Here is a 230,686-nt window from a genome sequence, read left to right as displayed (position 1 = left end):
TGCTGACGTACATCGGATGTACCCTTCACGTCCCCTGGATGTGCGCTTATCCGAGAATAGTCCCCAAAATGGACATTTCCGGGTGTGAAGGGTTTAGCTTAACCTTGAGTCGGGTCCTCCGCAAGAGGTCCCGAACCCAGGTCCCAGCTTAGCCTCCCAAGCCACTGGCCGGGTCTCGGGCCCGACGCGTTTCCCACTTCTTTTCCCGTCTGCGTGACGGCACCGCAGAAGAAACAAAGGATCATCGGAGGTGTGCGTCGTGAACGTCACCGTCATCCTGGTCACCGCTACCGCGATCACGTTCTTCCTCGTCGGGGCCGTCCTGGTCGCGACCTTCGCCATGGCCGCCCTGTCCCACAACCAGAACCGCATGCAGAGGCGGTTGCGCCACTGGCAGGACGAGGCCGTGCGCCTGAGCCGGGCCGGCGACCCCGAGCGCTGACCCCGCCGCCCCCGCCGGCCCCGTTGAACCCACTGGCCTGACCAGCGCCTTCCCGCGGTGCTGCCGCCCCGCCCGGGCGACCGCTCGGGCGGGGCGGCAGCCGGACGGCGCGCCCCCATCGGTCGTCCGGAAACTTTCCGGCTATCCTCCCGGGCTCTGCCGGGCGGGTCGTTCCCCGTGGGGAATGCACGTCACAACATGTCCTGAATTCAGGAGAATCACTGCGGTGGGCGTTCGGGGCCTCACGGTGGTTACCGCCCGCGGGTTCCCACTGGTCAAAGCCTTACGTGAGTGTTCGGGAGAGGGTAGGAGCTTGTATCCGCCGTTGTCGCATCAGATAAGTCCCTAGGTAGGTATTGGACAGCCTTTTCTCGCTTCGTGTGGAAAAAAATCTGGTCTCCCTTGCGCATTTCGAATGCCCTCTTCTAGGATGATCATCAGATTCGAAGAGGCACCCGCAGCCAGCGGGTCCGGTTGACTCGTGCAGGCAATCCCCTCCCCCCTCCCCCCGGTCCGCCCCGTGAGGTCCCCTCAACCTTGCGGGGCGGACACACCAACGGGCCGTGAGGGATCCGGACGGTACCGACCGGGACGCGCCCCGATCCGCGAAGCGGCGGATGGCGGGCGGCGGAGCCCGAAGTCCCGTGGCCCTACGGCAGGACGCGGCGCGGCCCCTCGGGCGGGAGCGGGCGCGCACCCCACTCCCGGGGGTAGCCGAGGGAGACCTCGACGTGGGGAACGCCGTCGACCACGATCGTGCGCGGGATGTGCAGGTGCCCGTAGACGACGGCGCGGGCCCGGTAGCGCACGTGCCAGTCGGCGGTGGCCTCGGTGCCGCACCACTGGGCGAACTCGGGGTAGCGCAGGATCCGGGTGGGCTCGCGCACGAGCGGGAAGTGGTTGACCAGCACCGTGGGCAGGTCCGGGTCGAGGGAGTCCAGCCGTGCGCGCGTGTACTCCAGCCGGGCACGGCACCAGGCGTCGCGCCCGGGATGGGGATCGGGGTGGAGCAGATACTCGTCGGTGCACACCACCCCCGCCTCGTGGGCGACGGCCAGCGCCTCCTCCTTGGTGCTGGTGCCCTCGGGGCGGAAGGTGTGGTCGTAGAGCACGAACAGCGGGGCGACGACGACCGGCCCGTCGGGGCCCGGCCAGAGGGGGTAGGGGTCCTCGGGAGTGTGCACGCCCAGGCCGCGCAGGGCCTCGACCAGGTACTGGTAGCGCTCCTGTCCGCGCAGCTGGAGGGGGTCCGCGGGCACGGTCCACAGGTCGTGGTTGCCGGGTACCCAGACCACGGTGGCGAACCGGTCGGCCAGCAGTTCCATCGCCCAGAGGATGTCGGCGGTCGTCTCGGCGACGTCCCCGGCCACCAGGAGCCAGTCGTCCTCCGAGTCCGGTCGCAGGTCCTCGGTGAAGGCGCGGTTGTCGCCGTGCCGGACGTGCAGGTCGCTGATGGCCAGCAGGCTCATCCCACCGTCCTCACGTGTCGGCGCCGGTTCGCGGCCACCCTACACAGCGCTCCGGTGCCCGGTGCCGACGGGATCCACCCGGCGCGGTCTTAGGTTTGTTCGGTGGACTCGGTCCTGTGTCGCTGGGGGGTGGCGGTGCCGACGGGGTCCACCCGGCGCCCGGCGCGCAGGTGGTGGACGAGCACGGCGAGCGTCGCGGCCAGGAACACCACCTGCATCGCGGTGCGGACCGGCAGGTTGTCGGTCAGGCCCGTGCTCACCTGGGTGGTGATCGCGTGAACGTTCGCCGGGAACATCGCGACCAGGAGGACGCCGAGTCCGGCCGCGGCCCAGGGCGAGGTCCGCGCCCACAGCAGGCCCGCCGCGCCGGCCAGTTCGAGGATCCCGGTGACGGTGACCAGCAGCTCGGGTGCGGGCAGCGCGGGCGGGACCATCGCCACCATCACCTCGCGCATGCCTACGAAGTGGGACACGCCGGTCAGGGTGAACATGGCGGCGAGCCCGCCCCGCAGGGCCGGCGGCCACGACCGCAGGGGGCGTACGCCCGCGGCGCCGAGGGCGAGCAGCAGGGCGGTGACGCCGACGAGGACGATGAGGGGTGCCATGGGGTTTCCTCCCGGGCCCGGCGCGGAATCTTTCCACTGGAAATATTCCTCCACGCGCACTCATCTTGTCAATGGAAAGATGCGGTTCGCCCGCCTCGGAGCGAGCCGGCCCGTCGGACGGGTCGAGCGGCGTGCACGCTCGCCGGGCGTGATCATCGCCATCCCGGCGCCGTGTCGCTGAGAGGTCCGCCACTGTCACGGCGTGTGTAGGATGCCGCGGGTGATCGTCGCGCCACGGTCACTCCAGGTCCGTGGTGTCCCTACCTCCCCGCCGCGGCCCGAACCGAGGCGGCACCCTCGTTCGACGCCCCCCGCGTCCGGGTGTGCGCGCCTCTTCCACCGGATGACCACGAGAGGTAGAGATGACCCCTGAGACCGTCGGCCTCGCACTCCTGCTCCTGGGGGTGCTGCTCCTGGTATCGAAGCTGGTCCGGGTCAAGTGGAAGCTGACCCAGAAGCTGTACCTGCCCGGTTCGATCATCGGCGGCGGTATCGCGCTGCTCCTGGGGCCCGACGTCTTCGGGAGCCTCATGGGCTGGATGGCCGACCGGGGCCTGGGCGGGGGCTTCGCCGAGCGCGCGGCCGAGGGCGGACTCTTCGGCACCGAGGTGATGTCGGTCTGGTCCGCGCTGCCCGGCCTGCTCATCTCGGTGGTCTTCGCCAGCCTCTTCCTGGGCAAGCCCATGCCGAGGTTCCGTGAGGCCGCGAGCCTGGCGGGACCCAACCTCGCCTTCGGGATCACCATGGCCAGCGGCCAGTACGTCATCGGCCTGGTGCTCGCGCTGCTGGTGCTCGTCCCCCTGTTCGACGTACCGGTCTTCTCCGGCGCCCTGATCGAGATCGGCTTCCTGGGCGGGCACGGCACCGCGGCCGGCCTGGGCGGCACCTTCGACCGGGCGGGCTGGGCCGCGGGGCAGGACCTGGCCCTGGGCATGGCCACCGTGGGACTGCTCTCCGGGATCATCGTGGGCATCGTCCTCATCAACTGGGGCGTGCGCCGCGGCAAGTCCAACGTGATCAGCGCCGACGCCAGAGGAAGCGACGACGAGCAGGCCGGACTGGTCGAGCACGGCAAGCGCACGCCGGGCGCGACCATGACGGTCCACCCCTCCTCCATGGACCCGCTGACGCTGCACTTCGGCCTGGTGGCCCTCGCCGTGCTGATCGGCCAGCTCCTGCTCATGGGGTTGCAGTGGCTGGAGCGGGCGCTGTGGGCCGAGACCATCGAGGTCATGGCCTACGTGCCGCTGTTCCCGCTGGCCATGATCGGAGGCATCGTCCTGCAGGTGTTCATCGACCGGTTCGACCGGGGCGACGTCGTGGACCAGAAGACCGTCGAACGGATCCAGGGACTGTCACTGGACGTGCTGATCATCGCCGCGATGGCCACCCTGTCGTTGCAGGCCATCGCCGAGAACTTCGCCACCTTCGCGATCCTGGCCGTCTCGGGCGTCCTGTGGTCACTGTGCGCCTTCCTGTTCCTGGCGCCCCGGATGATGCCCGGTCACTGGTTCGAGCGGGGCATCGGGGAGTTCGGCCAGTCGCTCGGCGTCACCGCCACGGGCTTGGTCCTGATGCGCGTCGTGGACCCGGAGATGAGGTCGCCCGCCTACCCGGCGTTCGGCTACAAGCAGTTGATCTTCGAGCCGTTCTTCGGCGGCGGCCTGGTCACCGCGGCCGCGATCCCGCTGATCATCAGTCCCCAGGTGGGCCCGGTGGGCTTCCTGGCGATCATGGCGGTCGTGCTGGCGGTCAGCCTGCTCACCGGTCTGTTCGTGCTCGGACGCGGGCGCCGGGGCCGGGGCGGCGCCGCACCCGTGCGGGAGGCGGAGAAGGTCTCCTGAGACGGCGGGGGCGGGCACCCCGGCGCGCGCCGCGTCGGGATGCCCGCCCCCGTGCGTGGCCCGGTGGCCGTGCTCTCGGAAGACCGTGTGTGCACACGGCCCGCGGCGTCGGCCGGTCCGGGAGGGCCGCCGGTGGCCAGCGGGTCGGGCCCGCGCACCGCGACGGAACCGGTGCCCCACGGGGACGGACGTCCGGTGCCTCTCGTATGTGGGCGTTACGCTCCGTCTCCGCTGGGTAGCGGCAGGGCTCGTGGGGGAGAGCGAGGTGACCGGTCTCGGCCGCCCGCCGGCCGTGGTGGCCTCCGTCTCCAGACACGGCCCCGATCCTGGGCGTACCCGCCCGGCACGACCGTGCCCGGAGGCGCACCCCTCCCCGCAGGACGGGACGGCCTGAGAGGTGGAGATGACCCCTGACACCGTCGGACTCGCACTCCTGCTCCTGGGAGCGCTGCTGCTGGTGGTGAAGCTGATCCGGGTCCGGTGGAAGCTTCCGCAGAGACTGCACGTGCCCGGCTCGGTCATCGGAGGCGGTATCGCGCTGCTCCTGGGCCCCGGTGTCCTCGGAAGCCTCATGGGGTGGCTCTCCGACCGAGGATGGGGCGGGAGCCTCACCGCGGGCCTGGCCCGGGGCGGTCTCTTCGGCCCCGACGTGGTCTCGGTCTGGGCCGCTCTGCCCGGCCTGCTCGTCTCGGTGGTCTTCGCCACCCTCTTCCTGGGCAAGCCCCTGCCCCGGTTCCGTGAGGCCGCGAGCCTGGCGGGGTCCAACCTCGCCTTCGGCGTCACCGTCGCGAGCGGCCAGTACGTGATCGGGCTGCTGCTCGCGCTGCTGGTGCTCGCCCCGCTGTTCGACGTGCCGGTGATCTCCGGAGCGCTGATCGAGATCGGCTTCATGGGAGGGAACGGCACCGCGGTGGGTATGGGCGACACCTTCGACCGGGCGGGCTGGGCCGCGGGGCAGGACCTGGCCCTGGGCCTGGCCTCCGTCGGCCTGCTGTCCGGGGTCATCGTCGGGATCATCCTCCTCAACCGGGGCGCGCGCCGAGGCCAGTCCAGCTTCATCGGCCCCCAGGCCGGGAACACCGGCAAGGAGCGGTCCGGGCTGATCGAGCGCGGTGACCGCTCCGAGGGGTCGACCATGACGGTCCACCCCTCCTCCATCGACCCGCTGACACTCCACGTCGGCCTGGTCGCCCTCGCCGTGCTGATCGGCCAGCTCCTGCTCATGGGATTGCAGTGGCTGGAGCGGGCGCTGTGGGCCGACGCCATCCAGATCATGGCCTACGTACCGCTGTTCCCGCTGGCCATGGTCGGCGGTGCCCTCCTCCAACTGCTCATCGGCCGCTTCGACCGGGGCGACGTCGTGGACCAGAGGAGTGTCGAACGGATCCAGGGACTGTCACTGGACATGCTGATCCTCACCTCGATCGGCACCGTTCCGCTGCGGGGCATCACCGCCGACCTCGCCGTCTTCGCGATCCTCGCCGTCGCGGGCGTCCTGTGGTCGGTGTGCGCCTTCCTGTTCCTGGCGCCCCGGATGATGCCCGGCCACTGGTTCGAACGGGGCCTCGGCGAGTTCGGCAAGTCGCTCGGCATCACCGCCACCGGCCTGGCACTGATGCGCATGGTCGATCCGGAGATGAAGTCGTCCGCCTACCTGGCGTTCGGCTACAAGCAGCTGGTCTTCGAGCCGTTCTTCGCGGGCGGCCTGGTCACCGCGGCCGCGATCCCGCTGATCCTCAGCCCTCACGTGGGCCCGGTGGGCTTCCTGGCGATCATGGCGGTCGTGCTGGCGGTCAGCCTGTTCACCGGTCTGTTCGTGCTCGGGCGCGGCCGTCGGCGCTAGGGTGCCCACGGCCGCACGGGAAACGGAGAGGATCTCCCGGCGCGCATGGTCGCGCACCCACCCGGGCCCCGTCCACGGGGATGCGACCGCCCGCACGCTCCGCCACAATCGCTCCTGTGGAAAACGGATGTACCGTCTCCACGGTCACGTAGCGTTATTGACGTGGAGGGCGTCCGCGGCGCCCGGGCAGGCACGAGCACACCAACCGAAGGGACGGCCCATGGTCGAACGCAGAGCCCTCGACATGGACTCCCCGGCGGTCAGCGACCGGTTCCGCCTGTTCAACTTCACCCGGCGCGACGACCACGTCACCTACCTGTGGATCCTGCGGGCCATGGACCGCCTGCGCGAGGTCCACCAGGTCCAGGTGGCCCCCGACGACGTCGCCGCCGCCCTGCGCGAACTCGCCGCGTCCCACGACCAGGTGCCCGTCGCCGACCGGAACCTGCGCGACCGCCTGGACGAACTCCACGCCGACCGCGTCGTGCACCGCTTCGACGACGCCTCCCGGGCCGGGAACCTCACGCGCTACCGCAACCGCCAGTCGGTGTACCAGTTCAGCGAGCTCGGCTACCGGGCCTACCAGTCGGTCGAGAACCTGCTGGGCGCGCGCATCGAGGACGTCAACCTGTCCCGGCTGGTCTTCTCCGAGGTCCTGGACGACCTGCGCGCCCTGGCCGAGGCCAACCGCACCGGACAGGACGAACAGGTCTACCGCAGGCTCTCGCGCCTGGACTCGGCCATGGAGGACATGGGGCGCCGCTCCGCCCAGTTCCACGTCACCCTGGGTGAGATCCTGCGCTCCACCGACGCCTCCCCGGACATGTTCCTGCGGCACAAGAACGCCCTGCTGGTGCACATGAGCGACTTCACGGCCGAGCTCGACCGCTACCTGCCCCGCCTGGACCGGGCCGTGCGCGAGGTGGAGGCCACCGGGCTGGCCACGCTGCTGTCCCGCGCCTCCGGGCGCGACGAGCGCCTGTTCATGGAGCGCGACGAGCGCCTTGCGGACTGGCGGCGCCGCTGGCGGGCACTGCGCGCCTGGTTCGCCTCCGACGACGACGCCATCCCCACACGCGCGGCCGAACTGCACTCGGCCACCCGCTCCGCGGTCTCGGGCGTCATCGCCCTGCTGCGCCAGATCACCGAGGCCCAGCGCGGCGGCGTCAACCGCTCCACCCAGCTTCGGCACCTGGCCGAGTGGGTGTTCAACACCCCCGACGACGGCGCCGCGCACGCCCTGATGGGCGCCGCCTTCAACGTCCGCTCCGCCCGGCACCTGGGCGTGGCCCACGACGACGAGGAACAGATCACGCCCAACACGACCTGGTGGGACGCCCCCGGGGTGGAGGTGTCGGTGACACTGTTCCGCAGTGGCACCGCGCCCACCACGGGCGTGCCCAAACCGGTGCGGCGCAACCCCGGCGCCCAGGCGCGCCTGCGCGGACGGCAGGCCGCCGGCCGGGCCGCCGAACGCGAGGCCGCCGCCCGCCTGATCGAGCGGGGCGCCCACGACCGCGTCCTGGACGAGGCCGACACCCGCGTCCTGCTGCGCCTGGTCACCCGCGCCCTGGAGGGGCGCACGGTCGTCGCCGGACGCCTGTCCTCGGCCGCCGGCGCGGGCGACGGCACCATGGTCCGCCTGGTCCCCGACCCGGCGGGCAGCACCGTCCGCACCAGCCAGGGCCGCCTGCACCTGCCGGGCCTGCGCCTGGAGGTCACCGGCCACCGGACCCGAACGAAGAACGTGTGATGCCCCGACTCTTCGCCCGCACGGTCGCCCCCGCCGACCTGGGCTCCTACCAGCAGGCCGTGCGCCGTGTCCTGACGTGCGACCTCATCACCGCCGCGCGCCCGCGCCCCGGCGTCCTGGACCAGGTACTGCGCTGGGCCGACGAGCTCGCCGCCGACCTGGAGCGGCTCTTCGGCTACACCCTGGTCGCCACCACCGGCCACGTGCGCCTGGTCCGCGAGATCGACGCCCTGGACCCCACCCAGCGCCAGACCTTCTCGCGCAGGGGCAGGCCCTTCGACCGGCGCAGGCTCGCCTACCTGTGCCTGCTGCTGGCCGCCTTCCAGCGCTCGCAGATCGAAATCAGCCTCGCCGACCTGGTCGGCCGCCTCACCCCCACCGCCAACGCCGTCGAGGGGCTGGGCTACGACCCCACCGACGGCACGCACAAGGCCGCGCTGGTCGACGTCGCCCACTGGCTGGTGGACCGGGGCGCCCTGCACCTGTCCGACGGGTCCCTGGAGGCCTGGGCCGCGGGCGGCGAGCAGGGCGACGCCCTCTTCGACATCGACCACGAGGTGTGCGAGGTGCTGTTTCGCCCGGCACGCCCGGTCCAGCACCTGAGCAGCGCGGCGGGACTGCTCTCCGACCCGCTCACCGAGGGCTCGCCGCGCGAGCAGGCGGCCCGCCGGGCCCGGCGGCTGCTGGTGGAGCAGCCGGTCGTGTACTACGCCGACGTCGAACCCGCGGTCGCCGCCGTCCTGCGCGGCCGGGGCGTGGCCGAGGACCTGGCCCGCGCCACTGGGCTCAGGGTCGAGCGCCGGGCCGAGGGCGTCCTGCTGGCCGACCCCGCCGGCACCTTCACCGACCGGCCCTTCCCCGGCAGGGGCGGCGCGGTCAACCGCACCGCCGGACTGCTGCTGGCCAAGGTGGCCGATCTGTTGGAGACCTCCCTGGCCGCGCTGGTCACGCTGCCCGTGCCCCCGCACGCCGCCGACCAGGCCGAACTCGTCCGGCTCGTGGACGCCGGGCTGCCCCGCGACGGCGTCGTGGCCGAACTCGCCTGGACGGTGGAGCCCTCCTCGGGAACGCGGGAGGGTGAGGCGAACGCGCGGCTGGAGGCCCCCCTGGTCGAGCGCGGCCGGTGGGAGACCATGATCCACGAGCTCTTCGCCGAGTTCGGCGCCTCCTCCTTCGGCGGCGCCTGGCAGCAGGACCCCTACGGCCTGCTGGACGCCGCACTGGCCCTGCTCGCCGAGCTCTCCCTGGTCCGGCCGGTCCCCGGCGGCGCCCTGGTGCTCCCGGCCGCCTCCCGCTACCGCAACCTCCAGGGCGCGCTGCCCGAACGCGCCGACGCGGGCCAGCTTCCCCTGGGACTGTCCGACCTTCGGCCCTCCGACGACGCGCAGCCCTTCGACGGGGCGCCCGCCGATGCCGAGGAGCCCGCCGCGTCCGCAGAGGCCGCCGCGCCCGCCCCCGCAGCCGACCACATTTGCGCGGAAGGAAACTGATGTCCCCCAGGAGCGACCGATTCCGGCCCAGCCGTGCCGGTGTGATCAACGTCTGGGACTACGTCGACGAGGAGTTCGTCTTCGCCGACGGGCGCCTCGTCCTGCGAGGACACAACGGCTCGGGCAAGACCAAGGCCCTGGAGGTGCTCTTCCCGTTCATCCTGGACGGGTACACCGACGCCCGCCGCCTCGATCCCTTCAGCGGCCAGAACCGCACCATGAAGTCCAACCTGCTCTACCGCGGCCAGGACGCCGAGTACGGGTACGTGTGGATGGAGTTCGCCCGCCCGGTGCCGGACGCGGCCCCGGCCCCGGACCCGGCCTCCGCGCCCGCCCCGGGCCTGGGGAGCGCGGGCACCGAGACGGTCACCCTGGTCGTCGGCCTGCGCGCGCACAGGCACCGCGACGGCGTCATCCCCTCCTTCTTCGTCACCGACCAGCGCCTGGGCGTGGACTTCGGCCTGCTCGCCTCCGACGGGCGCCCGCTCACCGAGAGGCAGCTCAAGGCGGCCCTGGGCGAGACCGCCTTCCAGTCCACCGCCGCCGACTACCGCCGTGCCGTGGACGCCCGCCTGTTCGGCCTCGGCGAGCGCTACGTCCAGCTGCTCGACCTGCTCCTGGCGCTGCGCCGTCCCCTGCTGGCCAAGGACCTGGACCCCGAGAAGGTCTCCGAGACCCTCACCAGCGGACTGAGCCCCCTGGACGAGGAGCTCGTCGACCAGGCCGCCCGCGACTTCACCAACCTGGCCGCGGTGCAGCGCCGCTTCGACCAGGCCACCACCGCCCACGCCGCGACCACGGCCTTCGTGGAGGAGTACGCCTCCTACCTCACCCTCCACGCCCGCCACCGCCTGGCCCGCGTGCGCACCGCCACCGGGCAGACCGCGGAGCAGGCCCGAGCCATCACCGAGGCCCGCGACACCCGTGAGCGGGCCGCCCTCGCGCACGCGACCGCCACCAAGCAGGCCGAGGAGCACGACGCGCAGGTCCGCCGGCTCGCGGCGCGCAGGAGCGGGCTGGAGGCACACGAGGCCTTTCGCAGCCACGCCGCCCTGGAGATCGAGCGCGCGCACAGCGCCGAGACCGCGCGCCAGCTGGAGGAGCAGCGGGGCAGGCTCGACGAGCAGGCGGGAGAGGTCACCGCCCTGAGGCGGGAGGCCGACCAGGTCGCCGCCAGCCTCGAACACGGGCGGGCCCGCACCCGTGAACTGGCCGCGGAACTGGCCGAGACCGTCGCGCAGGCCGGACTCGACCACGACGGCGAGGGCCCCGTCGACACCGGCGACGACCTGCCCGTCACCGCCCAGGCGCGCGCCACCGCACGCCGCGCCGACGTGGCGGCGGTACGCGAGCTCCTGGGCGACCTCGCCCGGGCCGAGGCCGCGCGCGGCACCGCGGAGAGGGCCGGTGCCCAGGCCGACGACAGGCTCCGGCTGCGTGAGCGGGAATGCGAGCGGGCGGACGGGGAGCTGGCCGCCGCCCGCCGCGCCGCCGCCGAGGAGCTCACGGTGTGGGCCGAGCACTGGGCTGAGGGCCCGGCCCCGGTCACCGACGCCGCCTGTGCGCGTGCCCTGACCGAGGCTCTGGAGGGCTTCGGCGAACCCGGGACTCCCACCCTGGCGGAGGTCTACGGCGAGCACACCGACCAGCGGCGCCTGGACGCCGCCGCGCACGTGCGCACCCTGGAGACCCGCCGCGACCAGCTCGACGCCGAGGTCGGGCCGCTCACCCGCGAGCGCGAGGACATCGCCGCCGAACGCGACGACGCGCCGCCCGCCGACGACCGGCGCACCGCCCCGCGCGAGGGCCGCCCCGGCGCCCCGTTGTGGCGGCTGGTCCGCTTCGCCGACGGGATCCCCGACGCCGACGCCGCAGCGGTCGAGGGCGCCCTGCACGGCGCGGGCCTGCTCACCGCCTGGGTGCACCCCGACGCCGACGCCACCAGCGCCGCCCTCGCCGACGGCGACGCAGACGCCTACCTGCTGCCCGGCGACGCCACCGTCGCGGGCCGGGGCCCCACCCTGGCCGACGTGCTGGTGCCCGAGCAGCAGGACCTGGTCCCCGAGCACGTCATCGCCCGTGTCCTGGAGTCGGTGCGCCTCACCGACACCGAACCCACGGGCCCCACCGTCATCGGGGGAGCGGCCGCGCACACGGTCAGCACCCGGGCGCACTTCTCCCAGGGGGTCCTCGTGGGCGCGCACCCCAAGGCCGCCCCCGAGTTCGTCGGAGCCACCAACCGCGCCCACCGCCGCCGCGAACGCCTGGCCGACCGCGACGCTCGCATCGCCGGGCTCACCGAGCAGCGCGCACGGATCACCGGGCAGATCGACGGGGCCGGCGAACTCCTCAAGGCCTTCTCCCAGGCACGCACCGCCCTGCCCGACACCACCCCCGTCGACCGGGGCGTGCGCCGGGCCGCGGAGCAGTCCGCCCTGCTGGCCTCGGCGCGCGCCGAGAGCGAGGAGCGCCGCCGCGAGCTGGACGCCGCGGTCGCCGAGGTGGACGCCCACCGCCACCAGGTGCGGTCGGTGGCCACCGAACGCGCCATGCCCGTCCACCCTGGGGCCGTGGACGCCGTCGCCCGGGCCGTGGACGACTTCATGGAGACCGCCCGCGCCCTGCACGCCGCACGTACCGAGGTCGCCCGGCACACCACCGACCTGGACGGTCGAAGGGAGACCCTCACCCGGCTGGGCGGACGGCTGGAGCAGGACCGCGAACGCCATGAGGAGCGGGTGCGCGAGCACGAGCGGGCCGCCGCCGAGCTGGCCGCCAAGCTGGACGGCATCAGCGCTCCCGTCCAGGAGGTCATGGCCGAGCTGGAACAGGTCAAGGAGGACCTGCGCGGGGCCCGCGAGGCCCACCAGCGTGCGGAACGGGAGGCCGCGGCGGCCCACGAGTCGATGATCCGGGCCGACGAGAAGCTGGAGGGCGGACAGAGGGCCCTCACCGAGGCGTTCGCCACCCTGTTCGAGCAGGCCGACGCCTTCGCCGCCCTCACCCACCCCGACCTGCGCGCCACCCTGGGCGTGGACACCGCGTCCGCATGGCCCGACCGCGACTCCTGGCCCACCGCCGGACGGGCCGCGGAGCAGATCCTGGAATCGGTCTCCTCCGATCCCGAGGCGACCGTGCGCGCCGTGCTCCCGGGCCGGGCCGCGGAGCTGCTCGACGCGTTCGACGCCTCCGTCGGCTCCGGTCCGGCCGTCACCGAAAGCGGCCTCAAGTCCGCCTCCACCCGGATCTCCGGTGCCCTGCGCGTCTTCCAGGACACCCTGGGCGGTGACGCCGAGGGATACCGGGTCGACCACGACCTCGGTGTCAGCGGGGTCATCACCGTGTTCGTCAACGACGAGACCGGCCGCAACCCCGTCTCCGCCTTCGCCCGCGTCATCGCCGAACGGGTCGAGGAGCAGGGCGCGCTGCTGCGCGACGAGGAGCGCGGCGTGCTGGAGGACGAGCTGCTCACCGGGATCGCCCAGCAGATCCACGAGCGGGTGCGCATCGCCCGCGACCTGGTCGCCGGCATGGACCGCGACACCCGCTCGCGTCCCATGTCCTCGGGGACGCGGATCGGGATCCGCTGGAGCCGCTCGGACCGCGCCACAGAACACCAGGCCACCGCCGCACGCCTGCTCAAACGCGACGCCCCCGGCCTGGGCGACTCGGGGCTGACCCGGCTGCGCGAGGTCCTGCGGGAGATGATCGGCGAACACCACGCCGCCCACCCCCGCGCCACCTACAAACAGGTCCTGTCGGCGGTGCTGGACTACCGCACCTGGTACCGGTTCGAGCTGCGCATGGCCGTGCCCGGGCAGGAGGAGGTCAAGCTCACCAAGAACAAGCACGAGCAGATGTCGGGCGGGGAGAAGTCCGCCGCGATCCACCTGCCGCTGTTCGCCGCGGCCAACGCCCTGTACACCTCCGCCAGGTCCACCTGCCCCCGGATGGTGGCCCTGGACGAGGCCTTCGCCGGGATCGACGACCGCTACAAGCCCGAGCTCATGGGGTTGACGGTCACCTTCGACCTGGACATGTTCATGACCGGGCACGACCTGTGGGTGCACTACGACAGCGTGCCCATGGCCGCCCACTACGACATGCACCACGACAAGGGCGCGCACACCGTCTCGGCGATGCTCATGCTCTGGGACGGCACCCAGACCGTCGACGCCGACGCCGGGTTCTCCGGCAACGAGGAGCTGGCCGCCGAGCTGCTGGGCATCACCCCCAGCCGGTTCGCCCCGCTGTCGTCGGCCGGGACCCTGCTGGAGGAGACCGGTGAGTGAGGGGGCCGTCCCCGGCGGCCTCCGCCGGAGGAGCACCGCCCGCTGAGCCGTTGCCCGCCCCGGCGGCCGTCGCGTGGGGAGGGCTCCGTCTCCGGTCGGTCACCCGCGCAGGGGGAGGCGGACCCGGGCGGTGAGCCCTCCGCCGGGGTTGGGCGTCAGGCGCAGCCCACCCCCGTGGGCCTCGGCGATACGCGCGACGATGGGCAGCCCCAGGCCGTGTCCCGCGCGCCCGGATCCGCCGGCGGCCACCCGGCCGCCGCCGCGGAGAAAGGGCTCGGTGAGGTTCTGGACCGGTTCGGTCAGGTGCGGCCCGGTGTTGCTGACGGTCAGCAGCGCGAGGCCGCGGTCCTGGGGGTCGGGCATGGCGGTCAGCACCACGCCGCCGTCCGCGGGCAGGTTGTGCCGCAGGGCGTTCTGCAGGAGGTTGACCACGAGCTGGCGCAACAGCACCCCGTCGCCGGTGACCGGCGACGCCTGGCTCCGGACCGAGACCGTGACGCCGAGGTCGGCGGCCTCCCCCTCGGTGGTCGCGACGGCCTCGCGGACCGTGTCCGACAGGTCGACCGGCTCCATGTCGGGCGGGGTCTGGGCGAGTGAGGAGAGTTGCAGCATGGCGTCGACGATCTCGATGCCGCGCTGGTTGGTCTCGTGCAGGCGGGCGACGAGGCGGGGGTGGTCCTGGCCGTGGGGGTCCGCTCTTGCCACGTCCAGCATGGTCCGGGTGATGGCCAGCGGAGTACGCAGTTCGTGGGAGGCGTTGGCGGCGAAGCGCTGTTGGATCTCGAAGGAGCGCTGGAGGCGGTCGAGCATGTGGTCGAAGGTGTCGGACAGGTCGGTGAACTCGTCCCGCCGGCCGCGCAGCCCGATCCGGTGGTCCAGGGAGCCGTCGGCGGCCCGCCGGGCGGCCCGGGTGATCTCCTGTAGCGGCCGCAGCACACGGCCCGCGATCACCCAGCCTCCCCACAGGCCGATGACCGCCAAGGCGACGAGCGCGAGCCCCGAGGCCTCCAGCAGGGTCTCCAGGATCTCCTGGCGGGAGGCGACGTGCGACACCGACGGGTCCGTCGTGGACAGCGGATAGCTGGGAACGTAACGCATCCCCAGGTAGAGGACCGCCAGCGTGGCCGCCCCGGCGACGTTGAGGAAGAGCGCGTAGCTCAGCGCCAGTCTCATCCGTGCCGTCAACCGCCGCGGGCGCCACGCCAGTGCCGGAGCGCGCCCGGTCGTCACCGCCGCACCGCCGTGGACTGGTGCTTCGCCGCCGTTCACCGGTACCGACCGGTCTCTTCGAGGCGGTAGCCGACCCCGGGCACCGTGCGTATGGCCGACGGTTCACCGAGCCGCTTGCGCAGCGTGGAGATGGTGATCCGCACGGCGTTGGTGAAGGGGTCGGCGTTCTCGTCCCACGCCCGCTCCAACAGCGTCTCCGCGCTGACGACCCCGCCCCCGGCGGTCATGAGCACCTCCAGGACGGCGAACTGCTTGCGGGTGAGGTGTACGTAGGCGCCCGAGCGGTGGACCTCGCGCCGGAACGGGTCGAGCCGGATTCCCGCGTACTCCAGGGCCGGAGGCGCGCCCCGGCTCGGGCGGCGGGCCAGGGAACGCAGCCTTACCACGAGTTCCTCCAGGTCGAACGGCTTGGTCAGGTAGTCGTCCGCTCCCAGTTCGAACCCGGCGACCTTCTCCCGCAGGCGGCTCGCGGCCGTGAGCATGAGCACCCGGCACCCGAGCCGCCGCCCGACGATGTCCCGGCAGACGTCGTCGCCGTGCGTGCCGGGGATGTCGCGGTCCAGGACGACCACGTCGTACTCGTTCACGCCCAGCCTCTCCAGGGCTGCGTCGCCGTCCCCGGCGATGTCGGAGGCGATCGCCTCCAGCCGCAGCCCCGCCTGCACGGCCTCGGCGAGGTAGGGCTCGTCCTCGACGATCAGCACGCGCATCCGCTGTCCCCCTCCGTCGCCTGGTACGGCACCGTGTCCGATCCCGCCCCTCCGGAGCGCGGACCCGAGGAGGGGCGGTCCGCTCACACGGCGAGGCCTGGTCACCGGACCCCATTGAACGCGATGGCACCTATCGCGAACGTATCGAAAAACCGATACGGCCGTGCAACACCGCTTGTACTTCGCTTGTGGCGACGAGGACCCCACGCATCGGACACGCGATGCCTGAGAGGCGAAAGATGAGTGAAGTGACGAAGCGGAAAACGGTGCGGCGCCTCCCCGCCGCGAGGCCGGACGGGCGCCCCGGCGGATCCGCCGGCCACAGGCGGTGGCCCCGGCGCCGGCTGGTCGCGGCGCTGTGCACCACGGTGGCCGTCGTGCTGACGGCCTGGTCGGTGATCGTGTCGGTACCGGACACGGTGACGGACGGGGTCCTCGCGCAGGAGGAGCCGACCGTCTCCGCCGAGGACGGCGACCTTCCGGACGACCTGTCGGTCACCCCCTTCGACACCGGGTACCCGGCGATCGCCAAGTTGGACGGTGCACTGCTGGCGGCCGTGCAGGAGGCGGCCCGGAACGCGCTGGAGGAGGGGATCGTGCTCCACGTCACGTCGGGCTGGCGCAGTGAGGAGTACCAGCGCCACCTGTTCGACGAGGCCGTCGTCAGGTACGGGTCCCGTGAGGAGGCCGGGAGGTTCGTCGAAACCTCGGGGGAGTCCGCGCACGTGACGGGGGAGGCGATCGACATCGGTCCCACCGACGCCGCGGACTGGGTCGTCCGCCGCGGCTCGGCGTACGGGCTGTGCCAGGTGTACGCCAACGAGATGTGGCACTTCGAGCTCCTCACCGAGCCGGGCGGCGACTGCCCGGACCTGCTCTCCGACGCCGCGTCCCGATGATCGGCCCGAAGCGCCCGGTGGGTCCGCGTCACGGCCGCTCCCGCGGCCGCGACGGGTCAGCGCAGGTGGGAGGCCCCGTTGACGTCCAGGACGGCGCCGGAGGACCAGGCCGCCTCGGGTGAGGCCAGGTAGCGCACGGCCGAGGCCACCTCCCCGGGCGTGGCCACCCGGCCGAAGGGGCTCTGCGCGCGGACCTCGTCGGTGAGCCGGTCGGCCACGCGCTCGGTCTCCACGAACCCCGGCGCGACCGAGGCGACCGTGACGCCGTGCGGGGCCAGCGCGACCGCCAGCGACTGGCCCAGGGAGTGCAGGGCGGCCTTGCTCGCGCCGTAGGCGGGGTGGTCCGGCTCGCCCTTGAAGGCGCCCCGGGAGCCGACGTTGACGATGTGCCCCCGGGTGCCCCGCTCGATCATGTGCCGGGCCGCGAGGTAGCTGACGTCGGCGGCGCCGAACACGTTCACGTCGAAGGTGTCGCGCCAGGCCCGCCGCCACCGCTCATAGGAGGTCTCCGTGAGCGGGTGGGCGATGTTGACCGCGGCGTTGTTGACCACCACGTCGATCCCGCCCAGGCCCTCGACGGCCCGGTCCACCAGGTCGGCCACGGCGCCGGGATCGCTCAGGTCGGCCCGCAGCAGGACGTGCCCCCTGCCCGGCAGTCCTTCGAGAGTGCGCAGGGCCTCCTGCGGGCGGGACCCGCAGTGGACGGCGACGCGGTCGCCCTGTTCGGCGAAGGCCGTGGCGACCGCCCTGCCGATGCCCCGGGAGGCGCCGGTGACCAGTACGCCCCTGCTCACGGGCACGTCCTCTCCGGTGGCGGACGGGGAGGCGGGAGCGGTCCGATGATCTGACATGTGCGGCATCCTAGCGACCGGCTCCCGACCCGCCCCCGCCCGTGCCCCGTCAGGCCGGGGTCCCCCTCCCGGAGCGCAGGCCGAAGGGCACGCCGAACCCGGTCAGCCAGCCGTCCTCGGACAGGAGGCGGAACGCCTCGTGGGTGACGTCGTGGTCCGGCGCCTGGCGCGGCGGCCAGGCGAAGGCGTCCGCGACCGCCGACCAGCTGGGACCGTGCCCGTGCTCGGCGCGGTAGGCCTCCACCCAGCGCGCCACCCGCTCCTCCCGGCCCCGGACCAGGTCGCGGGCGCGGTCGGCCACGGGCACGTCCAGCGGGGTGGAGGCCGGTGCGGTGCGCGGCGGGGTCGGCGGCGGGAGGGGCTGATAGGCCAGGGGCAGGGTGACCTCGGTGAGGGAGGCGCCCACGACGCCGCCGTCGGCGCTCAGACCCTCGATCCACGAGAGGTCGGTCAACCACGTGAGCAGTTCCGCCAGCTCACCGGTGTCGGACAGCGCGCAGGCGTCCACGACATCCTCGGCCGGAACGCGGATCCGGCCCTCGGGGTCGGCGTGCAGGGCCAGGTAGGCGGCCACGAGCCGGAGCCGGTTGGGCTTCTTGCGCATCTTCTTGTGGGCGAGGGTGCGCGTGAACCACCCCGATGCCCGCGACCGGACGCCGTTGCCGATCTTCCAGGGGGTGCCGGCCAGGCTGGGCAGGTCGCACAGGGCCGGGTTGGCGGCGTCGGCCTCGATCACCCTCTCCGGTGTGGTGTCCAGCCATCCCGACGAGGTCAGGTCGCTCAGCGCCGCGTGGGCGTCCTCCAGGCGGAGTATGCGCAGGTCCTGACCGGTGAAGTTCGCCTCTCCCCTCAGCGCGCCCCGCAGGGCGAAGGTGAGCGCGAGCAGGCGGCCGTCCGGGAAGGTGCCCGCCCCCTCCGCGGCCGTGCGCGCCCACAGGTCGCGGAAGAACTCCGCGTGGTGGGGGCCCATCCGCGGCATGCGCTTGCGGTCGACCGGGACCTTCACCTGGGGCCTGGCCCGGGCCTCGGTCTGGGCGCGCTTCCTCTCCTTCTTGGCCCTCTTGGCCTCGGAGTTGGTCAGCCTCGGGGGCGCGCCGCCCGGCGGGACGCTGATGCCCTGCTCCTTACAGCGCGCACACTCCATGGCCGCGGCCAGGTCCTTGTTGGGCCGGTGGAAACGGGGCTGGGACGTCTTGGAGGGCAGGGGTTCCCCCACGTCACTGGTTGCGGTGTGCTGCGTCATGGTGAGGAGGGTAGCGACGAAACCGCTCCGGTGTCCGGCGTCCGCCGGATTCGCCTCCGGACCGTTCGGACCGGGGGCGTCGGCATCGCAGGCGGGTCCGTGGCCAGGCGGGGCCGGGGTGTGCGCCGCCCGCTCACCGGGTCCGCCGCCCGTTCTCTGGGCAGGAACAGACCTATGGGCGAACTGGTACTGATCAGGCACGGGGAGACCGAGTGGAGCCGGACACGGCGGCACACCGGGCTGACCGACCTCCCCCTGACCGGGGAGGGCGAGCGCCAGGCCGGGGCACTGCGTCCCCTGCTGGCCCCGCGCGACATCGGGCGGGTGGTGACCAGCCCGCTGCTGCGTGCGGTGCGCACCGCCGAGCTGGCCGGGCTGGAGGGGGCCGTGACCGACCCGGACCTGACCGAGTGGGACTACGGCGGCTACGAGGGGATCACCACCGCCGACATCCGGCGCCGGCGTCCCGGGTGGTACCTGTGGCGGGACGGGATCGTCCCGGGCGGACCCGGGCACCCGGGGGAGAGCGTGGAGGAGGTCGGGGAGCGGGTCGACCGGGTCCTGGAGCGGGTGGATCCCCTGGTGGGGGACGACGCGGAGCCCGACGTGGTGCTGGTGGCGCACAGCCACCTCCTGCGGGTGCTCACCGCGCGCTGGCTGGGCCTGCCGCCCGCGTCGGGGGCACTGTTCACCCTGGCCACGGGTGCGGTGAGCACACTGGGCCACGAGCACGGACGGCACGCGCTCACCTCCTGGAACGTGCCCTCTCCCTCGGCTCCCTGACACGCTGGAGCGGCCCCGCCCGGAGCGCTTCCCACCGGAGCGGCCCCGCCCGACCGGTCCCGCCATGGAGCACCCCGTCCGGAGCGGGCTCCACGGGGGAGGGGGCACCCCCGCCACGGGTCCGCGGAGCACCCGGGTTCTCCGGTTCTCCGGGGGCGGTCGGCGGCCACTCGTGGGACTCGGGCCGGTGCGGGCCGCTTTGGCGCGCCCGTATCGGGGGAGGATCCGGGCGGGCGCCCTCCGACAGGTTTTCGAACCGGGCACGGGGGGTGGGGACGCCCGGGTCGCCGGGCTCGGGCGGCGCGGGACGTGGCGGTGCGGGCGGTATCCGGTCGACCACGACCGGAGAACTCCCTGCCTGACCGTGCGGCGACGGCTCCACTGACACGGATAGGGAACCAGATGGACCAGGGTGAACGGCTGCTCCACTCCTCATCGTTTGGCACCGCGGCCGCCGCATACGCCGAGCACCGCCCGGACTACGCGCGCGCCGCGGCGGACTGGGCGCTCGAGCGCGCGCCCGGGCCGCGCGTACTCGACCTCGGCGCCGGCACCGGCAAGCTGACCGCCGCACTGGTCGCGCTGGGGGCCGACGTCATCGCGGTCGAGCCCGACCCGGCCATGCTGGCCGAGCTGCGCCGCTCGCTGCCGGCCGTCCGCGCCCTGTCGGGTCGTGCCGAGGAGATACCGCTGCCGGACGCCTCCGTCGATGCCGTGCTGGCCGGCAACGCCATGCACTGGTTCGACATGGCCGTCGCGGGGCCCGAGATCGCCAGGGTCCTCGCACCCGGCGGCGTCCTGGCCGGCCTGTGGAACGTCGTGGACGACCACGTCGAGTGGGTGGCCGGGCTCGCGCAGGTCAGCGGGAGCGCGGCCATCGGCCCGCGTGACACGCCCACCGGCTGGCGCGCCGAAACGGCCGGCATGCACCTTCCGAAGACCGGCGAGGCGGCCCGGTTCGGCTCGCCGGAGCAGGCCGGGTTCCCGCACGGTCAGCGCCGCACCGCCGACTCCCTGGTCGCGACCCTCGCGACGCGCGCGGGGATGCTGGTCATGCCGGAACGGGAACGGGCGGCCGTGCTGGACCGTATCCGCGCGTTCCTCGCGAGCAGGCCGGAGACCGCCCACGGCGAGTTCACCCTCCCGATGCTGACCAGCGTGCTGCGCGTCCGACGACTGTGAATCCCATCGCCCGCCTGATGACGGGCGCTCATCGCGGCGATCGGTGTCGTGGGCCGGGCGTCTGACCGGGGAGCCCGGCCGCGACTCCTCCGGTGGCGCGGTGGCGAGGGCGGGTCACGGTTCCCCTCCCTTCCCGCGCCCCGCCGCGTCCGTCCTCCGCCCGGGAGGCGGACACGGTCCGTCGCCCGCCGGGACGGGGACGTCCCACCGGTCGTCCGCGTCCGGGCACCAGCGCCGGTAGGGGCAGTCCCGGCAGGCCCGGCCGGGACTGGGCGGATGGGACAGGTCGCGGTGCCAGGGCCCGGCGAGTGCGTGGACCACCCGCCGGGCCTCGGCTCCGACCCGGTCCGAGGCCGGGTCGAGGGAGAGCACGTGGGCGCCGTCGGGGGTGAGGACCTCCAGTTCGACCGCCGAGCCCGCCCCCCGGGGCAGGGCTCCCCAGGAGAAGAACAGCACCGCCAGGGCCAGCCGGGGTTCGAGGGACAGCAGGCGGTGGCCGTCCGGGCGGGGCGGACCGGTGGCCGTGCCGACGGCGCGGTAGCTCCAGGACCCGTCCCGGTGGTGGAGCAGGTCGGGCCTGGCCAGGACCAGGACGTTGGCGAGGGTGTCGTCGGCGGCCAGTGTGCGGCCGACCCGGACGTGGCTCCCCGACGGCAGGCCGTGCAGCGGGCAGATCTCGCTGTGGGCGGCGATCATCGCCGCGCCCCGGCGGGCCTGTTCGCCCTCCATCCGCTGTCCTCCCGCGGACCAGGATCCGTGGTCGGCGGGGAGGTCGCCGGGGGTGCAGGGCCGCAGGGGCAGGCGCGTGTGCAGCCGTTCCAGCCACGCGCGCACGGCGCGGTCGAGCCCGGCGGCCGGCGCGCGGTCGCCGTCGGCGGGAAGGCCCAGGGAGTGCAGGTATGCCCTGGCGGGGCAGTCCCGGTGACGCCGGCCGAGGCCCACCGACCAGGACCGCCGGGGCCGGGAGCGGTCGCGGACGCCGAGGAGCCCGGGGACCCGGGGCAGCCGCCCGCACCCCGACCGCGCCCCGCACGACAGGCAGTCCCGGCCGGGGGAGCGGGCACCGCCCCTCAGCGCCGAGCGCAGTCCCTCCCGGCCCGCCGAGGCGAAGGACTCCTCCGCGTCGGCGGCGGAGCCGTCGTAGAGCACGGCTGTGGAGGAGTCGAGGCAGGACACCTGGACCACCCGCACCCGGTCCGGCGGGCCGGGGTCGCCGCCGCGGCGCGCCCGCATCGGATAGGGGGTGCCGCCCAGGTAGCGCCGGGGCCTGGCCGCGCAGGCGTCCCGGTCGACCCGCGCGCCGGTGGCGAGCACGTAGGCGGCGACCGCCACCTCCGCCCTGGAGCGCCTCCGGCCGTTCGCCGTGCCCACGACCGGCATGCGCAGCTCCCGCACCCGTTCGGCGCCCGCCAGGTAGGCGTACCCGCGGCCCCGGACGCACACCTCGTAGGGGCGGGAGTTCGGTGTGCCGCGGTCGGGCATGTACTGGCGGACCCAGAAGTCGAAGACCGGGTCGCGCCGGAGGCCGTCGCGCTCCTCGTCCCGGGCCAGGGCGTCCAGGTAGGACCGTGAGGCGTGCCGGATCCAGGCGAGCAGGCCCGTGTGCGGTGGAGTGCTCCGCCCTCCCGGGCCGCCGCGGCCCCGCTCGCCGGGTACGGACAGGTGCGCGCACGCGTTGGCGACCGACCAGCCCCTGTGCTCGACCAGGTCCAAGGCGGCGTCGAGGAAGGTGAGGGGCGCGTCGCGCGGCGCCGGGTGCCCGCGGGGGTCGTCCCCGCCGACGGAATGGTCGGCCCTGATCCGGCGGTGCTCCGGACAGCCGCCCCGGGCGGGTGCCGCCGCGTCGCTGAAGAGGCGGACGACGGGTACGGGCCTGTGGTCATCGGTCGCGTGGTCGGACACGGGGCCTCCCCTCGAAAGAAGGGTGGCACGATCGGGGATCCGGTGCGCCGGGCCTGTGGACAACCCTCCGAGAACGCACGCCGCCCGGTGCCGGCGCCGCGGGGGCGCTCCGGGAGCGGAGTCGGCGTGTGTCCGACCATGATGATAGAAACTCCCAGAGCGAACGAAGTTCGCATTCACCCCACAGAGAACGAAACAAAGGCATCCCCCATGTCACGACGCACCTCCGCCGCCTCCTGCGCGGCGGTGCTCCTCACGCTCACCCTCACCGGCTGTGTCTCGCTGGAGGACCTGGACCGGTACGCGCAGAGCGTGGTCACCGGGGTCCCGATGGACTCCTTCGACCAGGTCGACCGCGACGCGCCCTTCGCGGGGAGTCCCGCCGAGGACTACGGCGAGGGCTTCGACACCCCCGAGGCCGCATCCGCCGGATCCTTCACCGAAGAGCAGGTGGCACAGGCCTACTCCCGGACCCAGGACCTCATGGAGGCCGTCTACCTGGACCAGGACGCGGTCTTCGGCGGGGACAACAGCGAGTTCACCGTGCTGCTCTCCGGCCAGTCGCTGAAGTGGTACATGAGCAACCTCGACAACGAGGAATTCGACCTCAACAGCCGTCACGTGCCCTTCAACCTCACGCCCGGGACGGCCGAGCCCGTCGGCGACGTCGTGAAGGTGGACGGCGCGATGCGCGCCGAGGCGGCCCGCGACGACCGGGGCCAGGACTACCTGGCGGTGCACACCGAGTACACGATCGTCCACCCCGTCGCCCGGCCCGGTGAACCGGTGTCGGTGCGCCTGGTCACCACGCACCACGGGGAGGTGTCCTTCTACGACGTGGGAGGAGGGGCCCTGGAGGCGTGGCCGAACTGGTGGCGTTTCGTGGGCCCCGTGCACTGCGTGGAGGAGTACACCTTCACTCCCGCCTATCCCGACGAGTTCCCCGAGGGCGAGCGGCCCAAGGGCGTGCCCGAGGACGCCTACGACCGGGAGAGCACCGAGGAGCCCGACGAGGAGTGCAGCGCCATCGGACAGACCTGACGGAGGGCGCCCGGCCGGAGCACGCGTGCCGGTCGGGCACGCCGCGTCCGTCGCCACCCGGTCCTTCACCGTGATGGCGGCGGGGGATAAACCTCCGTAAAAAGTCACTCACGGTGACGTTTTCGACCCTCCGGGTGGTGCGGCGGACTGGCGCTGGGCACCCCCTCATCATGTTGAATGACGTGCATGATCGTGCGTCGAGTACTTCCCGATGAGATGAACGCCGTCAGCGAACTGCGCGTGATGGCCTACACGGCCGATGGCCTGTTGGACGCGAATCCGGCCTATGTCGAGGCACTGCGCCTCCTGGGAACGGACGGCCGCGGTGAGATCCTGGTAGCCGCCGACGAGGAACAACGCCTCCTGGGGACGATCATGTTCGAACCCTGGTCGCCGGAGAGCGAGATCGCCCGCAACGCCGACGAGGCCGAGATCCGGGCCTTCGCCGTAGCTCCCGAGGCCCGGGGGCGCGGTGTGGGCCGGGACCTGGTCAACGCCCTCGTCGAACGGGCCCGTGAGGAGGGGGTCACCAGGCTCCTGCTGTCCACCCTGCCCGAGATGGTCTCGGCCCAGTACGTCTACCGCGCCCGCGGCTTCGAGCGGGTACCCGAACGCGACTGGACACCGATGCCGGATGTGAACCTCCTGGCCTACGAACTCGTCGTCAAGGACTGACCGTACGGCCCCTTCCCCGCCCGCGCCGGGGCGGGGAGGGGGCCGCGTGCGGTGGCCCGGACGGGCACCGGGCGGGCGCGCGTGCCGTGCGGTCACCGTGCTCCGTGGTCGACGGGGTGCTGCGCGTACGGCGGCGGGGAGGGGACCGGGGCCTCGTCCAGGGCGGCGAGCAGCCGGGCCACCCGCCTCCGGCGGTACCGGGCCTCGGGGGTGCTGGTGGCCTCGAACAGCCCCAGCACCGCGCTCTCGGTGTCGCGGGCGGCCACCCACCGCTCCAGCAGTCCCTCGGTGTCCACCGGACGGCCCTCCTCCAGCAGGTCGAGCACCCGTGCGGCGTCCATCTCGGCCACGGGCGGGGTGACCACGAGGTCGGCCCCCGACCGGCGCAGCTGCCGGACCATGAAGTGGTCGCCGAGCCGGGTGACGAGGAAGCGGTCGTCGGCGATCCGGTCGACCGCGCCGAGCCCGGTCAGTACCTCCAGTACCTGGTGGACGTGTCCGTCGGGGTCTCCGCCGCCGAGCGCGACCTCGGGCCCGTACACCCGCGCCAGTTGGGCGGGCGTACGCGCCTGTCCGTGCACGAACAGGTCGGTGAGCAGCAGGAACACCGTCACCCCGTGCGGCTCGGCCATGGTCAGCAGGGCGTCGGCCCAGGCGTCGGCGGCCGCACCCGGGTCCCCGTCCAGCCAGGACCGCGCCGCCCGGCCGGGCAGCACGCGGGTGTAGGTGGTGCGCAACAGGCCGGAGCCGCGTGCCACGGCGAACAGCTCGGGCACCCTCTCGGGGGAGAGGTCCAGGTCCGTGGCCGCGTCCTCGACGTCGCACTCCAGGAACGCGTCGCCCCCGTCGCCGCCGGAACTCAGGGGCCTGCCCGTGCCCACCCACTCCGCCAGCCGTGCGGCGTCGGTCAGGGGCCGGCACCGGTGCGCCGCAGCGTCCAGTTCCACCGGTCCGGCCGGAATGACCGGGGGCACCGCCTCCGGCCTGCCGTTCTCGCCGACGCCGAGCCGGTCCAGGATCGGCAGCGCCGCCCCGTCGGTCAGCTCCTCCGGTGGAGGCCCGCCGGGTGTGAGGTCCACCTCGGCGATGGCCGCGCGCAGTCCGCGCGGACTCTCCGGGGACAGGAGCCGTCCCTGGTCGACCAGGAAGTCGCACCAGGTAAGCCAGGTGTCCCGGAGGCCTCGGGGTACCCGCTCCCAGGCGCGGACGGTGCGGGCGATGCCGTGGACGTCCGCGGTGGACCAGTCACCGGGACCGGACGCTCCGGCGTCCATGTGGGCCGTCAGCAGGAACAGCAGGCTGTCGGGGTCCAGGACGGGCTGGGGCTCGATCGTCCGGGCCCAGTCCAGGCACGCGTGTACAGCGGAGTAGATGCTCTCAGTCATTGACCCGTCACAGAAAGTGGGCGAGCTGCCAAAACGGCACCAGGCTAACCGCGCCGCGCGTACCCGCGTGGGAAAACGCCGAAACTCGCCCTGTTCCGCTCCCGGCCGGGCGGGCGGCGGAGCGCTCTCCGGGCGGGTCCTAGCCGGTGACCCGCAGGATCAGCCGGTGCGCCTCGGTCGGGTCCGGGCACTCCCAGCGCCGGACCAGGCGTTCCACGGCGGCGGCCGGGACCGGCGACCGCCGCCGGTCCAGCCGGGCCCGCAGCACCCGGGGCGGGGCCTCGACGGAGACGATCTCCACGCGCGCCCGGTAGGCGGCCGCCAGGTCCACGCACCGGTCGCGCATCGACCGCGAGACGTTGGTGGCGTTCCACACGAACGACCGCCCCGCGCGCAGGTGCTCGCGGGCGCGCTCGTGGGCGGCCGCCGCCACCGGCCGCTGGTCCGCGGTCGGGCGCACACCGAGTTCGGCGCGCAGCGCGTCCAGGCCCACCACCGGCACACCCGGGCGGTCGTGCTCGATCCAGGTGTCCTTGCCCGCTCCCGGCAGCCCCGACATGACGGTCACCGTCAGCCGGGTGTCGTCGTGGGCGGCGTAGTCCGGGTCGCGGTCCGGCTTGCGGAAGAACCAGAACCGGGCGTGGTCGGAGGGGAAGTCGCGCGGCCGGTCCAGGCACCGCTGCTCGGCGCAGTACTCGCCGTACAGGCCGATGTTCTCCAGAACCTCGGAGGTGTCGCCGCAGCGGCGGCCGAGGATGTCGGCTGTGGCCAGTAGCACCAGGTCGTCGTTGCGCGCCAGCAGGCTCGCCCGGAACGCGATCCGCCGCAGGTCCGGCCGCTCCAGCGCCCAGAAGGGCACCTGGTGGTGGCGGACCAGGGCCGCCACGTGCTCGCGCCACTCCACCTCGGCGTGGGAGGACTCCCGCGGCCGGGAGCCGGCCGTTTCGGAGGACTCCCACAGCAGGCGCCGCGCCACCAGGTCGCCCCGCCGCGAATGGCCGTGCGCGGTGACCCGGCCGTCCTCGCCTCGGCGGGTGCACAGCGGTTTGGCGACGTCGTGCAGCAGCACGGCGGCGAACAGCCTCACCCGCTCGGCGACCGGCCGCGCGCGCCAGGCGGACAGGCCGGCGAGCGCCTCGCACGCCATCCGGGTGTGGGTCTCCACGTCCCCCTCGGCGTGGTGGACCGGGTCCTGCTCCACGCCGGTCAGGTCGCGCACCCAGGGAAGGGCCTCGCGCACCCGCGCCCAGTCCAGGTCCCAGTACGGCGGCGCCGGGCACAGCTCATCGAACACGCGCATAGAGCACCTCCGGATCGGCCAGCCCGTTCGCGATCACCGGGCGGTCCAGCCAGTGCGTACCCGAGTCCAGCACGGCGGTGGTGAATCCGCCGCGCACCCACTTGAACCGGTCCACGGTGCGTCCACCCTCCTCGACCTTGACGTACAGGCCCTCCATGTGGTCGGAGTCCTCGCTCTCGGCCAGGGCCCGGTCGGGGTCGGCGCCGCCCGCCCTCGCCGCCGCGGCCAGGGCCCGGCGCCAGTCGGAGGTGCGGCAGGTGGAGGGGCCCGCCAGGCGGGTCAGGTCCTCCAGCCGCGCCAGGGCTCCGGTGTGCAGCACGGGCACCGACACCACCGGTGTGCCCTCCAGCAGTTCCCGGCGGCGCGGTGTGGACAGGAACACGTCGTGGTGGGTGTCCAGCACGTCGAACTCGCAGAAGTAGTGGGGCAGCGCGTCGTAGAACACGGTGTGCCTGGCGTACATCCACTCGCCGTAGAGCACGTACCGCTCGCCCAGGCGCGGCCACAGCAGCGGTGCCACGGACGCCGCCCAGGCCTTGAACGGGGCGAACTGCCGTTCCCGGGGGCCGCCCGCCAGGTAGTGCCCCCGGCTCTGCAGGCGCAGCCCACCGCCGGGACCGAAACTGATCCCGGCGTTGGCGCCGTCGAGCTTCTCCTCCACGACCAGGTGCCGCCCCGCCAGCTCGCCGAAGGGGACGGCGGACAGGTCGTGGTCGCCCGGCTGGAGGCGCGAACCCCGGATGTGCCGGGTGCGGGGGTACTTGCGCATGCACCGGTTCTACCGGCCGGACCGGCCGCGCGGCCACCGGTTTTCGTGCCATGGAGAGGCCGCGCGAAGGGCCGCGCCTTCCACGGGCCGGTCCTTCCGCGGGGAAGGGGCGGCCTCGTCCTGGCCCATGCCCGACGGCCTCGGGGAGATCGTCCAATCCCTGCTGCCACCCGCGCCAAAAACCGGCCGGCCCCGCGCGGACCGGAGAGCGGCACTGACCACCGGGTTGTTCGTCCAGGTCTCGGGCTGCTCCTGGGAGAAGGCCGACGGCCTGTTCGGTGTCACCCGCGCCACCGCGCACCGCTGGTGGAAAGACCTGGACCGAGAGGGGCCTGTGGACCCGCATCCACCAGGCCCTCCTGGACGAGCTGGGCAGGCGCGCCCTGCCGGACTGGTCCCGCACCACCGTCGACTCCCGGTCGATCCGCGCCAAGCCGGGGGGAGAGCACGGGGCCAAACCCCACCGACAGGGGCAAACCCGGCGCCAAGCTCCACCTGCTGTGCGACAAACAAGGCCTGCCGCCGGTCCGCGCGATCACCGCGGCCAAGCCTCATGGCGACAAGGCCCACCACTCCCGTGACCGGCGCCGCCGGCTGCGCGAACGTGGGACCGGGGTGCGCATCGCCCGCCCCGGCATCGAGTCCTCCCAACGTCTGGGGCGGCACCGGTACAAGATCGAGCGCTCCATCGCCTGGCCGGGCTCCTACCGCAGGCTGAACGTGCGCTGGGAGCGTACGGCCTCCACCTTCCTCGCCGTGCCCGGCATCGCCCGCCTCCTCGTCTGTTACAAGCACCTGTCCAAGCATGCTGGTGGCTTTTGAGATGAGCTCTCAACGCCCTCGCGGCGTGGCCGCCGGATCCTCCTGGCGAGTCGTCGGGCCGCCAGCCTGCTGAACAGCCAGAGAACTCGCACAGCGTTGAGGAGGCTCTGCGAACCGGTCGCGCACTTGTGCGGCTCCACCTGTACGGCTCACCGCCGGCTGACCCAGCGCAGGAAGCGTTCGACAGCCGACCGCGACACCTTTCCGCCCGTGTACCCCTCGATCTTGGCGAACGGCATGTTCACCAGGAACATGACGTTGTTCGCGGCGTGTGGCCGCCCGATGGCCCGCAGGGCGCGGCGAACCGTGTGGAGCAGTCCCAGCACACCTCGCCCGAACAGGTTGGCGTGGCGCAACTGGGTGACGGTGTCGTCGAGTCCGAGCGGTGCCTCCGGGTCCCATGACGAAGTCGGAACCGGCCGGCCGAGGAGCGCGGCGAACTCGGTGTCGCTGACCCGTTGAACATCCCCCGTCGCGTACGCGCCCTCCGCCCGGCTCCTCGCGGTCGCCCCGGTGCCGATCCGAGCAATGCGGTCGCTGTCACCGTCGACGACGGCCGTCGCCGCCAGCCGTACGTCCTCCACCGACGCCCCGACCCTGATCGAGTACGGTCCGCCATACCGGCACCATCCGCCTGTGCCGACATCGAAGTACTCCAGCGCGCGGCCGTCAAGCGCGATCTCGACCCGTTGCTCATGCCCTGGTTCGATCTCGACGGAGGCGAAGCCCGCGAGCTCGGTTCCGGCATGCGGCACCGCGGTCGCCTCCGGAGTGACGTAGAGCTGGGCGACCTCACGGCCGGTCCTGGCCCCGGTGTTGCGGACGGTGAACGTGGCCGTCCCACCGTCGGCCCGCAGGTCTACTTCGAGGTCCGAGTACTCGAATGTGGTGTAGCTCAGCCCGTGCCCGAAGCAGAAGCGCACCGCCACGTCCCGGATGGAGTAGTACCGGTATCCCACGAAGATGCCGTCGCGGTGCTCGGCGGTGCGCTCGCGGCCGGGGAACGTGCCCGCGGAGGGTACGTCCGTATAGCTCATGGGGAACGTCACGGCGAGCCTGCCGCCCGGATTGTGGCGGCCGGTGAGCGCGTCGGCGACGGCCGTTCCCCCGCCCTGCCCGGTGAGCGAGGCGTACAGGATCGCGGCGACGTCCTCGGCGAACGGCAGCTCGACCGGAGCGCCGCCGGACAGCACGACCACGACGCGGTCATGGACCCGCGTCAGGCGCTCCACGAGCGCAAGCTGGTTGGTGGGCAGCCGCAGGTGCTCGCGGTCCACCCCTTCGGCCTCGCTCGACTCGTCCAGCCCGAGGAAGAGCAGCACGGTGTCGGCACGACCGGCGAGTGCGAGGGCCTGGTCGGCGAGTTTCCGGCTCGGCTTGCCGAACCGGTGGAACCCGCGAGCGAACCCGACGACCTCGACGGCACCGGAGCGCAACGCGCTGAGGGCGTCGTCGACCCGGGTGGGGTTGACCAGCGACGAACCGGCGCCCTGGTAGCGGGGTGTCTCGGCGAAGTCTCCGATCACCGCCACCCGTGCGGAGGGGGACAGTGGGAGGAGGGGATCCCGATCGGTCCCGGGGTCGTTCCGCAGGAGCACGAGACAGCGTCGGGCGGCCTCGACGGCGGCGCGGTGCTGGGCGTCCGGATCGACCGGTTCCGCCCCGTCGAGCGCTGACGAGGTCTCCAGCGCGAGTGCGATGAGATCGTCGACCGCGTGGTCGAGGACGGCTTCGTCGAGCCGCCCCGAGCGCACGGCGTCGATGATCTGCTGGTCGGTGACGCCGCCCGAGGACGGCATCTCGAGCTGGTTGCCGGCCAGGAGGCCGGCGATCCTGTCGTGGTTGCCGCCCCAGTCGGTGACGATCACGCCGTCGAAGCCCCATTCGTCGCGCAGGATGTCGACCAGCAGGTGCGTGTTCTCGTTCGCGTAGGTGCCGTTGACCTTGTTGTACGAGGTCATGAGGGTACGTGGCCGGGCCTGCTGGACGACTCGGCGGAACCCTTCGAGGTAGATCTCGCGCAGCGAGCGCTCGTCGACCACCTCGTCGATCGACATGCGCAGGTGCTCCTGGCCGTTGACGGCGAAGTGCTTGGGGCAGGCCGCGATGCCCGTGGACTGGATGCCGCGCACCATGCCGGCGGCGAGATCGCCCGAGAGCCGAGGATCCTCGGAGAAGTACTCGAAGGAGCGTCCCCCGAGTGGATTGCGCACGATGTTCAGGCCCGGTCCGAGCAGCACCGCGACTCCGGCACCGCGTGCTTCGGCGCCGAGCAGCCGGCCCACCCGCTCCACCAGGTCGACGTCCCAGCTCTGGGCCAGGGCCGCGGCCGTCGGGAAACAGGTCGCCGGAAGTGAGGCGTTGAGTCCGAGGTGGTCGGACTTCCCGCCCTGCTTGCGCACGCCGTGCGGGCCGTCGGTCAGCATGATCGACGGTACGCCCGCGTGGCCGATGGACTCGGTGTTCCAGAAGTTGGCGCCCGAGGTGAGGGTGGCTTTCTCCGCGAGGGAGAGGCGTTCCACGGTCTTGGTGTGCCGCAGGGGAGTCGTCTCTGCCATGTCAGATCCTGTTCGTCTGCAGAACGTAGTACAGGATGTGGTGCGCCGACTCGCGCAAGGCGGTGAGCGTACCGGCCCTGTCCTCTTCGAGGTAGGACTGGAGCTCCTCCTCGTAGGAGCCGTCCCCGGGGAGGTCGACGAGGAGCCCGAGGATCATGTCGTTGCCCGCCTCGACCGCCTGCCGCGCGTCGAAGTGGCTTCCCTGGCCGATGATGCCGGCGTCGGTGATGACGAAGCCCTCGAACCCCCACTCGCCGCGGAGCACGTCCGTGAGCAGTGCTTCGCTGCCGCCGGCCCAGGTGGTTCCGATGCGGTTGAACGCGGTCATCGCTCCGTGCGCGCCGCCGTCCTTGACCGCGGCCTCGAAGGGTCTGAGGTGCATCTCCCGCCACGCCTGTTCGGTCGTCCACACGTACAGGCCCATCGCGGCCCGGTTGGTCTCCTGGACGTTGCCCGCGAAGTGCTTGATCACGGCCACGGTGCCTTGCGACTGGATACCGGACACGTACTGGGCGCCGATCCGCGCGGTGAGCAGCGGGTCCTCGGAGAAGTACTCGAAGTTGCGGCCGCCCAGAGGGGAGCGGTGCAGATCGAGCGAGGGCCCGTAGACCGCGTCGACCTCGTATGACTGCGCCTCAGCGCCCATCGCCCGGCCGACCTCGAGTGCGAGCTCGTCGTTCCAGGTCGCCGCGAGCACCACCGGAGTCGGGAAGGCGACCGTGGCCCAGTGTCCGATGAAGTTGCGGATGCTGGCCGGTCCGTCGTACATCGTCGTGGCCGGCACACCCAGGCGCTCGATCCCCACGGACCAGTAGCCGCCGTTCCCGGACAGTTCGACCAGTTCGTCCTCGGTGAGCTGGTCGAGGAAGGCCTGCCATCGGGAGTCATCCATCGGGGCACCCCTCAGGTCGGCGAGCTCCAGGTCGTTGTCCGCGCCGGTGACGGGTTCGGAGGCAGCCGGATCGACCTCGAGTTCGTAGTCGTTCTCGAGCAGTCCGTCGGGCATGCGCAGATCGCCTTCGTCCGGAGCCGACGGGAAGGTCTCTTCGGGGCTGCTGCGCGACAGGTAGGTCAGATCGCCCCGTGCGTCGTCGAACCGGTTGGTGATCTCGCTTCCTGTGGTGGCGTCGGTGTCGATGACGAGCCGCTCGGGCTGGTCGTAGGTCGCGTCGTTCACGGTGTCGTGCACGTTCCGGGCGACGCGGATCCCGTAGTCGCCTTCGTCCAGCACCCACGCCTGGGCATCGCGGTCATCGAACGAGGCCATCGACGTGGTGTCGAAGGAGACGGTCACGGTCTGCGACTCTCCTGGTGTGAGCGGATCGGTCTTGGCGTACCCGCCGAGCACGGTCGCGGACTTCTCGGTCTCCCCCGGGGTGTAAGGGGCGTCGTAGTAGACCTGTACGACCTCCCGGCCAGGGACGTCACCGGTGTTGGTGACGCTGACCCGCGCGGTCACGGTCTGCTCGTCGGCCCGGATACGGGTATCGGACCACTCGAACTCCGTGTAGGACAGGCCGTGCCCGAACGGGTACTGCACGACGTCGTCGTACTCCGCCTCGGGAACGAAGGTCTCGAAGTAGCGGTAGCCGGTGTAGATGCCTTCGAGGTGGTTGGTGAAGTAGCGGCCGACGGGCTCGCCGGCATCGTCGACGTACTGGAAGTCGCCGGTGTTGACGACGGCGGGATGGGAGTCGATGTCGTACACGTACGTGTCGGTGAGACGGCCCGAGGGGTTCACCTCACCGGTGAGAGCACGGGCCACGGCGTTCATGCCGGTTTCGCCCGGACCGCCGATCCACAAGGCGGCATCGACGCGCTCGTACTCTTCCAGGAAGCCGAGTTCCATCGCGTTGGCGCTGTTCACGAGGACCACCACGTGATCGAAGGTCGAGTCCAGCAGTTCCAGGGTGGCGCGTTCGTCCTCGGTCAGGCGCAGGTCACCTGGAGTGAAGTCCCTGCCCTCCATCCCGGCCCGGCCGACCGCGTAGACCGCGGTGTCGGCGTGCTCGCGGGCGCCGGAGAGGATCGGTTCGGAGAGGTGCTCGACGGGCATCTCCGTCGGTGAGGTGACGAAGAACCCCTTGGCCGCCGGCAGGAGTTCGTCGATGACGCCGGCCTCGGGCTCGGCGTACACCTCGGTCGAAGCCTCGCCGCTCTCCGCGTGGTTGCCGTAAACGTCGCGTACGGTCTCGTCATAGTCGATGCCGGCGCCGTCCAACGCGCTGAAGAGCGATTGAGCGCCTACGGAGGAGATACCGCCCGCTCCTCCTCCGCCGTAGACGGGGGCGGCCGCGCTCGCCCCGAAGACGCTGACCCTTCGGTCCGCCAGGGGAAGCACGTTCCCCTCATTCTCGAGCAGGACCAGTCCCTCGGCCATGACCTGGTCGGCGACTTGCAGGGAGTGGTCCCGTGCGGAGGCCTGATCCTCCGTCGCGGGGCGCGTCGCGGTGTAGTACCAGGAGCCCAGCGCACTCGCGATCAGCGCGACGACCACGCCCATGGCGGTGAGCTTGATCCATCGGTGCTGGCGCTTGCGGAACGCCTTGTAGCCCTTCCTTCGGGCCTTGCGTTCGCGGCGGGGAGCGGCACTCCTCACCTCGGCGTGCCAGGCCGCGGTCTCGGCCCGTTCTGCGCGGCGCGCGTCCAGGCGCTCGGTGATGGTCGCGCCTCGGCGCTGCCTGCGCCGGTCCTTGAGATCGGCGAAGCGCTGCTTCGCCTCGGCCCGGTACTGCTTCACCAGCCGCCGGTACTCGCGGTAGTCCATATTGGTCATCCTTGCCTGACAGGTACCACCGAAGGCGGTGAGCGCTTCGAGCCGACGTGGTCGGGAGCGGCGCTTGCTCGATGGAGGGTACGAAAACTATACGGCGTTCGGTTTTTAAAACCAAACGCCGTTCAGTCGTAGGATGTGCTCATGAATCGGCGAGGCCCGTACGGCAAGAGCGCGGCGAAGCGTGAAGAGATCCTGTCCGCCGCTTTGGACCTCATCTCCCACCACGGATACCGCGGTACCTCCGTCAAGGGGATCGCCGAGTCGGTCGGCCTGAGCCCTGCCGGCGTACTGCACCACTTCGGTACCAAGGAACGGCTCTTCGTGGAGGTCCTGAGAAGGCGTGACGAGCTCGACGCGGCCCGTTCGCGGGCGGACGTCGCCGCCGCGACCACGCGGTCACCGCTCCATCCTCTTGACCGCTACGCCGCCCTGCTGGACTCGAACGCCGACGTCCCCGGGCTGGTCGAGCTCTACTCGGCGCTGGTGGTCGAAGCCGCGGATCCGTCGCATGAGGCGCACGACTTCTTCACCGAGCGCCGTGTCGAAGGCCATCACCTCCTGACCAGAGCCGTCCGGCGGATGCAGGAGTCCGGCACACTCACGTCCAGAATCGACGCCGAGGTTTTGGCGACCGCGCTCCACGCGCTTGGCGACGGGCTCCAGACCCTCTGGCTGATCGATCCGGACGTGGATATGGGCGGCACCATCAGGAAGCTTCTGCAGGCTCTTCGCACGGACCTTCTCGAAGAGGGCGCTGAGCCGTGACGGCCCGCCGTGTACCTCGGCGGAACCCATCACGGCGCTGGTCGACAACCGTGCCGTCTGCGGGAACCACCGACCGGAAGTCCGCGTCGCTCTGGGTGTTCGGTGCCGCGCACCCCTCCGGCAGCGGAACCTGCCCCGTGCCGGGGGTGAGGGAGGCCCTGACGAGGAACGGAGCGTTCCGGACCGCGAACCGAGGCGGTCTTCGGAAGGTCGGCCGCCGTTGGACCGGGGGATCCCTTCGCCGAGTGCGTCGAAGGTATGGACGAATCCGCCGTCGTCCCCGCTGACCGTCATGAGGTGCTCACCGGTCGAGCCGTACACGAAGACGCTCGGCCGGCCGTGGACGGGGGGACGCGCTCCCAGGGACGCGGCGTCGGCCGCCGCACGGCCCGCGTGCCATCCGTCCGCGCTGGAGGGGCCGCGCACCCGCGAGTAGGTCGGCTCCCCGAACGCCTCGGCCACGGCCGCCTCCACCTCGCGCTCGCGGGCGGCGAACACCGGAACCAGGTCCGTCCCGGTTCCGGCCGCGGCGTCCCGCCCAGCGGTGCGGACCGACTCCACCAGGCGCCTGGCCAGAGTCTCGGGGGCCTTGGGCCTTCCGTGCCTTGTGCCACTTGTGAACGGCTTGTTCGGTCGCACCGAGCCCGGGAGCGACCTCGGTCTGGGACAGGCTGCCTTGTTCGAACGGCGCGGTCGCAGCCAAGCGGTGTTTCTCGTCCTCGCCAGGGGTGCGTGGAGAATGGGAGGAAAACTCTACGGCCAGCGATTCTCCCACTTCTCGACCGGGTCGACCTGCGTATTGAAGACCAGTGGGGACCAAGAGCGCGAAGGCGCCAGCAGCACGGGGAATGTCGATCTGAGCCCGATCGAACTCGCCAGCGGCCACCACCTGGTGGGCGTGCCCTTTCTGGAGGACGCCGTCTCGCCGTCGGAGGGCAGCGGCGAGATCGATCCGGTGAGCCGCCCGGCCCTGCCGGACCTCTGACCACACCGGCGTTCTTTCCGCTCCCCTTGTGCGTCACCGGAGGAGTCATGGTGTTGGAGTTCGGTGGAGGGCTCGCGCACCACCACGGCGAAACGGCCGCCCGGCCTCGGCGTCGTTCACCGAAACAACAGATAACTGCTTCCTCACCGGCATCAACAGTACTCACAATACATTCCTCCCGGGGATTGCGGGGAGCCTTCCGGGGTAGCACTCACGCGTAAATCAAAGATTGATTTATGTTCGTTTTTTGTACCGTACCGAAAAGGCACCTATGCGCCCGCGAAACGGGACGCTTCCGGACCCCTGGTCTCGGTTCCGTGTCCCGGCCACGCCGAAGGGTGGACCCGCCCTCCGTGCCCTCCCATGCACGTGGGGATGCGTCGAATCCGCGCGGGTGGATGTGGACCACGAGGAAGGGAGTGAGCGGAAATGGACGAGACGGGTGTGGACACGCCTTGGTACGAGAGGGGCGTGCTGACCGGCAGGGCCGCGCTGGTGGTCTCGGGCAGCCGGGGGATCGGGCTGTCGGTGGCGTACGCGCTCTCCGCCCGGGGTGCCGACGTCGCGATCACCGGTAGGAACGAGGACTCGCTCGATGAGGCCTGTGAGCGGATCCGGGAGAGGACGGGCGGCAGGGTGATCGGGCTGCGGGCCCACAGCCGCAAGGAGCAGGAGCGGGAGGCGGCGGTGGAAGGAGTGCTGGACCACTTCTCACGCCTGGACATGCTGGTCTACAACACCGCCATCAACCCGACGGGTCAGACGCCGGCCGTGGAACTGGACCCGGACATGGTCGGCCACATGTTCGAGACCAACGTCCTCGGGGCCCTGAGCTACGTTGAGCTGGCGTGGGAGCGCTGGATGAGGGAGAACGGCGGTTCCGTCGTGGTGGTCTCGACCATAGCGGCGGCGGGGACCGCCCGGCTTCCCGCCTACTCCGCGACCAAGGCCGCGCTCAACCAGTTGACAGCCGACCTGGCCGAACAGCTCGCCCCCGGAGTGCGGGTGAACGCGGTCGCACCGGGGTTCGTCAGGACGGAGTTCGCCGACTCGATCATCCGCCTCCCCATCGAACAGGTGGAGGAGAGCTACCCCATGCAGAGGATGGGGGAGCCGCGGGACGTGGCCGAGGCGGTGGCCTTCCTCCTGTCGTCCCAGGCACCCTGGATCACCGGGGTCATGCTGCCCGTGGACGGGGGAATGTCCGTGCGTCCGGTCCAGCACAACGTTTCGCACCCCGGCCCGGAGGAGCAGATCCACTGACGTGGTGCCTCAGAAGGCACCACGGTCGGGCTCTCCGGGCCACGCAGGATGAGAGTGGGGCCTGGAATGCAGAAATCCGACTCCGGAGAACGCGGGACACACCAGCCTCCCGGCGCTGTGTCATATGGTCAGCGCCGGTTCTGCGTGTCAAGGAAGCCCGTCTCGCACTCTTGCGTGCCGGCACGTTCGCGCCGGTCGCGGACCAGAGGATCGACCACTCTGCCCACATGTTCCGTAGCAGCTTCCTCCAAGCGCACCCTGCTGCGGAGAGCGGCGTTGACGAGTCCGGATGTGCTGTCCGCACGCCTGAGCCCTGTCGGGCCGAATCTGCTCGCCGACGCGCTCGTCGGTAAAGAGCTGTGTGAAGGCGTCCTTGCGCAGGTGGTGATTTCTGGGTCGCTTCGTTGGTCTCCCCGCGGAGCGTGGTCGTGTACTCCCCGTAGGTCTTGTGTTCCGCCGGTCGCAGCCGTAGGTCCGCAGGGGTAGCCGGCCAAGCAGTCACGGACACGGCACGGTCCGGGGTGCTCTTCGGGCCGAGGACGGCAAAGCGCGGTTCAGGGAGTCGATGACCCCTCTTCGGGTGGGCGGGAGATGAGTTCGCCTCCTCCGCGGCTCTGCTCGGCGGGGAGGACACGGCGTTCCCGGGCCGGGAGCCGCGCCGGGCGTCCCGGACGCTCCTCCGGCCGGACGAACATTTGATGCGCGGGGGCCGGGGCCCGCTGCGGGCCCCGGCCGGTCCGGGCCGCCCTACTCGGTCTCACCGTGCGGGGAGCCAGGAGTACCGGGCTCTCCGGTGTCGTCGGCCGTGCCGGTGGCGCTGTTGGCCAGCCACGTGTCCCAGGAGCGCTGCCAGTAGCCCCATCCGTTGTCGACTTCGAGTTCGCGGTCGGTTCCGGTGACGATCAGCGGGTCGCCCATGTAGGAGTTCTCGTAGAACCACCGGGCGTCGGCGGTGGCCAGGTTGGGGCAGCCGTGGCTGAGGTTGGCCTCGCCGAGCCGGTCGTTCCACGGGGCGGCGTGGGTGAACTCGCCGCTGTCGGAGAAGCGGACGGCGTACTGGACCTCGAGCTTGTAGCCCTCGGGGCTGTCGACCGGGACGCCCACGGTGGAGGAGTCCATGACCAGGTCCTCGTACTTCTCCATGGTGAGGTGGACGCCGCTGGTGGTGGTGTACCTCTCGACGTCGGCCTTGCCGATGCTGGTGGGGAAGTCCTTGACCTGCTGTCCGTCGCGCTCGACGGTCATGCGGTGGGTGTCTTCGTCGATGGTGCTGATCTGGGACCGGCCGACGGTGAAGTCGAGCTGGTGGTTCTCGATGCCGTAGACGCCGTCGCTCGCCTGGACGCCGGCCAGGCGCAGGTTCACGGTGACGTTCTGGTGGGGCCGCCAGTACTCCTGGGGACGGAAGACCGCCGTCTGGTCGCCGAACCAGTTCCAGGCCCCCTGTGCCGGTTCCTCGGAGATCACCTCCATCGCCGACTCCACGCGCGCCTTGTTCTGCACGGGCAGGTCGAACTCGACGATGACGGGCATGCCCACGCCGACGGTCTGGCCGCTGGTGGGGAAGTTCGACCGCAGTTCCAGGCGCCGGCCCTCGGTGGCGGCGAGTGTGGAGAAGGCGCTGGTGACCTCGGTGCTCTCTCCGTCGGCGGTCTCGGCGGTGGCGGTCACCGTGACGTCGGCGCCGGGGGTCAGCGTCCAGTCGCTGGTCCACTCGGTCCTGTCGTCGTTGAGGGAACCGGTCATCTCGTCGGCACCGGAACCCTCCTGTCCGGCCGTCGCGACCCGCACGTCGGTGAGGGTGCCTCCTTCGGCCTCGACGGTGATCGGCAGGTCGGGCCGGACGTCGGCCGCGCCGTCCTCGGGGGAGATCCGGACGGTGAGCGGGTTGGCGGTGTTCTGCGGCTCCTCGCCGCCCGAGGTCTCGGTTTCGGGGGTCGAGCACGCGGTCGCACCCAGTACACCGAGGGTGAGCAGGCCGAGTGCGAGGCGTCTGTTCGGGGTGGGAGGGGTGGTTCCCGTCATCGTGGTCTCTCCGTCTGGGGTTTCGGGATCGCTGTTACGCGAGAACAGGGAATGCCCGGAAGGAAGCCGGGGGTGGGAAGGGGTGGTGGCCGAGGCCGTGGACGTCGACGTGTCCGGTACGGACAGGAGGCCGCGGTGCGGCGGCTCCGCGCGGAGAACAGGCCGGGGGTTCGGGAGAGCCGGTCAGATCCGCTGGACGCAGAGGGAGAAGAGCAGCCGCGTCCCGCTCCAGGGAACGGCGACGGCGGTCGAGGGCCGCCACGGGATCGTACGTGGAAGGGGCGCTCTCAGCAGGGCCGTGCCGGTACCGAGACCCAGCAGCACGGCCTCCGCGGCCGCGGAGGTGCGCTGGTCGGCGCCGGCACTCTGATCCGCCTGACACAGATGGTGCCCTTCGGCGGAGCCGCCGGAGACGGGAGAGCCGACCACCGCCGACGCCGATCCGGCAACGGCGGTGCTCCCGTCGGTCTCCGCCGCGGCGACGGTGTCCACAGCGCCGGCGGCGCAGAGGAAGTGGGCGACGAACAGCAGCGACAGCAGCACGGACCACGGTCCGGGTCGCCACCGTCGCCTCGGGATCATCGCCAACACGGCACAAACCCTACCTAAGGAGCTCGGCGACGAACGTTGCGAGGACGCACCGCTGTGCCATCTCCGCGCCTCGGCGCGGGCCGCACGGCGGAGGCCGACGGGGCCACGGTCCTACCGCCGGTCTCGCGGTGGTCCTCCTTATCCCGTATCCGTCGCACGTCTCGGCGGAGCCGCCGCTACAGTTCCTTGCATGGACGGGCACACCCGCACACGGCGACAGCGCACCCTCGCGGTGCCGCTGGTCTTCCTGGTGGTCATGTGCTTCCTGTGCGCCCTGTGCCACAGCGCCGCACCGCAGGCCGCGGCTTCCTCCCTCGCGGCGGTCGACTGCCCGGAGCAGACACAGGAGTCTCCCGCGGCCTCGGCCGGGATCCCCGTGCAAGGCCTCACGCACCCGTGCGAGGCGGCTGAGGGGCACGGGCTGCCCGCCGCCTCACCCCTGTTCCTCGTCGCCCTCGGCGCCGCCCTCACCCTCGCGCTGTCGTCGGCCCCACGGCCCGGCCCGGTACCGCGCCCCCTCCACCGAAGCCCGGCAGCCCCCCACGGCTACGGGCTGCTGACGCTGCTCTGCGTCCAACGGGTCTAGAACACGGTCATCCGCCGCCTCCGCACCTCGTGCGGGGCCGGCCCGCGCCCGCCCAACGGGCGCGGCCACTTCTCCACGACCGTTCTCGGGCGCCCTCCCGTGCGCCCCACACCCCAGGACATCCACATGAGCAAGAACCTCGGCATCACCCTCGGCCTGATCCTGGTCGCCGTCATCGGCATGGGCCTCCTCATCGCCATCGACGACCGCGACAGCGCCACCAGCGCCCCGGCCGCCCCGGGCGGCCCCGCCGGCCAGGACCCCACGACCGCACCCGTCGCACCCGCTGAACTGCTGGTACGCGAGAACAGCCGTTACCTCGACCAGGTGGAGGAGTCCCCGGTGACGGTCGTGGAGTTCCTCGACTTCGAATGCGAGGCCTGCCGCGCCCAGTTCCCCGTCATGGAGCAGATCCGCGAGGACTACGACGGCCGGATCAACATGGTCATCCGCTACTTCCCCCTGCCCGGACACACCAACTCCGAGCCCGCCGCCGCGGCGGTGGAGGCCGCCGCCCAGCAGGGCGCGCTGGAGGAGATGTACGTCCGGATGTACGAGACCCAGGCCGAGTGGGGCGAGTCCCAGGAGTCCCAGGCCGAGGTGTTCGTGGGCTTCGCCGAGGACCTGGGCCTGGACATGGCCGAGTTCGTCCGGACCATGGAGTCCCCCGAAACCCTGGAGCGGGTGAGGTCCGACTTCGAGGACGGCGTCGCCCTCGGCGTCCAGGGCACCCCGACCATCTTCGTCAACGGACGCCCGACCCCGAGCATGCCCACCTACGAGGTGCTCTCGGCGAGGATCGACGCGGAGCTGGAGGGATGAGCGCCCCCACCACGGCGAGCGAAGGAGGGCCCCCGCCGCCCGGGGCCGGGGTCGCCGTCATCAGTCGTGCCCTGCCGTGGCTGCTCGCCCTGGGCGGCGCCGTCGGGCTCCTCGCGGCGGCGGCCCTGCTGGTCGAGAAGATCAGGGTGCTGGCCGACCCCGGGCACGTACCCGCGTGCAGTGTCAACCCGGTGCTGTCCTGCGGCACCGTCATGGCCACCCCGCAGGCCGAGGTGTTCGGGATCCCGAACCCGGTCGTCGGCGTCGCCTGCTTCGCCGTGGTCGCCACCGTCGGCGCCGCGCTCCTGGCGGGCGCCCGGTTCCGGCGCTGGTTCTGGATCGGCCTCCAGGCGGGCGTGCTGTTCGGGGTCGTCCTCGTGCACTGGCTGATCTTCCAGAGCCTGTACCGTATCGGCGCGCTGTGCCCGTACTGCGTGGTCGTGTGGGCGGTGACGATCCCGCTCTTCTGGTACGTCACCCTGCACAACGTGCGCTCGGCACACCTGCCCACGCCTTCCCGGCTGCGCCGTCCCGTGGATCTGCTGGCCCGCAGCCACACCGTCGTTCTCACCCTGTGGGGACTGGCGATCACCGGCTTGGTCGGCCAGGCGTTCTGGACCTACTGGTCCACCCTTCTGTAGTGCTTCGGGCTCCCGACCGCCCGGTGCACCGTGCCGGCGCGGAGACCCCCGCGAAGCCGTGGGCGCGAGGGCGTCCCCGCCCCAGCCTCCTGGAGGATGGGGCGGGGACGCCGTGCCCGGCCACGAAGGTGGTGGGCTCCACCCGCACCGGGTAGGTGCGGCGCCGGGCGTCCGCCGAACCCGTAACGGGTCGTCCGGCTCGCCGGCACCGGCCCAACCGCGGTAGGCGGCCCCACCTCCCCGAACAGTGGGCGGGGCCGCACCGCCGGGTCAGCGGCCGTGGACGGGGGGACGCGCTCCCAGGGACGCGGCGTCGGCCGCCGCACGGCCCGCGTGCCAGCCGTCCGCGCTGGAGGGGCCGCGCACCCGCGAGTAGGTCAGTTCCCCGAACGCCTCGGCCACGGCCGCCTCCACCTCGCGCTCGCGGGCGGCGAACACCGGAACCAGGTCCGTCCCGGTCTCGGCCGCGGCGTCCCGCTCAGCGGTGCGGGCCGACTCCACCAGGCGCTCGCCCACCCGTACCGCGAACGCGGACACGAACGACTCCCGGAAGGCACGGCCCGCCGCCCTGCCGGACCGGTCCCGCTCCGCGCCGCTGGCCCGCATCGCCGTCTCGGCCTGCACCAGCAGCGAGGTGAACATCAGGTCCACCGCCTCCACGTCCCCGGGGAAGCCCATCACCGTGCACAGCCCCAGTTCCTGGTGCCACACGGCCCGGCAGTGGTTGGCCTCGGCGACCTCGTGCAGGAGCACCGCCTTGTGCTCGTCGTAGGGCGCGTCCACCGGAAGCCGCCGCCCCGCCGCGGCCTCCGACGCCTGCCCGGGCTCCTCGGCCAGCAGCGCCCGGTCGATGCTGTGCCGGGCCATCAGCTCCTGCGCGCGTGCGCTCAGGGCCTCCGCCTCCCGGGGGAACTCCGTCGACTCGGCCTTGGCCAGCAGCGCGCGCACCCGGGCCAGCTTGGTCTGGTCCACCGACGCGTGCGCCGCACGCGGTGCGCCCTCCAGGCCCGGCCGGAAAGCTCCCGGAGGCGGGCACAGGCGGCGCATCGGCGGCAGCACGCGCAGCGCGGCCAGCAGCCGCAGCGCCGTCTCCACCGCCTCGAAGCGCAGCAGCCCGTGCTCGGCGCCCACATGCGCCAGGTACCCCTCGGCCCCGCCCCAGGAGGCCGAGACCCCCATTTCGCGCACCTGCGCGCTCCACCGGGGATCCACCTCGGCGGGGGAGTGGCGGGCCAGGTCGGCCGTCACCGCGTCCGCGCACACCGACGCCGCCACCGGGCCGAGCACCCGGCCCGCCTGGCGCACGGTCTCGGCGGGCTGCCATCCGCGCGTCCACGCCGAGGCGACCGCCTCCAGCAGGGCGTCGAGGACCGCGCGGCCCGCCGCGTCGGCCCACACGGGGTCCTCGGTGTCGGCCAGCCGTGCCGCGGCCAGGTCCACGCCCCCACCGTCGCGGCCGAGCACCAGCGCGTCGACCGCTCCGGACACCACCTCGGCGGGGGAGTCCCCGGCCGACGGACCGGCCCAGGCATCGGTGGCGCCCCCGGCGGCCCGGCCGCCGGTGCGCCGCCGTCCGCGACCCTTCCTGCCCACGTGGTTCTCCGTTCGGGTGGTGATGGAGCCAACGGGCCATCCTATCGGCCGCCGCACCGCCGCCCCGCCGCCGTGCGCCGCGTGGAACGTCACCGGTGCGGTGGCGACGCCGCCATCGGGCGTCGTGACGGGTACTTCCGCATTGGCCGCTCGTGGTGTCCGGTGACTGGTGCGGAAAGGTGCAGCTTTCCTCCTGGAAGTCACACGGAAACACGCGGAGCGTACCGTCGCCTCGCATCCGCAGCCACTGAGGAGTCTTCATGCGCCAGGAAACCGCGGCCGACGACCGGGGCGGCACCCCGCCCGGAGGGGCGGGCGCCGACCGCTGTCCCCGCGGCGGGGGCGCGGCCCTGCCCCTCCACGTAGGCGTCGGCGCCGACATGCCCTGGTCCCGGCTGCGCGAGCGCCACGGCGGCCTGGTCGCGGTCGAGATCAGCCCCGGCGTGTCCGGCTGGCTCCTGCTCGGCTACAAGGAGAACCTCCAGGTACTGCGCGACCAGACCCGCTTCTCCGCCGATCCGCGTCCGTGGAGCCCGGGCGGCGCCGCTCCGGCCCGCAGCGGCGCCCTCGCCCACGACGGTGAGGAGCACCGGCGACTGCGCACGGCCATCGTCGACACCCTGGCCAGGGTGGGCACGCCCCAGCTGGTCCCGGTCGTCGAACGCGCGGCCGTGCACCTGCTCGACCGGGTCGCCGCGGACGGATCCGCCGACCTCATCGGCCGGTTCGCCGCCCCGCTGCCCGCCCTCGTCCTCAACGAGCTCTTCGGTCTGCCCGACGCCTACGGCCACCTGCTGGCCGACCTCACCCTGCGGCTGTGGAGCGGCGGACCGGACCGGGCCGAGCACGCGGCCCCGGCGATTCGCTCGTATTTCAGGGGCCTCGTCGCCCGCAAGCGCGCCGACCCCGGGGAGGACGTCGCCAGCTGGCTGCTCGCCCACCCGAACGGGCTCACCGACGACGAGGCGGTGGAGGCGCTGTCACTGCTGTGGGAGACCGGACACGAGCCCACCACCCACCTCATCGGCAACGCCCTGCTCAGGCTCCTGGAGGATCCGAACGTGTGGACCGCCTACCTGGGCGGCACCCTCACCCCGGAGGACCTCGTCGACTACGTCATGTGGACCGAGCCCCCGATCCGGATGCTCGCCGGACGCTACTCCACCACGGACGTCCGCTTCGCCGGGGCCCGCATCCGCCGGGGCGATCCGCTGCTGCTCGGCTTCGCCGCCGCGCACACCGATCCCTCCGTGTCCCGAGGCGGAGACGACGCGATGGCGCTGGCGGGCAACCGCTCCCACCTGTCGTGGGGGGCGGGAGCCCACCGCTGCCCCGCCACCGGTTTCGCCCGGGAACTGGTACGCACCGCCATCGACACCGCCGTGGACCGGCTGCGCGGCATGCTTTTGGCCGTCGGGCCCGAGGACCTGCGCCGGCGCGCGTCGCTGACCGTGCACGGGCTGGTGGAGCTGCCGGTGTGGTTCACCGCCACCGGTGAGCGTGCCGAGCCGGCCGAGCCACGGGAGGAGCGCGCCGAGGCGCCGGTGCGCCGACGGATCCGCAGGAAGCGCGGGCCCGCACCGCGCGGGGCCCGCTACCAGGCGCCCCTGGCCCGGGGCGGTACGGAGGAGGAACAGGCCGCCGTCGAGTCCGTGCCCGCCCCGGCGGTCCGGCCCCGCCGCCGTTCGCCGCAGGGCGTCGGAGCCCGGTACCAGGCTCCGTTCGCGAGGGAGGAGGTCAGACCGGACTCCCTGGAGAAGCTGTTGGCCACCTGGCGCTCGCGGGAGTGAGGGGCGGGCGGGGCGTGTCCGGTGGGTGCCGTCCGCCGCGGATGGCGTGTGCGTCCGCCGAACGCGCCCCGAGGCCGGGCGAGGCGGTAGGGGTCAACGGGTCTCCCACTCCTGGGGCGGCGCCTCGGTGCGCGCCCACTCGTGCAGGCCCTCCAGGAAGACCCGGCAGAGGTGGACGGTCTCGACCGCCCTGTCGTGCTCGTCCCCGTGTTCCCTCCCGATGCCGTGGTCAGCCCCGGGGGAGCCGTCGAGGCGGGCCGTGAGCATCCGGTCGACCGTGTCCACCGCCCGCCGGTCGTCCTCGGTCGGCCGCGGATCGGCGAGCCGGCGGGCGACGTGTTTTCCGAAGTAGGTGCCGGCGATCGTCCTCTGTAGACGGACCAGAGCCCGGCACAGCGACTCGGCCGACGCGCGCAGCGCGGGATCGCGTCCGCTCGCCACGAGGGCGGCCACCGATATCTCGGCGAGGCGGCGCAGCGCGGGCTCGGGGTCGTACTCGTCGCGGCGCGACCGGTAGGTGAAGGCCACCAGCGGGTACCGGTGCACCATCTCGTCGATCTCGCGCAGGCTCTCCGTCCAGCTCCGGCAGTGTGCACGGGTCTCGCCGACACCGTCCCGGGCCAGGTACTCGGCGAACACGGTGACGCCGCCCAGGCCGCGCACGTCGTCGTGGACAGCCAGTGTGAACCGGTTGCGCTTGCTCACACCGCTGGTGACCTGGATGGCGTAGGTGGCCATGCCCGTGAACAGGGCGAAGCCGACCGCCGCGCCGAACAGCGAGACCAGTTGGCCCTCGGTCGAGACCGGGGTGATGTCGCCGTAGCCCAGGACCGGGACGGTGCCGCCCGCGAAGTACAGGGCGTCGAGGAAGGTGACGGGGGCGAGGCCGGGCTGGAGCTTGAAGTCCTCCTCCATCGTCGGCCACACGGCCACCGCCAGGCCCAGGGTGAGCAGCACGATCCAGACGACGAAGGTCGCCAGCAGGATCACCGGCCCCGCCAGGCTGAGCATCCGCCTCGCGGCACGGGGCAGCCGGGCGCTCGCGAACGCCGCCGTGCGCCACACCACCTTGCGGATCGACCCGGCCAACAGCCCCTCCGCGTCCGGATGGAGCACGGTGGCGGCGGCGTCGCAGACGACCAGTACGGCGAACAGCAGTCCGAGAACCGAGACGAAGACCATGCGGAGCGCCTACCCAGTCGACCGGGACCGAGACTCCGCGTATCCGGTGCTTCCCGTGACACCGGGCGTGCGGGAAGGGCCCGGACCGCGCGAGGAGGCGCCGACCGACGTGCCCGCGGGCGCGTCGGTCGGCGCCTCGGGGCCGCTATGCCCCGTCGGGGTCCACCACGACCAGTTCGGGGTGGAAGCTCCCGGGGTCCTCCAGCAGGGGCTGGTCGCCGCCGCGCAGGTGGTGGTCGAAGAACGCCACGCTGTAGGTGCGCACCAGGTCCAGGCCGTGCTCCACCGGCAGGTCGCCGAACTGGGCGCGCCACTGCTCGGGCGAGAGCATGCCGGTCAGACCGAGCTGCTCCATCAGCACGCCCCGGTCGATGCCGTTCGAGTGCCCGGAGCCCTCGAGCCTGACCCACTGCCGCCACCCCTCCAGGCGCGGCCACATCTCCTCGACACCGTTCCAGGCGTTGCCCTGGTCGTTCTCGATCAGGGCCAGCGGCTTGTCCAACCCCTCGTCCAGCACGGGCGGGTAGTAGGGCCCGTCCAGGTTGATCCCGGCGTCCACCCGCTCCACGGAGCGCAGCGTCTCGGCGGTGGCCGAGCCTCCCCAGGAGTGGCCGGCCATCCCGACCCGCGAGGCGTCGATCACGTGCGACCACCGCCAGGCCGGGTCCGGGCCGGTGAGCCGGTCCAGGAGGAAGGAGACGTCCTCGGCGCGGTTGACCGCTCCCAGTGCCCAGTCCCCGTTCTCGCACGCGGCGCACCCGGTGACCAACCCGTCGGGGAACTCCACCGGCGCGGCCTCGTGGGCGTGGTCCACACCCGCCACCACGAAGCCGTGGCTGGCCAGTTCCTCCGCCAGGGAGGACAGCTCGGTCCGGTTCAGGCCCGCGCCGGGGGAGAGCACGACCAGCGGGAAACCCCCACTGGTACGCGCGGGTGGCATGTTCAGACGGGAGTTCGTGCGCACTCCGTCGTGCAGGACGCCGTCGGGCAGGTCCAGGCCGAGTTCGGCGACCATGGCCGCGGACTCGGCCTCGGTCATGTACGGCGCGGTCCGTCCCGCGTCCACGCGCGCCGGATACCACAGGGTCACCATCAGCTCGCGGGAGCCGCCCACCCACACGTCCTCGCGGTCCCCGTCCACCAGGTGGAGGTCGGTGGTACCGACCGGGTGGTCTCCGGTGGGTGCGGGCAGGAAGGCCCGGGGCGCGTCGGCGGGGGCGGACCCGGCCGACGCCGAGGCGGGTGCCGCCAGGGAGACGGGCAGCACCAGGGCCGCGGCCGCCACGAGCGTGGTGGCGGTCCGGAGCGGGTGGCCGGGGACGGTCCGGGGAGGCCGGGGAGAGGCGGCGCGGCGTTCTTCGCGTCCTGGATGGGGCATGTGAGTCCTGTCGTTCGGTGCCGTGGGGACACCGGCAACGCTAGGAACTCCGAGGCGGCCCCGCCATCGGGACGTCCACCCACTCGCCCGGGGGGCGTGCCGGAGGGCCGGGGTGGGGCCGGCCCCACCCCGGCCGCCTCCACCAGCGGGTTCAGCCGCCGGACTCCACCAGCAGCACCTCCAGGGTGCGCGGGCCGTGCACGCCCTCCACCCGGTCCAGTTCGATGTCGCTGGTCGCCGAGGGGCCGCTGATCCAGGTCAGCGGGCGCGACGGGTCCAGCAGCCGCACCGCCTGGGGCACCCCGTCCACCACCTGGTCGGCGCGCACCACGCACAGGTGGTAGTCGGGCACCAGGGTGATCGCCCTGCGCCCCTGGTCGGGGCCGCCGTCCAGGACGATCGTGCCGGTCTCGGCCACGGCCACCGCGCACCCCGTGACCACGCCGTCCACCCCGTCCAGGCCGCTGACCGGTACCGGCTCCTCGCGCGAGTCGCACAGCAGCTCGACGGAGGACTCGGCGAACCACTCCCGCGGGATCCCCGCGGGGACCGCCACCCGGGCCGCGCCCCGGCGCTCCAACGCCGCGGCCACCTCGGCGGCCACCCGGTCGGCGCCCACCCGGCGCACCAGCGCCCGGTAGTCGTGCAGGCGGTCCTCCAGCACCTCCAGCGTGGGACCCGCCCCGTGGCTGTCGGCGAAGCCCTCCCCGAGCGCCCGCTCCACGGGCTCGTCGGCGGGCACGTCGGCCAGGGCCCTCCTGACCCGGGCCAGGATCTGCTCACGGCTGCTCATCCGCGCTCCCTCCCACGCTTGTCCCACCACTGCCGGAAGGACTCGGCCGGTACGTCGGGCACGTCCCTGGTGTCGGTCCAGGCCCCCGCCGTCCCGGGCAGGTGGCGCGGGACCGCGCCCCGTCCCAGCCCGGCCGCGCGCTGCACCGCGTCCAGCGCGCGCGGGGAGGACAGCACCGCCTCGGCCCCCGCCATCATCGCCTTCTCGCCCAGGTGTCCGGGGGACTCCGCGACCTCCTCGCGCAGGTGCACCAGCACCTCGGGGATGTCGATGGCCACCGGGCACACCTCGTAGCAGGCCCCGCACAGCGACGACGCGTACGGCAGGGCCTCGTCCACCTCCGAGGACATCCCGCGCAGCTGCGGGGTGAGGATCGCGCCGATCGGGCCCGGGTAGACCGACCCGTAGGCGTGCCCGCCGGTGCGCTCGTAGACCGGGCAGGTGTTCAGGCACGCCGAACAGCGGATACAGCGCAGCGCCTGGCGGCCCACGGTGTCGGCCAGCACGTCGGTGCGGCCGTTGTCCAGCAGCACCAGGTGGAACTCCTGGGGGCCGTCGCCCGGCGTCACCCCGGTCCAGGTGGAGGTGTAGGGGTTCATCCGCTCGCCGGTGGAGGAGCGCGGCAGGAGCTGCATGAACACCTCCAGGTCCGACCAGGTCGGCACGATCTTCTCGATGCCGACCACGGAGATCAGGGTCTGGGGCAGGGTCAGGCACATGCGCCCGTTGCCCTCCGACTCCAGCACCACCAGCGTGCCGGAGTCGGCCACCGCGAAGTTGGCGCCCGAGATCGCCGTGCGGGTGCGCAGGAAGCGCTCGCGCAGGTGCACGCGGGCCGCCTCGGCCAGTGCCCTGGGGTCGTCGGTCAGCCCCTCCGGCGCGGGCACGCCCCACTCGGCCATCTGCTCCAGGAAGATCTCCCGGATCTGGGCGCGGCCCAGGTGGATGGCGGGGACCAGGATGTGCGAGGGCAGGTCATCGCCCAGCTGCACGATCAGCTCGGCCAGGTCGGTCTCGTAGGCGGTGATCCCGGCTTCGGCGAGCGCCTCGTTGAGCTCGATCTCCTGGGTGGCCATCGACTTGACCTTGACCACGTCGGTCTCGCCCGTGGCCTTCACCAGGCGGGTGACGATCTCGTTGGCCTCGGCGGCGTCGGCCGCCCAGTGCACCTGCCCGCCCGCGCGCTGGACGGACTCCTCCAACTGCTCCAGGTAGCGGTCCAGGTGGCGCAGGGTGTGCTCCTTGACCGCCGCGCCCTCGGCGCGCAGGCGCTGCCAGTCGTCGTGCAGCTCACCGACGACGGAGGCGCGTTTGTCGCGGATGGTGTGGGTGGCCTTGCGCAGGTTGTGCCGCAGCCGGGAGTCGTTGACGGCCTTCTCCGCGGCCTCGGGGAAGGGCGGAATGCCCAGGAACGTGGCGCTCATCGGACGGCGCCCTCCTTCTTGACAGTGTTTCTTTGGGCCTCCGCTGCGCTTCGGCCCTCCCGTCGCCCGCCATCGCCCGTCGGGGGCGCTTCGCGCCGGGGTGGGCTTCCGCCCTCAACGGACGCCTGCGGCGCGGTGCTTTCCGTGTTCGGGCGCCCGGAGAACGGGAGCCTTCGGTGCCTCCGGCGTGTTCGCCCGTTCCTCACGAACCCGCCTCCGACCCCTCCAGGGCCCCGTGGGCGCCCTCCCTCTCGGTACTGGCCAGGATCTCGGCCAGGTGCACCACCCGCATGCCCGACCGCTGCCGGGACAGGGTGCCGCCGATGTGCATCAGGCACGAGTTGTCGACCGCGCACAGCACCTCGGCTCCGGTCTCCACGGCGTGGCGGGCCTTGTCCGCGCCCATGGCCGAGGACACGTCGCCGTTCTTGACCGCGAACGTGCCGCCGAACCCGCAGCACTCGGTGTCCCCGGGCAGGTCCACCAGCTCCAGGCCGCGCACGGCGCGCAGCAGCCGGTAGGGGCGGTCGCCCAGGCCGAGCATGCGCAGCCCGTGGCAGGTGGGGTGGTAGGTGACCTTGTGCGGGTAGTAGGCGCCCACGTCGGTCACGCCGAGCACGTCCACCAGGAACTCGGTGAGGTCGTACACGCGCGGGGCGAGTTCGGCCACCTTGCGGGACAGGCGGCTGCCGCGGCCGCCCAGGCGCGGGTAGTTGTCGCGGACCATGGCCGCGCAGGAGGCGGAGGGGACCACGACGGCGTCGGCGCCCTCGAAGGTCCTGACGAAGCGCACCGCCATACGGCCGGCCGGGCGGCGGTAGCCGGTGTTGTAGTGCATCTGCCCGCAGCAGGTCTGGCCCTCGGGGAAGACCACCTCGTGGCCCAGCCGCTCCAGGAGGCGCACCACGGCCCGCCCGGTGTCGGGGAAGAGTGTGTCGTTGACACAGGTGATGAACAGTGCGACCCGCATGTGCCTCCTTCGTGGCCCGCCGGGTGGCGCCCGGGGGCCGGTCCGCCGCCGGTGCGGCCGCTCCCTCGCGCGTCGCCCCGGTGAAATCGCTCGCCACGAGCGTGTAGTGGTCGGACCACTTTTGCACGAAAGAGGACTTCCGGGCAAGAACAGGGGGTGTATGGGGTAGTACAGGGACGCTGGCCGAGGATTGGTATGATCTCTTTCGGGCTGGAGGAAGGACCCGGACGGAACCGCGCGACACCTTCGGCCCGCGACCGACACACGGACTGGAGAGACACGTGAGCGACCCCGACGGCGAGCGCACCCCCGTCCCCCAGCGTGCCGTCGACCGGATCAAGGCGATGATCGCCTCCGGGCAGGTCGGTCCGGGGGAGCGCCTGCCCACCGAGCGCGACCTGTCCGCCCAGCTCGGGGTCTCCCGCAGCTCCATGCGCGAGGCCATCCGCGCCCTGACCACGCTCGGCGTCCTGGAGTCCCGCCACGGCGCGGGCGTCTACGTCACCGCGCTGCGTCCGGCCGACCTGCTGGAGACCTTCTCCGTGCTGGCCGAGGTCTCCCAGGGGCGGACCCTGCTGGAGGTCCTCCAGGTGCGCCGCATGCTCGAACCCGCCGCCACCGCCCTGGCCGCCGCGCGCGCAAGCGACGAGGACCTCGACCGCGTCGGGGCCCTGCTGGAGCGGATGGAGGGCGGTCCCGGCACCGTCTGCACCGACACCGCCACCGCCGACCTCGGCTTCCACCAGACCATCGTGGCCAGCACCGGCAACGCCACCCTGGCCGCGATCCACGACGGCCTGTCCTCGCACACCTTCAACGCCCGTGTGTGGGCGGGCCACCGTGAGGCCGGGCTCACCGCCAAGCTCCGCGAGGACCACCAGCGCATCCACGAGGCCCTCGTGGCGCGCGACCCGGACGCCGCCCGGGCCGCCGCGACGGTGCACGTCCTGCGCGTGGAGCGCTGGCTCGGCGCCGACCTGGCCGACGCGCAGGGCTGACCGGTCGGAAAGTCCGCGTCCGGGCCTGTGGAGAACCGCGTGGCGGGCGGCTTTCGTGGCAGTCTGTGTGTGAGCGGGACCGCGCGGGAAAGCGGTGTGCGTACGGGCGCACAACGCCGCCCGTGCCCGGGCCCCGGCCCTCGGGCACACACCCGCGCCGGGCCGCACACGGACCACCACGAACGACGAGGAGTCGCCGGATGTCTGCCAGTACACCACTCCCTCGCGCTGAGGACACCGGAGAAAGGGCCCACGCGGCCATCCCCCTGGACCAGCGGGAGGAGTGGACCGCGCTGCGCGAGCACCGCGAGCGGTGGGGCTCCACCCACCTGCGCGACCTGTTCGCCGACGACCCCGACCGTGCCGGGCGGTACACGCTCGACGTCGGCGACCTCCACGTCGACTACTCCAGGAACCTCGTCACCGACGAGACCCTGCGCCTGCTCGGCGCCCTGGCCTCGGCCACCCGCGTCGCGGAGCTGCGCGACGCCATGCTCGGCGGTGAGCACGTCAACCTCACCGAGGACCGGGCCGTGCTGCACACCGCCCTGCGCGCGCCGCGGGGCGAGGTCGTGCGCGCCGACGGACACGACGTCGTCCCCGAGGTGCAGCGGGTCCTGGACCGGATGGCCGACTTCGCCGACCGGGTGCGTGCCCGCGAGTGGCTCGGCCACACCGGCCGGCCGGTGCACAGGATCGTCAACATCGGCATCGGCGGCTCCGACCTGGGCCCCGCCATGGCCTACGAGGCGCTGCGGCCCCACACCGACCGCGGGCTGGAGTTCCGGTTCGTCTCCAACGTGGACGGCACGGACCTGCACGAGGCGCTCGTGGACGCCGATCCGGCCACGACGCTGTTCGTGGTCGCCTCCAAGACCTTCACCACCATCGAGACCATCACCAACGCGACCGCGGCCCGCTCCTGGCTGCTGGACGGCCTGGGCGTGAAGGACGGCGACGACGGCGCCATCGCCAAGCACTTCGTCGCGGTGTCCACCAACGGCGAGGAGGTCGCCGGGTTCGGGATCGACACCCGGAACATGTTCGAGTTCTGGGACTGGGTGGGCGGACGCTACTCCTACGACTCGGCCATCGGACTGTCCCTGATGGTGGCCGTGGGCCCCGAGCGGTTCCGTGAGATGCTCGCCGGCTTCCACCTGATGGACACCCACTTCGCGACGGCCCCCGTAGAGCGCAACCTGCCGTTCCTGCTGGGCCTGCTCGGCGTCTGGTACGGCAACTTCATGGGCGCCGAGAGCCACGCGGTACTGCCCTACAGCCAGAACATGGAGAAGTTCCCCGCCTACCTCCAGCAGCTCGACATGGAGTCCAACGGCAAGTCGGTGCAGCGCGACGGCCGACCCGTCAACTGGCAGACCGGGCCGGTGGTGTGGGGGACCCCGGGGACCAACGGCCAGCACGCCTACTTCCAACTGCTGCACCAGGGCACCCGGTTCGTGCCCGCCGACCTCATCGGCTTCGCCAACCCGGCCCCCGACCTGCCCGAGAGGCTGGTGCCCCAGCACGACCTGCTCATGGCCAACCTGTTCGCCCAGGGGCAGGCGCTGGCCTTCGGCAGGAGCGCGGAGGAGGTCGCCGCGGAGGGCGTGGCGGCCGACCTGGTCCCGCACCGCACCTTCGAGGGCAACCGCCCCACGACCACCATCCTCGCCGACCGGCTCAGCCCGTCGGTGCTCGGCCAGTTGGTCGCCCTCTACGAGCACAAGGTGTTCGTGCAGGGCGCGGTGTGGAACATCAACTCCTTCGACCAGTGGGGCGTGCAGCTGGGCAAGGTCCTGGCCAAGCGGGTCGAGCCCGCCCTCACCGAGGGCGCCGACGTGCCCGGCCTGGACGCCTCCACCGCGTCGCTGGTGCGGCGGTACCGGTCCATGCGCGGCCGCTGACCGCGGCCGGGCGGCCCCCACCGGCCTGAGTACCCGCCGGTGGGGGACCCGGTCCACCCGCGGGCGGGCCGCCTCGGGAGCATGGCGGGCCCGGGCGGCCACCGGTCGCGGCGGTGCCGCCGCGGTCCGGGGCGGGCCCGGATCGGGCGAGTACCGGCGAGCGCACCCGCTCGGGCGCCCGTCCAGGAGCGCGGCGCTCACGGGCCGCCCCCGCCGATCCTGGCGGACCAGCGGGTCGGGACGCGCGGGAAAACTCCTTGCACGCTGTGAGCGGGCCCGGATAGCGTGGCCTCCAACATGCGTAACTGACATCGAGACCGACGATCCGCCGAGCGCGCGGGGCTCGCCCACCATCGGGCTGGAGCCGTACCCCCGCTCGGCGTGTACCCGAGTTCGAAAGATCCGTGGTGCGGTCTCGATGTCGACGACTCCCGTCGTCCACCGGACCGACCGCGACCGCGTGTGTCCGGGCGCATCGAGGCCCACCCCAGACGAAGGGTGGTCCCACTCCATGACTCTTCACGGCACGACGCCGCCGTCCCCGAGCGGTTCCCCGCTGCTGCGCGCCCGCGACCTGGCCAAGGCCTACGGGGCGCACGTGGTGTTCGACGGGGTCAGCGTGGATGTCGCCCCCGGTCAGCGGCTCGGCCTGGTGGGGGAGAACGGCGCCGGCAAGTCCACCCTCCTGCGGCTGTTCGCCGGACGGGAGGAACCCGACGCCGGAAGCGTGGAACGCCCCGACGACACCGGGTTCCTGTACCAGGAGCTGCCCCACCCACCGGAGACGACCATGGCCGAGGTGGTCGACGAGGCCCTCGAACCGGCCCGCGAGGTGGAGCGGCGGCTGAACGCCGGTGCGGCGGCGCTGGACGGTTCGCCCGAGGACGGCCGGGTCCTGCGGGAGTACTCCGAGGCGCTGACCGAGGCCGAGCGCCTGGAGGTGTGGGACGCCGAGCGCAGGGCCGAACTGGTGGTGGCGGGCCTGGGCCTGGACGGGATCGCCCCGGACCGGCCGGTGGGGCGGATGTCGGGCGGCCAGCGCGGGCGTCTGGGCCTGGCGGCCCTGCTGATCCGTCGACCGCGCGCCCTGCTGCTGGACGAGCCGACCAACCACCTGGACGACCAGGCGCTGGAGTTCCTGGAGGGATACCTGCGGGACCTGCCGGACCTCGTGGTGCTGGCCAGCCACGACCGGGTGTTCCTGGACGCGGTGTGCACCGGCCTGGTCGACCTGGACCCGGCCGTGGACGGGCCCGTGTACTACGGCGGCGCCTACTCCTTCTACCTGCGGGAGAAGCAGGTGGAGCGGGAGCGCTGGGAGCAGCGCTACCACCGCGAGCAGGACACCCTCAGGGGGCTGCGCGAGTCGGTGCGCTCCACCGCACGGCAGGTGTCGCACAACGCCCCGCGCAGGGACAACGAGAAGATGGGACACGACTACCGGGGAGGGCGCGTCGAGAAGCAGGTCTCGCGCCGGGTGCGCGACGCCCGGGGCAGGCTGGAGGAACTGGAGCGCGACCAGGTGCGCAGGCCGCCCCGGCCGCTGGAGTTCACCGCCCCGCTCACCCGCGATCCGGGCTCGGCCGACGGCAACGCCATCGCGCTGCGGGACCTGGTGGTGCCGGGCCGGTTGCGCCTGGACCACCTGGACGTGCCCTCGGACGGGCGCCTGCTGGTCACCGGGCCCAACGGGGCGGGCAAGTCCACGCTGCTGTACGCCCTGGGACACCGGCTGCGGCCGGAGTCGGGCCAGGTGCTGTGGCGGCGCGGGGTGTCGGTGGCCCTGCTGGAGCAGGACGTGGCCTTCACCGATCCCGAGCGCACCCCGCGCGCACTCTACGAGGCGCTCAACGGCACCCGGGACGACGCGCCGCGCCTGACCGACCTGGGCCTGGTCGCGCCACGCGACCTGGACCGGCCCGTGGGCGCGCTGAGCGTGGGACAGCGGCGCCGGCTGGCTCTGGCGATGCTGGTGGGGCACGCCCCGGACGTGCTGCTGCTGGACGAGCCGACCAACCACCTGTCCCTGGCGCTGGCCGAGGAGTTGGAGGAGGCGCTGGGCAGGGCACCGGGCGCGGTGGTGGTGGCCTCGCACGACCGGTGGCTGCGCCGCAACTGGGCCTGGTCGGAGCTGCGGCTGGCCGACGGCGCGGTCACCGAGCGCCGGGATCCCGCGCTGTCGTAGGGACCCGTCCCGATCCGGACGGCGGTGCCGGGCCCGTTCGGCACCGCCGGAGCGTCCGGTCCCACCCGGGGCGACCGGCGCGGACGCTGGAAACCCCGGTGCGACTTGTGCACACTCTGCGTAGCAGTTCCGACGCACAAGGTGAGGTCATGGGTTGTGGGCTGTTGGTGCGGGAGGTGATTCACGTGTACACGAGCGCACAGGAGTGCCTCTGGGTCCTGCTGTGCTTGGGCGGTGTGTGCTGCTGCTCCCGGGTGGCCTGCCGGAGAGGAAACAGGGAAGTGCGCTGGTTCTTCGGACACACGCCTGTGGTTTTCGCTACCGCCGTATCGAACACAGCGACGCACGGCCGTGATCGGGAGGTGGGGGTACAGGTGTCGCAGGTCAGCAAAGCGCGGTTGCGGTCGATCCAGGCCCCGTTCCTTGTCCCCGCGCCGACCGGGGTCACCGTGCGCGATCGGCTTCAAGGTCTCACCGCCCAGGATGAGGCGGTGCTGCACGTGGTGGGTTCTCATCTGGGGTCGTTGGTTTCGGCGGACCTGGCGGCCCGGTGCGCTGAGGGGACCGATCACGGCAAGGACTCCTGGGCCGCCCGTAAACGGGAGCTGACCCCCGCCTCGTCCTCGCGGTGGGCCGGGGCGATCACCAGGGCGTCGAACGAGCAGTGGGCGCTGGCCCGGCGCGGCCACCTCGCCCACCTGCACCGCCTCCAGGCGGGTGTCGACACGCTGTGGCACCGGCTGTCCCAACCCCTGGGGGCCCAGGGGACCCGGCACGTGCCGGGTGGGTACCGCACGCGACAGGAGTGGCACGCCAAGTCCCGGCGCCTGCACGCGCTCCAGTCCCGGCACGCGGCGGCGGTCGCCGACTGGGAGACGGGGCGGGTGCGGGTGGTGCGTGGCGGCGAACGACTGGCCCGCACTCGCCACCACCTGGGCGAGGCCCACCTGACCCAGACCCAGTGGCGGCAGCGGTGGGAGGCCGCGCGCTCCTTCCTCCAAGCTGAGGGGGAAGCGGGCAAGCGGTATGGCGACGAAACGATCCGCATCACCCCCGGCGGTGAGGTGTCGATCAAATTGCCCACCCCGTTGGCCGAGTACGCCAACGCCCCCCATGGCCGGTATGTGCTCTCCTGCCGGGTGGCCTTCGCCCACCGCGGCACCGAGTGGGCGGATCGGGTGGAGGCCGACCGGGCGGTGGCCTACCGCCTGCACCACGACACCGACCGGGATCGGTGGTATGTGACCGCGTCCTGGATCCACCAGACGGTCCGGCAGGTGCCGTGGGAGGCCGCGCTGGCCCACGGGGTCATCGGTGTCGATGCCAACGCCGACCACCTGGCCGCCTGGCGCCTGGACACCCACGGCAACCCCGTCGGTGACCCCCGCCGGTTTGACTACGTGTTGTCGGGGGCCGCGTCCCACCGGGACGCGCAGGTACGCCACGCCCTGACCGGTTTGTTGCGTTGGGCCACCGGGTGCGGGGTGGCGGCGATCGCGGTGGAGGACCTGGACTTTACGGCGGAGAAGACCCGGGAGAGGCACGGGCGCCGCAAGGGATTCCGCCGGTTGATCTCCGGTTTTCCCACCGCCCGGCTGCGGGCCCGCTTGGTGTCGATGGCCCACGCGGTGGGGGTGGCGGTCATCGCCGTGGACCCTGCTTATACGTCGAGGTGGGGTGCTGCGCACTGGAAGAAGCCACTCACCAGTAAGCACAGGAAGGTGTCCCGGCACGATGCGGCGAGCATCGCGGTCGGGCGACGCGCTCAGGGGTATCCGGTTCGGCGACGGGCGGTACCGCCCCCACACCACCGGAGTGATGGTGTGGGGCCTCGGACCATCCAGGCCGGACCAGGTATCTCGGGGCGTGAGGAACTCCGCCGCCCCGCCACGGAGCGTGCACACGATGCACACCGCCGGGCGGAGGGAACGCGAACGCGGAGAACCAGCGCGTCCAACACCGTTCGGAACGCGCCAGTGACACAGGTGTGGGTCCAGGACTCACTCCTGGACACTGTTTAGGAATGGTGGGGCGTACATGACCGCGCCGATGGACGCGCCCGAGTCGTCCCAGCACGCCGACCCCGAGGCGGCGGCCAGGGGATCGGGCGCCGCGAACCGGTCCCTGGGCCAGATCGCCTGGCAGCGGTTCCGCAGGGACCGGATCGGCATGGCGGGGGGAGTCGTCGTCCTCCTGCTCATCCTGGTCGCGCTCCTCGCCCCGCTGCTCGCCTCCTGGTTCGGCTCCCCGCCCAACCAGTTCCACCAGGACCTGATCGAACCGCTCACCGGCGGCGTCCTGCGCGACCCCGACGACCCCGCCGAGGGAATCGACCCCTGGGGCGGCATCAGCACCGAGCACCTGCTCGGCCTGGAACCCGTCAACGGCCGCGACCTGTTCAGCCGTATCGTCTACGGCGCCCGCACCTCGCTCCTGGTCGCCACGGTCGCCACCCTGGTGTGCGTCGTCATCGGCACCGTCCTCGGGATCGTCGCCGGCTACTTCGGCGGCTGGGTCGACGTGGCCATCAGCCGGGCCATGGACATCTTCCTGGCCTTCCCGCTGCTGCTGTTCGCCATCGCCCTGGTGGGCGTCGTCCCCGACGGGGCCTTCGGCCTGACCGGCAACGGCCTGCGCATCGGCGTGCTGGTCTTCATCATCGGGTTCTTCAACTGGCCCTACATCGGCCGCATCGTGCGCGGGCAGACCCTCACGCTCAAGGAGCGCGAGTTCGTGGAGGCCGCCCACAGCCTCGGCGCGGGCAGTGCCCACATCGTCTTCCGCGAGATCCTGCCCAACCTCCTCACGCCGATCCTGGTCTACTCCACCCTGCTCATCCCCACGAACATCCTGTTCGAGGCGGCCCTGAGCTTCCTGGGGGTGGGCATCAACCCGCCCATGGCCACCTGGGGCGGCATGCTGGACAACGCCCTGCGCTTCTACACCACCTCCCCGCACTTCGTGATCATCCCCGGACTGGCCATCTTCGTGACCGTCCTGGCCTTCAACCTCTTCGGTGACGGGCTGCGCGACGCCTTCGACCCCCGCTCCTCCGACTGACGGGTCCGGGCGTGCCCGGGTCCTCCCCCCGTGTCCCGGGCCGTGCGGCGCACGGCCCCAGCAGCGAATCCGACCAGGAGGCAGAGTGACCACTCATCACCTCGCACACGCGGTCCCCTCCCGGCGCCGCCGCGGGCGCGGCCGGATGACCGCGTTCTCGGCCCTGGGGGTGGCAGCGGCCCTGCTGCTGGCCGCCTGCGGTGGCGCGGATGGCGGCGGCGGGGACCGCGGAGACGTCGACGCGGAGTTCAACGAGGGCGAGAGCTCGGTCGTCAACCCCTCCGACCGGACCGGCGGCACCCTGCGCTACGCCATCTCCTCCGACTTCGACTCCCCCGACCCCGGCAACACCTACTACGCGTTCAGCTGGAACTTCAGCCGCTACTACGCGCGCACCCTGCTCACCTACACCGGGGAGCCGGGGGAGGAGGGCACCGAGCTCCAACCCGACCTGGCCGAGGCCATGCCCGAGGCCAACGAGGACTTCACCGAGTGGACGGTACGCATCAAGCGGGGCCTCAGGTACGAGGACGGCTCGGAGATCACCGCGCGGGACATCGAGTACGCCGTCGCGCGCAGCAACTTCGGCGCACAGGCGCTGCCCAACGGTCCCAAGTACTTCCAGAACCTGCTGGCCGACAGCGAGGACTACGAGGGCCCCTACGCGAACGAGGACGACCCGCTGGCCGGGTTCGGCGGGATCGAGACCCCCGACGACCACACCCTGGTCTTCCACCTCAACAGGAGCTTCGCCGAGTTCCCCTACGTGCTCATCCAGCCGCAGACCGCGCCGGTCCCGCCCGAGGCCGACCGCGGCGAGCGGTACCAGAGCCACGTCGTCTCCTCGGGGCCCTACAAGTTCGACGGAGACTACCGGCCCGGCGTGTCCCTGAACCTGGTGCGCAACGACCAGTGGGACCCCTCCACCGACCCCACCCGCGAGGCGCTGCCGGACCGGATCGAGGTGGAGCTTGGGGTCGACCAGAACGAGATCGACCAGCGCCTGGTCAACGGGGGCCTGGACGTCGACCTGGCCGGGACCGGGGTGGGCCCGGCGATGAAGGGCACCCTGATCACCGACGAGAACGAGCGGAACAGCGTCGACAACCCGCAGAGCAGCACCCTGCGCTACGTCAACATCAACACCGTCCTGGAACCGCTGGACGACCTGGCCTGCCGCCAGGCGATCATGTACGCGGCCGACCGCGACGCCCTGCAACGGGCGTGGGGCGGTGACATCGGCGGCGACATCGCCACCCAGATCATGCCGGGCGCGCTGCCGGGCGCGGACCCGAGCATCAACCCCTACTCGTCGGAGGGCCACGAGGGCGACCTGGACACGGCCCGGCAGAAGCTGGAGGAGTGCGGTGAGCCCGACGGGTTCTCCACCTCGATCGGGGCCCGCTCCGACCGGCCCGCCGACGTGAGCACGGCCGAGGCCCTACAGCAGTCCCTGAAGCGGGTGGGGATCGATGTGCGGATCAAGCAGTACCCGTCGGACACCTACACCAACACCCAGGCCGGTTCACCGTCCTTCGTGCACGAGAACGACCTGGGACTGACCGTGTACGGGTGGGCGCCGGACTGGCCCAGCGGCTACGGGTTCATGAGCAAGATCCTGGACGGCGACGCCATCCGGGAGGCGGGCAACGCCAACATCTCCGAGTTGGACGACGAGAGGATCAACGCGTGGTTCGACGAGGTCGTCACGGTGGAGGACCCCGACGAGCGCGCCTCGATCTACACGCAGATCGACCAGCGGGCCATGGAACAGGCGGCGATCCTCCCGGTGGTGTTCGAGCGGACGGTGCTGTACCGGCCACCGAACCTGACCAACGCGTACTACCACGTGGGCTACTCGATGTACGACTACATGGCGCTGGGGGCCACCAGGGACTGAGGCGTGTGCGCGGACACGACCCGGACGCGCCGAGATCTAATGGTGATCATCTCACTACTGTGGGTTAGCTTGTTCTCGGGCGGCGCGGGGACCGTGCCCGGACCGCCCGGGCCCGTCGGTGCCGACGCGGCCGACCGTGTGCCCCACGACAGAAAGCACGCGCGTTGCTGACCTACATCCTGCGCCGCCTGGGCGCCGGGCTCCTGCTGCTGGCCGTGGTCACCATGGTCACCTTCGCCATCTTCTACGTGGTGCCCCGGTGGGCGGGGCGGACCACCGAGCAGTTGGCGACGATGTACGTGGGCCGTGCCCCCACGCCGGAGGCGATCCAGGCCACCATCGACCGGCTGGGGCTGGACCAGCCCGTCATCGTGCAGTTCGGGGAGTTCGTCCGGGGGATCTTCCTGGGAGCCGAGTACCGGTTCGGAAACGACACCATCGAGTGCGCGGCGCCGTGCTTTGGCTACTCCTTCCAGAACTACCAGGAGGTCTTCCCCGAGATCGTGGCCCGGCTGCCGGTGACGGCGTCGCTGGCCTTCGGCGCGGGGGTGATCTGGCTGGTGGGCGGAATCCTGGTCGGCGTGGTCTCGGCGGTGTGGAAGGGCAGCCTGTTCGACCGCCTGGCGATGGCGGTCGCCCTGGCGGGGGTGTCGCTGCCGATCTTCTTCACCGGACTGCTGGCCTTGGCCTTCCTCGTGCACGGCTGGGGGCTGTTCGGCATGCCGGGCTACGTCCCGCTGACCGAGGATCCGTTCCGGTGGGTGCAGGGGCTGCTCCTGCCGTGGCTGACCCTGGCGTTCCTGCACGCGGCCATGTACGCGCGCCAGACCCGTGCGGGCATGCTGGAGGTCCTGGGCGAGGACTACATCCGCACTGCCCGGGCCAAGGGGCTGGACGAGCGCAGGGTGGTGCTCAAGCACGCGCTGCGCCCCACGCTGACGCCGATCGTGACGATCTTCGGCCTGGACCTGGGACTGGTGCTGGGCGGCGCGGTGCTGACCGAGCAGGTGTTCTCGCTGAACGGGATCGGCCGGTACGCGGTGAGCGCGGTCACGCAGAGCGATCTGCCGGTGATCCTGGGCGTGACGCTGTTCGGGGCGTTCTTCATCGTCGTCTGCAACCTGGCCGTGGACCTGACGTATCCGCTGATCGACCCGCGTGTGCGCCTCCACGGGTAGCGGCCGGTCGGCCGTGGCCGAGGGAGTTCTATGAGTGAGTCCGTGCCGTCGGCCGCCTCGCCCGTCGTCCGGGTGCAGGACCTGCGGGTGACGTTCCCGACCATGGACGGTGACGTCCGGGCGGTGAACGGTTTGTCCTTCGAGGTGCCCGCCGGAGGCGCCCTCGGCATCGTGGGGGAGTCGGGCTCGGGCAAGAGCGTGACCTCGTTGGCGCTGATGGGCCTGCACCGGGGCAGCCGGGCGCGGATCAGCGGGGCGATCGAGGTCGTGGGCCAGGACGTGGTCAGGGCCTCGGACAGGAAGCTGCGGCGGATGCGCGGCAACGACATCGCGATGGTCTTCCAGGACCCCATGCAGTCGCTGCACCCGCAGTTCACCGTGGGCAACCAGTTGGTGGAGGCGTTGCGCGTGCACCGGCCCGAGGTGTCGCGCTCTGAGGCCCGAACCAGGGCGGTGGAGTCGTTGGACCGGGTGGGTATTCCTGATCCGGCGAAGCGGATCAATTCCTATCCGCATGAGTTCTCCGGTGGTATGCGCCAGCGTGTGGTCATCGCGATGGGGTTGATGTGTGATCCCAAGGTGTTGTTGGCCGATGAGCCGACGACGGCGTTGGATGTGACGGTGCAGGCGCAGGTGCTGGATCTGTTGGATGAGTTGCGTACGGATCTGGGGATGGGGCTGATCCTGGTCTCGCACGATCTGGCGGTGGTCGCGGGGTCGGTGGACGAGGTCGTGGTCATGCGCCATGGTGTGGCGGTGGAGCGGGGGGACGTGCGCAAGGTGCTGTCCGAGCCCGAGCACTCCTACACCCAGGCCCTGTTGGCGGCGGTGCCGCGCGTGGAGGTCTCCCGCGCCCAGCGGCGGGCACGCGATCGTGCGGAGCGCGGACGGCGGGCCCGGCGGGAGCAGCGTCGCGGAGCGGCGGGGGCGACCGCGGCGGGCGAGGCCGGAAGGAAGGGACCGAAGGAGGCCTTCGCGCCCTTCACCCCGGAGCCGAAGAAGGAGCGGGGCGAACCCCTGCTGCGGGTGGAGAACGTCTCCCAGCGGTTCAGGGTGCGTGGTGGTACGTGGGGCAGGTCCACGGACTTCTGGGCGGTGAGGGACGTGTCCTTCGACCTGTACCGCGGTGAGACGCTGGGCGTGGTGGGGGAGTCGGGCTCGGGTAAGAGCACGCTGTCGCGGATGGTGATGCGGTTGTTGGAGCCCACCCGGGGCCGGGTGGAGTTCGAGGGCCGCGACATCACGCACATGTCCGACCGGGCGTTGCGTCCGCTGCGCCGGGACGTGCAGATGGTCTTCCAGAACCCGTACTCGTCGTTGAACCCGCGGTTGACGGTGGGGGACGCGATCGGGACGGCGCTGCGGGTGCAGGGGGAGAAGGACGGGAAGAAGATCCGCCGTCAGGTGCAGGAGCTGTTGGAGCGGGTGGGGTTGGAGCCCGACCACTACAACCGGTTCCCGCACGCGTTCTCGGGTGGTCAGCGTCAGCGGATCGCGATCGCGCGGGCGTTGATCCTGAAGCCGAAGCTGATCATCTGTGATGAGCCGGTGTCGGCGTTGGACGTGTCCACGCAGGATCAGGTGTTGCGGTTGTTGTCGGAGTTGCAGGACGACTTCGGGTTGACCTACATCTTCGTGGCGCATGATCTGGCGGTGGTGCGTCAGGTGAGCGACCGGGTCGCGGTGATGCGTGCGGGCGAGGTCGTGGAGATGGGTGACAGCGACTCGGTGTACGAGAGCCCGGGCAGTGAGTACACGCGTCAGCTGCTCAACGCCGCCCCCGTCCTGGACCCCGACCACGCGCGTGAACTACGAGCCGACCGGGTGCGCCGGCGCACCCGGGCGACCTAGCCGGGACGCGGCGGCCTAGTACTCCAGTGCGGTTTCGTGATCTACCCAGCGGATTTGTCGGCGGATCGTCGTCGGTAGTGGCTGCGGCGGGCTGTTGCCTGGTGGCGTGTGCGCCAGTGGGACCAGTGCAGCAGTCTGCCCGCGGTCACGGCCGGTGCCGTGAGGACGGCGGCGAGCAGGTGGCGGATCTCGGGGACGGTCAACGTGATCGGGTCGCTGCCGCAGGTGGGGTGGAGTGGATCGACGGGCCGTTGTGGTGCCGGGTCGGCGGCGAGGGCGGTCAGGAACGCCAGCGCGAGCATGGCGAGCGTGATGTGCCGGTGCCATGAGGTCCAGTGCCTCACCTGGTAGTGGTCGAGTCCGACCTGGCCCTTGGCGGCCTGGAAGCACTCCTCGACGCTCCAGCGGATCCCGGCGACGCGGACCAGTTCGGCCAGAGGCACTTCGGCGGGTGACCAGCACAGGTAGAAGGCGAGTTCACCGGTGGTGCGGTTACGTCGGACGAGCAGGTGGCGGTGGCAGTCGGTGCCGATGTGGATCCAGGCCCAGTCGTAGTACCGCGGGCCTTTCGCACCGTTTCCGGTGCTGTGCCGCTGCCAGGCGGCGGCGGGCAGGCGGCCGGCGACGGTGTCCGCGCGGACGGCAGTGCGGCCTGAGTTGATCCGCACCCTGGTCGAGCAGGCGACCGCGAGAACGTAGCCGGTCCCGCGTGCCTCGAGGGCGGCGCGGAGCTGGGGGTCCTGGCCGTAGGCTTCATCGCCGGTCACCCAGGACGCGGTGATCCCGGTGTCCAGCGCGGCGGCGATCATCTCCCCGGCCAGGCGGGGCTTGGTCGTGAACTGGATGTCCTCGGGGATCCCGGCCGCGTGACGGCGTTCGGGATCGGTGCACCAGGACTGTTCGGGCAGGTAGAGGCGGCGGTCGATCAGGGCCCGTCCCCGGCTGGTGGCGTAGGCGAGGAAGACGCCGACCTGAGAGTTTTCGATGCGTCCCGCGGTGCCGGTGTACTGCCGTTGCACACCGGCCGAGGCCCGGCCCTTCTTCAGGAAGCCGGTCTCGTCGACGACGAGAACGGCGCCGTCGGCGCCGAGGTGTTCGGCGGTGTACGCGCGCAGGTCGTCGCGGACCGCATCGGCGTCCCAGCGGGCGTAGCGCAGCAGGCGCTGCATCGGCCCGGGGCGGCTGTGGCCGACCTGTTCGGCCAGCTGCCAGCAGTTCTTGCGCTCGACGTTCGACAGTAGCCCGAGCAGGTAGGCACGGGCCGCGGCCCGCGGCTCAACTCGCCCGAAGCGGCCCGTGATCCGGGCCATGACCTGGTCGAACATCGTCCGCCAGCGAGCAGGGTCTACGCTATGGCCCGCGGCCACCGCACGATCTTCAGGAGTCCACACAACCCCCGATGATCACGCGGCGGCCGCACCCGTTCCCAGCCGGGTCCGCGACAAGATCGCGAAACCAGACTGGAGTACTAATCCGGGACGCACTTGTGGCACAACTTCTGGGACGGTCCTGACCTGGGCGGTGTCGATCGACGTCGACACCGTCGGACGGCGTCCCAGTTCCAAGGAAGTGGGACGGCCTGGCCGGCCGCCTACATAGCCGCCTGTTTTTCGGCGGAAGCTACGGCGACTCCCGGTGGGCGAAGCTACCGCCGTCCGAACGAGACCGTTGTCCGCTGAGGGTCCGCGCCCAGGGCTCGTCGACGTCGGCCAGGCCGAGGGTCAGCGTGACATTTTCAAGCATACCGGCGCCGAACCAGTGCCGGACCGCAGCGTCGTCGTGGTTCAGGAGCTCACTGACGAGTTCGACCTGCCTGGCATAGCACGTGCGCAACGCCTCAGCCACGAGCGGCTCATCGGCTGCGCAACTGGCCTGCATGAGGAACCGCATGACGTCCCGGTCCTCGATCAGGGTGCTGTAGGCGGACCGGATCGCACGCATCACCGCCTCCGGCTGCCGGTGCGGCCCGGCCTCATCGGCGCCGGCTTCGGCGCCGGTCAGAGCATCCGAGATCAGCTCGGACACGTGGAGGATGGCACCGGCGAACAACGCCTCCTTGCTGGCGAACAGGCGGTAGACGTAGGGCTGAGAGATCTCGGCCCGTTCGGCGATCTCACCAGTGGTCGTGCCGTAGTAACCCTTGCGCGCAAAGCAGGCCACGGCAGCGTCCAGCACGACTCGACGGCGTTGATCGCTCTTCACTCTGGAGCCAGGGGCGGGCATGTCTCCCAGTCTCTCACTGCGGAGTGGGACAGGGTGCGACGGGGCAAGACGGGTGGGTGACCCGTCTCACTCCGTCGAACCGGGATCAACGCTCCGAGGGCCACGACACGTCTTGGCCGCTGGCCGCCTCGTCGGGGGTCATGGCCTCGATGACCACGAGAGGATTCCAGTAGTCGACGAACTGCTCGACCAGGCCCGCTTCGTCGAGGCGGATCACCGTGATGACTGTCTGCTCGTACGGCTTGCCGGTGCTGAGGGCGATTCCCTCCGAGCGGTATTCGGCGACCGCGGTCCGGGGGTTGGCCGTCTCGATGAACTTCACGTCGACGAACTTCACGTCGAAGGTCTGCGGGAAGCCGCGCATGTGGGCGATCAGCGCCTCGCGTCCCTGCACCAGGGTAGGCACACCGGCGGGGGCGAAGGGGAACTCGACCGTGCCGTCCGCGGCGTACAGCTCGATCCACTCGTCGATCTGGCCGGACGACACCAGCCGAAGGTGCTCTGCCAGGGCGTGCTGTGCGGGGGTGAGCTCGCGGGTCGGGTTGACGCTCATGAATACTCCTCTGTTAGTGGTTGAACAATAACAAACGTAGCGGGGAGACCTCCGAGGAGCAAGGGTGAGGGCCGTCACGGCCCAGCCAGGACAGACGTCGGTAGTCCGACTCTGGTTTGGGAGGTGCAGCGCAGGAGCGGCACCGTTTGGATGACGGCTGTGTCCCGGGAAGTCACCACGTCCGCGCACGCGCACGACCTCGGGCGTACTGCTCTCGCGGCCCATCCCATGGGCGTCGATCACGACTCGGACCTAGTACTCCAGTGCGGTTTCGTGATCTATCCAGCAGGATCGTCGTCGGTAGTGGCTGCGGCGGGCTGTTGCCTGGTGGCGTGTGCGCCAGTGGGACCAGTGCAGCAGTCTGCCCGCGGTCACGGCCGGTGCCGTAAGGACGGCGGCGGGCAGGCGGCCGGCGACGGTGTCCGCGCGGACGGCAGTGCGGCCTGAGTTGATCCGCACCCTGGTCGAGCAGGCGACCGCGAGAACGTAGCCGGTGCCGCGTGCCTCCAGGGCGGCACGCAGTCGCGGGTCCTGGCCGTAGGCTTCGTCACCGGTCACCCACGGTGCCGGCACCCCGGTGTCCAGCGCGGCGGCGATCATCTCCCCGGCCAGGCGGGGCTTGGTCGCGAACCGGACTTCGTCGGGTATCCCGGCCACCCGGCGGCGTTCGGGATCGGAGCACCAGGACTGTTCGGGCAGGTAGAGGCGGCGGTCGATCAGGGCCCGTCCCCGGCTGGTGGCGTAGGCGAGGAAGACGCCGACCTGGGAGTTCTCAATGCGCCCGGCGGTGCCGGTGTACTGGCGCTGGACGCCCGCCGAGGCGCGGCCCTTCTTCACGAAGCCGGTCTCGTCCACGATCAGCACCGCGCCCTCGGTGCCGAGGTGTTCGACGGCGTAGGCCCGGATATCGTCACGGACGGCGTCGGCGTCCCAGCGGGCGTAGTGCAGCAGCCGCTGCATCGGGCCCGGCTGGGCCAAGCCGGCCTGTTCGGCCAGCTGCCAGCAGTTCTTCCGCTCGGTACGCGACAGCAGCCCGAGCAGATAGGCACGGGCCGTCCTCCGCGGTTCAACCCGGCTGAACCGGCCTGCGATCCGGTCCATGGCCTGCTCGAACATCGCCCGCCATCGGGCGCCGTCTATGCTGTGACCTGCGGCCACCGCACGATCGTCATGAGTCCACACAACCCTTGATGATCACGCGGTGGCCGTACCCGTTCCCAGCCGGGTCCGTGACAAGATCGCGAAGTCACACTGGAGTACTAGCCGTCGCGGCGGCGTTCCCACTCGTTCCCGGAACCCCGGGTGTCCCCGTGCCCGCCGGTCGCCGGACCGCGGGAGGGATCGCCCACCCCGCCCTCGATCGTGTGCGCCTGGATGAGGGTGCCCGACACGTTCCCCGTCACCGTGTTGACCGTTCCACCGTTCGTCGGGGCGGCCGTGGAAGCGGTCCCGGCGCTGCCCGTGCCGGAGGGTCGGCGCGCCGTCCACACGGCCGTCACCAGCGCTCCGACCCCCGCGGCCAGCGATCCGACCCCCGAGAGCTGGGAGAGCTGGTTCAGGTCCACGAGGAACCGGAACAGGACCCAGGCACCCCCGAGCACGACGGTCACCGACACCAGAAGCCACACCCATAGCCAACGCATGCGGACATTGTGCCCTGCCCGCCGCGGCGCGGGTAGGAGGTTCGCCGGATCAGCGGGCGCTCAGGCACGGTCAGCCGCAGTCGGCCCTGGTCCGTGGACCGGACGAGCTCCCCGTACGCTCCCGGTGGCCGGGTGCGGCCATCGGTGCGCGGCATGGCGAAAAGAGACGTAGGCGACCACGGGCTTGGCTACCGTGGCTTATCTGTACGGACTCCCTCGCGTCGGGGAGCACCCCTTGGTTCCACAGTGTGAGGCAGGTACCCCCATGACCGACACGGCACTGCTGGAGAGGGCCAGCACCCTCCTGGTCACCGCCATGACCGTTGGCGACGACCACTCCTGGGCCCGGGTACGGCGGGCGTGCGCCGCCCTGTCCTCCCGGGCCCACAAGGTGGTGGACGCCGAACTGGAACTGACCCGGGGCGAACTGCTCCATCGGCCGGAACTGGCCGAGGAGGCCGTCGGCGAGTGGAGGACCAAACTGCGCCGGCTGGTGGAGGCCGATCCCCGCGCCGCCGAGGGCCTGCGCGAGCTGGTCCGGGCACTGGCCGACCGGCAGGGCGGCCGGGTCGCCGAGGGCGGAGTGTCCAACACCATCGTCGGCGACGTGACCGGGACCGCGGTACAGGCCCACACCATCCACGGCGGTGTCGGCAACACCGGCTATCAGGGGGACCACGTCGACCAGCGCGGCGCCCAGGCGCGGCGGGACGTGATCGGCACGCAGAACAACCACCACACGCGCCGCCCGTACAAGGGGCAGTGAGTGTGAGCCGCAACAACAAACCCCGCAAGAACAAGAGGAAGGCCCAGCGCAGGACCACCCACCGCGGTCGCGACCACGTCGACCAGCGCGGCGCCCAGGCGCGGCGGGACGTGATCGGCGTGGTGAACAACTACGTCACCGTCCACGAGGGCGCGGCCCGTTCCCAGGCCGGCCTGCCCGGACCCCAGGCCGGATTCACGGGTCGGGAGACGGACCTGGAACGACTGCTGGAGAGCCTCGATCCAGCCATGCCCGGCGGGGCGGCCGTGGTGGTCTCGACCGGGATGGGCGGGATCGGCAAGACCCAGCTCGCCCTGACCGCCGGGCACCGGGCGCTGGAGCGGGAGTGGTTCTCCGGAGCGCTGTTCATCGACATGCACGGGTACACCACCCCGGTCACCGCCCACCGCGCCCTGCAGTCCCTTCTGCGGGAACTGGGTGTGGAAACCGACCGGATCCCCGAGGAGGCCGACGCCAGGGCCGCTCTGTACCGGGCCACCGTGCAGGCCGCGTCCACGGAGGAGGGCGGACCGCTGCTGGTGGTGGCCGACAACGTTTCCACCCCCGGCCAGGTCCTACCTCTGGACCCGGGGCCGGGCGGACACCGACTGCTGGTCACCTCACGCGAACGCATGGGAGAGCTGCCCGCGCGCCACCTGTCCCTCGGTGTGCTGTCCCAGGAGGAGTCGGTACGGCTCCTGACCGCGGACCTGCACGTGAGCGATCCGGACGACGACCGTGTCCGTGGTCTTGAGGCCTTGACACGGGTGGCCGACTCCTGCGGTGGAGTGCCGCTGGCGCTGCGCATCGCGGCCGGACAGCTCAAGAACGCCCCCGACATGGACGTGGGCGAACTCGCCGACACCCTGGCCCACACCGCGGACCGGCTCGCTCCCTTCTCCGATCAGCTCGGGGGACTGGAGGCGGTCTTCGCCGCCTCCTTCGCGCGGCTCCCCGCCGAGCAGGCGGAGATGCTCACCCTGTTGGGTCTGGCTCCGGGCCCCGACATCTCCACTTCGGCGGCCGCCGTCCTGGCCGGGGTGGAGCCCGGCCAGGCGCTGCCCCGGCTGCGGGGGCTGACCGCCTCCCACTTCGTGGCGGTGTCCGACAAGCGCTGGGCCATGCATGACCTGGTCGCCGCCTACGCCGCCACCCTGTCCGGTCCCAGACCCGCCGCCCGCTTTCCCCGCGCCCAACGGCGCCTACTCGACCACTACACCGACCAGGTCATCGCCGCCACAGAGCATCTGCGGGCCCTGCCGACCGATCGGGTGCCCGAGGCGTTCACCGGTCGCGCCGAGGCGTTGGCGTGGTTGGACGCCGAACGGACGGTGCTGATCGACACCGTCCATCTGGCCCACCGCGTCGGCCACGACCGCGCCACCGTCTCTCTGCCCATCAACCTGGGCACCTACCTGGACCAGCGCCGTCTGTTCCACGACCAGATCGCCATCACCCGCCTGGCCCTCCAGGCAGCCCAGCGCATCGGCGACCACCGTGGCGAGGCCATGGCGTGGAACAACCTCGGCAGTACCTTGTTCGGGATGCGCCGGTTCGAGGAGTCCGTCGACGCCCACACCCGTGCACGCGACCTGTTCCAGCGGTTCGGCGACCACCGTGGCGAGGCCATGGCCTGGAACAACCTCGGCAGTACCTTGTTCGGGATGCGCCGGTTCGAGGAGTCCGTCGACGCCCACACCCGTGCACGCGACCTGTTCCAGCGGTTCGGCGACCACCGTGGCGAGGCCACGGCGTGGAACAACCTCGGCGGTGTTCTCAGCGTGATGCGTCGGTTCGAGGAGGCGGCTGCCGCCCGGACCCGAGCCCGTGACCTGTTCCGGCGGTTCGGCGACCACCACAACGCGGAGAAGGCGTACGCCGGTGTCGGGATCGCCTTGGGAGGTCTCCGCCGTTGGGATGAGGCGGCGGCGATCCTGGAGCGGGTGGTCACGTTCTTCTCCGAGCAAGGGGACCAGCACTCCGAGGGCATGGGCCGCTACGAACTCGGGCTGGTCCGGTGCCGGTCCGGTCACCCCGACCTGGCCATCCCCCTGTTGGAGAAAGCCGTCGAACTCCTCAGGGCCACCGACGACCCCCACCGGCACGACAGAGCGCGTGACGCCCTGAACGAGGCCCGCGCCGCGGACTGACCGTCAACGACTGCGCGAATCCTCCCCGCCCCGGCCGGGGATGACCACCGTCGGGGCCGAGCCCGTCCCCGGCCCAGCGCGGTCTCCATCTGGACCGGCTCACGTGGATGTCGATGGAGGCGGTGGCACGTCCGCGCCGGTGTGGGCAAGGCCGCCGTCTACCGCCGGTGGGCCTCCAAGCAGGCCCTCGTGCAGGAGGTCGTGGCCCGGTTCGCCTGGCGTGCCGTCCCGGTCCCCGACAGCGGGAACCTGCGCGAGGACGTCGCCGAGTTCCTGGCCGACGCGCTCGCGGTCCAGCTGGACCTGTGCGCCGTCCGCATCATCACCGAGCCGCCCGCCTGCCGGCGCTGATCCCACGGTCCGTCCTCGGGGGCCGCACGGGGGCAGGGCCCACCGCTCCCGTGGCGTCCCCACGGGAGAGGCGGTCACGGGACCGGAGGAGCGGTGGGAGCGCGCGCACGCCCCCACCGCGCCCCGCCGGGATCAGAACATTTCCCTGCGGCCCGCCAGGGAGTCGAGCCACTGGTGCAGGTAGCCCGTCCAGTCGCGTCCGGCGCCGTCGTGGTGGTTCACGGCGAAGCGGTGGAAGGTGTCACGGCTCTCGGAGAAGAGCAGGCCCGGCTTCTTGTCCAGCTCCAGCACCACGTCCATGCCGTGCTCGTCGGTGACCAGGGACAGCTCCAGCTCGTTGAGGCCCTGGTAGCGGCTGGGCGAGTAGAACTCGATCTCCTGGTAGAACGGCAGCCGCTGCCTGGTGTGGGCGATGCGGCCCCGCTCCAGGTCGGCCTGCTTGAAGGTGAACCCGAGGGAGAGCAGCGAGTCCAGGATCGCGGCCTGTGCCGGGAGCGGTTCGATGCCCACCGGGTCCAGGTCGCCCGGGTCGATCGCGCTCGCCACGTGCAGGCGGGTGTTGACGCCGATGTTCATGCGGTGCAGGTGGCGGCCGCGGTGGGCGGTGACGGGAGTCTCCCAGGGCACGAAGAGCTCGAAGGGCACCTGGAAGCGCTGCCCGGGGACCAGGGTCGCCCCCTCACCCAGGCGTACGCGGTGGAACTCCATGTCACCGGTGGTCTCCTGGTCGCCGGCCTCGGACTCGACCCGGGCCTGGAGGCCGACGGTGAGCTGCTCGATCCGCTGCTCGACGTCGCCGCCCTCGATGACGACGGTGCCGTGCACGGAGCCGCCGGGGGTGGTCACCGCCGAGTCCAGGGAGGTTTCCACCGAGGCTCCGCCGAATCCGATGCCGGCGAGCAGACGCTTGATGACCATAGATACTTCCTCTTCCCGGTGGGTGCGTGGCCGGGATCTCGGGGATGGCAGGAGCACCCGGATTCTGGGGGCGCGGCCGGACCCGTGGGGTCCTACGGCCGCGTCGGGGTGGGAGCCCGGGCACGCGGTGCCCGGGCGGTCGTCCTACTCGCCGGCGGCGGCGTGGACCCACTCGTGGAGCTTGGCCGCGATCTCCTCGGGGTCGGTGGCCCCGTGCTCGATGCTCAGGCGCAGGAGGGCGTCCCCGCCCTCGCCGAAGAGGACGCCGGGCTTCTTGTCCAGTTCCAGCACCGCGTCCACACCGTCGTCGTCGGTGAGGAAGGTCAGCTCCAGCGACTCCAGGCCCTCGTACCGCCCTGCGGCGGAGTACTCGAACTCCTGGTAGAAGGGCAGGTTCTGACGGGTGCCGGGAACCTCGCCCTTCTCCAGGTCGACGCTCCTCAGCTCGAAGCCCAGCGCGTGCAGCGACTCCAGGACCGCGGCCTGGGCCGGCAGGGGCTCGATGAGCAGGGGGTCCACGTCCTGGCGGTCCAGGGCGTTGTCCACGTGCAGGCGGGTGTTGAGGCCCACGCCCTCCAGGACGTGTGCGCCTCCGACGGCGGTGACGGGCGCTTCCATGGGGACGGTCAGCTCGAAGGGGAGCTCGAACTCCTGTCCGGGCTCCAGCTCCGTCTCCTCCTCGGTGACGGCCTGCTCGGCGATGATCACGTCGATGGTGTACTCGCCCGAGTGGGTCTCGCCCTCGGAGTCCTCGTACTCGTACTCCTTCTCCACGTTGGCGCGGAGGCCGACGCTGATGCCCTCCAGTGTCTGGGCGACCCGGCCACCGGTGACCTTGAGGATGCCGGTGACGGTACCGCCCGGCTGGACGGTGTCGTCGTCCAGGACGGTCTCCACGGTGGCACCGCCGATGCCGACGCTGGCGAGCATGCGCTTGAAGATCACGGAGTCTCTTTTCCTACCTGGGTCCCGCCGCCCGAGCACCGGGAGGAGTGCGGGCGCGGGGCCGTCCGGGGGTTCGTGGGGGAGTTCGGTGCTGTTTCGGTAGGACGCGGCGCCGACGGTGCCGGTTCCTCCTCCGCGGAGTTTTTCGCGCCCTCTCCGGTGCCGGCCGCCTCCGCCTCAGCCGCTGTTCGGGGACAGGCCGCGCAGCAGGGCGCGCAGCCCGAAGTCGAAACGCGCCCCGGCCTCGGCGGCGTCGGGGGCGCCCTCCTCGTCCTGGTGGCGGACCTGGTGCACGACCGCGCCGACGCAGTAGGAGTGCACCGCGTCGGCGGCCCGCTCCACGTCGTCGCCGGACAGGCCCGCCTCGGCCAGGGCGCGGTGCATCAGGGCGCGGGTGGCGTCGGTGCTGGGGGTGTGCGGGGCGCGGTGCACCAGCAGGGACAGCGCGCCGGAGAACTCCAGCAGGCGGGCGCGGTAGGCGTGGGCCCACTCGGTCAGGCGCACGTCCCAGGGCCGGGTGTCCTCGGCCTCCTCGTTTTCCTCGGTCTCGCGCGTCCGGCCGTCGGCGTCCTCACCCGGCTCCTCACCCTCCTCGCCGGATTCGGTGGGAACGGTGCCGCTGGGCGCGGGGGAGGCCACGTAGGCGGCGATGGCGTTGAACAACTGGTCCTTGCCCAGGGGAAAGTGGTGGTAGATGGCCATGGCCTCCACCTCCAGGGCGTCGCCCAGGCGGCGCATGGACAGCCCGCCCAGCCCGCGTCCGGAGATGATGTGCAGGGCTTCGAGGATGATGCGCTCGCGGCTGAGGCCGGCGTAGTTCCTGCTCACTGTGGTCCTTTCGAGGGAGTACGCCGTAAAGGTGGCAGATCCCGGAGATGGCGGCCACCACCGACGCACGGCCCGGGTCGCCAGATGACATTCGTCACCTCTAGAGTGACTCCGGATAACGATTCGCTTGTACGGAGCGCACACATGGGACTTGCCAAACAGAGCACGACACAGGCGCGTCAGAAATGGGAGGCCGACCGGGAACTGGCCGAGAGGCTGCCCGAACTCCTGCGGACGGTGGCCGAGACTCAGGAGGCCCTGGACCAGGCGCGTGAGTGGAACGCGCCGGTGGAGGAGCTCCACGAGCGCGGGTTGGCCCTGGACGAGGCGCTGACCGAGGCGATGCGGGCCGCCTACGCCCGGGAACGGGTGCTGGTGGGGCCCAAGGGGTACGTGGACCGGATCTACAGGCGCAAGCGGCTGGCCCGCCCGGAGGTGCGTGAGGTCACGCACGTGGCCGAGCGGCTGCTCACCGCCCGGGAGACCCACCGCCTGCACGGAATCCAGCGGGTGCCGCCCCGGGCCGCGTGAGCCTGTCGGCCACGGTGCGTAGTCGCGGTGCGGTCCGCGCGCGGTAGGTTGGTGTTCGGCCCGTCCCGGGGCCGGACACCGCAGCAGGTGAGTGGGGAGCGCAGTAGCAGATGGCGGATTTCATCCGCATCGATCCGACGTCGAAGGTACCGCCCTACGAGCAGATCAGGTCGATCGTGGCGATCGCGGCCGCCAACGGCGAACTGCCGGTGGGCTATCGGCTGCCGACGGTGCGCGCGTTGGCGGGTCAGCTTTCGGTGGCGGTGAACACGGTGGCGCGCGCCTACCGGGAGCTGGAGCAGGCCGGGGTGGTCGAGACGCGCGGCCGCTCGGGCACCTTCGTGGCCGCGAGCGGCGACGACCAGCGCGCCGAGGCCCTGGCCGCCGCGCGTGCCTACGCCGAGGTGATCTCGCGGGTGGGCCTGGACCACGAAGAGGCCGTGGAGATCCTGCGCGCGGCGCTCAGGAGCTGAACCGCGCACCCGTCCCGCGGTGGCCGCTACCGGCCGACCCCCTCCCCGTCGAGCCGCTTCCGCCGCGGCTAGTGTCGAAGTGGCGCCGCCACCCCGGGCGGCGCGCGCACCGAGGGAGGCGCCGATGGGCAAGGGAACCGGTGGACGAGCGGGAGGAAGCCCGTCGGGCGGCGCGTCCGCGCGCGGCAGGGGCGGTGCGGGCGGCAGCGCGGGGAAGGGCGCTCCGGGCAGCGGCGCGAGGAAGGACGCCCCGGGCCGTGGTGCGGGCAGCGGCAGAGGGAAGGACATTCCGGGCCGCGGTGCGGGGAAGGGCACCCCGGGGCACGGTGCGGGCGGCGATTCCGGAAGGCTCGTTCCGGGCCGTGGCGCGGAGTGGGGTCCGGGCGGGCGCCGGAGGCGTCCCGAGGTCAGGGCGGAGCTGAGCGGCAACCGGCGGCGCGACGACTGGTACCACGACGGCGACGACGACGATCCTATGGTCGCCTACGCGGGCGACCGCCGCGTGCGCTCCTACGCGGAGGACAACAGCGGCCTCTACCGGCCGCGCCCCGGCGCGGTCATCGCGCGGGTGGCCGTCGTCCTGGTCCTGCTGGGGCTGGTCGCCGCGCTGGTGTTCCTGGTCCTGGGCTGAGCGGCCGACCGGTCCGGTCGGCCCCGCCGGCCGGGGTCAGCGGCGCAGGCCGACGACCGAGACGAGGTAGAACAGGATCAGTCCGAGCCACACCAGCGGCAGGGCGGCGGGGTTGCCCAGGGCGGCGGTGATGGCGGAGACGGGGATGCTGACGCCCAGGCACACCAGGGAGAGCACGAAGCGCACCGTGTTGGAGGGCGTTCCGGTCCTGACCGGCGCGGCCCTGTCCTGCGCACTCATGTGGTGGCGGACGCGCTCGGCGATGGTGTCGTCGATCCGCTCGACCAGGGAGGCGGCCACCGCGTCGTCGTACTCGGGGCCGAGTTCGCGACCGGCGCGCAGCGCGGCGGCGACCTCGTCCCTCGGCTCGGGGGGAGTGTGCGTCATGTCCCCATCGTCGCACCGCCGTGTCGCCCGTGGAGCACCGCGAGCACGAACTCAGGGACGAACCCGGGTTCTCCCCGAGGCGGCCGCGGCGCCACCGCCGCCGGACACGGCTCGGGGCCGCCCCCGTGCGGGAGCGGCCCCGGTGTCCGGTCCGGCCGTGCCTGGCGCGCTGCGGCCTCTGCCGCGGGCTCCTAGCTCGCGAAGTCCAGCAGCTGCTGGGCGCGGCTGGGGTGGCGCAGCTTGGACAGCGACTGCTTCTCCAACTGACGGATGCGCTCACGGGTCAGGCCCAGGTGCTTGCCGATCTCGTCCAGGGTGCGCGGACGCCCGTCCATCAGGCCGAAGCGCAGGGACATGATGGTGGCCTCGCGCGGCTCCAGGTCCGAGAGCGCGTTGCGCAGCTGGTCGGCCATGATCTGGCGGTCCACCACCTCGGAGGCCTCCGAGGCGTCCACGTCCTCGATGAGGTCGCCGATGCGGGTCTCGCCGTCCTCGCCGATGGTGGAGTCCAGGCTGATGGGCTGGCGGGTGACCCGCAGCAGCTCCTCGATCTGGGCCGGGGTCTTGTCCAGCTCCAGGCCCAGCTCCTCCGGGGTGGGCTCGCGGCCCAGCGCCTGGTGCATGTCGCGCTCCAGGCGGCTCACCTTGCTCAGGAGCTCCAGGACGTGCACGGGCAGGCGGATGGTGCGCGCAGAGTCGGCGAAACCGCGCTGTATGGCCTGGCGGATCCACCACATGGCGTAGGTGGAGAACTTGAAGCCCTTGGTGTAGTCGAACTTCTCCACGGCGCGGATCAGGCCGAGGTTGCCCTCCTGGACCACGTCGAGCAGCGACATCCCCCGGTCGCTGTACTTCTTGGCCACCGACACCACCAGGCGCAGGTTGGCCTCCAGCATGTGGGACTTGGCCTTGCGGCCGTCCTCGACCACCCACTCCAGCTCGTCGACCTCGGCCTCGGCCAGAGGGAAGGACTCGTCGACCTCGCCGTGCATGCCGAGCCGGTACTCGGCGTAGAGCCCGGCCTCCACGCGCTTGGCCAGGTCGACCTCCTGCTCGGCGGTGAGCAGTTGGCGTCGGCCGATGGCCTTGAGGTAGGTGTGGACCGAGTCGCCCATGGCGGGGGACTGGTCGTCGAGGTCGGCCTCACCGGTTTCAGGATCGGTGGTGGCCTGGGTGTTCTCGGTCTTGGCGCGCCGCGTGGAGCGGGCCTTCCTCCGGGCGGAGGGGCCCTTACGCGTCGCGGCCTTGCCGGATGCGGCCTTGGTCGCCTCGTCGGTGTCGGGCACCGTGGCGATGAGAGTGTCTTCCAGCACGTCGTCCTCGGCGTCAGGATCGGCCACCGGTGTGGAGTCGTCGCCCCCGTTGGCGAGACGAACCCCGTTCTCGGTGAGTTCACGCAGGATGGATCGGCCGTCGCCAGCGGAGACTCCGGCCTCGGAGAAAGCGGTACGCAGCTCGGAGAGGGACAGGTGTCCCTGCGCGCGTCCGCGGGTGAGCAGATCGGTCAGGGTCGCGTCCGCGGTCGCGCCGTCGCTTCGAGCGGTGTCAGCGGGGACTCCGGCTGTGGGTGCCGAAGCGGCTGGGGCAGTGCTCGTCATCTGGGCACCTCCCTCCCTTCCAAGGCGTCGTGTGGCACGCGGCGGACGGTTCCTGCCGACTGGACGCGCCAATATGTCCAACGTGTCGGGGAGTCAAATGTTCCCTGTCTCGATTGGATATCGGCAGAAGTGGCATGGATCACTGTCCCGGAAGTGGCAAAACGCGCCGGAGAGCGGGTAAAGGAACGTGCTCGGAGGCGGTCCGCGTGGAGGGCTGGACCCGGTGGAGGGGAGGGCGCAGGGGCACGAGCGAGTGGACCGATGGCTGTCGCCAACTGCGGACCTCCTTGGGAGAGGGGCCGAGACCAGGTACTCAGGTAGACGCAGGGGAGCTTTGGGAAGTTCCCTCCCTTTTGTCGGACACAGCCGTCGCCGACCGCGCCGGGACCGTGCGTGCGGGGTCGGCCGGCCCTGCGCGTCGCACCGGTCGTCCGTGGGCGCCGCGGGGGTGGGTGCGGCACCCGACGCGCCCCAGGGTCCCATGTGTTCGGAGTGCACTGGTACACGGACCTCGGCCGAAGGGCGCTGGTGAGCGTGCCGAGGAGGGCCGGAGAGGCCGCCGCCCGGCAGGGACGGGTCCGCCGCAGGTCCGGGAACGGGGCCGCGCCGGAGTGGGCGCGGGCCGCCGCCGGGTCAGGTGCGGGGACCGCGCAGCGCCACCAGGTCGGGCTTGCCCGAGGCCAGCATCGGCAGGGCCCGGAGCACCTCCAGCTCACGCGGAGCGGCGTAGGAGGGCAGACACTCACGCACCCACGAGCGCAGCTGGTCCAGGGACGGCGGCGCGTCCGGGTCGGCGGGCACCACGACCGCGCTCACCCTCTCGCCCCACTCGGGGTCGGGACGGCCCACCACCACCGACTCGGCCACCGCCGGGTGCTCCAGCAGCAGGGCGTTGACCTGGCCGGGCACCACCTTGTGGCCGCCGGTGTTGACCACCTCGTCCACGCGGCCGAGCACGCGCAGGCGCCCGTCCCCGTCCAGGCGCCCCAGGTCGTTGGTGCGCAGCCACCGGGTCCCCTCCTCCGTGGTCAGCGCCTCCGGATCGCCCTGGGCGCCGGGGGCGAGACGGTAGCCGCTCAGCAGCATCGGCCCCGACAGCAGGATCCGCCCGGGCTCGCCGGGAACCTCGGAGTCCACACGCACCCGCACACCCCGCAGCGGGACGCCGTCGTAGACGCAGCCCCCGCAGGTCTCGCTCATGCCGTAGGTGGTCAGCACCCGCCCTCCGGCCGCGCGGGCGGCCTCCAGCAGGGCGGGTTCGGCGGCGGCGCCGCCGAGCAGGACGGTCCCGAACGCCGACAGGTCCACCCCCGCCTCCAGCAGCCTCCGCAGTTGGGTGGGCACCAGGGACACGTGCGGGCGCAGCTTCCGGGCCAGCTCCGCCACCCCCTCCACGGAGAAGGGCGCGTGCACCGCCCGGGTGCCCATGGCCAGGGCCCGTGTCATCACCTGGATGCCGGAGACGTGGCCGGCGGGCAGCACGCACAGCCACGCGTCGCCGGGGGAGGCGCCGATGCGCTCCACCGACGCCAGGGCGGCCGAGCGCAGGGCGGACGAGGACAGCTCCACGCCCTTGGGGGCGCCGGTGGAGCCGGAGGTGGTGACGACCAGGGCGGTGTCCGCGCCCGCGGGGGCGGCTCCGTCGAGCTCGGTGACCCCCTCGGGGGTGAGCAGACGGGCCGGGCGCATCGCGGTGAGCAGTTCGCGCACACGTGCGTCGGGGGTCCCGTCGGGGATCGGCAGCAGGGCCGGCCCCCGCCCCTCCAGAGCGCGGGCCAGCAGGTCACCCAGGTCCTCGGGGGCCAGTCCGCGCACCGCCTGGAGAGGGCGTCCCCCGTGGGAGGGGGCGGGTGTCGTCGGAGCGCCGGCCTGTTTCTCGCGTGCCACGACCGCCAGGGTACGCCTGTGGGAGGGGTCCGGGTCCTCCCGGTTCCTCCTGGCCCGGGGGTGTGCTCGCGCGTGGCGGCCCGCCTGGCACAATGCGTAGGGTTGGCGCTTGGACGCGGCCGCGTTCCTGGTGCGTCCGCGCCGTCCCCAGTGTCCCCGTGAGGAGAAGCAGCAGCCGTGAACAGCGTGATCGAGTGGCAGCGGTCGGGCGAGTACTCCGACATCATCTACGAGACCGCGGAGGGTATCGCCAAGATCACGATCAACCGCCCGGAGCGGCACAACGCGTTCCGTCCCCAGACGCTGTTCGAGTTGCAGGAGGCCTTCAACCTCGCCCGTGACGACTCCGAGGTCGGCGTGATCGTCCTCACCGGCGCGGGCGACCAGGCGTTCTGCTCGGGCGGCGACCAGAAGATCCGCGGCGAGGACGGCTACATGGGCGACGACGCCGTGGCCCGCCAGGGCATCGGCCGCCTCAACGTGCTCGACCTGCAGGTGCAGATCCGCCGCACGCCCAAGCCCGTCGTCGCCATGGTCGCGGGCTGGTGCGTCGGCGGCGGCCACGTGCTGCACGTCTGCTGCGACCTGACCATCGCCGCCGACAACGCCAAGTTCGGCCAGACCGGCCCCAAGGTCGGCTCCTTCGACGGCGGTTACGGCTCCTGGCTGCTCGCCCAGACCGTGGGCCTGAAGAAGGCCCGCGAGATCTGGTACCTGTGCCGCCAGTACAGCGCCCAGGAGGCGCTGGACATGGGCCTGGTCAACACCGTCGTGCCGCTGGAGGACCTGGAGAGGGAGACCGTGTCCTGGGCGCGCGAGATGCTGGACAAGTCGCCGCTGGCGCTGCGCATGGTCAAGGGCGCCATCAACGCCGTCAGCGACGGCGCCGCCGGGATGCAGCAGTTCGCCGGCGACGCCACGATGCTCTACTACATGAGCGAGGAGGCCCAGGAGGGCCGCGACGCGTTCAAGGAGAAGCGTCGCCCGGAGTTCGACAAGTTCCCGCGCCGCCCGTGACACGGGTGGAGCCCGACCCGGCGGGGGCACCCGCCGGGGGGCGCGCCTTCGCCATCGGTCTGCGCAACCGCTTCCGCGGCATCACCGTCCGCGAGGGCATGCTCGTGCGCGGCCCCGCCGGGTGGGGTGAGTTCTCGCCCTTCGCCGAGTACGGGCCGCGCGAGTGCGCCCGCTGGTGGGCGGCCTGCCAGGAGGCCGCCCGGTACGGCTGGCCGGCCCCGGTCCGCGACCGCGTGCCGGTCAACGTGACCGTGCCCGCGGTGGACCCCGGGCGCGCCCACGCGATCGTCACCGCGGGCGGCTGCACCACCGCCAAGGTCAAGGTGGCCGAGCGAGGGCAGGCGGAGGCCGAGGACCTGGCCCGCGTCGAGGCGGTCCGCGACGCCCTGGGCCCCTCGGGCCGGGTGCGGGTGGACGCCAACGGCGCCTGGGACCCCGACACCGCCGTGCGGATGGTGCGGGCGCTGGACCGGTTCGACCTGGAGTACGTCGAGCAGCCCTGCGCCACCCTGGACGGGCTCGCCGCGGTGCGCCGCCGGGTGTCGGTGCCGGTGGCCGCCGACGAGTCGATCCGCAGGGCCGAGGACCCGCTGCGTGTGCGCGCCGCCGACGCCGCCGACATCGTGGTCCTGAAGGTCCAGCCGTTGGGCGGGGTGCGCGCCGCGCTGCGCGTGGCCGAGGCGTGCGGCCTGCCGGTGGTGGTCTCCAGCGCCGTGGAGACCTCGGTGGGCCTGGCGGCGGGGGTGGCCCTGGCCGCCGCCCTGCCGGAGCTGCCCCACGCCTGCGGCCTGGCCACCATGCAGATGCTGACCGCCGACGTCACCGCCGACCCGCTGCTGCCCGAGGACGGCTTCCTGCCCGTGCGGCCGGTGGAGGTGGAGGAGGAGAGCCTGCGCGCGGTGGAGGTCGACCCCGCCGCGTGGCGGGCCCGCGCCGAGGCGGCCCGCACCGCCGCCGACGAGGCCTCCGGCGCCGGATAGCACCGGACGGCCTCCGCGCCGCTCCGCCGAGGTGCGCCGGGCGCGTCCGGGTAGGGGCGTGGACGCGGCGCACATGTGTGACGGGCAACAGTCATGTTCGTTCCCACCGGGCTCCGGGTGGGGGTTGACTGTAGGGAGCGGGTCCACATGGTGATACTTGGTACACATTGAGACGATCGAGAGTGTTGATGAATCCGTCCACCGCCCTGGCGCGGGTCCTGGTCGACGAACTGACCCGCTGCGGCCTGGCCGAGGCCGTCGTGGCGCCGGGGTCGCGTTCGACACCCCTGGCCCTGGCCCTGGTCGCCCATCCCGGCGTCAGGGTGCACGTGCGCATCGACGAGCGCTCGGCGTCCTTCCTCGCCCTGGGCCTGGCACGGGCTTCCCGGCGCCCGGTCGCGGTGGTGTGCACCTCCGGCACGGCGGCCGCCAACTTCCACCCGGCGGTGATGGAGGCCGACGAGAGCGGGGTGCCGCTGCTGGTGCTGACCGCCGACCGGCCCCCGGAGCTGCGCGGTACCGGCGCAAACCAGACGGTGGACCAGATCGGCCTGTACGGCGGCGCGGTACGCATGTTCGCCGAGGTGGGCACCCCCGACCCCCTGCCCGGCATGGTCGCCTACTGGCGGTCGCTGGTCTGCCGTGCGTGGGGCTCGGCGGTGGGCGGGCGCCCGGGACCGGTCCACCTCAACGTGGCCTTCCGCGACCCGCTGACCCCCGATGACGGGGCCGGGGCGCACCCCTGGCCCGAACCGCTGGAGGGACGCGAGGGCGACAGGCCGTGGATCAGCCGTCCGGGGCCGGTGGTCGAACCCGCCGCGTTCACACTGCCCGCCGTGGAGCGGGGCGTGATCGTGTGCGGTGACGGCGACTACGACCCGGTGCCGTTCCTGGCGCTGGCCGAGATGACCGGGTGGCCGCTGCTGGCCGAGCCCACCTCCAACGCCCGCCGGGCGGGCGCGGTGTCCACCTACCGGCAGTTGCTGGCCTCACCGAGCCTGGTCTCGGGGCCGCCGCCGGAACTGGTGGTGAGCGTGGGGCGGCCCAACCTGTCCCGGCAGACGCTGGCGTTCCTGCGCCGGGCGGGGCGCCATGTGGTGGTCAGTTCGGGGACGGTGGGCGATCCGGCCGCGAGCCTGCCCAACTCCTTCTCCGACCCGGTGCGCACCGCCACCGACGTGGTGGCCGCCGTCGCGCCCCCGGCCGGTCTGGACCTCGGCTCGCCCCAGCGCACCGACTGGTCGCGGACCTGGGAGCGGGCCGAGTCGGCGGCGCGGTCGGCGCTGGACGCGGTGCTGGACGCCGAGGAGACGCTCAGCGAGCCCCGTCTGGCCCGTGACCTGGCCTCGCACGTGTCCGCCGGCTCGCTGCTCTTCGCCGGGTCCAGCATGCCCATCCGCGACCTGGACGCGACCATGCGCGCCCGCTGCGGGGTGCGGCTGGTCGGCAACCGGGGGGTGAGCGGCATCGACGGGACGGTCTCCACCGCGGTCGGCGCCGCGCTGGCCCACCAGAGCGGTGGCGGCGGGCACGCCTACGCGCTGCTGGGCGACCTCGCGGTGCTGCACGACCAGAACGGCTTGGTCATCGGTCCCGGGGAGGCGCGTCCGGACCTGGCGCTCGTGGTGGTCAACAACGACGGCGGCGGGATCTTCTCCGGCCTGGAGCAGGCCGGGCACCCCGACTTCGAGAGGGTGTTCGGCACCCCGCACGGGATATCCATGGAGCGGGTGGCGGCCGTGGCCGACCTGCCCTACACCCGTCTGGAGTGGGCCACCGACCTGCCCAAGGCCCTGCTGGGCGAGGGACTGCGGGTGATCGAGGTGTGCACGCGCCGCACCGACAGCGCCGCGCTGCGCCGGCGTCTGCAGGCCGCGGTGGACGTCGCCGTGGACGAGGCGCTGTAGGCCTTCCTCCTTCGGACACGCGTGACCGGTCCTGTTGACCCAACATGGGACAAAACGGTGGATTGCTGGCGTGCCGTCGGGGGAAGGGGCTGCCCAAGGGGCGGCTTCGGTCGCCGGCGCCGGCGATTCGTGTGTGGCGGGGTGGAGGAATGCACTATGTGCTGCACATGACGGAGCTGGCCCGCTGGCGGTCCGGCGACGAGGACCTGGAGGCGGAGAGCCTGCACACCGACGGGTTCGTGCACGCCTCTCCCAACGAGCAGGCCGTCCTGGCGGTCGCCAACAGCCTCTACCGCTCGGCCACCGAGCCCTACTGCGTACTGGTGGTGGACACCTCGCGCCTGGCCTGCGAGGTGCGGTGGGAGCCCCCCTCCCCGGCGCTGTCGGCGGAGTGGGGCGGCACCGGGGTGGACGAGCCGGTGCTCTTCCCGCGCATCTACGGACCCATTCCGCGTGAGGCCGTGGTCGGTGTGCGCTACCTGCGCCGCGAGCCGCCCGGCGTGTTCACCACGGTGGACCAGCGCGGCTTCACGGCCGAGGTCCTGGACCTGTTCCCGCACCCGGAGGGCGGCTGGTTCCGCTCCCTGTGGCGCAGCGGGGTGTGGGCGCGCCCGGAGGGCTTCGAGGGCGACCGTGAGACGGCCTCGGCCATCCAGTTCCTGCTCGGGCCGGGGGACCGGTGCCGGTGGCACCGGCTGCGCTCGGCGCAGATGTGGTCCTTCGACCGCGGAGGTCCGGCCGCCGTCTCGCTCGGCGGCTCGGGGCCCTCCCCGGTGGAGGAGGAGCGGCACACCCTGGGGCCGCACGTCGAGGCGGGGCAGAAGCTCCAGGTGGTGGTCCCGGCGGGGACCTGGCAGAGGGCCCGCCCGCTGACCGCCGAGGAGACCCTGTCCACCTGCGTCGCCTCGCCCGCCTTCGAGTTCGAGGACCTGGAGATCGCCGACGCGGGCGGCAGCCTGCGCTTCCCCCGGACGCTGTGAGACCGGACGGGCACCGCGAGGCCGGACGGCCACCGTGGGACCGGAGCGGTGTGCCTCTCCCCGCCGGGGCGCCCCGGCGGGGAGAGGCACACCGGTCACCCGCGCTCGAAGTGCCGGCGGAGCTCGAAGTCGGTGACCGAGGCCGAGAACGCCGCCAGCTCCGCGCGGCCCGCGGCCGCGTAGTGGCGCACCACGTCCGGACCGAAGCAGGACAGGGCGACCTCGCTGGACTCCCAGGCCACCACCGCCTCCTCCAGGGATGCGGGCAGGCGGGGCAGGTCCGCGGCCGAGGCGTCACCCGGGGTCGGGTCGGGCAGCGGCAGCGCGTGGTCGATGCCGTACAGCCCCGCCGCGACGATCCCCGCCACCGCCATGTAGGGGTTGGCGTCCCCGCCCGGCACCCGGAACTCGATGCGCGCCGACTCGCCCGAGCCCACCACCCGCACCGGGCACGTGCGGTTGTCCAGCCCCCAGGAGACCGTGTTGGGCGCGTACCCCTGTGGTGAGAGGCGCTTGAAGGAGTTGACGTTGGGCGCGGACAGCAGCGCGAAGTCGCGCATGCACGCCAGTTGTCCGGCCACGAAGTGCTCCATGTGCTCGGACATGCCGTAACGCCCCGAGCCGTCGTCGGCGAAGACCGGGGATCCGGTCCCGTCGCGCAGCGACAGGTGCACGTGGCAGGAGTTGCCCTCGCCCCCGTCGAACTTGGCCATGAAGGTCAGCGCCGCCCCGGCCTGGGCGGCCAGCGCACGGGCGCCCGCCTTGTACACCACGTGGTTGTCGCAGGCGCGCAGGGCGTCGCCGTAGCGGAACACGATCTCGTACTGGCCCGGGTGGCACTCCCCGCGCGCGGACTCCACCGTCATGCCGGTGCGCTCCATCGCGGTGCGGATGCGGCGCATGAGCGGGTCGATCTCGGTCACCTCCGGCAGCGCGTAGTCGGAGTTGAACCGGGTGGCGGTGGTCAGGTTCCGGTAGTCGGCCTCGAAGGCCTCCTGGTAGGAGTCGCGAAAGACCAGGAACTCCAGCTCGGTCCCGGCCAGGGCGTGCCAGCCGCGTTCGGCCAGCCGGTCCAACTGGGCCCGCAGCACCTGGCGCGGCGCCACCGGCACCGGTCGGCCCTCGGCGTCGCGCGCGTCGCCCAGGACCAGGGCGGTGCCCGGGTCCCAGGGCAGGTAGCGCAGCGTGCCGGGGTCGGGCACGATCGAGAAGTCGCCCAGGCCGCCGCCCCAGGGGTCGGTGGCGTACCCCGGTCGCGACTCCATCTCCACGTCGGTGGCCAGCAGGTACAGGCATGCGCCGAAGCCCTGTGAGAGCACCCGGTCGGTGAAGTCACGCGGGTTGAGGCGGCTGCCCTGCACCCGGCCCTGCAGGTCGGGCAGGGCCACGATCACGTCGGTGACCGCTCCCGTGGCCGCGTCCTCGCGCAGCCTCTCCAGCGGGACGGGGAAGGGCGGCGGTGGCGGGGCGGGCGGCAGGGTCTCGCGCAGGGGCGGCAGGCCGTCTCCGATCAGCGGGCTCACGCGTGCTCCCCGGTCCGGGCGGCGGTGTGCAGCGGGTTGGGGACGGGCGGGGCGTCCATGTGGAACTCGGCGTCACGCTCGGCCCGGTCGTGGTAGCCGCCGCCCAGCAGCCGCTCCCGGTTCAGGCACACGCGCTCGAAGGAGGGCGCCGCGAGGTCGAACAGGGCGAACCGGTCGGCGAGTTCGGGGAACTCCCCCTGGTAGTGGTCGACCTCGGCGCGCACCAGCTCCCAGAACCGCTCCTCGGCCACCCCGAGCTGCTCCTGGGCCAGGGGCGCCAGGTAGCGGAAGTGGCCCACGAAAAGGGACTTGGCGATGGAGGAGGTCAGCTCGTCGGCGTCGAAGCGCATCAGTACGCCCAGCGCCTCGGCGGGCAGGCCGGAGTACTCGGGCAGGTCGGTGTCCAGCAGCTTCATGTCGTCCACGAAGTCCTTGACCGCCAGCCGTACGGGGCGGTCGCGGTCGTCGTAGACCACGATGGCGTTCTCGCCGTGAGGGTTGAACGCCAGCCCGTACCGGTAGAGCAGGTGCAGGACGGGCGGCAGGACGGCGCGGAACAGGGCGCGCAGCCACTCCTCGGCCTCCAGCCCCGAGCGCTCCACCAGCTCGGCGGTGAACGCCCTTCCCCGGCCGTCCACGTGCAGCAGCGCGGCCAGGGTGCGGGCGCGCTCGCCCGGGTCCAGCCGCTGGGTGACCGGTTCGCGCCACAGGGCGCCCAGGAGCTGCCGGTGCCGGTAGGGGGCGTCGGGGATGCCTTCCAGGACCGGGTGGCGCACGGCCACGGCGGCGACCTCGCCGGGCAGGATCACCCGGCACCGACGGGACAGGAAGTCGTCGCCCTCGTACAGGGCGTGCACCCACCGGGTGCTGGCGGGCGCGGCCCGGCACAGCTCGGTGGGGATGCCCCGGTAGACCATCGTGTTGAGGATGGCCAGGGACAGCTTGACGTTGAGCCGGTCGGGGCGGGTGAGGTTGGTGAAGGTGCGGATGGACTGCTGGGGGAGGTAGTCGTCGGCGGCCTCGCCCAGCGGCACGATCAGCCCCTCGGCGAGTTCGGCGGCGAACAGGGGCACCACGACCTCGTCCCACTGCCAGGGGTGGACCGGCAGCCACACGAACTCGGCGGCCCCGGCGCCGGTGCGCCGGGCGGCCTCCTCCAGCCTCCGGGCGAACAGCGCGGTCAGGTCCGCGCCCAGCTCACCGGCGAGCAGCGCCTCCTGGTCCAGGCCGGGCACGCCGTGGTGCTCGGCCAGGGAGCGGTGCACGGCGATCCACGGCAGGCGGACGGGCCGCAGGGCCTCGGGCGGGTACTGGGCCCGGTCGCGGGCGGAGAAGCCCACCCGGCCCTTGTTGGCGAAGATCCACGGGTGGCCGCCCTGGTGGCCCTCCAGGTGGGCGTGGGGCAGGTCGGCCAGGTCGGCGCTGGTGGCGGCGGACTCGGCCAGGCGGGCGTCGGAGCTCAGGGTCGCGGTCAGCTCCCCGACGGTGAAGGCCTCCACCGCCGGGTCCACGATCCCGGCCGTGCCCAGGTCGCGCAGCAGGGTGAAGGGCGAGGCGGGCGCGGTCGTGCCGTCGGCGGCCTCGCGCAGGGCGGTGCCGGGCACGACCCTCCAGCCGTCCATGGTGGTGCGCCGTCCCCGGAACAGGTAGGCGGCCGCGGAGTGGACGCGGGCACGCCAGGGACCGGTGCCGTCGGGGCCGGAGGGCCCGTCCCCGGGTTCGGGGCGCAGCGCGTACTCGAAGCACAGCTCGGCGAGCATCTTGGCCGCCAGGTGGTCACCGGCCCGGCGCCAGTGCTCGCGGGTCAGCTCGGAGGGCACCGGCAGCGGCGGCGGTGCCGTGCTCCCGTCCGAGGCGGTGCCGGTGCCCGGAGCGGACTCCTCGGCGGGGGCCGTCTGGGCGGGGGTCGGGGCGGGCCGGCCGTCGGCCGTGTCCGGGGCGTGGGCCGTGGCCGGCGCGGCGCCCGGGGCGGGGTGGGTGTGCATCGGTGTCTCCGGGGTCGTGGTGGTGGCGGGCGCGGCCGCTCCGTCGCCGAGCGCGGGGCGGCTCACCGCCCGGCCTCAGGGGCGGCCAGCGGGTTGTCGACCAGGCCGTGCATGACGTCGAACTCGGCGTCGCGTTCTGCGCGCTCGTGGAACCCGCCGCCCATCAGCTGCTCGCGGTTCAGGGCGACCCGGCCCACCTTCGGGGCCAGCAGGTCGAACCAGGCGAAGCGCTCGGCCAGCTCGGGGAAGCGCTCCTGGTAGGCCAGCACCTGCTCGCGGGCCAGCTCCCACAGCCGGTCGCCGGGCACGCCCAGCTGCCGCTGGACGATGTCGGCGAGGAAGCGCAGGTGCCCGGCGCAGATCGCGGAGAGCACCGAGTGCGCCAGCTCCTCGGGCTTCCACCGGTGCAGCACGGCGCGTACGTGGTCGGGGATCTCGGCGTACTCGGGCAGGTCGAAGGGCAGCAGCTCCACGTCCGAGCCGAAGTCCTTCAGCGCGATGCGCACGGGGGCCTCGTCGGCGTCGAAGACGAGCACGACGTTCTCCCCGTGCGGGGTGAAGGAGGCCCCGTACCGGTACAGGTAGTGCAGCACGGGCGGGAACAGCGCGCCCAGGAAGCGGCGCAGCCACTCCTCGGCGCCCAGCCCGGAGCGCTCCACCAGCTCGGTGACCAGGGCGCGCCCGTCGGCGCCCTCCAGCAGCAGGCACGCCATGGTGCGGGCGCGCTCGCCCGGGGCCAGGTGGTGGTGGATCGGCTCGCGCCAGATGGTGCCCAGCAGCTCGTGGAAGCGGTAGGGGGCCTGCGGCATCTGGTCGAACACCGGGTGGGGGACGGTGGCGGAGGCCCGCTCGGCGAGCATGGCCACCCCCGTCTCGGAGAAGAACGCGTCGCGCCCGGCCAGGTCCCGCAGCCAGGTGCTGGTGTGCGGGGCGCACCCGGTCTGGGTGCCCGACAGCCCGCGCCACACCAGGGTGTTGCGGATCATCAGGGGCACCTTGACGTTGAGCCGGTCGGGCCGGTCCAGGTTCATCAGGGTGCGGATGGACTGGAAGGGCCGGTAGCGGTCGCGGCTGTGCCCCAGGCGCACCAGGCGCCCCAGGGCGATCTCGGAGGCGAACAGCGGGGCGACGACCTCGTCCCACTGGAAGGGGTGCACCGGCAGCCACAGGTAGGCGTCGGGGTCACCGCCCCGCTCGCGGATCCGCTCGGCGAACGCGGCGCGCTGGTCGGCGTCCAGCTCCCCCTCCAACAGACCGGCGCGGTCGGTCCCGGCCATCGCCTGGAAGCGGCCCAGGTCGGGGTGGACGGCGATCCACACCAGGTGGAAGGCGCCGCGCGCCTCGGGGGTGTAGCGGGCGGCGTCGGCGGCGGAGAAGCCCAGGCGCCCCTTGTTGACGAAGATGCAGGGGTGCCCCGTCTGGTACCCCTCCAGATCCTCGTAGGGCAGGTCGGCCAGCGCGGCGGCGCCCGGGGAGGCGGCCGTCAGGCGGGCGTCGGCGGCGTGCGTGGCCATCAGGTCGCGCACCACCTCGGCCAGGGAGTCGCCCGGCAGGCCCACGGTCTTCTGGGCGTCGGTGACGAACAGGGTGGGGTCCCAGGCGGGCTCCCGGCCGCGGTCGGTGGTGCGGGTGAGGGAGCCGGGGTCCACGTGCCAGGAGCCGAACCCGCCCCTGCGCGCGGTGAAGGCGTAGGCCACCCCGCCGTCCACGGCCAGGGTCCACGCGTCGTCTCCGGGCCCGGGCCGGGGCAGGACCATCTCCTCGTAGGCCATCTCGCCGATCATGTGGGCGAGCAGGCGCCGTCCGGCCCTGCGCCAGGTGTCGGCGTCGGTGGTCGCGGTGGAGGCGTCCTCGTGGGCGGTCTGTGCGGTCTCAGGCATGCTGTGTGTCTTCCGTCCGGTGCGCGGTCGTGGTCTGTGGCGCGGGCTCGGGTGCGGGGGTGGGCTCGGGTTCGGGTTCGGGCTCGGGGGCGGTGGGAGGCGGGTGCGCGGGCAGCAGGGCCAGGGTGAGGGCGAGCACGCCGAACAGGGCGGCCCCCGCCGCCAGGGGCAGCCCCAGGCCGGCCCCGGCCAGCGCGGTGGCCAGCACGGGGCTGACCAGGGTCGCGCCCACGCGCACGGTGGCCACCGCCGAGAAGGCCGGTCCGCGTGCCCCGGTGGCCTCGAACACCCGAAGGTCCAGGGCGACGTGGCCCAGGCCCAGTCCGGCGCCGAACACCACGCGTCCCAGGGCGAGCAGGAGCGGGTCGGGGGCGAGGAACTGCGCGAGCAGGCCCAGGGCGGCCACCAGGCAGGCGACCGGCAGCAGGGCCCGGCCCAGCAGGGCGTGCGCGCGGCGCGCCAGCGGTAGGACCGCCAGCACCGTCGCCTGGGGCAGCAGGAACAGCACGGCCGCCGCCGTGGTGCCCGTCCCGCCGTCCTCCGCGTAGAGGGTGAAGAAGGGGCGCACCACCAGGCGGGCGGTCTCGGCGGCCAGCACGGCCGCGCACACCGCCACCAGGGCGGTCGTGGCCGTGCGCGCGGCTCCGCCGCCCGAGGGGGCTCTGTCCGGGGGAGCGTTCCCTCCGGGTGCTCCGGGTACGGGGCGTCCGTCCGCGCGTGCGCCGTCGTGCCCGGTACCGCCGGAGGCGGCCCCCTCGCCCGCCGCGGGGACGATCGCCGTGCGGTCGGCCGTGCGGGGCAGGTGGCGGTGGCACAGCACCGCCAGCGCCACGTACAGCAGCGCGCACGCCGCGATCCCGTAGCGGGGGTTGGGCAGGGCCATGACGGCGGCGCCCAGGACGGTGGCCACCACGACCCCGCCGTTGACCACGTAGGCGAACAGCGTCACGTCGCGCAGCCGGTCGCGTCCGGTGCCCACGAACGCCGGATAGGCCAGGGTGAAGGCCATGGTGACCACCACCTGCGTCGCCGACAGCACCAGGAACGCCGTGTACGTGGGCGCGGCGGCCAACACCAGTTCCAGCACCGCCGCCACCGCCAGCGCGCCCACCACCAGGGTGCGCATGGGCGCGCGGCGGGCGGCCAGACCCCACAGGGGCATGGCCGCCAGGGCGGCGGCCCGGCACACCCAGACGAAGGTCCCGGTCGCGGCGGTGCCGGTGACCCCGAACAACCGCTCGAACAACTGCGGGTAGAACGGGCTCAGCGCCACGTCCCCCACCAGGTGCAGCAGGATGACGAGCAGGTACAGGCGCCGGAAGGCCGGTCCGGTCACCGCCCCTCCCCGGCCGGGGCCCCGAAGGACGTGAACGCCGTCCGCCCGGGCAGGCGGTAGGCGGTGCGTCCGGTCAGGCTGTTGAGGATGGTGGCCGCCCGCCAGGCGCCCAGGCCCAGGTCGGGGGCGCCGACGCCGTGCGTGTGCATCTCGGCGTTCTGCACGTGGACGGGCGCGGCCAGCTCCGGTTCCGCGGCCAGGCGCATGTCCGGGCCGACCACCGGCCGTCCCCGGTCGTCGGTCCGCAGCAGTTTGGCCACCGGCGCCAGGAAGTCCGGGCTGCGCTGGGCGTAGCCGGAGGCGGCGACGACCGCGTCGGTGCGCACGGTGAAGTCCCGGTCCTGCTCGCGGTGGTGGAAGACCAGGGCGAACCCCTCACCGTCGGCGCGCGCGTCCACCAGCTCGCACTGCGCCCGCAGGGAGGCGCCCACCGGCGCCCCGGCGATACCGCGTTCGTAGAGCACGTCGTGGATCTCGGCGATGGTGTCGCCGCTGATGCCCTTGTACAACTGCCACTGCTCGGGCACCACCCGGTCCTTCACGTGCTGGGGAAGGGCGTGGAAGTAGCGGGTGTAGTCCGGGGTGAAGTGCTCCAGCCCCAGCTTGGAGTACTCCATCGGCGCGAACGCCGGGGAGCGGGTCAGCCAGTTCACCTGTGTGTCGCGGTGCCGCGGGGAGCGCAGCAAGTCCAGGAAGACCTCGGCGCCGGACTGTCCCGAGCCCAGCACGGTCACGTCGCCCAGGCCGGCCAGGCCGGGGGCGCGGTCCAGGTAGTCGGCGGCGTGGAAGACCCGGTCGCCCGCCAGGTCGGCCAGCGGTTCGGGCAGGACCGGCTCGGTGCCGATGCCCAGCACCAGCGCGCGTCCGCGCACGGTGGAGTGCGTGCCCCGGGCGTCGGCGTACTCCACGGTGAACACGCCCTCGTGGTGGTGCACGGCGGTGGCGCGTGCGTCGAAGCGGCACGAGGAAAGCTGGTGGGCGACCCAGCGGCAGTAGTCGTCGTACTCGCGGCGGGGCACGTGGAAGTGCTCGGAGAAGTAGAAGGGGAAGAGCCGGTCGTGTTCACGCAGGTAGGACAGGAACGACCACCGGCTGGTGGGGTCCACCAGGCTGACCAGGTCGGCGAGGAAGGGCACCTGTAGGCGTGCGCCCTCCAGCAGCAGGCCGGGGTGCCAGGAGAAGGAGGGGCGCGCCTCCAGGAAGCGCGCGCTGAGGCCGGGGAGTGCGTCGGCGAGCGCGGCCAGGGCCAGGTTGAACGGGCCCAGGCCCACGCCCACCAGGTCGTGCACGCGGTCGTCGCCGGGGCGGGGGAGCGGGGCGGTGGTCGGCTGGGCGGAGGTCAACGGGTCTCCTTCAGGGCGGCGGCCTCGGCGTCGCCCGCGGCGACGATCTCGGCGAGCAGGGACGCGGTGTCGTCCGGGGTGGTGTCGGGGTTGAGCAGGGTGAGCTTGAGCCACACGCGGTCCTCGATCTGGGTGCGTCCGACCACGGCCCGGCCCTCCCGCAGCAGGCGCCGGCGCAGCCGGGCGTTGACGGTGTCGCTGTGCTCACCGGCGTCGTAGCGGAACACGACGGTGGTCAGGGAGGGCGAGGCGGCCAGTACCAGGCGGGGCTCGCCGACCACGTGGGCGGCGGTGCGCAGGGCCAGGTCGCGGCACAGGTCCACCAGGCGGCCCAGGCCGTCCGTGCCCAGGGCGCGCAGGGTGACGGCGATCTTGAACACGTCGGCCCGGCGGGTGGTGCGCAGGGAATAGCCGAGCAGGCTGGGGTATCCGGCCTCCTCGTCGTCGGTGGGGTTGAGGTAGTCCACCGAGCGCGAGAGCGGGGCGAACAGCGCGCGCTCACGGGTGAGCAGGATTCCGGCCGCCACGGGCTGCCAGCCGAGTTTGTGCAGGTCCATGCTGACCGAGTCGGCCCGTTCCAGCCCGGCGAGCAGTCCGCGCAGGCGGCGGGAGAAGAGCAGCCCGCCTCCGTAGGCGGCGTCCACGTGCAGCCACACGCCGAACTCGCGGGCGATGTGGGCGATGGCGCCCAGCGGGTCGATGCCGCCCAGGTCGGTGGTTCCGGCGGTGGCCACGACGGCGACCGGGAGGTCCCCGTCGGCGCGCAGGCGCAGCAGGGCCTCGCGCAGGGCGGCGGGGCGCATCCGGTGCTGGGAGTCGACGTCCACGGTGACCACGGCGTCCTCGCCCAGCCCCAGCAGGGCGGCCGAGCGCTGCACCGAGAAGTGCGCGACCTTCCCGCACAGGATGCGGGGACGCGCGCCGCCGGCGGCCCGGGCCACGCCGTGGCGGCTGGCGTCGAGGCCGGGGGAGGCGGTGAGCGCGTGGTCGCGGGCCAGGAGCAGGGCGGTGAGGTTGGACTCGGTGCCGCCGGAGGTGACCACCCCGCCCGCGTGCTCGCCCCGGTAGCCGACGAGGTCGGCGAGTTCGGCGACGACCTGGGTCTCCATGGCGGTGGCGGCGGGTGCCTGGTCCCAGGAGTCCAGGGACTGGTTGAGGACGGAGGCGACGGTGTCGGCGGCCACCGCCACCGCCAGGGGCGGGCAGTGCAGGTGTGCGGCGCAGCGGGGGTGGGCGGGGTCGGCGGCCCCGGCGGCGAGCGCACGGGTCAGCCGGGTCAGGACGTCGGCGGCGATGGTGTGTCCGGGGCCCGCGGGAGCGGCGCCGTCGAGGGGGCCGAGCGCCTCGCGGACCGCGTCGGCGACCTGGCGCGGGGTCCGGGCCGGGAGGGGGCCCTTGCGTTCGGCGCAGGCCCCGGCCAGGGCGCGGGTGGCCGCCTCGACCAGGGCCGCGACCGTGGCCGGTCCGCCGGGTGCTCCCGCGAGCCCGTCGGTCGGCGGTGTCGCCGTGCTGGTGGGCACGGGACAGGCCAGGGGGCCGGGCGCCCCGGTGCCGGTGGCGACTGAGTCAACACTCGGAGTGATGGGCATGGGCGTCGGGCTCCAGTTTTCCGTGGTCGGTCGTGGGCGCGCGCGGAGTCGGGCGAAGGGGCGCCGGGCCGGGGGATCCGGCGGGGGAGGAGCCTTCGCGGTACGGGGGGAGGGCGGGCCGGTCGGCTCCACCGGAGGGAGAAGGTCGGCTCCACCAGGGGGGAGAAGAGGGAGGGGAGGGAGAGGAGGGCCCGGTCAGCCGTTCAGAGGCATGAGCAGGCAGTGGTGCCCGCGCCAGCCCGGGTGCGGCGCGAGGTCGCCCACGTGCTGCCAGCCGTTGCGCAGGAAGATGTCCCGCGCGTGGGTGTTGGTCTCGGCCACCAGTCCGGCGGCGCGCTCCTCCTCGCGTCCGCTGAGAAAGAAGGGCATGGAGCGCTCCACGATGCCGCTGCCGCGGAAGGGGACGTGGACGAGCGCCTCGCACATGGCGAAGGTCCGGCCCGGACGCTCGGCGGTGACGTCCTCGGCGTCCACGCCCGGGAGCGGGACGAACCCGTCCCACCAGCCGGTGGTCGGCGGCAGGGTGTAGCCGTAGGCGAATCCGGCCAGCTCGCCGCCCACGTAGCAGGCGGTGAGCCGAAAGCCCGGGCGGTTCGCGCTGAAGGCCAGGCGCTCGGCGAAGGGCGGGGTGCTGTGGTCGGGCAGGTGCAGGACGTCGGCGTAGACCGTCTCGTAGGCGTCGGTCCAGGGGGCGGGATCGGCCAGCACGTCGGCTCCGGTGAGGTTGTCGACCCTCCATGCGGTGTCGGGTCCGGCCGGACCGGTCGGCGCGGTTGTGGTGGCGGTGGTGGAGGGCGGCACGGGCACGGGGGCTCCTTCGTCGGGACGCGGGCACTCTGCGGCGGACCCCGGATGTGCGCGGGGGCGCACACCGGAGTCGCCATAAATTAGGACAGGCTTACCTAAGTATGTCAAGGTATGCGGGGCCCGGAGTGACCCAGGACACACGACTGGTCAGGGCGCGCGGCTGTCCACGGTTAGGCGGGGCGCCGCCGGGTGCGCCAGGAACGCGGGCATGGCGAACTCGTGCCCGTAGGCACCGGCGTTGGGGAAGACCAGAACGTCACCGGCGCGCAGGGACTCCACACGCACGTCCCTGGCCAGCACGTCCTCGGGGGTGCACAGCTCCCCGCACACCGTCACGGACTCCCCGCCCGCCCGCGGCCGGGGCACCCCGTCGGGCCACGCCCCGACCTCCAGCACCGCGAAGTTGTGGCGGATCTCCCAGGACGTGGGGAGCTGGAAGTGGTTGATCCCGCCCCGCACCACCGCGAAACAGCCGCCGTAGGCCGACTTCACGTCCGTCACCCGCGCCGCGTACCAGCCGGTGGGGGCCGCGATCCAGCGTCCCGGTTCCAGCACCACCTCCACCCCCGGGTCGGGCAGCTCCGCCAGGGCGGCGCCGAACCCCTCCAGGTCGAAGGCGTCCTCGTCCTCCTCGAAGGGCACGCCCAGGCCGCCGCCCACGTCCACCAGGCGCAGGTCCACCCCGTGCGCGTCCGCCGTCCGCCGTGACCACTCCAGACACCAGCGCACGTAGGCGGCGTGCGCGGCGGCGTCGGTGTTGCCGCTGACCGCGTGCACGTGGAAGCCCACGAGGTCGATCCCGGGCAGGGACAGGGCCGTGCGCACGGCGTCGGCGGCCAGGGGCTCGGGGACACCGAACGGGCCCGGGGTGCCGCCCATCACCAGCGCCCCGCTGACCGGTACGTGCTCGGGGTTGACGCGCAGGGCCACCGGCAGCACCGTGCCGGCCTCGCGGGCCGCGGCCGAGACGCGGTGCAGTTCCAGCTCGCTCTCGGCGTTGACCACCACGTCCGCGCCCCGCTCGGCCCGCAGGCGGGCCAGGCCCGACAGCAGTTCGGGGGTCTTGCCCGGACCGCTCACCGCGATCCGTCCGCCGCTCTCCCCGCGCCGGACGCGCAGCGCGGCCAGGGCGGTGCGCGCCTCGCGCAGGGAGGCCGCCTCGAACCCGTCCACCGCCTCGGCCAGGTGGGCGAGCACCGGCTCGAAGCCGTTGGCCTTGACCGCGAAGTAGACCCGGGCCCACGAGGGCAGCGCCTTGCGCAGCGTGCGGACGCGGTCGGCGGCCAGCGCCGGATCGTAGACGTATCCCGAACCGGTGCCGGCGGCCAGGTCCACGGCGGCCCGGCGCACGCGCTCGGGGATCCGTTCGGCGGGAAGGGCGGGGGTGTGCTCGAAGGAGCGGGGCGGTTCCATGGAGGGTTCCTCCGTGCGCGTGGTGGGTCGGACACGCCGTGTGCGCGGCACACGGCAGGCGGCGGGGACGGAACCCGGTCGGGCCCCGTCCCGGTCGCGTCAACGCTGGGGGTCGACCTCGAAGATCTCGGCGACGTCGTCCAGCACGGCGTGCGCGGCGATCAGGCCCACGCCGGAGATCCAGTAGGCGTCGCTCACCTCGGTCTTGGTGCCCTCCAGCTCGCCCCACAGCGGGTTGGAGGTGTAGCGCTTCTTGTCCTTCTCCACCTCACCGGCGCCGTCGTCGTAGGTGGACACCAGGATGTGGTCGGCCTCCAGGTCCATCAGCCGCTCCGGGCTGTGGTAGGTCACGATCTCCTCGGTGTCGGTGGCGGTGCCCTCGCTGGGGGGCAGGCCCAGGTCGTCCAGGATCACGCCGATGTAGGAGTTGCGGCTGTACAGGCGCACGCCGTCGGCGTCACCGGCGAAGCGCACCACCGACACGGTGGGCAGGTCCCCGTCCGCGGACGCGGCGATCTCCTCGCCGATGGCGGCGGCCCGCTCCTCGTACTCGGCCACGAGGCGGTCGGCCTCCTCGGCCATGCCCATCGCCTCGCCGGTCAGGCGCAGGTTCTCCTTCCACGTGGCGCCGGTGGTCTCCGACATCACGGTGGGGGCGACCTCGGTGAGCTGGTCGTAGCCGTCGCCGTGGCGGACCTCGGCGGACAGGATCAGGTCCGGCCGGCTCTGGGCCACCAGCTCCGGATCGACCTCCCACAGCAGCCCCACGGACTCGGCCTCCTCGGCGCTGCCCACGTTCCAGTCGCTTTCGAGCAGGTACGGGGGCAGGGTGTCCTGGCCCTCGGCGATCTGGGTGAAGCCCACCACGTTCCCGCCCAGGGCGAGGGTGGCGTCCACGTAGGTGGAGTCCAGCGGCAGCACCCGCTCGGGTGCGGCCGCGATCTCGGTCTCGCCCATGGCGTGCTCGACGGTGATCGGGTAGCCCCCGGCGGCCTCCTCCCCGGATCCGGTGGAGGCCTCCTCCTCCGGGCCGCCCGCGCCGCAGGCGGTCAGCAGGGTCAGGGAGGCCGCGACGGCCAGGGGTAGGCCCGCGCGGCGCAGGTGGGCGAGAGTGGTCATGTGGAGCTCCCGGTCGGTTCAGGGGATCAGGGGAAAGCTGTTCTGTTGACACGAAAAAGACACACATCGTTGTCGGATGTGTCGTCTTCGTCCGAGACGTGGCAAACTTAGAGCATTCAAGTGTGGCTAGGCAAACCTAAGTTAGGTTGGCCTGGCCTTCGTCATGATGGGGAGACCGGGTGAAGGAGACCACCGGGCCGCCGCCGACCCTCACGGCGTCGGCCCCGACGACCACCGCGGGCGGTGCGGTCGCGGCCCGCCGGGCACGCCGGATCTCGGGCCTGGGACTGATGCTCCTGCTGCTGTGCCTGGCCGTCCTGGCCAGCGTGCTCATCGGCGCCCGCGGCCTCAGCCCCGGCACCGTGTGGCTGGCCCTGACCTCCACCGCGGGAGCCGAGGCCGACATCATCGTCAACGAGATCCGGCTGCCGCGCACCGCCCTCGGGGTGCTCGCCGGGATCAGCCTCGGCCTGGGCGGCGCACTCATGCAGGGCCACACCCGCAACCCCCTGGGCGACCCCAGCATCCTCGGCGTCACCTTCGGAGCCGCCCTGGCCGTGGTGCTGGGTATCATGCTCCTCGACGTCACCACCCTGTACACCCAGGCCTGGTTCGCCTTCGCCGGCGCCGCCGTGGCCGTGGTCCTGGTCTACGCCATCGGCTCGGTCCCCGGACGCGGCCCCACACCCATCACCCTGGCCCTGGCCGGGACCGCAGTGAGCTGGATGGCCTACTCCCTGACCTCCGGGCTGGTCCTGCTCGACCAGTCCACGATGGAGGACTTCCGGTTCTGGCGGGTGGGCTCCCTGGTGGGCCGCGACCCCGCGATCCTGGGTCCCATGCTGCCCGTGGTCGCCCTGGGCACGGTCCTGGCCCTGTCCAACACCCGCGCCCTCAACGCGCTGGCCCTGGGCGAGGACACCGCACGCGCACTGGGCTTTCGGATCGGCCGCGCCCGCGCCACCGGCCTGCTCGCCATCACCCTGCTCACGGGCGTGACCGTGGCCGCCTGCGGGCCCATCGCCTTCGTCGGGCTCATCGTGCCCCACCTGGCCCGCGGCATCGTCGGCGCCGACTACCGCTGGCTGCTGCCCTACTCGGCGCTGATGGGCGCGGCCCTGCTCCTGGCCGCCGACGTCCTGGGCCGCTTCCTCGCACCGCCCGGCGAACTCCAGGTCGGCGTGGTCCTGGCCGTGTTCGGCGCGCCCTTCTTCATCCACATCGTCCGCCGCCGGAGGCTGCTCGCCCTATGACCTCCACCCTCGCCCCCGACGACGCCCGCCGGCGGGCCGACGACCGCCTGGCCCGCCGGGGCCGGGCCCTCCGCCTGGGCCCGGTCTCGATCCCCCTGCGCCCCCGCATGGTCGTCCTCGGCCTGCTGGGCGTCCTGGCCCTGCTCGTGCTGGTGGCGCTCAACCTCTCCGTCGGCTCGGTGTTCATCCCGCCCGGCCGGGTGTGGGCCAACATCGTCGGCACCAGCTACGACGACTACTTCACCATCTGGCGTGTGCGCATGCCGCGCGTGGTGGTGGGCATGCTCGCCGGAGCCGCGCTGGCCGCCGCGGGCGCCATCACCCAGACCATCATGCGCAACCCCCTGGCCAGCCCCGACCTGCTGGGCGTCACCCACGGCGCCAGCGCGGGCGTGGTCGCGGTGATGGCCTTCGGCGGCAGCTACGGCATCGTCAGCGGGCCCCTGGCCTCCATCGGCGTGCCCGCCCTGGCACTGACCGGCGGCCTGGCCGCCGGAGCCCTGTGCTACGGGCTCGCCTGGCGCGGCGGCATCGACGGGTTCCGCCTTCTGCTGGTGGGTGTGGGCGTGTCCACCGTGTTGATGAACCTCACCCTGTGGATGCTCACCCTGGGGGACGTCAGCGACACCGGCCGCGCCATGACCTGGATCGCGGGCAGCCTGTCCATGAGCACCTGGCAGGACGCGCTGCCCGTCACGGTGGCCCTGGTCCTGCTGCTGCCCCTGGCCCTGGGCGCCGCGCGCACCCTGGACGTGCTCTCCTACGGCGACGAGGTGGTCCGCGGCCTGGGCGTGCGTCTGGAACTCGCCCGCACCACCACGCTGGTGCTGGCCGTGCTCCTGGCCGCCTTCGGCACCTCGGCCGCCGGCCCGATCCTGTTCGTGTCCCTGGCCTGCCCGCAGATCGCGCTGCGCCTGGCCCGCTCCCCCCGGCCGCCCGTCCTGCTCTCCGCGCTCGTCGGCGCCGCCCTGACCTGCGCCGCCGACCTGATCGCCCGCAACCTGATCAGCGTCCAGCTCCCGGTCGGCATCGTCACCGGCTGCCTGGGCGCCCTCTACCTGATCTACCTGCTCGTCCGCGGCAATCGAAAGGTACAGGCTTGACCACACAACAGATCCGTGCGCACACCGCCCCCGGGTCCGCCGTCCCGGTCCGGCTGAGCGCGCGCGGCCTCACCCTGGCCTACGACGACCACACCGTCGTGCACGGCCTGGACGCCGACATCGTCGAGGGCACCGTCACCTGCGTCATCGGCCCCAACGGGTGCGGCAAGTCCACCATGCTGCGCGCCCTGGGACGGCTCATGAGGCCCCGGGCGGGCCTGGTCGAGCTCGACGGCCGCGACATCCACCGTGTGCCCACCCGCGAGGTCGCCGAGGTGCTGGGCGTACTGCCCCAGCAGCCCGTGGCGCCGGACGGGCTGACCGTGGCCGACCTGGTCGCACGGGGACGCCACCCCTCCCAGCGCTGGTACCGGCAGTGGTCGGGTGAGGACCACCGCGCGGTCTCCGAGGCCCTGGAGCGGACCGGACTGCTGGAGCTGGCCGACAGCCCCCTGCAGGAGCTGTCGGGCGGCCAGCGCCAGCGGGCGTGGATATCCATGGTCCTGGCCCAGGGGACCGACCTGCTGCTGCTGGACGAGCCCACCACCTTCCTGGACCTGGTCCACCAGGTGGACGTCCTGGACCTGGTACGCGACCTGCACCGGGACAGCGGGCGCACCATCGTCATGGTGCTGCACGACCTCAACCTCGCCGCCCGCTACGCCGACACGATGATCACCATGCGCGAGGGGCGGGTGGTGGCCAGCGGGGCCCCGGCCGACGTGCTCACCCCCGAGCTGCTGCGCGAGGCCTTCGGCCTGGAGGCGGTCGTGGTGGAGGACCCGGTCACCGGGGGACCGATGGTGGTTCCGGTCGGCCGCAGCGGCCAGCGGTCCCGGTAACCCCGACCCCGAAGGCGCGGGCCGGGCTTCCCCGGGAACGGGCGGGGACCGGCGGGGTTTCGGGGAAGGAAGCCGAAACACGGGGCATGGGGCACATTCGGGGATTTTTCCGGGCGTGGCATGTGGACCGGACAGGTCCGCACAGGTCATGATCGCAACAAGAATCGACAGTTCGTGTTCACGTAACCCTGGAGAGTGACACACCAGGGAATGCGTCGGAGTTGTCAGGGCGTTCACCTCGGTTTCACCTGTGCGTGTGGAGGCTCGGCCAAGGTCGAGAACGACCGACGGGGAACCCCGCCGGACCTGGAGAAGCCGCGCGTCACGGTTCGACCCGCACCGGCCGGAGCGCGCGCAGCAGCACGATCCCCAAGGAGAAGGTGTGCCCGAATCCGCGCCCCGCCGCCGCCCGCTGCCGTTGATCGGTCAGGTCGGGGGCGGCCGTTCCCGCGCAACATGCCGACTGCGCTGTGGCGACGCCTGCTTCCACCCCGCCCCCAACACCAGTGACAACCCCTACTTCGGCGACGTCTTCGCCACGGCGCTCTCCCGCCGCACCGCGCTGCGCGCCGGAGCGGTCACCGCCGGCGCCGGGGCGCTCGGGCTCTCCGCGCTCAACCCCGCCATGGCCGACCCCAGAGGCCCGAGCCGGCCCCACCCCTCGCCGCGGCCCACCTTCAAGAGCGTGCAGCCCAACACCGACGACAAGGTCACCATCCCCAACGGCTACGACCAGCACGTGGTCATCCGCTGGGGCGACCCGGTGCTGCCCGGCGCCCCCGAGTTCGACGTGCACCACCAGAGCCCCGAGGCCCAGGCTCGGCAGTTCGGCTACAACTGCGACTACGTCGGCTTCCACCAGCTCGACGACGACCACGCCCTGCTGTGGGTCAACCACGAGTACACCAACGAGGACCTGATGTTCCCGGGGTACACCGACGGGGACTCGGCCACCGAGGAGCAGGTCCGCACCGCGATGGCCGCCCACGGCGGCTCCATCGTCGAGCTGGAGCGCGACGGCCGCACCGGCAAGTGGGTGGTCTCGAAGGGGGAGCGCGCCTTCAACCGCCGGATCACCGCCGACACCCCCATCCGCCTGACCGGCCCCGCCGCCGGGCACGAGCTGCTCAGGACCGACGAGGACCCCGGCGGGACCCTGGTCCGGGGGATGCTCAACAACTGCGCGGGCGGGATGACCCCCTGGGGGACCTTCCTCACCGCCGAGGAGAACTTCAACCAGTACTTCGCCAACGGCTCCGGGTCCGCTGAGGCCCGCCGCTACGGCCTCGGCACCGGGTCCTCCGGGCGCCGCTGGGAGCGCTTCGAGAAGCGCTTCGACCTGGCCGAGAACCCCAACGAGGCCAACCGCTTCGGCTACATCGTGGAGATCGACCCGCTCGACCCCGGATCCGAGCCGCGCAAGCACACCATGCTCGGCCGCTTCAAGCACGAGGGCGCCAACAGCCGCCTGGCCGAGGACGGCCGGGTCGTGGTCTACATGGGCGACGACGAGCGCTTCGACTACATGTACAAGTTCGTCAGCGCCAAGAAGTACGTCGAGGGCTCCCGGCGCCACAACCTCACCCTGCTGGACTCGGGCACCCTGTACGTGGCGCGCCTGAGCGGCGACAGCCCCGCCGGGGAGATCGACGGCTCCGGAGCCCTGCCCGCCGACGGCGAGTTCGACGGCTCCGGCGAGTGGATCGCGCTGTGCACCGACACCGAGAGCTTCGTCGACGGCTTCGGCGTCGCCGAGGTCCTCGTCCACACCCGCCTGGCCGCCGACACCGTGGGCGCCACCAAGATGGACCGGCCCGAGGACTTCGAGTGCAGCCCGGTCACCGGCAAGGTCTACTGCGCGCTGACCAACAACTCCGCGCGTGAGCCCGGCCAGACCGACGAGCCCAACCCGCGCGGCCCCAACCGGTACGGCCACATCCTGGAGATCGTCGAGGAGGGCAGCGACGCCGCGGCCACCGCGTTCTCCTGGAGCGTGCCGCTGGTGTGCGGGAACCCCGAGGACGCGGACACCTACTACGCGGGCTTCGACAAGTCCAAGGTCATGCCGATCTCCTGCCCGGACAACCTGTCCTTCGACAAGGACGGCAACCTGTGGATCTCCACCGACGGCCAGCCCGGCTCGCTGGGGATCAACGACGGCCTGCACGTCATGCCGGTCGAGGGCCGCTTCCGGGGTGAGCTGAAGACCTTCGCGACCGTTCCCGTCGGCGCGGAGGCGTGCGGGCCCTTCATCACCGAGGACGGCAGGACGGTGTTCCTGGCACCCCAGCACCCGGGTGACGACGGCTCGTTCGAGGAGCCCACCAGCACCTGGCCCGACGGCGACATGCCCCGCCCGTCCGTGGTGTGCATCTGGCACAAGGGGGGACGCGAGGTGGGCAGGTAGCGGACCGGCCCGGTAGGACCACCGGCCCCGGCCCCCGCCGCGCGTCCGCCGGGGCCGGTGGTGTTCTTCCGGGTCTCAGGGCCAGGACGCGGCAGGGACGACACCGCCGGTGGCGGACCCTGGTCGCGAGCCCGGCCTTCAGGGCCGAGGAGCCGGCAGCACCTTTCCGAAGCAGAGCGAGGAGGGCGAGTCGGCGTAGGCGCCGAACTTCGGGACGGGCGTGTAGCCCGCGCGGGTGTAGAAGCGCACGGCGTCGGGCTGGCGGTCGCCCGTCTCCAGGCGCAGGCACGTCCAGCCGCGCTCGCGGGCCCACTCCTCCAGCGCCGCCAGGACCAGCGGGGCCGCACCCGAGCCCCGCCGCTCGGGCGGCACGTACATCCGCTTGACCTCACCCGTCCCGTCGCCGAGGTCGCGCAGGCCGCCGCAGCCCACGGCCGTGCCCCGCTCGTCCCGGGCCACCACGAACACCGCGATGTCGTCGGCCGAGGGCGCCACACCCGGCTCGGAGTCGGGGGTGCCGTAGCGTTGGGCGATCTCCGCCCGCTGCCCGGCCCGCAGGGCGCTGGCGTCGGGATCGTTCCAGGGAACCATGTCGATGCGCATACGCGCCAAGCTAGCGGTGCCGTGTTTCGTGTTCGTGAACACCCGGCTCGGCACGGGGTGGCGGGACCGGGCCCCCGGGCCGAGCCGCCCCGTGCCGTCGGTCCTCAGCCCGCGGTCCCGGCCATGATGAGCGGCGCGTCCCGCGTGAACGCCCGGAACCCGACGCCGTAGTACAGTCCGCGCGCCTGGGGATGCCCCGGCGCGCCCAGGCAGGCGACCGTCGCCTGCCTGGCCCCGGCCGCGCGCGCCAGGCGCATCCCGTGCAGGAGCACCGCCCTTCCCAGCCCCAGACGCCGGTAGCCCGGGTGCGTCCCGACCGGCTCGAACTCGACGGTCCCGTTCACCCCGTCGAGCCACATGATCGCCGAGGACGCCATCGTCCCGTCCGGCGCCTCCACCAGGAGGTGCAGGTCGCCGCGGTATCCCGTCGTCCGCCGGACGCCCTGGTAGTCCTCGGCCGTGTACGTGGAGGGGGCCCACGCGTCCAGATGGGCCTGGACCGCGGCCTCCGGCCCGGCCTCGTCGGCGGTGCGGAACCGGTACCCGGCCGGCAGCGCCGGCCGTTCGACGTCGTCGAGGTCCCGCACGTTGAGCTGGGTCCAGTCCCCGGTGTCGCCGAGCGAGGCCGGGTCGGTCCCATAGCCGTGCGCCGCCCACCGCTCCAGGGCGAACCCGTCGGCGGCGCTCGCCAGCACCGTACGCTCGACGTCCGCCGCCGTACCGTCGTACCAGTCGATCACCTCGTCGACCAGCCCGGCGTGGTCGGGATGGACCTGGTACACCAGGCAGGCGCCGGTGACGTCCTTCACCGACCCGTCGCTCAACCTCACCCGGCGCGGAAGACGGGCCCAGCCCCACGCCACCAGGTCCCCGCCGGAGAACCACAGCCGGCGCCGCCAGCTCGCGCCGTTGCGGGCGTGCCCCCTGCCCCAGCTCCAGGCCAGCTCGCCGAACGTCGCGTCGCCGTTCACCAGGTCCGGACGGGTGGCGGTGACACGCTGCGCCAGACCCTGCATGAGCCGCACGTCCGCGGCGGTCACCAGCTCGGAGTTCGCCATAGCACGTCACTGTGCCAGGACACGGTGAGGCCGTCGAGCCTTTTTCCGGGGCCGCCGGCCTCGGCGGTCGACGGCACGGCGCGTGCCACGGCCTGCGGGGCGAACACCGCCCCCGGCGGCGGTGCCGTGTTCCGTGCCCGTGAACGCCCGCTCAGGCGGGGTCGGTGAGGGCCTCGCGCATCACCCGGAACTTGGACTCGGTCTCGGCCAGCTCCGAGCGCGGCTCCGACCGGGAGACGATGCCGCCCCCGGCGAAGAGCCGGGCACGCGCGCCGTCCACGCGGGCGCAGCGCAGGGCGATGCCCCACTCGGCGTTGCCCGCCCCGTCCAGCCAGCCCACCGGGCCGGCGTAGCCGCCCCGGTCCATGCCCTCGACCTCGGCGATCAGCCGCATGGCCGCGGCCGTGGGGGTGCCGCCCACGGCCGCGGTGGGGTGCAGGGCGGCGACCGCGTCCAGCGCCGACACCCCCGGGGACAGGCGTGCGCGCGCGGGAGTGGCCAGGTGCTGCACGTTGGCGAGGGCGAGCAGGCGCGGCCGCTCGGGCACGTCCAGCTCCTCGGTGAGCGGTCCCAGCGAGGTGCGCAGGGAGTCCACGGCCATGCGGTGCTCGTCCACGTCCTTGGCCGAGGCCAGCAGCTCCTCGGCCAGGGCCCGGTCGCTGTCGGCGTCCCCGCCCCGAGGGCGGGTCCCGGCCAGGACCAGGGAGGTGAGCCGGTCGCCCTCACGGCGCATCAGCAGCTCGGGGGTGGCGCCGACCATGCCGTCCACGGAGAAGGTGAAGCAGCTGGGGAAGCGCAGGCGCAGCCGCTCCAGCAGGGTGCGCACGTCGATGGGGGAGCCGGCGTCGGCGAAGGCGTCGCGCGCCAGCACGGCCTTGTCGAGCTCACCCGCGCGGATGCGCCCGACGGTGTCGGCCACGGCGTCCATCCAGCGCTCGTCGGTCAGCGATCCCCGGCTCCAGGAGACCGGGCCGACCGGCCGCGGCGCGGAGGTGGGGCGCGGCGGCTCGGTCGTGCGGTCCCCGGGCCGGTCGGTGACGGTGGTCAGCCAGGTGCGGCCGTCGCGCCGCCCGAGGAGCACGCGGGGCACCACCAGGGACGAGCCCCCGGAGGCGGGGGAGAAGGCGAACGTGCCGAAGGCGACCAGGCCGGTGCCGGGCCGGCCCACCTCGTCCCGGACCTCGGAGCGCTCCGTGAGGCCGTCCACCCAGCGGGCCGCCTCGGTGAAGCGGGTGGTGTCGGTGGGCTCGGCCGTGCCGGGGTCGCCGTCCAGCTCCAGCCGTGCGGCCCGTCCCCAGCCCACGATCCCCTCGTCGCCGGCCAGCCAGGCCAGGGGGGAGTCGGTGGGGAGGTGGCGCACCAGGCCGGAGACGTCCCCGGGCAGGGCGACGGTGCGGACGAACAGTTGGGGCGGGCTCAGGGCGGCGTTCACGATCCTCGAGTCTAGGACCTCGTCTGTGGCGGTGTGTCCGTTTCGGCCGAGGCGGCGGTGGTGCGCCGCGCACTGTGCCCCGGTGTCGGGGTTGTGCATGAAACAGATCATCTGCCGTTTTTCGGGGAGGGGTGGGATCTCGTGGCCCCTCGGACCGGCGTACCGCCGACCAGCGGGGGCGCTCCCCGAATCCGGAACGCGCGGGACCGTCCACGGGTCGGCTGAGCCGTGTTCGGAGAACGACGTTCTGGCTTACTCTGGTGCGCGGCGCGACGCCACGGTGACGGCGGTGCGCGACGACCCCCGGAGGAGACCCGCCCCATGGACCCAGTGGCACGTGCCACGCATCCGACGCGCGCCGCGCTCCGGTGGGCGGCGACGGCCGCCGCGACCGCCGTCCTGCTCTCGGGATGCACCCTCTGGGGCGCCGGAGCGGAGCCCCCCGACCAGGCCGGTACGGTCGCCCGGTGCGGGGACGACGGGGACAAGCGCCGGATGCGCGGGGCGTGGCTGACCACGGTCCGCAACATCGACTGGCCCTCCGAGCCGGGCCTGCCCGCCGAGGAGCAGAAGGCCGAACTCGACTCCTACCTCGACGCCGCCGCCGGCATGGGCCTCAACGCCGTCTTCCTGCACGTGCGCCCCACGGCCGACGCGGTGTACGCCTCGGAGCTGGAGCCGTGGGCGCGCTACCTCACCGGTGAGCAGGGCGGCGACCCCGGCTACGACCCGCTGGAGTACGCCGTGGCCGGGGCGCACGAGCGGGGGCTGGAGCTGCACGCCTGGTTCAACCCCTACCGGGTCGGGTTCCAGGACCCCGACGTGGAGAACCTGGTGGAGGAGCACCCGGCCAGGCGGAACCCCGCATGGCTGGTCGACTACGGGGACGAGGCCTACCTCGACCCCGGCAACCCCGAGGTCCGCGCGTGGGTGGTCGGGGTCATCATGGACGTGGTGGAGCGCTACGACGTCGACGGCGTGCACTTCGACGACTTCTTCTACCCCTATCCCAAGGAGGGCGAGGAGTTCGACGACGACGCCTCCTGGGAGGAGCACGGCGGGGGGTTCGACGACCGGGGCGACTGGCGCCGCGACAACGTCGACCGGCTCGTCGCCGACGTCCACGAGGGGATCGAGCGGACCAAGCCGTGGGTGAGCTTCGGGATCTCGCCGTTCGGCATCTGGCGCAACGACTCCACCGATCCCAGCGGCTCGCCCACCTCGGGCCTGCAGTCCTACGACGCCCAGTACGCCGACACCCGCGCCTGGATCCGGGAGGGCACGGTCGACTACGTCGCGCCGCAGCTGTACTGGAGGCGGGGCTTCGACACAGCCGACTACGAGGCACTGGCCGACTGGTGGTCCCAGGAGGTCGAGGGCACGGGCGTGGACCTGTACGTCGGCCAGGCCGCCTACCGGGTGGGGGAGGAGGGCTGGCGCGGTGAGGACGCGCTCAGCACCCAGCTCGACTACTCCGGTGAGCTGCCCGGGGTGGACGGCGACGTCTACTTCTCCATCAGGAGCCTGCGCGAACAGGCCGCCGACGCCTACGCCGCGCTGGCCGGGGCCCACTACGGCCACCCCGCGCTGCCGCCGCGCTCCGACGCCCCCGAGGACCAGGGGCCGCTGGTCGGCGCGGTCGGGGGCCTCACCGCCCGGGCCGGGGACGGGCGCGTCGACGTCGGGTGGGAGGCCGTCGACGGCGCCCGCTTCTACGCCGTCTACCGGCTGCCCGCCGACGCCGCCGGGACCGGTTCCGAGGAGGCGCGCTGCGCGGCCGTGGCCGTGGAGAACCTCGTGGGCCTCACCGGGCGTACCGCCCTGACCGACACCGCCCCGCTGGAGGACGGCGCCGGGTACGTGGTCACCGCCCTGGACGACTACCGGGTCGAGGGGCCGGTCGGCGAGGTCGCCGACGTGCGCGGCTGAGGCCGGGCCCCGGCCGGCGGAGGGCGGCCGTCGGCGGGAGCCCGCCCTCCCGTGGAACTCGGACCCGTCCGGCGCGACCGTGACCGCCGCAAGGTCGCATAATCCAGGAATGTGGGCCGAAAACCACTGATCTGCTGGCGAAAACCCCCTTCTTTGCCAGCAGATGCGAGTGTAGGTTGGCCCCATGCCGACCTTCCAGATCCGCGAGGCCGCCGACCTGCTCGGAGTCAGCGCCGACACCGTCCGCCGGTGGGTCGACTCCGGCCGCCTGCCCGCCGCCCGCGACGCCTCCGGGCGGCGCCGGGTCGACGGCGGCGAACTCGCCGCCTTCATGCGCGCCGGAGCCGGAGAGGACCCGGTACGCCACCTGTCCTCGGCCCGCAACCGCTTCCGCGGACTGGTCACCGACGTCGTCCGGGACCGCGTGATGGCCAGGGTGGAGATCCAGGCCGGACCCCACCGGGTGGTCTCCCTGATGAGCCGTGAGGCCGCCGACGAACTCGGCCTGGACGTGGGAACCGTCGCCACGGCGGTGGTCAAGTCCACCAACGTGGTCGTGGAGACCACCGGAGGGCACCATGCCTGACCGTGCCCCCCGCCGTCTCGCGCTCGGAGGGCCCGGCCCGGTCCGCGCCCTGGCCGCGGGCGCCCTCGCCCTCACGGCCCTCACCGCCTGTTCGGCCGGGGAGGGGACGGGCCGTCAGCTCAACGTCTTCGCCGCCGCCTCCCTCACCGACGTCTTCACCGACCTCGCGGAGGAGTTCGAGGACCGGCACCCGCGGACCGAGGTGGTCCTCAACTTCGCCGGCAGCAGCGACCTGGCCGTCCAGATCAACTCCGGAGCCCCCGCGGACGTCTTCGCCGCGGCCGACACCGCCACCATGGACCGCGTCGTGGAGGGGGAGGGCCTGGACGCCGACTGGTCCGCCGAGCACGGTGAGCGGGGGGTCGTCTTCGCCACCAACACCCTGCGCATCGCCGTGCCCCCGGGCAACCCCGCCGGGATCGGGGAGCTGGCCGACCTCGCCGGCGAGGGCGCCACCGTCGCCTTCTGCGCCGAGGAGGTCCCCTGCGGCGCGGCCACCGCCGAGGCCCTGGGGGAGGCCGGGCTGGAGATCACCCCCGACACCTACGAGGAGAACGTGCGCGCGGTCCTGACGAAGGTCGAACTCGGCGAGGTCGACGCCGGGCTCGTCTACGCCACCGACGTCGCCTCCGCGGGGGAGCGGGTCGAGGGCGTCGAGTTCGCCGAGGCCGGCGCGGCGGTCAACGAGTACCCCGTCGGGGTCGTCTCCACCACCTCCGACGCCGGACTCGCCGCCGACTGGGTGGAGCTGGTCCGCTCCGGGACGGGCGCGAAGGCCCTGGACGAGGCGGGGTTTTCAGCGGTTGGGGTGGAAGGTCACTCAAGCGCACATGAGCAGACATGAATGGTCCTTGCCGCGCTTGGACAGCCTGGCCGAGGAACCAGTCCAGGAAGTTCGCTAGTTCTCCGGACAGGCGACCCCGGTTCTGGCTACCGTCGTGTCGAACACAGCAACGGATGGACGCGGTTGGAAGGGGTGAGGTGGAAGTGTCGCAAGTCAGCAAGGCACGGTTGTGGTCGATCCAGGCCCCGTTCCTTGTCCCCGCGCCGACCGGGGTCGCTGTGCGCGATCGGCTCAAAGGCCTCATTCCTGGGGATGAGGCGGTGCTGCACGCGGTGGGCTCCCACCAGGGCTCGCTCGCCTCGGCGGACCTGGCGGCCCGGTGCGCTGATGGCACCGACCACGACAAGGACTCCTGGGCCGCCCGCAAACGTGAACTGACCCCCGCCTCGTCCTCGCGGTGGGCCGGGGCGATCACCAGGGCGTCGAACGAGCAGTGGGCGCTGGCCCGGCGCGGCCACCTCGCCCACCTGCACCGCCTCCGGGCGGGGATCGACACCCTGCGGCACCGGCTGTCCCAACCCCTGGGGGCCCAGGGGACCCGGCACGTGCCGGGTGGGTACCGCACGCCACAGGAGTGGCACGCCAAGTCCCGGCGCCTGCACGCGCTCCAGTCCCGGCACGCGGCGGCGGTCGCCGACTGGGAGACCGGACGGGTCCGTGTGGTGCGCGGCGGCAAACGACTGGCCAACACCCGCCACCACCTGGGCGAGGCCCACCTCACCGAAACCCAGTGGCGGGCCCGATGGGAGGCCGCGCGCTCCTTCCTGCAAGCCAACGGGGAGTCGGGCAAGCGGCATGGCAACGAGACGATCCGCATCACCCCCGGCGGTGAGGTGTCGATCAAATTGCCCGCCCCGCTGGCGTATCTGGCCAACGCCCCCCATGGCCGGTATGTGCTCTCCTGCCGGGTGGCCTTCGCCCACCGCGGCACCGAGTGGGCCGACCGTGTCGAGGCCGACCGGGCGGTGGCCTACCGCCTCCACCACGACACCGACCGGGACCGGTGGTACGTGACCGCGTCCTGGACCCACCCACCCGTCCGGCAGGTGCCGTGGGAGGCCGCGCTGGCCCACGGGGTGATCGGGGTGGATGCCAACGCCGACCACCTGGCCGCCTGGCGCCTGGACACCCACGGCAACCCCGTCGGTGACCCCCGCCGGTTTGACTACGTGTTGTCGGGGGCCGCGTCCCACCGGGACGCGCAGGTACGCCACGCCCTGTCCCGGTTGTTGCGTTGGGCCACCGGATGCGGCGTGGCGGCGATCGCGGTGGAGGACCTGGACTTCGCTGCGGAGAAGACCCGGGAGAAGCACGGGCGCCGCAAGAAGTTCCGCCGGTTGATCTCCGGTTTTCCCACCGCCCGGCTGCGGGCCCGGCTGACCTCGATGGCCCATGCGGTGGGGGTGGCGGTCATCGCCGTGGACCCTGCTTATACGTCCAAGTGGGGTGCTGCGCACTGGCAGAAACCCCTCACCAGTAAGAACAGGAAGGTCTCCCGCCACGATGCTGCGAGCATCGCGGTCGGGCGACGCGCCCAGGGGTATCCGGTTCGGCGACGGACGGCACCGCCCCCACACCACCGGAGTGATGGTGTGGGGCCTCGGACCGCCCAGGCCGCACCGGGGGTCTCCGGGCGTGAGGAACTCCGCCGCCCCGCCCCGGAGCGTGCACACGATGCACACCGCCGGACGGAGGGAACGCGAACGCGGAGAACCAGCGCGTCCAACACCGTTGGGGACGTGCCAGTGACACAGGTGTGGGTCCAGGACTCACTCCTGAACACCGCCGAGAAACGGTTCGAGGCGCCGTGAGGTCCGAGCGCACACCCGTCTCCACGCCGCGGCGGGGGCGCGCGCTGCGGGCGCGACCCGGGCGCCCGCCCTGGATCCTGGTCCTGCCCGCGCTCGTGGGGGCCGCCTTCCTCGTCCTGCCCCTGGCGGGCCTGCTGGTGCGCGCGCCCTGGTCCACCATGGCCGACCGCGTCACCGAACCCGAGGTGCTGGCGGCCCTGTGGCTGTCGCTGTCCACCGCCACCGCGGCCACCGTCCTCTCCCTGCTCCTGGGAGTGCCGCTGGCCTGGCTGCTGGCCCGTACCGACTTCCCCGGGCGCCGCCTCGTGCGCGCCCTGGTCACCGTCCCCCTGGTGATCCCGCCCGTGGTCGGCGGTGTGGCACTGCTCCTGGTCCTGGGCCGCAACGGGATCCTGGGCCGGTACCTGGACGCCTGGTTCGGGATCACCATCCCCTTCACCCCCGCCGCCGTCGTCCTCGCCCAGATGTTCGTCGCCATGCCGTTCCTGGTGATCAGCGTGGAGGGCGCGCTGCGCGGGGCGGACCGCCGCTACGAGGAGGCCGCCGCCACCCTGGGCGCCAGCCGGGTCACCGTCTTCACCCGCGTCACCCTGCCCCTGGTGCTGCCGGGCATCGGCGCGGGCGCGGTCCTGTGCTGGGCCCGTGCCCTGGGCGAGTTCGGTGCCACGATCACCTTCGCCGGGAACTTCCCCGGTACCACGCAGACCATGCCGCTGGCCGTGTACGTGGCCATGCAGCACGACCCCGAGGCCGCCATCGTGCTCAGCCTGGTCCTGCTGCTGGTCTGCCTGGCCGTCCTGGCCACCCTGCGAGAGAGGTGGACGAACGCCTGATGGCGCCGACCGACGACCTCCCCGACGCCTCCGGACCCGTGCTCGACGCACGGCTGCGCCTGAACCGGGGCGACTTCGCCCTGGACGTGGACCTGCGGGTCCGGTCCGGTGAGATCCTCGCCCTGCTGGGGCCCAACGGCGCGGGCAAGTCCTCGGCCCTGCGCGCCCTGGCCGGGCTGGTGCCCCTCACCGGCGGCCACGTGCGTGTGGACGGCCGCGACGAGACCGCCACCCCCGTGGAGCGCCGCCCCGTCGGCATGGTCTTCCAGGACTACCTGCTCTTCCCGCACATGAGCGCCCTGGACAACGTCGCCTTCGGGCCGCGCTGCCAGGGCCTGCCGCGGTCCCGGGCCCGCGAGCGCGCCGCCGAACTGCTCGCCCACATGGACCTGTCCGCACACGTCCGCTCCCGGCCGCGCCACCTCTCCGGCGGCCAGGCCCAGCGGGTGGCGCTGGCCCGCGCCCTGGCCGTGCGCCCGCGCCTGCTGCTGCTGGACGAGCCCATGGCCGCCCTGGACGCCAGTACCCGCATCGACGTGCGTGCCCGGCTGCGGCGCCTGCTGGAGGAGTTCGACGGTGCCACGGTGCTGGTCACCCACGACCCGCTCGACGCCATGGTGCTCGCCGACCGGGTCGCGGTCATCGAGAGCGGTGGGATGGTCCAGCAGGGGCCGCCCGCCGAGGTGGCGCGGCGCCCCCGCACCGCCTACGTCGCGCGGCTGGTGGGGCTGAACCTGTTCCGGGGCACGGCCGAGGGCACCACCGTCACCCTGGAGGCCGCCGGACCCGGTAGTCCCGGCGGTCCCGCACGGGTGGAGGCGCACGAGGCCCACCACGGCCCCGCCCTGGTGGCCTTCCCGCCGCGCGCCGTGGCCCTGTACCCGCGGTGCCCGCACGGCAGCCCGCGCAACGTGTGGAGGCTGAGGGTGGAGGGGATCGAGCGCTTCGGGGACCAGGTACGGGTGCACCTGTCGGGCCGGCCGTCCCTGGCGGCCGACATCAGTCCGGCGGCCCTGGCCGAGCTGGGCCTGGCCCGGGGCGACGAGGTGTGGGCGGGGGTCAAGGCCGCCGAGGTCGAGTGCTATCCGGGCTGATCCCGACAGCGCCCACGGCACAGGGCTTGTGCCTCCGATGGCACCGTCTTTATCAGCAGAAAAGCACATAGATCTACCCAGTCAGAGATATCAAAACCAGTCCTGGAAAACATGTGCGCATCTGGATATCTCACCCTGACGCGGGGGAGACTGTAGGAACCTGGCGACGACAGTCCTTCCCCCAGTGGCTGAGGAGGGTGCCATGTCCCTGAGAGAGCACGAGAGAAGGATCCTCGAGGAGATCGAGCGGCAGCTCAGCGAGGAGGAACCGGACCTTGCCGGACGCATGGAGTCCTTCGGATCCGAGGATCCCGACGCCCCGGCGGATCCCTACCTGGCCAGCTGGAGACCATGGGTGGCGTGCGCCCTGATCGCCGCTGTCACGGCCGGTCTGCTGGTGCTGCTGTTCGTACTCACTCCGAGTACGCCACAACCGTCGGCGCCGACGCCCGCCGGTACGTCGCAGACCACCGACGACCCGGTGCCGGAGGAGAACCCGCTGGACACCGAGCCGGCGAACACCGGACCCAACGGGGCAGAGCAGGTCGAGACGCCCTGACCACCGCGGGGCGGCGGGTACCTCCGCCGCGGCAGGGATGCTCGTGGATCCGGTCGGCCGGATCCACGGGGACCGTGGTTCGCCGGGGTCTTCCTCCCGGTCGGCACCACACGCTCCGACGCGCGACGGCGTGTGGCGCGCACCTGTCCGGGTGCGCGTCGCACGCCGTCGCGCGTTCACCGGCGGAGCCGGGCGCACTTCCCGCCGGAGCGCGCGCTCAGGAGCCGTAGCCGAGGATCAGGGTCCAGAAGGGACCGTCCTCGTCGTGTACGACACCCGCTCCGACCTCCTGGGCGGAGCACCTCAGGAGCACCTTCTCGTGTCCGGAGTGGCTCGTCCAGGTGCGCACGGCCTCCTCGGGCGTCTCGAATCCGCTGGCCACGATCTCGCCCGCGACGCGGTCGTACCCCAGTTCGCGGGCACGGTCGCCGGCCGAGGTGCTGTGGAGGAACGGCGCGCCGGTGTCCGATCCGCCCCCGGCCCTGGCCTGGCTGTGCTCACGGGCCGCCTCGGCGAGCACCTTGTCGGTGCCGAGCGCGTCGCATCCCGCACGGGTCCTCTGCTCGTTCACCAGCCGTACGACCTCGGCCTCGGCCTCGGGCCAGGGCTCGGCCTGGTCCTCCGCACCGCCGGCCCAGGGCGGGGGCCAACCGCCGCCGGACCCGGAGGCTGACGGTGAGGACCCGTCCCCGAACACGTCGGGGTCGGCCGCCCCCGTCACGCCGGCGCAGCACAGGGCCATCGCCAGCCCCGCGAGGACGGGGCCTCGCACCAACCGGTTTCGCATGTCTTTCCACCTTCCGTGCGCGGGGCCCGCCTGTCGCGGCGCCTCCGCGCACACCAGGGGAGGACGGCCCCGGGGCCGTCCTCCCTCACAGAGACTCACTTCGCCGCGCTGGTGGTTCTGTCCACCGTGGCGCCGTGCATGGAGGCCGTGTAGGTCACGTACTCGTAGGTGACCTCTCCGTCATCTCCCGCGTGGCTGCGGACCACGGTCATGGTGGCCCCCTTCGCGCCGGCGGCGCCGAAGCTGTCGTGGAAGCTCGCGTCGGCGGCCGCGACCGAGGGCGCGCCCAGGGCCAGGCCGGACGCCAGGGCGGTCAGCAGGAGCGTTCGTCGTAGTGGGGTCATCGGTCCTCCTCGGAATGGTCGGGTCACGCTCGCCGGACGCGGCGGTCCGCGGACCGCCGCGTCCGGCAGAACCGATCTCTAGCGCGCAGCGCTGACGACGCTGTGGACACCGGCGCCGTGGGGGCCGGCCCAGGAGGCGCTCTTCTTGAAGAAGGCGCCGCCGTCGTGGTGGCCGTGGTGGCCGTCCTCGTCCCCGTCCTTGTCGTGGTGGCCGTCGAAGGCGACCGCCTTCACGTCGTGGCTCATGGCGCCCTTGGGGCCCGCCGCGTTGGCCTCACCCGAGAAGAAGCTGTCAGCCAGGGCCGTGGCCGGAGCGCCGAAGGCGAGGGCCGGAACGGCGACAGCGGCGAAGGCGAGCCGGGTGAGAGTCGTGCGATTCATTCTGTGTCCTTTCGAGGCGGACTGGCGCTCTGCCAGTCCAGCGGCGCCGGTTCCCCCGTCTCGACCCTGGGAGGAACCGTTCTCCTGGCGCCGTTCGTACATCTGCCCCGAGACCGACCTTATTAACTCTTAGTAGTAGCTCAATAGCCTAAAGTAATAATTGGCCGTTTTGGGGTCGATTTTCCCTGTTCCGAAAGGACATGGGCTCCGAAGGGGGAAGGGACCGGACCGCTCCAGGCCGTGACGGCTCCGACCCCCGCGGCACCACCGCGGGGGTCGGAGAACACGAACGGCGCGCACCGGCGAAGCCGGTACGCGCCGTTCACGCGGGCGGGATCAGAGGGCGTTGGCGAACTTCACCGCCAGCGGGCCGGCCACGGACGAGCCGCCTCCGCCGCCCTCGACCACCACGGCGAACGCCACGTCGCCCTTGAAGCCGATCATCCACGCGTGGCTGGGCAGGTTGCCCTCCTCGTCCGCGTCCTCGGCGGTGCCGTACTCGGCGGTGCCCGTCTTGCCGTGCACCTCGCCCTGGAAGGGCAGGCTCTTGGCGGTGCCCTCGGTGACGACCGCGCGCATCATCGTCCGCAGCGCGTCGGCGTGGGTGATCGGCCGGGGCTCGGGCGTGCCCTCCCGCACGGGATCCTTCACCAGCACGGGATGGCGCCAGGAGCCGTCGGCGACCGCGGCGGGCACCGTGGCCATGTGCAGCGGCGTGGTGAGGATCTGGCCCTGGCCGATGCTCTGCGCGCCCAGCAGGACGCGGCCCTCCGGGGTGGGGAACGACGGCTCGAACGCGGGCACGCCGATGTCCAGCGGCGCGTTCATGCCGAACTGCTCGGCGCTGGCCTGGAGGGTGTTCGCGTCGAGCCGCTCCACGACCTGCTGCACCAGGGCGGTGTTGCAGGAGGTCGCGAACGCCTCGGTCATCGACTGGGCCCCGTAGGCGGCGCCGCCCGCGTTGGTGAAGGTCCAGCCGCCCGGGTCGTACTCCTTGGAGCAGTCCATGGGGGCGTCCGTGGTCATGCCGCCGTCCAGCAGGGCGCTGTAGGAGACGACCTTGAACGTCGAGCCGGGGGCGTACTGGCCCTGGAAGGCCCGGTTCATCCCGCCGGGCACGTTCACCGCGGCCAGGATCTCCCCGGTCGAGGGGCGCAGGGCCACCATCCCGGCGGGGTCGTTGGAGCCGATGATGGCGTTGGAGGCCGCGTCCTGGACGGCCATGTCGATGCTGGTGGTGATGTCCTCGCCGTCGGCGCCGTCCAGGGTGGCCACCGTGTTCTCCTCGGTGACCTCCAGGGAGGAGGTGTCCTCGGCGGCGTCGGCGTCGGCCATCACGATGGTCGTGGCGGCCTCACCGGCCAGCCGCTCCTCGTAGGTGCGCTGTAGGCCGCTGACGCCCACGGTGTCGCCGACGCTGTAGGCCGGGCCGAGCCGCTCGACGTCCTCCGCGGTGGCCTCGCCCAGGGAGCCCGCGATCATCTGCAGGGAACCGGAGACGCTGCCGTCCAGCGGGGTGCCGTCCGCGGCCAGGATCTGGCCGCGCTCGCCCCACACGGCGGTGCGGGCCAGGACCTGGCCCTCGCCCAGACCGGGGTAGGCGACCTCGGGTGAGAAGTCCACCCACCACTCCCCGTCCTCGCGGACCAGCGGGAGCTCGCCCTTCCAGCCCCAGTCACCGGCGTTGGTCAGGCTCACCGTGACCTCGTAGGAGGCGCTGCCGCTGCTTCCCTCGGTGGTCGGCGTGGAGACCTCCACGTCGAGGGACTCGATGCCCAGCCCCGAGTCGATCCCGCTGAGCACCGACGCGGCGTCGCCGCCGGTGGTGACCGAGGCCAGGCGCTCGTAGTCCTGGGCCTCCCAGGCCGCCTCGTACTCGGCGGTGGCCTCCCCGGGTTCGGGCAGGGTCAGGACGTACCAGGACGCGGCTCCGCCGACGAGCAGCAGGACCACCACGGCGGAGACGACGCCGATGACCAGACCGCGCCGCGACTTGCGCGGCGGTGGCGGGGGCGGGGGCGGGGGAGCGGGGTCGTAGTCCCCGTCGTCGGGACGGTCGGGGCCGTTCGGTCCGCCGGGGGCCGCGCCGCCGCCGTAGAGGTACTCGAAACCCTCCGCGGGGCGCTGCCCGGACTGGGGCCCGGACGCGGCGGGGCTCTCGGGGGCGTACTCCGGAGAGGACGCGTTCGCCGGGTAGGGGTCGCTTTCCGGGTAGGGGCTGCCCTCCGGGTGGGGGGCGCCGCCCGGGTAGGGGGTGTCGCCGTGGTGGACGGGCTCGCCCCGGTAGGGGGCGTCGTCCCAGGAGCCGTCGTGGCCCGACGGCGCCTCGTGTCCGACGGAGGAGGGCTCCTGCCAGGAGTCCTGGACGGGCCGGGGGCCGCCGGGAGCCTCACCGGTGGGGCCGCTCCAGCCGCCGGCGGGGCCCTGCGCCGCCGGATAGGGGGTGTTCCAGTGCTCGGGGCGGTGCGGGTCCGAGGTCGAGAGGGACTCCCACGCGTCGGCGGAGGATCCGTCGTCGCGGGGTGTGTCCCAGGAGCGGTCGGCGGAGCCGAAGTCCTCCGGGAGGGTGCCGAACGCAGGTCCGGACGGGGCCACCGAGTCCGTCGGTCGCGCGTGCTTGTAACCACTGAGGCCGGTGGTGTCCGTGGGGGGTGGTGCTCCCTGTGGCCGCCGGGGAATGCGGTAGGGGTTCTCGGGGCGCGGTGCGTGCGCCGGGGTCTCATCCGATTCTTCGGGCGGCCCGGAGGAATCCGGCTGCCGGGGGGACCGTTCGTCCACGCCTGACCGTCCTTCGCTGCGTTTGCTGGAGATACCACGATGCCCCGCTCCCACCTCGGTGGGAGCGGGGCACGAGGATGAGGGTCGGCATGGCGGTCGCCTCTCGGCGCGAGGCACAACGGGGCTCCTGACCGTACGGTCACCCACCCGGGGGCGGGGCCGTACGCGGTATTCCGCGAAGGCTATAGGTGAGGCCCGGGGGACACTTGCTACCACACCGACCAACAGTGACTCTAACCCATCGGGCGGAGCCGTTGTTCCCCCACCCGGGGATGAGGCGCATGCGCAATCTCACGGAGGAAACGGGGTGGGACGGGAATGTGGTGGCCGGTCCCGCAGAGGGGCGCGGGACCGGCCGGGAAGCCCGCGCGCCGGAGACTACTCCTGGCGTGCGACGCTGGTCTGTTCCTCACGGGAGAGCAGCTTCAGGCGCTTGCGTCCGCGCTCGGCGCCCAGCTCCGCCTCCCTGGCCTCGATCCGCTGCCAGCCCTCCCACGTGGTGTAGCGCACCCCGCGCTCCTCCAGCAGGGCGCGGAAGGCGGCGGACTCGGGCTCGACGGCCGGGGTGAGGGACGCGCGGTCGGCCACGAGGTTGGTGACCGTCTCCAGGGCGTCCCCCTTGGTGTGGCCGATGAGGCCGACGGGGCCGCGCTTGATCCACCCCGTGGCGTACACGCCGTCGATCGGGTTCTCGTCCAGGTCCAGGACCCGGCCCCCGGCGTTGGGGACGACGCCGCGCTCCTCGTCGAAGGGCAGGTCGACCAGGGGCGATCCCAGGTAGCCGATGGCGCGGTAGACGGCCTGTACCTCGTGGTCGACGTACTCGCCGGTTCCCCTGACGTTGCCGTCGCCGGCCAGCTCCATGCGCTCGGTCCGAAGGCCCGTGACCCGGTCCTCGCCGAGCACGGCCACCGGGCTGTGCAGGAAGTGCAGGTGCAGGCGGCGCTCGTCGCCGCGCTCGTCGCGGATCGCCCAGTTCTGCAGGACCTTGACGTTGGTCTTGACCTGGTTGGACTCCTCGCAGGCCCGCAGGCTGCCCTCGTCCATGTCGAAGTCCTCGGGGTAGACGATGACCTCGACGCCCGGCTGCTTGTCCAGCTCGCGCAGCTCCATCGGGGTGGCCTTGCACTGGGCGATGCCACGGCGGGCGAAGACGTGCACGTCGGTGATCTGCTTGGCGCGCAGGCTCTCGTACACGTTGTCGGTGATGTCGGTGTCGGCCAGGTCGTCCGCGCTCTTGGCGAGGATGCGGGCCACGTCGACGGCGACGTTGCCCGCGCCGATCACGGCGACGCTGGTGCCCTCGACGTGCCAGGACGGCGGGACGTCGGGGTGGGAGTCGTACCAGAAGACGAAGTCGGCGGCGCCGTGGCTGCCGGGCAGGTCGACGCCCGGGATGTCCAGGGGCCGGTCGCGGTCGCTGCCGGTGGCGAAGACGACCGCGTCGTAGTGGTGGCGCAGGTCCTCCAGCTTGAGGTCCACGCCGTACTCGACGTTGCCGTAGAAGGTGATCTCCGGCTTGTCCAGGATCTTGTGCAGCGCTCCCTGGATCTGCTTGATCCGGGGGTGGTCCGGGGCGACGCCGTAGCGGACCAGCCCGTAGGGGGAGGGCAGCTTGTCGAGGATGTCGATGCTGACGGACGTGCCGCACGCGGACAGGGTCTCGTCCTTGGTGAGCAGGTCCGCGGCGTAAATCCCCGCGGGGCCCGCACCCACGATTCCCACTCGCAGTGGTCGCGTCATCGCACAGCTCCAAGTCTTCGCGCCAGAGTCGGACGCCATCAAAAGGTAAGGCTTGCCTAATGTATCCGGTGTCGGCACCGGGAAAACCTACTATAAAGGTAGAGAATTCCGTCCCTGCTGCCAGGGGGTTGCCGGAGTGCTCCTGGGGATCCGGGAGCGATCGTCCCAGGCGGGAACGGGCCCGGGTTCCCGTGGGGCGCCCGTTGGGAGCCCCCAAACAGGAGTCAACGCCGCGTCACCGGCACATGAGTTCCCCGCGGGCTGTGGGGAAAGTCACCGGGTGGGAGCGGGGGTGCCCGGCCTCCACACCCGTGAGACGTTACCGCTGGTCGAGCTCGGCCTTGACCGTCGCGGCGAACCGGGGCACCTGCTCCTGGCCGGACAGCTTGGCGATGGCGTCCATGATGGCGTCGGTGGCCTCACGGCGCGGACGCGCCCTGTGGGCCTGGCCCCGCCACGGCGACAGGTCCACCGCCTCGCCGAAGCGCACGCCCACACGGTTGAGGGAGGGCACCCTCCCGCCGGGCGGCAGGATGCGCCCGGTTCCGGCCAGCGCCACCGGCACCACCGGGGCGCCCGTGGTCAGCGCGAGCCAGGCCAGTCCGGTCTGGCCGCGGTAGAGGCGGCCGTCGGGCGAGCGCGTGCCCTCGGGGAAGATCCCGAACACCTCGCCGCTCTCCAGCACCTTCAGGCTGCTGTCCATGGCCTCCTGGGCGCTCTGGCCCGGACGCCGGTCCACCGAAAGCTGGCCGATGGCCCGCAGGGCGCGGGCGAACAGGCGCCGGGGCAGGGTCCCCTCGTCGAAGAGCTCCTGCTTGGCGATGAAGCGCACCGGCCGGGGACAGGCCACGCCGACGAAGAGCGGATCGATCAGCGCCAGGTGGTTGACGGCCAGGATGAGCGGGCCGCTGCGCGGGACGTTGTGCACGCCCTCCACGCGCTGGGGCCACACCACGCGGGTGGCGGGCGCGATGACGGTCTTGGCGGCTCCGTACAGTGACACTGGTCGGCTCTTCTCGGTGAATGGCGGGGTCCGTGCGGGGGCGGACGGCGGAGGGCTCCCGTGCGCCGGAGGGTGTGGAGGGCTCCGTGGTCCGTGTTCTCCGAGCTTATCGCTGCCGGGCGGTGCGGAACGTGGGCGAGGGGGCGTGGACGGCCGCCCGGATCCGTTGGGAAGAACACTGCCGTGGTGCGGGCCACAGGCGCTAGGCTCATGGTCTAGACCTCTGGTGCAGGTCAGGGGTCGTTCCCGACGCGCTCGTGAAGCGAGGAAGAACAACCATGCCGAAACTGGTCGACGTCAGCCATCAGATCACCGACGGGATGACCACCCTCCCAGGCCTGCCGGAGCCGGCCGTGGAGGAGAGCACCTCCGTCCCCGCCGCCGCACCCGGCGGCGAAGCCAGCACGGGGCGCGTGACGATGGTCGGCGCCACCGGCACCTACGTGGAGATGCCCGCCCACCGCTACCGGGACGGAGCCGACCTCGCCGACCTGGACCTGGCCCGTGTGGCCGACCTGCCCGGAACGGTCGTCACCGCCACCTCCTCCGCCCCGATCGGCCCGGAGGCCTTCTCCGGCCTGGACGTGCGCGGACACGCCGTACTGGTGCGCACCGGCTGGGACCGGCACTGGCGGACCGAGGCCTACGGCCGTCCCGAGCACCCGTACCTGACCGAGGCGGCCGCCAAGGCGCTCGTCGACGGCGGCGCCACCCTGGTGGGCATCGACTCGGTCGGGGTGGACGACACCTCCTCCGCCGCCGAGGGCGCCCGTCCCGCGCTGGCCGTCCTGCTGGCCGCCGGGATCCCCGTCGTCTCGCACCTGTGCCTGCTCGACCAACTGCCCGAGAGCGGTTTCACCTTCTTCGCGGTGCCCGCCAAGGTCCGCGGGATGGCCGCCTTCCCCGTACGCGCCTTCGCCCTCGCCGACTGAGCACGGGACCCGGCCCCCGGGATCAGAGGTCGGCGTCCACGTCCTTCTGGGCCCGGCGCCGCTCGCGCTGGGCCCGGCGCTCGGCCTCCTGGAGGGCCGCGCGCTCGTCCTGGGCGACCGCGCTGGTCATCGCGTTGGACAGCGCCCGCAGCTCCATGTTGAGCCGCGGGTAGGCGGGCAGCCGGGGCACGGCGCCCATGCGCGGGGTGCGCCTCTCCTCCATCGAGGTGATCAGCTCCCGGAAGGCCAGGTCCACCCGCTGCAGGGTGATGACGCCCGCCGGTTCGGGCTTGTCCCGCGCCAGCGCCGCCAGCGCCAGGTAACCGGTGCGCTGGGTGGCCACCACCACCGGCCACAGCGGCAGGGTGGAGGACGCGCGCGGCACGTCCCCGATCGCGCTGTCGTAGACCCCGCGAAGGTTGACCAGGGCCGCCCGCATGTCCCGGCGCAGCCGGTAGCGATGCTCCGGACCGACCTCCACGTCCTGGTCCAGGACCGCCGCGGTGCACTCGCGCGCGATCCTCAGCACGCTCGTGATGGCCTGGGGCAGGCGGGTCGCCGACGCCTTGCGCCACAGCAGCAGCGAGCCCAGCAGGCCGAACGCCGAGCCCACCACGGTGTCGATGATGCGCGATCCGGCGAGGTCGGTGATGGGGTCGGGGGCGGCGGTGCCGGCCAGCAGCAGCGCCATCGGCGTCACCAGTACCGAGGCGTAGAAGAAGTTGCGGCCCACCACCAGCTGGGTGAGGCCCTGGAAGACCCCGGCGAGCACGATGACCAGGGGCAGCGGCGGGTGCGTCGCGATCAGCGCGGCGCCGACGAACACGCCCACCATGGTGCCGAGCGACCGCTGCACGGAGCGGTTCATGGTCAGCACCACGTTGCCCGCCTGGAGGACGGCGGTCGTGGTGATCCCCACCCAGTAGTAGTGGTCCAGCCCCATGAGCAGGCTGAACGCGCCCGCCGCCGTCACCGTGATCCACATGCGCAGCGCGGTGGGGCGTACCAGCGAGTCCGAGCCCAGGCTGGAGCGCAGCGAGTCCCACAGCGCCGGGTAGCGCTCGTCGTGCAGGGTGTCCGCCTGCTCGTCGTCCTCGTGGGAGGCACGGCGCGCTGACTGGGCGGCCCGGGCCAGCAGGCCGTAGAGCCGGGACTCCAGGGAGCGGGGGCGCAGGCCCCGGCGCAGCTCGTCCAGCTCCTCGGGAGCGGGCGCGAGGGCCGGGTCGGCCACGGCCCTCGCCATGCGCTCGGCGAAGTCGGCGGCCTTCTCCGGCAGCGGCTTGGGGCGGGCCATGCACACCTGGGTGGTGGCCAGGTGTATGTCGGAGACCCAGCGCAGCAGGGAGCGCAGCCGGGCCGCCTCGGGGGTGGTGCGGTAGCCGCGGGTCTGTGCCAGCAGGACGATCCGCCAGGCCTCGGCCACCGCCACCGAGGCCTCGTGCTGGGCGTGGTCCACGTCGGGGGTGCCCACGGAGCGCAGCAGGGACGCGAGCTGGCGGTAGGCCCCGGCCACGGCGCGGTACTCGGGGTGGCGGGCGCGCACGGGCGCTCCGGACATCGACACCGACCAGCCGACGGCCGCGCCGAAGGCGGCCACCAGGGCGTGGAGGGGGACGTCGGCCAGCCCTCCGGGGGCGATGGTGGAGATCGCGCCGACCAGCACGAAGAACAGGGCGCCGGGCTTGTCCACCCGCCAGGCGGCGCACACCCATGTGGCGATCCCGGCGGTCAGCCCGATGGAGACCACGGGGGCCCAGGGGGCCAGGGCCGCGGCGAGGGAGCCGAAGGCGACGCTGGCCACGAAGCCCAGGCCGACCAGGGCCAGGGCGGCCGAGCGGTAGACGTAGGGCGTCTTCTTCTCGTACAGGACCGTCATGGAGCCCAGGGCGGCCAGCGTGCCGACCTCGGGGCCGAACAGCAGCGCCGCCAGGGCGAAGGAGAGCGACATGGACACGGCGGCCTTGACCGCGGTGGTCCACGCCCAGGTTCCGGACTGTAGGCCGAACAAAGCCTTGAGGTCGACCCTGGGCCGGGGGCGCGCGCCCACCTCGGCGCGTTCGTGTCCTTCGCCGGGGGAACCGTCCAGGTCCATCGGCCCGGTGTCTCCAGTGGTTCCCAGATCTCGCACGGTTCCCATCCTAGACCGGGACGAACCGGTACTTAGGTGACTTGCTGGACGCGGGGGGAGAGGCGCGTCACGCCTCCGTGGCGGTTCGGTCGCCTGCCCCGGCCCTCCCGGCCCGTTCGGCGCGGGCCTTCGCCTCCTCCACGCGCAGCTCGGCGCTCTCGGCGCGTTCCAGTGCCCGGTCGCGCGCCTCCTCGGCCAGGGCCAGGCGGGCCGCGGCGGCCTCCCGGGACTCGGCCAGGGTGATCTCGGCGTTCCGGCGCTGGGAGTCGAGCTCTCCGGTCAGACGCTCGCGCTCGGTGTGCAGGCGTTCGATCTCGGTGGTGAGGCGCTCGCGCTCGGCGGCGGCTGCGGCCCGGTCCGACTCCAGGCGCTCACGGGACCGCTCCAGCTCGGCGTCCAGCCGCTCGCGCTCGGCGGCCAGGGTCCGGGCGGACTGGCGGGCCTGCTCCTCGGCGCGCTCGGCCCGGGCGCGGGCGCTCTCGGCGGCCAGGACGGCCTCGTCACGCCGGCGGACGTGCTCGGCCGTCTCGGCGCGCAGCCCCTCGGCCTCGGCCCGGGCGTGCTGTAGGCGCCGGGCGGCCTCGGCGCGCTCGTGCTCCAGCTCCTCGCGGGCCCGGGCGGACTGCTCGGCGATCCGGCGCTCGGCGGCGGCCAGGCCGGCGTTGGCCTCGGCGACGGCGGCGTCGCGCTCGGTCCACGCCTCCCGGGCCAGCGCCCGCTGGCGGTCGCGCTCGGCCTGGGCTGCCTCCCGTACGGCCATGGCCTCCTCGGCCATGCGCTCGGCCTCCTGGGTGGCGGCCACGGCCGAGGCGGCGGCGTCCTCGGCTGCGCGCAGGGCGCGTTCGGCCTCGCGGCGGCGGTTCTCCGCCTCCAGCCGGGCGCTGTCGGCCTCGGCGGCGTGCCGGGCCCCGGCCAGACGGGCCGCCTCCACCTGCGCCTCGGCCGCGGCCGGGTCGGTCATGGTGGAGAACGCCTCGGTGGCGGCCTGGAGGGTGGCGGTCAACTGCTCGCTCTGGACCGCGAAACGGGTCAGCAGGTCGTCGGCGCGCAGCCGCGCGGCGGTGACGGGTTCCGCGCCGGGGACGGGGGCGGGCGCGGCCGCGTCCTCCTGGGCGGCCCGGGCCTGCTCCTCCTGGCGCTCGGCCTCCTGGGTCTGGCGCTGGCGTTCCTTCCAGGCCCGCCACCGGGTGTGTTCGGGCAGGTCGCAGTACTGGGGCGGGCGACCGGGGGAGGACATACGGGGCACCGGCCGGTCGCAGCCGGGGAAGTTGCAGGTGTTGGAGTCGGAGGAGGCCACGGGGGTGAGCGTAGCGGTTCGCCCGCTCCGGTGCGGGGGTGTGTCGCCTCCCCGGGCCGCCGCGGAGCGGGGAGGCTTCAAGGGGCGCCGGGAGGGCGCGGCCGTCGGCGGGCCCCGCGCGCGGCGCCCCCGTACCTGACAGGAGAAGGTACGGGGGCTGGTCCACGCCGACCGCCGGTGTGCCCGGGGGCTTCACCGACCGCCGCCGGGAGCCCGGCCGGAGGGCGCCGGGCGGGTCCGGCGCACCTCTTCGGCCACCGAGTTAGTCGTGGGCGCCGAAGCCGTCCACGCGGCAGACCATGGTGGTCACGAAGGGCCGGAAGCCCTCCTGCTCCAGGAAGCGGATGTCCTCGGAGGCCGTGGCCAGCGCGGAGAACTCGATCTCGCGCACGCCCATGGAGGCGAGCTGGTGGCGCACCTCCTCCAGCAGCTTGGAGCCCACGCCGGTCCCGACGTACTCGGGGTCGATGGCGAAGGTCTGCACGACCGCGACGCGATCGCCTCGGTCCCAGCTGCCCTGCGGGTTGTCGCGGACGGTCACCATCGCGTATCCGGCCAGGTCGTCGCCGCTCTCGGCGAGGATGGCCATGGTGTCGGGGTCGGTGAGCCAGGAGGCGTACTGGGCCCGGCGGCGCCTCCAGGACTCCTCCAGGCTCACGGCGCCGATGATGTCCGCCAGGTGCGGAGCGGTCACCGTGTGCTGCTGGTGGAGGGCGCCCCACAGGTCCGCGAGCTCCTCCAGTTCATGTGCGCCCAGGTAGCGGAAGCGGAGGATGCCCACGTCGGAAGGCCGCGGTTTGGTCATGAGCGAATTTTGCATGTTCTTCTCCCCCGTTTCACCAGCATTGGGTGCTGGTCCCCTCCGGGTTCCTCGATGGAGGGGCCCGTGGTCGAGCTGTGTACCCGACTGTACGTGCCGGTATCAACCCGGACGTGCGCGACACAGGGAGAAGAGGTGCGTGAGATTCCCGCGGGGAAAGAAGATCATTTTTTCTTTGCGGGATGCCGGTCGGCCGGAGGTCGGCGCGGACAGCGGACGGTGTGCACGGAATCACGCATCAAAACGGTGCAACACAAGCGAAACCGCCCGGAAACCCTTTCGTACTTGCCATAGATTGGACGGCATGATCGATGTTCGGCGGCTACAGCTCCTCCAGGCACTCGACCACCACCACACGGTGGCCGCGACCGCGGAGGCGCTCAACGTCACCCCGTCGGCGGTCTCCCAGCAGCTCTCCGCGCTGGCCCGGGAGGCGGGGGTCCCGCTCGTCGAACGCAACGGCCGGCGCTTCCTGCTCACCGGCGCCGCGCGGGTCCTGCTCAAGCGCGCGCACGTGATCTTCGCGGAGATGGAGCGGGCCGCGGCCGACCTCGCCGAGTACGCCGAGGGAGATCGCGGCGTCGTCCGCGTCGGCTCCTTCTCCACCGGCATCAGCGACCTCATCGCCCCGGCCCTGGCGCGCCTGCGCACCAGCCACCCCGGCTGGTCCTTCGAGGTCGTCCAGGCCGAGCCGGAGCAGAGCGCGGAGATGGTGCGCTCGGGCCGCCTGGACGTGGCCCTGACCATGTCCACCGGGAACCTGCCCGCCAGCGGCGATCCCGACTTCCACACCGAGCCGGTGATGGTCGAGATGTTCGACGCGATCCTGCCCTACCAGCACCCCCTGGCCGCCCGCACCAGCCTCCACCTGGCCGAGGACCTCGCCGACCAGGACTGGATCCTGTCCGCGCCCGGCACCGCCTGGCACGAGTGCGTGTCCGGCGCCGCCCACCAGGCGGGCTTCCAGCCGCGCGTGGTGCACACCGTCGACGACTTCAGCGCCGTGTTCTCCCTGGTGCAGGCGGGCCTGGGCATCGCCCTGATGCCGCGCCTGGCCTGGACCGGCCTGAACCCGGCGCACGTCGTGGTGCGCGGGGTGAGCGAGAGCGCCCGGCGGCACATCGTCGCCCTCTCGCGCGCCGGTGCCACGTCCGAGCCCCTGCTCACCGCCGTCCGCGAGGCCGCGAGCAAGGTCCCGGTCCCGTCGGTGGGACCCTTCGCCATCGCCGGCTAGCGCCGGCGTCGGCCGCTAGGGCGTGTATGGCGGATACTCACCCTGCTGCGCGACGCCCCAGCGGCACCCTCGCTGCGTTCTCATCAGTCAACAGCCAAACCAGGATGCTTCCTTCTTCGGCCTTGCGAGGCCACCACCGGATACGCCCGCCCGTCTCCCTCCCACCGCCCTCAACGGTCGCGCTTCGCGCGCAGCACCCTCCAAACGACGGGCGGCACCCACCACACACGCCCTAGGAGGACTCGGGCAGCGGCGGCACGTCGTTCAGCACGCTCTGGGCCGACTGGTGCAGGTACCGGGCCACCACCCGGATCGGCTTCCACGCCCAGCCGCCGGTGCGGCCCGCCAGGTACACCCGCCGTACTCCGCCGAGCTCGCCCAGGGGCGCGTGCGCGACCCCGCGCCGGGTCACCGCCGACAGCCGGGGCACGACCCCCACGCCCACGCCGTCGGCGGCCAGCTCCTCGAACAGGTCCAGGTTGTCGATGCGGTGCACGATCCGCGGGGTGAACCCGGCTTCGGCGCACATGCGCTGTACGAGCGCCTCCTCGTCGCCCCGGTAGGGGCTGGCCATCCACGCGGCGCCGGCCAGGTCGCGCAGCCGGCGCCGCGTCAGGGTGCGGCTGTCGGCGCCCTCGGAGGGCTGGACGAGCAGCAGGTCCTCGCTCCCGATCGGACGCACCGTCAGGGTCCCCGGGAAAACCCGGGGAAGGAGGCTGTACTGGTACACGACCCCCAGGTCCGCCTCCCCGTCCTGGAGGAGGTCCAGCGCCTGCTCGGACTCGTGTTCGGTCAGGTGGACCTCGATCCCCGGGTGGTCGCGCCGCAGACGGCGCAGCGCGGGCAGCACCAGGGGCGCCGCGGTGGTGTACATCACCAGGTCGACGCGGCCGACCGGCTCGCCCTCGCCGTCGAACTCCGCCCTCGCCGTCTCCACACGGGCCAGGATGTCCACCGCGTGCTCGGCCAGCCGCCGCCCGGCCGGGGTGAGGCGCACCCGCCGCCCGTCGGGCGCCAGCAGCGGGACGCCGGCCTCCCGCTCCAGGACGGCGAAGTGCTTGGAGATCGCCGAGGTGCTCATCCCCGTGACCTCGGACACGGCCGCCATCGTGCCCAGGCGCTCCAGTTCGACGAGCAGGCGCAACCGGGTGAAATCCATCCGCCAAAACTACACGGTCTGTCCACCAACAGTCCGTGGACAGAAACAAACTGGATGGGTCCAATGGTCGGGTGATCCGCTTTCCTGCTTCTTTGCACCGCCGTGTCCGCTTCTTGATGCCGGCGCCCCTCATGCTGCTCATCGGCATGTTCACCCTGCACGCCGGCAGCGCCCTGGCCGTCACCGCCTTCGCCCAGGCCAGTCCCGCCACCGTCACCTGGCTCCGGCTGAGCTGGGCCGCGATCCTGCTGCTGGCCCTCGGCGGTCGCTCCCTGTGGCGGTCCGTACGCGCGGCGACGTGGCGCGAACTGGGTGCCGTGGTGATCCTGGGCACAGCGAGTGCGGGGATGATGCTGTTCTACTCCGAGGCGACGGCACGGATCGAACTCGGCACCGCCACCTCCATCGAGTTCCTCGGCACCCTCGTGGTGGCCGTGGCCGCCATGCGGCGCCGCCGGGAACTCGTGTGGGTCCTCGCCGCCATGGCGGGCGTGCTCTGCCTGACCCGCCCCTGGCAGAGCGAACTCGACCTGCTCGGGATCGCCTTCGCCCTGGCCGGGGCGGTCTGCGTGGTGGTCTACATCGTGCTGACCCAGCGGGTGGGCGCCGGTTTCGGCGCCGTGCACGGCCTGGCCCTGACCATGACCGTCGGAGCCCTGGTCAGCGCGCCGCTGGGTGCCCCCGCCATGATCGCGGCCCCCGACCTGGACCTGATCCTGTTCACCCTGCTCATCGCGCTGCTCTTCCCGATGGTGCCCTTCCTGCTGGAGATGACGGCCCTGCAGCGGATGAGCCGCACCGCCTACGGCACCTTCTCCAGCCTGGAACCGGCGGTCGCCCTGGTGATGGGGCTGGTCGTCATCGGCCAGACGCCCGCCGCGGTGCAGGTCGCGGGCATGGCCCTGGTGGTGGTCGCCGGGGTGGGCGCCTCCCGGGGCGACCGGGCGCGCCGGAACGCCGTGTCCGACCACGACCTGGGGGCCGACCGGGTGCGCGAGCGCGTGGTCCGGCTCCGTGGGAGCGAGTCGCCGGGGGAGCACCCCGCCGGGAGGACGGCCCCCGAACCCGTGCCGGAGACGGCGGGGGCGGCCTGAGCCGGGGTCACTCGTCGGCGGGGACTCCGTCCAGCGCGCCCGAGGCGATGTCGCGCAGGGCCCGGACGTGCCGTTCGAAGGCCGCCCGGCCCTCCCGGGTCAGGGACAGGGAGGTTCGGGTGCGCCGTCCCACCGCGACCTTGTGGACACGCACGTAGCCCGCGTTCTCCAGGACCGTGACCTGCTTTGACAGGGCGGAGTCGGTGACCTCCACGGTGTCGCGCACGAAGCGGAACTCCGCGCGGTCCACGGCGGCCAGCGCCGCGACGACGGAGAAGCGCACGGGGGAGTGGATCACCTCGTCCAGCATGCTGCGGGGGTGGTTCACGCGGTGTTCCTGCTCTCGCGCACCGCCAGCCATCCCGCCACCAGCGGGGGGACGGCGCCCAGGGCGGCTCCGGAGACCCACCACACGGGGTCCTCGGGAAAGAACGCGTAGCCGGCGAAGAGCGTGACGCCGTAGACCGTGCCCCAGCCGAGCATCGCCGCTCCGTGCAGCCACCCGTAGCCGCGCGGCTGTACGGGCTGGCGCAGCGCGAAGGTGACCAGGCAGGCCAGGACCACCAGGCACACAGACGTGGCCGTGAAGATCGTGACCGTGGACGGGAACAGGCCGATCGTCACGGTCAGGGCGAAGGTCGTGGCCGCGAACAGCACCGCGAACAGCATGTACCAGCGGCCCCGGCCGTGTGCCCGCGCACCCACGGTGTCGGCCCGCTCCAGCGCGTCCAGCGCCTCGTCCCTGTGCATAGCACTCTCCGCTCTCTCAAGTTGTTGCCAGCATCGCATTCACTTTCCAACTTGGCAAGTGGTTTCCTGCTCGGAACGCCGAACCGGGCCGCGTTTGCGATCCCCGTGCCACAGGCGACATCCGTCACCGCTGACACTCCTCCTCAGCGGCACGGAGAACGTCTCGCATGCACTAGCTTGGTGCGAATCATGGCCGCCAAATCTGATCTCGAACTCCTGCGTGCCCACGAGCCCGTGCTCATGTGCACCAAGGGAGAACTCTTCTTCCCCACCGACGTGGACGCCTACGTGAGCAACTGCAGCCTGTGGGTCGACGAGCCCGGCGAACGCGAGCGCATGCTCGTCCCGGCGGGGGAGCTCACCCTCGACCGCCTCTCGCGCGCCGAGGAGGAGTGGCCCGAGCGCCACAAGCACCTGCGCTTCGTCCAGGAGGAGACCCTGCGCGAGGAGGCCCGCCGCTACAGGGGCGTGGCCCGCTTCGTCATTCCCAAGAGCGGCCGGCTGGCCGCCGTCGGCGTCCTGGGCCGGGTCCTGGACATCCTGATGAAGCTCTCCCTGCTCATCCGCGGCGCCGTTCCCGGCGGTGTCACCTTCGCCGCGGTGACCCGCTACCGGGAACGCGTCGACAACGGCGGCGCCACCTACTACGGCCGGGTCACCCGCGAGGGCGGCTACATCATCCTCCAGTACTGGTTCTTCTACGCGATGAACGACTGGCGGACCATCTACGGCGGCGTCAACGACCACGAGGCCGACTGGGAGCGCGTCACCGTCTACCTCGTGGAGGACCCCGACGGCACCACCCGCCCCATGTGGGTGGGCGCCTCCTCACACGAGTACAACGGCGACGACCTGCGCCGAAGCTGGGACGACCCCGACCTGGACCGGGACGGGGACCACCCCGTCGTCTACGTCGGCGCGGGCTCCCACTCGCACCAGATGCTGCCCGGCGACTACCTCATCCAGGTCGATCCCGCCTTCCTGCGCGGTCCCATCCGCCTCTGGCGGCGGATCACCAACCGGATCCTCCGCGCCGACAGCGCCCTCAACCGGCACGGCATCGGCGTCCCCTTCGTCGACTACGCGCGCGGCGACGGCATCCGCCTGGGCCCCGGCGGCGACCGCGAGTGGTCCGTCGTCCTCATCGACGACGAGACCCCCTGGCTCAAGGGCTTCCGCGGGCTGTGGGGACGCGACACCGGGGACTTCTTCGAGGGCGAGCGCGCGCCCAGCGGGCCCCGCTACGAACGCGACGGCACCATCCGCCGCTCCTGGGACGACCCGCTCTCCTGGGCGGGCCTGCAGAAGGTCGCCCCCACCGAGGCCGACGCCCGCGCCGAACTGCGCTCCCACGTGCGGTCCCTGGACGAGCGCCTGAGCGCCCTGGACGCCGACGTCCTCGACCGCCGCGACCAGTTGCGCCGGTTCGACTCGGCCCGCATGGTCCTCGAACGCGAGTCCCACACCCAGCCCCGCGCCCGCGAGTACGCCGAGCGCATCGCCGCCCTGGAGCTGGAACTGGCCGAGGTCTACGAGACCCGCGTGCTGGTCGCCGACGAGCGCGAGTCCCACCTGCGGGCACTGGACAGCGACACGCCGCTGGTGCCCTCGCCCACCGGGCACCTCAAGGCGCCCCACCTGCCCTACTCCTCGGGGCAGCAGCGCTCCACCCGCTTCCTGCACCTGTGGGTGGCCCTGAGCACGCCCCTCCTGCTGATCTCGCTCGCCCTGCCGCTGTTCCTCCTGGACCCGCAGTACACCCTCTACGCCATGCTCGGCGTCGTCGTGGCCTTCGCCGCCGTCGACTCCGTCGCCCGCCGCAAGTTCGTCCAGTACCTCGTCGGGCTGGCGGTCATCGCGGTGGTGGTCGGGCTCGTCGTGGGGGTCGTGGTCGCCTTCGCCGTCAACTGGCGCATCGCCATCACCGTGCCCATCGCCGTCATCGTGGTGCTGCTGCTCGTGGTGAACATCCGCGAACTGCTGCGCCGCTGACCCGCCCGTCCCGCCCGGGCACCGGCCGCCCGTGCGGGACGGGTTCCTCCGGCGGCGCCGCCGGAGGCCGCTCCCGGCTCTGCGCTCCGGCGCCCTGGAGCGCCGCCGACGGCGGTGGCACGATGGACACCATGGACGACGCGCTGTTCGGAAGCCCTCCCGTGGAGGTGGCGCCCGGCGCCGTGCACCTGCCCGGGTGGCTGACCGCCGCCGCCCAGGCCGACCTGGTCCGGCGCTGCCGCGACTGGGCGCGCGGACCCGCCGGGATGCGCCGGCACACCATGCCGCGCGGCGGGGTGATGAGCGTTCGGATGGCCAGTCTCGGATGGCACTGGCAGCCCTACTCCTACACGCGGACCCTGCCCGACGGCACACCCGTCCAGCCCTTCCCCGCCCTCCTCGGCGACCTGGCCGCCCGCGCCGTGGCGGACGCCTACGGCGCCCCTCCCGCGCCCGGCGCCGATCCCTACGACGTCGCCCTGGTCAACTTCTACGACGCCGACGCCCGCATGGGCATGCACCAGGACCGCGACGAGCTCTCCCGCGAACCCGTGGTCTCCCTCAGCCTCGGCGACACCTGCGTGTTCCGCTTCGGCAACACCGAGACCCGCACCCGTCCCCACACCGACGTCGAGCTGCGCAGCGGCGACCTGTTCGTCTTCGGCGGCCCCTCCCGCATGGCCTACCACGGCGTCCCCCGCACCCGGCCCGGCACCGCGCCGCCCGAACTGGGCCTGGACGGACGGCTCAACATCACCGTCCGCGCCTCCGGACTGCGCGGCTGACACGCCTCCGGGCGGCCCTGGCGTGTCGGCGCGCGCCCGCGCGCCCGCCGCACCAGGATCGGCGTAACCGTCGGCCACGGAGGAGGCAGCGCGCATGACCGACCCCTCGCCCGAACGCATCATGGCCCTGGGCCGCCGGAGGGCCGCACTGCCCGACCAGGCCCCGCCCGGCCCGGTCCGCACCGTCCTCTACCGCGACGGACACCGCGAGCGCGAGACCGACACCGTCGCCGAGGCCCACCGCGCCATGGGCGGGGAGAGCGGCCTCATGGCATGGATCAGCATGACCAGTCCCGACCGGGACCAGCTCACCGAGGTCGCCCGCCTCTTCGGCCTGCCCGGACTGGCGCTGGAGGACGCCATCGTCGCCCACCAGCGGCCCAAGGCCGAGGTCTACCAGGGCGTGCTCTTCCTCGTGCTGCGCCCGGCCCGCTACGACACCGCGCGAGACTCCGTCGAGGTCGACGAGATCCACCTCTTCGCCGGGCACGACTTCGTGGTCACCATCGGCCACGCCGACCATGTGGGGTTCGAGACCGTCCGCGGCCTCCTGGAGGCCGAGCCACACGTCCTCGCCCACGGCACCCTGGCCGTGGTCCACGCCGTCCTGGACCTGGTCGTGGACGGCTACGCCCCCGTGGTCTCCGAACTCCAGGACGACGTAGACGAGGTGGAGACCCAGGTCCTCGGCGGTGACTCCGGGGCGTCGCGACGCACCTACCGCCTCGCACGCGAGGTCATCCTCCTCTCACGTGCCGTCGAGCCGCTGGGCGCGGTCCTGGACGCACTGGTGGAACCGCTGTCCCGGCGCCCGGGCCGTCCCCGGGGCCGACCGGACCGGTACGCGGTCACCTCCGCCACACCGGACCCGTGGGCCTCTCCGCAGGGGCGGCAGGGCATCGCCGCCGCCCTCCCCTTCCACATCTCCGTCGAAAGGCGCGGCGAGATGCACCACCGCCTGCGCGACGTCGCCGACCACGTGGCCGCGGTGCGCGAGCGCGTCGACGGCTTCCGCCAACTGCTGCAGAACATCATGACGGTCAACAGCGCCCTCATCGACCAGGCGCAGAACGAGGCGATGAAGAAGGTCTCCTCCTGGGGCGGCATCCTGGTCGTGCCCACCCTCATCTCCTCCGTGTACGGGATGAACATTGCCCCCCAGCCCGGTTTCCACTGGGCGTTCAGTTGGCCGCTGTCCCTGGTTCTCATGGCGCTGTCGAGCCTGAGCCTCTACGTTGTCTTTCGTCGTAACGGTTGGCTCTGACGGAGGTGGCGATGACGGGGAACGGATCCGCCGAGCGCGAGGTCCTACGGCTCATGACCGGGCCGTGGGTCGCCCGGGCGGTGGCCACCGCGGTCGAACTCGGGGTGCTCGACCGCATCGCCGAGAACGCCGCCGGCGATGCCGGCGGCGCCACCGACAGCGCCGCCCTCGCCGGTGAACTGAACCTTCACCCCGACCGGCTGGACCGCCTGCTGCGCCTGCTCGCGGCCGTCGGGGTCCTGCACCGCCACGAGGGGCGCTACCGGCCCACCGGGGTCGGGGCCGCCCTGCGCCGCGGCCACCCCTCGGGGATGGCCGACCTCGCCCTGCTCTACGACAGCGACATGTTCACCTCCGCGTGGACGCGCCTGGCCGACACCGTGCGCACCGGGGAGCCCGCGTTCGATGCCGCCCACGGCACCGACGCGTTCACCCACCTGGAGCGCCATCCGGAGGACGCCGCGCGCTACACCGCCGGGATGGCCGCGAGCGGGCGGTTCTCCACGGCGATCCCCGACGTCCACGACTTCGCCGGCGCCCGTGTGGTCGTCGACCTCGGGGGAGGGGACGGCGAACTCCTCGCCACGGTCCTGGACCGCGCACCGTGGGCGCGCGGCGTGCTCGTGGAGCGCCCGACCGCTCTGGCCGCCGCGCGCACCCGCCTGGGCGCGTTCGTCGACGCCGGGCGGTGCGAGCTGGTGGAGGGCGACTTCCTCCGGGGCGTGCCCGCGGGCGCCGACGTCTACCTGCTCAGCCGGATCCTGCACAACTGGTCCGACGAGGACGCCCGCGCGGTGCTGCGCCACTGCCGGGAGGCGATGGCCCCCGACGGGCTGGTGCTCATCGCCGAGCGCGTCCTGTCCGACGACGGCCCGTCCTGGCTCTCTGCGGTCCTGGACGCGCACATGATGGTGATGACCACCGGCGCCGAACGCACCGAGCGCGAGTACGAGGCGCTGCTGCGCTCGGCCGGACTCACCACCCGCCGGATCCTCGACCTCCTGCTGGAGATGCGGCTGCTCGTGGCCGGGCCCCTGGCCCCCTGAGCCGTGATCCCCCCGTGCGGGGTGGCGCGGCGCGCCGCGGAGTGCGGCGGCCAGAGGGTTCCGGGTTCCCGGTTCCGCGCTTTCGCGGGGCCGGCACACATGGCGGATCGGGTGCGGGCGCGGCGCTCCAGGCACCTCCCGCTTCGCTGTGTGCCTGATCCACTACCTGCGGTGCATTGGTGTGGGAGGCCGCGTCCCCTACACTTGGGAGCGCTCCCAGAAAGGAATCCCATGGACGAGCCCACACTGCCCGCCAGTCTCCTCTTCGGTACCGCCACCGCCGCCTACCAGGTGGAGGGGGGCGTGCACGAGGGCGGCAGGGGACCCTCCATCTGGGACACCTACTGCCGTACCCCGGGGCGCGTCGCCCGCGGCGAGACGGGGGACGTGGCCTGCGACCACTACCACCGCTACGGCGAGGACGTCGCCCTGCTCGCCGACCTGGGCGTGGACCTGTACCGCTTCTCCGTGGCCTGGCCGCGCGTCCAGCCCACCGGCAGGGGCCGCCCCAACCAGGAGGGGCTCGCCTTCTACGACCGCCTCGTGGACACCATCCTCGGCGCCGGGATCGAACCCGTCCTCACCCTCTACCACTGGGACCTGCCCCAGGCGCTGGAGGACGAGGGCGGCTGGCGGGTCCGCGACACCGCCTACCGCTTCGCCGAGTACTCCCGCATCGTCGCCGACCGCCTCGGCGACCGGGTCAACAGGTGGATCACCCTCAACGAGCCCTTCTGCTCGGCCTTCGTCGGCCACGCCGTGGGCCGCCACGCGCCCGGCAGCCAGGAGGGCAGGCCCGCGCTGGCCGCCGCGCACCACCTGCTGCTGGCCCACGGCATGGCCACCGGCGAGCTGCGCGCGGCCGCGGCCGGGGAGGTCGGCATCACCCTCAACCCGGACCACCTGCTGCCCGCCACCGAGTCCGACGCCGACCGCGCCGCGGTGGAGCGGGCCCGCACGCTGCACAACCGCGTGTGGTTCGACCCCATCTTCACCGGCGCCTACCCCGACAACGAGGACGAGGTCTGGGGCGGGATGGCCGACGGCTCCTACCGCGCCGAGGGCGACCTGAAGATCATCGGTCAGCCCCTGGACTTCCTGGGCGTCAACTACTACCGGCCCATCATGCTGCGCGACGCCCCCCACGCCGAGGCCGACCCGGCCCTGCGCACCGCGGTGGACGTCCGCACCGAGAAGGTGGACATCGAGGGGGTCCGGCACACGACCATGGGCTGGCCGGTCATCCCCGGCACCTTCGCCGACCTGCTCATCGACCTGAACCGGCGCTACCCGGACCTGCCGCCCATCCTCATCACCGAGAACGGGTCGGCCGAGGACGACCAGCCCGACGAGGACGGCCGTGTCCGCGACACCGAGCGCATCGAGTACCTGCGCGACCACATGGCCGCGCTGGCACGGGCCATCGAGGCGGGGGTGGACGTGCGCGGCTACTTCGTGTGGTCGCTGCTGGACAACTTCGAGTGGGCGTTCGGCTACGACCGCCGCTTCGGCCTGGTCCGCGTCGACTACGACCGCCTGGAGCGCCATCCCAAGGACAGCTACCACTGGTACCGCGATTTCCTGACCTCGCACCGCGCGCGCAGGGTCAGCGAGTTCGCCGCCAAGTGGGAGGAGTAGCCCCGCACGCCGGAGCCGGACGCCGGGGCGGGGCGGGTGCCGGGGAGCCGCCCCGCGTGTCTGCGGCGTGCGGTCAGGCGTGCTGGCGGGCCACGTTGCCGAACGCGCCCACGACCGCGCCGAACGCGAACATCGACGCCTCGTCCTCGTCCATGTGCACGATGCCCGCGGGAACGCGGACACGGTAGGGCTTGGTCTCGCCCGGAAGGATCTCCAGGCCGTCGATGAGCCCCTGCCCCTCCAGCATCAGAAGGGCCTCCTCGACCCTTCCGGTCCGGTCGCCGCGAGACCATATCGACATACGTCACACCCTAACTACGGCCGGAGCCGAGACAAGGGCACCCGAAAACGGCACCACGGGGGCAGAGCGGTCCATTGTTCCCCGGGCCGGAGGGCCGGCCCTGTCGCGCTCCGGGAAGCGGGTCCCGGAGCACGCGGGGAGTAGCCCGGTCGGCTCTCGAACCTGAGGGACCGGGCTCGCGGGCGGGTTCCCGGTCTTGGTCACCAGGTGTGCCCTCCCCCGTTCACTACTCTCTCAGAGAGAGCGTATCGGGGTGGTCGTCGGGCGTCCCGCGTTCGGGGCAACCCGTCCCGGCGGGCGGGGACGCGGAGGGCACGCGGACCGGCGTGCGAAGCCCCACCGCGGGCGGCGTGGGCGACGCGGGAGGCCCGGGAGGCGTCGGCCTGGCCGGAACCGGCCACCGCGCGAAGGGGAGGGCGGGTGCCCGGGCTCGGGCCGGGACCGGAGCCGGGGCCGCTCGTGCCCGACCCCTGCCAAGGGTTCGGGCCGGTTGTGGCCGCTATCGGCCTCGTCGCGCGGAACGCATCCGCGGTGGGCCGCCGACCAGCACGGACGTTTTTTCGGGTCACCGTTCTGACAAGGGGAACACGGGCACGGGTGTGTCCCCGGATGCCGGTGGGGTTGTCCTGGTGCGCGCGCCGTTGGATCCTGACGGCGCCTACCGGACCGGCGGGCTGGACGCGAACGCGCGGACGATCGGAGGCCGAAGCCCCCGCTTCCGGGGAACCCCGTGGTGGCCACGGAAGGATCCCGGAAGTCCTTTCCCGGACGTCCCCGTGCTCGGACCAGCCGTGCCAATGAGCCCCGACCATCCCCTGCGAACCCGACCGGACCAAGGCCGACCGGGCCGCGGGCACACCTGCGGTGCCAGGCGGCCCGGGTCGGCCCTAGGCCGTGCTTCCTTGAAGCTGCGCTGCACTTGGCCTCGTGCTCGGACGCCGAAGGCGCGGGAACCCCTGCCCCACACGGTGCGCCCGCCCCTGTCCCATGGGCATACCCGCGCAACCTCCGACAGCCCCGCCGGCGCCCCTGCCACCCCAGCGGCACAGGACCGAGGCCACCGAACAGCGCCCGGGCCGGCCGGAGGTGCCTCCGGTGCGGCACACGAGGCCCGGCTCCGGCCGACGGCCCACACGGCACAGGGAGCACGGACGGAACTCCGGCCCACACGGTGCCAGGAGTTCCCCGACGGTTCACCCCGCCCTCACCCGGATCCGTAAGGTGGAAGGGCACGTATCCGTGCTCGGGGCCGGTTCGGGGCAGCGTGGACGGATGCCCCGGACCGGCCGCCCGCCGCACCCCCGTCCCCGGGCACGCCGAACGCGGTCACCCCCACGAGCCACGGGAACGCGTCGACACCCGCGGCGCGATCTGGAGCATCCAGTGCGGCCCCGCCGACCATCCCAGGAAGCGGCGCGCCCCGCCGGGCACCTCCTCGCGCAGCGGCCCGCCGTCGACGACCTGGCGCAGCCCGGCCAGCACCGGCGCCAGACGCTCGCGCGTGTGGTGCGGCTGCCCGGGGGCCAGCCCCTCCATCAACGCCATCGCCTCGCGCTGCTCCCGCTCCGGGCACAGGGACAGGAAGAACACCGTCTGCCGCCACGAGAACGCCGCGTTCTTGACGTGGGGCAGGGGCGGGTGGACCAGCGGCAGGCGCTCCACGGTCCGCACGGTCAGGGCGTGGGCACGCCGGGCCAGCTCCGCCCACCCGCACTCCGGACGTGCCCCGGCGCCGACCAGGGTGGCCAGGTTGTGGGTGGTCAGGATCTGCGCCTGCTCGATGACCGTGCCGCTGCTCGCGACGCCGCCGCGCGGGTTGCCCGCGCGCTCCCGGCACAGCCGGGCGAAGGGCGTCACGACGTGCCCGCTGAGGGGCCGCTCCTCCGGCAGGGCGAGGACCTCGGTGTAGTCGATGCCGTAGTAGCGGGCGTAGAGGCCGTCCTCCAGCAGTTCGGCGGCGATCTTCGCGGCGCGCGGGAACTTCGGGACGAACTCGCCCGTGAAGATGTCGGCGGCCAGCTCCTCCACGAACGGCAGGCCCAGGCCGGCGGCCCGGGACAGGCCGTCGAGCTCGCGCACCATCGGGTTGGGCACGATCGTCCCCGGGAAGTGGGCGAGCACCGAGGCGCCCAGTTCGGGCAGCAGCCGGGACACCGCCTCCCGCCGCGCCCCGGGCCCGGCGCGGTGCGGCAGCAGCTCCTGTACCCAGGGCAGCTCGTTCGCCCGGACCTGGCTCGCCAGGTCGAGCAGCAGCAGGGAGCGCCTGCGGCCGAACGCCCGGTGGTGGGCGGCGACCAGCCGGGCGAGCGCGGGGTCGTCGGCGGATGCGGCCTCGGCCGCCGCCGTCAGGGCGGGCACGATCTCGGCCATCACCTCGGCGGAGGGGACCACGCCGAGCTCGACGAGGTCGTCCAGGGGCGCGGCGGTGGCGCGCCGGGCTACGCCGCTCAGGGAGTCGGGGATCGGGCAGCCCTCGGGCACGGCGAAGTCGTCGGCCTCCCGCCGGAGCGTGGGAGCGAGCGCCTCCTCCATCCCGGGGGCGCCGGAGTTCTGGGGCATCGGGGCGAGCCGGGCCGACAGCAGGGCGGCCAGCACGTCGTGGGTGGGGCGGGCGGCGTGCTCGGCCTGCCCGGTGCGCAGGAGGGTGTGGCGGTCGGAGCCGGGCAGGCCGCGCCTGGCCACCATGGACTCCGCCGCGTGCTGGAGCAGTCCGAGGCGGCGGGGGGTGAGTTCCGTTCCCCGGCCGCCCTCCCGGCCGGTACCTCCGCCGGGCGTGACGGCCTCGCGCAGCGCGGCCAGCAGGATCGCCAGGTTCTCCTTGGGCCTACGGTGCTTGGTGCACAGGGTGTGCTCGGCGGCCAGGCGCTCGTACTCGGCGAGGAGGGCGGCGCCCCGCTCCGTCCATCCCGGAGGGCGCTGGGCGTCGACCCGGCCGTCGCGGTAGGTCTCCAGCCAGTGGGAGAGCAGCCGGTCGGCGAAGGGGTTCCACACCGCCAGGGCCTCCTGCTGGACCTTGGGCCGGACCGTGGCCGGGTCCCTGCGGGCACGCCGCTCCAGGGCGCGGCGCGCGTCGCCGACGGTCTCGCGGAAGACCGTGTTCGCGGGCAGGTCCTGGCGGGGCGCCGGGCGCGGGGTGAGGCACAGGGTGTCGGCGAGAGGGTCGATGGCACTGAGCAGGCGCAGCGCGCCAGCGGTGTCCCCGGCACGCAGCAGCCAGGCCACGGTGAGCAGGGCGGCCTGCTCGGGCAGGTCCACCTCGTACCCGCCGCCGTCGAGCAGCGCGGTGAGCTCGGCGAGGCCCTCCTCCGTGAGGTGGTGGGCGTACAGGGCGGCACGCTCGGCGGGCAGGCCCCTGACCGGAGTGCGGGAGCCGACGGAGAGGGTGCCCTCCCGCATGCCGGTGACGACCCGCTCCCAGGAGTCGACGCGCCTGTGCGCGGCCTCGCGGACCCGGGGGTCCTCGTGGGTGAGCGCGGTCGTGAGCGCCTTGGCCATCCGGCCGACGGCGTAGCCGGGGCCGACCTGGCGGGGGGTGGGGTTGTCCATGCCAGCGTGGCGGGTCCCGCCCCCGCGCCCTCCCGGTCCCAAGCCGGGTGCTCTACTGCTGAGCTACACGCTGTCCGGCCAGCACGGCGGGTCCTGCACCCGCGTCCCCGGAAGGAAGCCGGGTGCTCCATCACCTGAGTCGCGTACTGGCGTCTGATCTCGTGGTCGGCCGACGTGGCGGGTGCTGCCCCCGCTCCCTCCGGTCCTCAGCCAGGCACTCTGCTGTTGGGCCACACGTCGTCCGGGGAGTCACGTTAGCGGCCCGGAGAAGGGGACCGAAAGTGCTTTTCCGGGGCCGGACGCGCCGTCCCGCACCGGAAGTGGCGGGCGTTCCCGGGGGAGGGAGGCCTGACGGGTGCGGCCGTGCGGACGCACCCGTCACTCCCTAGTGGTGGGGAGGCTTGATGACCGCCGCGAGGATCCCGGTGGCGAGCATCATCGTCAGACCCACGATCATGAGCACGAAGGCGACGGTTCCGACCATGGTGTTTCCTTAGTGTTCGTTGTTCCCGTGCGCCGCGCGTGGCGCGTGACGCGTGGCGCACGCCGCGCCGGTGCCGCCCGGGCATCGGGAGCGGCGCGTACTCCTTCGGGGGATCACCCTATCCCGGCCGTGTGCCGCCGCCGCGCCGGGTGCCCGCTCTGACCAGGGTGGTCGTCGGCACGGCTCCGTTGGCCGGTCCCGGCGGCCGGTGCCCGGTTCGTCGGTGCCGGTCTCAGCGCCCGGCCCAGGCGCTCTGGTAGGTCCGCACCAGCCAGCGGTCGGCCCAGGCGCCGTCGGGTTCCTCGGGCAGGCCGGAGGTCTCGCACAGGTCGGTCAGCCGCTCCTCCAGCGCGCCCGTCCGCGCCAGGGCCTCGGCGCGGCCGTGCCCGCCGCGCCGCAGTTCGCGCAGCCAGGTGCGGTCGGGCTCGGGCATGGGCAGCGTCAGGCGGCCGGTCTCCATCAGTTCCACGCCCTGGATGCCCAGCCGGATCATGTGGTAGGCGAACTTGGTGTCGAAGCCGTACCTGTCGACGAGTTCGGGCCGGTTGGTGTGCTTGCCGCCGCGCAGGCCCTCCATACGGTCGCGCTGGGCGCGCATGTAGCCCAGGAAGCGCCTGCCCGCCCTGCGGGAGAGCAGCCGGTCGGCGTTGGCGCGCAGGTCGCGGCCGACGGAGGTGACGGCGACGATCTCGCTCTCGGGCACGAACAGGGGCAGCAGGACGGTGGGGTTGCCGTCCAGGGCCAGCCGCATCCACTTGCGCAGCGAGTAGACGGTCAGGTCCAGGTCGCCGGGGCCGGACCGGGTGTGGTCGGGACGGGTGCGGTGGACGTACTGCTCGAAGGAGCGCAGGCCGATGACGTACTCGGGCGGTTCCACGCAGATGCCCATCTCGTCACGGTCCTCCTGGCCGGAGACGGTGATGCCGTGGACGCCGGAGCCGACCTGGCACCGCAGGACGGTTCCCTCCTCCGCGATCCGGGCGAACTCGGGGGTGGAGTGCTTCACCGGCTGCTCCTGTTCTCCTGCGGCGCTGGACGCCGGGCGCTGGCACGGGCGTCGGGTAACGCCGCACGGCAACCTATCCGGCGCGGCCCGTGGCCCACGAGTACTTTTCCGCGCGGTGCCCCCGACATGTCCCGGGGCGGTCGACGGTCCCGACACATGTGGTTCGGCACTTGCCCGGTAGGCCCTTGGAACCGTTTACTTGTCCAGGTACGCACCTTTTGTCGGTACAGCGAGCACAGAAAGCAGAACCGTGCCTCCCGAGACTCCTGAGGGTTCCACCTCTCCGATCGACGCCTCCGTGCCGCACAACGCCCGCATCTGGAACTACTGGCTGGGCGGCAAGGACAACTACCCGGTGGACCGGGAGATGGGCGAGCAGATCCGTTCGTTCTTCCCCGAGATCGTGGACAACGCGGTCGCCGACCGGGGCTTCCTCGTCCGTGCGGTCACCCACCTGGCGCGCGAGGAGGGTATCCGGCAGTTCCTGGACATCGGCACCGGGCTGCCCACCCACAACAACACCCACGAGGTGGCCCAGACGGTCGCGCCCGACGCCCGGGTGGTCTACGTGGACAACGATCCGCTGGTGCTCGCCCACGCCCGCGCGCTGCTCACCGGCACGGACCGGGGCGCCACCGACTACGTCGACGCCGACCTGCGCCATCCGGACACCATCCTGGAGGCGGCGGCGCGGACCCTGGACCTGTCCCGGCCGGTGGCGCTGATGCTGCTGGGCGTGGTTAACTTCGTCGCCGACGACACCGAGGTCCGATCGATCATGGACCGGCTCCTGGGCGCTCTGGTCCCGGGCAGCTTCCTGGTGCTCTCCCACCCCACCGACGACCTCGACCAGGAGCGGGCCCACCAGGTGGCCGCGGCCTGGAACGAGCGCGGCACCCCCAAGCTCACCATCCGCACGGCGGAGCAGATCACCGCGCTCTTCGACGGCCTGGAACTGCTGGATCCGGGTGTGGTCTCCTGCGCGCTGTGGCGCCCGGAGCCCACCGAGGTGGGCGAGGTCCGCCCGGTGGCCGAGTACGGCGGCGTGGCCCGCAAGAACTCCTGACGCCTGCCGGGGCCGGGAGAGGTACCCCCGCCTCCCGACCCCGTTCACGGCGCGCCGCCCACGGCCCGACCGGTCCCCGCCTCAGTCGGCGCGGGCGATGGCGATGGTCGCCCCGAGCCTGCTGCCCGCCTCGTAGAACATGTACTGCACGCCCCCGTCGGAGCCGAAGGAGGGCGCCGCGCTTCGCCCGGAGTCCGGAGGCCCGGCCATGGGGGTGTGCACCGTGCCCAGGTGCTCGCGCAGGCCGAAGTCGCGGCCCACCTCGGTGAGGCGGATGTCGCCCTGGCTGGTGTGGTAGGCGACGTAGGTGCTGCCCCCGCGCTCGACGAGGTGCGGACCGGACAGGTCGGACACCCCCACCTCGGCATGGCCGACGAGCGGGTCGGGGTCGAAGTCGAAGGTGACGCCGTCGGCCGACCAGCCCCAGCCGATGGAGCGGTGGTTGCCGGTGCTGTTGCGCATGAACACCATGACGTAGCGCGATCCCCGGTCGGGCAGCGGGTGTTCGAAGACCCGTGCGTAGGAGGCCTCCGTGGTGTCCGGGACCATCGCCGTGGTCAGCACGGTGCCCTCGTAGGCGAAGTGGATCCCGTCGCGCGAGCGGGCCAGCCGTGTGGTGGTGTTCTCACCGTGGAAGTACAGCCACATCTCGCGGTGCTCGGCGTTCCACATCACGTGGGGCGAGGAGACGTGGCTGACCCGGTAGTGGGGGTCCCACACGTTGGCCACGACCGGGTTGCCCGGGTACTCGGTGAAGGGTCCGTCGGGACTGTCGGCGTAGGCCAGGCAGACGCCGCCGGGGGCGTCGTGCGGGGCGTAGTAGAGCAGGAAGCGCCCGGGGGCGTCGGGCAGGCGGCCCACCGTTCCGCGCAGGCACGGGAAGATCAGCTCGCCCGTGGGGTTGTAGGCGAGCGACGCGGTGTCCAGCGCCTCGCGCAGGAAGGTGTAGGCCGGCAGGACGCCCGAGGCCCGTGCGGCGGCCGCCGGCGCCGGGGAGAGCAGGCCCGGAGCCAGCAGGGCTCCGGCGGTGGCCGCTCCGGCGCCCCGCAGGACCGTGCGGCGGTCGGGGGCGGTCCGGGCGCGGCGGGCGTGTGCGTCGGACATGACGATTCCCTTCCGGAGCGGGTCGGGGGGTGCTCCGAGGCCCGAAGTCTTCACCAGGGCTGATGCGCCAGTCAAGGTTCTAATACGTATTAACGAAACATTATGACCTCTACTGGAAATCTCTTGCTCACCCTCTTGACACACGACGTGCTGCGGCTCACAGTCATCAACTAATGCGCATTAGCACGGCGGCCAGGAGGAGCAACAGGTGACGGAAGCCAGAAGGGCGGGCGTGCGGCGCCGCCCGCGCCAGTCCGACATCGCACGGATGGCGGGGGTCTCCCAGGCCACGGTCTCGCTGATCCTGCGGGGAACCCCCGCGGGGATGGCCCTGGCCCGCGAGACCCGCCAGCGGGTGCTGCGGGCCGCCGAGGACCTGGGATACGTGCCCGACCCCGTGGCCACGCGGCTGGCCTCGGCCAGCAACGCGATGCTGGGGCTGTACACCTTCAGCACCACCTTCCCCACCGACGTGGCGCACTCCTACTACCCGATCCTGGTCGGGGTGGAGGAGGAGGCCGCGGCACAGGGGCAGGACCTGATCCTGTTCACCGGGTCGGCCCGCGCCGCGGCCCGGGCCGACGACCCCGCGGCGGTGCGGCGCGTGCGCGCCGCCGACGGCTGCCTGTTCTTCGGCCGCCACGTCCCCGACGAGCCCATCCGCCGCCTGGTCGAGGACGGGTTCCCCTTCGTCTACATCGGTCGCCGCGACGAGCCCGGCATCCCGTACGTGGGCGCCGACTACGTCTCGGCCTCTGCGCAGGTCGTGGCGAGACTGGCCGCACTGGGCCACCGCGAGATCCGCTACCTGCGTGAGCACGACCAGGCCCCGGCCTCGGCCGACCGCGAGGAGGGCGTGGTGCGCGGCGCCCGTACGTCGGGGATCGACCCCTCCCGCCTGGTCGTGCGCACCGACGGATCGGACCTGGACGACCTGCTGCGCCGCTGGCTGGAGGAGGGCGTCACCGCCGTCGTGGTCGAGCAGACCGACACCGGCGCGGCACTGGACGGACTGGGGGCGGCCGTGGACCGGGCCGGGCTGCGCTGTCCGCGCGACCTGTCCCTGGCCCTGCTCGGCGCGTCGACCGGTACCCGGGGGCACGCCCCGGGAGGGGGCGCGGCCTACGGCGGGTTCGACGTGCCCATGCGCGCGATGGGCCGCGACGCGGTCCGTCTGCTGCTGGAACTGATCGCGGGCGCCCACGGGGAACCTCCCCGGCGCCTGCTGCCCTGCGAGCCGGTGGAGGGCGGCACCGTCGCCGCACCCCGGACACGAGACACCTGAAAGGCCCAAGATGACCGAGACCAGCACAGAGATCCTCGTCGTCGGCGGGGGCCTGGGCGGGGTGGCCGCGGCCCTGGCCGCCGCCGACTCCGGGCGCCGCGTCGTACTGACCGAGGAGACCGACTGGATCGGCGGACAGCTCACCTCGCAGGCGGTGCCGCCCGACGAACACCCGTGGATCGAGCAGTTCGGCGCCACCGGGTCCTACCGGCGCCTGCGCGAGGGCATCCGCGACCACTACCGGCGCGCCTATCCGCTGCGTGCCGAGGCGGCGGCCTCGCCCACCCTCAACCCGGGGGCCGGCCGGGTCAGCAAGCTGTGCCACGAACCCCGGGTCGCCCTGGCGGTGCTGGAGGAGATGGTGGGCCCGCACCGCGCGGCCGGGCGCGTCACCGTGCTGCTGCGGCACCGGCCCGTGGAGGCCGTGACCGACGGCGACCGGGTGGCGGCCGTGGTCCTGGAGGACGAGGGGGGACGGCGCCACACCGTCAGGGCCGCCTACGTCCTGGACGCCACCGAGAGCGGCGACCTGCTGCCTATGGCGGGCATCGACCACGTCACCGGCGCCGAGGCGCGTTCGGAACACGGTGAGCCGCACGCCCCCGAGACGGCCGACCCGGCCAACCTCCAGGGCATCACCTACTGCTTCGCGGTCTCCCACCACGAGGGGGAGGACCACACCATCGAGCGCCCGGCCATGTACGACTTCTGGCGCTCCTACGAGCCCGACTTCTGGCCGGGTCCGCTGCTGGGCCTCACCGCTCCCGACCCGCGCACCCTCGAACCGGTGGGGCGCACCTTCGTCCCCAATCCCGGCACCGACCCCCTGGCCGTGGCGGCCGACCAGAGCGCCGACGCGGGGGACAAGGAACTGTGGGGGTTCCGGCGCATCCTGGCCCGGCGCATGCACCTGCCCGGCGCCTTCGACTCCGACATCACCCTGGCCAACTGGCCGCTCAACGACTACTGGCTCAGACCGGCCCTGGAGATCGAGGGAGCGGTGGACGCCGAGGCCGTTCGCCAGGCACACGAGGAGGCCCGCCAACTGTCCCTCTCGGTGCTGTACTGGCTGCAGACCGAGGCGCCCCGCCCCGACGGCGGCACCGGCTTCCCGGGGCTGCGGCCCCGGCCCGACGTCACCGGCGCCGAGCTGGGCCTGGCCAAGGCGGCCTACGTGCGCGAGTCACGCCGCATCCGCGCGGTCACCACCGTCACCGAGCACGACGTGTCCCTGGACCTGCTCGGCCCGCACGGCATCGTGCGCCGCCACGACTCGGTGGGTGTGGGCAGCTACCGCATCGACCTGCACCCCTCCACCGGCGGCGACAACTACGTCGACGTCGCCAGTGTCCCGTTCGAGATCCCGCTCGGGGCGCTGCTGCCCGAGCGCGAGACCAACCTGCTCCCCGCCGCCAAGAACATCGGCACCACCCACATCACCAACGGCTGCTTCCGGCTGCACCCCGTCGAGTGGAACATCGGCGAGGCCGCCGGGCGGCTGGCCGCCTTCGCCCTGGAGCACGGCACCACACCGCACGCCGTGCGCGCCAAGGACGAACTGCTGGAGGGCTTCACCTCCCTGCTGGACCGCACCGGCGTCGAGCGCCACTGGCCCGACGTCCGCGGCTACTGACCATCCCCATGGGGGTGGGCGGCCGAACCGTCCCGGCCCGCCCACCCCGACTCCCCACAGAAGGGGCGACATGAGCGACCCATCCCCATCCCCCACACCAGGACCCGTGCGCATCGGCATCGACGTCGGCGGGACCTTCACCGACGCCGTGGCCGTCAGCGCCACCACCTACGCCCTGCTCGGGCAGGTCAAGGTCCCCACCAGCCACGGCCACGCCGACGGGGTGGCCCACGGCATCATGACCGCGCTGGAGAGCCTGCTGGACGACATCGGCGTGAGCGCCGACGACGTCGGCTTCCTGGCCCACGGCACCACCCAGGCCACCAACGCCCTGCTGGAGGGCGACGTGGCCACCATCGGCGTCGTCGGCGTCGGCAGCGGCTACGACGCCTTCGCCACCGGGCGGCTGCGCTCCCTGGGAAAGCTGAGGCTGGACTCGGGCCACCCGCTTCCCGTGCGCTACGCCGCGCTGCGCGACCCCGAGCAGGAGGGGGCTGCGCTGGCCAGCGTCGACCGGGTACTCGCCGAGGGCGCCGAGGTCGTCGTCGCCGTCGAGCCCTTCAGCGTGGACGACCCCCGCGGCGAGCTGGCCGTACTGGACGCCGCCCGCACCCGCGGCGTACCCGTCACCGCCACCCACGAGATCACCCGGCTCTACGGGCTGGGCAAACGCGCGCGCACCGCCGCGCTCAACGCCGGGGTCATGCCCCGCATGCTCCAGACCGCCGACCTGGTCGAGCGCAGTATCCACAAGGCCGGGGTCACCGCACCGCTGATGGTGATGCGCTGCGACGGCGGCGTGATGTCGCTTCCCGAGATGCGCCACCGGCCCCTGCTGACGGTGCTCTCCGGACCCGCCGCGGGCGTGGCGGGAGCGCTCATGGGCGAGAGGGTCAGTGAGGGCGTGTTCCTGGAGACCGGCGGCACCTCCACCGACATCAGCGTCATCCGGCGCGGCCGAGTCCAGATCCGCCACGCCCGGCTGGGCGGCAAGGAGACCTACCTGTCGGCGCTGGACGTACGCACCGTCGGAGTCGGCGGCGGATCCCTGGTGCGCGTCGGCGGGGGAGAGGGGCCCGGACGGGCGGACCTGGTCGGTGTGGGCCCGCGCAGCGCCCACATCGCGGGCCTGCCCTACGCCTGCTTCGCCGATCCGGCCGAACTGGAGGGCGCCCGCCTGGTGCGGATCAGCCCCATGGTGTCCGACCCCGGCGACCATGCCGTCCTGGACACGGGGAAGCGGCGATTCGCCCTCACCGTGACCTGCGCGGCCAACGCCGCCGGGCTGGTCCCCGAGGGTGACTACGCCCGCGCCGACGCCCGCGCGGCCCGCGCCGCGCTGGCCCCGCTCGCCGAGGCCCTGGGCACGGGTGTGGAGGAGGCCGCCCGCGCGGTGCTGCACAAGGCCACCGAGCGCGTCGCCGAGGTGGTGGAGGAGCTGGTGGGCGACTACGGCCTGGACCGGCAGGTGTGCGCCCTGGTCGGCGGAGGCGGCGGCGCGGCCACCGTCACCCCCTATCTGGGGCGGCGCACCGGCCTGGAGGCACGCATCGCCGCGCACAGCGAGGTCATCAGTCCCCTGGGGGTGGCGCTGGCGCTGGTACGGGAGTCGGTGGAGCGCATCATCCCCGGCGCCACACACGCCGACGTGCTCGCGGTGCGCGCCGAGGCCGAGCAGGCGGTACTGAGCCAGGGCGCCGACCCGGCCGGGATCGAGGTGGACGTCACCGTGGACCCCCAGCGCAACCTCGTGGCGGCCGTGGCCACGGGAGCCACCGAACTGCGTACCAAGGACCGCACCGCCGGCGCCGACGACGAGGAGACCGCGCGTGCCGTCGCCGCCGACAGCCTGGGCGCCGACCCGGGTGAGCTGACCGAGTACGCCTCCACCGGCCAGTACCGGGTCCTCGGGCTGGTGCGCAGGCCCAGGGGGCCGCTGGGCCGCCTCGCCCGCGAACGCACCCATGTGCGGGTGGTCGACGCCGAGGGCGTGGTGCGCCTGCACAGCGCCGACGCCCGGGTGGACACGCTGGTGGCCTCCGAGGCCGAGGGACGGATCAAGGACCTGGTGGAGGAGCGCACCACCTACGGCGACGGCGGGGCCCTGCCCCCGGCCGTGTGGCTGCTGCTGGGTCCCAAGCTCGCCGACCTGTCGGGTGTGCTGGACCCCGGACACCTGGTCGCGCTCGCATCGGCGGAGGTCGCCAGGCGCGCCCCCGGCGAGCGGATCGTCGCGGTGATGGAGAAGCGCCGATGAGCGCGCCCACGACACTGGCCGAGCAGTACGCGCGCATCACACGCGCCCGCGACGAGGACCTGGCCGCAGACCTGCTCGCCCTGACACCCACGCACGAGGGCCGCGACCGCGACCGGTTGCGTGCCTGGGCCGCCGCCGCGCTGCGCTTCGGTGAGCGGATGGCCGACGAGGACGCCGGGGAGCCCGGGGACACCGCGGCCCCGGAGGTGTCGGAGAGGGCCACCGGCGGTCTGCGGCCCGGAGAGGTCCTGCTCGCCGAGTTCGTGCACCGCTCCGCCGGGGACCGGGTGGTCGTCTACACCGACGCCCTCGACTACGCCCGACGCGTCGCCCGCGCCGCCGGGTGGGGCCGCGACTACACGCGCGCGGCCCTGCGCGAGACCGCCCTGTCCCACGAGCACGCCCACAGGATGCTGTTGCACGGCGGACGAGGCCGTTCGCTGCTGCGCGAACTCGACCACGTCGTCCTGAGCCTGGGACCGCTGCGCCTGCGCGGACACGTGGTCGGCGCCGACGAGATCGCCGCGCACGCCTACGCCCGCCGCCGAGCGGGGCTGCGCCGCAGCCCCGTCGCGCTCACCGCGGCCATCGCCGCCACCCTTGCCCACCGGGGTCCGGAACCGGACCGGACGCCCCCGCGAACCTCCCCCGGAGAGTGCCCGTGACCGCCTTCGGAATCCTTCTCGCCATGGCGGTGGGCGTCGGCCTCATGCTGACGCGCCGTCTGCCCACTGCCTTCGCCCTCGTCCTGCTCTCCGTGGCGATCGCGCTCATCGCGGGCGCTCCGCTCACCGGCGAGGAGGGCAGCGTCCTCGGCACCGTCGTCCAGGAGGGTGCCCCGCGCCTGGCCGCGACCATGGTCGCCATCCTCCTGGGGAGCTGGTTGGGCACACTGATGTCGGAGGCCGGGATCGCCTCCACCCTCGTGCGCAAGATCGTGGAGTTCGGCGGCGAGCGGCCCTCCCTGGTCGCGATCGGCGTCTTCGTCGTCGCGATCCTGTGCGGCAGCATCACCGGGTCGGCTCCCGCGGCGATGCTCGCCGGTGTGGTGGGCATCCCCGCGATGATCGCGGTCGGGGTCACCCCCACCGTTGCCGCGGGGACGGTGCTGGTGGGCATCGCCGCCGGACTGCCCCTGGAGCTGATCAACTGGCAGTTCCTGTCCGACGCCATCGGCGTGCCGGTCTCCACCGTCCAGCACTTCCAACTGCGCATGTTCCCGATCGCGCTGGCGGGCGGGCTGGCCTACATCCTCGTCGAGATGCGCCGCAAGGGCGCCCGGCACACCTGGGCGGTGCGGGTCCCGGCGGGCTCGGGCGCAGGGGGAGAGGAGACCGGTGACAAGGGGGCCGGTGCTCCCCCGAACCGCCGTGAGCGGGCCGCGGAGCGGCGCAGGCGTCGCGGGGACGCTCCCTGGTACGCGCTCGCCACCCCGCTGGTGCCGATCGTCCTGGCGCTGGGACTGGAGGTTCCCATCGTGCCCTCACTGCTGGCGGGGGTGGTCTTCGCACTGGTGACCGCCGTGCCGTGGCGGGAGGCGTCCTCCACCGCGCTACGCACGCTCTACCGGGCCTTCGACGTGGCGGCACCGCCCATCGTGCTGTTCATCGCGATCGGCATGCTGCTGGCCGCGGTGAACCTGCCCGGGGCCGTCTCGGCGCTCACACCGGTGGTCACCGCGATCAGCCCGAGCAATCCGTGGCTGTTCGTGCTGGTCTTCGCCGTGCTGGTGCCGCTGGCCCTGTACCGGGGGCCGATGAACATCTTCGGGCTCGGCGCCGGGGTGGCCGGTGTGCTGATCTCCGGGGGCATCTATCCGGCTCCCGCGGTCCTGGGACTGATGGCCTCCTACGGGCAGGTGCTGGGGGTGTCGGACCCCACCAGTACGCAGACCGTGTGGAGTTCGCAGTACGCCGGTGTGCGCCCGGAGAGGTCGATGCTGTCCACGATTCCCTACACCTGGGCGGTCGCCGTCGCGGGACTGGTACTGACGGTGTTCCTCTACCTGCTCTGAGTCCCGTGCCGGGTCTTCGAGGGTGTGGCGGGGGTTCCTCACGAGGACCCCCGCCACACCGGTTCGGGGACCGCGGCCGGCCGCCCCGGTTGCGGCTCACGAGGGCGGGAACATCGCCCGGACGGTGAGGGGGCCGCCCGCGTGGCCCAGCCAGTCCCAGTACATCGACAGCGACTCGACCAGGCGCAGGCCGTGGCCGCCGATCCGCAGGGGGTCGGCGGGGTCGGTGACGCGGGGGAAGTCGATGTCGTGCCCCGGTCGGGGCCCGTTGTCGGTGACGCGGAGTTCGAGGTGCAGGCGGGTGCGGAGGAGTTCCACGCGGACGGTTCCGCCGGTGCCGCCGCTGGCGGAGTGGCGTTGGGCGTTGGTGACCAGTTCGGAGGCGGCCAGGCTGATCCGGTCGGCCAGTCCGGGCCTGGCGCGGCTGGACCGGGCGGCCCAGCGGCGGGCGACGGCCACGTGGCGGGGGTCGGAGCCGAGCAGGATGCCCGCCGTGGTGGGGCTGGGGCACAGACGCCGTGGAAGTGCGGGGAGCCGGGCGCTAGACTGCATTTGTCTCACCTTCTGTGCTTTCTGGTTCGGGTGGGGCTGCGCCTCGGAACCGCTGGACTCGGTCCCGAGGCGCTTTTCTTGCGATGGAATTGCGTGCGTTCCATCCCTAACCTCGCAAAAGGGATAAAGGTGAAGTGGCTGTTCCGCTGTGGCTGCGGAACGGCCCGATCCACCCGTACCCCTGGGGGTCCCTGGCCGACGTGGATGGAGCATTCCGGTCCAAGGGGCGGGTGAGCGTTCGCTCTTCCAGGCACAACTATGCACAAGTGCAGGCCAGCGGTCTATGGAAACATCGCAACTGTTCTTTCTGGGATTTGTGGGTGGTGCTGAGTTGCGTTTTGTTGTTGAATGTTTCCATGGTCGAAGGTGCTCGGAGCAAGTGGATGCCTTTTGGTAAAGAGGTTCGAAGGCTCCGTGGTGAACTGGGTCTTTCCCTGTCCGAAGTCGGTAGGAGGCTTGGAGTCACCGGCTCCATGGTGGGCGCGATTGAGCGGGCTGCACGTGTCCCAAGGCGCGGTCATGTGGACAAGTTGGATGCTCTCTATGCAACCAACGGCGAGCTGCTTCGCTTTTGGAAGGACACCCTTCAGGAGGGTCGCGTCCATGAGGACTTCCGTGATGCTCTGGCGCTGGAGAAGAAAGCCGGACATATCAGGGAATATCAGTCGATTCTATTCCCCGGTCTGGTCCAGACCCCTGAATATGCTCGTGCGCTCATCCGCGCCCGAAGTCCGCAAGCGAGCACGGAGGAGGTCGAGGAGCTTGTCAGGGCTCGTGTGTCCCGGCTGGAGGATCTCAGGCGGACGACTCTCTGGTTCATCGTTGACGAAGTCGTCATGCGCCGTCCCATTGGATCGGTGGATGTGTTGGCCGACCAGCTCGACTGGATAGCGAACCTGGTTCAGCGCGGCAGCATCCGGATCCAGGCGCTGCCTTTGGAAGGCAACCCGGGACTGTGCGCACCGTTTCGCCTGGTCACTCTGAACAAGCACAGGATGGTGCTCTACGCCGAGCACGTTGTCGGGGGCGAGATCCTGGAAAAGCCCGAGCTTGTCAGCGAGACGTTGACCCTCTTCAGCGCAATGCAGGCCGAAGCACTATCGTCCCAAGCGACGCTTGAGCTGATCACACAAGTCAAGAAGGAGCTCCAGGCATGACCGACTGGCACAAGTCCAGCTACAGCGACGGCCGCGGTGGGAACTGTGTCGAAGTCGCCGAAGGAGCGATCACTGGTGTGCGTGACTCCCAGAACCGGAAGCTTGGCCACCTCGACGTCCCCGCCGTCGAGTGGACCGCCCTGGTCAGCGCCGTGCGCGGTCAGTAGCACCCCCGCGTACACAACCGGCCCTTCACCATTTCCCCTCCCTCCTGGTGAGGGGCCGGTTCGCGTGGTCGTCGGTGCGCGGTCCTAGGGTGCCTGCATGGGAAGTCGAATTCAGGTGATCGCCATCGACGCGATCGACATCAAGACCGTGGCCGCGTTCTGGAGCCGGGTGCTGGACTGGCCCATCGTGGAGGAGGTCGAGGACGGGATCAGCCTCGCACCGGCCGACGGGGCGACCCCCGAAATCGAGGTGTTCTCCGTGCCCGAGCGCAAGACCGTCAAGAACCGCCTGCACCTGGACCTGCGCGTCACGGGCGGGCTGACGGTCGCCCAGGAAGTGGAGCGGCTGCTGGGACTGGGCGCGGTGAAGGTGGACGTGGGCCAGCCCCAGGACGCCGGTTGGACGGTGCTGGCCGATCCCGAGGGCAACGAGTTCTGCCTCCTGCACGGGCGCGACGACACCCCCTGACCGCCCACTGGCCGCCCTCTGGCCCGCCGTTCCTCCCGAGGCCCGCGTCCCCTCACCCGCTCTCCGCCACCCGTCTCTCCTCCGCCACCGCGCCGTGGTACCTGCCGATGGGAAGCATGAGCGGTTTCCCCGACGTGGGATCGGTGATGATCTCGCTGCGGAGCCCGAACACGATCCGCACCGTTTCGGGAGTGAGCACCTGCTCTGGCGTGCCCGCCGCGTGGAGCCGGCCGGACGCGAGCGCGACGAGGTGGTCGGCGTACCGCGCGGCGAGGTTGAGGTCGTGCAGGACCATCACGATCGTCGTCCCGAGCGAGCGGTTGAGGTCGGTGAGCAGGTCGAGGACCTCGACCTGGTGGCTGACGTCGAGGAAGGTGGTCGGCTCGTCGAGCAGGAGCAGGTCGGTGCGCTGGGCCAGGGCCATGGCGATCCAGACGCGCTGGCGCTGCCCCCCGGAGAGCTCGTCGACGGGCCTGTCGGCGAGGCCGACCGTCCGCGTCACCTCCAGGGCGGCGGCCACGGCCTCGTCGTCCTCCCTGCTCCACCGGGAGAGCATCCTCTGGTGGGGGTGGCGCCCCCGCCCGACGAGGTCGCTCACGGTGATGCCCTCCGGAGCGATCGGTGACTGCGGAAGCAGGCCGAGCGTGCGCGCGACCTCCTTCGGCGGAAGGCGGTGGACCTCCTTGCCGTCGAGGAGCACGTGCCCGCCCCGGGGCGCGAGCAGCCGCGACATCGAGCGGAGCAGGGTGGACTTGCCGCACGCGTTGGCGCCGACGATCGCGGTGATCCGCCCGGGCGGGACGGCGAGGTCGAGGGACTCGATGACGACGTGGTCCTTGTAGCCGAGCGTCAGTTCCTCGACGAGGAGCGAATGGGCCGTGGTCACAGGGAGCCTCCCACGCGGTTGGTGCGGACGATCAGGTAGACGAGGTAGGGCGCGCCGAGCACACCGGTGACGACCCCGACCGGGTAGCGGGTCCCGAAGGCGAACTGCGCGCACAGGTCGGCGGTCAGGACCAGCAGCGCCCCGACCAGCGCGGAGGGCACGAGCAGGGAGCCGTTCGGCCCGACGAGGCGCGCCGCGATCGGGCCCGAGAGGAAGGCGACGAAGGCGATCGGCCCCGCCGCGGCGGTCGCGAAGGCGATGAGCCCCACCGCCCCGACGATCGCGACGAGCCGGGTGCGGTCCACGCGCACGCCGAGGGCCGACGCGGTGTCGTCGCCCAGTTGGAGCGTGGCGAGGTTGCCCGCCTGGTACAGGAGCACGGGGGTGAGCACGAGCAGCGCGACGACGACCGGGACGGCCTTGTCCCAGGTGGCGCCGTTGAGGCTGCCGGTCAGCCAGCGCATCGCCTCCTGGAGGTCCCACTCGGCGGCCTGGTCCAGGATGTAGGCGGTGACGCTCTCGAGCATGGCCGCGATGCCGATGCCGATCAGGATGAGGCGCGTCCCGGCGACCCCGTCCTTGAAGGACAGCACGTACACGGCCAGGGCCACCAGCAGGCCGACGGCGATCGCGAAGACCGACACCCCGGTCTCGCCGAGCGAGAGCACCACGATCGCGAACGTCGCCGCCGCGCTCGCCCCCGCGCTGATGCCGATGATGTCCGGGCTGGCGAGGGGGTTGCGCAGCATGGTCTGGAACGTGACGCCGGAGAGCCCGAAGCACAGCCCCGCCACCACCGCGAGCGCGGCCCGCGGCAGCCGGAGCCGTCCGACGGTGAACGAGGCGCCGGGCACGTCCTGTCCCAGGATCACCCGCACGACGTCGCCGGGCGGGTAGAAGGTCCGTCCGACCATCAGGGTCAGGGCGAACACGAGGACGATCGAGACGGCGAGGACGGCGATCACGGTGCGCCGCCGGTGCGCGCGGCGCACCCGGCCGCGGGTGACCATCTCGACGGTGGAGGCGCTCACGGTGTCGACGGTGGAGGTGCTCACAGTGCACGGACCTTCTGACGGCGGACGATGTGGATGAAGAACGGGGCGCCGATCAGCGCGGTCACGATCCCCACGTCGATCTCCCCGGGGCGCGCCACGACGCGGCCGACCACGTCCGCCGCGGTCAGGAGGGCGGCGCCGCCCAGCGCCGAGAACGGGATCAGCCACCGGTGGTCGACACCCACGAGCAACCGGCACATGTGCGGGACGACGAGGCCGACGAAACCGATCGGCCCGGTGACGGCGGTGGTCGCACCGCACAGCACGACCGCGCCGAGGAAGGCCGCCCCGCGTGCGACCGCGACACGCTCACCCAGGCCCGCGGCGAGGTCGTCGCCCAGGGCGAGGAGGTTGAGCGCCCGCGCCGACAGCAGGCAGACGGCGAGCCCGGCCGTGAGGAAGGGGAGTGCCTGCGTGATGCTGTCGAACGTCCCGCCGCCCACGCCGCCGATCTGCCAGGACCGGACCCCGTCGGCGATGTCGTTGCGCGGGAGCACGACGGCGCTGATGAACGACGCCAGGGCGGCGGAGACCGCCGCGCCGGCGAGGGCGAGCTTGAGCGGTGTCGCCCCGCCCCGCCCCAGGGAGCCGACCGTGTAGACGAACACCATGGTGAGGCCCGCGCCGGTGATCGCCACCCAGATGAAACTGGTCGCGGACGCCAGGCCGAAGTAGGCGATACCCGTGACGACGGCGAGCGAGGCCCCCATGTTCACGCCCAGGATGCCCGGGTCGGCCAGCGGGTTGCGCGTCACGCCCTGCATGACCGCTCCCGCCACGCCCAGTGCGGCACCGGCGAGGACGGCCAGCAGCGTCCGGGGGATCCGTTTGGCGACCGCCGCCTGGTCGAAGCCCTCGGCGGAGCCGCCGAGCGCCGCAGCGACGGCGGACCAGGGCACGTCGCGGGAGCCGACGGCGACCGAGGCGAACATGAGCGCGCCCAGCGCGCCCAGTACGACGAGCAGCCAGAGGGTCCTGCCGCGCCTCGGGCGCCGCACGGCTGCGGCGCCCGAGACGGCGGGGGAGGTCGTCGTCACCGCTACGCCTTGTCGGCGGCTTCGGCGAGGAGCGACAGGTAGTCGTCCAGGACCCACGAGATCGACAGCGGGGTCGGGTTCGCGGCCGTGCCGAGGGGGCTGCTCCCGGGGAGGCCGACGATCGCGCCGTTCTCCACCGCGGGCATCTGCGACAGCAGCGGGTCGCCCTCCAGGGCGCTCACGAGCTCCTCGCCGCCGTAGGTGACGATGATGTCGACGTCGTCGAACGCGTCCGCCTGCTCGGCGCTCTGGCTCAGGGAGAACCGGTCGGTGCTCTCCGAGGCGGTCGCGATGCTCTCCGGTGTCGTCAGTCCCAGGTCCTCGAAGAACATGGCCCGGGTGTCGTGCGTGGTGTAGAAGCTGACCTCGCTCAGGTCAGTGGTGTCCACGTGCGTCAGGAACATCGCCGAGCCGCCCTCGATCTGCGGGTACTCCGCGACCGAGTCCTCGATGTCCTTTTCGAGGGAGGCGATGAGCTCCTCTCCCTCGTCCGCCATGCCCAGGGCCTGGCTGTTCAACCGGATCATCTCCCGCCAGGGCGTTCCCCAGGCGGTCTCGGGGTAGGCGACGACGGGAGCGATCTCGCTCAGCGTGTCGTAGTCCTCCTGGGTCAGCCCGGAGTAGGCGGCGAGGATCACGTCCGGCCGGGTGTCCGCGACCGCCTCGAAGTCGATCCCGTCCGTCTCGTCGAACAGCACCGGTGTCTCCGCGTCCAGTTCGCCGAGCTTCTCCTCGACCCACGGGAGCACGCCGTCGCCGTTGTCGTCACCGAAGTTGGCGGCGGCCATACCGACCGGCACGACGCCCAGGGCCAGCGGGACCTCGTGGTTGGCCCAGTTCACCGTCGCGACCCGCTCGGGCTCGGACTCGATGGTCGTCGTGCCGAGGGCGTGCTCGATGGTGACGGGGGTCCAGTCTCCGGTGCCGCCGTCCCCGCCGGAGGAGTCGCCGGAGGAGTCGGCGGAGGACGAGGAGCAGGCGGCGAGCCCGGCGGTGAGCAGCGCGGCCGTGCCGAGCGCGGCCAGCCTTGAAACGCGGGACATGGTTTCCTTCCCATTGCGGCCGTGTGGCCTCAGCCATGGCGGTGCCATGGTCCGGCTCCCGTACCGCCCCGGGCGCACACGGGGGCGTGCGCCCCGGAGGGGAGCGGTCGGGCGGAGGGCGTGGAGGGGACGCACACGTCGACCCGGCCGCGGCGGTGCCGAGAGATTAGGTTTGCCTAACCGAATTTAGGGTGTCCTTGGTGAGTTCGCAATCACGTAGATGTGACACCTTTTGTAGCGAAACGGACAAACCTGGTTCGGTGGGTCGGCCCGGGGCCCGACACGGCGCCTACTGGATCTCCGAGCGGAACCGTCCCGGACTCAACCCCGTGATCCGTCGGAAGGCCGCGCCGAACGCGCTCGCGGAGTGGTAGCCCACGCATGCGGCGACCTCGTCGATCTCCTCCTCCCGCGCGAGCATCGCGACCGCGTGCTGCATACGCGCGGTGGCCAGCCACTGGCTGAACCCGAGGCCGGTCTCGGAACGGAACGCCCGTGTGATGGTGCGTGTGCTCACGCCGAGGCGCGCCGCCCACACGGCCAGGGTGGTGGCGTCGGCGGGGTCCTCGCGCACGGCGGCGGCGATGGGGGCCAGCAGCGGCGACTCGGGTATGCGCAGGATCAGCTCGTGCCGGGCGGGGGTGAGGAGGTCGAGCACCATCGCCTCCGTCCGCGAACGCGCGTCCCGGGTGAGGTCGTCGGCGTCGAGCCGGTCGAGCAGGAGGCGCAGGAGCGGCGTGACCTCCATCGCCACGGGCCCGTCGGAGATCGGCGGCACCGCGTGGACGCCGAACTGTGCGGCGCGGTGCCACGTTCCCGCGGGCGTCCAGCCGGAGTGGCGCGTACCTGCGGGGAGCCACAGGCCGACCGCCGGGGTGATCGTCCAGACCCGCGCGCCGATCGTCGCCGAGGACGCGCCCCGCTGGTTCCAGAGCAGCTCGTGCGTCGGATGCGAGTGCTCCTCCCAGAACGTGTCCCGGGGGATGATCTCGGCACTGCCCCTGACGACGAACGGCACGTCGATCTCACCGGCGGCGTAGAGGGGGAGCCTGCGGCTGTCGACCGCGCCGTCCCGCGACGGCCCGGCGGCGCGCGGCCCGGCCGCCGGACCCGGTCGGATGTCTGGTGTGGGCACGTCAGCCAGGTTATGCGCTGGTGGGAGGCCGTGGCCGGGGCGGCCTGACGGTGCGCGGCCCCAGGGTGCGGGCGGGGAGGGCCGCATTCGGATGGTCGGCGTCGACGCGACCGGCGTCAAGGCCGCGGCCGCGTTCCGGAGCCGGCCGCCAGCGCCCACCCGGCCACCACGCGAGGACCCGGCCCTGTCCGTCCGCCGTCGCGCCCCATTGACATCCAACTAGTTGGTTGGTTTCATGGTGCTGCCCTCGTGTCGGGGCCGGAGCTCCTGAGCCACGAGATGTACTCCGGTCCCTCTCGACACGTCGCGAAAAGGGATGAGGACCATGGCAACACGAACGCGTACGGCCGGGTCCGCGAGGACGCGGTCCCCGGTGGCCGGAGTCCTCGCCATGGCGCTCGCCGCCGTGCTCGGCTCCTCGATCTGGGCCTACGCCGCCGGGGAGAGCGAACCGGGGCCGGGCCCGACCGACCATGCGCTGGACATCACTGAGGAGGACGGTATGGACGAGACGGTGGCCGCGGCGGACGAGAACGGCGGAGGCGGTGTGCGGTCCGCACGGCTGGAGGAAGCGGGGCTGGCCGTTCCCTCCGGCTGGCACGAGGCCGGTGTCCGCACCGGGAGCCACGACGGCGAGAAGGTGACGGTCACGCGCTACCAGCCCACGGAGGAGGTCCGGCTCGGAGGACCGCACGTCTCCGTCGTCAGGGGGGAGGACGGCCGCGTCGTCGGATACACCGCCCTGGACCCGGACGCGCACAACGACCCGCGGGACCTGCCGGGCGCGGAGCAGGCGCGCCAGGCCGCCTACAGCTGGCTGGGGCGGACCGACGACGACTACCTCCGGGGTCTGACCGAGCAGTGGGTGGACCGCCATGACGAGACGGTCGTGGACGAGGACGGGCGCGAGCACGTCATTCCCGGTGTCAAGGTCAAGACCCGTCACGAGGACGGACGCTACGCGTGGGTCATCGTCGGGGCCGACTCACGGGTGGTGACCTTCGAGCGGGACGTCACCTGGGACACGGCGGCCCGGCGGCGCGCCACGCAGATGTGGCTGCACGACACCTGGATCGCCGCGCTGGAGGGCGGCGGCGAACAGCCGCCTCCGCCTGCCGCCCTCGCCGACGGCGCAGCGTGAGCGAGCAGGGTGGCCGGCGGTCCTGACCAGCCCTCTCACGGGGTCGGGATCGCCGACACGGTCAGAGGGCTCCGTCCGTGCCGGTGTCGGGCACGGACGGAGCCGTTTCCGTGGCGTTTCGCACGAAGGCGATGATGTGGTCCCGCAGGCGTGCCTGGGCCTCGTCCTCGTGGATGTCCGGGCCCACGATCAGCCGGGCGAGCTGGGGAACGATCTGCGGCCACGCCGCCAGGCCGATGAGGCTCAGCAGCAGGTGCCGCGTGTCGCGTGAGAGCGGCGTGCCGGTCCGCTCGGCGAGGGAGGAGAGCTTCGCCTCGTACAGGGCGGTCCGGTCCTCCTCGTTCGGAAGCGGTTTCTCGCCGTAGTGCAGGGACTCCCACAGCAGGAGCCTGAGCAGTTCGGGCTTCGTCCTGTGGTAGTCGAACACGCGCGCCACGTAGGCGGCCGGGTCCGTGCCGTCGTCGAGGGCCACGACCTGGGAGAGCTCGTCCAGGGCGTCGCTCACCACGTGCTGGAAGAGCTGTTCCTTGTCGCCGAAGTTCGCGTAGAGGCGCTGTTTGTTGACTCCGGCCCGCTCGGCGATGCGGTCCACGCGCGCTCCCGCGATCCCGTACGCGGCGAACTCCGTCCGTGCGGCCCTGAGCAGGAGTGCGCGAGTTATTTCCGTCCTCTTTGTCATCACGTCAGGATAATACGGTACCAACCAGTTGGTTGCACTGGGTCCCGGGATGATTCCATATTGTAATGTGTGAGGCAGGATACATGGCCGGATCCGGCCTGGGGTAAAAGGATTCCCCTGTTGACAACCAACTGGTTGGTCTAGATATTGGAGGCATGACATCGACACAACACCGGGGCGTCGCGAGAGAGGCCCCGGCTTCTTCACGCCTGTCATTTGTGACGACCATCGCGGGGCTCTCACTCGCCGGAATTCTGGTGGTCGGCCAGCTCTACACCGTCATTCCGCTCTTCTCCCTCATGGCCGGCGACTGGGGGAGTAGCCCCACGGCGGTCGCCTGGACGGCCACCGCCTTCGCGATCGCCTACGCCGTCGGCTTCCTGTTCGCCGGGCCGGCCGCCGACCGGTTCGGGCCCCGTCGCACGATCGTCGTGGGCCTCGCGGCCACCGCCGTGGTCACCATCGCGTTCCCCCTCGTGTCATCGCTGGCGGCGGCGCTCGTCCTGCGTGTGGTCCAGGGGCTCGTGGCCGCGGCCTTCGCTCCCTCGGCCTTCGCCTACATCGCCACCCGGATCGACCCGCACCGGCGTGTCGCCGCCATCACCTGGCTGACCAGCTCCTTCCTCGCCGCGGCGGTTCTGGGGCAACTCGCGGCCCAGGCCATCGGCCAGGCGGCGGGCTGGGAGCCGGTCTTCCTGGCCGGCGGTGTCGCACTCGCCCTGGGCTCGGTCGGGTTGCGCCTGGTCCTGCGCGCGGACGAGGCCGACGGCCGGGCGACCGTGGCCGATGCTTTCGCGGCCATGGCCGGGCTTTTGGGCAACAGGAGGCTCCTGCTGCTCTACGGGACGACGCTGATGGTCCTCCTGGGCTTCGTCGGCGTCTACAGCGGCCTACAGGTCGCGGGTCCTCCGTCGCTCGCGGGCAACGACGGAGCCCTGCTGATCCTGCGTGCCAGCGGACTCCCGGCGATGCTGGCCATCCCGCTGATCACCCCGTGGCTGGCGCGGACCGCGCCGGAGCGGCGGGTCGCCATCGCGCTCGGCGTCGCGGCCCTGCTGTCGGTCGTGACGGGGTTCCTCACCGATGGTGCGGCCATCGGCGTGTGCCTCTTCGTCTTCGTCGCCGGCATCGCGGTGGCGGCACCCGGCCTCGTCCAGGCCATCGGCGCGCAGGCGGGGGCGGCGCGCGGTGCCGCCGTCGCGCTCTACACCTTCTTCCTCTTCGTCGGTGCGGGGCTCGGGCCGCAGTTGGCCACGGCCCTCGCCGGGTTCGGCTTCCCCGCGGTGTCGCTGGCCGCCGCGGGAATCCTCGGAGCCGGGGCGCTGCTCGCTCTGGGGGCGGCGACCCGCGTGCGGCCCTGAGCGCCGGGCCCGGTCACGGTCGGCGCCGCCCCGCGAGCGCACGTGGCCGGTCCCGGCAGGCCCCACCTCCTTCCCCTTTCCTTCCTCCCCCTTTTCTCCCTCCTCCCGGACCGTCCCCGCCCCAGACGGTTTCCCGCTGCGTTCTCCCCGCTGTTCTCCGAACGAACGCTCTTGGCTTCGACCAAGAATTCTCGTGTACGAAGAATATTCACCCCTCGGATATACGCAGATACCAGAAAGGCTTGTGCAATGTCTGACAAGACTGCTACATCGATTTGTGTCGTGGGAGACCGTTTCGCTGGATTCGCGGTGCATGAACGGGTCCAGGCCCTCTCCTCGTTCGTGGGCGGCCTCAGGGCGGGGGTCTACGACGACATCCGGGGCCCGCTCGTCCTTCGGGGCGGGCAGGGCATCGGCGGATACGAGTGGGACTACATCCGCGGTGCGCTCAGACGCCGCGGCCTGGAGGAGCGCGTCGTCCTCCACGACCGTCCGCCCGTCCTCGCCGAGCGTGCGGAGGCGCACAAGCACCGCGAGGAGAACGTGCTGATCGCCGACCTCGGACGCCATGACGACCAGGTCTTCCACGCGGCCCTGCGCCTGCACGGGGACAACGAGCTGCTGCTCGACCACCAGACGGGCCAGCACACCCAGGGCATGGTCGTGGTCGAGGCGGCGCGCCAGATGTTCCTCGCCGTCACCGAGCGGTACTACACGCACCGCTGGCCCGAACGCCGCTACTACTTCGTGATCAACTCCCTGGCCACCACGTTCGAGAACTTCCTCTTCCCGGTCGACGCGCGCATCCGCTACCTCATCCAGTCCGCCGAGCTGTCCGACCCCGGGCGGTTGGAGTTCACCGCACGTGTGGACATCGAGCAGGGCGGTCGGCGCTCGGCGCGCTGTGAGGTCGCCTTCACCGCCTTCGACACCGCCGTGCTGGAGGCGGTCGAGTACCGCCGTGCCGGACGGGCCATCGACCACGTGCTCGCGGACACGGACGTACGGGAGGCGGAACATGCCGCCTCGTCCCTGGTGTGAGCCCCAGACCCACCGGCCGCCCGGTGCGGCCGGTCCGCAGCCACCCGCGACATCCGGAGAGAGGAACGCAGTGTCGGAGAGCGAACGGCGGTACGGACCTCGTTACGGGGCCTTCTTCGACGTCGACGAGACCCTGATCTCAGGCAAGAGCATGTTCAGCTTCCTGGCCTTCTACCTGCGTGAACGGGACGAGCCGCCCTCGGTCTACGAGCGCATGGCGGCGGAACTGCGCAGACGGGCGCGAAAGGGCGCTCCCCGCGAGGCCGTCAACCGGGCCTACTACCGCTTCTACCGGGGGGAGCCCCGAGACAGGATCGCCGCGAGCGGAAGGCGCTGGTTCGCCGAGCGGGCCGCGGACCCGGACTTCTTCCACGCCGGCGCCGTACGCGAACTCGACCGCCACCGCACCGCCGGGGCGGACGTCGTCCTCCTCTCCGGCTCCTTCTTCGCCTGCCTGGACCCGGTGGCCGAGGCGCTCGGAGCGACCGTGGCCCTGGGAAGCGAACCGCTGGTCCGCGGCGGTCTGCTCACCGGTGAGGTCGGGCGCACCATGATCGGGCGGGCCAAGGGGGAGGCGGCCGCGGAGTTCGCCGCCTCCCGGGGGCTCTCCCTGCCGGACAGCCACGGCTACGGGGACCACATCAGTGATCTCGCGCTGCTGGAGGCGGTCGGGCACCCGCATGTCGTCGAAGGCGATCCGGCCCTTCGGGAACACGCCATCGCGCGCGGATGGCCCGTGCTCGACGCCCCCTCGCCGTCACCGCGCGCCCGCGGCGGCGCACGGTCCACGCGACGCACCGGTCGGCACGGGGACGAGTGCTGCTGCGGCTGCGCCCTCGCGAGCTGGTCGGCGGGGACCGACACCCACACCCACACCGCTTCGGAGCCTGCCGGGCGGCCCACGGAGACAGGAGTTCGATGATGGTACAGACAAGGCGAGCGTCCAGGACCGGACCCCGGTCCGCGCGTGAGGACGCGACGGGACTGCTCTACCCGCAGACGCTGGTCCTTGGCGGTATGGCCGCCTGGTTGAGCCTGATCATGTTCAACAACATCACCGACAGCGGAACCAACATCACCCTCATCGGGCAGGTCCTGACGATGGAGGGGATCATCGCCGACCCGGACCGCGGCAACGGGCTCGTCGGGCGGGCGCTCCCCGGGAGCCTGGCCGCGCCCGCGCTCTACGCGGTGATCGCCTACCAGGCGCTCAGCGTGCTGCTGCTGTGGACGGCGACCGTGACGCACACGCGCCTGCTGCTCGGACGGGGAGACGGAACCCGTGCGACCTTCCTGGGCAACATCGCGCTCTGCTCCCTGGCGGGGCTGGCACTGATGTTCCTCGTGGGCGGGCTGTGGTTCGGGTACTGGATCGCGCTGCCCCCGGTCCAGCAGGTGCACTTCACCCTGCTCATCATCGCGATCGGCGCGATGGTCCTGATCAACATGCCCCGCACCGTCCGACCCGCCGACGGCGTGACCTGACCGCTCCGGGAAGGCGCGGCCGGGCCGCCGTCCGGCCCGGCCGCACCTGAGCCCCCTCGGCGCCGAGCAGCATCGACCACAACGAAGCGGAGAGCACATGGAAGACACCAAGGTCCGGGAGTCCGTGCCGATCGGAGTGATCGGCACCGGCTCCCGGTTACCCGAGAGACAGGTCGGCAACACCGAGGTGGGCGCTCCCGCGGGCGTCGACGACGCGTGGATCGTCCGCAAGACCGGGATCCGCCACCGCAGGTGGGCCGACCCCGGAGAGGCGACGTCCGACCTGGCCGCGGACGCGGGGCGCGCCGCGCTGGAGCGGGCCGGGATCAGCCCGGCCGACCTGTCCTTCGTCGTCGTCGCCACCTCCACCCCGGACTCGCCCCAGCCGCCCACGGCGACCGCCGTCGCGGAGATGGTCGGCGCCACACCGGACACGGCGGCGTTCGACCTCAACGCGGTGTGCAGCGGGTTCGTCTTCGCGCTGTCGGTGGTGCAGCGGGCACTCAGCGCGTCCGGGGGCGGCTACGCCCTGGTGATCGGAGCGGACGTGTACTCCCGCATACTCGACCCGGCCGACCGCAGGACCGTGGTCCTGTTCGGCGACGGCGCGGGAGCGGCGGTCCTCGGCCCGGTGCCCCGGGGGCGGGGACTGCTGGCCACCCGGCTCAGCAGTTCGGGAGCCCACCGCGACCTCATCCGGGTGCCGGCGGGCGGGAGCCGCAGACCGGCCAGCGAGGCGACCCTCGCCGGGGGAGAGCACTACTTCAGGATGGACGGCCGCGGTGTGCGCGACTTCGTCAGCGAGCACGTTCCGCCCGCCGTCCGCGCGTTCCTGAAGGACTCCGGGGTGGGGGAGGCCGACATCGCCCACCTGGTCCCGCACCAGGCCAACGGGCACATGGTCGACGGTCTCGCGCGGGGCCTGGGGCTGCCCGTGGCACGGGTGCACACGACCGTTCGCGAGTACGGCAACACAGGAGCCGCCTCCATCCCCGTCACCCTGGACGCGGCCGTCCGCTCGGGGGCCGTGCACCCCGGTGACACCGTCCTGCTGACGGGGTTCGGCGGCGGGATGGCCAGCGGTTTCGCGCTCATGCGCTGGTGACCCGCCCGCGTACACGGCACGGCCGCCGCGGGGTCCTCCCACCCGCCCCGCGGCGGCCGCGCGCTGTCGGCGTTCCCGCTACTCCTTGGGGCGCTGGTCGACGATGCGGCGGAACTTGCCCACCGAGCGCTCGATCTGTTCGGGGTCGACCACGTCCACGGTCACGCTCACGCCCACCTTGTCCTTGACCGTGGCGACGATCTCCCTGCTCAGGGCCACACGGCGCTCGGGGGTGCAGTCCGGTGCGGCCTCGATGCGCACGGCCATGCGATCCAGGCGGCCCTCCTTGGTGAGCACCAGCTGGAAGTGCGGGGCGAGCCCGTCCAGGCCCAGGACGATCTCCTCGATCTGGGTGGGGAAGACGTTGACGCCGCGCAGGATGATCATGTCGTCGCTGCGGCCGGTGACCTTGTCCATCCGCCGCATGGGGCGGGCGGTGCCCGGGCGCAGCGTGGTCAGGTCGCGGGTGCGGTAGCGGATGACGGGCATGGCCTGCTTGGTCAGCGAGGTGAAGACCAGTTCCCCGTTCGAGCCGTCGGGCAGCACGTCCTGGGTGAGGGGGTCGAGCACCTCGGGGTAGAAGTGGTCCTCCCACACGTGCAGGCCGTCCTTGGTCTCCACGCACTCGTTGGCCACGCCCGGGCCCATGACCTCCGACAGTCCGTAGATGTCCACGGCGTGGATGTCGAAGCGCTCCTCGATCTCGGTGCGCATCTTCTCGGTCCAGGGCTCGGCGCCGAAGACACCGACCTTGAGAGAGGTGCTACGCGGGTCGATTCCCTGATGCTCGAACTCGTCCAGCAGTGTCAGCATGTAGCTGGGGGTGATCATGATGACGTCGGGCTCGAAGTCCTGGATGAGCTGGACCTGCTTGGCGGTCTGGCCCCCGGAGGCGGGGATGACCGTGCAGCCCAGTCTCTCGGCGCCGTAGTGGGCGCCCAGGCCGCCGGTGAAGAGGCCGTACCCGTAGGAGACGTGCACCTTGTGGCCGGCGCGGCCGCCCGAGGCGCGGATGGAGCGGGCCACGACCTCGGCCCAGACGTCGATGTCCTCGCGGGTGTAGCCGACGACGGTGGGGCGGCCCGTGGTCCCGCTGGAGGCGTGGATGCGGCTGACCCTCTCCTGGGGGACGGCGAACATCCCGAAGGGGTAGTTGTCGCGCAGGTCGGCCTTGGTGGTGTGCGGGAAGTGGCGCAGGTCCTCGAGCTCCCTGAGGTCCTCGGGCCGCACCCCGGCCTCGTCGAACTTCTTCCGGTACAGGGGCACGTTGGCGTAGGCGTGCTCCAGGGTCCATCGGAGGCGCTTGAGCTGCAGGGCGCGCAGTTCGTCGACACTCATGCGCTCGGCCGGGTCCAGGAGTTCGGGCGAGGGGGCCTGCCCCAGGCGGGGGGCCGTGCCGGCCGTCCGCACGGTGGTGTCGTGGCTTGCCATGGGCCTCTCCATGTACTGTGCGCGAGACCCGCCGACAGCGGTCCTGGGGGAGGCGGGCGGGCGTGTGCGCGGGTCGCGGGTGGGTGCGGTCCGTCGAGGAGCGGACCGGCTTGCTTACTGACCGAACGTTCGGTTACTAATGCATTAACGCAGTCTCCGGACAGCGGTGTCAAGGACGAAGTGTCGATGATTTCACAGGTGGCGGTGGCCCGGACCACCGTCGTTAACATGGGAGGCCGCACGTGAACGAGGTCTACTTGGTCGACGGGGTGCGAACCCCCCAGGGCCGCTACGGCGGTGCCCTGGCAGCAGTGCGCCCCGACGACCTGGCCGCCACGGCCGTGGCCGAGGTGGTCCGCCGTGCGGGCGTTCCCGGCGACGTCGTGGACGAGGTCATCCTCGGCGCGGCCAACCAGGCCGGTGAGGACAACCGCAACGTGGCCCGCATGGCGGTGCTGCTGGCCGGGCTCGACCCGAGCGTTCCCGGCTACACCGTCAACCGGCTGTGCGCCAGCGGCCTGACCGCCGTGTCCTCGGCCGCCCAGGCCATCCGCTCGGGCGAGGTCGACGTGGTGGTCGCGGGTGGCGTGGAGTCCATGACCCGCGCCCCCTGGGTGATGGCCAAGCCCGGCACCCCCTGGGCCAAGCCGGGCGAGGTCGCCGACACCTCCCTGGGATGGCGCTTCACCAACCCGCGTTTCGCGAAGGCCGACGCCCAGGCTCCGGCCGACGCCTCCCCCGACGAGCTGCGCTACACCCTGTCGATGGGGGAGACGGCCGAGGAGGTCGCGCGCCTGGAGGGCCTCACCCGGCAGGAGTGCGACGCCTTCGCCCTGCGCAGCCACGAGCGCGCGGTCGCGGCCGCCGAGGCGGGCCGCTTCGACGCCGAGACCGTCCCGGTCACCGTGCACGGCCGCAAGGGCCGGACCCACGAGGTCACCGCCGACGAGGGCCCGCGCCCGGACTCGACCATGGAGAGCCTGGGCAGGCTGCGCCCGGTCTTTCGCGAGGGCGGCATCGTCACCGCGGGCAACTCCTCCTCGCTCTCCGACGGCGCCTCGGCCCTGGTGCTGGCCAGCGCCGAGGCCGTGCGCCGCCACGGCCTGACCCCCCGCGCCCGCGTGGTGGCCTCCGCCTCGGCGGGTGTGGCCCCGCAGGTCATGGGCCTGGGACCCGTCCCGGCCACCCGCAAGGTGCTCGACCGCGCGGGGTGGGACCTGGACGGGATCGGCGCCGTGGAGCTCAACGAGGCCTTCGCCGCCCAGTCCCTGGCAGTGATGCGCCGGCTCAAGCTGGACGAGGCCCGCGTCAACGCCGACGGCGGCGCCATCGCGCTGGGCCACCCGCTGGGCAGCTCGGGTGCGCGCATCCTGGTCACGCTGCTCAACCGCATGGAGCGCGAGGACGCCGCCCGGGGCCTGGCCACCCTGTGCGTGGGCGTCGGACAGGGCACCGCGCTTCTGGTGGAGCGCCCGTGACCGGGTACCCCGACGCCGAACACCGCGACACCGAAGAGTTCACCACGCTGAACGTCGACTGGCGCGAGGACCGCGTGGTGGTGGAACTGCACCGCCCCGAGGCACGCAACGCCATCAACGGACGGATGATCGCCGAACTGCACCGGGTGTGCGAGCGGATCGAGGCCGCCCCCAGGCCGCTGCTGCTCACCGGACACGGCACCGTGTTCGCGGGCGGTGCCGACATCTCCGAGCTGCGCGAACGCGGCCGCGAGGAGGCGCTGGCCGGGATCAACAGCCGCCTGTTCGAACGCCTGCACCGCCTCCGGACGCCCACCGTGGCGGCCGTGGACGGCTACGCGCTGGGCGGCGGCGCCGAGCTGTCCTACGCCTGCGACATCCGCGTCGTCACCCCCACCGCCGTGTTCGCCCAGCCCGAGCCGGGCCTGGGCATCATCGCCGGAGCGGGCGCGTGCTGGCGGCTGCGGGAGCTGGTCGGGGCCTCGGTCGCCAAGCAGGTGCTGCTGGGCGGCTACCGCCTGGACGCCGAGGCCGCGCTGCGCCACGGCCTGGCCGCCGAGATCGTGCCCTCCGATGAGCTGCGCGAGCGCGCCCACGCCCTGATCGACCGCATGGCCGCCTCCTCCGCGCCGGCCCTGCGCATGACCAAGATGGTCCTGGACGCCGACGGCCCGCACCCGCTGGCCGACGACCTGGCCCAGGCGGTGCTGTTCGAGAGCGCCGACAAGCACGACCGGATGACCCGTTTCCTGGAGAGGAAGAAGCGTTGAGCCCCACCGAGCACGGCCCCGCCGAGCAGGGCGTTCCCGCCACCGTCGCCGTCATCGGCGGCGGCACGATGGGGGCCGGGATCGTCCAGCAGTTCCTCACCTGCGGTGCGGACGTGGTGCTGGTCGAGGCCACCGGCGAGGCGGCCGAGGCCGGTCGCGCCCGGGTGTCGGCCGACCTGGACAAGGCCGCCCGGCGCGGCAGGATCGACGCCGACCCCGCCTCCTACCTGGCCCGGCTGGGCACGGTCACCGACACCGCCGACATCCCCGCCGACGCGGGGCTGGTCGTGGAGGCCGTGCCGGAGAAGCCCGAACTGAAGATCGCGGTGCTCACCGCCGCCGAGGCCGCCGTCGGCGAGGACACCGTCCTGGCCTCCAACACCAGCTCGCTGTCGGTCGCCGAGCTGGCCGCCGCCCTCAAGCACCCCCGGCGCTTCCTGGGCACGCACTTCTTCAACCCGGTGCCCGCCTCCAAGCTCGTGGAGCTGGTGGTCGCCCCCGAGACCGACGACGGGGTCGTGGCGTCGGTGCGCAGCTGGGTCGGCGCCCTGGGCAAGACCGAGATCGTGGTCAGGGACGCCCCCGGGTTCGCCACCAGCCGCCTGGGTGTCACGCTGGGTCTGGAGGCCATCCGCATGGTGGAGGAGGGCGTCGCCTCGCCCGCCGACATCGACACCGCCATGGAGTTGGGCTACCGCCACCCCATGGGCCCGCTGCGCCTGACCGACCTGGTGGGGTTGGACGTGCGCCTGGCCATCGCCGAGTACCTGGCGGCCGAACTGGGGGACCGGTTCACCCCTCCGGAGCTGCTGCGACGTATGGTCGCCGAGGGAAGGCTGGGCCGCAAGAGCGGCCAGGGATTCCACACCTGGGACGAGGAGAGGTAGAGAGTTGAGCGAGGACACGGCGGCCGACCAGCGGGCCCCGAAGGCGGCGGAGTTCAGTGAGGCCGACGGGCTGGCCACGGTGCGGCTGAACACGCCCGGCCTGACCCGGCGGGTCAAGGAGGAGCTGCTGGACGCGCTGCGCCGGGCCGCGGAGTCCACCACCGCCCGCGCCGTGCTGCTGCTGGGCTCGGACAAGGCCTTCTGCGTGGGCCAGGACCTGGGCGAGCACGCGCGGATCCTGGAGGAGGAGCCGCAGGACGCCCTGGGCACCGTGCGCGAGCACTACAACCGCATCGTGCTGGCACTGGAGGACATCCAGGTGCCGGTCGTGGTCGGTATCGGCGGCGCGTGCGTGGGCGCGGGGCTGGGCTTCGCGCTGGCCGGCGACGTGCGCGTCGCGGCGCGCCGGGCCAAGTTCGGCACCGCCTTCACCGGGATCGGCCTTGCCTCGGACTCGGGGCTGGCCTACCGCCTGGTGACCGCTCTGGGACAGGCGCGTGCCATGGAGCTGATGCTGCTGAGCACGGTCTTCGGCGCCGAGCGCGCCCTGGAGCTGGGCCTGGTCACCGAGGTCGTGGACGACGACGCCTGGGCCGAGCGCGCCCGCGAGACGGCCCTGCAACTGGCGTCGGGCCCCACCGGCGCGTTCGTGGCGGCCAAGCGCGAGGTGCGCGCGGCGGCCCAGGGCGGTCGCGAGCTGCCCGAGCTCCTGGAGGAGGAGGCCGACCTGCAGAACCAGCTGGGGCAGACGGCCGACCACGTGGGTGCGGTCCGCGCCTTCCTGAACAAGGAGAAGCCGACCTTCACCGGCGGCTGAGCCGGTCCCCTCCTCCCCCGCCCGGGGACTTGCCCGTGCGGGGGATTCCGGGGATACTAATTACTGACCGAACGTTCGGTTATGAATGGGGAAGAAGCCAATGACCACGCAGACGGCCCAGGCGCCCCCCGGCGCCGACCTGGACCTGCAGGCGGAGTTCGACGCCAAGGTCGCAGCCGACCAGCGCGTCGAACCGCGCGACTGGATGCCCGAGGGCTACCGCAAGACGCTCGTGCGCCAGGTCTCCCAGCACGCGCACTCGGAGATCATCGGCATGCAGCCCGAGGGCGACTGGATCGCCTCCGCGCCCAGCCTGCGCCGCAAGGCCATCCTGCTGGCCAAGGTCCAGGACGAGGCGGGGCACGGCCTGTACCTGTACGCGGCCGCCGAGACCCTGGGCGTGGACCGCGCCGACCTGACCCAGCGCCTCATCGAGGGCCGCCAGAAGTACTCCTCGATCTTCAACTACCCCTCGCTGACCTTCGCCGACGTCGGCGTCATCGGCTGGCTCGTGGACGGCGCCGCCATCTGCAACCAGGTCCCGCTGTGCCGCAGCTCCTTCGGCCCCTACGCCCGCGCCATGGTGCGCATCTGCAAGGAGGAGTCCTTCCACCAGCGCCAGGGCTACGAGCTCCTCATGCGCATGATGGAGGGCACCGAGGACCAGCGCCGCATGGTCCAGGACTCCGTGGACCGCTGGTGGTGGCCGTCGCTGATGATGTTCGGCCCGCCCGACGCCGAGTCGCCCAACACCCAGCAGTCCATGGCCTGGCGCATCAAGCGCGACACCAACGACGACCTGCGCCAGAAGTTCGTCGACATGACCGTCCCCCAGGCCGAGAAGCTGGGCGTCACCCTGCCCGACCCCGAGCTGGCCTGGAACGGGGAGCGGGGCCACTACGACTTCGGCGAGCCCGACTGGACCGAGTTCAAACAGGTCATCTCCGGCGCCGGCCCCAAGAACGCCGAGCGCGTCGAGCGGCGCAGGGCCGCACACGAGAAGGGCGCGTGGGTCCGCGAGGCCGCCACCGCCTACGCCGACAAGCACAGCGCCAAGGAGGCCGCGGCATGAGCAAGGACACCGGCGGATCCGGCTCCGGGGCGGCACGTCCCGAGTGGCCGCTCTACGAGGTCTTCGTGCGCGGCAAGCGCGGCCTCAACCACGTCCACGTGGGCTCCCTGCACGCCCCGGACGACACCATGGCGCTGCACAACGCCCGCAACCTCTACACCCGCCGCAACGAGGGCGTGAGCATCTGGGTGGTGCGGGCCGAACACATCGCCGCCTCCAGCCCCGACGAGAAGGACCCCTTCTTCGCGCCCAGCGGTGACAAGGTCTACCGGCACCCGACGTTCTACCCCATCCCCGAGGACGTCCCGCACATCTAGGACATGTGCCATGGGCACCGCTCAGCCCCCCCCGGGGGGTGTGGTTCGGGCGCCGACGGGGTTCTGGAGGATCCGAAGGTTCCCGCCTTTGAGGCGTCTGAACACGGGGCGAAGCGGAGCGGAGCCCCAGAAGAACGCGGTGGTGGGACCAGCGCGAACACGAGGGACTAAGGAAACAACCCATGAGTGGCGACCACATCTATTCGGCCCTGAGCGAGGAGCACGGCGGCGACACCCGCTGGGCCTTCGGGACCGGCTTCACCGACGCCCTCGCCGGGGTGGACACCACCCTGCCCGAGGGGGTGGACGGCCAGGACCTGGCGCTGTACTGCCAGATGCTCGGCGACGACGCGCTCGTGCAGGCCCAGCGGCTCATCCACTGGGTCACCGACGCACCCGAGCTGGAGGAGGAGGTCGCGCTGGCCAACATCGCCCTGGACCTGCTCGGCCAGGCCCGCCTGCTGCTGGCCCGCGCCGGACAGGCCGACGGCACCGGACGCGACGAGGACGACTTCGCCTACCGGCGCGGCCCCGCCGAGTTCCGCAACGTCCGCCTGACCGAGATGCCCCGGGGTGACTTCGCCCGCGCGGTGGTCACCCTGCTGGTGCTCTCCAGCGCGCGCCTGGCCGTGTTCACCCGCCTGGCCGACAGCCGCGACCCCGTGCTCGCCGCCATCGCCGCCAAGGCCGTCAACGAACTCGCCTACCACCGCGAGTACGCCCTCTCCTGGACCCTGCGCCTGGGCGACGGCACCCCCTACTCGCACGAGCGCACGGCCGTCGCCGTCGCCGACGTGTGGCCGCTCACCGGAGAGCTGTTCGCCACCCACCCCGTGGAGGCCCGAGTGGCCGACCAGGGAGTGGGCGTGGACCCGGCCGCCACGCGCGAGGAGGTGCACGCCGTCCTGACCCAGGTGCTCACCACCGCGCGCCTGGACGCCCCCGCGCCCTTCCCCGAGGCGGCCGTGGCCGGACGCGAGGGCAGGCACACCGCAGAACTCGCCCCCCTGCTGGACGAACTCCAGAAGGTGGCCCGCGAACACCCGGAGGCGACATGGTGACCACGACTCGCGAGGAGGCCCGCGAGCGCGCCCGTGCGGCGGCCGCCGCGGTGACCGACCCCGAACTGCCCATGCTCACCCTGGCCGACCTGGGCATCCTGCGCCGGGTGGAGGCCGGGGCCGACGGCACCGCCGTGGTGTGGATCACCCCCACCTACTCGGGGTGCCCCGCCCTGGCCGAGATGCGCGCGGACGTGGACCGCGCCGTGCGCGCCGCCGGGTTCGACCGGGTGGAGGTGCGCACCGAGCTGTCCCCGCCCTGGACCACCGACTGGATCACCGAGGAGGGCAGGCGCAAACTCGCCGAACACGGCATATCCCCTCCCGGGAGCGCGCCCCCGCGCGCGGCCGGTCCCGTCCCGCTGACCCTGCTGCCCACCCGTACCGTCCCGCACTGCCCGCTGTGCGGGTCGGACCGGACCGAGGAGCTGTCCCGCTTCGGCGCGACCTCCTGCAAGTCACTGCACCGCTGCCGGTCCTGCCTCGAACCCTTCGAGCACGTCAAGGAGATCTGACCGTGACCACACCCGTCACCGAGACCGCGTCCGGGGCCGCGCGCCGCCGAGGCGCGTTCCACCGGCTGCGCGTGGCCGCCGTCGAGCGCCTGTGCGACGACGCCGTCGCCGTCACCTTCGACGTCCCCGACCACCTGGCCGAGGAGTTCGCGTTCGCCCCCGGGCAGTCGCTGACCCTGCGCCGCGAGGTGGACGGGGTGGAGGAGCGGCGCAGCTACTCCGTGTGCGCCCCCGTCGGCCAGGCCCCCCGCGTGGGCGTGCGCCTGGTCTCCGGCGGCCTGTTTTCCAGCTGGCTGGTCGACGAGGTCCGGCCGGGCGACGAGGTCGAGGTGGGCGCGCCCACCGGCCGCTTCGTCCCCGACCTGGGCACCGCCGCCCGCCACGTGATGGTCGCCGCCGGATCCGGGATCACCCCGGTGCTGTCCATGGCGTCCTCGCTGTTGCGCCGCACCGACTCCCACGTCACCCTGCTCTACGGCAACCGCCGCAGTGACACGGTGATGTTCGCCGACGAGATCGCCGACCTCAAGGACGCCTTCGGGGCGCGCTTCGAGCTGATCCACGTGCTCTCCCGGGAGCCGCGCGAGGCCGAGCTGTTCACCGGCCGCCTGGACGGCGCCAAGATGGAGGCGCTGCTGGACACCGTCGTGGCCGCCGACGCCGTGGACCACTGGTGGCTGTGCGGGCCCTACGGCATGGTCACCGACGCCCGGGAGGTGCTGGCCCGCCGGAACGTGCCCGGCGAGCGGGTGCACCAGGAGCTGTTCTTCGTGGAGGGCGCCGAGCCGCCGCCCCAGGCGCGCCACGAGGAGCCCGGGGTGGAGGGGCCCTCCAGCGAGGTCACCGTCGTCCTGGACGGGCGCACCACCACCCTGACCCTGCCGCGGGGGGTTCCCGTGCTGGACTCCGTGCAGCGCTACCGTCCCGACGCGCCCTTCGCCTGCAAGGGCGGGGTGTGCGGCACCTGCCGGGTCAGGGTCTGCGAGGGCGAGGTGCGGATGCGGCGCAACTACGCGCTCACCGACGCCGAGGTGGAGGCGGGGTACGCCCTGTCCTGCCAGTCGCTGCCCCAGACCGACACCGTGACCGTGGACTTCGACTCGTGAGCGGGCGCAACGAGGCCGCCTGGCGGATGTTCGAGGCCGACCGGGCGTCCAAGAACCTCGGAATGCGGCTGGTGGAGGCCACCGACGGCCTGGCGGTCGTGGAGATGACCGTGGGCCCCCTGATGGTCAACGGACACGGCATCGCCCACGGCGGGTTCGTGTTCACCCTGGCCGACACCGCGTTCGCGTGCGCGTGCAACGTGGACGGGCAGGGGGTGACGGTGGCCTCCGGGGCGGACGTGACGTTCGTGGCCGCGGCCCACGAGGGCGACCTGCTGGTGGCCACCGCCCGGGAGCGGACGCTGTTCGGCCGCAGCGGCCTGTACGACGTCACGGTGCGCCGGGGCGAGGAGGTCGTCGCCGAGTTCCGCGGGCGCAGCCGCACCCTGCCCCAACGCGGTTAGCGGCTGGCCGGATACGTTGCCGGTGTGACTGGAGTGCTCCCACTCCGGATGATCTTGCTCCTGGCGGCACTCTCGACCGCCGACGGTGCCACTGGGAGCAAGATCACCGCTGTCGGGCGCCCGACCGGTCCGACCCACGCGGGACGGGCCGGACCGGTGGGGCGGTCAGGCGGCCCTGCGCACCATGAGCCGCTGGCAGATGACGAAGGCCAGCAGCAGTGCCCCGATGAAGATCTTGGTCCACCAGGAGCTGAGGGTGCCCTCGAAGGAGATCAGGGTCTGCACGGTGCCGAGTACCAGCACACCGACCACGGAACCGGCGACGTAGCCCACCCCGCCGGTCAGCAGGGTCCCGCCGATCACCACCGCGGCGATCACGTCCAGCTCCATGCCGACCGCGTGCAGGCCGTAGCCGGAGAGCATGTACAGGCTGAACAGCAGGCCGCCCAGGGCCGAGCAGAACCCGCTCACCGCGTAGACCCCCACCCGGACCCGGCCGGTGGGCAGGCCCATCAGGCGGGCCGAGGACTCACTGCCGCCCACCGCGTACACCGTGCGCCCGAACCGGGTCAGGTGCAGGACGTACACCGCGACCAGGACCACGGCCAGGGCGATCAGGGTGCTGTAGGTCAGGGTCACCCCGTCCGCCAGTGAGATGGTCCCGGTCGCCAGGGACCGGAAGGCGGGGTCGGTGATGGAGATCGACTCGACGCTGATGAGGAAGCACAGCCCGCGGGCGAGGAACATGCCCGCGAGGGTGACGATGAAGGGCTGCACGTCGAAGAAGTGGATGACCAGCCCCATCAGCAGGCCGAGCGTGGTGCCCGTGGCGAGCACGGCCAGCACCGAGAGCAGCGGAGGCCATCCGGCCTCCAGCGTGGACGCGGCGATCATGGTGGACAGCGCCGCCACCGCGCCCACCGACAGGTCGATACCGCCGGTCAGGATCACGAAGGTCATACCCACCGCGAGCACGATGAGGAAGGCGTTGTCCACGAACAGGTTGACCAGGACCTGGGGCGAGCCGAAGTTGTCGTAGCGCACCAACCCGGTGCCGAAGACCAGCACGAACACCACGAACGTGGCGATGACCGGCAGGAAGCGCCGGGGTACGCGCTCGACACGGTCTCGCACGCGTCTGACGTCCAGGACGTTCATACGGCGCTCACCTCCGGGGTGCGGGTCCTGGCGGGTCCGGCCCTGCGGCGGGACCCGAACAACTCGGACGTGCGTGGGGACTGCAGCAGGCACACGGCGATCACCACGACCGCCTTGAACACCAGGATGGCGTCGGGCGGGACACCGATGCTGTAGACGGTGGTGGTCAGCGTCTGGATCACCAGGGCGCCCACCAGGGTTCCGGCGAGCGAGTACCGGCCGCCGGCCAGCGAGGTGCCGCCGATGACCACGGCCAGGATCGCGTCCATCTCGATCCACAGGCCCGCGTTGTTGGCGTCGGCGGCGTTGACGTTCGAGCTGATCATCAGGCCCGCCACCCCGGCGCACAGCCCGGCGAACACGTACACCGTCCAGACGATGGTGCGCGAGCTCACCCCGGCCAGCCGGCTGGCCCTCGGATTGGTGCCGACCGACTCCACGAGCATGCCCAGGGCGGTGCCCCGGGTCAGCGCGGCGACGGCCAGCAGCACGCTCAGGCTGATGAGGATCGCGATCGGCAGGACCAGGAAACCCGCGCCGATCTGGCGGTAGAGCGGGTCGTCCACGGTGATGATCTGGCCCTCGGTGATGAGCATCGCCCCGCCGCGCCCGGCGGTCATCAGCACCAGGGTCGCGATGATCGGCTGGATTCCCAGGACCGAGACGAGGAAGCCGTTCCACAGGCCGAGCAGGACGCACACGCACAGCGCCAGCAGCATGGCCGTGAGCGCGTCCCCGCCCGAGGCGATCCAGGTGCAGGCGATGGCGCCGGCGATCGCCGCGACCGCTCCCACCGACAGGTCGATGCCCCGGGTGGCGATCACCAGGGTCATCCCCACGGCGATGAGCAGGGTCGGCGCCCCGTTGCGGAGGATGCCGATGACACCGCCGTACAGGTGTCCGTCCTGGAGTTCGATCTCCAGGAACGAGGGGTTGAACACGGTGTTGACCACGAGCAGGACGACGAGGGCGGCGACCGGCCAGAAGAGGTGGTGCCGGATCACGAGGCCACCGCCGAGTCCTGGTCGCCGTGCGCGGCGATGGCGGACATCACCTTGTCCACGGTGACCCCGTCGCCGGCGAGCTCGGTCACCTTGCGCCGGTCGCGCAGGACCACCACCCGGTCGGACACACGGACCACCTCCTCCAGTTCGGCGCTGACGAACAGCACAGCCATGCCCTCGGCGGCCAGGTCGGCCACCACCTTCTGGATCTGGACCTTGGCGCCGACGTCGATGCCGCGCGTGGGCTCGTCGAGGATGAGCAGCCTGGGCCGGGTGATCAGCCAACGCGCCAGGAGGACCTTCTGCTGGTTGCCGCCGGAGAGGGCGCTCATGAGGGCGCCCGGATCGGCCGGGCGGATGTCGAGCTTCTCGATGTACTCGTTCACCAGCGCGTCGGCCACGCGGCGGGGGACCGGGCGCATCCACCCGCGTGCGGCCTGTAGGGCCAGAGTGAGGTTGTCGCGCACGGTCAGGTCCGCGACGACCCCCTCGGCCTTGCGGTCCTCCGAGCACAGGGCCACACCCCGGGCGATCATCGAGCGCGGGCCGCGGGGCCGGACGGTCCGGCCGTCGACGCCGAGCGTCCCGGTGCTCGCGCGGTCCGCCCCGAACAGCAGCCGGACCATCTCGGTGCGCCCGGAGCCGAGCAGACCGGCCAGGCCCACCACCTCGCCGGCGTGGATCTCCAGGTCGAACGGGGCGATCGCCCCCGCCCGGCCCAGCCCGCGCGCGGTCAGGACCGGAGCGGTGCCCGGGTCGCGTCCCCCGGAACGGCGCTCGACCTCCTCCAGGGTGCCCAGCTCGCGGCCGAGCATCACCGAGACCAGCTCCAGACGGCCGGTCCGGTCCGGCAGGTACTCACCGACCAGGGCGCCGTTGCGCAACACGGTCATCCGGTCGGCGATCTCGTACACCTGCTCCAGGAAGTGGGAGACGAACAGGATCGCCACCCCCTCGTCGCGCAGTACGCGCATGATCCGGAAGAGCTCGGCGACCTCGTCGGTGTCGAGGCTGGAGGTCGGCTCGTCCAGGACCAGGACCCGTGCGTCCACGGCCAGAGCCCGGGCGATGGCCACCAGTTGCTGTACGGCGATGGGATGGCTGCCCAGGGCGGAGCCGGGATCGATGGACAGGCCGATGCGGTCCAGCAGGCGTGCGGCCCGGGTCCGGCAGGCCCGCACGTCGATGGCGCCCAGGCGGCGCGGCTCGCGGCCCAGCAGGATGTTCTCCGCCACCGACAGGTTGGGGCAGAGGTTGACCTCCTGGTAGACGGTGCTGATCCCGGCGTTCTGGGCCCGCACGGGGGCGGTGAACTCCACGGGCTCGCCGTGCAGGCGGATCTCGCCCGAGGTCGGGCGGTGCACCCCGGTGAGGGCCTTGATCAGGGTGGACTTGCCCGCCCCGTTCTCGCCCATCAGGGCGTGCACCTCACCCGGGAACAGTTGGAAGTCGACGTCGGAGAGGGCCCGTACCCCCGGGAACTCGACGGTGATACCGCGCATGTCGACCACCGGATCGGCCGAACGCGCTGATGAATCGGTCATGGCCAGTGCTTTCGTCGTCGTGGACGGTCCCCGGCGCACCCGTTCGGGGCGCCGGGGGCGGAGGTTCTAGTACTGGCGGTCCGGGAGGGCGGCCTCGGCCTCCTCCTGGGTGAAGGTGGTCTCCTCCACCACCACGCGCTTGGGGACCTCCTCGCCCGCCACGACCTGCTCGGCGAGTTCCATCAGCTGGTCGCCCAGGAGCGGGTTGCACTCGACGATGAAGTTGATCTCGCCCGCGGCCAGGGCCTCCATGCCCGCCTCGACGGCGTCCACCGTGATGATCTGGATGTCCTCGCCTGGCTCCAGGCCGGCGGCGCGGATCGCCTCGATGGCTCCGAGCCCCATGTCGTCGTTGTGCGCGTAGACGACGTCGATGTCGTCGTGCGAGCGCAGGAAGGCCTCCATGACCTCCTTGCCGCCCGAGCGGGTGAAGTCGCCGGTCTGGGTGGCGATGACCTCGATGCCGGGGGAGCCGGCGATGGCCTCCTCGAAGCCCTCCTTGCGGTCGATGGCGGGCGCGGCGCCGGTGGTGCCCTGAAGCTCCACCACGTTCACCTCGCCCTCGGCGTTGTCGACCAGCCACTGCCCGGCCTTGCGGCCCTCCTCGACGAAGTCGGAGCCGAGGAAGGTCTCGTAGAGGGAGTCGTCGGCGGAGTCGATGGACCGGTCGGTGAGGATCACGGGGATGTCGGCGCGCTGGACCTCCAGCAGGACCGCGTCCCAACCGGTCTCCACGACCGGGCTGAAGGCGATGACGTCGACGTCCTGCTGGATGTAGGACCGGATGGCCCTGATCTGGTTCTCCTGCTTCTGCTGGGCGTCGGAGAACTGCAGTTCGACTCCGGCCTCCTCCGCGGCCTGCTGGATGGACTCGGTGTTGGCGGTTCGCCAGCCGCTCTCGGCGCCGACCTGGGAGAAACCCATGGTGATGGTTCCGTCGTCCGACCCGGACGAGTCGCCCGAGCCGCAGGCGGTCGCCGTCATCAGCACGAGCGCCATCGTGATCGTGGGGAGCTTCTTCATCGGGGGGTCCTCCATGTCGATCGTGACCCGCTGGATGGGGGGTGATCAGGGTCACGTGGTGATAATAGTGAGCGCTAACATTTTGCTCGTCAACTCCTTTGACGACACGATTCGACGTCACTGGCCCCTGATGGGGGGCGGCGTATGTTAACGCTAACCAAGATCCGTGGGCGGGAGTGGGGGACACGGAGGACCGAGGCGCGGCCCCGCACCGGGTGCCCCGCCCCCGCCGGCCCGCGCCGTCACGGGGAAGCGGGAACGCTTCCGGGCCACGGTGCGTCCCACCCTTCGTCACCCCCTGACGCGGGGGGTTTCCGTGCTGGACTCCGTGCAGCGCTACCGTCCCGACGCGCCCTTCGTCCGAAAGGGCGGGGTGTGCGGCACCTGCCGGGTCAGGATCCGTCGAGAACGGGCCCGGCCCCGTTCCGCGTTCGTGGAACCCGGTGTCCACAACCGGTCATCCGTGTTCAGGACGAGGTCACCATGGGTGCGCGTTTTTGGACGAAAAGAGAAACTTGTGACCTATGCGAACAAATAGATAGATTTTCCCATTCATATCCTGCCCGTCCACGAGACGGGAACCGACTAGGCAGGCGATCCCCCTCATGCGTCATCCCCTGACCCGTCCGACGGTGGCCGCGGCCGCAGCCGCACTGGTCGTGCCGCTTCTCTTCCCCTCCCCGGCACTCGCCGACGACAACCGTCCACCGGACCGGCCCGACACCGCAACGCTCACCGCGCGGGGCGAGTCGTGTTCCACGGACAAGCAGGCCCCCACCCTGCTCAACGACACCACGCTCACCCTGAGCGGCCTCTTCGCCGACCCCGACGCCGTCTCGGCGTCCCAGGAGGTCAAGGGCCAGTTCGAGTGGAGTCTGGACGGCGCCGACCAACCCCTCGGCACCGCGGAGTCTCCCTACACCTGGCAGCGTCCGGACGACACTCCCAGGTCCCGGTCGGCCAGCGCCAAGGACCTGCCCGAGGAGGTCCTGGTCAGCTACCGGGCGCGCGGCCACGACGGCCAGGCCGGGGGCGAGTGGTCCGACTGGTGCTGGATCGAGATCAGCACCAGCAAGCCCGAGGCGCCGCCGCGGGTGACCTCCGACGACTATCCCGACGACGACCGCTTCCACGGTGCTCCGCTACAGGCGGGTGACTTCACCTTCACCGGCAACGGGGTGGAGGACGCGGTGGCCTACTACTACAGCGTCGGCGGCGGCGCCTCGTGCACCACCCGGGTGAGCCCCGACGAGCCGGGCGGGCCGGTCACCGTCTCGATCACGCCGCAGAACGACGGTCCCCGGTCGATCCACGCCAGAAGCGTCGACGCCTACGGCAACTCCTCGGGCTGCGAGTTGGTGTACTCCTTCCTGGTCGCCCCGCTGTCCGATCCCGTCGCCTACTTCCGCCTCGACGAGGGCACGGGGACGAGCGCCTCGGACGTGATGGAACAGGACCGCGCCGCCACGGGAACCGGGGACATCGGTTGGACCCGGGGCCGAGTGGGGGAGTACCAGGGCAGCAGCTACCGACTGGAGGGAACGGCCGCGGACACCGCGGCCGGGCACCTGCGCACCGAAGCGGCGGTCGTCGACACCTCCTCCGTGTTCACCGTGTCGGCGTGGGTCCGCCTGGACGAGACCGGGACCGACGCCGTGGCCGTCTCCCAGGACGGTGAGCACCTCAGCGGTTTCCAGCTCGGCTACGACGCCTCCGACGGGGCCTGGGTGTTCCAGCAGGCCTCCCAGGACGTCTCAGGAGGCGGGTTCGACCATCGCGTGGTCTCGACCGCTCCCGTCCAGGCGGGCGTGTGGACCCAGCTGACCGGATGGTACGACCCGGCCGCAGGGGAGATCGCCCTGCACGTGGACGGCGTCCACCAGGGAAGTACCGACCGCGACTCGTCGTGGAACGCCGAGGGCCCCTTCGTCATCGGCGGCGGCCAGGACCAGGGCGCCTTCGCGCGGGGATGGCCGGGAGCGGTCGACGACGTGAAGGTGTGGAGCCGGCTCCTCCTCGACGAGGACTCGCGTCTCACCCTGACCGGAAGGTCGGAGGTGTGGGAGACCGCCAGCCGGCCCCTCGCGCTGGAGGGGCTGTGGCGGCTGGACGAGAGCGGTGGTGAAGCCGCCACGGACTCCTCCGACCACGGTCTCGACGCGACGCTGCACGGCGACCCCGCCACGGCGTGGAACGGAGCGCTCAACGACTGGCTCTTCACACACGCGGTCCTCCTCGACGGAGCCGAGCAGGAGCACCTGCGCACGGACGGAGCGGCCGTGCGCACCGACCGCAGCTTCACCGCCTCGGCGTGGGTGCGGCTGGACGACGGCGGCGCCGACGCCGTCGCGCTCTCCCAGAGCGGTGAGCACACCAGCGGTTTCGCCCTGGGCTACGACGCCGAACAGGGGAAGTGGGCCTTCGAGGTGGCCGCTGAGGACGCCGAGGGCGGTGAGGTCCACCGTGCCCTCTCCTCCACCCGGGCGGAGACGGGGGAGTGGACTCACCTGGCCGGCTCCTACGACCACACCGACGGCACTCTCACCCTCTACGTCGACACTTTTCCGGAGGAAAGCGTGACGCGGGAGGGGACCTGGCACTCCGGCGGAGACGTGGTCATCGGCGCGGCCGGGCACACCGGCGGGGTCGACCGCTCCTGGACGGGTGCCCTTGGCACGGTCTACCTCCTCCAGGGAGCAGCGACCGAGTCCGACGTCATCGCCGTCATCCACGACTTCCTGCCAAGGTGACGGTGGGGACCAGGACACCGTGTGAGCACGGGCGCCCCGAACGTGGGGCACGTCCGGTTCCCTGATCCTGTGGCCGGTGCGGGGCCGCGTCCGTCGAGAACGGGCCCGGCCCCGTCCCGTGCGCCCCCGAAGGCGCCGCCCCTCCCGGCCCGCGCCGTCACGGGGAAGCGGGAACGCTTCCGGGCCACGGTGCGTCCCACCCTTCGTCATCCCCTGACGAACGAGTGCGAAGGCCCCCATGAGCATCACTCCATCCCCCGGCCCTCCTCCAGCACACCCACTGCCAGCGGGACTCGAACCCCTGGAGAAGGGCGACCCGGAGCGGCTGGGCCCCTACCGGCTCGTGGGCAGGATCGGCGCGGGCGGCATGGGCGCCGTCTACGGCGGGCTCGACGGGGGCGGGCGGTGCGTGGCCGTCAAGACCGTGCACGCCAGGTTCGCGCGCAAGCGTGCCTACCGTGAGGCGTTCGCCCGCGAGGTGGACATGCTCTCCCGCGCCCGGGGAGTGAGCACCGCGCACCTGCACGCCGCCGACGTCACCGCCCGCGTGCCCTGGCTGGCCTTCGACTACGTCCCCGGCCGGGACCTGCGCTCCCACGTGCGCGAGTTCGGCCCCCTGGAGGGGGAGATGCTGCGCGCGTTCGCGGCGGGCACCGCCGAGGGCCTGGCCGCGCTGCACGCGGCCGGGATCGCGCACCGCGACGTCAAACCGGGCAACGTCATCCTCTCCCCGGACGGCCCCAAGATCGTCGACTTCGGTATCGCCACCACCATCGGCGCCCGGCGTGCCACCGACCGGGGCGCCTCCTACGGCACCCCCGGCTGGGTGGCGCCCGAACGCTACGCCGGGGCGAGCGCCGCGCCGGCCGCCGACGTGTTCGCCTGGGGCGCCCTGGTGGCGCTCGCGGCCACCGGCCGCGACCCCTTCGGCCACGGCACCCCCGAGGAGCTGCGCCGACGGGTCAGTGCCGGAGACCACGACGTGGAGGGCGTCCCGGAGGACCTGCGCACCCTGGTGGAGGGCGCCCTGTCCACCGACCCCGGCCGACGGCCGAGCGCGGTGGACCTCATGCGCGCCCTGCTGCCCCCGCCGGCCGGGGCCGGCGCGGACGGCCGCGGCCGCGCGGTCCCGGCCGCCGAGGTCCTGCGCGCCCTGCTGCGCGACTACTGGCGCGGTGTCGACGCCGCCGGACACGATCCCGTCCGGTGGGCGGCGGCCGCGGGCATGGTCTCCGCGGCCGGAATCGCCGGAGGCGTGCTCGGCGGCGCGGGAACCGGAACGGGCACGGGGGTGGGCGCGGGGGCGGGCACGGCAGCGGGCTCGGTCGGGGGAACGGCCGCGGGTTCGGGCGGCGCGGCGGGCCTGGCCACCGGGACCGGCACCACCACGGCCGGCGCCACGGGCGGCACCCTCAGCGCGATCGTGGGCTCCAAGGCGGCGATCGCCGGTGCGGGCGTGCTGGTCACCGCGGGAGCGGTCACCGGCGGATACGTCGTCTACGACCAGGTCGGCACCGCTCCGGCCGAGGCGGTCACCGCCGCCGCGACCACCCTGGAGGAGGGCGGCGGGTTCGTGGTCGAGGTCGAGCGCCGCTTCACCGACGCACACGCCGAGGAGGTCGCCGCGCGGACGGGGCGGCTCGTCGAGGCGGTGCTGGAGGAGAGCCGGGCCGCCGTCGAGTACCGCTACGCGGCCGACCAGGACACCTTCCTCGCGCGTGGAGAGGTGATGGGACAGGGCTCCGTCGCGGCGGCCGGCAGGGACGGGCGGCTGTACGTGTACGGGTCCGCGCTGGAGGAGAGCGAGGCCTCCCAGCCGGTCACCCCCGCGTGGGAGGCCACCGCCGATGACCTCGGCCCCCACCTGGTCACCGGGCCCCTGCGTGAGATGGCCGGGTCCGGGGACCTGGAGGAGGACGCCGGGGACGGAACGGACGGCCGGGTCTACACCGGCTCGCTCACCGCGCGGCTGGTGGTGGACGGCGAGGTGGTCGAGGAGGCCGCGCGGGGCCTGGTCGAGGTCGACGCCGAGGGCGCACCGGTGCGCATGGAGTACACCGGCGAGCTCTGGCGGGTCGAGGCCGACTTCACCGGGGCGGGCGGCTCCGTGGAGGTGGTCGACCCCCAACAGGGGCCCGAGCTCGGAGGCGAGCGTCTGGAGGTCCTCCACGCGCCCGCCTGCGGCGAGGTGGAGCTCTACGAACGCGTCTGGCAGGTGCGCGCGGACGCCTGGGAGATGACCTGTGACCGCGCCATGGAGGTGGCGGAGCTGGTGGGAACCGAGAACGAGCGGGTGGAGACCCCCATCGGATACGCCGGAACCGGCGCGGTCACCTACCTCGTGGACCGCGAGATCGCGTGCACGGGGGTGAGGGACTTCGTTCCGGGGCTGTCGGGAGCGAGTTCCCCCTGGTCCCTGGTCCACTGCACGCCCGCGTCCTCCCTCGGTGAGACGGACCTGGGATGGGAGGAGTTCGAGTTCGGGCCCTCCACACTCATCCGATTCGTCCAGGCGGGGTAGCCGCGCGACCGCGAGGGCGCCCGGCCGGCACCGCCGCCGGGACGCCCCTCGCCGGGCGTTCGCGCCCGTCGGGGAGGAGCCTCTCCCCGACGGGCGCGCATCGGAACGGTTCACGACAGGGTGCTGTACTCCGGGGCCTCGGCCTCGGACGCCCGCGCGCTCGGGCCCCGCTCCCGTCCCGGACGGTCCAGCAGGCCCGCCACCACCGCGATGCCCAGGCCCACCACGGCCAGCACCGCGCCGATGGCGGCCGGGGAGGAGTACCCCAGGCCGGCGCCGATCCCGACACCGCCCAGCCACGCCCCGGCGGCGTTGGCCAGGTTGAACGCCGAGTGGTTGGAGGTCGCGGCCATGGTCGGCGCCTGGGCGGCCTTGTTCATCACCAGGACCTGGAGCGGGGTGGCCACACCGAACCCCACCGCGCCCAGGACCAGCACCGTCACCGCGGCCGTCCAGGGGTTGTGCACGGTCACCGTGAACACCACCAGGACCACGGCCAGGGAGGCGAGCGCCCCGTAGATCGTGGGACGCAGCGCGCGGTCGGCCAGAGGGCCGATCACCAGTGAGCCGAGCGTCATGCCGGTCCCGAACAGGGCCAGGACGACGGGAACGCCGGAGGCGGACATGCCCGCCAGCTCGGTCATCATCGGCGAGACGTAGCTGTAGACGGCGAAGACCCCGGCGAACCCGAAGACCGCCGTGACCAGGCCGAGGACGACCTGGGAGCGGCCCAGCTCGCGGACCTCGTGGCGCAGGCCCGTCCCGGGCGGCGAGGGCTGGCGCGGCACGAAGGCCGCGATACCGGCCATCGCGAGCAGGGCGATGCCGACCACGACCAGGAACGCCGCGCGCCAGCCCATCGCCTGCCCCAGGAACGTGCCCGCGGGCACACCGACGATGTTGGCCACGGTCAGGCCCAGGAACATCCGCGAGACCCCCGTCGCCCGACGCCCCGGACCGGCGATGTGCGCCGCGACCAGCGACCCCACCCCCAGGTAGGCGCCGTGGGGCAGCCCGGCCAGGACCCGTGAGGCGAACACGGACCCGAAGGACGGGGCCAGGACGGTGGCGAGGTTGCCCGCGAGGAAGAGCCCCATGAAGACGAGCAGGACCGTCTTGCGTGGCAGCCGCGTGCTCAGCGCGGTGAGCAGGGGAGCGCCGACCACGACGCCCAGGGCGTAGGCGGAGATGAGGTATCCGGCGGTCGGAACCGGGACGCCGAGGTCGGTGGCGACCTCGGGCAGCAGCCCCATGATGACGAATTCGGTGGTGCCGATGGCGAACGCGCCGACGGCGAGGGCGAGCAGGGCCAAAGGCATGGGCGGGTCCCCTTCGAAGGTGGGCCGGGGGCGCGTGTGCCGGGCGCCGTGAGCGGGTCGGCGGCCCGGGAGGTCCGGATCACGGGATGCCGGACGACAGCGGAGGGTGATTTAGCACGTGCTAACTCCAGTGTCGGGCCTACCCGGGGCGAAGCCAACCGTCTCTGCGTGTGATCTGCCTCCTTTGCGGCGCAGACCTCGTTCTTCGGGTCGGGGATAGCCGCTCCCATCGGAATGTCGTAGGCCACCGCTAGGTTCGGTGCCCGCTGGAAGGAGGTGGTGACACCGTGTTGACGGGGTTTCGGTACCGGCTCGCGCCCACCGGCGAGCAGGCCGGGTTGTGCCAGGTCTACGGCGATATCTGTCGGGCGGTGTGGAACACCGGCCTTCACCAGCGCCGTGAGGCCGTGCGCCGGTGGCAGCGCGGCCAGGACCTGCCGTTCTGCGGTTACCACCTCCAGGCCCGCCAGCTCGCCGAGGCCAAGACCGAGGAGGAGTGGTTGAAGGCCGCCCCCTCGCACATCCTGCAACAGACCCTCAGGGACCTGGACCGGGCGTGCCGGGACCATGGCACGTTCAATGTGCGCTGGCGTGCCAAGGGCCGGTGGAAGCCCTCCTTCCGCTTCCCCGCCGGAGCACGCGTCATCGTGCAACGCCTGGGCCGCAAGTGGGGGCGCCTGAAGCTGCCCAAGCTGGGATGGGTGCGGTTCCGCTGGTCGCGCTCGGCGAAGGGCACCGTCGACGCCCCGGGCACTCATGTGCGGCAGAAGGCGGGGTTGAACCGGGCGATCCTGGCCCGGGGGTGGCACGGCTTCAAGCTCGCCTGCCAAAACGCCGCCCGCCGAAGCGCAACCAGAATCGTGGAGGTCAACCCCGCGTACACGTCCCAGACCTGTCATCCGTGCGGGCATGTCGCGTCGGAGAACCGAGAGAGCCCATCGGTGTTCCGGTGCGGCGCGTGCGGGTACAGGGCGCATGCGGACGTGAACGCGGCCCGAAACACTCGTGCGCGCGGATGGACTAGCCCTTCGGGGTGAACCGTGCCAGCCTGCGGAGACCTCTGGGGTGCCATGACGGTGAAGCAGGAACCAGTGCGCGCTGTGAGGCGCGTAGCGCCACCGGGCCGCCAGGCCTGGTCGGAATCCTCTTCCTTCAGGAAGAGGAGGAAGTCAACTGTCTCCCGGTGCCGGTGGTGCCTGCCCCTCAGCGCGGGGGAGCGGCCGGAGGAGGAACGCGTCCGACAGGGCGAACCGGGACCTCCGTGGGGGGAGACGGCCTTGGTACCAAGGGGCCGAGGGCGCCGGGCCGCGTCCGGGCCCCTCAGCGCGGGGGAGCGGTGCTGTCCCGCACGGTGAGGGAGGGCTCCAGCAGCAGGTGGCGGCTGCGGGTGCGGCCCCCGTCGAGCCGCTCGGCCGCCGAGCGTACCGCCAGCCGCGCCATGTGCTCGGCGTCCTGGCGCACCGACGTCAGCCGCAGGAAGGACAGCTGTGCGGTCCGGCTGTCGTCGTACCCCACCACCGACACGTCCCCGGGCACGCTCACCCCGGCGCGGACCAGGGTCGCCACGAGCCCGAACGCGCACAGGTCGTTGGCCGCGACCACGGCGGTGGGCAGGGAGTCCCGGGCCAGGAGGCGTCGGGCCGCCCGTGCGCCCGCCTCCTCGGAGTAGTCGCCGGACAGGACCTCGACACGGTCGCCCAGACCGTGCCCGCGCATGGTCTCGGCGTAGCCCCGCACGCGTTCGTCGGCGCCCGGCAGACCGCCTCCGTCGACGTGGACGATCGCGCGGTGCCCCAGCCCGACCAGGTGCTCGACGGCCTGGCGGACGCCGACGGCGTCGGCGGTGCGCACGCTGTCGGTGCCCTCCGCGCCGGTGCGCTGGCCGATCTCCACCACGGGGACCCGCTCGGCCACCCGGGCCAGGTCCGCGGGCGCCTCGGCGGACAGGCCGATCAGGAGCAGCGCCTCGCAGCGCAGCCCCATCAGTTCGCCGATCGCCTCGCGTTCGCTGCGGGTGCTGGCCATCGCGCTCAGCACCACGCCGTACCCCAGTTCGGCGGTGGCCGGATAGAGCGCCTCGACCAGGTGGGCGTCCATGGGGTACCCCATGCCGAAGAGCACGCCGACCTGCCTGCTGCGCGCCCGGCGCAGCAGCCGCGCGGCCGTGTCCGCCTGGTAGCCGAGTTCCTCGGCTGCCCGCAGGACCCGTTCGCGGGTCCGCGCGCTCGGGCCGGGGCGCTCGCCCAGCACCAGTGAGACGAGCTGGCGGGAGACACCCACGCGCGCGGCCACGTCGGCCATCGTCGGGTGCCGTGCGGACCGGGCGCCCGCCTCGCTCTCGGGCATCGCGTCCTCCCGGCTCTAGGGGGTGCGGGTCATCTGCGGCACGGACTCCAGGCGTGCGACGTCGGCGCTGATCTCGCCCGCCGCGTGCAGCAGCAGGGGCAGGTGGTGGCGGTCGAGGTGCTCCAGCGGTGTCTCGGCGGCGTGGGTGTTGACGTTGACCGCGGCGAACACCCGGCCCCGTCCGTCCCGCAGCGGTGCCGCGACCGAGCGGATGCCCCGGGCCAGGTGCTCGTCGGTCAGCGCCCACCCCCGGGCGCGCACCTCGCGCAGGACGGCGTCGCGCTCCTCGCGGTCGGGCCGCCACAGCGGTACGAGTCCGGACCGGGTGGGTTCGGCCAGCACGCGGTCGACGTCCTCGCCCTCCAGGGCGGCCAGCAGGACCTTGCCCAGCGACGTCTGCAGCGCGGGGAAGCGGGTACCGATCTGCACGTCCAGCGTCACGATCTTGGGCACCGCGACACGGGCGACGTAGACGATGTCCGACCCGTCGAGCTGGGCGATGGAGCACGACTCGCCGGTGCGCTCGGACAGCTCCTCCAGGTGGGGGCGGGCCATCTCCCAGAGGCCGGTCGAGCGCACGTAGGCCACGCCCAGCTCCAGCACGCGCGGGGTCAGGGAGTAGCCCGCCCGGCCCGAGCGCACGTAGCCCAGCTCCTGGAGGGTGATCAGGATCCGCCGCGCGGTGGGCCGTGCCAGCCCGGTGGCCTTGGCCACCTCGGCCAGGGTCATCGTCGGCTGGTGCGGTTGGAAGGTCCGGATCACGTCCAACCCCCGGGCCAGCGCCTCGATGAAGTCGGGTCCGGCGCCCTCGCGCGGCATGGTCACTCCCGTCGGTGTCGTGGAAGCGTCAGCATATCCGGCGTGTGTCCGGACAGCGGACGGTCCGGCACCGGTGTTCACCGGCCGTGGGTGCCCGCGTCGCGGTAGTCGGTGTAGGTGTAGGGGTTGTCGAGGACCTTCGACTCGGGGACGTCGGGGTTCATGCCCGCGGCCCACTCCTGCTCGCCGACGGCCGTGCGCAGGTGCTCGACGGTGCCCTCCACGCTCCGGCGCACGGACGCCAGGTCCACGCCGACCAGCCGGTGCTCGTGTTTGACCACCCGGCCGTCGACCAGGACGGTGTGCACGTCGCCGCGCTGGGCCTGGAAGGCCACGTGGCCGTAGGGGTTGAGCAGGGGGAAGGACACGGGCGAGGCGTCGTTGCGGATCAGCACCAGGTCGGCCTTGCAGCCGGGAGCGACCCGGCCCAGGTCGTCGCGGTTCAGCGCGGCGGCCCCGCCCCGGGTGGCCCACCCCACCACCTGGTCGGCGCGCAGGGCGGAGTGGGTGACGGTGTCCCCGCTCCGCTGGGCCTCCATGTGCTCGCGGCAGCGGTCGGCGCCCAGCGTGGTGCGCATGGCGCTGAACAGGTCGCCGCTCCACCACACGCTGCTGTCCATCGACAGTGACACCGGGATGCCGTGCGCGCGGAGCTCCCAGGTGGGCGGGTAGCCCTGTCCGGCGCTCTGCTCGCTCTCGGTGGAGACCGACACCGAACCGCCGGTGGCGGCGATGCGCTGGTAGGAGTCCCGTGACAGGGAGGCGGCGTGCACGTACACCGTCTCCGGGCCCATGAACCCGTGCTCGTACATGAGCCGGACGCCGTCGTCGCCGGTGGCGCCCCACACCCCGGCGTGGGTGGTGACGGCCAGCCCCAGGTCGCGGGCGGCCTCGAAGGCGGGCCTCTCGGGGAACTCCGGGTCGCCGGTGACGTCGAAGGCGATCTGCACGTCGAGCAGGTCCCCTCCCCGGTGGCGTTCGACGAAGGAGCGGAACTCCGGCGCGGTGGCCCATTCGGCGGGTGCCTGCTGGATGTTGCCGTAGGCCAGGACGTGGCGCCCGGGTACCGAGCGCAGCGCTTCCGCGGCCGCGTCGGCGTGCTCGGGGGTCTGTAGGCCGTGCGACCAGTCCACGACGGTGGTGACCCCGGCCTCCAGCGCCTCGACGGCGGCGAGCGTGTTGCCCGCGTGCACGTCGGCGGGGCGGAAGTGCCTGCCGTGTTCCAGGTAGTACCAGACGAAGTACTGGGTCAGGGTCCAGTCCGCCCCGTAGCCGCGCATGGCGGTCTGCCACATGTGCCGGTGGGTGTCGATCATGCCGGGCATGACCACGCCGCCGGCCGCGTCGATCTCGGCGGTGCCCTCGGGGACCGCGAGGTCGCGGCCCACGGCGGCCACGCGGTCGTCGACGACCAGGACGTCGGTGTCGCTCAGGACGGTACGCGCGTCGTCCATGGGCAGCACGGTGCCGCCGCGCAGTACCACCGGTCGGCCCGGGGGGAAATCGCTGGGTTCGTGCATGGGGGACTCCTCGCCGTGAGCGCCTCGCTGACCGGTTCTCCGTACCATCCACCCCTTTTTCGGACGGTAGTCCGCTAAGTGGTCGCGATGGTGGGCTCCACCCTTGGTGAGGTCGCCGTTTCTGTCAAGGGAGGGAGCGGAAGATCCTGGTCGCGAAGCCCCGGCCGCCGGGCTTCATCGGCAAAGGCCTGTCCGCCGGTGCCGGGGTGGTCGCGGGGGCGATCTCGGGGGTTGACGCGGGCCGGGGCCGAGTGCAGACTCCTGCCAACGGACTCATGTCCGTTCTACGGACGTCGAAGGGATGAGTATGGCGGGGGAAGACCCACGCGCACGGGCCGGGGCCACGGGAGGGAACACCGGCGCCCCGGCCGGGCCGCTGGCCGGGCTGCTGGTGGCGGACTTCTCCCGGATCCTGGCCGGGCCCTACGCCACCATGCTGCTGGCCGACCTGGGCGCCGAGGTGGTCAAGGTCGAGGGGCCCGCGGGAGACGACACGCGCTCGTGGAAACCGCCCGTGCGCGGCGACGTGTCCACCTACTACCTGGGCGTGAACCGCAACAAGCGCTCCGTGGTGCTGGACATGCGCGAGGAGGAGGACGCGGCGGCCGCACGCGAGCTCGCCCGCCGCGCCGACGTGGTGATCGAGAACTTCCGCCCCGGCGGCCTGGCGCGCTTCGGACTCGACCACGACAGCGTCCAGGCCGCCAACGGCGGCGTGGTCTACTGCTCCATCACCGGCTTCGGCACCGGCGCGGGCCGCGACGTCCCCGGCTACGACCTCATGGTGCAGGCGGTCTCCGGCCTGATGAGCCTGACCGGGGACCCGGACGGGCAGCCCTACCGCGCGGGCATCTCGGTGTTCGACGTCATGGCGGGCAACCACGCCGCCATCGGCATCCTCGCCGCGCTGCGCCACCGCGACGCCACGGGCGAGGGCCAGCGGGTCGAGGTCAACCTGCTCTCCTCGGCGCTGACCGGGCTGGTCAACCACAGCTCCGCCTACGTGGCGGGCGGGACCGTGCCGACGCGCATGGGCAACGCCCACCCCAGCGTGTTCCCCTACGAGCCCCTGCCCACCGCCGACGACGACCTCATCGTCACCGCGGCCAACGACCGCCAGTTCCGGTCCCTGTGCGAGGTGCTGGGCATCGCCGGGGCCGCGGACGACGAGCGCTTCGCCACCAACGCCGCCCGCACCGCCCACCGCGCCGAACTGCGCCCGGTCCTGGTCGAACGGCTCGCCGCGCGCGGCGCGCTGGAGTGGTTCGACCTGCTCGTGGCCGCCGGGGTGCCCTGCGGGCCCATCCAGGGCATCGACGGCGGATTCGCCATGGCCGAGCGCTTCGACCTGGACCCGGTGGTGGAGGTCGGACGGGGAGAGCGCGCGGTCCCCACCACGCGCAACCCGATCCGCTTCTCCGCCACCCCCGCCTCCTACCGGCTTCCCCCGCCCGACCTGGACGAGCACGGCGCGGACCTGCGCGCGTGGCTGGCCGAGCCCGAACAGCGAGAGGACGGAACATGAGCGAGCACCGCGAACGGCCCGGGGACTCCGGCGCGGAGCCGGAACCGCCCGGGCACACCGGTTACCCCACCGCCCTGGGCGCCTCCAGCCCCACCGCCATCACCCTGCTGGGCCAGGACCTGGCCGAGGACGTCATGGGCGAGGTGGGGTTCGGAGAGCTCGCCTTCTGGCTGGCCGCCCAGCGCCGCCCGAGCCGCGGTGAGACCCGCGTCTTCGAGGCGGTGCTCGCCGCGCTGGCCGACCACGGGTTCACCCCCACCGCCATCGTCACGCGCCTGACCTACCTGTCCGCGCCGGACTCGATCCAGGGCGCGCTGGCCGCGGGCCTGCTCGGCGGGGGATCGCGCTTCCTCGGCGTCACCGAGGACACCGGCCGCTTCCTGCACGGGGTGCTGCGCTCCCTGGGCGGCGACCTGCCCGCCGACGACGCCTCCTGGGACGAGGTGGCGCTGCGCACGGTGCGGGCCGAGCGCGAGGCGGGCCGCTTCGTGCCCGGCCTCGGCCACCACGTGCACAAGCAGGGCGATCCGCGGACCCCCGCGCTCATGCGCATCGCCCGAGAGGAGGACCTCTTCGGCCCGCACCTGTCCCTCTTCGAGGCGGTCGGACGCGTGCACCCCGAGGTCCTCGGCAAGGAGCTGCCGCTCAACGGCGCCGGGGTGTGCGGCGCGGCCCTGGCCGACCTGGGGCTGCCCATCGAACTCCTGCGCGGCTTCGCCCTCCTGGCCCGTACCGCGGGGCTGGTCGGCCAGCTCGCCGAGGAGCTGCGCGAGCCCGTCGCCAACGACGTCTTCCTGTCGGTGGACCTCAACAACCGGTCCGTCGGACCCACGCCCTACACACCCGACCCACTGAGCCCCTGAACCGCGGGAGGACCGTCCCCATGGCGTTCGTGACCGAGGAGAACCTGACCGACCTGGCCGTGGAGCGCTGGGGGAGTGCCCACGACCCCCGCACCGCCCGGCTGCTGACCGCGCTGGTGCGCCACCTGCACGCCTTCGCCCGCGAGGTCGAGCTGACCGAGGACGAGTGGGCGGCCGCGATCGGGTGGCTGACCGCCACCGGGCAGGCCTGCGACGACAAGCGCCAGGAGTTCATCCTGGCCTCGGACGTGCTCGGGCTGAGCACGCTGGTGGTGCAGCTCAACAACCGCTTCTCGAAGGACGCCACCCCGGCGACCGTGCTGGGCCCCTTCCACATCGACGGCTCACCGGAGGCCGCGTTCGGCCACGACATGTCCGAGGGGATCGAGGGCACGCCCCTGTACGTCACCGGACGCGTCACCGACACCGACGGCGTCCCCGTGGCCGGGGCGCTCCTGGACGTGTGGCAGGCCGACGCCGAGGGCGCCTACGAGTCCCAACTGGAGGTGGACGAGGCGCGGCTGCGCGCCAAGTACCGCACACGCGAGGACGGCACCTACTGCCTGCGCACCATCGCGCCGCTCGGCTACACCATCCCCGTGGACGGCCCGGTCGGCGACCTGGTCGGGCGTACCGGCATCAGCCCGTACCGTCCCGCGCACATCCACTTCCTGATCGACGAGCCCGGCTACGCCCGCCTCATCACCCACCTGTTCCGCGAGGGTGCGGACTTCCTCGCGACGGACGTGGTCTTCGGGACCAAGGACGCCCTGGTCGTGTCCTTCACCGAGCACCCGGCGGGCCGGGCGCCGGACGGGCGCGTGTGCGACCGCCCCCACCTGCGCGCCGAGTACGACTTCGTCCTGGACCGCCGCGGCTGAGCGGCCGGGGTCCGGGCCCCGGCGCCGGGGAGGCGTTCGGAGGAGAAGGGTCCGGGGGTGTGCGGTCGGACCGCACACCCCCGGACATGGCTGTGGCCCACGTCCCCCAACGCGGGCCACAGCGGGCGCGGCCAGTGTGCACTGAGTGCGGTCTGGCCGCTGGGAAGGCGGATGCAGCGTCTGAATACGCGTCGGAAACCCCCATTACCGACACGAGCGCGTGCATCCGCGCATGGATTGTGGTGAGCGCCTCTCAGGCCTTCGATCGGGGTCGGGGTCTGGTCTGGGGCGCTTCACCTGAGAGAACGCCTCGTATGAGTGTGGTGTTCCCGCTGTACGGACCGATTTTCGGATCGTCCGGTAAAAAGCGGGTGCGGACTGCGCAAGCTCTGACTAAGCTCCTGCCCACGTTGCGTCCGAGGAAACGGTAGTCATGTCGGAGCTGTTCACCCTTTGGCGGCCCACCGGGCCGGCGGAACTCGCCCTGGTAAGGGATTCGGGCTGGAGGGAGTGGCCGCCGCGCCTGCCCGGGCAGCCCGTCTTCTATCCCGTCCTCAACGAGGACTACGCGGCGCGGATCGCGCGGGAGTGGAACCTGCCACGCGACGGGGAGGGGCACGTCACGCGGTTTCGCGTGGACGCCGGCTTCGCGTCCCGGTATCCCGTTCGGCAGGTCGGCGGGCGCACGATCCTGGAGCTGTGGGTGCCCGCGGAGGAGCTGGCCGGGTTCAACGCCCGCATCCGCGGCCCGATCGAGCTGGTGCGCTCCTTCCTGCCCGAGCACCCCGAGGGGATCGTCCCCGGATGAGGGCTCCCGGCCGGGACGTGGCGGGTGTGGTGGTCGGCGGGCGCACGCCTGCGAAACCGTGGGCGCCCGCCGGGAGGCGGCGGTGGATCAGTCCTCGGGCCCGTGGACGACCAGCAGGTCCGGGTCGACCTCGGTGAGGGCTGTCATGACGTCGCCGAGGGCGTCGGCGAGCACCACGGGCTCGCGGTCGGTCCGGTCGCGGTCCTGGCGGGGAAGGTGCCGTCGGGGGTCGAGAGTGGTGGCCATGGAACTGCGGGCGCGTGGGTCGGGGCGCGCGCCCTCCTCCTTCGCGTGTGCTCACGTACTCAGCCGTGCCGGTCTCCGTGACACCCGGTGACCGTTCCGGTGCCATCTTTCCCAGGGATACCAGGGGAGGGTGACATTTGACAGATACGGAGCGTGCCTGTGGATGAACGCTGACCCTCCGATCGGCGCACGGTGGGAAGGAATAGGGGATGGGGACCAGGCGTTCGCCGTGATAGTTTAATCGGAAACTACTTCTTTGGAAGATACCTAGGGGAGCGGCCATGCAGTTCGGAATCTTCTCGGTGAGTGACGTGACCACCGACCCCACCACCGGACGTACACCGACCGAGGCCGAGCGGATCAAGGCGATGGTCGCCATCGCGCTCAAGGCCGAGGAGGTCGGGCTGGACGTCTTCGCCAGCGGCGAACACCACAACCCGCCGTTCGTGGCGTCCTCGCCGACCACCATGCTCGGCTACATCGCGGCGCGGACCGAGAAGCTCATCCTGTCCACGGCCACGACCCTGATCACCACCAACGACCCGGTCAAGATCGCCGAGGACTTCGCCATGCTCCAGCACCTGGCCGACGGCCGGGTGGACCTGATGATGGGCCGCGGCAACACCGGCCCCGTCTACCCCTGGTTCGGGCAGGACATCCGCCAGGGCATCCCGCTGGCCCTGGAGAACTACAACCTGGTGCACCGGCTCTGGCGCGAGGACGTGGTGAACTGGGAGGGCAAGTTCCGCACGCCGCTGCAGGGCTTCACCTCCACCCCGCGCCCCCTGGACGACGTGCCGCCCTTCGTCTGGCACGGCTCCATCCGCAGCCCGGAGATCGCCGAGCAGGCCGCCTACTACGGTGACGGCTTCTTCCACAACAACATCTTCTGGCCCGCCACCCACACCAGGAAGCTCATCTCCCTGTACCGCCGCCGCTTCGAGCACTACGGCCACGGCAAGGCCGACCAGGCCATCGTCGGCCTGGGCGGGCAGGTGTTCATGCGCAAGAACTCCCAGGACGCGGTCAGGGAGTTCCGGCCCTACTTCGACAACGCGCCGGTCTACGGCGGCGGCCCCTCCCTGGAGGAGTTCACCCGCGAGACGCCGCTGACCGTCGGCAGCCCGCAGGAGGTCATCGACCGCACGCTGACCTTCCGTGAGATGTTCGGCGACTACCAGCGCCAGCTCTTCCTCATGGACCACGCGGGCCTGCCGCTCAAGACCGTCCTGGAGCAGTTGGACCTGCTCGGCGAGGAGGTCGTGCCGGTGCTGCGCAAGGAGTTCGCCGCCAAGCGGCCCGCGCACGTGCCCGACGCGCCCACCCACGCCTCGATGCTGGCCGCCAGGGAGGCCGCCACCGGCGCCTGACCCGGCCGGGGAGCACGAGACCGGGACACACGAGGGGACCCGAGCGCGGCTCGGGTCCCCTCGTATGTCCCGGTGTCCGCCCGACCGGGCGGACACCGTGGGACGCACTGGCGGGGGTCGGGGGGTGAAGCCCCCGAAGGCACCGCCTAGCCGACCGGCTCCACGGCCTGCTGCGCCGGGACCCCGTCCTCGGCGCGCTCGCCGGAGGAGCGGGGCGCGGCGACGATGCCCTGCTCGACGGCCATGGTGCGCAGCAGCCGGGGCGTGGTCCACAGCGTCGGCAGCATGATCAGCCCCACGGGGACCGCGGTCACCACGATGAAGGACTGTAGCGCCTGGATCCCGCCGTCCCCCACCAGGAGCAGCGCGACGGCGGCCAGGCCCATACCCACGCACCAGAACGCGCGGACGAGTCCGGAGGGCTCGCCCTCGTTCATGCTGGAGGCCGCGATGGCGTAGGACATCGAGTCGAGCGTGGACGCGAGGAAGATCAGAGCGACGATCACCATGAGCACGCCGAGCACCGCGGTCATCGGCAGCGCCTCCAGGATGGACAGCGCCGCGGCGGGAAGGCCGTCCTCGGCGTAGGGCCCCGTGATCGTCCCGGGGTCGCGCTGTTCGAGCCAGATGCCGGTACCGCCCAGCGCGGTGAACCAGATCGTGGTCACCACCGTGGGCATCACCGTCGCCCCGACGTAGATGTCGCGTACGGTGCGGCCCTTGGAGATGCGGGCGAAGAAGATCGCCATCATGGGGCCGAAGCCGAGGAACCAGCCGAAGAAGAACAGGGTCCAGTAACCGAGCCACTGCTCGTCGCCCCGGTACAGGGCCATGGGCAGGAACTCCTGCACCTGCACGACGGCGGACCGCACGTACAGGTCCGCCACGAAGGGCAGCGACGCCATGCCGACGATGGCCAGGATGAGGACCAGCGCCACCCAGACGTTGGCCCGGCTCAGCGTCTGGATGCCCCGCTGGACGCCGCTCAGCACCGACAGGGTGGCCACGACGGTCAGGCCCACGATGATCAGGAACTGGGTGGTGTAGGTGTCCGGCAGCCCGAACAGCTCACTGGAGATGTAGGAGATCTGGAGACCGAGGAAGCCGATGGGCCCCACGGTCCCGGCGACCACGGCGAGCACGCAGCTGACGTCGACGACCGTGCCGATCCAGTGCGTGCGCACGCGCTCGCCCATGACCGGCCACAGCAGGGTGCGCGGACGCAGCGGCATGCCCTTCTCCACCCCGCGCATCATGACCAGGGTGGCCAGCGAACCGCCGACCGCCCAGCCGATGAAGCCCCAGTGGACGAAGCTCTGCGCCATCGCGATCGCCGCGCCCTCGGCCCCGCCGCCGACCTGGTCGGCGTACTGCGGCGGTGGGGAGGCGTAGTGGGCGATGGGCTCGGCCGCCGCCCAGAACACCCCTCCCGCGGCCAGCAGGGTGGTGGTGATCATCGCGATCCAGGAGAACCGGCTGAACCCGGGGGCGCCGGAGCCGCCCATGCGGACCCTGCCGTAGCGGGAGAACGCCAGGACGGTGATGACGACGAAGGTGGCTAGCATGAGGAGCTGCCAGTAGGCGCCGAACCAGCGCGCGGACCAGGTGAAGGCCGCGTCCACCGCGGTGCCGACCGCCTTGGGGGCGATGAGCGCGGACACGACGAACGCTGCCATGAGCAGTCCGCTGATACCGAGGACCCAGGGGTCGACGCGTCTGCCTCGCTCGGACACGCGTGAGCGCAGGGTGGAGAACATGAAGAAGAAGGTGCTCCTCGTATGGAGGCACCGACCGGGACGTGCCGGTCAGTATCGGAAGATCCATGCGCCGTGTGTGCGTGGCGGCCGACGGGACGGGTGTCCGCGGTGGCGGCTGACAGCAGAGCAGGAGAGCATGGAAGGAGGCGGGGACGTCAGAGGCGGACCCCGCCGGCGCCGCCGTCGGAGACGGCGGGAGGGAACGAGGGAGAAGGCCTCCGGTCCCCGCGGTGGTCAACGCGGCGGCGACATCCTGTCATTCCTGCCGTCACAGCTTAACGGCCGTGGCGGCACGAGTGACAGCGCGGCGGGGGCGCCGCGGGCGCCTGGACAGGCGTTTCTCCGCCACAGCAGGGGCTGGACGCCGGCGTCTGTGAGGGGAAACACGGCCGCGCGCGGCCTCTCACCGTGGAGTCCGGCAGGGTGTTCCAGCCCTTCGACAGGGGGAGGACGACCTGGCCGGTGCCGTTCGGGGCGGGCGGGCCGGGGCGGATCCGCCCGAGCCGTCCTCCGGTGCGGTCGCGGTCGCCGAGTACGCGGCCGCCGGTGCGAGGGCGTGCGAGGGCGTACGCCGGTGGCTCGCCGTGTTCCGGCGGGGCCGCGATCCGGGCGTTGGCCGAACGTGACGTGGCGCACGCCGGGATACGCTTCGACTCCGGTCGGCCGCGAGGCGTCGTGCGACGTGGTCCGCGGCCCGGGACCGCTGGTTCTGGAAAGGACCGGACACGGCCCGCCGAGGCCGGTGTGGATGACGGTGTGGGAGGACTTCGTGCCGGTCCCGGTGCGGCACACGGAAGGGAGGGCGCCCATGAACCGGCTGCGGTCCGCACTCTGGCTGCCGCTTTTCAACGACCTCGCCGACCCGCGGGTGGTCGCGCGCATCGCCGCCGACGCGGAGGAGGCGGGGTGGGACGGCTGCTTCGTGTGGGACCACCTGTCCTGGCAGGCGCCGGTCCGACAGGTCGCCGACCCGTGGATCGCGCTGGCGGCGATCGCGACCGCGACCGAGCGGCTGAGGCTCGGCCCGATGGTGTCGCCGCTCGCCCGTCGACGGCCGGCCAAGGTGGCGCGGGAGACCGCGACGCTGGATCGGCTCAGCGGCGGCCGCCTCACCCTCGGCGTCGGCCTCGGCAGCGACCGGTTCGGTGGTGAACTGTCCAGGACCGGCGAGCAGGTCGACGACCGAGGACGCGGACGGATGCTCGACGAGTCCTTGGCGGTCCTGGCCGCCGCCTGGTCCGGCGAGCCCGTGCGCCACCGCGGCGAGCACTACACCGTCGACGGCATCGCGTTCCTGCCGCGGCCGGTCCAGCGGCCCGGCGTGCCGGTGTGGGCCGCGGGATTCCCGGGCAACGCCAAACCGATCCGCCGGGCCGCCCGGCTCGACGGCTTCTTCCCGGTCAACCTCGAACACCCTGACCAGCTCGCCGAGGTCGTCGCCACCCTCGCCGAGCTCCGACCGGGCGCGGTCGGACCGTACGACGTCGCCGTCAGCCTGCCCCCGGACGCCGACCCACTGCCGTACACCGCCGCCGGCGCGACCTGGTGGCTGCCGGAGTTCGAACCGGGTGTACGGCTGGACACGGTGCTCGGCGTACTCCGCGACGGTCCGGCGAATCCGGGGCGGTGACCGAACTGTTCGACTACGACGCCGAACTGAGCCGCTACGACCTGCTGCTGCGAGCGGCCGCCGACGTCCGGAGCACCGACCGCGTGCTCGACATCGGCTGCGGTACCGGGCAGACCACCCGGGACGCCGCCAGGTCCGCGCCGTCGGGAAGCGCGCTCGGCGTGGACCTGTCCCGCCCGATGGTGGACCGCGCCCGCCGGCTGAGCGAGGAGGAGGGGATCCGCAACGTCGGATTCGAGCGGGCCGACGCCCAGGTCCACCCCTTCACGCCGGAGGGCTTCACCTTGGGGATCAGCCGGTTCGGCACGATGTTCTTCGCCGACCCGGTCGCGGCGTTCGCCAACATCGGGCGGGCACTGCGGCCGGGGGCGCGACTGGTGCAGCTGGTGTGGCAGACCGAGGACCGCCAGGAGTGGTTCGGCGCGGTCCGACAGGCGCTGGCCGGTGGTCGGACGGTGCCGGCCGGACTCGGCGGCGGCGCCTTCTCGCTGGCGGATCCGGCCGTCGCGGCCGGCGTGCTGACCGCTGCCGGCTTCACCGCGGTCGAGACCACCGGTGTACGCCGGCCGGTCTACTACGGCCCGGACGCGGCCAGTGCCCGCGACATGCTGCTCGGCCTGCGGATGGTCGAGGACCTGGTCGCCGGTCTGGACGCCGCGGCGACGGCTCGTGCCCTCGACCGGTTGCCGGCCGTGCTCGACGCCCACGACACCGGCGAGGGCGTGTGGTTCGACTCACGCGCCTGGCTGGTCACCGCGCGCCGGCCCTGACCGCGGCCTGTCGCGGGTCCGCTGGGATCCGCGCCCGGGAAGGGCGGAGCATGCGGCGAGGGTGAGCACGGCCGCGACCATCCACGGGTCGACGGAAGCGAATTCCATGTGGAGCGGCGCACCGACACCTCCCTTGGCGGTGGGGGCGACCACACCGGTGAGGGCGGGAGCGGCCACGGCCGCGGAAGACCCGGCTCCCGCGGCGGCTACCCGCCCGAATCCAGGACCGGCCACCGCCGGAGCCACGCGGCCGGGTGCGGCGGCAACCGCCTCAGGAGGCACCGGGCCGGAGCCGCGAGGCAGGCGAGCCCGTGGTCCGCTACGAGGCGGCCGTTCCAATCCGGGTCGTCGACGATTGGTTATGGCGGGCTGTCACACGAAAGCGGCCAGAATGGCGCGTGAGCTCCGGGATTGCATTACGGCTCGGCCGGTCACCCTGCTCCAGGACCGGACCGGCTCCAGGCATTCGCACAGTCGGTCGCCACGTTCCGCGATACCGAAACCACCGCGCCGGTCCTCCTGACCTCCACCCCGGACGCCACCGGGTCGCGATCATCGTTCGTGTACACGGCCCAGGTGCATGGCAGTGCTTTCGACACACGTCCCAGGGCGGGCCCCTGCCCGGACGCCCGCCGTTCCAGTGCGCGCGGGGCGGCCTGAGGTGCGCCGGGGCGGGTCGCACCCGGCGGTCCGGAGCCCGGTGGTCCTCGATCCCGTCCTCGCGGCCCAGCCGCGGGCGGGAGTGGACGACGTGCACGGACCGGTCAACGCCGACGGTTCGGCCACGGTGCCGGGAGGGGAACCGCCGGGGCCGCGCACGAGGTGCGGGCCGCTCTCCGCCACTTTCACTTTATATCAGATTCGTGCCCCTCATGAGGCGCTGAAAAATGTTCCATACTTGCTGCCTTGTGAACCGAACCGGCGAACGACAGGGCAAATAAATTGCGATACGTGATGGATTTCGCACAGATCAACGCGACGAATGTCGCCGACGTCGGCGGAAAGGGAGCACATCTGGGCGAGCTCTCGCGGATCCCCGGTATCCGCGTGCCGGACGGCTTCTGCGTCACGACGGACGCCTTCCGGCGGATCGTCGCCGAGGCACCGTCGATCGAGACCCGGCTCGATCTGCTGTCGCGCGTGGAACCGGACGACCGCGCGGCGATCCGTACCCTGAGCGCCGACATACGCAGCAGCGTCGAAGGCGTCGCGGTGCCCGACGACCTCGCTGCGGCGATCGGCGAAGCGCTCACCCGGATCGATGAGCACGCCTCCTACGCGGTGCGGTCCAGCGCGACCGCCGAGGACCTGCCGACCGCGTCCTTCGCCGGCCAGCAGGACTCGTACCTGAACATCACGGGTCAGGAGGCGGTTCTTCGGCACGTCCGGCGGTGCTGGGCCTCGCTGTTCACCGAGCGGGCGGTGACCTACCGTCTCCGCAACGGCTTCGACCACCGGAAGACGGATATGGCCGTGGTCGTACAGCAGATGGTGTTCCCGGACGCGGCCGGAGTCCTGTTCACCGCGGACCCGGTGACCTCGAACCGCAGGACCGCCACCGTGGAAGCCTGCTGGGGGCTCGGCGAGACCCTCGTCTCCGGCCAGGTCCGCGGTGACGTCTACACGGTGCGCGACGACCAGGTCGTCTCCACAGCGATCGCCGCCAAGACCCGGTCCTCGCAGGCGTCGCCGGGAGGCGGTACCCGTGACGCACCGGTTGAGCCGCGGTCGCGGACGCAGCCGACTCTGACGGAGTCACAGGCCGTGCGCCTGGTGCGGCTGGGGCGGCGCGTCGAAGCGCACCTCGGCCGGCCCCAGGACATCGAATGGTGCCGGGTCGGCGACGACTTCCACATCGTCCAGAGCCGGCCGATCACCACCCTGTTCCCCGTCCCCGCGAGCGATGACCAGGAGAACCACGTCTACGTCTCCGTCGGTCACCAGCAGATGATGACCGACGCGATGAAACCGCTGGGGCTCTCCCTGTGGCAGATGACGACCCCGCGGCCGATGCACGAGGCGGGCGGACGGCTGTTCGTGGACGTGGCCCCCGCCCTGGCGACGCCCACAGGCCGCGCGAACCTCCTGAAGGCCCTGGGGGGCTCCGACCCGCTGCTCGGGGACGCGCTGCGGACCGTCCTCGACCGCGGCGACTTCCTCCGCGCGCTTCCGGAAGAGGACTCCACCACCGCACCCGCCGGTGACGCCCCCGACCCGGTCGAGACCGATCCCGAGGTCGTCAGCGATCTGATCCGGCGCAACGAGGCCTCCGTCGCCGCCCTGCAGCACGAGATCCGGAACCTGTCCGGGCCGGCGCTGCTCGACTTCGTCCGGGCCGACATCGCAGAGCTGAGGCGCGTCCTCTTCGATCCGCGGGGCCTCCGGGTGATCACGGCGGCGATGGAGGCCAGCCAGTGGCTCAATGAGCACTTGGAGGAGTGGCTGGGTGAGAGGAACGCGGCCGACGCGCTCACACAGTCCGTCCCCCGCAACGTCACCTCGGAGATGGGGCTGGCGCTTCTCGACGTGGCGGACGCCATCCGGCCGCACGCGGACGTCGTGGCGTTCCTGCACCGTGTCGTGGACGAGGGCCGCGAGGGCGACGGCTTCCTGGACGAGATGGCCGGGCTGGCCGGCGGACCGGAAGCACGTGACGCCGTCCGTGACTACCTCGAAACGTACGGAATGCGCTGCGTGGGAGAGATCGACATCACCAGGACGCGCTGGAGCGAGCAGCCCGCCGCACTCGTGCCCGCCATCCTCGGCAACATCAGGAACTTCGCACCGGGCGAAGGCGAGCGACGCTTCGAGCGGGGGCTCCGGGAGTCACGGCGGAGGGAACGGGAACTGCTGGTGCGCTTGTGCGCCCTTCCCGACGGCGAGCGCAGGGCCGAGGAGGCCAAGCGGATGATCGACCGCGTCCGCACCTTCTCCGGATACCGGGAGTACCCCAAGTACGGCATGGTCAGCCGCTACTTCGTCTACAAGCAGGCGTTGCTGCGGGAAGCCGGCCGCCTCGTCCGGTCCGGCGTCCTGCGCGAGGAGGAGGACGTCTTCTTCCTCCGGTTCCAGGAGCTGGAGGAAGCCGTGCGAACCAACGACGTGGACGCCGGACTCGTTGCGCGAAGGCGGGAGGCGTTCCGGTCGTACGAGGCGCTCACCCCGCCCCGGCTCATCACATCGGACGGCGAGGCCATCACCGGCCGGTACCGGCGTGACGACGCCCCGTCCGGCGCGCTGGCCGGTCTCCCGGTCTCGGCCGGGGCCGTCGAAGGCCGTGCCCGCGTCGTCACGGATATGGCGCAGGCCGACCTTGAGGCGGGCGACATCCTGGTCACCGCCTACACCGATCCCAGCTGGACTCCTCTGTTCGTCACCGTCGCCGGACTGGTGACGGAGGTGGGCGGACTGATGACCCACGGGGCGGTGATCGCGCGGGAGTACGGTCTGCCGGCCGTCGTGGGCGTGGACCAGGCCACCCGAAGGATCCGGGACGGGCAGCGGATCCGTGTTCACGGAACCGACGGGTACGTCCAGATCCTCGCGTGAACCGTCGCACCGGCCCCGGGACCATCACACAGGGCGCGAACCGTCGTCGGTGACGGAGGGCGCTCTTGCGAACGCGGCCCCGGTCGCACGGTGGTACGTCTACTGGCCGAGGACGCGTTCGACGACGGCGGTGTTCTCCCTCGACCCGGCGCGGAAACAGTGAGCGCCGGTGCCGAGGGAGGCGTGGCCGAGCAGGGCCCGGACCGGGGCGGCTCCGGCGTGTCGGGTGCTGCCAGAGCTCGTCGGCACCGACACCGGCGCGGTGCTCCTCGCCTCGCGGACTCCTGCCCACGGACCCGTTCGCCCACCCGGGCGGGTTCCCGGCGTGGTCGTGCGCGACGTCCGCGCCTCGGTCGGGAGGCCGGACGTGGGAAGGCGGCCGTCTCGCTCAGGAAGTCCTCCCCGCGCACATCCCCGCCCCCGGCCGCCGGGGGCGGGGAGAGCCGGAACAGGCGGGGCGCCTACTCCTTCGGCTCATCCCGCGGCTGGTAGAGGGTGTTGAGCCGCGCCCCCGCCAACAGGGCCGCCCCGACCACGATCAACGCGATCGCCCACGACCCCACCGGCGCCATGGCCGTCCCGCACGTACCGGCCAGCATGCCGGGCGGCATCCCTCCCAAGGCGAACCACCCGTGGTAGGTCTCGTCACCGCCGGACGGGGCCCACCAACCCGCCCCGCACGACCCGCCGGGAACCAGCCCGAGGGCCGCTCCACCGGCGATCAGAGCGGCGGCCACCGTGCGGATGATCTGAACGGGGGACATGGATCTCTCCTCAGCGAAGGGGGTTTCCACGTGGGACGCCCCCGCGCACTCCCTGGTTGCCGCCGTCCCGGGAAGGCCTCCCGCCCTCGGCCACACCCGGCGTAGGCGGTGTCACCGGGCGACCGCGGGTCCGACTCGATCGCTGGGATCCCTGCGGTGCGCACGGGCGCCACGGCCCCGGCCGGTCGACCATCCACAAGGGTGTCGGTGCCCGCCCGGGCCGGGTCGGTGAAGGGCTGTTTCGCGGCTTGGCCGGCGCCACACAGCGATCAACGGGCCTCCCGTCGCACGCGCGTTCGACCTCTCGGGCAGGTTCGATCAGGTGAAGAGCGGCAAGGCCATCCAGGCCGCGACTCCGATCAACGATGCAGCGAACAGGTAGTCGATCCATCGACGCGCACGCTCGTTTTGGAACAGCACGGTCAGTGTTCGTCCGCCGAGTACCCACACTGTGAATGCCAGAAGATTGTTGAGTGTGAAAACGAGCGCGATCGCAACCACCTTAGTCGCGTTGTCTTCGGATGGATGCAGGAATTGTGTGAACATCGCGGCGATGATGTAATAGGCTTTCGGGTTCAGTAGCAGTACCATCGCACCTGCCCAGAATCCGATGTTCTTTTCCTTTTTGGGTTCGAGGTCTCCCTTGGGTTCTGCGCTGGTTCGCGCGGCGCGGATGAAACCGAGCGCGAGCCACAGTATGTAGATGCCGCCGGCCGCGCTGAGTATTCTGGTGAACTCCGGGTGCTCAAAGGCCGTTGCTCCTATTCCGAATCCGATGAGCACGGTGACACCGAAGGTCGCGGCGTGGTATCCGGCAAGAGCCGGAACGGTCGCGCGCGTTCCGTTGGATGCGCCGACCGCCGCGAAGAACGCGTTGCCCGGTCCCGGGCTGTATGCGAGTGGGAGCAAAAACACCAGCAGTCCGATGAGTGTTTCCAGCCTCATGGGCGAAGGGGTTGAATCGAAAGACGCATGAGGTAATCATCGCGGTGTCGGCGCGCACGGTGCTGGCAGAAATCGGACATCGTGTTCCTCGGTGGCGCTCAGCAACGGACGCGCACGGCCTCCGTGAGGAGTCCGCCCGGGAAGGGAGCCACCTCGCGTCCTTCCCGAGCCTCCTTCGTCCTGCCCTCCGCATCTGGAGTACGAGGACCACGCGGGTGGTCTCGCCTGCGGGCGGTGGCGGAGCACCACGGGATCCACCAGTGCTTGAGCCGGGCGGCGGCCCGCGCCCCTGGGAAGCGGAGCTCAGGGGAGGAGGTCCCCGGCCCTTCAGCGAACCCTTCCTACATACCGTCTAGGCCCCGGCCGGGGGCAGCAGGCGCAGTACCAGCGGGGCCGAGCGCGGCTCGGGCAGTTCGGCGCCGTCGAGGACGACCAGCTCGGCCGAGGACGGCACGGGCACCTCCGTTCCGCTCCCCGGGGCGATCCGGCGGAACCGGAACTCCGGCTCGCCGGCTTCCTGGCGCATCGCCGCTCCGTCCTCGGGCCCGGGCTGCCGTGCGGTCGACCGGCTGGTCCGCCCGACCGCCTCCGAGGGGCCCGGGTCGGCACAGCCCCGCGGCCTGGGCGGCGGACGCCCGGGTACCAGCCACAGCGTCTCGCCGGGCGTGCACAGTCCGGCGAGCAGCCCGGGCACGGTGTCGCCCGGTCCGGTGAGCCGCAGCGACGCGCTGCGGCCGCCGGCCAGCCGCTCCAGGGCGGCCGCCTGCTCGCTCGGCGGAGCGTCGGCCTCCAACAGCTTCACGGCCTCCCCGAGCGGCATCGCCTCGGTGGTGCCGCGCCGCAGCGGCCACCGGGGGAAGACCGGGCGGGGCCAGACGTAGGGCAGGCCGCCGGGCGCTTCGGGGAACAGCGGTCCGTAGTGGGCCGGGTCCTTGTACACCAGGGCCGAGCGGTGCGATACGTGCAGCGCACCGTCCCCCAGCCACGGCGGGAGCAGGTCGCGCTCCCACAGTTCCTCCTCCTCGGGGACGCGGCCCCCGGTGAAGGCCAGCAGCGAGGGCAGCACCGAGTCGGCGTGCCCGCGGCGGCGCCACTCACGGCACACCGCGACCCCGTAACCCACCAGCGCGGGCACGAAGCCGCGCCACATCGCCACGGCGGGGTGGCGCTTCCAGCCGTACGCGGGCCACACCAGGGCCCGCAGTATCTGCATGGTCTCCACCCGCTGCTTGCCCAGCCTGCGGTCGTCCAGTGCCCGTGCGCACTCGGCGAACGCGGGATGGGGCAGGAAGGTCTGCATCGTCCCCCCGTCCGACCCGCGGCGTCCTCGCCGGTCAGGCCTGTCGTGCGTCCGCTACCCGTCCGCTGCCGGTGTCACCCCTCCGCCGGGTCCGCCCTCCTCCTCGGACCGACCTTCGAGGGATCGCGTTCAGCGCGAAACGGCCTCCTCCAGGCTGAAGGGCTCGGTCACGTAGCCGGCCCGCGACTCCTGAGGCCAGGCGAGCCGCCGAGCAGCCGTCAGCAGTCAACGGTGACGTCGCCTACGGCGGCCGGGACCTCCTCGACGTAGACGGGGACGCGGCCCCGACCTGGAAGAACCTCGGTAGCAGCGCGAACCCGGGCCGGGCGGCCCCCCGGCCTTGTCACCTACGGGTCCGCGGTCATCGCCGCCGGCTTCCACCGCACCACGAAACCGGTTCCGGAACCCGTCCCCCGGCCGCCGGCAACGAGCAGAGCCTGCTGTGCGGAGTCCGCGCACCGGGCACCGCGCGCCTCAGGCGGTGGCCGACTCCACCGCCGCACGGTAGAACAGGGCGATGGTCACGGCGCCGGGGTCCGGGCTGCCCAGGGCCGACTCGCCCACGTAGCTGGTGCGCCCCCGGCGGCCCAGGAGTTCGCTGGTGCCCTCGGCGCCCACGCGCGCGGCCTCCGCGGCGGACCGCAGCCCCTCCACCAGGCCGGAACCGTCGCCGACCGCCTTGTTCAGAGCCACCGAGGCCGGGGCGATGGCGTCGACCATGGTGCGGTCCCCGACCTCGGCCGAACCCAGCCGCGCCACGGTCGCCCACCCGTTCTCGGTGGCCTCGGCCAGCATCGCCAGGGTGAGGGCCCCGGCGTCGGCGCCCACCTTGCCGAAGTCGCGGAACCACATCCCGAACAACGGGCCGCTGGTACCGCCGCTGTGGGCGAGGAAGGTCTCGCCCGTCACCTGGAAGGGGACGCCGACCGTGGTCGCCTCGACGCCCGCCATGGCCCGCCGTGCGCGGCGCAGCGCGGTGACCATGTTGGTCCCGAAGTCGCCGTCGCCGCTACGGCGGTCCAGGTCGGTGAGGTACTCGCCCGACTCCTCCACCGTGTCGACGAAGCCGTGGACCCACCGCTCGACGTGGGAGGGACTGAGCTGCTCTGCCATGGCCGGTACTCCTGTGCGGAACGTGGTGGACGGGACTTACCAGGTGAGGGCCGGGGTGGCGGCCGGGGCGTCCCACAGGTCCAGGACCTCCTCGTCGGCGCGCACCAGGGTGACCGAGCAGCCCGCCATGTCGAGGGAGGTGACGTAGGAGCCCACGAGCGTGCGCGCGATGTCGATCCCGGCGCCCCCGAGGAAGCGCCGCACCTCGCCGAACACGCCGTACAGCTCCAGGTCGTGGGTGGCGCCCAGGCCGTTGACGATGGCGATCACCCGCTCGCCGCGCTCCAACCCCAGAGCCTTCACCAGCGGTGACACCATCTGGGGGACGAGTTCGCCCGTGGGGCCGAACGCGCGCCGCTCCCGGGCCCGCTCGCCGTGGATGCCCACGCCGAACTCGATCTCGTCTCCGGGCAGTTCGAAGGAGGGGCTCGACTGCCCGGGGTGGGCGCCCGCGGCCAGTGCCACGGACAGGGTACGGCTGTGAGCGGCGACCCTGCGTCCGAGCGCGGTCAGCGCCTCCAGGTCGGCGCCGCGCTCGGCCGCGGCGCCGCAGACCTTCTCCACGGCCACGACCGCCGCCGTGCCGCGCCGCCCGGGACCGCCGGAGTCGCCGGTGTCGGTGGCCAGGTCGTCGTCGACCAGGACGATGTCGCTGCGCACTCCCTCGTCCGCCAGGAGCTCGCCCGCGATACGGAAGTTGAGCACGTCGCCGGTGTAGTTCTTGACCACGTGCACCACGCCCCGGCCGGTGTCCGCGGCCATGGACGCGTCCCTGATCTGCACGGCGGTGGGGGAGGCGAAGACGGCTCCGGGCACGGCGGCGTCGAGCATGCCGGTGCCCACGAAGCCCACGTGCAGGGGTTCGTGGCCCGAGCCGCCGCCGGAGACGACCGCGACCTTGTCGGCGGCCGGGCGGGCACGGGCGACGTAGGCCGGCTCGTCGTTGAGGCGCACGTGGTGCGGCCAGGCCGCGGCGAAGCCCTCCAGCGCCTCGGAGACGATGTCGCCCGGCTCGTTGATGAACTGTCTTCTCACGGGCACGCTCCGCGGTCCGGCGACGGTGTTCGGCGATCCGTACATAGCCGTGGTCCGCGCCCTCCAAACGTCCCGGGGAGTACCGCCTCCGACATCCCGCTGCCGGGCGTGGCCGCGCCGGTACTGGGAAGGAGGTTCCCACGGTCCGTGCGTGAGACGGTTCACGGCGGGCCGTGCGGATCCCGAGCCGAGGAAGAGAACATGACCGAACGCCCGATCCTGGCCATCACCGTCGGAGACCCGGTCGGTATCGGTCCGGAGATCACCGTGCACACCCTCGCCGAGGCCGGCGCCACCGCCCCGGCCCGCGGGGTGGTCGTCGCCGACCCCGCCGTGCTGCGCCGCGCGGTCGGCGTCCGGGGTCTGGACGCCGAGGTGCGCGCCACCACGACCTGGGACCTGCCCCCCGAACAGGAGGGGGTGATCGACTGCTTCGACATCGGCGAGCTCGGCGACACCGAACTGGAGTGGGGGAGGGTCGACGCGCGGGCGGGGGCCGCCGCGGTCCGCGCGATCGAGGTCGCCGCGCGGGCCGCCATGGAGCGGCACGTCGACGGGATCGTCACCGGGCCCATCAACAAGGAGGCCGTCTGGGCCGCGGGCAGCCGCCACCTGGGCCACACCGAGATGCTGGGCGAGCTGACCGGCGTCACCCGGCAGAACACCATGTTCGTGGTGCGCGGCAGGAAGATCTTCTTCGCCACCCGCCACGTCTCGCTGCGCGGGGCCCTGGACATGATCGACGAGGAGCAGCAGGTGGGGGCCATCACCGAGGCGCTCACCGCGCTGCGCGTGTTCGGCCACGACGAGCCGACCCTGGCGGTGGCGGCGATCAACCCGCACGGCGGGGAGAACGGCGCCTTCGGTGACGAGGAGATCCGCCACCTGGCGCCGGCGGTGGAGCGGGTGCGCGCCTCGGGCGCGGACGTGGTCGGGCCGGTTCCGGCGGACTCGGTCTTCCACCGCCTGCTGACCGGCCACTACGACGGGGTGCTGTCCCAGTACCACGACCAGGGCCACATCGCGGCCAAGACCTTCGACTTCGACGGGACGATCTCGGTGACGGTGGGCCTGCCGATCCTGCGCACGTCGGTGGACCACGGCACGGCCTTCGACATCGCGGGCGGGGGAGTGGCCGACCACGGCACCATGCGCTCGGCCTTCCTGCACGGAGCCGACCTCGCCCGCTTCGCCGACCGCCTCCGCGCCGAGTACGGGAGCTGACGGAGCAGGAGCCGGCGGGTCGGACCCGCCGAGAACGACGTCCCCCGCGCGCCGCGCGCACGGGGGACGGAGAACGTGTGTCAGCCGCCCAGGCCCGACATCAGGTCGGCGAAGGGGGTGGGCTCCTCGTAGGGGTCGCCGGCTCCGGGGACGCGCTCGTCCACCAGCATCGCCAGCTGGCGTCCGGCGCGGTCGATACGCGCGGAGAGTTCGCGGCCGCCGCCCTCGCCCGCGCCCCAGTCCTCCGACGCCGCATACACGCCGGTGGGCGCGACCACCGAGCGGGTGTGGGCGAACATCGGCCGCAGGGCGTGCTCCAGCACCAGCGAGTGGCGCGGGGTGCCGCCGGTCGCGCCGATCAGCACCGGCCTGCCGTCCAGGTCCTCGGGGTCGACCACGTCGAAGAACGACTTGAACAGGCCGCTGTAGGAGGCGTTGAACACCGGGGTGACGGCGATGACCGCGTCGGCGCGGGAGAGGTCCTCCAGGACCGGGCGCAGCTCACCGGTGGGCACACGGGTGGTCATCGCGTTGACGATGTCGTGCGCCACCTCGCGCAGCTCCACGGTGCGGATCTCCACATCCTCCCCGCGCTCCTCCAGCGAGCGTGCCGCTGCGGCGGTGAGCCGGTCGGCGAGCAGCCGGGTCGAGGACGGCGTGCTCAGTCCCGCCGAGACGGTCACCAGTGTGCGGGTCGCCATCTGTCCCCCTAGAGAAAGCTTCCTGAGAAGTAATTTAAAACTATCCGGTGAACGGGGAGAGGGGCGGGACTATTCCGGGCCCTCCGGGGGCGCGGATCCCCGGTGTGGCGGGGCCCCGCTCCGTAGAGCGCGTGGTGCTTTACGGGGTGTTTACATGAGAACCGGGTGCGGTTACTCTCATGGGAGCGCTCCCGAATGAGCTGGATCACATCCGGAAGCGTGTAAGATCCGCCGGCGCCTTCAGTCCATCCCTCCACGGCACTCCTCCGCCTCTCTTCTGGGAGCGCTCCCAGTCAGACGGAGAATCCCCCCTGTCGCGACCATCCTCTTGGAGGCCGCGTGCCCCGCGCACCGCCATGCCACCCCGCTCCCCCCGGATTCCACACGTCGGTCGGTGACCGCTCCGCGTGTCCCGACACTCTGGCCCTCTGGCACACCCCCCACCATGAGGAAAGCAAGAGATGAGCAGAATCCTGCGTGCACCGGGCAGACGCCCGGGCGCACGGCGCGGCCTGGCCGCGACATCCGCCATGATCGTCGGCACCGCCCTGGCCGTCGCTCTACCCGCCCCCGCCGGCGCCGCCGCCGGCTGTGAGGTCGACTACCGGGTCAACGACTGGGGCTCGGGCTTCACCGCGGCCGTCAACGTCAGGAACCTCGGCGACGCGGTCGACGGCTGGACCCTGGAATGGGACTTCGCCGGTAACCAGCAGGTCACCAACGCCTGGAACGGCACGGTCTCCCAGTCCGGGCAGAGCGTGACGGCCACCGACGCCGGCTACAACGCCGCCATCGCCACCAACGCCAGCGTGGAGTTCGGCTTCCAGGGCACCTACTCGGGCAGCAACGCCGCTCCCACGGAGTTCACCCTCAACGGTGTGGTCTGCGACGGCCTGATTCCTCCCGACCCGGATCCGGAGGACCCGGAAGAGCCCGAGGACCCCGATGACCCGGGTGATCCGGGTGCGGACGGGCGGGTGGACAACCCGTACGTGGGCGCGGACGTGTACGTCAACCCGATCTGGTCGGCCAACGCCGCGGCCGAGCCGGGCGGGGACGCGGTGGCCGACGAGCCCACCGGGGTGTGGCTGGACCGCATCAGCGCCATCGAGGGCAACGACAGCCCCACCACCGGCAGCATGGGGCTGCGCGACCACCTGGACCAGGCCCTGGAACAGGCCAACGGCGAGCCGCTGGTCTTCCAGGTGGTGATCTACAACCTGCCCGGCCGTGACTGCGCCGCCCTGGCCTCCAACGGTGAGCTGGGACCGGAGGAGATCGACCGGTACAAGAACGACTACATCGATCCCATCGCCGACATCCTCGCCGACTACGAGGACACCGAGCTGCGGATCGTGACCACGGTGGAGATCGACTCCCTGCCCAACCTGGTCACCAACGTCTCCCCGCGCGAGACCGCCACCGACAACTGCGACCAGATGCTGGCCAACGGCAACTACGTGGAGGGGGTGGGCTACGCCCTGGCCACCCTGGGCGATGTCGCCAACGTGTACAACTACGTGGACGCGGGCCACCACGGGTGGATCGGCTGGCAGGACAACTTCACCGCCTCGGCGGAGCTGTTCTACGAGGCGGCCAACACCGCCGGGGCCACCCCCGAGGACGTGCACGGCTTCATCGCCAACACCGCGAACTACTCGGCGCTGGTGGAGGAGAACTTCGCGATCGGGGAGACCGTCGCGGGCACCCCGGTGCGCCAGTCCTCGTGGGTGGACTGGAACCAGTTCACCGACGAGCTGTCCTACAGCCAGGCCCTGCGCGAGGAGCTGGTGGGGCTGGGTTTCGAGGACGGGCTGGGCATGCTCATCGACACCTCCCGCAACGGGTGGGGCGGGCCGGACCGCCCGGACGGGCCGGGGCCGACCACGAGTGTGGACGCCTACGTGGACGGGGGCCGCTATGACCGCCGGATCCAGTCGGGCAACTGGTGCAACCAGGCCGGCGCGGGGTTGGGGGAGCGTCCCCAGGCCGCGCCCGAGCCGGGGATCGACGCCTATGTGTGGATGAAGCCGCCGGGTGAGTCGGACGGGTCCAGTGAGGAGATCCCCAACGACGAGGGCAAGGGCTTCGACCGGATGTGCGATCCCACCTATGAGGGCAATCCGCGCAACGGCAACAACCTGAGCGGGGCCCTGCCCAACGCTCCGGTGTCGGGTCACTGGTTCTCCGAGCAGTTCCAGGAGCTCTTGGCCAACGCCCACCCGCCCATCCAGTAGGTCACCGAAGGCCCGAGCGAGGGCCGTGTGGAAGGGGTGCCCGCCCCCACGGCGGGCGGGCACCTCCGCCCCGTGCTGCCCTTCGGGCCCCTCCGGGGCGGTCCGGCCCGCCCCGGTCGCCCCGAAAGTTTCCGGAACTTAACGAGCAGTAACTTGCTGAACACCCGTTGTCTCCACGTGACGTCGGTGTTAATTTCGGCCCACGCGTAATGGGAGCGCTCCCGGAGACGTGCGCGAAAGCGCGCCCTCCGGGCCCACCGAGACGACACGTAAGGCCCGCCCCCGGGCCCTGAGCCCCCGAGTGGCAGCGCCGCCACCGGCTCCCTCCGTACCCCACCCGCACTCCGACCCGGCCGTTCCCCCGACAGCCCCCGCCCCCGGCGACGCCCCCCGGTGTCCACTCGGCGGGGCGGCACGGGAAGGAGAACCCGTCCAAGGAGGACACGTGATCACCCCCCGCCCCGATCCGCTCCGCGCACGCTGGCGCAGATCCTCGTCCGTGCTCTTCGGCGCGGCGCTCGTCGCCGCCCTCCTTCCGGCAAGCCCCGCACAGGCGGCGCCGATCTGTTCGGTCGACTACCAGACCAACGACTGGGGGTCGGGCTTCACCGCCCAGGTCTCGGTCACCAACGAGGCGGACTCCCTCTCCAGCTGGGAGCTGGGCTGGGAATTCTCCGGCAACCAGCAGATCACCAACAGCTGGAGCGCCCAGGTCTCCCAGAGCGGCAGCTCCGTGACCGCACAGGCCCCGCCCTGGTCCTCCGGGCTGGCCAGCGGGCAGACCGCGACGTTCGGCTTCCAGGCCACCTACAGCGGCAGCAACGCCGCCCCCGCCGAGTTCACCCTCAACGGCCTCAGCTGCGCCGGCGGGGACGAGGAGCCCGATCCCGAGACCCCGGCCCTGGCCGTGGACCCCACCTCGGTCAGCCTCGAACCCGGCGGTGAGACCACCTTCGACGTCGCGCTGTCGGCCGCGCCCGAGGGCGACGTACCGGTCAGCGTGGAGCGCTCCTCCGGCAGCGAGGCCCTGTCCGTGGCCTCGGGCGGCTCGCTGACCTTCGGCGAAGCCGACTGGGACACCCCCCAGGAGGTGACCGTCGCCTCCTCCAGCGACGGCTCGGGTGAGCCCGCCCAGGCCGAGTTCACCGTCTCCGCCGAGGGCTATGACCCCGTGGTCGTCACCGCGCGCGAACTGACGGGCGCGGCCAACGAGTACGAGGAGGAGTTCCTCACTCAGTACGAGAAGATCAAGGACCCCGAGAGCGGTTACTTCCGCGAGGTGGACGGACTCCTCGTGCCGTACCACTCGGTGGAGACCCTGATCGTGGAGGCGCCCGACTACGGCCACGCCACCACCTCGGAGGCCTACAGCTACTACCTGTGGCTGGAGGCGACCTACGGCAGGATCACCGGCGACTGGGGACCCTTCAACGACGCCTGGGCGTCCATGGAGGCGTTCATCATCCCGGGCACCGCCGACCAGCCCACGAACGGCTCCTACGACCCGTCCTCACCGGCGACCTACATCCCCGAGTCGACCGACCCGAGCGACTACCCGATGCCGCTGGACCCCGACGCCCAGGCGGGGCAGGACCCGCTCGCCCAGGAGCTGAGCAGCGCCTACGGCACCGACGAGGTCTACGGCATGCACTGGCTGCTGGACGTGGACAACAAGTACGGCTACGGCTTCTGCGGCGACGGCGGCGACGACGTCCCCGCCTACATCAACACCTTCCAGCGCGGCTCCAACGAGTCGGTCTGGGAGACCGTGCCCCACCCGTCCTGCGAGACCTTCGAGCACGGCGGCGAGAACGGGTTCCTCGACCTGTTCACCGACGACGACAACTACTCCCAGCAGTGGCGCTACACCAACGCCCCCGACGCCGACGCGCGCGCCGTCCAGGTGGCCTACCTGGCGCACGAGTGGGCCTCGGAGCAGGGCAACGCGGACGCCATCGCCGCGAACGTCTCCAACGCGGCGAAGATGGGCGACTACCTGCGCTACGCCATGTTCGACAAGTACTTCAAGGAGATCGGCGACTGCGTCGGCGCCCAGTCCTGCTCGCCCGGATCGGGCAAGAACTCCGCGCACTACCTCATGGCCTGGTACTACTCCTGGGGCGGTGCCCTGGAGAGCGCCGAGTACCCCTGGGCCTGGCGCATCGGCGGATCCTCCGCCCACCAGGGCTACCAGAACGTGATGGCGGCCTACGCGCTCTCGGAGACGGAGGCGCTCCAGCCGGAGTCGGCCACCGGAGCCGAGGACTGGGGCAACAGCCTCGACCGGCAGCTGGAGTTCCTCGAGTGGCTCCAGTCCTCCGACGGCGGTATCGCCGGCGGTGCGACCAACAGCTGGGAGGGCACCTACGCCGAGCCGCCCTCGGGCACGTCGACCTTCCACGGCATGTTCTACGACGAGAAGCCCGTCTGGCACGACCCGCCCTCGAACCGCTGGTTCGGGTTCCAGGTCTGGGACATGGAGCGGGTGGCCGAGTACTACCGCGTCACCGGTGACGAGCGTGCCAAGGGAATCCTGGACGACTGGATCCCCTGGGCGATCGAGAACACCACCGTCGGAGAGGACGGCGAGTTCGCCATCCCCGCCGACATGGAGTGGAGCGGCCAGCCCGACACCTGGACGGGTGAGTCCACGGGCAACCCCGACCTGAGCGTCGAGGTCGTCTCGCACGGTCAGGACGTCGGCATCGCCGCGGGCCTGGCCAAGACCCTCATGCACTACTCCGCGGCCACCGGCCACGCCGAGTCCCGCGCGATGGCCGAGGGCCTGCTGGACGCCCTGATGGCGCACCAGGACGGACTGGGTGTGGCCGTCCCCGAGGAGCGCGCCGACTACGAGCGCTTCGACGACCAGTTCGGCGCCCCGGACGGCGGGCTCTACATCCCCGAGGGATGGACCGGCCAGATGCCCAACGGCGACCCGATCAACTCCGACTCCACGTTCCTGTCCATCCGGTCCTTCTACGAGGACGACCCGAACTGGCCCAAGGTCGAGTCCTACCTCAACGGCGGTCCGGTGCCCGAGTTCACCTACCACAGGTTCTGGGCGCAGGTCGACGTGGCCACAGCTCTCGCCACCCACGGCGAGTTGTTCGGCGACGGCTCCTAGCGGGCCGTGGCCGCGGGGGCGGGCGCCTCGTGCGCCCGCCCCCACCCCCTCCATCCGACGAAAGGAAGAACATGGCGTTCACCAAGGGGCGAAGACGGCTCCGGGGCAGGGCCGCCGGCGCGGTCGCCCTCGCCGTCACCCTCGTCACGGGCGGCCTCGCCGCCGCCGCACACGGCCAGGAGAGCACACAGGTTTCGGCCGAGGACGCCGTCCAGGCCCAGGCGGCCACCCTGCGGGACCTGGCCGACCAGCGCGGGCTGCGCATGGGCACCGCGGTCGGCTCACAGCACCTGAGCCAGTCGCAGTACGCGCAGACCGCCGCGTCCGAGTTCAACTCCATCACCCACGAGAACGACCTCAAGTGGGAGACGGTCGAGCCCCAGCGCGGACAGTTCAACTGGACCAACGCCGACCGCATCGTGGACTTCGCCCAGCAGAACGGCCAGATGGTCCACGGCCACACGCTGGTGTGGCACAGCCAGCTGCCGTCCTGGGTGGGGAACGGGAACTTCAGCCGGAGCGAGCTGCTGGACGTCATGGACACCCACATCAGCACCACGGTGGGGCGCTACAGCGACGACATCGCCACCTGGGACGTGGTCAACGAGCCCATCGGGGACAACGCCCAGTTCCGCGACTCGGTCTTCTACCGGACGCTGGGACAGGACTTCATCGCCGAGGCCTTCCGTATGGCCGACCGGGCCGACCCCGACGCCCGCCTGTTCATCAACGACTACAACATCGACGGGATCAACGCCAAGAGCGACGCCTACTACGAACTGGTCAAGGACCTGCTGGCGCAGGGCGTGCCGATCGACGGCATCGGCTTCCAGGGCCACCTCATCTCGGGACAGGTCCCCTCCAGCATCCAGCAGAACATCCAGCGCTTCGTCGACCTGGGCCTGGAGGTGATGATCACCGAACTCGACATCCGCATCCAGATGCCCGCCACCGAGCAGAAGCTGGAGCAGCAGGCCAGGGACTACGAGCAGGTGGTCAACGCCTGCTACGCGGTCAGCGGGTGCTCCGGCGTGATCGTCTGGGGCGTCACCGACGCCTACTCCTGGGTCCCCGACACCTTCGAGGGCCAGGGCGCGGCGCTGCCCATCGACGACAGCTACCAGAAGAAGCCCGCCTACTGGGCGATCCACGAGGCGCTCGGGGGTGAACCCGACCCGGACCCGACCGATCCGCCCACCGAGGACCCCACGGATCCGCCGACCGACCCGCCGAGCGGTGACTGCGAGGCCGACTACACGATCACCAACGAGTGGAACAACGGGTTCCAGGCCGAGGTGACCGTCACCGCCGGAACCAGTCTCACGGGATGGACGGTGACGTGGAGCCTCGGCAGCGGTGAGAGCGTCTCGCACGCCTGGAACGCCTCGGTGAGCAGCAGCGGTTCGAACGTCACCGCGACCGACGCCGGCTACAACGGCACCCTCTCCGCCGGGCAGTCGACCTCGTTCGGCTTCGTCGGCACCCACGGCGGGAGCGTCTCGACACCGCAACCGACCTGCACCAGCGGGTCCTGAACGCGACCGACCACGACCGGCCCCGGCCGAGGAGGAAGTGACACCCAGGGTGCTGACGTGACCGCCCCGGAACAGGCCACGCCTGCACCATGACCGGGCGCCGGGGGAGCGTAGCCGCCTCCCCCGGCGCCCACACACCCGCTGTCACAGGCAGCGGTCCTCTGTAGCCCGACAACGTTGTCATCACTCTCGTCTGGAGTTCCGCGATGGTCAAACGCCTACTGATCGCCCTGGGGTCGGTCCTGGCCCTGGTGGTGTCGCTGTTCGCGTACACGCTGCCCGCCCAAGCAGACACCGGTTTCCAGGTCAGCGACGGTCGCCTGGTCGACGCGGCCGGAAACGACTTCGTCATCCGCGGTGTCAGCCACCCGCACGCCTGGTACACGCAGGAGACCCAGTCGTTCGCGGACATCAAGTCACTGGGGGCCAACGCCGTCCGCGTCGTCCTCAGCAGCGGTGACCGCTGGACGGAGAACGGCGTCGACGACGTGGCGAACGTCGTCGACGAGTGCAAGGCCAACAAGCTGATCTGCCTCCTGGAGGTACACGACACCACCGGCTACGGAGAGCAGGAGGGCGCCGCCACGCTCGACCAGGCCGTGGACTACTGGCTGCGCGTCCAGGACGCGGTCGAGGGCGAGGAGGACCACATCCTCGTCAACATCGGCAACGAGCCCTACGGCAACGACTCCGCGACCAACCAGAACTGGGCCGGCGACACCAGCGCCGCCATCGACCGCCTGCGCGACGCCGGCTTCGACCACACCCTGGTCGTGGACGCGCCCAACTGGGGCCAGGACTGGCAGGGCACGATGCGCGACAACGCCCAGTCGGTCTTCGACTCCGACCCGCACGCCAACACGATGTTCTCCGTGCACATGTACGGCGTCTACGAGCAGGAGTCGACGATCGTCTCCTACATGGAGCACTTCGCCGACGCAGGCCTGCCGCTGCTCGTCGGCGAGTTCGGCCACGACCACTCCGACGGGAACCCCGACGAGGACGCCATCATGGCCCACGCCGAGCGCCTCGGTCTGGGCTACATCGGCTGGTCCTGGAGCGGCAACGGAAGCCCCGTGGAGTACCTGGACATGGTCGAGGGCTTCGACGCCGACCGCCTGACCCCCTGGGGCGAGCGCATCTTCAACGGTCCCGACGGGATCGCCTCGACCGCGGTCGAGGCCCCGGTCTACGGCGGTGGCGGCGAGCCGACCGACCCGCCCACCGAGGACCCCACGGACCCGCCCACCGAGGACCCGACCGACCCGCCGAGCGGTGACTGCGAGGCCGACTACACGGTCACCAACGAGTGGGGCGGCGGGTTCCAGGCCGAGGTGACCGTCACCGCCGGAGCCGACGTCACCGGTTGGACGGTGACGTGGAGCTTCGACAGCGGTGAGAGCGTCTCGCACGCCTGGAACGCCTCGGTGAGCAGCAGCGGCGCGGACGTCACCGCGACCGACGTCGGCTACAACGGCACCCTCTCCGCCGGGCAGTCGACCTCGTTCGGCTTCGTCGGCACCCACGGCGGGAGCGTCTCCACGCCCGAGCTCTCCTGCGCCGCCTGACCCGGCCCGTACGGCCTGATCCGGCCCGTGCCGGTTCGATCCGCCCGGTCTGATCCCCGCTGAGGGAACGGACCCAGACTCCCCGGCCGCACCGACCGGTGCGGCCGGGCTCCCCCACACAGATTGGAGTGGTCCATGAGGTCACGCAACGCCATCGCACTGACCGTGGCGCTCGGCGGACTCGCCGTCAGCACCGCCGTCGTCGCGCTGCCGGGCACGGCCGAGGCCCACGGCGCGTTCACCTACCCGGCCAGCCGTACCTACGCCTGTTTCCAGGACGCCACCGGCGGCAGCTCCGGCGGTGCCCTCCAGCCCACCAACGACGCCTGCGCCGACGCGCTGGCCGAGGGCGGGAACTACCCGTTCTGGAACTGGTTCGGCAACCTCATCAGCAACTCCGACGGCCGCCACCAGGAGTTCGTGGCCGACGGAGAGCTGTGCGGGCCCACCGAGAGCTTCTCGGCCTTCAACGCGGTCCGCGCCGACTGGCCGACCACCCAGCTGGAGCCGGGTGCCACGGTGGAGTTCCACCACAACGCCTGGGCCGCGCACCCGGGTACCTTCTCCACCTACGTCACCGAGGACGGGTTCGACCCCGCCACGGACGCCCTGACCTGGGACTCCCTGGAGCTCATCGACGAGGTGACCAACCCGCCGCTGCGCAGCGGCGGTGTCGAGGGCGCCGAGTACTACTGGGACGTGGACCTGCCCGACAAGCAGGGACAGCACATCATCTACGTGGTGTGGGAGCGCTCCGACAGCCCCGAGGCGTTCTACAACTGCTCGGACGTGGTCTTCGGCGAGGGGTCCGGCGAGCCCGACCCCACGGACCCGCCGGAGGAGCCGACGGACCCGCCGACCGAGGAGCCCACGGACCCGCCGCAGGGCGAGTACTGCACGGCCGAGTACAGCGTCGTCAACGAGTGGTCGACCGGCTTCCAGGCGGAGGTCGAGGTCACCGCGGGCGAGGACGGGGTCGAGGGCTGGATGGTGGACTGGATGTTCGCCAACGGCCAGGAGGTCACCAACTCCTGGAACGCCTCACTCACCAACCACGCGGACCACGACGCCCACATCGAGGCCACCAACACCGCGCACAACGGCACGCTCGCCCCCGGAGAGAGCACCAGCTTCGGGTTCACCGCCACCCACGGGGGCACGAACACCGATCCCCAGGTGGCCTGCCAGGAGTCATAGGACCTGACGTGACTCCTTCCTGACCCCTTCCAGGGACCGTACCCCCCATGCGGGGCCGCACCAGCGGCCCGCGCGGTCCCGGCGCCACGGTACCGAACGCTGTTCGGTACCGTGGCGCCATGAACACAGCGAAGATCTACACCCGCTGCCAGGACCGCATGCTCGGCCTCGCGGACGACCTGAGCGCGGAGCAGCTCTCCACCCCCGTTCCCGCCCTGCCCGCGTGGACCGTCCAGCAGACCTACGCCCATCTGGTCGGGCTCTGCTCGGACGTGGTCGCGGAGCGGTTCGTCCCCCCGGCCGACGACACCGTGACCGCCCGCCAGGTGGCCGAACGCGCCCACCTCGACATCGCCGGGCTCTGCGCGGCCTGGCGCGAGGACACCCCGGCGCTGCTGCGGGTCTTCGCCACCCAGACGCGGGCCCGCTACTCCCTGCCCGCCGTGGACGTGTGGCACCACGAGAACGACGTGCGGGGTGCCCTTGGCATGGAGGCCCAGACCCAGGACGCCGACGAGCTGGCGGCCTTCAACCTCGGCGCGATGAGCCGTGCGTGGTCCCCCGAACTGCCCGGGGTGCGAGTGCTGGCGACCGACACCGGCCAGGAGTGGACCTTCGGGGAGCGGGCCGACCTGGAGTGGTCCGCCACGGCCTTCGAACTGGTCCGGGCGACCACCGGCCGCCGCAGCGCCGCGCAGGTGCGCGCCATGGACTGGAGCGGCGACCCCTCGGCCGTGCTCGACCGCCTGTCGGCGTTCCCGTTCCCGGAGGCCGACCTGAGGGTCTGACCGGTTCCGGGCGGCCGTGCGCCGCCCGGAGTCAGGGCCGGTAGGGGACGCGGTCCAGGGCCTGTACCTCACCCAGCGTGGACCACTCGTTGCGGCCCAGGCGCGCCAGCGGGCGCAGCAGGGCCGCGTCGGGGTGCCCGTCCACCAGCACCGCCTCGTCCACGGCCGCGCGTACCACCCGGCCCAGCACCACGGTGGAGTCGCCCAGCCCCAGCGTCGAGTGCAGCACGCACTCCAGCGCCGCCGGGGAGCCCGCGACCCGGGGCGGGCGCACGTCCGTGCTGGCCTCGCGCCCGATCCCCAGCGCGTCGAACTCGCTCACCTCCGGCGGGTAGGGGGTGCCGCTGGCGTTGACCTGGTCCCACAGCGGCTCCGGGGCCAGGTTCACCACGAACTCGCCGGTGCGCTCCACGTTGCGCAGCGAGTCCTTGCGCCGCACCGAGGTGAACTGCACGATCGGCGGTTCGACGCAGGAGACCGTGAAGAAGGAGTGCGGGGCCAGGTTGTCCACGCCCTCCTCGGACGTGGTGGAGACCCACGCGATCGGGCGCGGTATCACCACGGACGTCATCAACTGGTAGAACGCCCGTCCGGGCAGGTCTTCTGGGGTCCATTCGGTACGCATCGCACCGATTATGCCGTCCTGCGCCGAGCGAACCGTGCACCGAGCGCACCACGGAGCGCCGACACGGCCACCGCCGCGCCACCGGGGCGGCGGAGGGAGGGGAGGGGCCCGGCACGAGAAGGACGGCCAGAAGCGCCGGGCCGGTCCCGGGGCTCAGCTCACGGCCTGCCTGACGAGGGCGGCGATCGTCTCCCCGGCCTTCCCGGCCAGCCCGGTCACGGCGTACACCGCGCGGTCGGACGCCTCCATCCCGGTGATCTTCGACAGCACGTCGAGTTCGGCGGCGGCCTTCGCCGCGACCGCGGCCGGACTCCTTTTTCAGCTCCGCCGCACGCTCCCTCATGGCGGCACGTTCCTGCTCGTGATCGGCGCGCGGTGCTCGCCACGCCGGCCCCGCCGAGGCGCCCGGTGCTTCTCGGCTCCTGATCGACGCCGCGGAACGCGGCGCCGACCGGGCCTGCGCGGACGACCGGCCCGCGTGGCCTCTTCCCACACCGGGCCGGGGATCCGCCCGCACACGACCAGCGGGGAGATCAGCAGGAGGCCGTGTACCAGGCGAGGCCGAAGACTCCGGCCACCCAGGTCCACAGGAGGCAGAACCCGGCGTGGGCGAGGGTGCGCGGCGGATCCCCCCGCCACAGGGCGGGGGAGAAGTACGCGAACTGGAACAGCCACCGAAGGGACCAGAACAGCGTCTCGGCGGCCAGCAGGGCGCGTGCCACACGTCCGCCCGCCAGCAGCTCCGGGGCCAGAAACAGGGGCAGCGCCCCCAGCAGCACACAGACCACGCCGACGAAGAAGAAGTGCGCTCCCGCGACCTGTCGGGGCAGCGGCGCCATCCGGGCGACCTGGGCCGGCCAGTCGATCAGCCGGGGCAGTACCAGGTGGAACACGCCGAGCACCACCAGAACCGCCCCCACCAGCTGCAACTGTCCCTGGACCGAGAACAGCCAGGCGGTCACCGGTCCGGCCCCACCAGGACGAACACCGTGACGAACCCGCCCACGCGCTGTTCGGACGCCCGGCGCAGACCGGCGCCGCGTGCGGCCCGCAGCCACCGCGAACGCGGCATGAAGTGCTGGGCACCGGGCCCGAAGGCCGCGATGTTGGCGGCGTCACGGCAGTGCTCGACCAGGACCAGAGCGCCGCCGGGACGCAGGACCCGCGCCACCTCGCGCAACGCGGCGTCCTGGTCGGCGGCGGCACGCAGCTCGTGCAGGGCGAAGGGGGCGACGACGGTGTCCATCGAGGCGTCCGGGAAGGGCAGCGCGTCCGCCGCGCACGCCACCGATCCGGGTCTGGGGGCGACCCTGCGGCGTGCCCGCCGCAACGACGGCTCCACCACCGGCAGCGCGTCGTACAGGTCGGCGATACTCTGTTCGGACCGGGGGTACAGGGCACCGATCACGGCGCTGGCCTCGTCCAGACCCGAGGAGACCACCAGGTGCCTGCCCGGGTCAGGGGGTCTGCCCGCCCCGGCCAGAGCCGGAGCCAGCCAGGTCCAGGTGTGGAGCGGCGAGCGGTCGTAGACGGCGTGGGAGGCCGCCAGCGACGCCGCGGTCCACCACGCTCCGGCGGCCCCGGCCGTCCACGAGGCCGTACGGGCGGCCCCGCGCAGCCGCCGCCCCGCCAGCGCCCCGCCGACGGCCACGGCGGTGCCCGCCAGGTACAGGGGCCAGTTGTACGCGACCACGTGACGCGCTCCGGAGGGGCGCCGACGACGGTTCACCCCCGCCTCCCCGCCGGTGTCATCAGCACGCCGCGGTGCCATCCGTAGTCCACACCCGACACGTGGAAGGCGTTGGCGAGAACGGGACGGGTCCCCTGGAAGGGCCCGTGGCGAAAGAAGGTCAACCGTTCCACGTCCACCGCCACCGGGCGCGGTTCCCAGCTCGTCCGGAGCGCCTTGACCACCAGCACGTCGCCACCGCGCCCGCCGTGTTCGAAGGTGTAGGGCAGCGGCCCGGCGAAGCGCCGCGCGTCCCGCCCGGTGGCGAACGGGGACCGCGGGGGCAGGGGCGCGGTGGGCCCGCCCAGGGCCGCGCTGACCCTCAGGTCGGCCCGGCCGTCCCCGGAGCGCACCGCGAAGTCCAGCCGGTCACCGACCCTGCGCGTCCCGAGCACGGCGCGCTCGTACCGGTAGCGCGAGAGCACCGCGCCCGCGGCGGCCAGCACCGGACTCGACGTCTGGCTCCGCAGGATGCGCAGCCCTCTCAGGGTGCGCACACCGGTCCCGGTCCTGGAACGGTCCACCGGCAACCGCGCGAAGACGCGGTAGCCGGTCATCACCTGCTCCAACCCCAGCTCGGCGGGGAGGAAAGCCGGGCGCAGGCCCCGCAGCGCCACCGCGGCGACGGCGGCGAACCCGTACTCCCTCCCGTCCTGCGCGCGATAGGTGTCCAGTTCCAGGCCGGGCGTGAGCAGAGGCCGTAGGACCTCCGGGGGGAAGGCGTAGGTGAGCACCAGCGAGTCGGTGAAGTGCGCCCGCATCGGCAGCGGGTGCTCCTGGATCCTCAACGTGCGCCTCCTACGGTCGTGACGTACAGACTTCCCCACAGGGGGCAGCGCTCCTCGGCCGCGCGCACGGTCGCGGCCGCGTCGCCCGCCTCGCCCACGCTGCGCAGGACGGCGGTACCGCCGGGGCGTACCGCCCGGTCGACGGCGGCGCGCAGCCGCCGCCGGTAGGGGAGGCCGGGGCCGTCCAGGACGTTGGACAGGGTCACCGCGTCGTAGCTTCCGGCCGGTACCGACTCCAGGTGCTCGGCGACGTCACCGAGCACGAACCGCACCGTTCCCGGCGGTCCCGGCGGACACGGGCCGTCCGTCCGCGGCTCCGGCGTCCGTCCGGCCAGGAGCCCCGCGAGCAGGGGGTTGTCGGTGTTGGGGTGGCGGGAGACGACGCGGGCGACGCGGGTCCGCAGCCGGGTGTCGAAACGGGCCGGAACGACGTGGCGGAACCCCGGGGCCAGGGCTGCGGCGAGCACCCCGGCCGGCCTGAGCGCCGTCCCCATGAGCAGGCGCAGTCCAGGGCCGTCGAGGCGGGTGCGCCACCAGTGGGACTGCACGCGCGGGTCGTCCAGGTCGAGGAACTCGTGCAGGGCGGGGCCGCGCCACCGGGGAAGGACGGCGGCGGCGCGGCGTGCCGCCGCGAGCATCAGTTCGGCGCTCCCTGCGACGGCGGGCGCACCGTCGTCGACGCGGGCGCGTGCGTAGGCGAGCTGCACCGGGTTGACGTCGATCGCGGTCACGTCGTGTCCGGCGCGGGCCAGGGCCGCGGCGGTGTCTCCGGCCGAGGCGACGCACAGCACCCGGGCGGGTACGGCGGGGAAGGCCCGCTCCTCCACGCGCGGATCCTCGTACATGCGGCCGAACAGCAGCCGGGGTCCGCGTCCCGGCAGGGTCAGGATGCGTCCGGCGGCCCAGGGGTTGCGGGTCATCTGCGGGCCCCGGCGTGCCGTTCGGCGACGACCCAGGCCAGCGCGACGACCGCCAGGTTGGCGGTCAGCATCCTCCCGGGTTCGTCGATGGTGCCGGGGGAGACCAGCAGCCCGCCGAGGTTGAAGACCCCGATGAGCGCCGTCTGGACGGCCGCCGCCGTGTACGGCCACCGCCCGGACAGCACCCACAGGCCGATCAGGGCCTCCGCGAGACCGATCCCCACCAGGACCGGAGAGACCAGGAGATCGGGCAACAGCGGCAGGTCCGCGATGATCGCCCTGTGGTCGGCGCGTCCCGGCCAGACCTTGCACCACAGGCCCTCGTAGAACCAGACCAGGGAGACAGCCGCCGCCGGGGCGAGCGCTCGCGCGGTCCTTGGGGGGAAGGACATGTCGCTCATACAACCACCCGTCCCACGCATGCCGCGTTCGGGGTCTTCCTCACGGGTGGCGCGGACCTCATGGGCGAGCATCCCCCGGGGGACCGGAGCCACGGGTCCGTAGCCGGTCTGGCCGCCGGTGCCGCGGTACCGGTCCGGCGGCGCCGTAGACGGTCCGGCCCGCCGGACCGTCACGTCTCACCGGGCCGCCCACGTCAGAGGCGCCACCACCGGCAACGGCGAGGAGACCACCGTGGACGCCCGTCCGCACCTCTTCGACGACCCGGTCGCGGCCGAGCTCCCGAAGCACGTCGTCTCGGTGAGCGAGGCCGTCACGGACTCGGTGCTGCCGCCCGTGGCACAGGCACCGGTGAAGATCCGCGCCGGCCGGATCAACGGCCGCGGCTTCCGCACCGACACGCACGCAAGGACGCCGTGCACGCCGGGGAGGTCCCGGTGCGCCTCAACCTGGTCGCGGTTGACCGCGGTTCCCAACGGAGGGGGAGGAGCCCCGGTGGCGGAGGAGGCCCACCTCCGCCACCGGGGCGTTCACCGCTCACACGTCAGCCGCAGTTGCCCCACGTCGTGCGGGTCCCCTGCGACGTGCTGCCGTCGGTCGTGTCGATGGACCCGTGGAATCGGACGCACCGGCCGGCGGCCGACCGGGACACGGCCGCGTAGTGGCCGTAGTTGCCGCGGTCGGTGTAGGCGTCGCCCTCCGGCGGGTTGTAGAGGTACAGGATCGCCGTCGTCAGCGTGGACGTGCCGTGCGCGTGCGACTTCAGGGTCACGACGCAGTTCTCCTGGTAGGTGTTGCTCCACAGCAGGTAGACGGTGCCCGTCTGCGCCCCGTTCCAGCCGCTGCCGCTCCACCGGCGGATCGGCCGGCTGTCCAGGGTGGTGTAGGAGCCGCTCGCCCATCCGCACCCGCCGGAGGACCGTGCGGCGTCGCCGAGCGTGTGCGCCGAGGCGGCGGCGGGGGAGAGGAGGAGGGCAGCCGACGCGATCGCCATGGCGACGGCGGCGTTCTTGATCGTACGCGTGAATCTGGCCAATGGGGGTGTCCGATTCATGATGGGAGGAATCCCGGTTTCCCCGCCGCGCCGTTCGGGGCATGGTGGCGGATTCCCGTACGGGGAATGGTCGCGGCCGGTCGCCGGGATTGCTCGTGGGGGAACAGGGAGGGTGAGGGCCGCTTCGCGTACCCCGCCCCGATGCCACCAGTCGGCGAGACGGTGATGCCTCGCAGCGGGTACTTTACCGTGCCCGCGGAGCGGGGCGACCTCCGATGTCAGGGCGCCGAGGCCCTCTGATACCCGGATATCTCCTGTCCGATAAATCGTTTACCAGAGGTCCCTTTTTGTCGAGGTCGGACCCGTCCTGACGGCGTGCGCCCGTGACCTGCGTATCCGACGCGGAAAGCATGAGGTGACCAGTGATGAATGGCTTGCTGCCAGAGGCGCCGGGTATTCCGTGCCTCTCTTCGCCGAATGTTTGACCGGTGCTTTTTCTGGTGTACGGCCCGAGGCCGACCCCTCCGGTTCCGGTGCGCGGCCCAGACCCCTGGCCCGTACCACCCCTCAGGGACCCAAGGGCCCACAGCGCCGGGCGGGAAGCGGTTCACACCCATGGTGTCCGTGTGGACCCGCCGGAGACCCGTGGCGTGCCCCGCGTTCCACGGAACCGGGTCCATGGAACGCGGACTCAGGACGGGGTGGAGTCGTCCGCGGAGATGAGGGCCAGCCCCGTCTGGGGGTCCACCTTCTTGCGCAGGTGGGCGGGCGTCTCGGTGAGGACGACCTCCATGGTCGGGAACACGCGCAGCTCCTTCAGGTGCCCGGCCAGGGCGGTGGAGTCCGCGCGCCCCAGGACGATGTGCGCGTGCAGGGCGGCCTTGCCCTGGTTGTCGGCGATGTCGCCGATACAGGAGGCGATCTCCAACTGCTCGTCGAAGCCGGTGTACCGGTACTCGCTGGTGTCGCGGTCGAAGTAGCCGAGGGTGACGTGGCTGGCGGCGCCGATGGCGGTCAGGCTCGCGGCGGTGATGCCGTTGGCTTCGGCGAAACCGGTGATCTGCTCGAACGCCTCGTCGCCCTTGTCCATGACGAGCAGGAACGTGCGCAGCCCGTTCCCCTCCAGCAACCGTGTGGACTTCATCGGTGCCCCCTCCATGGTCCTGACACCGGTCAGGAGAGGACCGGTGTGCGCGGAGCGATGTCGTCGGCCTTCCGGGCCGCCCGGGACGTGTGCCGTGTCCGAGGCGCCGGCGGCCGTCCTGGGCACCTGCCCATCGATCAGCGGGGATACACCACCAGTGGACGCGGGCGAACGCCGGCGCGCTACCCGCTGGAGGAGTAGCGGGTCGTCAACATGGACTTTCGGCCGGTGGACCTGTCCTCGCACCGCCTGGTGGACGTCACCACCGACCGCTGCCGGTTCAGGGCGGCGAAGCCGTCTCGTAGACGTCCGCTCGCCGGTGTGGGGAGCTCGATGAGCCGGCCGGCCTGGTGAGGGCCTGGCCGGACGCGCGTCGCTGAGAGCCCCGTCCCCACCTCGGCGCAGTGCCACAGAGCGGTACCGCCCCGCATCTTCGAGGACACTCTGGAGCAGTCGGCGGCGGTGCCGGTCCCGGCTGCTCGACGGACCCACGGCATGGCGGCCCGCATGGCCGACGACGCCCGTCCACACCCTGCCCGGATTCCGGGCTGCCACGACGACGAGATCCCGCCGCGTCGGAATCGGCCTCTCCCGCAGTTCCCCGCGCGCTGCTTCGGGGATGCCCCCGTCGGGATCGGAGAGAAAACCTCCGGAGAGGACCGACTCGCCCTTGCGTGGCTCGACGTCCCTTTCGTGGAGGACTTGACGACCGAAGAGCCAGGATGGCCAGGCCGAGGATCAGCAGTGCGGGGACGGTCGCCAGGTTCCGTTCGGCATGCGGCGGGCCTGCCCTGACAGATCGGCAAAAGGACTTCCCGGAAACCGGTGCTCGTGTGTGCGCGTTTTCCTGGTGCGCCGAAAACAGCTCACGGAGTTTCTGTCTCGGCCGGGATGGCTTCGAGGAAGGCGGGCGGACCGCGGTCGCGCCCGGCATGCGGGCCGCCTGTCGCGATGGGGCGGGCCGTGCCGAAACGGTCGCGGACACGGGTGCCGCCCCGGCGCGGGGCCGGTGCTGCGGTGAGCGTGTATACGCCCTCGGGGGGCTGACTTTCGGCCCGGCGTGAACCCATATTTGGTGGTCGTCGAATAAAGATCGTTCGTGTGTTCAAATGCGCTTGGCCGGGTGCGGTGGGTTTGTGTGGTGCCCGTGTTGCTGGTGGCATTAATCGTGGTTTTGGTCTGTATTTATATCTCTGGGGTTTGTGGGCTGCTGCGGGAATTTGGTAACTTCCTTGCGGCCGGA

At 72.4% G+C, this 230,686-nt stretch carries 191 protein-coding genes, 1 tRNA gene and 1 pseudogene (1 of these 193 running past the window's edge); 99 read left to right on the top strand and 94 right to left on the bottom strand.

The features are described 5' to 3' along the window. A protein-coding gene (locus tag NOSIN_RS11060; protein ID WP_077690656.1) for a hypothetical protein crosses the window boundary here: on the bottom strand, window positions 1-13 show its start. It extends 1,046 nt beyond the left edge of the window; only the first 13 of its 1,059 coding nucleotides appear in the window; the start codon lies at window positions 11-13; its stop codon lies beyond the left edge, outside the window. 246 nt (window positions 14-259) lie between these two features. Here NOSIN_RS11060 and NOSIN_RS11055 point away from each other — a divergent pair, with 246 nt between their 5' ends. Continuing rightward, complete coding sequence (locus NOSIN_RS11055; protein WP_143832917.1) at window positions 260-442, top strand: hypothetical protein; 183 nt, start codon at window positions 260-262, stop codon at window positions 440-442. A gap of 650 nt (window positions 443-1,092) precedes the next feature. On the opposite strand, the gene NOSIN_RS11050 is transcribed toward NOSIN_RS11055, so the two are convergent. Both NOSIN_RS11050 and NOSIN_RS11045 read right to left on the bottom strand, forming a co-directional pair. Next, window positions 1,093-1,911, bottom strand: a complete 819-nt coding sequence (locus NOSIN_RS11050) for a metallophosphoesterase family protein (protein ID WP_077690654.1) — start codon at window positions 1,909-1,911, stop codon at window positions 1,093-1,095. An 89-nt stretch (window positions 1,912-2,000) separates the two neighbouring features. After that, window positions 2,001-2,516: a DoxX family protein gene (locus NOSIN_RS11045; RefSeq protein WP_077690653.1), complete on the bottom strand. Its 516-nt coding sequence runs from the start codon at window positions 2,514-2,516 to the stop codon at window positions 2,001-2,003. Window positions 2,517-2,878: 362 nt separating this feature from the next. Here NOSIN_RS11045 and NOSIN_RS11040 point away from each other — a divergent pair, with 362 nt between their 5' ends. The 5 genes from NOSIN_RS11040 to NOSIN_RS11020 all read left to right on the top strand — a co-directional run bounded on the left by NOSIN_RS11040 (window position 2,879) and on the right by NOSIN_RS11020 (window position 13,738). Beyond that, complete coding sequence (locus NOSIN_RS11040) at window positions 2,879-4,360, top strand: sodium/glutamate symporter (protein WP_077690652.1); 1,482 nt, start codon at window positions 2,879-2,881, stop codon at window positions 4,358-4,360. A 403-nt stretch (window positions 4,361-4,763) separates the two neighbouring features. Beyond that, the gene (locus NOSIN_RS11035; protein ID WP_077693536.1) at window positions 4,764-6,203 is read left to right on the top strand and encodes a sodium/glutamate symporter; all 1,440 of its coding nucleotides are present in this window, start codon (window positions 4,764-4,766) and stop codon (window positions 6,201-6,203) included. A gap of 220 nt (window positions 6,204-6,423) precedes the next feature. Further along, a complete protein-coding gene (locus NOSIN_RS11030) occupies window positions 6,424-7,956 on the top strand; it encodes a TIGR02677 family protein (RefSeq protein ID WP_077690651.1) in 1,533 nt (510 codons plus the stop codon). Next, window positions 7,956-9,446 carry a DUF2398 family protein gene (locus tag NOSIN_RS11025; RefSeq protein WP_077690650.1) on the top strand — a complete coding sequence of 497 codons (1,491 nt, stop codon included), beginning with the start codon at window positions 7,956-7,958 and terminating at the stop codon, window positions 9,444-9,446. The genes NOSIN_RS11030 and NOSIN_RS11025 overlap by 1 nt, the downstream gene beginning before the upstream one ends. Then, complete coding sequence (locus tag NOSIN_RS11020) at window positions 9,446-13,738, top strand: SbcC/MukB-like Walker B domain-containing protein (protein WP_077690649.1); 4,293 nt, start codon at window positions 9,446-9,448, stop codon at window positions 13,736-13,738. Before NOSIN_RS11025 ends, NOSIN_RS11020 begins: the two co-directional genes overlap by 1 nt. 99 nt (window positions 13,739-13,837) lie before the next feature. Here NOSIN_RS11020 and NOSIN_RS11015 read toward each other — a convergent pair whose 3' ends face one another. After that, window positions 13,838-14,911 carry a sensor histidine kinase gene (locus tag NOSIN_RS11015; RefSeq protein WP_077690648.1) on the bottom strand — a complete coding sequence of 358 codons (1,074 nt, stop codon included), beginning with the start codon at window positions 14,909-14,911 and terminating at the stop codon, window positions 13,838-13,840. A 92-nt stretch (window positions 14,912-15,003) separates the two neighbouring features. Beyond that, complete coding sequence (locus NOSIN_RS11010; RefSeq protein ID WP_077690647.1) at window positions 15,004-15,678, bottom strand: response regulator transcription factor; 675 nt, start codon at window positions 15,676-15,678, stop codon at window positions 15,004-15,006. 239 nt (window positions 15,679-15,917) lie between these two features. Between NOSIN_RS11010 and NOSIN_RS11005 the strand changes: the two genes are divergently transcribed. Beyond that, window positions 15,918-16,577, top strand: a complete 660-nt coding sequence (locus tag NOSIN_RS11005; protein ID WP_077690646.1) for a M15 family metallopeptidase — start codon at window positions 15,918-15,920, stop codon at window positions 16,575-16,577. Window positions 16,578-16,633: 56 nt separating this feature from the next. On the opposite strand, the gene NOSIN_RS11000 is transcribed toward NOSIN_RS11005, so the two are convergent. Together NOSIN_RS11000 and NOSIN_RS10995 are read right to left on the bottom strand one after the other, a co-directional pair. Beyond that, entirely contained in the window at window positions 16,634-17,371 is a 738-nt protein-coding gene (locus NOSIN_RS11000; RefSeq protein WP_143833041.1) for an SDR family NAD(P)-dependent oxidoreductase, read from the bottom strand. 106 nt (window positions 17,372-17,477) lie between these two features. Then, the gene (locus tag NOSIN_RS10995) at window positions 17,478-18,671 is read right to left on the bottom strand and encodes a hypothetical protein (RefSeq protein ID WP_077690644.1); all 1,194 of its coding nucleotides are present in this window, start codon (window positions 18,669-18,671) and stop codon (window positions 17,478-17,480) included. A 174-nt stretch (window positions 18,672-18,845) separates the two neighbouring features. Here NOSIN_RS10995 and NOSIN_RS10990 point away from each other — a divergent pair, with 174 nt between their 5' ends. Next, a complete protein-coding gene (locus NOSIN_RS10990; RefSeq protein WP_077690643.1) occupies window positions 18,846-19,454 on the top strand; it encodes a histidine phosphatase family protein in 609 nt (202 codons plus the stop codon). A gap of 402 nt (window positions 19,455-19,856) precedes the next feature. After that, window positions 19,857-20,636 (top strand): class I SAM-dependent methyltransferase, encoded by a 780-nt coding sequence (locus NOSIN_RS10985; protein WP_077690642.1) that lies wholly within the window; start codon window positions 19,857-19,859, stop codon window positions 20,634-20,636. Window positions 20,637-20,750: 114 nt separating this feature from the next. Here the strand turns inward: NOSIN_RS10985 and NOSIN_RS10980 are convergent, their stop codons facing one another. Further along, window positions 20,751-22,538: a PD-(D/E)XK nuclease family protein gene (locus tag NOSIN_RS10980; RefSeq protein WP_077690641.1), complete on the bottom strand. Its 1,788-nt coding sequence runs from the start codon at window positions 22,536-22,538 to the stop codon at window positions 20,751-20,753. 210 nt (window positions 22,539-22,748) lie between these two features. Here NOSIN_RS10980 and NOSIN_RS10975 point away from each other — a divergent pair, with 210 nt between their 5' ends. Together NOSIN_RS10975 and NOSIN_RS10970 are read left to right on the top strand one after the other, a co-directional pair. Next, window positions 22,749-23,579 (top strand): hypothetical protein, encoded by an 831-nt coding sequence (locus tag NOSIN_RS10975; protein WP_077690640.1) that lies wholly within the window; start codon window positions 22,749-22,751, stop codon window positions 23,577-23,579. A 216-nt stretch (window positions 23,580-23,795) separates the two neighbouring features. Continuing rightward, window positions 23,796-24,254 (top strand): GNAT family N-acetyltransferase, encoded by a 459-nt coding sequence (locus NOSIN_RS10970; protein ID WP_077690639.1) that lies wholly within the window; start codon window positions 23,796-23,798, stop codon window positions 24,252-24,254. A gap of 92 nt (window positions 24,255-24,346) precedes the next feature. Here the strand turns inward: NOSIN_RS10970 and NOSIN_RS10965 are convergent, their stop codons facing one another. The 3 genes from NOSIN_RS10965 to NOSIN_RS10955 all read right to left on the bottom strand — a co-directional run bounded on the left by NOSIN_RS10965 (window position 24,347) and on the right by NOSIN_RS10955 (window position 27,708). Next, complete coding sequence (locus NOSIN_RS10965; RefSeq protein WP_227014425.1) at window positions 24,347-25,639, bottom strand: hypothetical protein; 1,293 nt, start codon at window positions 25,637-25,639, stop codon at window positions 24,347-24,349. Window positions 25,640-25,778: 139 nt separating this feature from the next. Continuing rightward, window positions 25,779-26,939, bottom strand: coding sequence for an AAA family ATPase (locus NOSIN_RS10960; RefSeq protein WP_077690638.1), 1,161 nt, complete (start codon window positions 26,937-26,939; stop codon window positions 25,779-25,781). Further along, a complete protein-coding gene (locus tag NOSIN_RS10955) occupies window positions 26,923-27,708 on the bottom strand; it encodes an RNA ligase family protein (protein WP_077690637.1) in 786 nt (261 codons plus the stop codon). The genes NOSIN_RS10960 and NOSIN_RS10955 overlap by 17 nt, the downstream gene beginning before the upstream one ends. A 615-nt stretch (window positions 27,709-28,323) precedes the next feature. Between NOSIN_RS10955 and NOSIN_RS27725 the strand changes: the two genes are divergently transcribed. Next, window positions 28,324-28,530, top strand: coding sequence for a transposase (locus NOSIN_RS27725; RefSeq protein WP_077690636.1), 207 nt, complete (start codon window positions 28,324-28,326; stop codon window positions 28,528-28,530). Between the two features lie 149 nt (window positions 28,531-28,679). Here NOSIN_RS27725 and NOSIN_RS10940 read toward each other — a convergent pair whose 3' ends face one another. Further along, window positions 28,680-31,088 carry a glycoside hydrolase family 3 C-terminal domain-containing protein gene (locus tag NOSIN_RS10940; RefSeq protein ID WP_206057603.1) on the bottom strand — a complete coding sequence of 803 codons (2,409 nt, stop codon included), beginning with the start codon at window positions 31,086-31,088 and terminating at the stop codon, window positions 28,680-28,682. 1 nt (window position 31,089) lies between these two features. Next, on the bottom strand, window positions 31,090-33,855 hold the full coding sequence (locus NOSIN_RS10935) for a glycoside hydrolase family 3 N-terminal domain-containing protein (RefSeq protein ID WP_170293645.1): 2,766 nt from the start codon (window positions 33,853-33,855) through the stop codon (window positions 31,090-31,092). Window positions 33,856-34,005: 150 nt separating this feature from the next. Here NOSIN_RS10935 and NOSIN_RS10930 point away from each other — a divergent pair, with 150 nt between their 5' ends. Further along, a complete protein-coding gene (locus NOSIN_RS10930) occupies window positions 34,006-34,629 on the top strand; it encodes a TetR/AcrR family transcriptional regulator (protein WP_077690634.1) in 624 nt (207 codons plus the stop codon). Window positions 34,630-34,962: 333 nt separating this feature from the next. On the opposite strand, the pseudogene NOSIN_RS28185 reads toward NOSIN_RS10930, so the two are convergent. Further along, window positions 34,963-35,205, bottom strand: a pseudogene (locus NOSIN_RS28185) (DUF2786 domain-containing protein); the annotation flags it as partial. Window positions 35,206-35,245: 40 nt separating this feature from the next. Here NOSIN_RS28185 and NOSIN_RS10925 point away from each other — a divergent pair. Further along, entirely contained in the window at window positions 35,246-35,614 is a 369-nt protein-coding gene (locus NOSIN_RS10925; protein WP_077690633.1) for a hypothetical protein, read from the top strand. 429 nt (window positions 35,615-36,043) lie between these two features. After that, window positions 36,044-36,877, top strand: a complete 834-nt coding sequence (locus tag NOSIN_RS10920; protein WP_077690632.1) for an SDR family oxidoreductase — start codon at window positions 36,044-36,046, stop codon at window positions 36,875-36,877. A gap of 747 nt (window positions 36,878-37,624) precedes the next feature. On the opposite strand, the gene NOSIN_RS10915 is transcribed toward NOSIN_RS10920, so the two are convergent. Beyond that, window positions 37,625-38,902, bottom strand: a complete 1,278-nt coding sequence (locus tag NOSIN_RS10915) for a L,D-transpeptidase (RefSeq protein WP_077690631.1) — start codon at window positions 38,900-38,902, stop codon at window positions 37,625-37,627. Between the two features lie 183 nt (window positions 38,903-39,085). Further along, the gene (locus NOSIN_RS10910; protein ID WP_171986578.1) at window positions 39,086-39,484 is read right to left on the bottom strand and encodes a hypothetical protein; all 399 of its coding nucleotides are present in this window, start codon (window positions 39,482-39,484) and stop codon (window positions 39,086-39,088) included. 199 nt (window positions 39,485-39,683) lie between these two features. On the opposite strand from NOSIN_RS10910, the gene NOSIN_RS10905 reads away from it, so the two are divergent. The 3 genes from NOSIN_RS10905 (at window position 39,684) to NOSIN_RS10895 (ending at window position 41,542) form a co-directional block, all read left to right on the top strand. Continuing rightward, complete coding sequence (locus NOSIN_RS10905) at window positions 39,684-40,079, top strand: hypothetical protein (protein ID WP_077690629.1); 396 nt, start codon at window positions 39,684-39,686, stop codon at window positions 40,077-40,079. Window positions 40,080-40,205: 126 nt separating this feature from the next. Then, a complete protein-coding gene (locus NOSIN_RS10900) occupies window positions 40,206-40,901 on the top strand; it encodes a DsbA family protein (RefSeq protein WP_077690628.1) in 696 nt (231 codons plus the stop codon). Then, window positions 40,898-41,542 (top strand): vitamin K epoxide reductase family protein, encoded by a 645-nt coding sequence (locus NOSIN_RS10895; protein ID WP_077690627.1) that lies wholly within the window; start codon window positions 40,898-40,900, stop codon window positions 41,540-41,542. The genes NOSIN_RS10900 and NOSIN_RS10895 overlap by 4 nt, the downstream gene beginning before the upstream one ends. A gap of 270 nt (window positions 41,543-41,812) precedes the next feature. On the opposite strand, the gene NOSIN_RS10890 is transcribed toward NOSIN_RS10895, so the two are convergent. Further along, on the bottom strand, window positions 41,813-43,135 hold the full coding sequence (locus NOSIN_RS10890) for a DUF2786 domain-containing protein (protein WP_077690626.1): 1,323 nt from the start codon (window positions 43,133-43,135) through the stop codon (window positions 41,813-41,815). Window positions 43,136-43,395: 260 nt separating this feature from the next. Here NOSIN_RS10890 and NOSIN_RS10885 point away from each other — a divergent pair, with 260 nt between their 5' ends. Then, window positions 43,396-44,925 (top strand): cytochrome P450 family protein, encoded by a 1,530-nt coding sequence (locus NOSIN_RS10885; RefSeq protein ID WP_077690625.1) that lies wholly within the window; start codon window positions 43,396-43,398, stop codon window positions 44,923-44,925. Window positions 44,926-45,018: 93 nt separating this feature from the next. Here NOSIN_RS10885 and NOSIN_RS10880 read toward each other — a convergent pair whose 3' ends face one another. From NOSIN_RS10880 to NOSIN_RS10860, 5 genes are all read right to left on the bottom strand, one after another. Beyond that, on the bottom strand, window positions 45,019-46,107 hold the full coding sequence (locus NOSIN_RS10880) for a potassium channel family protein (protein WP_077690624.1): 1,089 nt from the start codon (window positions 46,105-46,107) through the stop codon (window positions 45,019-45,021). A gap of 145 nt (window positions 46,108-46,252) precedes the next feature. After that, window positions 46,253-47,485 (bottom strand): alpha/beta hydrolase family protein, encoded by a 1,233-nt coding sequence (locus NOSIN_RS10875; protein ID WP_077690623.1) that lies wholly within the window; start codon window positions 47,483-47,485, stop codon window positions 46,253-46,255. A gap of 151 nt (window positions 47,486-47,636) precedes the next feature. After that, complete coding sequence (locus tag NOSIN_RS10870; protein ID WP_077690622.1) at window positions 47,637-48,278, bottom strand: LutC/YkgG family protein; 642 nt, start codon at window positions 48,276-48,278, stop codon at window positions 47,637-47,639. After that, window positions 48,275-49,702 carry a lactate utilization protein B gene (locus NOSIN_RS10865; RefSeq protein WP_077690621.1) on the bottom strand — a complete coding sequence of 476 codons (1,428 nt, stop codon included), beginning with the start codon at window positions 49,700-49,702 and terminating at the stop codon, window positions 48,275-48,277. Before NOSIN_RS10865 ends, NOSIN_RS10870 begins: the two co-directional genes overlap by 4 nt. Before the next feature lie 202 nt (window positions 49,703-49,904). Beyond that, window positions 49,905-50,672 (bottom strand): (Fe-S)-binding protein, encoded by a 768-nt coding sequence (locus NOSIN_RS10860; protein WP_077690620.1) that lies wholly within the window; start codon window positions 50,670-50,672, stop codon window positions 49,905-49,907. 281 nt (window positions 50,673-50,953) lie between these two features. Here NOSIN_RS10860 and NOSIN_RS10855 point away from each other — a divergent pair, with 281 nt between their 5' ends. The 8 genes from NOSIN_RS10855 (at window position 50,954) to NOSIN_RS10820 (ending at window position 63,748) form a co-directional block, all read left to right on the top strand. After that, the gene (locus NOSIN_RS10855) at window positions 50,954-51,670 is read left to right on the top strand and encodes a FadR/GntR family transcriptional regulator (RefSeq protein WP_077690619.1); all 717 of its coding nucleotides are present in this window, start codon (window positions 50,954-50,956) and stop codon (window positions 51,668-51,670) included. Window positions 51,671-51,870: 200 nt separating this feature from the next. Continuing rightward, entirely contained in the window at window positions 51,871-53,574 is a 1,704-nt protein-coding gene (pgi, locus tag NOSIN_RS10850; protein ID WP_077690618.1) for a glucose-6-phosphate isomerase, read from the top strand. Window positions 53,575-54,085: 511 nt separating this feature from the next. After that, window positions 54,086-55,759: an ABC-F family ATP-binding cassette domain-containing protein gene (locus NOSIN_RS10845; RefSeq protein ID WP_077690617.1), complete on the top strand. Its 1,674-nt coding sequence runs from the start codon at window positions 54,086-54,088 to the stop codon at window positions 55,757-55,759. Window positions 55,760-56,250: 491 nt separating this feature from the next. Continuing rightward, window positions 56,251-57,780 (top strand): transposase, encoded by a 1,530-nt coding sequence (locus tag NOSIN_RS10840; protein ID WP_236743347.1) that lies wholly within the window; start codon window positions 56,251-56,253, stop codon window positions 57,778-57,780. A gap of 16 nt (window positions 57,781-57,796) precedes the next feature. After that, window positions 57,797-58,819 carry an ABC transporter permease gene (locus NOSIN_RS10835; protein ID WP_077690616.1) on the top strand — a complete coding sequence of 341 codons (1,023 nt, stop codon included), beginning with the start codon at window positions 57,797-57,799 and terminating at the stop codon, window positions 58,817-58,819. A 145-nt stretch (window positions 58,820-58,964) separates the two neighbouring features. Next, a complete protein-coding gene (locus NOSIN_RS10830; RefSeq protein WP_171986658.1) occupies window positions 58,965-60,719 on the top strand; it encodes an ABC transporter substrate-binding protein in 1,755 nt (584 codons plus the stop codon). A gap of 164 nt (window positions 60,720-60,883) precedes the next feature. Beyond that, window positions 60,884-61,897, top strand: coding sequence for an ABC transporter permease (locus NOSIN_RS10825; RefSeq protein ID WP_077690614.1), 1,014 nt, complete (start codon window positions 60,884-60,886; stop codon window positions 61,895-61,897). 30 nt (window positions 61,898-61,927) lie between these two features. Then, window positions 61,928-63,748, top strand: coding sequence for an ABC transporter ATP-binding protein (locus NOSIN_RS10820; protein ID WP_077690613.1), 1,821 nt, complete (start codon window positions 61,928-61,930; stop codon window positions 63,746-63,748). A gap of 41 nt (window positions 63,749-63,789) precedes the next feature. Here the strand turns inward: NOSIN_RS10820 and NOSIN_RS10815 are convergent, their stop codons facing one another. From NOSIN_RS10815 to NOSIN_RS10795, 5 genes are all read right to left on the bottom strand, one after another. After that, entirely contained in the window at window positions 63,790-65,073 is a 1,284-nt protein-coding gene (locus NOSIN_RS10815; protein WP_077690612.1) for an IS701 family transposase, read from the bottom strand. 295 nt (window positions 65,074-65,368) lie between these two features. After that, window positions 65,369-65,923, bottom strand: coding sequence for a TetR/AcrR family transcriptional regulator (locus NOSIN_RS10810; protein ID WP_019711140.1), 555 nt, complete (start codon window positions 65,921-65,923; stop codon window positions 65,369-65,371). Window positions 65,924-66,056: 133 nt separating this feature from the next. Next, window positions 66,057-66,524 (bottom strand): nuclear transport factor 2 family protein, encoded by a 468-nt coding sequence (locus NOSIN_RS10805; protein WP_017568687.1) that lies wholly within the window; start codon window positions 66,522-66,524, stop codon window positions 66,057-66,059. Between the two features lie 252 nt (window positions 66,525-66,776). After that, window positions 66,777-67,625, bottom strand: coding sequence for an IS701 family transposase (locus tag NOSIN_RS10800; RefSeq protein WP_227014902.1), 849 nt, complete (start codon window positions 67,623-67,625; stop codon window positions 66,777-66,779). A gap of 158 nt (window positions 67,626-67,783) precedes the next feature. Further along, window positions 67,784-68,167 (bottom strand): hypothetical protein, encoded by a 384-nt coding sequence (locus tag NOSIN_RS10795; protein WP_143832913.1) that lies wholly within the window; start codon window positions 68,165-68,167, stop codon window positions 67,784-67,786. Window positions 68,168-68,432: 265 nt separating this feature from the next. Here NOSIN_RS10795 and NOSIN_RS10790 point away from each other — a divergent pair, with 265 nt between their 5' ends. From NOSIN_RS10790 to NOSIN_RS28180, 3 genes are read left to right on the top strand one after another with little or no spacing between them, the layout of a single operon-like run. Then, a complete protein-coding gene (locus NOSIN_RS10790) occupies window positions 68,433-68,933 on the top strand; it encodes a hypothetical protein (RefSeq protein WP_077690610.1) in 501 nt (166 codons plus the stop codon). Window positions 68,934-68,935: 2 nt separating this feature from the next. Continuing rightward, window positions 68,936-71,083, top strand: coding sequence for a tetratricopeptide repeat protein (locus tag NOSIN_RS10785; RefSeq protein ID WP_077690609.1), 2,148 nt, complete (start codon window positions 68,936-68,938; stop codon window positions 71,081-71,083). Window positions 71,084-71,101: 18 nt separating this feature from the next. Then, the gene (locus NOSIN_RS28180; protein ID WP_077690608.1) at window positions 71,102-71,434 is read left to right on the top strand and encodes a TetR family transcriptional regulator; all 333 of its coding nucleotides are present in this window, start codon (window positions 71,102-71,104) and stop codon (window positions 71,432-71,434) included. Between the two features lie 132 nt (window positions 71,435-71,566). On the opposite strand, the gene NOSIN_RS10775 is transcribed toward NOSIN_RS28180, so the two are convergent. From NOSIN_RS10775 to NOSIN_RS10765, 3 genes are all read right to left on the bottom strand, one after another. Next, the gene (locus NOSIN_RS10775) at window positions 71,567-72,352 is read right to left on the bottom strand and encodes a sporulation protein (RefSeq protein ID WP_077690607.1); all 786 of its coding nucleotides are present in this window, start codon (window positions 72,350-72,352) and stop codon (window positions 71,567-71,569) included. A gap of 144 nt (window positions 72,353-72,496) precedes the next feature. Next, a complete protein-coding gene (locus NOSIN_RS10770; protein ID WP_077690606.1) occupies window positions 72,497-73,297 on the bottom strand; it encodes a sporulation protein in 801 nt (266 codons plus the stop codon). A gap of 177 nt (window positions 73,298-73,474) precedes the next feature. After that, window positions 73,475-74,125 (bottom strand): TetR/AcrR family transcriptional regulator, encoded by a 651-nt coding sequence (locus NOSIN_RS10765; RefSeq protein ID WP_077690605.1) that lies wholly within the window; start codon window positions 74,123-74,125, stop codon window positions 73,475-73,477. 144 nt (window positions 74,126-74,269) lie between these two features. Here NOSIN_RS10765 and NOSIN_RS10760 point away from each other — a divergent pair, with 144 nt between their 5' ends. From NOSIN_RS10760 to NOSIN_RS26745, 3 genes are all read left to right on the top strand, one after another. After that, complete coding sequence (locus tag NOSIN_RS10760; RefSeq protein ID WP_077690604.1) at window positions 74,270-74,656, top strand: hypothetical protein; 387 nt, start codon at window positions 74,270-74,272, stop codon at window positions 74,654-74,656. A 110-nt stretch (window positions 74,657-74,766) separates the two neighbouring features. After that, window positions 74,767-75,129: a GntR family transcriptional regulator gene (locus NOSIN_RS10755; protein ID WP_077690603.1), complete on the top strand. Its 363-nt coding sequence runs from the start codon at window positions 74,767-74,769 to the stop codon at window positions 75,127-75,129. A 124-nt stretch (window positions 75,130-75,253) separates the two neighbouring features. Further along, window positions 75,254-75,760: a hypothetical protein gene (locus NOSIN_RS26745; protein ID WP_143832912.1), complete on the top strand. Its 507-nt coding sequence runs from the start codon at window positions 75,254-75,256 to the stop codon at window positions 75,758-75,760. A 36-nt stretch (window positions 75,761-75,796) separates the two neighbouring features. Here NOSIN_RS26745 and NOSIN_RS10750 read toward each other — a convergent pair whose 3' ends face one another. The 3 genes from NOSIN_RS10750 to NOSIN_RS10740 all read right to left on the bottom strand — a co-directional run bounded on the left by NOSIN_RS10750 (window position 75,797) and on the right by NOSIN_RS10740 (window position 79,632). Further along, window positions 75,797-76,147, bottom strand: a complete 351-nt coding sequence (locus NOSIN_RS10750; RefSeq protein ID WP_077690602.1) for a hypothetical protein — start codon at window positions 76,145-76,147, stop codon at window positions 75,797-75,799. Between the two features lie 191 nt (window positions 76,148-76,338). Next, window positions 76,339-77,745 (bottom strand): sigma-70 family RNA polymerase sigma factor, encoded by a 1,407-nt coding sequence (locus tag NOSIN_RS10745; protein ID WP_077690601.1) that lies wholly within the window; start codon window positions 77,743-77,745, stop codon window positions 76,339-76,341. A 633-nt stretch (window positions 77,746-78,378) separates the two neighbouring features. Continuing rightward, window positions 78,379-79,632 (bottom strand): AMP-binding protein, encoded by a 1,254-nt coding sequence (locus NOSIN_RS10740; protein ID WP_077690600.1) that lies wholly within the window; start codon window positions 79,630-79,632, stop codon window positions 78,379-78,381. A 177-nt stretch (window positions 79,633-79,809) separates the two neighbouring features. Here NOSIN_RS10740 and menB point away from each other — a divergent pair, with 177 nt between their 5' ends. From menB to NOSIN_RS10720, 4 genes are all read left to right on the top strand, one after another. Continuing rightward, on the top strand, window positions 79,810-80,649 hold the full coding sequence (menB, locus tag NOSIN_RS10735) for a 1,4-dihydroxy-2-naphthoyl-CoA synthase (RefSeq protein WP_077690599.1): 840 nt from the start codon (window positions 79,810-79,812) through the stop codon (window positions 80,647-80,649). Further along, window positions 80,646-81,629 (top strand): o-succinylbenzoate synthase, encoded by a 984-nt coding sequence (locus NOSIN_RS10730; protein WP_077690598.1) that lies wholly within the window; start codon window positions 80,646-80,648, stop codon window positions 81,627-81,629. The genes menB and NOSIN_RS10730 overlap by 4 nt, the downstream gene beginning before the upstream one ends. 188 nt (window positions 81,630-81,817) lie before the next feature. Continuing rightward, window positions 81,818-83,536 (top strand): 2-succinyl-5-enolpyruvyl-6-hydroxy-3-cyclohexene-1-carboxylic-acid synthase, encoded by a 1,719-nt coding sequence (gene menD / locus NOSIN_RS10725; protein WP_077690597.1) that lies wholly within the window; start codon window positions 81,818-81,820, stop codon window positions 83,534-83,536. Between the two features lie 149 nt (window positions 83,537-83,685). Then, the gene (locus tag NOSIN_RS10720; RefSeq protein ID WP_077690596.1) at window positions 83,686-84,516 is read left to right on the top strand and encodes a cupin domain-containing protein; all 831 of its coding nucleotides are present in this window, start codon (window positions 83,686-83,688) and stop codon (window positions 84,514-84,516) included. 95 nt (window positions 84,517-84,611) lie between these two features. Here the strand turns inward: NOSIN_RS10720 and NOSIN_RS10715 are convergent, their stop codons facing one another. The 9 genes from NOSIN_RS10715 to NOSIN_RS10675 form a co-directional block, all read right to left on the bottom strand. Next, window positions 84,612-86,039: a glutamine synthetase family protein gene (locus NOSIN_RS10715; RefSeq protein ID WP_077690595.1), complete on the bottom strand. Its 1,428-nt coding sequence runs from the start codon at window positions 86,037-86,039 to the stop codon at window positions 84,612-84,614. Then, window positions 86,036-88,090, bottom strand: coding sequence for an IucA/IucC family protein (locus NOSIN_RS10710; protein ID WP_236743346.1), 2,055 nt, complete (start codon window positions 88,088-88,090; stop codon window positions 86,036-86,038). The genes NOSIN_RS10715 and NOSIN_RS10710 overlap by 4 nt, the downstream gene beginning before the upstream one ends. Then, on the bottom strand, window positions 88,087-89,904 hold the full coding sequence (locus tag NOSIN_RS10705; protein ID WP_077690594.1) for an IucA/IucC family protein: 1,818 nt from the start codon (window positions 89,902-89,904) through the stop codon (window positions 88,087-88,089). The genes NOSIN_RS10710 and NOSIN_RS10705 overlap by 4 nt, the downstream gene beginning before the upstream one ends. Continuing rightward, a complete protein-coding gene (locus NOSIN_RS10700; protein ID WP_077690593.1) occupies window positions 89,897-91,240 on the bottom strand; it encodes a hypothetical protein in 1,344 nt (447 codons plus the stop codon). The genes NOSIN_RS10705 and NOSIN_RS10700 overlap by 8 nt, the downstream gene beginning before the upstream one ends. Continuing rightward, on the bottom strand, window positions 91,237-92,583 hold the full coding sequence (locus NOSIN_RS10695) for a lysine N(6)-hydroxylase/L-ornithine N(5)-oxygenase family protein (RefSeq protein WP_077690592.1): 1,347 nt from the start codon (window positions 92,581-92,583) through the stop codon (window positions 91,237-91,239). The genes NOSIN_RS10700 and NOSIN_RS10695 overlap by 4 nt, the downstream gene beginning before the upstream one ends. Further along, window positions 92,580-94,172: a pyridoxal phosphate-dependent decarboxylase family protein gene (locus tag NOSIN_RS10690; protein ID WP_077690591.1), complete on the bottom strand. Its 1,593-nt coding sequence runs from the start codon at window positions 94,170-94,172 to the stop codon at window positions 92,580-92,582. Before NOSIN_RS10690 ends, NOSIN_RS10695 begins: the two co-directional genes overlap by 4 nt. Before the next feature lie 195 nt (window positions 94,173-94,367). After that, window positions 94,368-94,979 (bottom strand): GNAT family N-acetyltransferase, encoded by a 612-nt coding sequence (locus tag NOSIN_RS10685; RefSeq protein ID WP_077690590.1) that lies wholly within the window; start codon window positions 94,977-94,979, stop codon window positions 94,368-94,370. A gap of 147 nt (window positions 94,980-95,126) precedes the next feature. After that, the gene (locus NOSIN_RS10680) at window positions 95,127-96,392 is read right to left on the bottom strand and encodes an alanine racemase (protein ID WP_077690589.1); all 1,266 of its coding nucleotides are present in this window, start codon (window positions 96,390-96,392) and stop codon (window positions 95,127-95,129) included. Window positions 96,393-96,491: 99 nt separating this feature from the next. Then, window positions 96,492-97,511: an ABC transporter substrate-binding protein gene (locus NOSIN_RS10675; protein WP_077690588.1), complete on the bottom strand. Its 1,020-nt coding sequence runs from the start codon at window positions 97,509-97,511 to the stop codon at window positions 96,492-96,494. Between the two features lie 179 nt (window positions 97,512-97,690). Between NOSIN_RS10675 and NOSIN_RS10670 the strand changes: the two genes are divergently transcribed. From NOSIN_RS10670 to NOSIN_RS10655, 4 genes are all read left to right on the top strand, one after another. After that, window positions 97,691-98,764, top strand: coding sequence for a FecCD family ABC transporter permease (locus NOSIN_RS10670; protein WP_077690587.1), 1,074 nt, complete (start codon window positions 97,691-97,693; stop codon window positions 98,762-98,764). Beyond that, a complete protein-coding gene (locus NOSIN_RS10665) occupies window positions 98,761-99,867 on the top strand; it encodes a FecCD family ABC transporter permease (RefSeq protein WP_077690586.1) in 1,107 nt (368 codons plus the stop codon). The genes NOSIN_RS10670 and NOSIN_RS10665 overlap by 4 nt, the downstream gene beginning before the upstream one ends. Beyond that, window positions 99,864-100,709, top strand: coding sequence for an ABC transporter ATP-binding protein (locus tag NOSIN_RS10660; RefSeq protein ID WP_077690585.1), 846 nt, complete (start codon window positions 99,864-99,866; stop codon window positions 100,707-100,709). The genes NOSIN_RS10665 and NOSIN_RS10660 overlap by 4 nt, the downstream gene beginning before the upstream one ends. Window positions 100,710-101,091: 382 nt before the next feature. Then, complete coding sequence (locus NOSIN_RS10655; protein WP_077690584.1) at window positions 101,092-103,116, top strand: PhoX family protein; 2,025 nt, start codon at window positions 101,092-101,094, stop codon at window positions 103,114-103,116. Window positions 103,117-103,254: 138 nt separating this feature from the next. Here the strand turns inward: NOSIN_RS10655 and NOSIN_RS10650 are convergent, their stop codons facing one another. The 3 genes from NOSIN_RS10650 to NOSIN_RS10640 form a co-directional block, all read right to left on the bottom strand. Beyond that, complete coding sequence (locus NOSIN_RS10650; RefSeq protein WP_077690583.1) at window positions 103,255-103,719, bottom strand: GNAT family N-acetyltransferase; 465 nt, start codon at window positions 103,717-103,719, stop codon at window positions 103,255-103,257. A gap of 104 nt (window positions 103,720-103,823) precedes the next feature. Further along, window positions 103,824-104,777 (bottom strand): GNAT family N-acetyltransferase, encoded by a 954-nt coding sequence (locus tag NOSIN_RS10645; protein ID WP_077690582.1) that lies wholly within the window; start codon window positions 104,775-104,777, stop codon window positions 103,824-103,826. A gap of 151 nt (window positions 104,778-104,928) precedes the next feature. Then, entirely contained in the window at window positions 104,929-106,209 is a 1,281-nt protein-coding gene (locus NOSIN_RS10640) for an isochorismate synthase (RefSeq protein WP_077693533.1), read from the bottom strand. A gap of 321 nt (window positions 106,210-106,530) precedes the next feature. Between NOSIN_RS10640 and NOSIN_RS10635 the strand changes: the two genes are divergently transcribed. From NOSIN_RS10635 to NOSIN_RS10605, 7 genes are all read left to right on the top strand, one after another. Then, window positions 106,531-108,138, top strand: a complete 1,608-nt coding sequence (locus tag NOSIN_RS10635; RefSeq protein ID WP_077690581.1) for a glycoside hydrolase family 10 protein — start codon at window positions 106,531-106,533, stop codon at window positions 108,136-108,138. A gap of 184 nt (window positions 108,139-108,322) precedes the next feature. Continuing rightward, the gene (locus NOSIN_RS10630) at window positions 108,323-108,724 is read left to right on the top strand and encodes a TOBE domain-containing protein (protein ID WP_077690580.1); all 402 of its coding nucleotides are present in this window, start codon (window positions 108,323-108,325) and stop codon (window positions 108,722-108,724) included. Continuing rightward, complete coding sequence (gene modA / locus NOSIN_RS10625; RefSeq protein ID WP_077690579.1) at window positions 108,717-109,568, top strand: molybdate ABC transporter substrate-binding protein; 852 nt, start codon at window positions 108,717-108,719, stop codon at window positions 109,566-109,568. Before NOSIN_RS10630 ends, modA begins: the two co-directional genes overlap by 8 nt. Window positions 109,569-109,828: 260 nt before the next feature. Further along, on the top strand, window positions 109,829-111,379 hold the full coding sequence (locus NOSIN_RS10620) for a transposase (RefSeq protein ID WP_236743345.1): 1,551 nt from the start codon (window positions 109,829-109,831) through the stop codon (window positions 111,377-111,379). After that, window positions 111,376-112,212, top strand: coding sequence for an ABC transporter permease (locus tag NOSIN_RS10615; RefSeq protein ID WP_077690578.1), 837 nt, complete (start codon window positions 111,376-111,378; stop codon window positions 112,210-112,212). The genes NOSIN_RS10620 and NOSIN_RS10615 overlap by 4 nt, the downstream gene beginning before the upstream one ends. Then, a complete protein-coding gene (locus tag NOSIN_RS10610) occupies window positions 112,212-113,306 on the top strand; it encodes an ABC transporter ATP-binding protein (RefSeq protein ID WP_077693532.1) in 1,095 nt (364 codons plus the stop codon). Before NOSIN_RS10615 ends, NOSIN_RS10610 begins: the two co-directional genes overlap by 1 nt. 202 nt (window positions 113,307-113,508) lie before the next feature. Then, window positions 113,509-113,865, top strand: a complete 357-nt coding sequence (locus tag NOSIN_RS10605) for a DUF3040 domain-containing protein (protein ID WP_077690577.1) — start codon at window positions 113,509-113,511, stop codon at window positions 113,863-113,865. 217 nt (window positions 113,866-114,082) lie between these two features. On the opposite strand, the gene NOSIN_RS10600 is transcribed toward NOSIN_RS10605, so the two are convergent. From NOSIN_RS10600 to NOSIN_RS10575, 6 genes are all read right to left on the bottom strand, one after another. Next, window positions 114,083-114,652, bottom strand: a complete 570-nt coding sequence (locus NOSIN_RS10600) for a CAP domain-containing protein (RefSeq protein WP_077690576.1) — start codon at window positions 114,650-114,652, stop codon at window positions 114,083-114,085. Between the two features lie 95 nt (window positions 114,653-114,747). Continuing rightward, complete coding sequence (locus tag NOSIN_RS10595) at window positions 114,748-114,996, bottom strand: hypothetical protein (RefSeq protein ID WP_077690575.1); 249 nt, start codon at window positions 114,994-114,996, stop codon at window positions 114,748-114,750. 78 nt (window positions 114,997-115,074) lie between these two features. Beyond that, on the bottom strand, window positions 115,075-115,377 hold the full coding sequence (locus NOSIN_RS10590) for a hypothetical protein (protein WP_077690574.1): 303 nt from the start codon (window positions 115,375-115,377) through the stop codon (window positions 115,075-115,077). Window positions 115,378-115,713: 336 nt separating this feature from the next. After that, window positions 115,714-118,155 carry a penicillin-binding transpeptidase domain-containing protein gene (locus NOSIN_RS10585; RefSeq protein ID WP_077690573.1) on the bottom strand — a complete coding sequence of 814 codons (2,442 nt, stop codon included), beginning with the start codon at window positions 118,153-118,155 and terminating at the stop codon, window positions 115,714-115,716. A 378-nt stretch (window positions 118,156-118,533) separates the two neighbouring features. Beyond that, window positions 118,534-119,880: an FAD-dependent oxidoreductase gene (locus NOSIN_RS10580; RefSeq protein ID WP_077690572.1), complete on the bottom strand. Its 1,347-nt coding sequence runs from the start codon at window positions 119,878-119,880 to the stop codon at window positions 118,534-118,536. Between the two features lie 337 nt (window positions 119,881-120,217). After that, a complete protein-coding gene (locus NOSIN_RS10575) occupies window positions 120,218-120,901 on the bottom strand; it encodes a lysophospholipid acyltransferase family protein (protein ID WP_077690571.1) in 684 nt (227 codons plus the stop codon). Between the two features lie 278 nt (window positions 120,902-121,179). Here NOSIN_RS10575 and NOSIN_RS10570 point away from each other — a divergent pair, with 278 nt between their 5' ends. Then, window positions 121,180-121,833 carry a cyclase family protein gene (locus NOSIN_RS10570; RefSeq protein WP_077690570.1) on the top strand — a complete coding sequence of 218 codons (654 nt, stop codon included), beginning with the start codon at window positions 121,180-121,182 and terminating at the stop codon, window positions 121,831-121,833. Between the two features lie 22 nt (window positions 121,834-121,855). Here NOSIN_RS10570 and NOSIN_RS10565 read toward each other — a convergent pair whose 3' ends face one another. The 3 genes from NOSIN_RS10565 to NOSIN_RS10555 form a co-directional block, all read right to left on the bottom strand. Then, on the bottom strand, window positions 121,856-123,925 hold the full coding sequence (locus NOSIN_RS10565) for an FUSC family protein (protein WP_077690569.1): 2,070 nt from the start codon (window positions 123,923-123,925) through the stop codon (window positions 121,856-121,858). A 103-nt stretch (window positions 123,926-124,028) separates the two neighbouring features. Then, window positions 124,029-125,258 carry a hypothetical protein gene (locus NOSIN_RS10560; protein WP_077690568.1) on the bottom strand — a complete coding sequence of 410 codons (1,230 nt, stop codon included), beginning with the start codon at window positions 125,256-125,258 and terminating at the stop codon, window positions 124,029-124,031. 262 nt (window positions 125,259-125,520) lie between these two features. After that, the gene (locus NOSIN_RS10555) at window positions 125,521-126,063 is read right to left on the bottom strand and encodes a GNAT family N-acetyltransferase (protein WP_077690567.1); all 543 of its coding nucleotides are present in this window, start codon (window positions 126,061-126,063) and stop codon (window positions 125,521-125,523) included. A gap of 319 nt (window positions 126,064-126,382) precedes the next feature. On the opposite strand from NOSIN_RS10555, the gene NOSIN_RS10550 reads away from it, so the two are divergent. Continuing rightward, window positions 126,383-127,312 carry a LysR family transcriptional regulator gene (locus NOSIN_RS10550; RefSeq protein ID WP_077690566.1) on the top strand — a complete coding sequence of 310 codons (930 nt, stop codon included), beginning with the start codon at window positions 126,383-126,385 and terminating at the stop codon, window positions 127,310-127,312. A 232-nt stretch (window positions 127,313-127,544) separates the two neighbouring features. Here the strand turns inward: NOSIN_RS10550 and NOSIN_RS10545 are convergent, their stop codons facing one another. After that, complete coding sequence (locus NOSIN_RS10545; RefSeq protein ID WP_077690565.1) at window positions 127,545-128,471, bottom strand: LysR family transcriptional regulator; 927 nt, start codon at window positions 128,469-128,471, stop codon at window positions 127,545-127,547. A 116-nt stretch (window positions 128,472-128,587) separates the two neighbouring features. Here NOSIN_RS10545 and NOSIN_RS10540 point away from each other — a divergent pair, with 116 nt between their 5' ends. After that, window positions 128,588-129,565 (top strand): EamA family transporter, encoded by a 978-nt coding sequence (locus tag NOSIN_RS10540; protein ID WP_227014849.1) that lies wholly within the window; start codon window positions 128,588-128,590, stop codon window positions 129,563-129,565. Between the two features lie 7 nt (window positions 129,566-129,572). Here the strand turns inward: NOSIN_RS10540 and NOSIN_RS10535 are convergent, their stop codons facing one another. Both NOSIN_RS10535 and NOSIN_RS10530 read right to left on the bottom strand, forming a co-directional pair. Then, window positions 129,573-129,893, bottom strand: a complete 321-nt coding sequence (locus NOSIN_RS10535) for a winged helix-turn-helix domain-containing protein (RefSeq protein ID WP_077690563.1) — start codon at window positions 129,891-129,893, stop codon at window positions 129,573-129,575. Next, on the bottom strand, window positions 129,890-130,315 hold the full coding sequence (locus tag NOSIN_RS10530) for a hypothetical protein (RefSeq protein ID WP_077690562.1): 426 nt from the start codon (window positions 130,313-130,315) through the stop codon (window positions 129,890-129,892). Before NOSIN_RS10530 ends, NOSIN_RS10535 begins: the two co-directional genes overlap by 4 nt. Before the next feature lie 189 nt (window positions 130,316-130,504). Between NOSIN_RS10530 and NOSIN_RS10525 the strand changes: the two genes are divergently transcribed. The 5 genes from NOSIN_RS10525 to NOSIN_RS10505 all read left to right on the top strand — a co-directional run bounded on the left by NOSIN_RS10525 (window position 130,505) and on the right by NOSIN_RS10505 (window position 137,040). Next, complete coding sequence (locus NOSIN_RS10525) at window positions 130,505-132,307, top strand: hypothetical protein (RefSeq protein ID WP_077690561.1); 1,803 nt, start codon at window positions 130,505-130,507, stop codon at window positions 132,305-132,307. A gap of 131 nt (window positions 132,308-132,438) precedes the next feature. Next, window positions 132,439-133,092 (top strand): alpha-ketoglutarate-dependent dioxygenase AlkB family protein, encoded by a 654-nt coding sequence (locus NOSIN_RS10520; protein WP_077693531.1) that lies wholly within the window; start codon window positions 132,439-132,441, stop codon window positions 133,090-133,092. 94 nt (window positions 133,093-133,186) lie between these two features. Further along, window positions 133,187-134,356, top strand: a complete 1,170-nt coding sequence (locus NOSIN_RS10515; RefSeq protein WP_077690560.1) for a magnesium and cobalt transport protein CorA — start codon at window positions 133,187-133,189, stop codon at window positions 134,354-134,356. Window positions 134,357-134,367: 11 nt separating this feature from the next. Beyond that, the gene (locus tag NOSIN_RS10510) at window positions 134,368-135,402 is read left to right on the top strand and encodes a methyltransferase (RefSeq protein WP_077690559.1); all 1,035 of its coding nucleotides are present in this window, start codon (window positions 134,368-134,370) and stop codon (window positions 135,400-135,402) included. Between the two features lie 231 nt (window positions 135,403-135,633). Beyond that, window positions 135,634-137,040 carry a GH1 family beta-glucosidase gene (locus tag NOSIN_RS10505; protein ID WP_077690558.1) on the top strand — a complete coding sequence of 469 codons (1,407 nt, stop codon included), beginning with the start codon at window positions 135,634-135,636 and terminating at the stop codon, window positions 137,038-137,040. Between the two features lie 73 nt (window positions 137,041-137,113). Here the strand turns inward: NOSIN_RS10505 and NOSIN_RS10500 are convergent, their stop codons facing one another. The 4 genes from NOSIN_RS10500 to NOSIN_RS10480 all read right to left on the bottom strand — a co-directional run bounded on the left by NOSIN_RS10500 (window position 137,114) and on the right by NOSIN_RS10480 (window position 142,377). Continuing rightward, window positions 137,114-137,341 (bottom strand): hypothetical protein, encoded by a 228-nt coding sequence (locus NOSIN_RS10500; protein WP_077690557.1) that lies wholly within the window; start codon window positions 137,339-137,341, stop codon window positions 137,114-137,116. A gap of 1,326 nt (window positions 137,342-138,667) precedes the next feature. After that, entirely contained in the window at window positions 138,668-140,887 is a 2,220-nt protein-coding gene (locus tag NOSIN_RS10490) for a transcriptional regulator (protein ID WP_077690555.1), read from the bottom strand. Window position 140,888: 1 nt separating this feature from the next. Then, window positions 140,889-140,960: transfer RNA gene (locus tag NOSIN_RS10485), tRNA-Pro, on the bottom strand. Window positions 140,961-141,603: 643 nt separating this feature from the next. Further along, window positions 141,604-142,377 carry a nucleotidyltransferase domain-containing protein gene (locus tag NOSIN_RS10480; protein ID WP_077690554.1) on the bottom strand — a complete coding sequence of 258 codons (774 nt, stop codon included), beginning with the start codon at window positions 142,375-142,377 and terminating at the stop codon, window positions 141,604-141,606. A gap of 250 nt (window positions 142,378-142,627) precedes the next feature. Here NOSIN_RS10480 and NOSIN_RS10475 point away from each other — a divergent pair, with 250 nt between their 5' ends. After that, on the top strand, window positions 142,628-143,443 hold the full coding sequence (locus tag NOSIN_RS10475; protein WP_077690553.1) for an SAM-dependent methyltransferase: 816 nt from the start codon (window positions 142,628-142,630) through the stop codon (window positions 143,441-143,443). A gap of 81 nt (window positions 143,444-143,524) precedes the next feature. Here the strand turns inward: NOSIN_RS10475 and NOSIN_RS10470 are convergent, their stop codons facing one another. Beyond that, the gene (locus NOSIN_RS10470) at window positions 143,525-144,547 is read right to left on the bottom strand and encodes a glycoside hydrolase family protein (protein WP_077690552.1); all 1,023 of its coding nucleotides are present in this window, start codon (window positions 144,545-144,547) and stop codon (window positions 143,525-143,527) included. Between the two features lie 208 nt (window positions 144,548-144,755). Here NOSIN_RS10470 and NOSIN_RS10465 point away from each other — a divergent pair, with 208 nt between their 5' ends. The 5 genes from NOSIN_RS10465 to NOSIN_RS10445 all read left to right on the top strand — a co-directional run bounded on the left by NOSIN_RS10465 (window position 144,756) and on the right by NOSIN_RS10445 (window position 151,736). Further along, the gene (locus NOSIN_RS10465; RefSeq protein WP_077690551.1) at window positions 144,756-145,832 is read left to right on the top strand and encodes a LacI family DNA-binding transcriptional regulator; all 1,077 of its coding nucleotides are present in this window, start codon (window positions 144,756-144,758) and stop codon (window positions 145,830-145,832) included. A 10-nt stretch (window positions 145,833-145,842) separates the two neighbouring features. Further along, window positions 145,843-147,465 (top strand): FAD-dependent oxidoreductase, encoded by a 1,623-nt coding sequence (locus tag NOSIN_RS10460; protein WP_077690550.1) that lies wholly within the window; start codon window positions 145,843-145,845, stop codon window positions 147,463-147,465. A gap of 70 nt (window positions 147,466-147,535) precedes the next feature. Next, window positions 147,536-149,722: a hydantoinase/oxoprolinase family protein gene (locus NOSIN_RS10455; protein WP_171986576.1), complete on the top strand. Its 2,187-nt coding sequence runs from the start codon at window positions 147,536-147,538 to the stop codon at window positions 149,720-149,722. After that, window positions 149,719-150,387: a hypothetical protein gene (locus tag NOSIN_RS10450; protein WP_077690548.1), complete on the top strand. Its 669-nt coding sequence runs from the start codon at window positions 149,719-149,721 to the stop codon at window positions 150,385-150,387. Before NOSIN_RS10455 ends, NOSIN_RS10450 begins: the two co-directional genes overlap by 4 nt. Next, window positions 150,384-151,736, top strand: coding sequence for a transporter (locus NOSIN_RS10445; protein WP_077690547.1), 1,353 nt, complete (start codon window positions 150,384-150,386; stop codon window positions 151,734-151,736). The genes NOSIN_RS10450 and NOSIN_RS10445 overlap by 4 nt, the downstream gene beginning before the upstream one ends. 96 nt (window positions 151,737-151,832) lie before the next feature. On the opposite strand, the gene NOSIN_RS10440 is transcribed toward NOSIN_RS10445, so the two are convergent. Further along, on the bottom strand, window positions 151,833-152,288 hold the full coding sequence (locus NOSIN_RS10440) for an ATP-binding protein (RefSeq protein ID WP_077690546.1): 456 nt from the start codon (window positions 152,286-152,288) through the stop codon (window positions 151,833-151,835). Window positions 152,289-152,518: 230 nt separating this feature from the next. Here NOSIN_RS10440 and NOSIN_RS10435 point away from each other — a divergent pair, with 230 nt between their 5' ends. The 3 genes from NOSIN_RS10435 to NOSIN_RS10425 all read left to right on the top strand — a co-directional run bounded on the left by NOSIN_RS10435 (window position 152,519) and on the right by NOSIN_RS10425 (window position 154,081). Continuing rightward, window positions 152,519-153,445, top strand: coding sequence for a helix-turn-helix domain-containing protein (locus NOSIN_RS10435; protein WP_143832909.1), 927 nt, complete (start codon window positions 152,519-152,521; stop codon window positions 153,443-153,445). Further along, window positions 153,442-153,612 (top strand): DUF397 domain-containing protein, encoded by a 171-nt coding sequence (locus NOSIN_RS10430; RefSeq protein WP_077690544.1) that lies wholly within the window; start codon window positions 153,442-153,444, stop codon window positions 153,610-153,612. Before NOSIN_RS10435 ends, NOSIN_RS10430 begins: the two co-directional genes overlap by 4 nt. Window positions 153,613-153,709: 97 nt before the next feature. After that, window positions 153,710-154,081: a VOC family protein gene (locus NOSIN_RS10425; protein ID WP_170293710.1), complete on the top strand. Its 372-nt coding sequence runs from the start codon at window positions 153,710-153,712 to the stop codon at window positions 154,079-154,081. A 52-nt stretch (window positions 154,082-154,133) separates the two neighbouring features. Here the strand turns inward: NOSIN_RS10425 and NOSIN_RS10420 are convergent, their stop codons facing one another. The 5 genes from NOSIN_RS10420 to NOSIN_RS10400 all read right to left on the bottom strand — a co-directional run bounded on the left by NOSIN_RS10420 (window position 154,134) and on the right by NOSIN_RS10400 (window position 159,237). Further along, entirely contained in the window at window positions 154,134-154,967 is an 834-nt protein-coding gene (locus NOSIN_RS10420) for an ABC transporter ATP-binding protein (RefSeq protein ID WP_077690542.1), read from the bottom strand. After that, window positions 154,964-155,998 carry a FecCD family ABC transporter permease gene (locus NOSIN_RS10415; RefSeq protein ID WP_077693530.1) on the bottom strand — a complete coding sequence of 345 codons (1,035 nt, stop codon included), beginning with the start codon at window positions 155,996-155,998 and terminating at the stop codon, window positions 154,964-154,966. Before NOSIN_RS10415 ends, NOSIN_RS10420 begins: the two co-directional genes overlap by 4 nt. A 20-nt stretch (window positions 155,999-156,018) precedes the next feature. Further along, complete coding sequence (locus NOSIN_RS10410; protein WP_077690541.1) at window positions 156,019-157,059, bottom strand: FecCD family ABC transporter permease; 1,041 nt, start codon at window positions 157,057-157,059, stop codon at window positions 156,019-156,021. Window positions 157,060-157,061: 2 nt separating this feature from the next. After that, entirely contained in the window at window positions 157,062-158,102 is a 1,041-nt protein-coding gene (locus NOSIN_RS10405) for an iron-siderophore ABC transporter substrate-binding protein (RefSeq protein ID WP_077690540.1), read from the bottom strand. A 289-nt stretch (window positions 158,103-158,391) separates the two neighbouring features. Then, on the bottom strand, window positions 158,392-159,237 hold the full coding sequence (locus NOSIN_RS10400) for a helix-turn-helix domain-containing protein (protein WP_236743343.1): 846 nt from the start codon (window positions 159,235-159,237) through the stop codon (window positions 158,392-158,394). 325 nt (window positions 159,238-159,562) lie between these two features. Between NOSIN_RS10400 and NOSIN_RS10395 the strand changes: the two genes are divergently transcribed. Continuing rightward, window positions 159,563-160,378 (top strand): hypothetical protein, encoded by an 816-nt coding sequence (locus NOSIN_RS10395; protein ID WP_227014843.1) that lies wholly within the window; start codon window positions 159,563-159,565, stop codon window positions 160,376-160,378. A 61-nt stretch (window positions 160,379-160,439) separates the two neighbouring features. Here NOSIN_RS10395 and NOSIN_RS10390 read toward each other — a convergent pair whose 3' ends face one another. Continuing rightward, complete coding sequence (locus NOSIN_RS10390; RefSeq protein ID WP_077690538.1) at window positions 160,440-161,057, bottom strand: TetR/AcrR family transcriptional regulator; 618 nt, start codon at window positions 161,055-161,057, stop codon at window positions 160,440-160,442. Between the two features lie 218 nt (window positions 161,058-161,275). Here NOSIN_RS10390 and NOSIN_RS10385 point away from each other — a divergent pair, with 218 nt between their 5' ends. The 5 genes from NOSIN_RS10385 (at window position 161,276) to NOSIN_RS10365 (ending at window position 166,049) form a co-directional block, all read left to right on the top strand. Beyond that, window positions 161,276-162,418: an MFS transporter gene (locus NOSIN_RS10385; protein WP_236743342.1), complete on the top strand. Its 1,143-nt coding sequence runs from the start codon at window positions 161,276-161,278 to the stop codon at window positions 162,416-162,418. Between the two features lie 309 nt (window positions 162,419-162,727). Further along, a complete protein-coding gene (locus tag NOSIN_RS10380; RefSeq protein ID WP_170293709.1) occupies window positions 162,728-163,459 on the top strand; it encodes an AfsA-related hotdog domain-containing protein in 732 nt (243 codons plus the stop codon). 70 nt (window positions 163,460-163,529) lie between these two features. Beyond that, window positions 163,530-164,381 (top strand): HAD family hydrolase, encoded by an 852-nt coding sequence (locus NOSIN_RS10375; protein WP_236743341.1) that lies wholly within the window; start codon window positions 163,530-163,532, stop codon window positions 164,379-164,381. Then, window positions 164,378-164,944 (top strand): DUF2165 family protein, encoded by a 567-nt coding sequence (locus NOSIN_RS10370; protein WP_077690534.1) that lies wholly within the window; start codon window positions 164,378-164,380, stop codon window positions 164,942-164,944. Before NOSIN_RS10375 ends, NOSIN_RS10370 begins: the two co-directional genes overlap by 4 nt. 97 nt (window positions 164,945-165,041) lie before the next feature. Continuing rightward, a complete protein-coding gene (locus NOSIN_RS10365; RefSeq protein WP_077690533.1) occupies window positions 165,042-166,049 on the top strand; it encodes a 3-oxoacyl-ACP synthase III family protein in 1,008 nt (335 codons plus the stop codon). A gap of 78 nt (window positions 166,050-166,127) precedes the next feature. On the opposite strand, the gene paaK is transcribed toward NOSIN_RS10365, so the two are convergent. Continuing rightward, window positions 166,128-167,480, bottom strand: a complete 1,353-nt coding sequence (paaK, locus tag NOSIN_RS10360) for a phenylacetate--CoA ligase PaaK (protein ID WP_077690532.1) — start codon at window positions 167,478-167,480, stop codon at window positions 166,128-166,130. 242 nt (window positions 167,481-167,722) lie between these two features. Here paaK and NOSIN_RS10355 point away from each other — a divergent pair, with 242 nt between their 5' ends. The 10 genes from NOSIN_RS10355 to paaI all read left to right on the top strand — a co-directional run bounded on the left by NOSIN_RS10355 (window position 167,723) and on the right by paaI (window position 175,907). Continuing rightward, window positions 167,723-168,958 (top strand): thiolase family protein, encoded by a 1,236-nt coding sequence (locus NOSIN_RS10355; protein ID WP_077690531.1) that lies wholly within the window; start codon window positions 167,723-167,725, stop codon window positions 168,956-168,958. After that, window positions 168,955-169,728, top strand: coding sequence for an enoyl-CoA hydratase/isomerase family protein (locus NOSIN_RS10350; protein WP_077690530.1), 774 nt, complete (start codon window positions 168,955-168,957; stop codon window positions 169,726-169,728). Before NOSIN_RS10355 ends, NOSIN_RS10350 begins: the two co-directional genes overlap by 4 nt. Further along, complete coding sequence (locus NOSIN_RS10345; protein ID WP_077690529.1) at window positions 169,725-170,615, top strand: 3-hydroxyacyl-CoA dehydrogenase family protein; 891 nt, start codon at window positions 169,725-169,727, stop codon at window positions 170,613-170,615. The genes NOSIN_RS10350 and NOSIN_RS10345 overlap by 4 nt, the downstream gene beginning before the upstream one ends. A gap of 4 nt (window positions 170,616-170,619) precedes the next feature. Further along, on the top strand, window positions 170,620-171,432 hold the full coding sequence (locus NOSIN_RS10340) for an enoyl-CoA hydratase/isomerase family protein (protein ID WP_077690528.1): 813 nt from the start codon (window positions 170,620-170,622) through the stop codon (window positions 171,430-171,432). A gap of 100 nt (window positions 171,433-171,532) precedes the next feature. Continuing rightward, complete coding sequence (gene paaA, locus NOSIN_RS10335) at window positions 171,533-172,504, top strand: 1,2-phenylacetyl-CoA epoxidase subunit PaaA (protein WP_077690527.1); 972 nt, start codon at window positions 171,533-171,535, stop codon at window positions 172,502-172,504. After that, window positions 172,501-172,821 carry a 1,2-phenylacetyl-CoA epoxidase subunit PaaB gene (paaB, locus tag NOSIN_RS10330; protein ID WP_077690526.1) on the top strand — a complete coding sequence of 107 codons (321 nt, stop codon included), beginning with the start codon at window positions 172,501-172,503 and terminating at the stop codon, window positions 172,819-172,821. The genes paaA and paaB overlap by 4 nt, the downstream gene beginning before the upstream one ends. A 182-nt stretch (window positions 172,822-173,003) precedes the next feature. After that, window positions 173,004-173,882 (top strand): 1,2-phenylacetyl-CoA epoxidase subunit PaaC, encoded by an 879-nt coding sequence (gene paaC, locus NOSIN_RS10325; protein ID WP_077690525.1) that lies wholly within the window; start codon window positions 173,004-173,006, stop codon window positions 173,880-173,882. Then, window positions 173,876-174,397 carry a 1,2-phenylacetyl-CoA epoxidase subunit PaaD gene (paaD, locus tag NOSIN_RS10320; protein ID WP_077690524.1) on the top strand — a complete coding sequence of 174 codons (522 nt, stop codon included), beginning with the start codon at window positions 173,876-173,878 and terminating at the stop codon, window positions 174,395-174,397. Before paaC ends, paaD begins: the two co-directional genes overlap by 7 nt. Window positions 174,398-174,399: 2 nt before the next feature. After that, entirely contained in the window at window positions 174,400-175,503 is a 1,104-nt protein-coding gene (gene paaE, locus NOSIN_RS10315; protein WP_077690523.1) for a 1,2-phenylacetyl-CoA epoxidase subunit PaaE, read from the top strand. After that, window positions 175,500-175,907 carry a hydroxyphenylacetyl-CoA thioesterase PaaI gene (paaI, locus tag NOSIN_RS10310; RefSeq protein WP_077690522.1) on the top strand — a complete coding sequence of 136 codons (408 nt, stop codon included), beginning with the start codon at window positions 175,500-175,502 and terminating at the stop codon, window positions 175,905-175,907. The genes paaE and paaI overlap by 4 nt, the downstream gene beginning before the upstream one ends. 165 nt (window positions 175,908-176,072) lie before the next feature. On the opposite strand, the gene yjfF is transcribed toward paaI, so the two are convergent. The 4 genes from yjfF to NOSIN_RS10290 form a co-directional block, all read right to left on the bottom strand. After that, complete coding sequence (gene yjfF, locus NOSIN_RS10305; RefSeq protein ID WP_077690521.1) at window positions 176,073-177,065, bottom strand: galactofuranose ABC transporter, permease protein YjfF; 993 nt, start codon at window positions 177,063-177,065, stop codon at window positions 176,073-176,075. After that, a complete protein-coding gene (locus NOSIN_RS10300) occupies window positions 177,062-178,069 on the bottom strand; it encodes an ABC transporter permease (RefSeq protein ID WP_077690520.1) in 1,008 nt (335 codons plus the stop codon). Before NOSIN_RS10300 ends, yjfF begins: the two co-directional genes overlap by 4 nt. Further along, window positions 178,066-179,613 (bottom strand): sugar ABC transporter ATP-binding protein, encoded by a 1,548-nt coding sequence (locus NOSIN_RS10295; RefSeq protein WP_077690519.1) that lies wholly within the window; start codon window positions 179,611-179,613, stop codon window positions 178,066-178,068. Before NOSIN_RS10295 ends, NOSIN_RS10300 begins: the two co-directional genes overlap by 4 nt. Before the next feature lie 66 nt (window positions 179,614-179,679). Beyond that, a complete protein-coding gene (locus tag NOSIN_RS10290; protein ID WP_077690518.1) occupies window positions 179,680-180,636 on the bottom strand; it encodes an ABC transporter substrate-binding protein in 957 nt (318 codons plus the stop codon). A gap of 605 nt (window positions 180,637-181,241) precedes the next feature. Here NOSIN_RS10290 and NOSIN_RS10285 point away from each other — a divergent pair. Next, a complete protein-coding gene (locus NOSIN_RS10285) occupies window positions 181,242-183,386 on the top strand; it encodes a LamG domain-containing protein (RefSeq protein WP_077690517.1) in 2,145 nt (714 codons plus the stop codon). A gap of 238 nt (window positions 183,387-183,624) precedes the next feature. Beyond that, entirely contained in the window at window positions 183,625-185,907 is a 2,283-nt protein-coding gene (locus tag NOSIN_RS10280; protein ID WP_077690516.1) for a serine/threonine-protein kinase, read from the top strand. A 110-nt stretch (window positions 185,908-186,017) separates the two neighbouring features. Here NOSIN_RS10280 and NOSIN_RS10275 read toward each other — a convergent pair whose 3' ends face one another. Further along, window positions 186,018-187,226, bottom strand: coding sequence for an MFS transporter (locus NOSIN_RS10275; RefSeq protein ID WP_077690515.1), 1,209 nt, complete (start codon window positions 187,224-187,226; stop codon window positions 186,018-186,020). A gap of 287 nt (window positions 187,227-187,513) precedes the next feature. Here NOSIN_RS10275 and NOSIN_RS10270 point away from each other — a divergent pair, with 287 nt between their 5' ends. Then, a complete protein-coding gene (locus NOSIN_RS10270; RefSeq protein ID WP_077690514.1) occupies window positions 187,514-188,263 on the top strand; it encodes an RNA-guided endonuclease InsQ/TnpB family protein in 750 nt (249 codons plus the stop codon). 283 nt (window positions 188,264-188,546) lie between these two features. Here NOSIN_RS10270 and NOSIN_RS10265 read toward each other — a convergent pair whose 3' ends face one another. The 3 genes from NOSIN_RS10265 to NOSIN_RS10255 form a co-directional block, all read right to left on the bottom strand. After that, a complete protein-coding gene (locus tag NOSIN_RS10265; RefSeq protein ID WP_171986655.1) occupies window positions 188,547-189,527 on the bottom strand; it encodes a LacI family DNA-binding transcriptional regulator in 981 nt (326 codons plus the stop codon). Window positions 189,528-189,587: 60 nt separating this feature from the next. Continuing rightward, a complete protein-coding gene (locus tag NOSIN_RS10260) occupies window positions 189,588-190,391 on the bottom strand; it encodes an IclR family transcriptional regulator domain-containing protein (RefSeq protein ID WP_077690512.1) in 804 nt (267 codons plus the stop codon). Between the two features lie 77 nt (window positions 190,392-190,468). Further along, window positions 190,469-191,911, bottom strand: coding sequence for an amidohydrolase family protein (locus tag NOSIN_RS10255; protein WP_077690511.1), 1,443 nt, complete (start codon window positions 191,909-191,911; stop codon window positions 190,469-190,471). Between the two features lie 307 nt (window positions 191,912-192,218). Here NOSIN_RS10255 and NOSIN_RS10250 point away from each other — a divergent pair, with 307 nt between their 5' ends. The 4 genes from NOSIN_RS10250 (at window position 192,219) to NOSIN_RS10235 (ending at window position 195,988) form a co-directional block, all read left to right on the top strand. Continuing rightward, on the top strand, window positions 192,219-193,436 hold the full coding sequence (locus tag NOSIN_RS10250) for a CaiB/BaiF CoA transferase family protein (RefSeq protein WP_077690510.1): 1,218 nt from the start codon (window positions 192,219-192,221) through the stop codon (window positions 193,434-193,436). Further along, complete coding sequence (locus NOSIN_RS10245) at window positions 193,433-194,299, top strand: citryl-CoA lyase (protein ID WP_077690509.1); 867 nt, start codon at window positions 193,433-193,435, stop codon at window positions 194,297-194,299. The genes NOSIN_RS10250 and NOSIN_RS10245 overlap by 4 nt, the downstream gene beginning before the upstream one ends. A 20-nt stretch (window positions 194,300-194,319) precedes the next feature. After that, window positions 194,320-195,180: a dioxygenase family protein gene (locus NOSIN_RS10240; RefSeq protein ID WP_077690508.1), complete on the top strand. Its 861-nt coding sequence runs from the start codon at window positions 194,320-194,322 to the stop codon at window positions 195,178-195,180. A 433-nt stretch (window positions 195,181-195,613) separates the two neighbouring features. Beyond that, window positions 195,614-195,988 carry an ADP-ribosylation/crystallin J1 gene (locus NOSIN_RS10235; protein WP_077690507.1) on the top strand — a complete coding sequence of 125 codons (375 nt, stop codon included), beginning with the start codon at window positions 195,614-195,616 and terminating at the stop codon, window positions 195,986-195,988. A gap of 87 nt (window positions 195,989-196,075) precedes the next feature. On the opposite strand, the gene NOSIN_RS27185 is transcribed toward NOSIN_RS10235, so the two are convergent. Continuing rightward, window positions 196,076-196,234 carry a hypothetical protein gene (locus NOSIN_RS27185; RefSeq protein ID WP_170293708.1) on the bottom strand — a complete coding sequence of 53 codons (159 nt, stop codon included), beginning with the start codon at window positions 196,232-196,234 and terminating at the stop codon, window positions 196,076-196,078. Window positions 196,235-196,515: 281 nt separating this feature from the next. On the opposite strand from NOSIN_RS27185, the gene NOSIN_RS10230 reads away from it, so the two are divergent. Next, a complete protein-coding gene (locus NOSIN_RS10230) occupies window positions 196,516-197,604 on the top strand; it encodes an LLM class flavin-dependent oxidoreductase (protein WP_077690506.1) in 1,089 nt (362 codons plus the stop codon). 146 nt (window positions 197,605-197,750) lie between these two features. On the opposite strand, the gene NOSIN_RS10225 is transcribed toward NOSIN_RS10230, so the two are convergent. Continuing rightward, the gene (locus tag NOSIN_RS10225; protein WP_077690505.1) at window positions 197,751-199,361 is read right to left on the bottom strand and encodes a BCCT family transporter; all 1,611 of its coding nucleotides are present in this window, start codon (window positions 199,359-199,361) and stop codon (window positions 197,751-197,753) included. An 808-nt stretch (window positions 199,362-200,169) separates the two neighbouring features. Here NOSIN_RS10225 and NOSIN_RS10220 point away from each other — a divergent pair. The 3 genes from NOSIN_RS10220 to rph all read left to right on the top strand — a co-directional run bounded on the left by NOSIN_RS10220 (window position 200,170) and on the right by rph (window position 205,310). Then, window positions 200,170-200,991, top strand: a complete 822-nt coding sequence (locus NOSIN_RS10220; RefSeq protein ID WP_077693528.1) for an LLM class flavin-dependent oxidoreductase — start codon at window positions 200,170-200,172, stop codon at window positions 200,989-200,991. Further along, window positions 200,988-201,761, top strand: coding sequence for a class I SAM-dependent methyltransferase (locus NOSIN_RS10215; protein WP_236743340.1), 774 nt, complete (start codon window positions 200,988-200,990; stop codon window positions 201,759-201,761). The genes NOSIN_RS10220 and NOSIN_RS10215 overlap by 4 nt, the downstream gene beginning before the upstream one ends. Before the next feature lie 954 nt (window positions 201,762-202,715). Beyond that, entirely contained in the window at window positions 202,716-205,310 is a 2,595-nt protein-coding gene (gene rph, locus NOSIN_RS10210) for a rifamycin-inactivating phosphotransferase (protein WP_077690504.1), read from the top strand. A 461-nt stretch (window positions 205,311-205,771) separates the two neighbouring features. Here the strand turns inward: rph and NOSIN_RS10205 are convergent, their stop codons facing one another. From NOSIN_RS10205 to NOSIN_RS10185, 5 genes are all read right to left on the bottom strand, one after another. Beyond that, window positions 205,772-206,074, bottom strand: coding sequence for a hypothetical protein (locus NOSIN_RS10205; RefSeq protein ID WP_077690503.1), 303 nt, complete (start codon window positions 206,072-206,074; stop codon window positions 205,772-205,774). Window positions 206,075-206,392: 318 nt separating this feature from the next. Next, the gene (locus NOSIN_RS10200; RefSeq protein WP_077690502.1) at window positions 206,393-207,019 is read right to left on the bottom strand and encodes a LysE family translocator; all 627 of its coding nucleotides are present in this window, start codon (window positions 207,017-207,019) and stop codon (window positions 206,393-206,395) included. 352 nt (window positions 207,020-207,371) lie between these two features. Beyond that, window positions 207,372-208,319, bottom strand: coding sequence for an MSMEG_6728 family protein (locus tag NOSIN_RS10195; RefSeq protein ID WP_077690501.1), 948 nt, complete (start codon window positions 208,317-208,319; stop codon window positions 207,372-207,374). A 474-nt stretch (window positions 208,320-208,793) separates the two neighbouring features. Continuing rightward, a complete protein-coding gene (gene dhaL / locus NOSIN_RS10190; protein ID WP_077690500.1) occupies window positions 208,794-209,432 on the bottom strand; it encodes a dihydroxyacetone kinase subunit DhaL in 639 nt (212 codons plus the stop codon). Window positions 209,433-209,468: 36 nt separating this feature from the next. After that, window positions 209,469-210,467 carry a dihydroxyacetone kinase subunit DhaK gene (locus NOSIN_RS10185; protein WP_077693526.1) on the bottom strand — a complete coding sequence of 333 codons (999 nt, stop codon included), beginning with the start codon at window positions 210,465-210,467 and terminating at the stop codon, window positions 209,469-209,471. Window positions 210,468-210,668: 201 nt separating this feature from the next. On the opposite strand from NOSIN_RS10185, the gene pdxA reads away from it, so the two are divergent. Then, the gene (gene pdxA, locus NOSIN_RS10180; RefSeq protein ID WP_077690499.1) at window positions 210,669-211,691 is read left to right on the top strand and encodes a 4-hydroxythreonine-4-phosphate dehydrogenase PdxA; all 1,023 of its coding nucleotides are present in this window, start codon (window positions 210,669-210,671) and stop codon (window positions 211,689-211,691) included. 80 nt (window positions 211,692-211,771) lie between these two features. Here pdxA and NOSIN_RS10175 read toward each other — a convergent pair whose 3' ends face one another. Continuing rightward, window positions 211,772-212,392 carry an FMN reductase gene (locus NOSIN_RS10175; RefSeq protein ID WP_077690498.1) on the bottom strand — a complete coding sequence of 207 codons (621 nt, stop codon included), beginning with the start codon at window positions 212,390-212,392 and terminating at the stop codon, window positions 211,772-211,774. 461 nt (window positions 212,393-212,853) lie between these two features. Here NOSIN_RS10175 and NOSIN_RS10170 point away from each other — a divergent pair, with 461 nt between their 5' ends. The 6 genes from NOSIN_RS10170 (at window position 212,854) to NOSIN_RS10145 (ending at window position 222,844) form a co-directional block, all read left to right on the top strand. Continuing rightward, the gene (locus NOSIN_RS10170) at window positions 212,854-214,629 is read left to right on the top strand and encodes a glycoside hydrolase family 6 protein (RefSeq protein WP_077690497.1); all 1,776 of its coding nucleotides are present in this window, start codon (window positions 212,854-212,856) and stop codon (window positions 214,627-214,629) included. A gap of 445 nt (window positions 214,630-215,074) precedes the next feature. Next, a complete protein-coding gene (locus NOSIN_RS10165; protein WP_077690496.1) occupies window positions 215,075-217,756 on the top strand; it encodes a glycoside hydrolase family 48 protein in 2,682 nt (893 codons plus the stop codon). A gap of 71 nt (window positions 217,757-217,827) precedes the next feature. Further along, window positions 217,828-219,291 (top strand): endo-1,4-beta-xylanase, encoded by a 1,464-nt coding sequence (locus NOSIN_RS10160; protein ID WP_077690495.1) that lies wholly within the window; start codon window positions 217,828-217,830, stop codon window positions 219,289-219,291. Between the two features lie 206 nt (window positions 219,292-219,497). Next, window positions 219,498-220,859, top strand: a complete 1,362-nt coding sequence (locus NOSIN_RS10155; protein WP_077690494.1) for a cellulase family glycosylhydrolase — start codon at window positions 219,498-219,500, stop codon at window positions 220,857-220,859. Between the two features lie 135 nt (window positions 220,860-220,994). After that, window positions 220,995-222,056 carry a lytic polysaccharide monooxygenase auxiliary activity family 9 protein gene (locus NOSIN_RS10150; RefSeq protein WP_077690493.1) on the top strand — a complete coding sequence of 354 codons (1,062 nt, stop codon included), beginning with the start codon at window positions 220,995-220,997 and terminating at the stop codon, window positions 222,054-222,056. Window positions 222,057-222,175: 119 nt separating this feature from the next. Further along, window positions 222,176-222,844: a maleylpyruvate isomerase family mycothiol-dependent enzyme gene (locus NOSIN_RS10145; RefSeq protein WP_077690492.1), complete on the top strand. Its 669-nt coding sequence runs from the start codon at window positions 222,176-222,178 to the stop codon at window positions 222,842-222,844. Window positions 222,845-222,875: 31 nt separating this feature from the next. On the opposite strand, the gene NOSIN_RS10140 is transcribed toward NOSIN_RS10145, so the two are convergent. From NOSIN_RS10140 to NOSIN_RS10100, 8 genes are all read right to left on the bottom strand, one after another. Then, complete coding sequence (locus tag NOSIN_RS10140; protein ID WP_077690491.1) at window positions 222,876-223,469, bottom strand: flavin reductase family protein; 594 nt, start codon at window positions 223,467-223,469, stop codon at window positions 222,876-222,878. A 533-nt stretch (window positions 223,470-224,002) separates the two neighbouring features. Further along, the gene (locus NOSIN_RS10135) at window positions 224,003-224,431 is read right to left on the bottom strand and encodes a hypothetical protein (RefSeq protein ID WP_077690490.1); all 429 of its coding nucleotides are present in this window, start codon (window positions 224,429-224,431) and stop codon (window positions 224,003-224,005) included. Continuing rightward, window positions 224,428-225,162 (bottom strand): class I SAM-dependent methyltransferase, encoded by a 735-nt coding sequence (locus NOSIN_RS10130; RefSeq protein WP_077690489.1) that lies wholly within the window; start codon window positions 225,160-225,162, stop codon window positions 224,428-224,430. Before NOSIN_RS10130 ends, NOSIN_RS10135 begins: the two co-directional genes overlap by 4 nt. Window positions 225,163-225,194: 32 nt before the next feature. Continuing rightward, window positions 225,195-225,986 carry a DUF2071 domain-containing protein gene (locus tag NOSIN_RS10125; RefSeq protein ID WP_227014303.1) on the bottom strand — a complete coding sequence of 264 codons (792 nt, stop codon included), beginning with the start codon at window positions 225,984-225,986 and terminating at the stop codon, window positions 225,195-225,197. Continuing rightward, complete coding sequence (locus NOSIN_RS10120) at window positions 225,983-226,906, bottom strand: hypothetical protein (protein WP_077690488.1); 924 nt, start codon at window positions 226,904-226,906, stop codon at window positions 225,983-225,985. Before NOSIN_RS10120 ends, NOSIN_RS10125 begins: the two co-directional genes overlap by 4 nt. Further along, a complete protein-coding gene (locus tag NOSIN_RS10115) occupies window positions 226,903-227,307 on the bottom strand; it encodes a DoxX-like family protein (RefSeq protein ID WP_170293588.1) in 405 nt (134 codons plus the stop codon). The genes NOSIN_RS10120 and NOSIN_RS10115 overlap by 4 nt, the downstream gene beginning before the upstream one ends. 542 nt (window positions 227,308-227,849) lie before the next feature. Continuing rightward, window positions 227,850-228,341 carry a hypothetical protein gene (locus NOSIN_RS10105; RefSeq protein ID WP_077690485.1) on the bottom strand — a complete coding sequence of 164 codons (492 nt, stop codon included), beginning with the start codon at window positions 228,339-228,341 and terminating at the stop codon, window positions 227,850-227,852. Window positions 228,342-228,990: 649 nt separating this feature from the next. Further along, window positions 228,991-229,443 carry a PPC domain-containing DNA-binding protein gene (locus tag NOSIN_RS10100; protein ID WP_077690484.1) on the bottom strand — a complete coding sequence of 151 codons (453 nt, stop codon included), beginning with the start codon at window positions 229,441-229,443 and terminating at the stop codon, window positions 228,991-228,993. Between the last annotated feature and the right edge of the window lie 1,243 nt (window positions 229,444-230,686).

Source organism: Nocardiopsis sinuspersici, assembly GCF_001998325.1.
Classification (GTDB): Bacteria; Actinomycetota; Actinomycetes; order Streptosporangiales; family Streptosporangiaceae; genus Nocardiopsis; species Nocardiopsis sinuspersici.
The sequence above is the reverse complement of the archived record's forward strand: the minus strand, read 5'-3'. Positions and strand labels throughout refer to the sequence as shown.

Excerpts from the sequence above, each read along its gene's own strand:
- NOSIN_RS10875 (WP_077690623.1), bottom strand. The coding sequence starts at position 47,485 with ATGCCCCATCCAGGACGCGAAGAACGCCGCGCCGCCTCTCCCCGGCCT.
- NOSIN_RS10870 (WP_077690622.1), bottom strand. The coding sequence starts at position 48,278 with ATGAGCAGCCGTGAGCAGATCCTGGCCCGGGTCAGGAGGGCCCTGGCC.
- NOSIN_RS10155 (WP_077690494.1), top strand. The coding sequence starts at position 219,498 with ATGGTCAAACGCCTACTGATCGCCCTGGGGTCGGTCCTGGCCCTGGTG.
- NOSIN_RS10170 (WP_077690497.1), top strand. The coding sequence starts at position 212,854 with ATGAGCAGAATCCTGCGTGCACCGGGCAGACGCCCGGGCGCACGGCGC.
- NOSIN_RS10265 (WP_171986655.1), bottom strand. The coding sequence starts at position 189,527 with ATGGCCGACGTGGCCGCGCGCGTGGGTGTCTCCCGCCAGCTCGTCTCA.
- NOSIN_RS10895 (WP_077690627.1), top strand. The coding sequence starts at position 40,898 with ATGAGCGCCCCCACCACGGCGAGCGAAGGAGGGCCCCCGCCGCCCGGG.
- NOSIN_RS11020 (WP_077690649.1), top strand. The coding sequence starts at position 9,446 with ATGTCCCCCAGGAGCGACCGATTCCGGCCCAGCCGTGCCGGTGTGATC.
- NOSIN_RS10820 (WP_077690613.1), top strand. The coding sequence starts at position 61,928 with ATGAGTGAGTCCGTGCCGTCGGCCGCCTCGCCCGTCGTCCGGGTGCAG.
- dhaL (WP_077690500.1), bottom strand. The coding sequence starts at position 209,432 with ATGGCAGAGCAGCTCAGTCCCTCCCACGTCGAGCGGTGGGTCCACGGC.
- NOSIN_RS10195 (WP_077690501.1), bottom strand. The coding sequence starts at position 208,319 with ATGCAGACCTTCCTGCCCCATCCCGCGTTCGCCGAGTGCGCACGGGCA.
- NOSIN_RS10960 (WP_077690638.1), bottom strand. The coding sequence starts at position 26,939 with ATGCGCGTGTTCGATGAGCTGTGCCCGGCGCCGCCGTACTGGGACCTG.
- NOSIN_RS11025 (WP_077690650.1), top strand. The coding sequence starts at position 7,956 with ATGCCCCGACTCTTCGCCCGCACGGTCGCCCCCGCCGACCTGGGCTCC.
- NOSIN_RS10845 (WP_077690617.1), top strand. The coding sequence starts at position 54,086 with ATGACTCTTCACGGCACGACGCCGCCGTCCCCGAGCGGTTCCCCGCTG.
- NOSIN_RS11010 (WP_077690647.1), bottom strand. The coding sequence starts at position 15,678 with ATGCGCGTGCTGATCGTCGAGGACGAGCCCTACCTCGCCGAGGCCGTG.
- NOSIN_RS10545 (WP_077690565.1), bottom strand. The coding sequence starts at position 128,471 with ATGGATTTCACCCGGTTGCGCCTGCTCGTCGAACTGGAGCGCCTGGGC.
- NOSIN_RS10230 (WP_077690506.1), top strand. The coding sequence starts at position 196,516 with ATGCAGTTCGGAATCTTCTCGGTGAGTGACGTGACCACCGACCCCACC.
- NOSIN_RS10160 (WP_077690495.1), top strand. The coding sequence starts at position 217,828 with ATGGCGTTCACCAAGGGGCGAAGACGGCTCCGGGGCAGGGCCGCCGGC.
- NOSIN_RS10520 (WP_077693531.1), top strand. The coding sequence starts at position 132,439 with ATGGACGACGCGCTGTTCGGAAGCCCTCCCGTGGAGGTGGCGCCCGGC.
- NOSIN_RS10260 (WP_077690512.1), bottom strand. The coding sequence starts at position 190,391 with ATGCCGCGCGAGGGCGCCGGACCCGACTTCATCGAGGCGCTGGCCCGG.
- NOSIN_RS10460 (WP_077690550.1), top strand. The coding sequence starts at position 145,843 with ATGACCGAGACCAGCACAGAGATCCTCGTCGTCGGCGGGGGCCTGGGC.
- paaK (WP_077690532.1), bottom strand. The coding sequence starts at position 167,480 with ATGGCAAGCCACGACACCACCGTGCGGACGGCCGGCACGGCCCCCCGC.
- NOSIN_RS11050 (WP_077690654.1), bottom strand. The coding sequence starts at position 1,911 with ATGAGCCTGCTGGCCATCAGCGACCTGCACGTCCGGCACGGCGACAAC.
- NOSIN_RS10665 (WP_077690586.1), top strand. The coding sequence starts at position 98,761 with ATGACCTCCACCCTCGCCCCCGACGACGCCCGCCGGCGGGCCGACGAC.
- NOSIN_RS10705 (WP_077690594.1), bottom strand. The coding sequence starts at position 89,904 with ATGCCTGAGACCGCACAGACCGCCCACGAGGACGCCTCCACCGCGACC.
- NOSIN_RS10390 (WP_077690538.1), bottom strand. The coding sequence starts at position 161,057 with ATGACAAAGAGGACGGAAATAACTCGCGCACTCCTGCTCAGGGCCGCA.
- NOSIN_RS10645 (WP_077690582.1), bottom strand. The coding sequence starts at position 104,777 with ATGGCGAACTCCGAGCTGGTGACCGCCGCGGACGTGCGGCTCATGCAG.
- NOSIN_RS10965 (WP_227014425.1), bottom strand. The coding sequence starts at position 25,639 with ATGACTGAGAGCATCTACTCCGCTGTACACGCGTGCCTGGACTGGGCC.
- paaA (WP_077690527.1), top strand. The coding sequence starts at position 171,533 with ATGACCACGCAGACGGCCCAGGCGCCCCCCGGCGCCGACCTGGACCTG.
- NOSIN_RS10755 (WP_077690603.1), top strand. The coding sequence starts at position 74,767 with ATGGCGGATTTCATCCGCATCGATCCGACGTCGAAGGTACCGCCCTAC.
- NOSIN_RS10630 (WP_077690580.1), top strand. The coding sequence starts at position 108,323 with ATGCCGACCTTCCAGATCCGCGAGGCCGCCGACCTGCTCGGAGTCAGC.
- NOSIN_RS26745 (WP_143832912.1), top strand. The coding sequence starts at position 75,254 with ATGGGCAAGGGAACCGGTGGACGAGCGGGAGGAAGCCCGTCGGGCGGC.
- paaC (WP_077690525.1), top strand. The coding sequence starts at position 173,004 with ATGAGTGGCGACCACATCTATTCGGCCCTGAGCGAGGAGCACGGCGGC.
- NOSIN_RS10955 (WP_077690637.1), bottom strand. The coding sequence starts at position 27,708 with ATGCGCAAGTACCCCCGCACCCGGCACATCCGGGGTTCGCGCCTCCAG.
- NOSIN_RS10120 (WP_077690488.1), bottom strand. The coding sequence starts at position 226,906 with ATGACCCGCAACCCCTGGGCCGCCGGACGCATCCTGACCCTGCCGGGA.
- NOSIN_RS11005 (WP_077690646.1), top strand. The coding sequence starts at position 15,918 with ATGAGTGAAGTGACGAAGCGGAAAACGGTGCGGCGCCTCCCCGCCGCG.
- modA (WP_077690579.1), top strand. The coding sequence starts at position 108,717 with ATGCCTGACCGTGCCCCCCGCCGTCTCGCGCTCGGAGGGCCCGGCCCG.
- paaD (WP_077690524.1), top strand. The coding sequence starts at position 173,876 with ATGGTGACCACGACTCGCGAGGAGGCCCGCGAGCGCGCCCGTGCGGCG.
- NOSIN_RS11040 (WP_077690652.1), top strand. The coding sequence starts at position 2,879 with ATGACCCCTGAGACCGTCGGCCTCGCACTCCTGCTCCTGGGGGTGCTG.
- NOSIN_RS10395 (WP_227014843.1), top strand. The coding sequence starts at position 159,563 with ATGGCAACACGAACGCGTACGGCCGGGTCCGCGAGGACGCGGTCCCCG.
- NOSIN_RS10590 (WP_077690574.1), bottom strand. The coding sequence starts at position 115,377 with ATGAATCGCACGACTCTCACCCGGCTCGCCTTCGCCGCTGTCGCCGTT.
- NOSIN_RS10775 (WP_077690607.1), bottom strand. The coding sequence starts at position 72,352 with ATGGTCATCAAGCGTCTGCTCGCCGGCATCGGATTCGGCGGAGCCTCG.
- NOSIN_RS10540 (WP_227014849.1), top strand. The coding sequence starts at position 128,588 with ATGCCGGCGCCCCTCATGCTGCTCATCGGCATGTTCACCCTGCACGCC.
- NOSIN_RS10930 (WP_077690634.1), top strand. The coding sequence starts at position 34,006 with ATGAATCGGCGAGGCCCGTACGGCAAGAGCGCGGCGAAGCGTGAAGAG.
- NOSIN_RS10490 (WP_077690555.1), bottom strand. The coding sequence starts at position 140,887 with ATGGACAACCCCACCCCCCGCCAGGTCGGCCCCGGCTACGCCGTCGGC.
- NOSIN_RS10405 (WP_077690540.1), bottom strand. The coding sequence starts at position 158,102 with ATGTCCCGCGTTTCAAGGCTGGCCGCGCTCGGCACGGCCGCGCTGCTC.
- NOSIN_RS10935 (WP_170293645.1), bottom strand. The coding sequence starts at position 33,855 with ATGGACTACCGCGAGTACCGGCGGCTGGTGAAGCAGTACCGGGCCGAG.
- NOSIN_RS10995 (WP_077690644.1), bottom strand. The coding sequence starts at position 18,671 with ATGACGCAGCACACCGCAACCAGTGACGTGGGGGAACCCCTGCCCTCC.
- NOSIN_RS10100 (WP_077690484.1), bottom strand. The coding sequence starts at position 229,443 with ATGAAGTCCACACGGTTGCTGGAGGGGAACGGGCTGCGCACGTTCCTG.
- NOSIN_RS10440 (WP_077690546.1), bottom strand. The coding sequence starts at position 152,288 with ATGCAGTCTAGCGCCCGGCTCCCCGCACTTCCACGGCGTCTGTGCCCC.
- NOSIN_RS10605 (WP_077690577.1), top strand. The coding sequence starts at position 113,509 with ATGTCCCTGAGAGAGCACGAGAGAAGGATCCTCGAGGAGATCGAGCGG.
- NOSIN_RS10675 (WP_077690588.1), bottom strand. The coding sequence starts at position 97,511 with ATGACCACTCTCGCCCACCTGCGCCGCGCGGGCCTACCCCTGGCCGTC.
- NOSIN_RS10525 (WP_077690561.1), top strand. The coding sequence starts at position 130,505 with ATGGCCGCCAAATCTGATCTCGAACTCCTGCGTGCCCACGAGCCCGTG.
- NOSIN_RS10290 (WP_077690518.1), bottom strand. The coding sequence starts at position 180,636 with ATGAAGAAGCTCCCCACGATCACGATGGCGCTCGTGCTGATGACGGCG.
- NOSIN_RS10920 (WP_077690632.1), top strand. The coding sequence starts at position 36,044 with ATGGACGAGACGGGTGTGGACACGCCTTGGTACGAGAGGGGCGTGCTG.
- NOSIN_RS10200 (WP_077690502.1), bottom strand. The coding sequence starts at position 207,019 with ATGAGGCTGGAAACACTCATCGGACTGCTGGTGTTTTTGCTCCCACTC.
- pdxA (WP_077690499.1), top strand. The coding sequence starts at position 210,669 with ATGACCGAACGCCCGATCCTGGCCATCACCGTCGGAGACCCGGTCGGT.
- NOSIN_RS10750 (WP_077690602.1), bottom strand. The coding sequence starts at position 76,147 with ATGACGCACACTCCCCCCGAGCCGAGGGACGAGGTCGCCGCCGCGCTG.
- NOSIN_RS10220 (WP_077693528.1), top strand. The coding sequence starts at position 200,170 with ATGAACCGGCTGCGGTCCGCACTCTGGCTGCCGCTTTTCAACGACCTC.
- NOSIN_RS10205 (WP_077690503.1), bottom strand. The coding sequence starts at position 206,074 with ATGTCCCCCGTTCAGATCATCCGCACGGTGGCCGCCGCTCTGATCGCC.
- NOSIN_RS10860 (WP_077690620.1), bottom strand. The coding sequence starts at position 50,672 with ATGCGGGTCGCACTGTTCATCACCTGTGTCAACGACACACTCTTCCCC.
- NOSIN_RS10425 (WP_170293710.1), top strand. The coding sequence starts at position 153,710 with ATGGGAAGTCGAATTCAGGTGATCGCCATCGACGCGATCGACATCAAG.
- NOSIN_RS10505 (WP_077690558.1), top strand. The coding sequence starts at position 135,634 with ATGGACGAGCCCACACTGCCCGCCAGTCTCCTCTTCGGTACCGCCACC.
- NOSIN_RS10115 (WP_170293588.1), bottom strand. The coding sequence starts at position 227,307 with ATGAGCGACATGTCCTTCCCCCCAAGGACCGCGCGAGCGCTCGCCCCG.
- NOSIN_RS10910 (WP_171986578.1), bottom strand. The coding sequence starts at position 39,484 with ATGATCCCGAGGCGACGGTGGCGACCCGGACCGTGGTCCGTGCTGCTG.
- NOSIN_RS10565 (WP_077690569.1), bottom strand. The coding sequence starts at position 123,925 with ATGGACCTGGACGGTTCCCCCGGCGAAGGACACGAACGCGCCGAGGTG.
- NOSIN_RS10880 (WP_077690624.1), bottom strand. The coding sequence starts at position 46,107 with ATGGTCTTCGTCTCGGTTCTCGGACTGCTGTTCGCCGTACTGGTCGTC.
- NOSIN_RS10760 (WP_077690604.1), top strand. The coding sequence starts at position 74,270 with ATGGGACTTGCCAAACAGAGCACGACACAGGCGCGTCAGAAATGGGAG.
- NOSIN_RS10295 (WP_077690519.1), bottom strand. The coding sequence starts at position 179,613 with ATGACCGATTCATCAGCGCGTTCGGCCGATCCGGTGGTCGACATGCGC.
- NOSIN_RS10835 (WP_077690616.1), top strand. The coding sequence starts at position 57,797 with ATGACCGCGCCGATGGACGCGCCCGAGTCGTCCCAGCACGCCGACCCC.
- paaB (WP_077690526.1), top strand. The coding sequence starts at position 172,501 with ATGAGCAAGGACACCGGCGGATCCGGCTCCGGGGCGGCACGTCCCGAG.
- NOSIN_RS10610 (WP_077693532.1), top strand. The coding sequence starts at position 112,212 with ATGGCGCCGACCGACGACCTCCCCGACGCCTCCGGACCCGTGCTCGAC.
- NOSIN_RS10140 (WP_077690491.1), bottom strand. The coding sequence starts at position 223,469 with ATGCGTACCGAATGGACCCCAGAAGACCTGCCCGGACGGGCGTTCTAC.
- NOSIN_RS10885 (WP_077690625.1), top strand. The coding sequence starts at position 43,396 with ATGCGCCAGGAAACCGCGGCCGACGACCGGGGCGGCACCCCGCCCGGA.
- NOSIN_RS10680 (WP_077690589.1), bottom strand. The coding sequence starts at position 96,392 with ATGGAACCGCCCCGCTCCTTCGAGCACACCCCCGCCCTTCCCGCCGAA.
- NOSIN_RS10365 (WP_077690533.1), top strand. The coding sequence starts at position 165,042 with ATGGAAGACACCAAGGTCCGGGAGTCCGTGCCGATCGGAGTGATCGGC.
- NOSIN_RS11015 (WP_077690648.1), bottom strand. The coding sequence starts at position 14,911 with ATGAGACTGGCGCTGAGCTACGCGCTCTTCCTCAACGTCGCCGGGGCG.
- NOSIN_RS10240 (WP_077690508.1), top strand. The coding sequence starts at position 194,320 with ATGGCGTTCGTGACCGAGGAGAACCTGACCGACCTGGCCGTGGAGCGC.
- NOSIN_RS10940 (WP_206057603.1), bottom strand. The coding sequence starts at position 31,088 with ATGGCAGAGACGACTCCCCTGCGGCACACCAAGACCGTGGAACGCCTC.
- NOSIN_RS10370 (WP_077690534.1), top strand. The coding sequence starts at position 164,378 with ATGATGGTACAGACAAGGCGAGCGTCCAGGACCGGACCCCGGTCCGCG.
- NOSIN_RS10815 (WP_077690612.1), bottom strand. The coding sequence starts at position 65,073 with ATGTTCGACCAGGTCATGGCCCGGATCACGGGCCGCTTCGGGCGAGTT.
- NOSIN_RS10530 (WP_077690562.1), bottom strand. The coding sequence starts at position 130,315 with ATGCACAGGGACGAGGCGCTGGACGCGCTGGAGCGGGCCGACACCGTG.
- NOSIN_RS10285 (WP_077690517.1), top strand. The coding sequence starts at position 181,242 with ATGCGTCATCCCCTGACCCGTCCGACGGTGGCCGCGGCCGCAGCCGCA.
- NOSIN_RS10150 (WP_077690493.1), top strand. The coding sequence starts at position 220,995 with ATGAGGTCACGCAACGCCATCGCACTGACCGTGGCGCTCGGCGGACTC.
- NOSIN_RS10145 (WP_077690492.1), top strand. The coding sequence starts at position 222,176 with ATGAACACAGCGAAGATCTACACCCGCTGCCAGGACCGCATGCTCGGC.
- NOSIN_RS10865 (WP_077690621.1), bottom strand. The coding sequence starts at position 49,702 with ATGAGCGCCACGTTCCTGGGCATTCCGCCCTTCCCCGAGGCCGCGGAG.
- rph (WP_077690504.1), top strand. The coding sequence starts at position 202,716 with ATGGATTTCGCACAGATCAACGCGACGAATGTCGCCGACGTCGGCGGA.
- NOSIN_RS10915 (WP_077690631.1), bottom strand. The coding sequence starts at position 38,902 with ATGACGGGAACCACCCCTCCCACCCCGAACAGACGCCTCGCACTCGGC.
- NOSIN_RS10790 (WP_077690610.1), top strand. The coding sequence starts at position 68,433 with ATGACCGACACGGCACTGCTGGAGAGGGCCAGCACCCTCCTGGTCACC.
- NOSIN_RS10905 (WP_077690629.1), top strand. The coding sequence starts at position 39,684 with ATGGACGGGCACACCCGCACACGGCGACAGCGCACCCTCGCGGTGCCG.
- NOSIN_RS10470 (WP_077690552.1), bottom strand. The coding sequence starts at position 144,547 with ATGTCCGACGCACACGCCCGCCGCGCCCGGACCGCCCCCGACCGCCGC.
- NOSIN_RS10650 (WP_077690583.1), bottom strand. The coding sequence starts at position 103,719 with ATGCGCATCGACATGGTTCCCTGGAACGATCCCGACGCCAGCGCCCTG.
- NOSIN_RS10275 (WP_077690515.1), bottom strand. The coding sequence starts at position 187,226 with ATGCCTTTGGCCCTGCTCGCCCTCGCCGTCGGCGCGTTCGCCATCGGC.
- NOSIN_RS27185 (WP_170293708.1), bottom strand. The coding sequence starts at position 196,234 with ATGGCCACCACTCTCGACCCCCGACGGCACCTTCCCCGCCAGGACCGC.
- NOSIN_RS10280 (WP_077690516.1), top strand. The coding sequence starts at position 183,625 with ATGAGCATCACTCCATCCCCCGGCCCTCCTCCAGCACACCCACTGCCA.
- NOSIN_RS10235 (WP_077690507.1), top strand. The coding sequence starts at position 195,614 with ATGTCGGAGCTGTTCACCCTTTGGCGGCCCACCGGGCCGGCGGAACTC.
- NOSIN_RS11030 (WP_077690651.1), top strand. The coding sequence starts at position 6,424 with ATGGTCGAACGCAGAGCCCTCGACATGGACTCCCCGGCGGTCAGCGAC.
- NOSIN_RS11045 (WP_077690653.1), bottom strand. The coding sequence starts at position 2,516 with ATGGCACCCCTCATCGTCCTCGTCGGCGTCACCGCCCTGCTGCTCGCC.
- NOSIN_RS10990 (WP_077690643.1), top strand. The coding sequence starts at position 18,846 with ATGGGCGAACTGGTACTGATCAGGCACGGGGAGACCGAGTGGAGCCGG.
- menD (WP_077690597.1), top strand. The coding sequence starts at position 81,818 with ATGAATCCGTCCACCGCCCTGGCGCGGGTCCTGGTCGACGAACTGACC.
- NOSIN_RS10550 (WP_077690566.1), top strand. The coding sequence starts at position 126,383 with ATGATCGATGTTCGGCGGCTACAGCTCCTCCAGGCACTCGACCACCAC.
- NOSIN_RS10510 (WP_077690559.1), top strand. The coding sequence starts at position 134,368 with ATGACGGGGAACGGATCCGCCGAGCGCGAGGTCCTACGGCTCATGACC.
- pgi (WP_077690618.1), top strand. The coding sequence starts at position 51,871 with ATGTCTGCCAGTACACCACTCCCTCGCGCTGAGGACACCGGAGAAAGG.
- NOSIN_RS10515 (WP_077690560.1), top strand. The coding sequence starts at position 133,187 with ATGACCGACCCCTCGCCCGAACGCATCATGGCCCTGGGCCGCCGGAGG.
- NOSIN_RS10450 (WP_077690548.1), top strand. The coding sequence starts at position 149,719 with ATGAGCGCGCCCACGACACTGGCCGAGCAGTACGCGCGCATCACACGC.
- NOSIN_RS10800 (WP_227014902.1), bottom strand. The coding sequence starts at position 67,625 with ATGGACCGGATCGCAGGCCGGTTCAGCCGGGTTGAACCGCGGAGGACG.
- NOSIN_RS10600 (WP_077690576.1), bottom strand. The coding sequence starts at position 114,652 with ATGCGAAACCGGTTGGTGCGAGGCCCCGTCCTCGCGGGGCTGGCGATG.
- NOSIN_RS10805 (WP_017568687.1), bottom strand. The coding sequence starts at position 66,524 with ATGAGCGTCAACCCGACCCGCGAGCTCACCCCCGCACAGCACGCCCTG.
- NOSIN_RS10745 (WP_077690601.1), bottom strand. The coding sequence starts at position 77,745 with ATGACGAGCACTGCCCCAGCCGCTTCGGCACCCACAGCCGGAGTCCCC.
- NOSIN_RS10595 (WP_077690575.1), bottom strand. The coding sequence starts at position 114,996 with ATGACCCCACTACGACGAACGCTCCTGCTGACCGCCCTGGCGTCCGGC.
- yjfF (WP_077690521.1), bottom strand. The coding sequence starts at position 177,065 with ATGAACGTCCTGGACGTCAGACGCGTGCGAGACCGTGTCGAGCGCGTA.
- NOSIN_RS10255 (WP_077690511.1), bottom strand. The coding sequence starts at position 191,911 with ATGCACGAACCCAGCGATTTCCCCCCGGGCCGACCGGTGGTACTGCGC.
- NOSIN_RS10900 (WP_077690628.1), top strand. The coding sequence starts at position 40,206 with ATGAGCAAGAACCTCGGCATCACCCTCGGCCTGATCCTGGTCGCCGTC.
- NOSIN_RS10830 (WP_171986658.1), top strand. The coding sequence starts at position 58,965 with ATGACCGCGTTCTCGGCCCTGGGGGTGGCAGCGGCCCTGCTGCTGGCC.
- NOSIN_RS10455 (WP_171986576.1), top strand. The coding sequence starts at position 147,536 with ATGAGCGACCCATCCCCATCCCCCACACCAGGACCCGTGCGCATCGGC.
- NOSIN_RS10245 (WP_077690509.1), top strand. The coding sequence starts at position 193,433 with ATGAGCGAGCACCGCGAACGGCCCGGGGACTCCGGCGCGGAGCCGGAA.
- NOSIN_RS10250 (WP_077690510.1), top strand. The coding sequence starts at position 192,219 with ATGGCGGGGGAAGACCCACGCGCACGGGCCGGGGCCACGGGAGGGAAC.
- NOSIN_RS10175 (WP_077690498.1), bottom strand. The coding sequence starts at position 212,392 with ATGGCGACCCGCACACTGGTGACCGTCTCGGCGGGACTGAGCACGCCG.
- NOSIN_RS10635 (WP_077690581.1), top strand. The coding sequence starts at position 106,531 with ATGGACCCAGTGGCACGTGCCACGCATCCGACGCGCGCCGCGCTCCGG.
- NOSIN_RS10720 (WP_077690596.1), top strand. The coding sequence starts at position 83,686 with ATGCACTATGTGCTGCACATGACGGAGCTGGCCCGCTGGCGGTCCGGC.
- NOSIN_RS10985 (WP_077690642.1), top strand. The coding sequence starts at position 19,857 with ATGGACCAGGGTGAACGGCTGCTCCACTCCTCATCGTTTGGCACCGCG.
- NOSIN_RS10570 (WP_077690570.1), top strand. The coding sequence starts at position 121,180 with ATGCCGAAACTGGTCGACGTCAGCCATCAGATCACCGACGGGATGACC.
- NOSIN_RS10430 (WP_077690544.1), top strand. The coding sequence starts at position 153,442 with ATGACCGACTGGCACAAGTCCAGCTACAGCGACGGCCGCGGTGGGAAC.
- NOSIN_RS10970 (WP_077690639.1), top strand. The coding sequence starts at position 23,796 with ATGAACGCCGTCAGCGAACTGCGCGTGATGGCCTACACGGCCGATGGC.
- NOSIN_RS10795 (WP_143832913.1), bottom strand. The coding sequence starts at position 68,167 with ATGCGTTGGCTATGGGTGTGGCTTCTGGTGTCGGTGACCGTCGTGCTC.
- NOSIN_RS10225 (WP_077690505.1), bottom strand. The coding sequence starts at position 199,361 with ATGTTCTCCACCCTGCGCTCACGCGTGTCCGAGCGAGGCAGACGCGTC.
- NOSIN_RS10555 (WP_077690567.1), bottom strand. The coding sequence starts at position 126,063 with ATGACCAAACCGCGGCCTTCCGACGTGGGCATCCTCCGCTTCCGCTAC.
- NOSIN_RS10500 (WP_077690557.1), bottom strand. The coding sequence starts at position 137,341 with ATGTCGATATGGTCTCGCGGCGACCGGACCGGAAGGGTCGAGGAGGCC.
- NOSIN_RS10690 (WP_077690591.1), bottom strand. The coding sequence starts at position 94,172 with ATGCCCATCACTCCGAGTGTTGACTCAGTCGCCACCGGCACCGGGGCG.
- NOSIN_RS10975 (WP_077690640.1), top strand. The coding sequence starts at position 22,749 with ATGTCACGACGCACCTCCGCCGCCTCCTGCGCGGCGGTGCTCCTCACG.
- NOSIN_RS11035 (WP_077693536.1), top strand. The coding sequence starts at position 4,764 with ATGACCCCTGACACCGTCGGACTCGCACTCCTGCTCCTGGGAGCGCTG.